This window comes from Pedobacter steynii (genome assembly GCF_900103665.1).
Taxonomy (GTDB): Bacteria; Bacteroidota; Bacteroidia; order Sphingobacteriales; family Sphingobacteriaceae; genus Pedobacter; species Pedobacter steynii.
The window spans coordinates 230,686-461,371 of sequence record NZ_FNGY01000001.1 but is presented as its reverse complement, the minus strand read 5'-3'; the positions used below and the strand labels follow the sequence as shown (position 1 = coordinate 461,371).

Genomic DNA, 230,686 nt, shown 5'->3' with positions numbered 1-230,686 from the left:
ATTCAAGAAACAATTACAATCTATTTTTGCCGACACCCTGACCATCGACTTTATCGACCTGACCGATTTGAGCAGCATTCCTGATTACATCAGGGAAAATACCGTTTTGATCTGGGTAGAGACGCCTTCTAACCCACTTTTAAAAATTACAGACCTTAAAGCCATTGCAGCGATTGCAAAAGAACATAAGCTCGTTCTGGCCTGCGACAGTACCTTTGCTTCTCCATGTCTGCAAAACCCGATTGCTTTAGGTGCAGATATTGTGATGCATTCTTCTACCAAATATATTGGAGGCCATAGTGATGTTTTAGGAGGTGTCCTGATTACTGCAGAAAAGACGCCGCTTTGGGAAAAGATTAGAAATATCCAGCAGATTGGTGGAGCAGTACCTTCTCCTTTTGATTGCTTTTTGCTCTTGAGAAGCATCAAAACACTTCCTTACCGCATGCGCGGGCATTGCGAAAACGGAATGGCCCTGGCCTTATATCTAGAACAGCACCCAAAAATTGAAGGAGTATTTTATCCGGGATTGCCTACCCACCCTCAATATGAAATTGCCCGTCAGCAAATGAGTGGTTTCGGAGGCATGCTGTCTGTATTAGTAGCCGGCGGAGCCGATGAAGCCCGTAAAGTGGTAAATACCGTAAAGCTGTTTGCTCAGGCCACCAGTCTGGGCGGCGTAGAAAGCTTGATCGAGCACCGCGCTTCGGTAGAAGGTCCGGACACCAAGACCCCACAAAATTTAATTCGGGTCTCTGTCGGACTAGAACACATCGATGATCTTATCGCAGATTTCAATCAGGCTTTGGCTTAAAAAACAACCAAACTAACAAAAATAAAATTTCAAAACAACAATTTATAATACTTATTATCAGTTGATTACAAAATAACCAGAATATAATTTTGGTTATTTTGTCACTTAGCTTTACATTTGAACTATTCTTAGCGAAAGCTATTCAAGTCATCACCTCTTAAACTGGGTTTTGATTTATAAAGAAGTGGCGAGAGACAGGCTCTTTGACCCACTGGCAACCCTCCCAAAATGGAGAAGGTGCCAATTCCTGACCGGCTGGCATGGTGCCATCTGGAGAGATAAATTAAGACAATGAGAACAGTTAAAATTACATCAGATTCTTTTAATTATTGTTGCCCGCAGCATACGATTTGTATGTGCTGTTGCATACGATAATCAACAAAATCTTCCTTTTGCATTCTTGATCCATCCGGAAGGCCTCTTTGAGGTACGCTAAACAGCTATATCCCCTTATGCAAGATTACCGCATGAGCAGATTCCTTAAATCCTTATTTACCAAACGCTTAAAAGAATAACATATGTCAGCCAATCATAAATTCGAAACCCTTCAGATACACGCAGGTCAGGAAATTGACCCAACAACAGGTTCAAGAGCCGTTCCTTTATATCAGACTACTTCTTATGGATTCAAAAACTCAGAACATGGCGCCAACCTCTTTGCTTTAAAAGAATTCGGAAATATCTATACCAGGATTATGAATCCTACAACAGACGTTTTTGAGAAACGTGTTGCCGCTTTGGAAGGCGGTGTTGCTGCCCTGGCAGTGAGCTCCGGACAAGCAGCACAATTCATTGCCTTAAATAACATCCTGGAAGCCGGAGATAATTTCGTGTCTTCCTCTCATTTATATGGTGGTTCTTACAACCAGTTCAAAGTAGCCTTTAAGCGTTTAGGCATTGAAGTTAAATTTGCCAATGGCGATGACGCTTCAGACTTTGAAGCCAAGATCGATGCCAACACCAAAGCACTTTATTTAGAAAGCATAGGAAATCCTTCTTTCAGCATTGCTGATTTTGAAAAGATCTCTTCTATCGCAGGTAAACACAACCTTCCACTCATTGTTGACAATACTTTCGGTGCTGCCGGATACCTGTTCCGCCCATTGGAGCATGGCGCCCATGTGGTCGTTCAATCGGCCACTAAATGGATCGGCGGACATGGAACAAGTATCGGTGGGGTAATCGTTGACGGCGGGAATTACAACTGGGGCAACGGGAAGTTCAAACAGTTTACCGAACCTTCAGAAGGATATAACGGATTGGTATTTAACGATGTCTTTGGCATCGGTGGTCCATTCGGAAACATCCAGTTCATCATCCGTGCCCGTGTAGAAGGTTTGAGGGATTTCGGTCCTGCCATCTCCCCTTTCAACTCTTTCCTGCTGATCCAGGGATTGGAAACCCTTTCGCTTCGGGTACAGCGCCATGTAGACAATGCACTCGCATTGGCCAACTGGCTGGAAAATCATGAAGCTGTAAAAAGTGTGAACTATCCTGGTCTGGAAAGCAGTCCATATCATGCCAATGCGAAGAAATACCTGCAGAACGGATTCGGAGCGGTCTTGTCTTTTGAACTTCATGGAGAGAAAAGCCAGGCTACGGCATTGGTAGACAATTTGAAACTGGTAAGCCACCTCGCGAACGTTGGAGATGCCAAAACACTGATCATCCAGCCCGCAGCAACCACCCACCAGCAGCTGAGCGAAAGCGAACAGATTGCCGCCGGGGTAACACCAAACCTATTGCGTGTATCCGTAGGAATTGAACATATCGACGACATAAAAGCAGATTTTGAACAGGCATTTGCTGCAATCAACCAAAACTAAACAATGAGCACTATCTCCACATATCCCCATAACAAGACTTTCAAGCTGGAAAATGGCAAAAAATTGCGCAAAATAGAGCTCGCTTATCAGACCTATGGAAAACTGAACGCCAAGAAAGACAACGTGATCTGGGCCTGTCATGCTTTGACGGCGAACTCAGATGTGCTGGATTGGTGGAAAGGCCTTTTCGGAAATAACGACCTGTTTAATCCGGAAGAACATTTTATCATTTGCGCCAATGTATTGGGTTCCCATTATGGAAGTACCAATCCATTAAGCGAAAATCCTGTAACGGGATTACCTTATTACCTTTCTTTCCCGGAATTTACGATCCGTGACCTCGTTTCTGCACACCGTTTACTGGCAGAACACCTGGGCATTAAAGACATTAAAGTCTTAATTGGCGGTTCTCTTGGCGGACAACAAGCGCTGGAATGGGCCATCACCGATGGTTCAGCGATAGAGAACCTGATCCTGGTCGCCACCAATGCCGTTCATTCCCCATGGGGAATTGCTTTCAATGAAAGTCAGCGTCTGGCCATCAGTACCGACAGAAGTTTCTATGCGCAGAAACCAGATGGCGGTTTAAAGGGTCTGAAAACAGCAAGAAGCATTGCTTTATTGTCTTACCGCAGCTACGATGCCTATACCGATACCCAGCTGGAAAGCGTAAACGACAAGACGGGTTCTTTCCGCGCTTCTTCCTACCAAAATTACCAGGGAGAAAAGTTGTGCAAGCGTTTCAATGCTTACAGCTACTGGTACCTGAGCAAAGCGATGGACAGCCACAATGTGGGCAGAGGCCGTAAAAGTGTCACAGAAGCCCTGTCTGGCGTAAAACCAAACACTTTGGTGATTGGCGTAGAGAACGATGTATTGTTCCCGATCAGCGAACAGGAATTCCTGGCCAAACACATTCCGGATGCCGCCTTTCATTCCATCAAATCGGCTTATGGCCATGATGGTTTCCTGATTGAGACAGACATTCTGACCAATGTGATCGGCAACTTCCTGAAAGAAAGTATCAACAAGAAAATAATTAAATTACATAAAACAGCATAGTACTTAGATGAGCAAGAAACTTAAAATTGGTTTATTTGGATTTGGAGTTGTAGGGCAGGGATTACACGACATCATTCGTGGTCAGGACCTTAACCTGGAGATCATTAAAATCGCCATCAAAAACCCGGATAAGAAACGCAGCTTAGATGCACACCTTTTCACCACCAATCACGACGAGATTTTAAATAACGAAGAGATCAATACCATTGTCGAACTGATCGATGATGCAGATGCGGCCTTCACCATTACCAAACGTGCCCTGATCAGTGGTAAAAACGTGGTTTCTGCCAACAAGAAAATGATCGCTACCCATTTGGCAGAACTGGTAGAATTACAGGAAAAACATGGCGCTTCCTTACTTTATGAAGGTGCGGTATGCGGAAGTATTCCCATCATCAGAAACCTGGAAGAATATTACGACAATGAATTGCTTCACGGCATCAGCGGAATCTTTAACGGTTCTTCCAACTATATCCTTTCCAAAATCTTCAATGAAAACCTGGAATATGGCGTTGCTTTAAAGCAGGCACAGGACCTTGGCTTTGCAGAGACTGATCCTATTCTGGATGTGGGTGGTTATGACCCTAAATTCAAACTGGCGATCGCTACCGCACATGCTTATGGCTTGTTCATTAATCCGGATAAAATCCTGAATATCGGCATTCAAAACCTGAGCGAAAACGACATCAGGTATGCAAGAGAGAAAAACTTCAAGATCAAACTTGTTCCTACTGCACGTAAAATCAGCACCAAACAAGTGGTTACCTATGTGTTGCCGAAATTTGTTAAATCCGATGATTTCCTTTACAATGTAGAGAACGAATACAATGGGGTAACGGTTCAGGCGGCTTTTGCCGACAAGCAGTTCTTTTTCGGAAAAGGTGCAGGTGGCCATCCAACAGGTGCAGCAGTACTTTCAGACATCGCCGCATTGAGATATGATTACCGTTACGAGTACAAAAAATACCACCAGCAAAACGGATTGATCCACACGGATAATGTAAACATCGAAGTTTACCTGCGTTATGTTCATGAATATACTGTAGAAAAATTACAGGTAGAGAATATTGTAGAACGCTTCTCACGTCAGGATTACAAATATGTGATCGGAAGTGTAAGCTTAAAAACCTTATTGGCCAACCGTAGTTTACTGGAGCAAAAAGATGTGTTTATCGCCCATACAGGAAGGTATACCTACACAGAACAACAGATTCAGACGGTTACTGAAGAGGAAGTACTTTTTAATTAATAATAAATTGTTTTGATCGTAAAAAGGCCCCGAATTTCGGGGCCTTTTGCGTATTCAGTAATTCTTCTACGTATTCAGTTATTTTCAGGAGCTCCTTAGATCTCCCGGTTGATGTCCCAGCTTTCCAGGTAATCTGCTACCCTGCGGACAAATGATCCACCCAGGGCACCATCTACCACCCTGTGGTCATAAGAAAGCGAAAGGAACATCATGTGACGGATGGCAATGACATCCCCAAATTCAGTCTCCAATACAGCCGGTTTCTTTTTGATCGCACCTACAGCAAGGATTGCTACCTGAGGCTGGTTGATAATGGGTGTTCCCATTACGTTTCCAAAAGAACCTACATTGGTCAGGGTAAATGTTCCACCCTGAGTTTCGTCTGGTTTAAGCTTTGAATTACGGGCGCGGATGGCCAGGTCATTCACCGATTTCGTTAAACCTACCAGGTTCAGCTGATCTGCATTTTTGATGACCGGAACAATCAGGTTTCCGCTTGGCAAAGCTGCCGCCATACCGATATTAATATCTCTTTTCTTGATGATCTGCGTTCCATTCACAGAAACATTGATCATCGGGAAGTCTTTAATTGCTTTGGTTACCGCTTCGATAAAGATCGGTGTGAAAGTGATTTTCTCATTTTCGCGCTTCTCAAAATTGCGTTTCACTTTTTCACGCCACATCACCATATTGGTTACGTCAGCTTCCACGAAGGAAGTGACATGCGGGGAATTGTGCTTGCTCATCACCATGTGATCGGCAATCAGCTTGCGCATCCTGTCCATCTCAATGATTTCATCACCGCCATTCATGCTCACTACCGGTTGTACCGGCTTGGAAGGTGCTGGCTGACTGCTGACTACAGGAACTGCTGCCTGAACTGCTGCTGTTGCTGTAGGCGCAACACCACCTGTTTTCTGTTGAATATAATTTAAGAGGTCATCTTTTGTTAAACGTCCTTCTGCTCCTGTACCTGTAATGCGGTCCAATTCGCTGAGCTCAATATTTTCCTGAGCAGCGATATTTTTCACCAATGGTGAGTAAAAACGATCTGAACTACTTTGCTTCACCGGCTCTGCTGTTGCATCGTTTGAAGGCAACTGTTCTGTACCGGGAATCTGTTCGGTTACCGTTTCCGCTTCCGGCTGTGCTGCTGCTGTTTCAGCAGGTGCTGCAACGGCATTGGCATCGGTTTCGATAATTGCAATCACTGCACCTACCTGAACCACTTCATCTTCCTTGAATAACTGTTTGATTAACTTACCGGCGATTGGTGATGGAACTTCAGAATCTACCTTATCAGTAGCGATTTCCAAAATTGTATCGTCCAATTCTATCATATCTCCTGGTTGTTTCGCCCATTTGATAATGGTTGCTTCCGCAACGCTCTCCCCCATTTTAGGTAACAATAATTCGTATTGAGCCATTTTTTATTTTATGATTGGTATCAGGTACAAAAGTAAAGTATTTCGGACACTTAATCCTCATGTTGCTGGAGTTCGTTCAAAATCATTGACAAGGCAGCACTGGCAGAGCGTTCGATATTCTGTGCTCTTTTGTTGCCAAAACTGAATACTTTCGACACCACACCTTTGGCATGAGCTACTGCTATCCAGACAGTTCCGACAGGTTTATCAGGCAAACCACCGTCCGGTCCGGCAATGCCGCTCACGGCTACCGCATAATCTGTTTTAAAATGTTTTATTGCACCTAAAGCCATCTCTTTAACCGTTTCTTCACTCACTGCACCATATTTGGCCAAAGTTTCCTGCTGAACGCCAAGAATAGACATTTTAAGTTCGTAAGAATAGGTCACCGCTCCTCCTTCATAAACAGAAGAACATCCCGGATGCTGGGTAATCAGGTGTGCAATATATCCTCCGGTACAGCTTTCGGCCGTAGAAAGTGTCAGTTTTCGCGCTTCCATAAAGTTCAGTATGACTTTTTCTAAAGCAATATCCTCTTCTGCAACCACGTACTTCTTTATTTTGGTTACGATCTGTTGCGCATGGACCTCTACTTCCTGTTTCAGGAGCTCCTCATCCGTTCCGGAAGTGCTTAAACGTAGTCTGACCTGACCGAGCCTTGGCAGGTAGGCCAGCTTGATATGCGCAGGTAAGGCATCTTCGATTTCTTCAATTTCTACCGCAAGAAAAGATTCCCCGATATTTGAAGTCAGGATTGTTTTATGGTAGATGGCGGGAAGTTTAAAAGCAGTTTTGATTCTTGGAATGATTTCATCATCCATTAAATACATCATCTCAAAAGGAACACCCGGCATAGAGACAAAGATCTTTCCATGTTCCTCAAACCACATGCATGGGGCAGTTCCATTTTTGTTTTTGATCACCGTACATCCATCCGGAACATCAGCCTGTTTTCTGTTCAGCTCAATCATTGGCCGGTTAAGGCGTTCAAAGATCCCGGTCACATGCTGCAGGGTTTCTTCATCTCTTCTGAAACCCATATTGAAATATTTTGCCAGTGTTACCTTGGTGATGTCATCCTTTGTAGGGCCTAGTCCTCCGGTAATCAGAATGATATCCGCTCTATTTTCGGCCTGCTGTAACGCTTCTATGATATGGTCAGCATCGTCAGAGACGGAGGTGATCTGTTTCACCTTCATTCCGATCAGGTTCAATTGTTTGGCCATCCATGCAGAATTGGTATCTACAATCTGACCAATCAGGATTTCGTCGCCTATGGTTATAATTTCCGCCAGCATATCAATGGGTTTAGTATCTCGTATAGTAATTCTTTCTCTTGCTCAGTTTCAGATCCTGTAGTACAGAAGCTTTCACCTTGATGTCTACAGAATAACTCTGATAGGCACCGAATGGCACCCAGCTAAAGCTCATGTCCCAGCAATGCAGGTCACGGTAGATCCCGAATGTGGTCATGGTAAAGTTTTTCGCCTGAAAGTCCCAGCCGGAATTAAAAGTTACTTTCCATTTAGGGGTAATGTTGGCATCTCCGTTAAAAGACAAACTATTGGTATACCTGCCTTGCTCGCCCGCATCATTGGTATTGTAATTAAAGGCGTACCTAAAGGCGAAGTTCCATGGAATTTTGAAATCCACAAAAGCATTTGGATCCCTGCTCACCAGGGCCATTGCTTCTGCCTGCTCCGGAGTCATTCCTTTCTGAATGTTTTGATCGCGCTGCTCCTGTTGGTTTATATTTTTTCTTTTCAGGGCTTCAGGGTTCAGACTATAATCAAATGACAAGCCAAAAGAGGTAAGCCGGGGTAATCTCCCCCGCTGCCATACATATTTATCCAGCAAAAATGGTTGTACAGGTGTCTTTATACCGTTAACCAAAGAATCCCTCCCAACAAGATATGGATTAAGCACTGCGTTGTAATTTACCTGGAATTTAGGGGTAAAAGGGGTACTTCCTGAAATATTAAACGGGCTGAGCTTAAATTTCGGTGCAAGAAAATTATAACTGGTACTGATGCTCAGGTTATTAATAATGGGTACTTTCTTTTCGCCTTTTCCAGTCGTATCGTTTGGTACCGCAACCTTCGCTTCTACGGTATTCTGCAAAGTGAAGGACATACTGGCCTGTCTGCCCCGGGGCGGTCCCTGATATAACATCCCCTCCTGGCGGGCGTAGGTAAGCGGTTTTATCGCATTTCCATCCGCGTCCATATCGTAAGATCCATCCGGCCTCTTTAATTCCGGTACCGTCTTACCGTCTGCATATCTCGCTATCAAATAATTTCCCATTTTTGGGTCTGAAAAATCAGGCGCATAGCTAAAACCAATATTCGGTGACATGACGTGTCGGATTGCTTTCAGATTTCCTAATTTCGTAAATTGCGCAGTCGAGTAAATCTTCGTACCGACTGAACCACCAATATTATAGGTTCCATAACGGTTAAACCCAGGAATCGTGTCAATCCTGGTCAGGTCTGTCGCACTACCCGTGGCTTTCATAAAAGTCTTTTTGATCGACTGAAAATGCCAGGTTTCTTTATAGTTTACACTCGTTCCAAAATTGAAATACTTTAATACATTAAAATTCATCTGGATCGGAATATTGTGCTGCATCCCGTTTCTGAATTTACTCAGGGTCTGACGCTTAAACAACAGACTATCGGCTGAAGTCACCGCATTACTGCTCTGCATAGTATATCCGACAGAAATTTTCTCATACCATTTTGGATCTCCAACCCTGTTTGGAGAGGCAAAAGGAAAGATTTGTCTTGACATGTTTAAACTGATATCCGGCAAGGTCAGGTCAACCGTTTTTCTGGATACATCCTGAGTTACCCTTCCGGCCAGTGAAAGGCTAAACAAATCTCCAAAAAGTTGTTTAGAATAATTCACAGAAGAAGTTAAAATATTTTGTGAAAGTGGGATCGGATCATAGGTATTACCGGCTGCCGTGAGGCTATTATAAGTACTGGTCCTGATATTTACCGAGGCACTGAGTGTACTTCCGGGGCTCGCATTTGCATTTTGATTGTGGGACCAGTTGATCGCAAAAGGCTTTTCTCTGCCGAAACGTTTTGTACCTTCAGATCCGGTGACAATGCTGGAATAGCTTAAAGCGATATTTCCATTGTATTTATATCTTTTAGTATAGGTAGAGGTCAGGTTTAAATCGTAAGAACCACCTGTATAAATTGATCCGATCAGTTTGGCATCAAAATAATCACTAAAGCCCATATAATACCCACCGTCTCTTAAAAAGAAACCTCTGGTATAATCTTCACCGGGGCTGGGTAAAATAATACCGGACGACTTCTTATTTGGCTTTGGAAAAAAGGCAAAGGGCAGTCCGATGGGCAAAGGAATATCTTCTATTTTTAAGTAAACCGGCCCGGTAATGATCTGATTCTCCGTGACGATACCTTTGGTAATGTGAATCCCGAAATGGGGATGTGGCAAATTACAGGTACTATAAGTTTGTCCTTTACTGTGAATTTCATCATCAGGTTGTTTCTTGGCGAGTCCGCCGGAGAAAAAGCCACCTTCCTGCTCTGTGAACACACCGTAAATCTTTCCGGCAGCAGTTTCGGTGTTATAACGTAAGGAATCTGCCAGGGAACTTCCCTGTCCGGGCATTTTAAAAATAGGCCGGCCTACATATTTACCTTTGGCATCATTTTTTCCGCTGGCAAAAATCTGATGGGTTTTAGTATTGTAAGTAATGTAATCGGCATCCAGCTCCAATCCCTGATATACCACCCTTGCACGGCCATATAAATAAATGATGCCTTCTTTTTTATCAACTTTCGTTGAATCTTTAGCGGAGTATTCAATCTTATCGCTGGATTTTGAAGTATCCGCAGGATTACTTTTTAGCCCGGGTTTCATTCCGGGTTTAATACCACTCCTTTTAGCGGTATCTACCTGAGGTACGACCTGTTGCGTGGAGGAAAAACCAGAAGATGCAAATGCCGGAATACTAACAATTGTTAATAAAACAAGCCGTTTTAAAAAAATGATGTCGCTTAAAAGTTTCAAATTCGTGTGTGAATGTTATTTTTGCATTAATGTTTAATCCAAAACGTTCAAAATTAATGAAAAATATGCCATTGCTCAGACCAAATGCAATTTTGATCGTATTTATTTCTTTGATATTAGCTACAACCACTAATTATCAAGCATTTACGCAGGAATATAAAATAAAAACCATCGTATTAGACGCTGGTCACGGGGGGAAAGACGGCTCTACCAGGGGCGCTTATTCCACGGAAAAAGATGTTGCCCTGAAAACTGCTTTACGACTTGGTGCAGCGATAGAAGCGAATATGAAAGATGTAAAAGTGATCTACACCAGGTCTACTGATGTTTTTGTTCCGCTTTATGAGCGGATTGCCATTGCCAATAATGCAAAAGCAGATCTTTTTATCTCCATTCACTGCAATGATATGCCAATGATCCGTTCTACGAGCGTGACGGGCTATAGAAAAGGACGTAATGGAAAGAGAATTCCCATTACAGAAAGTTCCTATCGGAAAAGCACCTCTACCCGTGGTGTCGAAACCTTTGTTTCCGGGATGGGAAGAATCAATGAACAGGACGAAGTGATCAAGAGAGAGAATGCAGCTATTTTCCTGGAAGATAACTATAAAGAGAATTATGAAGGTTTTGACCCAAATAATGCGGAAAACTATATTATACTATCTTTGATGAAAAATACGTTCAGAACACAAAGTTTAAAATTAGCAAAACTTGTGCAGGACGAATATGTTAATGTAGGAAGGGTAAACCGTGGCGTACAGGAGAAAAGCCTTGCGGTATTGGCCAGGGCAGGAATGCCGGCTATATTAACAGAGATCGGATTTATCAGTAACCCTGACGAAGAAGATTACATGAACTCTGAAGCCGGACAGCTGGAAATTACCAATTGCCTGTTGAAAGCCATACAAAGCTATCAGCATAAGATAGAAGGATAATAGTTAGATACCGATAAAATAAAAAAAGAGTTAAGCCTGATGAGATTGAAAAGAAGTATATTCTTGTTTACCATTTTATTGTTTATAAGTTCAGAATTTGTTTTTTCACAAGGATATAAGGTTAAAACTATCGTGATCGATGCCGGTCATGGTGGCGGTAAACCCGGAGCCGCAGGCAGTTACTCTGTAGAAAAGAATGTCGCCCTGCAGGTAGCCCTTCGCCTTGGAAAGAAGTTTGAAGAAGAAATGCCCGAAGTCCGGATCCTTTACACGAGGAAAACGGACGTGGATGTCGACTTCTATAAAAGAGCTGAAATTGCCAATGATGCCAAAGCAGATATTTTCATTTCTATCCACTGCAACTCTATGCCCGACAGAAGAGTGGTAGCCGGCTATACCAAAGGAAAAGGCGGCAAAAAGATTCCAAGGTATGCGTATGTAAAGAACTCCTCCACCAGTGGGACAGAGACCTTCGTTGCAGGTACACACCGGCTAAATGAGCAGGATGTAGCCATCAGGGAGAATGCCGATATCAAACTGGAAAAAAACTACAAACAAAACTACGACGGCTACGATCCCAACGATCCCGAGACATTTATTATACTATCTTTGTTTAAAAATACCTTTAGAGACAAGAGCCTGAAACTGGCCAGATTGATTCAGGACAACTATACCAACGATAACAAACGCGTCAACAGAGGAGTAAAAGAACAGGGGATTTTAATTTTACAAAGGGTTGGAATGCCTGCTGTATTAACGGAAATCGGATTTATATCAAACCCGGCAGAGGAGAATTACATGAATTCTGCAAGCGGACAATCGGAAATTGTACATGCCATTTTTGATGCCGTAAAGAAATATAAAAAACAAACAGAAGTAAATTAAGTAAACATACATACGTGAAAATAGCAAACGAAACCAAAGTAGGCATACTAGCAGCCTTTTCCATAGCCATGTTAATCATTGGCTACAACTTTTTAAAAGGCAATGCCATTTTTTCCAGCGAAACCGTATTGTATGCCAGGTATTCGCATGTAGACGGACTGGGTGTATCTAAGCCTGTTCTGATCAATGGTTATCAAATCGGCCGTGTAGATAAACTGACGCTTCAGTCTGACGGAACCATTATCGCCACCTTAAAAATCAAAGGGAAATATGAAATCCCTAAAAATAGTGTTGCAAAACTGGAAAGCATCGACCTTTTAGGTGGTAAAGCAATTGTAATGGCTTTAGGAACCGGAAATGTATATGCAAAAGACGGAGATACGCTAAACGCGAATGTGGCGAAAGGCCTGTTGGAAACCGTTCAGCCGGTACAAAAGAAAGCAGAACTGATCATTGCGAAAATGGATTCTATCTTAACGAGTGTAAACTCGATCCTGAACCCGAACTTCCAGAAGAATGTAGACAAGAGTTTCAACAGCATTGCTTCTACCCTTGCTTCACTGGAGGCGACTTCGAAAAAAGTGGATAACCTGGTAGGTTCTGAAGGAACACGCATCTCTTCTATCCTCGCCAATGTAGAGGCCATCTCCGCAAACCTGAAAAACAACAACGAAAAGATCAACGGTATTTTGAACAACATCGGCAGCATTACCGATCAGGTGGCAGCAGCGAACTTCAAACAGACCATAGACAATGCCAATAAATCAATGGCCGATCTACAGGCGATTGTTGGCAAGATCAACGAAGGTAAAGGTACTTTAGGCCTGTTGATCAACGATACGAAAATGTATGACAACCTGAACAGTGCTTCTCAGAACCTGGACAAGCTGATCATCGACTTAAAAGAAAATCCTAAGCGTTACGTTCACTTCTCTGTGTTCGGTGGCGGTGCTAAAAAAGACAAATAAGGTAGTTTTACCAAGGTAAAAAAAAGGCGGTTCTGAGATTTCAGAACCGCCTTTTTTATGGAGCTATCAGCAGCTATTGATTGGTGAATATCCGTCCGGACCGGCTTAGATCTGGAAGGTACTTCCTTCCTGAGCCAGCTGTGTGTTTTCAAAAGCCGATACAGCTTCCTCCAATAAGGGCTGTAAGGTCTTGTATCTGGAAGAAAAGTGCCCGATAAGCAGTTTCTTCGCACCGGTTGTTATTGCCGTCTCAGCGGCCTGTAAAGCGGTCGTATGATGTGTTTGATTTGCCCGTTCCAGCATTTCATGTAAGAACGTCGCTTCATGGTACAGCGTATTGCAATCTTTGATCTGTTCGAAATAGCTGCCATCACAAAGGGTATCCGAGCAGTAAGCATACTTTCTGGGCTCATCTGAGTCCGTGGTATAGTCCTTGTTCAGAAGTATCGTTCCGTCTGGTAAGGTCAGGTCTACCCCTCTTTTCAATAAAGGGTAATATTCTAAAGGAATGTTTTCTTCTTCAAGCTTTTCTACAATGACCTTACGCAACCGCTTCTTTTCTGTAAAGACGAATCCCGTACAGGGAATTCTGTGGTTCAGCACAATCGTAGATACGGTCAGGTCTGAGTTTTCAAAAATCAGCTGAGCTGTATCTGCAGTGATGGCTACAAATTCCAAAGGATAGCGGAGGATCGTTTCAGAATGTTTAAACTGAAGGTCCAGAATCTCCATTAAAGCTGCAGGAGCAAAAATTTTAATCGGCTTGATCCTTCCATTCAAATGCATGGTGGAAAGTAATCCGATCAATCCAAAATAATGATCTCCGTGAAGGTGACTGATGAATACAAAATCTATTTTACTTGCTTTAAAACCATACTTGATCAATTGCTGCTGGGTTCCTTCCCCGCAATCGATCAGGTAAAATTTTTCATTACAGTTTAAAAGCTGGGCACTTGGATTTCTATTGTAAACGGGTGTAGCAGAGCTGCTACCTAAAATAGTAACCTCAAACTTCATTAACCTTTATCTACGCTCCCCAACAATTCTTTCTCAATTTCTTCCATAAAGATCAGGTCTGTAGCTTCATCCAGTTTAGAGACGATCGTCAACGACTGGTCAAGATTAGACATTTCCAATATTTTAGCGACAACGCCATTTATTCCGATCAGGATAAACAAGCCGTTAGCGCTTTTACATAGCCGGTCTCCTACCAGTAAACTGCTCAGATCCTGAGAATCATTGCATTCTTTTACAGCGGATAAATCCAGAACAATGTTATGGTAACCTTCTGCGTTCAATAAAATGAACTCAGATTTTAACTTAGGGGTATTGTCGTTGGTGAACTTAGATTCTCTAAGTTTAAGAACTACATACTTTTCGTGCTTGTCAACTGAAAATTTCATGATATTGATTTATTTATATGTGTTGCTAAAGTAACTAATTTTATCTGTTTTAGTAAGGATTGGTTGATAATTCCTTCTGAAAAACCTGCAATCGCATTGGTTGTTTGATATAACGGTCGCCATCCCCTGTTTAGGAATGGCGACCGCTGATTTTTAAAAACAGGTTTTAGTTTGCTAAAAGCCCGTTTAAAGAATTGACTACATTTTCTTCAATTCGCTGAACTACGTCCGCACTTTCGTTTTTAACGAAGGTATCACCAGTGATCTGCTCATAAAGCTCTATATAACGTTCTGAGATCGAGCTTACAATTTCCGGGGTCATCACCGGAATGCTTTGTCCGTCTTTACCCTGGAAACCATTTTCGATTAACCATTTACGTACAAACTCTTTTGACAATTGTTTCTGAGGCTCACCTGCGGCCTGTCTCGCTGCATATCCTTCGGCATAAAAATAACGGGAAGAGTCAGGAGTATGGATTTCATCAATCAGGAAGATCTCTGCACCTACTTTACCAAATTCATATTTCGTATCTACCAGGATCAGTCCGCGTTCAGCTGCCATTTGTGTACCGCGCTCATAAAGGGCATAAGTATAGGCTTCCAGCTGCGTATAATCTTCAGGAGATACGATTCCTTTGGCTAAAATATCTTCCCTGGAAATGTCTTCATCATGTCCTACCGCTGCTTTTGTAGTTGGCGTGATGATCGGCTGAGGCAGTTGATCATTTTCTTTCAGTCCTTCCGGTAAAGCTACTCCGCAAACGCTGCGTCTGCCGGCACTGTATTCTCTCCATGCATGTCCTGCAAGATAGCCCCTCACGACCATTTCCACCTTAAAAGGCTCACAGATCCTTCCAACGGTCACCATTTCATCCGGAACAGCGATCACCCAGTTAGGAACGATGTCTTTCGTGGCATCCAGGAATTTCGCGCCGATCTGATTCAGCACTTGTCCTTTGAAAGGAATCGCTTCCGGCAAGACCACATCAAATGCAGAGATCCTGTCGGTTACGACCATGGCCATAAACTGGTTATTGATCGTGTATACGTCACGCACTTTTCCCTTGTAAAAATTGGTTTGCTTTGGAAAGCTAAAATTTGTTTCTTTAATTGCTGTCATGGTATTTGCCAAAGAGCTGTTGTTATTTGTTCTTAAATTATTGGATATCGCCGTAGGCTTTTAAAATTCTTTTTACCAGTTTATGCCGCACTACATCTTCCCCCGTCAGGTAAATAATTTCAATACCGGGAATATCATCTAAGATCCGCAGGGCATTGTGCAGTCCGGACATTTGTTTTTTAGGCAAATCGATCTGGGTAATGTCGCCGGTTACAATAAACTTGGCAGATGGTCCCATCCGGGTGAGGAACATTTTCAGCTGAAGGTCAGTTGAATTCTGGGCCTCATCGAGGATCACAAAACAATTATCCAGGGTTCTTCCACGCATGAATGCCAAAGGGGCAATCTCTATCGTTCTGTTTTCCAGATAAAGTTTCAGTTTTTCTGCCGGGATCATATCATCCAGGGCATCATATAATGGGCGAAGGTAGGGATCTACTTTTTCCTTCAGATCGCCCGGCAAAAAGCCCAGGCTCTCCCCTGCTTCTACTGCAGGTCTGGTTAAAATGATCCTTTTAATTTCTTTATTTTTCAGTGCTCTGACGGCAAGTGCAACCGCAGTATAGGTTTTTCCTGTTCCGGCAGGGCCGATGGCAAAAAGCACATCGTTTTTAACGATGCTGTCTACCATGCGTCTCTGGTTGGCCGTTCTGGCTTTCACCATCAAACCATTGGTACCAAACACGATCACCTCACCACCACCACCTGCAGGAGCAGCAACGGGCTTTTCAGCCGTACCATTTTCCGAAGCAGGTGCTGCTTTCCTTGAAACGAGGATAGATTCTACATCACTGGCCGTTAATGTGCTATACTGCTCCAGCTGATTTAGCAACAGCGTATATTTCTGCTCAAAAACTTTAAGCTCTTTCTCATCACCCAATACTTTCACTTCATTGCCCCTGGCCACAACTTTAAGCTTCGGAAAAGCATTCTTAATGATCTCGTAATGCTCATTGTTTGCTCCCCAAAACTGTACCGGATCTACCGATTCTAATGTTAATTTAAGTTCGTTCAAAATATTGTTTTTTAGATAGAGGTGTATATTTTGATATAAAAATTGAATATTTGTACGCGATTTGCCGCTTACGCAAGATTAAGAATAAATATTCAATTTTTAATGGCCATTATTACATTAACGACAGATTTAGGTTCAAAAGATTTTTACCAGGCTGCCCTCAAAGGCAGTATCCTGAGTATCTTACCGACGGCCAATATTGTTGATGTGACACATGAGGTTCCTTCTTTCAATATTTCTTATGCGGCATTCGTTTTAAAGAACGTGTATCCTTATTTCCCTAAAGGTACTGTGCACCTGATCGGTATCGATTCTGTGTTCAGCGAAAACACGAGATATATTGCGCTGAAATACAGGGATCATTATTTTGTAGGTGCAGACAATGGCATTTTTTCTTTGTTATTTGAAGAGATGCCCGATGAAATCGTGGAACTGAACATCATGCAGGACCTGAAATACCTTCATTTTCCTTTGGTAGATATTTTTGTAAAAGCGGCCATCCATCTTGCCAAAGGTGGCAGGTTAAGGGACATCGGAATGCCGACCGACAGTGTAGAGGAACGCATGTTACTAAACCCTGTGATAGAGCGCGATATCATCCGAGGAAGCGTCATTTACATTGACACTTTCTCCAACGTGATTACCAATATTACCAAAGAATTATTTACGAAAATCCAGCGGAACCGGGACTTCACTTTGTACTTCAGAAAGAGCGAAACGATTACCCAGTTAAGCTGGCATTACAACGAGGTTCCTGAAGGAGAAAAGCTCTGTCTTTTTGGCATCAGTAACCACCTGGAGATTGCCATTAATAAAGGAAAAGCCAGTGGTTTGCTGGGCTTACACCTGAGCGATATTGTCAGGGTTGAATTTCATCCTTAAAAAATAATTTCATGCTCATACGTCTGGTAAAAATGCATTTCGCCCCTGCTTTTGTGGCAGAGTTCAAAGAAACTTTCAAAACTGTACAACCCAGGATTGCTTCATTTAAAGGCTGTAGCGCCGTTCAATTGCTACAGGATAGCCTGAACCCCAACGTGTTCTTTACCATTAGCCACTGGGCAGATGAACAGCATCTGGAAGACTACCGCCAGTCGCTCCTCTTCCGCGAAACCTGGGCTGTCGTAAAACCAAACTTCCAGTCTAAAGCTGAGGCATGGAGTCTATTGACTCCATGATTTTTCTTCTAATTCCTTTAAGCGTTTTCCCTGATGGAGCAAGAGTTCCTGTTGTTCCTTAATCAGTTCCCCTTGTTTGAGTAGCGTTTTATTCTGATCAATTAAGTATAAAGTTAGTTCTTCAATCTTTTGCAACAACTTAGCTTGATTTGCCCCAAGGTCAAGTCCTTTTTCTTTGACTTCTGCTGCCGATGGGATATTTGGCAAATGTTTAAACTGCTTGATATGCTGTTCTACCTGCTCAAGTGGCTGCAGACGATACTTTGTATCAAAAACAAAATCGGGCCAGTTAGTCCTCATCGCGACCTTGATACTCTCTGCAATTATATCCCCCTGTACTGCAAGCTTATACCCAGTCACTCCCGAGGTTCCTATTCCAACATTTCCATTAGGATCTATAGCCATATTCCGTTGAAGATTTCCATTGGATCTTGTCCAAAACCACAATCCTCCACTTCCACCGTCAGCACTCGTTGAATAATAAGAAGAGATCCGGCCAATGGTATGACCGTTAACAATTTGGTAATCGAGATCAGCCCGGGAAGCTACTGCAGGTACGTCGCTGACCTGGATGGTAATATGCCCTCCACCAGCAGTATTATATACCGTGAGTGGCGTCTGAGGACTTAAAGTTCCAATTCCTACCTTTTCCCCATTATTAACAAAAGTATTTTGTTGAGCATAACCACTGAAACAAGCGGCTGCAAGAAGTAATGTGATATAAAATAATTTACCCATGAGTGTATTAATAAAATTCAAACAAATATACATTACCCGGGTAATAAAAAAACAATATCAACAGAAGCCAGTTAACTTACAGGTAAGGATACCATTCTTACTGAGCTCTTCTACAACTTTGGCTATGTTTTTGCTTCAAAATGACCATTACCTTATTCCTAAATAATTTAAGTTACTTCTTAAAATGATCAAAAATTTATTGCTTCTCCTGTTGCTTGGCATCAGTTTCCAGGCAGCTGCTTTTCAAAGTGATACCAGTGCTTATCAGATCCAGCGTTTAAAAATCAACGGATTGCTCGCAGAGCGAAGCGATCGCTTTGGACAATATGACAAGAGTCTGGATGCCAGAACCGGGATTTTCGGCTTTCAAACCAAATCGGACATTAAGAACTCCAATGAGATCCTGCGTCAGATTGTACTCAACGACAATAACATCTTTAAGGAACTTAAAATACTGATGGATTATAAGGATCAGGAGGTGAAGGAGGTCATCAATACGGCCAATACCACCAACAGCAGAATTCAGGCTTACATGCTTTCTATCAAGAAATTACAGGACCAGAATCAGTTCCTTAGAAAGGAAGCGCAGCAAGCGGAAAAAGGTAAGACCTTTTATGTTTATGTGATTATATTTTTGGCATTGGCACTTGCCGGAACGGCTTTTGTGCTCCTTAAGAAAATGAAGAAGATTTAAAATGAAAACATGGCTTTTCAAAATGCTGGTGAAGGTCAATAAGCTTGTCCTTCCCAGCCTGTATAAAAAAGATCCGATGAAACTCAGTAACCTGCAAAAAGCAATACTGGGCTATCGGTATTGGGTATTGACCAATTCGCTTCGTTAATTGAAGTAGCTGGTCAGCAGTCCGACCAGGAATTTAGGCTCTACCCAGGTAGATTTCGGAGGCATGACCCCATCTGCTTCTGCAACCGCGATCACCTGTGCTACCGAAGTTGGAAACAAGGTAAAAGCAACGGCAAACAGGCCGTTATCCACTTTATTTTGCAAGGCAGAGACTTCCGTTCTTCCCCCCTCAAAAGTAATTCTTGCATCCGTTCTCGGGTCTTTTATTCCCAGCACAGGCTCCAGAATAAAATCCTGTAAAATACTGACATCCAGTACCGCTACCGGATCATTCGCATCATAAACAGAAGCCTTAGGACTTAAAACATACCATTGACCATTAAAGTACATGCCTATTTTATGCAGCTCCTGAGGTTTCACCGGTACATCAGATGTGCTGACCTCAAAACAAGCGTTCAGTGCCTCCATAAATTGCTCCGCAGTCCATGTTCCGAGATCCCGGACCAGTCTGTTGAATTCCAGCACTTTTACCTCACTCGTATTCATATAAACCGTTGTGAAGTAATTGTAAAGTTCTGAGCCATCGTGCTTAGCTCCTTTCAAAGCTTGCTTCTGCAGACCCATTTTAGCCATAGAAGCGGCTCTATGATGACCATCTGCAATATACACTGAAGGAATGGCCTGAAATGCAGTCACCATTTTTTCCAGATCCGCAGTTTCGGTGATGGCCCATACGCGATGCTGACTCTGATCCGCAAAAGTAAAATCAAGGGCTGGGGTTAAAGCGCTATATTTTGTAATCAGCCCGTCGATCACCTCATCAGGATGGTAAGTAATCAGAACCGGGTTGGCATCCAGTCCGGTTTGCTGTAAATAATCGGCCAGCAGTTTCTCCCTGCGCTCTACAGTAGATTCATGTTTTTTGATCCTTCCTTCCAGGTAATCATGGATGTGCGTCAATGTCCAGATCCCCGTCTGACATAAGCCATCGTGTTCTACCTGATACACATAAATTGCCGGTTGGGTTTCTCTTACGAGGTAATGGTGCTCCAGAAAGCCCTCGAAATTTTCCGCAATCTTCTTGAAGATCAGCTCCTGACGCGTTCCTCTGAGGTATGGATTGTCCAGTTCCGGATTGATCAGGTGCAGGAAACTGCAATTATTTTCGGACGCAATTAAGCGGGCTTCACCCGTTCCATAGTTTTCCAACGGACGGGTTACCACCTTTGACTGGAGGTGTACTGCAGGTTTTAATCCGCAGAAAGGCTTTATATTTGGCATAGGATGGATTGGGAAATGAGGCACCCTTTTCGTTCGGGTGCCTCATTAAAAGCTATTTATTAAAATGCTCAATAATTAATGTAGCAAGTTCAACACCGATACGCTCCTGCGCTTCGTTTGTTGCCGCACCGATATGCGGTGTTAAAGAAATCTTTGCGTGTTGTAAGATCGCAGTGGAAGGTGTGGGTTCGTTATCGAATACATCTAAGCCTGCAAAAGCAACTTTACCGCTATCTAAAGCAGCGATTAATGCCGCTTCGTCTATGGTTCCACCTCTTGAACAGTTCACCACACTCACACCGGTTTTCATTTTTTCAAATTCTTCGGCACCAAGGATTGGCTTATCTGCAAATGGCGTATGTAAACTGATGAAATCACTGTTAGTGATCACTTCTTCCAGAGAAACTGTTTTCACCGGAATGTCTACTTTAATACCACCCTGAAGATTTAAGGTCAGGTTTCCTTCAAAAGGGAAAAGATCATAAGCCAGGACATTCATTCCCAGGCCTAACGCTACCGTAGCGGTCTCTCTTCCGATTCTGCCGAAACCAATGATGCCGATCGTTTTACCTCTCAGTTCCACACCTTTCGCATACGCCTTTTTTAACGCGTTGAATTTAGTATCTCCTTCAACAGGCATTTTTCTGTTGGCATCCTGTAAAAAGCGAACACCCGTGAACAAATGCGCAAATACCAGTTCCGCTACAGAAAGTGAAGAAGCTGCCGGCGTATTGATTACCGCAAGGCCTTTACCTCTCGCATAGTCTACATCAATATTGTCCATTCCTACTCCACCTCTACCGATTAGTTTCAGGTTTGGGCACTGATCGATCAGTTCCTGACGGACTTTTGTAGCACTACGTACTGTAATCGCATCATAATTCTGTAAAGCATCAACTAATTTATCCTGGGCAACAGTTTCTGTATCCACTACAAAACCTGCCTGCTCTAACATGGCTTTACCGATGGGATCTATTCCATCGTTTGCAAGTATCTTAATCATCAATTTATATTTTATTGGTGTTTTTCAGCAAAAATCTGCATTAATTCAATTAAAGTATGTACGCTCGTAATCGGAAGTGCATTGTACATCGATGCTCTGAATCCGCCCACACTTCTGTGGCCTTTGATTCCTTCGATGCCATTTTCTTCCGCGTACTTTAAGAAAGGTTTTTCCAGTTCCGGATTCTCCATTACGAAACAGATGTTCATTCTTGAACGGTCTTCTACCGCACAGGTACCTTTGAACAATGGATTTCTATCGATCTCCGTATATAAAGCTTTCGCTTTTGCAATGTTTTCTTTTTCAATTTCAGCTACACCACCTTTAGATTTCAACCATCTCAGGTTCAGCATGGCTACATAAATAGAGAATACCGGAGGAGTATTGTACATAGAACCACCTTCGATATGCACTTTATAATCCAGCATAGAAGGGATTTTCCTACCTGTTTTACCTAAGATCTCGTCTTTCACAATCACTACAGTTAAACCGGCAGGGCCGATATTTTTCTGTGCACCAGCATAGATCAGGTCGTACTGAGCTACATCAATTACACGGCTCATGATGTCCGATGACATGTCACAAACTACAGGAACTTTTGTTTCAGGCAGGCTGAACATCTCTGTTCCATAAATGGTGTTGTTCGAGGTGCAATGGAAATAAGCACTGTCTTCAGGGATACTATAATCTTTAGGAATAAAGGTATAGTTCGATGATTTTGAGGAAGCTACAATGTTTGCAGTTCCAAAAGTAGCGACTTCTTTAATCGCTTTGTTTGCCCATACTCCTGTCTCCAGGTAACTGGCTGTTTGGCCTTCAGGCAACAGGTTCATAGGAACCATTGCAAATTGCAAACTCGCACCACCTTGTAAAAAGAGAACGGAATAACCGGCAGGAACATTTAACAATTCTTTAACCAACTTCCCAGCCTCTTCAACTACACCTTCAAATTCAGGTGTGCGGTGAGAGATCTCCAGAATAGACAAGCCGTCTTTAAAATCAAGTACTGCTTGTGATGCTTGCTTGAAAACTTCCTGTGGTAGGATACAGGGTCCAGCGCCGAAATTATGTCTCATTTTTATGTTATTTTTATTAGTTGTAAATGTAATATTTCTGTGGTTTATTATTTCATATTTTTGAACTTAATGATCAATTTCAGGTTGATCCGTCTGCCCGTTAAATAATTAGGTATGGCATACTGAACGTTATTCAAATCTTTCAGCCAGAGGTAAGACACCGTATTGTCGATATTCAAAAGGTTGAACACTTCCGCGTAAAGGGCACATGAGCTAAAATATTTATCCAGAAATCCGGGTTTCCTTAAAGCCGCATCATCCAGAAAATCTTTCGAGAAGCCAATGTCTATTCTTTTATAAGCAGGGATATGAAAATTGTCCGTATAGCGATCCGATGAAGGCGCACCGATGGGCAATTGTGATCCATAAAGCAGGTTAAGGTGTACCTTATACGTCGGACTGTTGAGCAGGCGGTCCTGAAAATAGGCAGAGAAATTAACAATTTGATCGGTGGGACGTTTCAGGAAGCCCTGAGGGTCGTTCCCGATCTGCTGTTTTGCCTGCATCAGCGACAGTCTGAAATGAGAAACCAGGTCTTTCACAAACTCTCCGCCGATGCTGAAATCTGCCCCATAGGTATATCCTTTCGCCATTTCTTCGGCCAGATACCTGATCCGTACATTGTCCATCATATAAGGAATCAGCCTGTCCTGGTATTTAAAATAAGCTTCCGTACTGAATTTCAGTCGCGTCCCCAGCCCGTCAAAAGCATAATCCATTCCTGCAGAGGTATTGTAAGACCTTTGGGCTTTTTGATTCCCGTTCAGCTGCCCCTGAAAATCCCTGATACTTCTATAATCCGGTGCCTGCTGGTAAACACCTGCACTCCACCTGAAGATCTTGTTGTTACCCCGGGGGCGGTAAGCCAGCAGTAAACGCGGACTAAGCAGTAACTGACTACTCAGGCTATTGTAGTTCGCCCTCAGCCCCAGCTGAAGATCCGTATGTGCAGAAAGGCGATAACTGTCCTGCACATAGGCACTGTAATATTGGATATCCAGTTTATTTTTAACCTCAATCGCGGGTCCTCCATAAAAACGGTTTACACCTGCAGAGTCGATCAGGCTATACTCGTTGAGCTCATCACGGTAGTTTTTATATTCGAAGCGTAATCCCCAGGAAAAAGTATGGTTATTAAAGGTCTGGTCTCCTTTGAGTTCAGAGCTAAACCTTTGGGAACGCAGTTCATTGTCTGCAAAAGTAAAATATCCTCCGGTGCCTTTATCAGTCGCAGATCCCCCGGCGCCTGGTTTCACAAGGTCAGGGCTCAGTTCCCTTAAAAAATACGCGCCCTGAATGTTGATGTTTTCTCTTTCCAGGCTATTGAAATAACTGTTAATCCATTTCACAACCAGGTTTGGCTTTGGGGTATACAGGGCAGTGACCGCTCCTCCCAATGTGCGGTAATCGTCCACCTCCTGCCCATCATAACCCACATTCAAGCGGATCGTCCTGCTCAAGGTTCCGAACTCTGTCTGACGGCTTTCCGGAATCAGCTTAAAAGTTCCGCTGTTCAGATTTCCTAAAAAATTCAGACTGAGCTTCGGAGAAAGTTCCTGCTGAAAAATCAGTTGTGCATCCGTAAAACTCGGGCGGTAACTCCCTTTATTGTCCTGAGTACCTAAAACCCCTGTATTGTTTTTATAACGTAATCCTGCAAGCAGGAAACCGTGTTGCCTGAGTAATTTTGTGCTCAAAGAAGCACCATTCAGTCCGCCAGTTAATACCGCCTGACTGCTATCCGGCCTTCCATACTTCACATCCAGAACAGAAGAAAGCTTGTCTCCATACCGTGCTTCAAAGCCTCCGGCAGAAAACTTGGCACTGCTCAGTAAATCGCTGTTGATGAAGCTCAGCCCCTCCTGCTGTCCGTTTCTGATCAGCACGGGCCGATTGATTTCGATATCGTTTACATAGATCAGGTTTTCGTCGAAATTACCACCTCTAACACTATACTGGCCGCTCAGCTCATTGTTTGCTGATACACCGGGCATGGTTTTAAGGATGGCTTCAAAATTCCCCGAGGGAGATGGCATCGCCGGGATTCCGGCAATATTGATGGTCGTACTGTTGCTCAGTTGATTTTGTTTACTGGTAATCCTGACCTGCTCCAGTTCATTGCTGCTTTCACTAAGCCTGACATCCTGAATCAGCCTGCCGGCCTTATCGTGGTGGATGGTGATCAGCACAGGTTTATAGCCCAGCAGGGAATATTTTAAGACAAAGGCGGTGCTTGCCGCGTAAATGGTATAGCTGCCTTTTTCGTCTGTTAAAGACGATTGGTCCTGGCCCAGGATCCTTACGGTTACGTCCGACAAAGGTTGCTGCAGTTCATTCGTCACCATTCCCGTCACCTTTATTAAAGGTTGCGCCTTCAGCCCTGTAAAACCCAGGAGAAGGAGGAAGAGCAACAGGTGGCGTTTCAGCATTTACACTTTCAGGATGCCTGCATTGAGATTTTTTAATTCTGAAATCATTTCTTTTGGAGATGCGGCTGCGAAGATGGCATTTCCGGCGACAAAGGCGCTGGCCCCTGCCTGGATTAAATCACCGAGGTTATGGATGCCTACCCCTCCGTCCACTTCAATGATCAGGTCCGGATTTAGTGTGGCTGCCATCGCTTTCAGCTCTCTCAGTTTATTCAGGGTATTGGGGATAAATTGTTGTCCGCCAAAACCCGGATTTACCGACATAATCAATACCAGGTCCAGATCTGCAAGAATATCTTTTAACAGCGCTACCGGAGTATGCGGATTCAGGGCCACTCCTGCCTTGCAACCTGCCGCATGAATTGCCTGGACTGTTCTGTGGAGGTGTGTACACGCTTCATAATGAACGGTAATTACCGTTGCCCCTGCTGCAGCAAAACGTTCAACGTACTGATCGGGATTTACGATCATCAAATGTACGTCCAGCGGCTTTGTGGCATGTTTCTTTATCGCTTCCATCACTGGAAAACCAAAAGAGATATTGGGTACAAAAACACCATCCATCACATCTACATGGAACCAGTCTGCTTCACTGGAATTGACCATCTCAATATCACGCTGAAGGTTCGCAAAATCAGCGGCAAGTAAGGAAGGAGCAATGAGGTGTTTCATGATCAACAGGTTTTAATGTTAACGAAGTAAATATAAAAAATAAAGCTGTTTTAAAACAAAAAACCCCGCGAATTGCGGGGTTTTAATGTTTGTATTATGCAGGTTTGTTTTCTGCGGTACCTTCCGGTTTTGCTGGACGAGGCAATAAAGCTTTTCTTGAAAGTTTCATTTTTCCTTGTTTGTCAATATCCAAAAGTTTCACCTGAATCCTGTCACCTTCTTTGAACACGCCGTCCATCGTTTCTAAACGAGTCCAGTCGATCTCAGAGATGTGTAATAATCCGTCTTTTCCTGGCATGATCTCTACGAATGCACCAAATGGCATGATAGATTTCACTTTACCATCATAAGTAGCACCTATGTCTGGTTTAGCAGCAATCGCGTTGATGCGACCAACAGCAGCATCAATAGCTGCTTTATTATCAGCAAAGATTTCAACGATACCTTTGTTACCTACTTCTTCGATAGAGATAGATGCGCCGGTTTCGCGTTGCATTTCCTGGATAATTTTACCGCCTGGGCCGATTACAGCACCAATAAATTCTTTGTCAATGCTTAGAGAAACGATACGTGGCGCGTGATCTTTGTAATCTTCACGTGGTGCAGAAATCGTTTTCTTCATTTCGTTTAAGATGTGTAAACGAGCTTCTTTAGCCTGGTTTAAAGCGTTAGTTAACACTTCCCATTTCAAGCCATTGATTTTTAAATCCATCTGACAAGCAACGATACCTTTTTCAGTACCTGTTACTTTAAAGTCCATATCACCTAAATGATCTTCATCACCTAAGATATCTGAAAGGATCGCATATTTACCAGTTTTCTCATCAGTGATTAATCCCATTGCAATTCCGGATACCGGAGCTTTGATTTTAATACCGGCATCCATCAGTGCTAATGTACCTGCACAAACAGTTGCCATTGACGAAGAACCGTTAGATTCCAGGATATCAGAAACGATACGGATGGTATATGGATTTTCTTCCAATCCAGGTAATACTTTCTTCAATGAACGCATGGCTAAGTTACCATGACCGATTTCACGACGACCAGCACCTCTGTTCGGACGAACCTCACCAGTAGAGAAACCAGGGAAGTTATAGTGTAATAAGAATTTGTTGTATCCATTGATGAAAGCACCATCAATCATTTGCTCATCATCTTTAGAACCTAAAGTAACGGTAGTTAATGATTGGGTTTCACCACGTGTAAATACTGCTGATCCGTGAGCAGAAGGCAGGTAACCTACTTCACTCCAGATCGGACGTACGGTGCGCACATCACGGCCATCTAAACGAATTCCTTCGTCTAATACCAGGTTACGGATGGCATCATACTGTACATCATGGAAATATTTTTTAGATAAGAATCCGGTTACATCATCGATATCTTCGCCTAAAGTAGCGATGAAATCCATTAAGATCGCACCGAAAGCATCACCACGCTCACCTTTGCTCGTGTTGCTTTTCGCTATTGCATATACTTTATCATAAGTAGCTGCATAAACTTTTTCTTTTAATTCAGGATTGCTGTCTTCATGAGAATAAGTACGTTTAACGGTCTTACCTACTAATTCAGCCAATTCTTTTTGTGCCTGAACCTGAACAACGATTGCTTTGTGTGCAAATTCAATTGCTTCCACCATGTCTGCTTCAGAGATCTCGTCCGCTTCACCTTCTACCATCACGATATCAGATTCAGTACCTGCAACAAGGAATTCCATAGTTGCACGTTCAAGATCGCTTACATAAGGGTTGATCACGAAGTTACCGTCGATTTTAGCTACACGTACTTCAGAGATTGGTCCGTTGAAAGGGATATCTGAAACCGCGATAGCAGCCGAAGCAGCTAAACCAGCTAAACAGTCAGGCATAATATTTTTGTCAGAAGAGATCAAAGTGATCATCACCTGAGTATCTGAGTGATAATCTTCAGGGAACATCGGGCGTAAAGCGCGGTCAACCAGACGGGAAATTAAAACTTCATAGTCTGATAATCTTGCCTCACGACGTAAGAATCCTCCGGGAATACGGCCTGCGGCAGCATATTTCTCCTGATAATCTACAGATAGTGGTAAAAAGTCAACACCAGCTTTTGCACCTACTGAAGATACTACAGTAGCCAATAACATGGTATCGCCCATTCTAACAACTACAGAACCATCAGCTTGTTTCGCCAATTTCCCTGTTTCAATTTCGATTGTTCTTCCATCGCCCAAGTCGAACGATTTTTTTATTACATTCATTTAAAGAGTGTTGTGGTGTGTTTTCCTCTTTCTACACACCTGATTTATATATATTTATTTTATTTTTCAAAGTAAAAAAGCCATCCTTTAGAATGGCTTTTCTTGATATTTTAACGCTTATTTGCTATCTCTCGAACCTAAAGGTTTGATGATATCTCTTAGCCCTAAAGCTTTGATGATAGCACGGTAACGGGCAATATCTTTTTTAAATAGATAAGCCAAAATACCGCGACGTTTACCTACTAGTTTTTGTAGTGACAACTGAGTAGAGAAATCTTTACGATTTTTCTTTAAATGCTCTGTTAAGTGCGCAATACGGTATGTAAATAACGCTACCTGACCTTCTGCAGAACCCGTGTTGGTTTCTACTTCGCCGTGTGTTTTAAAAATGTCGGCTTTCTTTTCTTTACTTAAATACATTTCTTGAATGATACTAAAGTGTGTATGGATTAATTAATTGGGTGCAAAGATAGTTTAAGTTTTAATGATTCGCAAGTTGTGAGCCCACAATTGTCATCTGCTTTTAATTTACGATGCAGGAGCAAATATAAATAAAATCTAAACCCTATTTTTGCCCTCAGAACGAAGAAAACATGGAAAAGAACGAATACAGCATATTTGAAAGCGAATTAAAAGTACGTCCGGATGACATAGATATGTTTCAACACGTGCACAACAGCAAATACTTCGACTATGTACTTGCCGCAAGATATGACCAGATGGAACAATTCTATAAAATGCCTATGGAATCTTTCCTCGAAAGTGGCTTTGGCTGGGTGGTACGCACTGCTCATGTCGACTTTAAGCGTCCCTTAATCCTTGGAGATGTGATTGCCGTCCGCACCGGAATTCTAACCATTAATGAAAAAGGATGCAGGGTACAATTTGAAATTGAAAATAAGCGTACCGGAAAGATTGCCTCCGATGGCTGGTTCGACTATGTGATGATCGATACCAATACCGGAAAAGGCTGCAAAGTGAATGAAGAAATGATTCTGGCCTACAGCATTTAAATCCTACCGTTAGCAGCAACCTGTCACCTCCGGACCTGCCGGGGGTATCCCTCATTTTTCAGCCGTTTTTTCCGCGTTGCTTACCCGCCTTTAACATGCTTTCAAGCGGGTGTGCACCGAGTATAGAGCGTGTATAGAGCGTGGTCAGAGCCTGTATAGCCGGGAGCAGGTATTTCGCTGTTATTCAGCAGGTATTTAGTTGTCCCGATGCAGCCTTATTCCTCGTGTAGCTTTACCTCAATTTGTCTGATTTCCCAATATTCTTTCCGAATAAACCGGCACCATCCCGCCTTCCCTGAAAGACAAAAAATATTTTCTTTTTTTAAGATTTAACCATAAAAAAACTATATTTGGTACTTAACTAAACCGCAATACGATGATTGTATTCGCAGTCCGTTTAAGGTTCTAAGACCGAGGACTCCCCTCCTTCCACCAATTAAAAGGTTCAGCATTTATGCTGACGACGGTTTATTGTATCCATTTTCCCCTATTTATGTCAAATCAGCAAACAGCTTCAACAGGCAAGCTATCTCAAATTTTAAATCTTTTAAAACAGGCCCTCAAAGGGGAAGACCTTGATTTCACTCAAGGCAGTATCCGAAAGGCTGTACTCCTTCTCGCCATTCCGATGATGTTGGAAATGGCCATGGAATCCGTATTTGCACTGGTAGACCTTTATTTTGTAGGCCACCTTCACAATAGCAGTCATGCGATACAAACAGTAGGATTAACAGAATCCGTATTGACGATCATTTACTCCCTTGCGATAGGAATGAGTATGGCTGCAACAGCAGTCGTAGCCCGCCGGATTGGAGAGAAAAACCCGGAAGCAGCAGCAAAAGCAGGTGTCCAGGCAATTATTGTCGCCGTAGCCGTTAATGTTGTCATCAGCATTTTAGGCGTCATCTATGCTTCAGACATTCTATTGCTCATGGGAGCCTCCGCAGAAACAGCTGTACAGGGTACCCCATTCGCAAGAATTATGATGGGTGGAAGCGTAATCATCGTACTCCTTTTCCTGATCAACGGTATTTTCAGAGGCGCAGGAAATGCAGCCATAGCCATGAAGAGCTTATGGATTGCCAATATTGCCAATATCATCTTATGTCCGGTCCTCATCAATGGCTTCGGCCCAATTCCGGCATTTGGATTAACAGGCGCCGCAATCGCGACCACCATCGGCAGAGGAATAGGTGTTTGTTATCAGGTTTATCACCTGGTAAGTGGAAAAAGCTTATTAAAGCTCCATCTATCCTATTTCAAGCCTCATTTCGAGCAAATAAAAGCGCTGTTAAAAATCGCTACCCCAGGGATCTTTCAATTTATCATTGCTTCCTGCAGCTGGATCTTCCTGGCGCAACTGGTCGCCACTACAGGCGGAGATCATGGTTCAGCAGGTTATCAGACTGCATTAAGACTGATGATGTTCTTTATGCTCCCTGCATGGGGCATGAGTAATGCTGCCGCAACATTGGTTGGTCAGAATCTGGGTGCAAAAAGCCTGGACCGTGCAGAGCAGTCAGTTATGAAGACCGCTAAATATATCGTCATCTATATGATCGCTGTAATGGCATTTACATTTATTGGCGGATATTATTTCATTTCTTTCTTTACCAACGATAAGCTGGTTCAGGAAGTGGCACTTCATGCTTTACAGATCATGAGTCTGGGTTATATCTTTTATGGGATCGGAATGGTGTTGATCAGTACTTTTAACGGTGCTGGTGATACCTGGACGCCAACATGGGTTAACTTGTTCGGGTTCTGGCTGTTTCAAATCCCATTGGCGTTCCTGCTGGCAAAACATTTTGAGATGGGACCTACGGGGGTGTTTATCGCGATTCCTGTTGCGGAGACCGGGATTGCCATTGCAGGATATATTCTGTTCAAAAAAGGCAAGTGGAAGACGATTAAGGTGTAATACATTTTGCATTCGGAATTAAGGTCTTTGCTAAAAAGAAGCATTACCACTCAAAGGCTGGAATCTTTTGCGCTGAAAAAGCGCAAAATTTCCTAGGCCTTTTCCTGGAACGCATCTTTTTTTGAGAAATTAAGTTCCGGGCAGAACTGTATACACACTGTGAGGGGAAGGGAAGAAAAAGAAAATGGACATGGTTTGGTTTGGTTTGGTAAAATATTAACCAGGGACTGATATTGGCATTAATTGTATGATTTTGATCTAACCATTGATTTATATGATTATTGTATAGGGTATAATATATACTTTTGACAAATCAAAAACAACAATGAGTATGAAGAAAACCTTTACCCTTACCCTTACTAAAACTATTTTATCATTTGCCTTTCTTGCGCTGGTTCTTTCAGGGAACGTGAGTTATGGCCAACAGGCCGGTACAGATTCAGAGAGCGGGAAACACCTCGTGAAATGGAATGTTGCTGCCCTGGCACTTAAAAATTATTCTTTTCAATACGAGCAGGCGATTGGAAGAAAAACAGCTGTGGCTCTTGGGCTTAGGTTTATGCCTAAATCATCCATGCCGTTCAGCACATTACTAAAAAATGGAATTGATGATGACCAGGCCTGGGAAAGCATCAAAGACTTTAAAACAGGAAACTTTTCCATCACTCCTGAATTCAGGTATTATTTTGGAGAAAGTGTTTTCCAGGGATTTTATGTTGCGCCTTTTGTGAGGTATGCAAGATACAATGCCGATCTACCATTTAATTATGAATATCAGCAAAACGGTACGACCATTAAAGGTACAATGGATTTTAACGGAGGCGTGGATACCTTTACCGGAGGTGTTCTGATTGGAGCACAATGGAGTTTAAGCAAGTCCATCTCTCTTGATTTATGGATCATCGGACCAAATTATGGAATTGCTTCCGGAAATATCGCTGGTAAGAAAGCATTAAACTCAATGGAGCAGGACGAATTGAGAAAAGCGCTTAATGACGACCTCGGTGACCTTCCTTTGGTAAAAACCAAATATACGGTTGACGGCAATGGCGCCAAAATAGATTTCGATGGCCCCTGGGCAGGTGTAAGATCTGGATTGAGCATTGGATACAGATTTTAACTTTATTACTGTTTAACAACAAAGAGGCTGATCATTTGATGATACAGCCTCTTTGTTGTTTTCTATATAAAACCCGCGCCTGTTATTACCTATTAAATCAACTATAAACTTATTTCTGAAAACCTGCTAAAAAAACAGTTAAACATCCAATCGTACACATTTCAGGTCTTCTTCAATTATTGCAGGATTATTAAAAAACTGAAATCCTCTTTGAAGACATTCGAATATTTGCCCTTCAGCAAAGATTCGGGGATGAAAAGAGCGATTACCGTTTTTACCCCACAGCAATTATCCTATGGTTTCTTTTACCAGCTTCGTATAAAAATCATTCAGTTTCATACCCGCTGCAGCCACCTGCTGAGGAATAAAACTCGTTGCTGTCTGTCCTGGGATCGTATTGATCTCAATGAAGTAAAAATCACCTTCATCTTCCGTCAGGATAAAATCAATACGCACCACGCCACTGCAATTTAATTTGAGGTACACCATTTCTGCGATCTGGGCCACTCTTGATTTCGTTTCGGTTCTGATTGGCGCTGGTGTAGTTTCTGTCGCCACTCCAGGTGTATATTTCGCTTCAAAGTCAAAGAACTCTTTCGCGGTTTCTACTTCAGTTACCGGCAATGCCACTATTTTTCCGTCCAATCTCACTACTCCTACGGTGAATTCCCGGCCGGATATAAACTCTTCAATCAGCAGCTGATCGTCTTCCTTGAAAGCTTTATCAATTGCCTTTTGCAGGTCTGCACCATGTGTTACCTTACTCATCCCAATACTGCTTCCACCATTATTAGGCTTCACAAAGTATGGGAGTTTGAGCTCTTTCTTAATTTGTTCAACGCTATAACCGGTATTTTTAAAGACCTGTACAGATCTGGCTACGTGAAGGTTTTCAATACCTGTCACAATAGATTTTGTATAGCCTTTATTCATGGTAACGGCCGAAGTGAGCGCGTTACAAGTGGTATATGGAAGACCGATCATATCAAAATAGCCCTGCAATTTCCCATCTTCACCCGGGGAGCCATGGATGGCGATAAATACACCGTCAAATGTAATTTTTCTGCCTTTAATGTTCAGGGAGAAGTCGTTACGGTCAACTTCAATTTTAACGGAGTCTGCGGGTTCATAAAACCAACCTTGTTGGGTTAGCATAATTTTATAAACATCAAACTTGTCGGCATCCAGATTTTGGGCGATAGTGGCTGCACTTTTAACCGATACGACCCACTCACCTGTGGTGCCACCGGTTAGTAATGCTAATGTTTTCTTCATTTTTAAGCGTGTTAAAACCTATTAAAAGTAATAAGTTAAATGTATGCACAAATATAAATTAGTTGGTGCAGATGTTATTTTAATTCCAATAAAATATTTTTTTAGTCTAAATTTGGGCGAAATACAATAAGAACGAAAAAACACCTATGAGCAAATTCATATCTTACCTAAAGACGAAATCCTTTAGAAACAACTTTATTGCCGCGATTGTAACTGTAGTGGTAATTGTGCTGACTGCTTTCTTTAGTTTAAGATATTATACCAAACATGGCGAGGGATTAAATGTTCCGGTATTAAAGGGCCTTGCATTTACGCAGGCGGTAAGTAAGCTGGAAGACCTTGGACTTCGTTATGAGGTGGACTCTGTTTTTGTGATGGATTCGCCTCCGGGAATTGTGATTGATCAGGACCCTGAAGCCAACACCTTTGTAAAAGGCAACAGAACGATTTATTTAACTGTAAATGTAGCCCTGGCACCCAATGTTAAATTTCCGGATATAGAGTTTAAACCTTTGAGAGAAGCACAGGCGCTGATTGAGAATTACGGGCTTAAACTTGGAGATACCACTTACAGATCTGATGTGAGTAAAGATGTAGTCCTTCAGGCAATGTTTGGCGGACAGCCCCTGAAAGCTGGTGAGTCTTTACCTAAAGGTTCCAGAATTGATTTTGTACTGGGTGATGGAAAAGGAAATGAAGAAGTTGACATTCCTTCGCTAATCGGGCTGACTAAAGATGAAGCTGTTTTTGCGTTAAAAAATGGCGCAATGCTTACTTTAGGTACAATAACTTATGAAGGAGAGATTATCGACAGTGCAAATGCCGTTATTATCAGACAGGACCCTTTCCTTACAGATTCTGTTTCGAAAGTTAAAATCGGTACACCTGTAAATATCACCTTATCCAACAAGAAATAATTTTACGATCATTTTATGACAAACGAGAAAAGCTTTAAAACAAAAACTAAGGTAATATTAGGGGCATTATTGGTCCTGCTGGTTATTGGAGGTTATTACGGACTACAATTCTACAAGGTTTACTTTGCACCTAATACGACAGGAAAAGAGAAATATCTTTATGTAAGAACAGGACATACGCTGGATGATTTATTTGAGGAAATCCGTCGCAAGGACATCCTGACGGATATCGGAACGTTTAGTCAGGCTGCAGCAAAGATGGATTTAAAAGGTGCTTTGAAACCCGGACGTTATAAGATCGCTAAAGGGATGACCAACCGCGGTTTGATCAATATGCTGAAAGCAGGAAATCAGGAGCCGGTAAAGCTGAAGTTCCAGAACATCAGAAAGAAAGAGAATTTTGCCGGATATCTGGCTAAAAGCCTGGAGTCTGACTCTCTTACTTTTATCAAATTGCTGGATTCTGCGGCATTGATTGAAAAATATGGCTTCAATAAAGACAACAGTTATACTATGTTTATTCCAAACACATACGAGTTGTACTGGAATACCTCCCCTTCCGATTTCTTTGAGAAAATGCAAAAAGAATATGAGAAGTTCTGGAATGACTCGCGTAAAGCGAAAGCAGCTGCATTAAACTTAAGCCCTATCCAGGTTTCTATCCTTGCTTCTATTGTAGATTCGGAAGCTTTGTACGACAAAGAGATGCCGATCATTGCAGGTTTGTACCTGAACCGTTTGAACAAGGGAATCCTGCTTCAGGCGGATCCAACGGTGATCTATGCGAATGATGATTTTACGGTAAAAAGAGTCACCAATTCTCTTTTACAGGTTCAGTCGAGATACAATACCTACAAATATGCAGGATTGCCTCCGGGACCGATCATGATGCCGAGTATCAATGCCATTGATGCAGTATTGAACAAAGACAATAACAATTACATTTATATGTGTGCGAAGGAAGATTTTTCTGGCTTTCATAATTTTGCAGTTACCGTTCAGGAACATGAAATCAATGCAAAGAAATACAGAGAAGCCTTAAACAAACGCAACATTTACAAATAAGGATGTATACACATAGCACTAAAGTTAGGGTACGTTACGGAGAAACGGACCAGATGGGATACGTATATTATGGCAATTACGCGGAGTATTACGAGGTGGCAAGGGTAGAAATGCTTCGAAGCCTGGGGATGGATTATGCCGGTATGGAAAGCAGCGGAGTGATGATGCCTGTTTTAGAGCTAAATTGTAAGTACATCAAACCGGCATTGTATGATCAGGAGATCACCATTAAAACGACGATCCATGACCTTCCGGGAGTGCGTATACATTTTGTATATGAATTGTTCAATGAAGCCGGGGAACTGATCAACATCGGAAAAACAACCCTGGTATTTGTAGATATGGCGAAAAATAAACCTTGCACTCCTCCTGAAAATTTCATGGAAAAGTTAAAAGGATTTTTTAATTAAATTTGATAGATGGAGTGGGTACATAGGCAATTATTAAAAGTCAGGATTTATGCTTTGTTTATCGCCTGGACCAAAGTATGTGTACTTCCTGGTTTCAGCCCGCTACCGCTTTATACTGTTGCTTCTTTTTTTTTCAAAGAGATTGGGAAGGATTCTTTAGTCAATAAGGCTTCTTCCCTTGCTTATAACTTCATGTTGGCACTATTTCCTGCCATCATCTTTCTCTTTACCTTAATTCCATTTATCCCAAGACGTATAGGCTTCCAGAAGCAGCTGATGGACTTCATTGTGCTCATCCTGCCAGCCGATGCTTACAGAGCCTTTGAAACGACTTTAAATGAGATCGTCAACAAGCCTAACCGCGGATTGTTATCCTTTGGTTTCTTCCTGTCCTTATTCTTCGCCACAAATGGCGTACATAGCCTCATGATGGCTTTTAATAAGTCGTCCCTGATCATAGAAACCAGGACCTGGGTAAAACAACGCTTAATAGCGATATTACTAACGGTAGCCATTGCCCTATCAGTGATCATATGTATCGTTGCCATGACGATTGGAGAAGTGGCTTTAAATTATATAGATGGAGAGTTGAACATTAAAGGAAACTTTATTGCCTACGTGATTCAGCTGACCCGATGGTCGCTCCTGGGAATTCTTTATTTTGTGACGATTTCCATTCTATACAAATACGGACCGGCACATGCGAAGAAATGGAAATTCTTTAGCGCAGGCTCCTGTCTGGCAACCATTCTCGCATTTTTAACAATCTGGGGCTTCTCTTTTTACATCAACAATTTCAGTTCCTACAATAAAGTATATGGTTCGATCAGTACTTTAATTGTCCTGATGATCTGGCTTTATCTCAATTCTTTGATCTTATTGGTCGGATTTGAGCTCAATGCGAGCGTAGATTTATCGAAAAGAAGTGTGAAAATCATCAGGCCGAACTTCAATATGTTCAAAAAAACGCCTTCTGACACGGGTAATTCAGAAAGATAAAAAATTTTTCTAACTCATCTTTAAGGGCTTATCAAGTTTTCGTTAAATTATCTGATTCATAATTTGCAGAATCAAGCGGTATTTGTACTTTTGTCGCGGAGAGTTGGCAGAGTGGTCGATTGCGGCAGTCTTGAAAACTGTTGACTTGTCAAAGGGTCCGCGGGTTCGAATCCCCCACTCTCCGCCACTATGGTATCAAAACCAAGAAAAAGCCTGCAAATCGTAAGATAGCAGGCTTTTTTGTTTTTATCAGGCATCAAAATTCTCCTAAATTCATATAAGATTGGTGAGTGATTCGGTGAGTAAATTGGAGAAATAATATGAAACTAATAAAATATGAGCGTCACATTGGAGCTGCTACATTTGAATAGACAGCAAGGTCAGAGAATTTAATAACTTAGCCAGCTTTAATGAGATAAAAGTTACTGTTGTACTAGGTAATCAATGTTAGTAAGCGACGAAACTCTTCAGAGCAGCAAATTATCCCATTCGCCAAAATTGTGATTTTTGCTTAATTTTAGGGCTATGGACTTGTTGATAAAAAAGATTAAAAGTTATGTGCAGCTTTCTTCTAACGACGAAATAATAATTCGCACTCTATTTCATAAGAAAGAACTAAAAAAGGGTGAGTATTTGCTCGAAGAAGGCAACATTTGTCGTCACGTCATTTTTATTGAAACCGGCCTTGTCAGGTATTATATTAACCAGGATGGAGAGGAGAAAACCACCTATTTCAATAAAGAAAATGAGTTTGTATGCGATAACATGAGCTTTCTGACCCAAACTCCTTCGAACCTTAATATTCGGGCAATAGAGGACAGCACAATATGGATGATCAGTCACACCGATATCCAGCAATTCTATAAAGAGGTAACTACAGGCGAACGGTTCGGACGTTTGGCAATAGAACAAGTATTTGTGAGCGCGGCCAACCAGATCATTTCTTTGTACACCGACCTGCCCGAAGTACGGTATAATAAATTTGTTAGTAACTATTCTGATGTGGCACAGCGTATCCCCCAGTATTATATTGCTTCGTATGTCGGTATTAAACCGCAGTCACTAAGTCGTATCCGTAAACGTATCTCGCGAAATCATTAATTAACCTGGGTGAATGAATAGAAGTTTTCTGTTGCTGAATTTTGTGTTGTAAAAACAATAATAATAATAATAATATGAAAACAACACATGAAACACAACAATGGGATATTCGTTCTGTATCCTTTTGGATGGTCCTACCAATTGCACTGGGCATTATCTTTATCGGAGCTGCATTTATCATTAGCCCATCATCTAACGCGGCCGGATATGGTATTCCTATGACTAATCCTGATGATCTTCCATATGGAAGAATAAAAGGTATCCGTGATATATTTTCCGGTATAGTACTTCTGCTACCTTTGTTTTTTAAAATGAGAAAAGCCGCTGCATTGGTTTTCACTGCCTCCATTATTATCCCGGTTACAGATTGTTTGATCATACTCGAAACAAACGGGCCATCGGATTTGCAGCACTTGCTTCTGCACGGGTTAACGGCTTTATACATGATGGGAACCAGCTTTTTGCTGTTCAACGATAAACATTCAACCTCGCTACAGTCATGAATGCATTGCTAATATTACAAATATGTTTAATTCTGCATTTATCAGGGTTGATATTGATGGTTGGACATACCGCAGTGGACTTTATTATTTTTAATAATTTTTCTAAGAAATTTGAGTTTGAAAAAGAGAAATCACTTGCCCTTCTTGAAATAATGTCAAAGTTGTCGGTCCTTCTAATTGCTGGGGGAATCTTGTTAATTGCTTCAGGAACTGGTTTATTTTTAGTCACTCAAGGGGCCTTTGGTGAACAAATATGGTTTCAAGTTAAAATGGGTTTAATAGTTGCCCTTATTCTTAACGGATCCTTTTTCGGCGGAAGGCAGCAATCGAAATTAAAAAATTTAATTAGAGCAGGCGGCCCCGATTTAAAAAGTAAAGTAAGAGCGGTCAACTTAAAAATCAAATTATTTTACACATTACAAGTAACAATATTTCTTACAATTATCATTTTGGCTGTATTCAAATTTAATTAAGAATGGCGATAGAATCCCGCCGGCTCGACGAATTTTGATGTAAAATATTAATATAGCACTGTAAATAAGTATTACCTCACCTTTCATCTTAAAACAGGCAGTGACAAAAACAGTTGTCTCTGCCTGCTTAACCTCCTACATCTTTAAACAAAGAAATAGTTGTTAACCTCAATACAACTCTATATAAGTATCATCAATGGCTCTTTCGGTTTGATATTTGATATTCTTTGCCACCACAGTTTCGTCTTTCAAATCCTGATCAATCTTATATAAATTGTTATCCGAACAGAGGTAATAGTAAAATCCATTATAATATTTGATTTGCCCAATCGTTTCCCGGTCTGCAAAATGCTTCTGCTTTAAAAGCTTGCCATTATCCTGGTCAATAACCAGCAAATAATGTGGGGTATTTGCAACAATGACATCATCCATCACCTCCATAGACTGTAAAATTTTTTAATCCTTGATCTGTGTTTTATTCATACTTTTTATATAGGTTCGTACCTATTCCATCCAGATTATGGCAACTAAAGATCAAATTACTATTTATCAAACTAAAGACGGAAATACTTCTATTGAAGTTAAACTGGAAAATGATAGTATTTGGCTAAACCAACATCAACTTGCTGAACTTTTCAAAACAGACAGAACCTCATTAGCGAAACACATCAGAAATATATATAAAGCTGGAGAATTAGAGGAGATATCAACCTGTGCAAAATTTGCACAAGTTCAAACAGAAGGCTCAAGAACTATAAAAAGAGAGGTAATTCACTACAATTTGGATCTTATCATTTCAGTTGGTTATAGAATAAATTCAAAACTAGGCACCCAATTTCGCATTTGGGCGAATAAAATTCTGAAGGAATATTTAGTGAAAGGCTACTCTTTAAACGAGACACGATTAAGAGAACAGAACGACCAATTAAAATCCTTGAAGAACACTGTAGGATTATTAAGTAATATATTAGAAAACAGGCCACTAAACTCCGACGAAGCCACCGGATTATTGAGAGTAGTAACTGATTATGCATATGCGCTGGATATTCTTGACAAATATGACCATCAGCAGTTAGCCATTGAAGGAACAACAGCTCTAGAACTATTTGTTATAAACTATAACGAAGCAAAACAAGCAATACATGATCTCAAAGATAAGTTCGGAGGCAGTTCATTATTTGGAAATGAAAAAGATGAATCTTTTAAAAGCTCAATTTCCACAATATATCAAACATTTGCTGGTATAGACTTGTACCCGAGTGTTGAAGAAAAAGCGGCTAATCTATTGTACTTTGTTGTTAAAAACCACTCCTTTTCAGATGGAAATAAACGAATAGCTGCCTATCTTTTTGTTTGGTTCTTAGACAAAAACAATATTCTTTATAGAACAGATAGTTCTAAGCGAATCGCCGATAATGCATTAGTGGCATTAACTCTAATGATCGCAGAAAGTAAGTCGGATGAAAAAGAGATGATGGTAAAGGTGGTGGTTAACTTAATTAACATTAAAAATTAAGATATAAAAACATCTAAGGGCCTGCGCTTTTCGTCAGTACTTAAGGCCGTAATCAACCCAAATTCATAGCATGAATAAGAATTCAATATCTAAATTAGTGACATAGCATTTGCAGCTACAAAAGAGAAACAAGATAGGTGAGTGATTCGGTGAGTCACCAATCACAAACCATCCAGACACCATATTAAAGCGAGATTTTAACCCGGGGTACAATTCCACCACTCTCCGCCAAGGTATCAACACCTTTTGAAAAGCCTGGAATCGTAAGATTTCAGGCTTTTTTGTTTTTATCAGGTATTAAATAAAATTTACATAAGACTGGTGCGGAGTAACTGACCTTGATATTAAAAAAAATTCCTGAGATCAACGGTTTTATTACTTACAATTGGTTTGGCATAATACCCTAAAAAAAGAATATAGCCCAATGTGACGTATAAAAATAACATCGCATAACGTAGTCCAAACCAATCGCCTAAAGAGCCAATAATCAGGGGTACTAATGCTCCTCCAAAAATGCCAGAACATAAGATACCTGAAAACGACCCATGATTTTTAGGGATAGAATTTAAAGCCAAAGAAAAAACAATGGAAAATAGGACTGAAATGGTAAAACCAGCAATAGGGAATGCCCATAATGCTACATTCTTACTTCCGAATAAGGCATAGGAAATTGCAATTATAGCAAGCATACACGCAACCTTCAACACACTTTTTGAATCCCAAAGTTTTAAAATACCCAACCCAAGTAAACAGCCCAAAGTCATTAATCCCCAAAACCAGGCCACCGCACTTGCTCCTTCCACACCTGGATCGAGATGATGGTAGGCACTTAAGAACTGAGACATCCAATTGGCTATAGATTGCTCAGTACCTACATAAGCGACAATACCTAGAAAAAACAACCATACCTCTCTTCTTTTTAGCAGATCCAGGTAGGTAGTAGCCGTACCTGCTTTTTCATCATCCCGTAAATTTACAACAGGCATTTTTACCATTGCGATCACCAACAGCATCAATATAAAAATAACACTAAATAGCCAGTACATTATTGTCCAGCTCAACCCGTTCTGAATCAGATGATCAAATGCAGACGAAAGCAAGCTGTGCTGATCAGGTCCGAGCGCTTTTAACAATCCAGTAAAAACAAAGGGGCTGATAAATGAGGCCAGACCAAAAACCAGCTGTGCCATAACCGAATAAAAGGCAAAGTTTTCTTCACCTCCGGCGATACGCATCAAGGGGTTGATAATCACCTGCAACATTGCCATGCCAATACCAATAGTAAATAAGGAGCCCAAAGCCATAACATAAGTTGGTTGCAATGCAAAGGCCAATGAACCTGCCAGATTTAAAGAGAATGCGATTAAAATCGACTTCTTTTCCCCTATTCTTTCAATCAGAATTCCCGCTGGGATAGACATAATACCATAGGCCAAAAAGAACGAAAAGGGTAAAAATGCGGCCATGGTTAAACTAAGTTTGTAGGTTTGTATGATAATTGGCATTAATGGTCCAAGGATATTGGTCACGAAAGAGATCACAAACCAGATCAGCAATATCATCCCAACGAGAAAGTTATTCCGTTTCATTTTAAAATGCTTTGATTTTTTCAAAAACATTTGCCGCACAGCCCAATAAACCAGCTTTATTGCCCAGTTTGGCCGAAACCACAAGCGCATCAGTTGATGAAACCGGAACCACCGGTGATTTTATCCTTTTTGCTATTTCTCTGGTATAAAAAGAACCCGCTTCGCTGATACCACCCCCAATAACGATTTTTTGTGGACTGAATATGTTAATGAAGCTAATAATTCCTGTTGCCATATAATCGAAATGTAAGCCCATAGCCTTAACAGCATATGCTTCTCCCTCGAGATATTTTTCTATGATATATTTACCGTCTACCTCTTCTACTTCAGATAAACCAGGATGAATAAACTGATAATAACTAAGTAATGCAGGAATTGATGCATAGGCTTCTAAACATCCCTTTCCGCCACATGCACAATCCAAACCATTGTGCTGTATTACAATATGACCTAATTCTGTTCCCCTGTTTCTATATCCGGCATAAAGTTTATGATCAATCATAACTGCCCCTCCAATCCCTGTACCCACTGTTAGAAAAACCACATCACTACAATTTTTGGCAGCGCCATAGATCATCTCTCCAAGGCCCATTAAATTGGCATCATTCTCCATTACGATAGTGTAATCTGTTAGGTCCTGCAAAATTTCACTCAACCCCAATTGTTTAAATCCAGGCAAATTATCGGCACCTGCAATAACTTTATTGTCATCAATAATCCCTGGAAACCCTATCCCAACGCCAAGAATAGGACGTTTAATCCGCTTTGCACAGCCTTGTATCGTTTCTGCAATGAGCTCAATAATTGCGCTTTCAGTTTTTGCGTTTTTTAATGATACGATCGTAGAATATAAAATTTTACCGTCCTGGCTTACTACTCCGCATTTTAGCGAAGATCCGCCAACATCAATTCCGATAGCATAAGATTGCGACATGCCTGTGTTTTTTAAGGTTATCATATATGAGTCTGGTTTAATAAACGAATTTAAAAGGATCATGAAGCGAACGCTTTTAAATTTGAGCAAAAAACCATCGATATTGACTAATGAGTATCCGCGGATAGACAATTTCAAAATATTTATAGCAAAAATCAAAAGCCGCTTTCCTTTGGCAAGCTTAACTTCACCATTGCTAAACCATAGATCGCAGCTTTAACCTATAACCAAAACCACCACATGAAATTAAGCGTTGTTTTCCTTCTGACATTAATTGGTCTGGGGATGAATTTGAAAGCACAGGATGCTCCTCTTACCAAAGAAAGCTTTAGCACGGTCAACCTTTCCTATCCCGGCCTGGAGAATGTAAATAAAGCAGTTGGAGATGAACAATACGAGCAAGCCGCAAAATTGTTGCTGGACTATTATCGCAATCGCAGCGGAGTAAAACACCTCAGTTTTAACCTCTCCGACAATAAATCCTTTGCCGGAAAAAAGATAAACGAAGAAACCAGAGGACTTGCCGACAACATTTTAAAACATCAGTTTAAACCACATAAAGGCTACCCTGCTTTCAATTATGGCCAGGACATCAACTGGCAATACCGTCCGGTCAAAGACCAGTTACTCAGTACATTCTTACATCGGACGGCGTTTTGGGAACCTCTAGGCCTGGTTTACCGCTCTACCGGCGACGAACGTTATGCCAAAGAGTGGGTCTTTGAGCTCCGTGACTGGGTAAAAAAGAACAAACGAGGTGCTTATCCGGATGATAAAGATTATGCATGGAAAGCATTTGTGGTTTCCTTCAGGCTAAACCATTGGTCGGGTTATTTTAACCTCTTTCTAAATTCACCGAACTTCACGCCGGCATTTCTTATGGAATTTCTGCAATCCTATAATGAGCAGTCTGATTACGTAATGGCCAATTATACTGATATTGGCAATCACCGCTTATATGAAGCCCTGCATTTGATGTACGCAGGTGCCAATTTTCCGGAATTGCAGCATGCAGCCGCATGGCGAAAAAGTGGAATTGAGGTGTTGAACCATGAAATAAAAAAACAGGTTTTGCCAGATGGTGTTCAATTTGAACTTTCGCCCTCCTACCACATTGGTACAATTAAAATTTTTCTCGATGCCCTCCAAATTGCGCAATTGGCAGGACTGTCCAAAGAGTTCCCTAAAAACTATAGCGATTTGGTGGAGAAGATGATCCTGGCTGTTGGAAAATACTCCTTTCCTGATTATACTTTTCCATTATATGGCAATTCATTCCTGACTAATAAAACCGCAATGCTCAGAGACTATCAGAATTGGGCGAAAGTTTTCCCCGATAACAAGGTTATTGAATACTATGCTACCGATGGAGCAAAAGGACAAGCTCCGGACGGTCTGTCGACTGCATTGCCAAATGCCGGCTTCTATGCTTTTAGAAATGGCTGGACAGAAAAAGCAATCGTAATGCAGGTAAAGGCCGGTCCTCCAGCCTCATTTCACTCACATCCGGACAACGGAACCTTTGACCTTTGGGTGAAGGGCCGAAACTTTACACCAGAGCCCGGAAGCTTTATATATGCAAATCTTGGCGGACAAAAAAATACAAAAAGAGACTGGTACCGCTCCACTAAAGTACACCAGACGCTTACACTAGACGACCAGACTACAGATATTAACAAAGCTTTTGATCAGAAATGGGAAGCCAGTCCGACCTTAGACCGGCTGACATTTAGCAATCCCAGTTACCAAAACTTAACGCACCAACGCAGCATCCTTTTTGTAGATAAAACTTACTTTCTGATTGTAGACAGGGCGATAGGTGATGCTCAGGGACGTCTGGATATACATTATGTACTAAAAGAAGATGCCCAGCCTAAAACTGATCCGGGCAAACTACAGGTTTACACCAGCTATACAGACAACAATAACCTTTTGATCCAACTGCTAAACCCCTCAAAAGCAAGCCTTAAAACAGAAGAAAGCTTTGTCTCTTATGCTTATCAAAAGGAAGCTCCACGTCCGGCATTCGCATTTGAAAAAGAAAAAAACGGTCCGGAAATCAGTTCATTTATGACGATACTCTATCCTTTTCAGGGAAAAATACCGCCTTTGGTTACGATAAAAGAAAATGCCGGAAACGACTTAAACAAAGGATTGCTGGACATTACATTGCTGATCAACGGAAAATCAAAAACATTGAAGAAAAACCTAAATCAATAAAACACAAGAGACATGCACTTAAAAATAACAATGCTATACTGTCTATTAATTTTACAGGCAAAAGTGGGTCTGTCACAGACAATTAACAAGGAAAGCTTCGATATTATTGACCTCAATTATCCGGGACTTGAACAGGTAAAACATCAGGTGAACACCGGTGAATATACCAAGGCCGCATCAGTTTTACTGCAATATTACCGCACAAAAATGGGTACAAAAAAACCAGATTTCAGTAACATGGAAATACCGGTAGACACCACAGGTGCATTGGATTCAAAGACGAAGGAAATTGCAGACAATGCCCTGAATCATCATTTCAAAACCCAGGAGAGTTATGGTTTCTTTGATTTTGGAAAAGACATCAACTGGCAGCTTTGGCCCGTAAAAGACAACGAGGTACGTTGGCAATTACATCGGTTGAAATGGTTTCTCAGCATGGCATTGACCTATCGAAAGACTAAAAAAGAAGACTATGCAAGGGAATGGATATTTCAGTACCAGGACTGGGCAAAGAAGAATCCCCTGGGCCTCTCGAAGGATAACGACCGCTTTGCATGGCGCCCTCTGGAAGTATCAGACCGTGTACAAAACCTGATTCCTACCCTCAGCATATTTATCAATTCAGCCCATTTTACCCCTGAATTTCTGATGCTTTTTCTTAAGAGCTATCATCAGCAGGCAGACTACCTGCCAGGTCATTATGCTACTGAAGGCAATCACCGTCTATTCGAGGCTCAAAGAGTCCTTTTTGCCGGCGCTTCCTTTCCCGAATTACGGGATGCAGCCAACTGGCGCAAAAGTGGGATTGAAGTACTGAATGCAGAGATAAAAAAACAGGTATATCCGGATGGTGTACAGTTTGAACTCTCTCCGGTATATCATGCAGCAAGCATCGATATCTTTGTTAAAGCTTATCGCGCTGCACAAAAAGCAGGACTCGAAGCGGAGTTCGATCCAAGCTATAAGCAAACCATTGAGAAAATGGTAATGGCCTTCATCAACATCACCTTTCCGAACTATAATCAACCGATGTTCGGCGACTCCTGGCTGGCAAAAAAGGAATTCCGGATCAACCAGTTCAAGTCATGGGCAGAAATATTCGGGCAGAATCCGTATATCAGGTATTTTGCTTCAGAAGGCAGAGAAGGTCAAAAACCGAACTGGCTGTCGAACGCCTTAAGTACCGCTGGATTTTACACTTTCCGAAATGGCTGGGACGAGCGTTCAACCATCCTTATACTGAAAGCGAGCCCTCCGGGAGAGTTTCATGCCCAACCTGATAATGGCACATTTGAACTTTGGGTAAATGGGAGGAATTTCAGCCCTGATGCCGGATGTTTCGTTTATAGTGGTGATGTCGAAATTATGAAACAACGCGATTGGTACCGGCAATCACGTGTGCACAGCACACTTACCCTGGACAATCAGAATATGGTAATCACCAAAGCAGAACAGCAAAAATGGGAAACAGGGAAAAATCTGGATGTCCTTAGTTATACCAATCCCAGTTATGCCGGACTAAAACATCAGCGCAGTGTGCTTTTCGTCGATCAGAAATATTTCCTGATTATTGATAAAGCCATCGGGAAAGCAACTGGAAAGCTGGGTGTTCATTTTCAGCTCAAAGAAGACAGCAATCCGGTATTTGACAAAACAGGGAATAAAGTTTATACCACTTATAGCGATGGCAATAACCTGTTGATCCAGTCTTTAAACACGGATCAGGTTGCCCTTCAGGAAGAAGAGGGAAAAGTATCATATAGTTATGGAAACGAGCTTAAACGGCCTGCTTTTGTATTTGAGAAAGCAAAAACAGACGACAATACCCAATCCTACATCAGCATTGTGTACCCTTTCGATGGTAAAAAAATTCCTGAAATCAGTCTGGAAGATAAAGACCTTATAACCGATCAGGGAACAGCCTTAACCCTGACACTTATCATTGATGGTAAGCGCAAAAAAATACGGATAGATTAACCTTAAATTACGATGATTTAAAATGAAAAAAACGATACAATCAATTATTTGCCTGGTAATGTTTTGCAACCTGGCTTTTGCACAAAGCAATCATGATAAATTACAATGGTGGAAGGAAGCCAGGTTTGGTCTTTTTTTGCATTGGGGCCTGTATTCAATCGGTGAATGGAACGGAAAGCCACAAAAAGGGAACGAACACTTTATGTTCGCTGAACGCATTCCATTGAAAACTTATGCTGCAATTGGGGAAAGTTTCAATCCTGTAAAATTCAATGCAGAGGAATGGGTAAAATACGCGAAGGCTGCAGGTATGAAGTATATCGTCATTACAGCCAAGCACCATGATGGCTTTGCCATGTTCAATTCCCCCTCTGATACCTTTAATATTGTGAAAGCTACACCTTTCCATCATGACCCAATGAAGGATTTGGCCCTGGCCTGTAAAAAGTATGGTCTTAAAATGTGTTTTTACTATTCTTTAGGCAGAGATTGGGCAAGTCCGGATGCCACCTGGGCACATGAGGGCAGCAAATCAGGAAATACCTGGGATTTCCCGGATGAAAAGGTCAAAGACTATAACAAATATATTGAAAATAAGGTAAAACCTCAGCTCAGGGAATTGTTAACCCAATATGGCCCGATAGGTGTCATCTGGTTTGATACCCCCGAAGGGACCACACCTGCACAAAGTGAAAGCCTGAGAAAACTCATTCTTTCCCTTCAGCCTAACTGTATCGTCAATAGCCGTGTAGGAAACGGATTTGGAGATTACGCAGTATCAGAACAGAAAATTTTAGCTGGTGCGGAACTGAAACCCTGGGAAAGTTGCATTACCATGAGTGGAAAATGGGGCTTCAGCAAGTTTGACAAGGCCTGGAAATCACCGGAATTACTCGTTAGAAACCTGGTAGAAATCGTTTGTAAAGGTGGGAACCTGCTGTTAAACATTGGTCCAAACAGCCTTGGGGAATTCCCGGATCAAAGTATTCAGAATCTTTCCGCAATTGGCCATTGGATGAAACTGAATGGCGAGGCGATTTATGGTACAAAACCATGGAGCTCATTGAATGAATATGCCCTAAATGCAACCGATAACCACAAAGATGTGATGGGCAAATCGGGTAATGATTTTACTTCGAAAAAAATCTCCCCTGACCTCTATTTTAATCAAAAAGGAAATCACATTTACGTTTTTGCAAGAAGCTGGACAGCAACTGAAATTGTCTCTGAAACCCTGGGGCAAATCAAAAACATCAAAGACATTACCTTACCCGGAAGCAAAGAGAAAGTAAAATGGGAAATGAAAGCTGATCGTTTAATTATCAGCTTACCGGAGCAGGCAATCCCTGAAATTCCAGTATATGTGTTTAAGATTTCAACCAGGTAAGCACAACAAAACAATGCGGCTAGTACCGCATTGTTTACTTTTCGGCACTACAACGTTCCGCTTTCCAGTTTGGTCAGGTACTCGGTAGGCATACAGCCATAATATTGCTTAAATGCTGTTGAAAAATAGGATGGAGAATTAAATCCACACATATAGGTAACCTGTGCGATGGTATAACGTTTACTTTGCATCAACTCTACCGCTTTCTTAAACCTGATGGTCTTAATAAAATCTGTTGCCGACTCTCCCGTTATCGCTTTGAACTTTAAATAGAGGTTAGAACGGCTCATGCCGATCTCACGGCTAAACTTATCCACTGAAAAATCTGAATCAGAAAGGTGTTTTTCTACGATCTCTATTGCTTCCTTCAAAAACTCTTCATCAAGGCTGTTGAAGGCCAGGTTCTGAGGTACGATTTCTCTGTTTCCCCCATAATATTCCTTCAAACGCTTGCGGGAACGCAGGAGATTGCTGATTTTAACGGCCAGCATATCTATTGAAAAAGGCTTGGTGATATAATCATCAGCACCCATTTCCAAACCTTTTATCTGTTGGTCCAACTCGGATTTCGCAGTGAGTAACACCAACGGGATATGAGAAGTATTGATATTTTGTTTCACACGTTTACAGAAATGCAATCCATTCAATTCGGGCATCATTACATCACTCAGGATCACATCAAAGGTTTGAGTTTCCAGCATATGGAGTGCCATCATGCCATCAAAAGCCACCGTTACTTCGTAAATTTCTTTAAAATAATCGGCTAAATAATCCAGGATCTCTTTATTATCATCCACCAGTAACAACTTGCTTTTCTCTCCCTCTGTTATTTCAGTTGCCAGCTCTGTATTTTCATCGCTATAAGCATCAACTTCCGCTCTCAGCACTTCCTCTTCAGTACCACTTGAAAGTTCATACACGGTATTTTCGACTTTAACCCGTTCATCATAGGCAGCATCAGACATTGGAATGGAAACACTGAAGATACTCCCTACGCCCAATGTGCTGTCTGCTTTAATTGAACCATGATGAAGTTCTACCAGACGTTTGGTGAACGCCAGACCAACACCGGACCCCAGGTTCATCTCCTGATTATTGACCTGATAAAACCGGTCAAATACCTTGTTTAAGTCGTCCTCTCCTATCCCCACACCGGTATCACTGATCTTAATCTGAGCATAATCGTTTAACACAGAAAGCTCTATGTTAATCTGATCCCCTTTCCGGGTATATTTAAAAGCATTCGAAAGTAAATTGAACATGATCTTTTCCATGGCATCATGATCAAAATAGAAAGGCAACCTGGCCTGGGTAGAACGATAGGTATACCTGATCTCATTTCTATCCGATAAAGGTTTAAAAGACTCATAAATTTCATGGATAAAGCTTACAATATCGCTCTTCTCCACTTTTAAACGTCTTGTTCCGGTTTCCGTTTTTCTGAATTCAAATAGCTGGTCTACCAGGCTATATAACCTTCGGGCATTGCTCAGCATCATTTCATGGCGCTTGTTTACTGTTTTATCTGTCGAAGGCTTTTTGATCATTTCTTCCAGAGGGGCAAGGATCAGGGTAAGCGGTGTACGGAGTTCATGTGATACATTGGTAAAAAAGTCCATCTTAACCTGATTGATATAGCGAACCTTTTCCTTATCTACTCTTTCCAGCTTCAGCTGATGCAGGGTTCTGATCCGTTCTACAATAATCCTGTAAGCGACATATCCTGCTCCCATCAGGAAAATCAACAACAGCAGATAAAACCAGGTGGTGTTGTACCATGGTGGCATGATCACCAACGTTAAGCTTCGCTCTGCGCTGACCTCTCCGCTGGGGCCAACCGCTTTAATCTTAAAAAGATAGTTTCCGGAGCTGAGGTTGCTATAAACAACTCTCAGATCATCCGTTTTCTGCCATTTGGTATCAATCCCTTCCAGCTTATAAAAATAATGGGTTCGGTTAGCGGAAATATAGTTAAAGGTGTTAAAATGAATACTGAACTGTTTAAATTCAGGTGCAAATTCCAGTCGCTCCGTCTGATCGATATGCCCCTCCAGTATTTCAGTGTCATCGCCGCTGGTTACATTCTGGTTGAAGACCTCAAGCCCGGTGAAGTGAATTTTCAGAGATAATGGTTGTTGCCTGATGCTGGAAGGATAAAAATAAGAAATCCCCTTAATTCCACCGAACAAAAGCATTCCGTCTTTAGCTTTGCAAAAAGCATAATCATTGAACTGATTATTCTGCAGGCCATCGCTTTCATCGAAATTCTGAGCCGACTTGTTCTCCGGATTATAGCGGACAAGCCCGGCATTGGTTGAAATCCAAAGGTTACCCTCATTATCTGGTTGTATTCCGTAAACAGTTCCCTGAATAAAGTCTTTCCTTTCTCTATAGGTAATGAATCTTTGCTGTGCCTCGTTAAAAAGGCTGATTCCTTCCCTGGAGCCGATCCAGATCCTGTGGTTATCATCTTCGGTTATAGAGGTAATGATGTCTTCATTGAGTTGCGTATCCAATGTATTTGCAAATAGGAGATTATCCGGATAAAACAAGGTTACTCCGTTGGTGGTTCCGATCCAGATGCGATGTTTACTGTCCTCAAAAAGATAAGTGATATCATCAGAACTAAGCCTCTTTCCCGCCTTATCAAGATGGATATGAGAAAAGGAACCTGTTGACGCGTTAAACTGATCCAATCCGGATCTTGTACCTACCCAGATCCTTCCCTTATAATCTTTTAAAATACTATAAACAAGATTTCCGGCAATACTGGCCGGATTCCCGTCATTATGCAGGTAACGTTTTACCATTCCCGTTGCCGGATTGAGTACACTTAACCCACCACTATGGGTACCTACCAATATGTTCTGCTGGTTATCAAAGGCAATAGCTTTAACGTTGTTAGCGCCTAAGGTATTGGGGTTATTCTCATTACTGGAGAAATACTTCAGCCGATTGGCTGTTCTATCCCAATAGTTTAATCCTTTATCATTGGTTCCAATCCAGAAATTACCTTTGGCATCTTCCTTAATGGCACTCACTACCTCATCATTAAGAGATAGCTGTCCTGTATTCTGACTTAACAGGTTAAACTTGATATCGTTGCGGTGGTAATAATTCAATCCGCCATAAAATGTTCCCAGCCATATTCCGTTTTGTTTATCCCTGAAAAAGCACCTGACCGAATTCTGGCTAATGGTGTAAGGCTGAGAGATCTGATGGTAATAGTTCTCAAATATCCCGGAATCTGAATTTAAAATGGATAAGCCTTTAAAAGTCCCCAACCAGATATTTCCTTCCGTGTCTTTTCCTACACACCTGATGTTATTGTCTGCAATGCTGTTGAGTCCGGACTGATGCAGATAAATTTTCTTCTGTTCCGTTTCAGGGTTGTACCTGATCAGGCCATCACCTTCGGTAGCTACCCAAAAGACGTCACCATCAATATACACCTCATTAACAGAAGGCTTATCCGTACCTAAATCTATTTTTGTCAGCTGATTTTTAGCGCTACCGGTCTTAAAAAGGCCAACCTCTGTCCCTATTAAAATATATTGGTTCCAGCAGCCGATATAAGTGACCCTTTTGACTCCGTTATTTGCTGTATTAAAATTCACTTCTTTAAACTCTTTAGCGCCCGGACTTAGCTTAAATATGCCTCCAACAATTGAGGTTGCCCAAATGTTATGCTGCTGGTCTTCTGTTATCGAGGAGATATACCATTCACCAATGTTACGGGGTAGTTTGTAATTGATAAAGCTATCCCTGGCATAGTCATAACGGCTTATCCCCTGGTTGCCACCTACCCATAAGCTTCCGCCATGATCCACAAACAAAGTACGGATATAGTAGGACTGCAAGCTTTTCAGGTTTCCTTTTACCGGGCGGTAGACTTTAAAACCTTTACTATCATAGCGGTTAAGTCCATCCTGAGTACCAACCCATATAAAGCCCAAAGTATCCTGCTTAACAGAAAAGACAGTACTCTGCGAAAGCCCTTTTCCAACGGAGATGTTTCTGAAATGGCGGTCACTTACCTGTGCCAAAGCATGGTTACTGAATGACCATACGAATAATATGGTTGCTACAAGTTGTAGCAAACCGGTATCGAAAAGCCAGCCCCCATTTTTTCTGGCCCGGAAAAAGTCCATCTGCAGTAGATCAGGTTTCATGAATAGCGCATACATTTGGTTTAGACTAAGCAAGTATAAAGTTAATGTTTCTAAGGGGTTTTCTTAATTTTATCGTACTTTGCTACATCGGGCAACTCGTCTGTCGCCTCCTGGCTATTTAACTTCCCATTCGAAACCTCCAGTAAAACCGAGCTTCCACTAGTCTTCCTGGTGTACGTTTTACCCTGAAAACGGATCGGTAGCTTTCCATAACTGAACAATGCTTTTGCCTCCTGCCCAATGACCTGCAAAGCCGCAGGCTTTGTTCCGTCTAATTGCGCCAGTATTTCCCAGTTCCCGATCTTAAGGTGGCAATTGTTGTCTTTATCCGCAATAGTTTTCAGGAGTCCGGCTTTTCCATCCTTAATCTGAATAATGGTCAGGAAGCGAAACCTTTGCTGAGGTAAAGAGGTAATTCCGGCATGCCATTGATTTTTAAAATCCTTTATGTTTCCTTTATCATCAGTAACCTTATTCCAGTTCAATGCTGGCTCATAGAATTGATCATGTATAGTCATCCGGATCGGATTGCAGGCAAAAATAGTAGCCGCAGCAATTACATCTTCATTCTTCACCAGAAAATCCTGTCTGCTGGCATTTTCGATCTCCTGACCCTCGATCTTACTGTAAGGCGTGTGGAACTGGCTGGTCCATTTGACCGGCTTTTTTGCTTCAAGTTCATCATATATTACGATATAACCGCCCTCCAGCTGAAGCATGTGCCTGCGGTAGCAGGTCACTCCTGCATCACCATAACCATTGTCTTTACCGGGTTGAAGATTAAGCTGTTTAAAGCGGTTCAACCAAAACTCACTCCTGATGTCACCATAAGCATTACCGGCATCACCTAAGGCATATTGAATGTGCTGGCCTGATAATGCGCGTGGGATCCAGCCATAGCCTTCCTCGCCTATTTTCTGACTTAAACTATCTGCAAGAATGGTACAATAAGCTTTGGAATTTCTGTAATACAGCAGATTGTGCTTATCGCTGAAATTGCTGTAATACCCACTACCTCCAAAAACGACCTTCCCCTTGTAATTGATGGTAAATGCGTTTTGTGACGCATGCCCGTGACCAGAAGATCCAAAGGGGCTACTCATCAGGTAACTGCTCAGGCTATTATCCGCATGCGAAAGGTCTTCGTGCATGGCAGCAACACCTACATCTTTAAAAAGACGTGTTTTAGGCAGGTCGGCGAAAGACTTTTCCGGAGATTTACGGTCTGGTGTGTAATTCAACAAACGGAACAACAGGTAATCGTCTGTTCCTTTGAATAATTCCGGCTGATCTGATTTTATCCGGTTTACATAAGCATTCAGGTAAGGGTTATTTAGCTTGAAACTCAGTGCTTCTGCAAACCAGGCTTCCCCGTTTACAATGTAGGGAATATTCTCCCACATGTCCCCGATCGCTGTAGAAGCGGCACCGTTGGGATGTGTATACAACAGGTAATACGGCAGGTTCTGCATCCAGGGAAGATTGAAATAATTCACTCCAGTAAAATCGCCGAACATCTGCGACAGGTAAATAACAGATTTAAAGTTAACCCTGAAATATCCGTTTCCTTCATGCCAGCCCCCATCGGTGGTCCCCAGAACAGGGAATCTTGCAGACCATACTTCATACATATAGCTTAGCCATTCTTTAGCTTCCGGTACATCGTTGATGACAGCAACGGTAGCAATGGCCAGGTTTCTCAGGGTAATCTGCCAGACATGATTGTCGCTCACATGCAATTCAAAACGATTGGGCAGATGGTCATATACCCTTTTGGCCCTCAGGGTAATTACCTTTACAAACAGGTCTTTTTCTTGTGGAGTTAAGAGCTGATATCCTGCGTCATAAAACCAGCCCAGAGCTTCCAAAACTGCTCCACCGGTAAAGTCATCTCCTGTAGCTAAACCATTCGGATCCATATTCGCAAGGTTCAGCGCCCTGCGTTTGGCATCCAGGATAAAACGGGTATCTTTCGTTAACTGATAGGCAATGCACAGGTTCCGCACAGGTGTTCCGACTGCATCGCCGAATCCATGGTACATCCGTTCAACGATAATTTTCTTTTCAAGGGCAGTCTTCCCGGTGGTATCAATTATCCTTTGTGGCTTTTCTTCGGGTAAGGGTGCTAACATCAGTTTTTCAGCAAAAGCGATAAAAATTTTAGCTTCCGGATTTTGCAGGTTGTTGCGGTAGAAATCCTCCCCCCTGCTATTCATGTTCCAGAGCAGCGGATGTGCACCTTCATTTCGCTTTAACACTGTACTTACCGGAGGTGATACTTTTGCATTGGCGTATCGGGCACTGACCACAAAATCATAAGTTTCCGACCAGCTCCACTTTACAACTCCTTTAAGGGAATAAGCATATTTCCAAAACCATCTGCCAGGTTTAAGTGCTTGATGCAGCGGATATACGGCCCAACGCTGTGCCGCACTGCTGATCACTTCTTTTTTAAAATCCCGGTCTGTGGACAGCATTACTTTATAAAGTACATTTCCAATATTCGGATCTTCCGGCACTGCACTGCCACTTTCCATAGGGAGTACTGCTGTTTTTCCATTTGTTGCCGGCCATAATAATGCCGGGGCATTCGTTGGCACAGTGATTCCATTTGCCGGATACGGCCATTCACGCACACGGGCATGAAGTTTTTCGGCCGTTAATGTAATGATTGCCGGTTGATGCTGAGCCAGGCTCTGAATGGCTGTCAGGCAGAGTAAAAGAGTCCATAATCTTCTCATAATCCGGAAGTAAATTTATCACCATTGCTGATGCACCACTGCTTCAGGCAACTACGGATCGCGGCCAGTTTTTTCCGGTATTTCGGATTAACTGAAAGGTTGTCCATTTCGCCAGGATCTTTATCCAGATCGAACAGCTGTTCTTTGAGCTTACCTTTATTGTAAACGATGTATTTAAAATCTTTGGTAATCACAGCTCTGCCGCTGATCCCCAAAAGATTTTCGTTGTCTGCAAAATCAGTTTCAATCACCAGCGTATCCCTCAGGTTTACAGCCGGGCTGGAAATCCGTTTGGCAAGATCTGCTCCCTTTAAATAGGCTGGCTTCTTCAGCTCTGCAAAACCACAGATGGTCGGAATGATATCAATTCCATTACATACCAACATACTGTCGGTACGTGCTGCCCAATCTCCTATTTTAGAGATAATGAAAGGAACCTTAGCAGCCTCTTCATAGAGCACCTGTTTCTGATTCCAGCTATGGCCCGCATAACCATCTCCATGATCTGCCGTAAAAATGATGATGGTGTTTTTTTCTACGTTATACTTTTTTAAAGACCCGAGCACCATTTCAATGTATTTATCCACTTTCTCTACCAGGCGGTTGTATGCCCAGCGGTATTTTCGCCATTGATCTGCATTCCAGCCTACTGTTGGATAGGTTCTTGCGCTTACTTTCTGCTGCTCCCTCAAAACCTCGGGCTCGTTGGCCGGAATATTCCAGTTCGCTGGCAATTCCGGACATTGTGCTACAGGAGGAGCTTCTTCCAGCACATCCATTTTTAAGTCTTCGCCCCGGGCCCATTCACAGATGTCGTGTGGGTTTAAAAATGAGGCTACCAACAGAAAAGGCTTATCCTTATTTTCTTTTATAAATCTCGCACAATAAGCAGGTGTTGCACCATCATTATAATCTAAAAAATTAGTATTCTGAATGTATTCAAAACCATGTTGGCTAACCTTTCCATTAGGGACGGGAAGGTGCCATTTCCCAACATATCCGGTTTTGTATCCTCCATTTTGAAAGATCTTTCCCATCATGAGCAGACTATCCGGCCATTGTCCATCCCTTTCCTGCGTGTTGCCCACGAAACCAGTCTCAAAAGGCATTTTACCACTAAAAATTGAGGTCCTGGAAGGTGTGCAAAGTGGTTGGGCACAATATGCTTTGGTAAATCTTACTCCATTTGCAGCCAGCTTATCCATAGCTGGCGTATGGAGGTCTTTGTTACCTGCAGCGCTCATCGCATCTGCTGTCTGCTGATCGGTAAGGATGATCAGTATGTTCGGTTTATTAGTGGTTTGGGCATTTACTACTCCAACCAAACAGCAAAGCAGCGCAATGATATGGTATTTCATTTCCTTAATCATTTACAAGTTTCTCTAAAAACCAGGGTTTTGTCTGGTGATGTTCTTATTTACATCTATCTCATTTTGTGGAATAGGATACAATTCATGTTTTCCTTTCACAAAATTCGTATTCGCTTCATATCCGTATAATGCGCGAATAGCTTTTACAGCATCCTGGGTAGCTTTGATTTTATCACCCAACAAGTTCCACCTGATTAAATCTGCACGGCGCATGCCTTCAAAACAAAGCTCCCATGCCCTCTCGTTTTGTATGCTTTTCAGAAAAGCATCCTGCCCCAGTCCTGAAGGTAAATCTACATCCTGATTGTTCTTTTTAGGCAATAAGGTCGCCGTTGCCGTTGCCCCGGTTCCAGGACCGTTAATAACCACGGTAGGTGCTGCAATGTAACCACCACCGGCATTGAGGATCGTGATTGCAGTAATTTTTCCTGAGACAATGGTAGGAACTGCATAAGCATCTGTTCCTGTGCCAGTGATACTGATCGTGGTAGCAGCGGTATATCCTGTTCCGCCGGCTCCAAGTGCAATACTGATTCCACTTCCAGCTGTAGTCGTACCAAAAGCCCTTCTTCTAACTGCATTTATGGCATCATAGGCAGCAGCTGTTGGCCCCCCGTTTAACTCATTTTCTATTTCAGCCTTCATCAATAGTACATCAGCATAACGCATAGCCACATAATTTATATTGGTGTAACTTTTTTCCAATGCCGAATTCTTTTGATACTCTCTGCTCCATTTCCCCGGCGTCCATTGTTCATCCTGTCTGGCGGTTAACAATGGAACTCTGTTTCCATTGACATCGAGGCTGTATCTTGCAACAGAAAAATCACGTCGCAAATCGCCATCCTGGAAACTGGTATAGAACGAGGCCGGAACAAAAGTTCTGTTCAATGTACTTCCATAAAGGCCATTAGCAGTTAATGGCGCATTAAATGTCCCAATGCTGGAATTACTCGTTGTCGTTACAGCAGGAGTATAAAATGAAGCTTCAAACAGACTTTCTTTCGGTTCAAAAACCTGTTGGGATTGATTTTTAAAAACCTGGCTATAGCTTGGATTCAACTGGTAAAGACCGGAAGAAATCACATCATTCACCTGTGTTTGAGCAATCTGATAGTATTTTTTGTAGTCAGCTTCCTGCTTCATGGTACCATCGGATCTTAAACTATATCCCCCCGCGAACAGTGCGATCCGGGCCAACATCGCTTTGGCACCAAACTTATTAATCCGCTCGTCGTTTGCCAAAGTTTGCGGCAAAACCTCGACAGCCTCTTGCATATCTTTAATAACTTGATTATAAATTATATAGCGATCAGTCAAAGGCAATCTCATCTCATCCCCCGCAGCAGTACTCTTCGTTTTAAAAGGTACATCCCCCCAAAGTCGAATCAGTTCTGAATAATAAAAACCACGCAAAAATTTAGCTTCTCCCAGCATTCGGTTTAAGTCTGCTTTTTGTGCAGGGGTCCCTCCTGTGTACAAGTCCATTTTCCCGATGCGTTCAATGACAATGTTGGCCCGGTCAATCCCATTGTATAAGGTAGACCAGGTCCCATAGAAATAAGAGTTTCCTGCTAAATAGTAATAATGGGAAACCTCCCTGAAATCGTTCACCGTATTTCCAGGAGATAAGAATTCCACATCCGTATCCGCATCATAAACCAATGGGATATACCATGCATAGGTATTCGGGCTTTTCATCGTTTCGTAAATGCCCAGTGTAGCCGCATAAGCTTCGTTCACCGATTGAAAAAAATTAGCGGATGCAAATGAGGAATATGGACTCGTCTCTACCGCTTTCTTACAGGAAAAAAATGGAGTGATACTGATTAGCCCAACAAGTACGATTTTTCCGATATTTAAATAAGTATGTTTCATTTTGAGATCTGTTAAAGCGATAAATTTAAACCGGCAACGTAAGATTTTCCGCGCGGATAGGCACTGAAATCAACGCCAGGCGTTAATGGGTTATTGATGACACTCACTTCCGGATCGTAGCCGGAATATTTGGTAAACACATGCAAGTTGTAAGCGGTAAAATAAATACGGGCGTTCTTAACCTTTATTTTATCCAGCCATTTCTTTGGCAGCGTATATCCCAGGCTGATGTTGTTGATCCTCAGGAATGAGCCATCTTCTATTGCATAACTGGTTAAACGGCCTGCTGTTGTTCCGGTAATCGAAGCGATTGTATTTTTACCCCTGTTTAAGGCTTCGAGTTCTACCGGACTCGTCACCAACTGGCCTGCAGCATTCACATTTGTCCAGCGGTTGGCCTGAAATGCCAGGTTGCTGTTATAGTCTCCGGAAGCTGCCAGGTTGTTCTGGATATTCGCGTTATAGATGTCATTGCCATAAGTAAAATCAAGGAATACACTCAAGTCGAGACCTTTATAACTAAAGGTATTGTTAACCCCTCCTGAAAATTTAGGATTGGCATTGCCGATAACCGTACGGTCATAGTCATTGATCAAACCATCTGGTGTACCCTGTGGCCCACTCAGATCTTTGTATTTTGCAAAACCCGGCTGAACCACATTTCCATTATTGACGATACCTGGTTTCAGGCTATAGGCATTCGTGGCCGGATTGTAATTGAAATCGTTTACCTGGTAAAGCCCATCACTGATGTAACCGTACATCATACCTACCGGCTGCCCTACCTGCAAGATGTAATCATTGAATGCACTGTTATAACTGCTGACCAATAGAGAATTCTCCTCATTGCTCAGTTTAATCACTTTTGTTCTGCTGAAGGCAATATTCAGACTGGTGTTCCAGGAGAACTGATCATTTTTTACGTTGACACTGTTTAAGGTAAACTCCACACCTTTACTGGAGGTTTCGCCAATGTTCTGAAGTTGGGTACTAAAGCCTGAACTTGCCGGAATACGGGTATTGTAGAGCAGATCTTTTGAGCGGTTATCGTACACATCTGTGGTCAGTGTTAACCTTTGCCTGAAAAAACCAAGATCTAAACCTATGTTCCTTTGTACCACCGTTTCCCATTTTAAAAAAGGATTGGCAAGGTATGACTGATAAACAGAGCTCACGATCTGGTTATTGAGCGCATAGTTACCTGTCACAAATGAACTTAGGGCTGCATAATTTGCGATACGGTTATTACCTGAACTACCATAACTTACACGTAATTTTAAATCTGAGATCATTTTAATCTTGTGCATAAAAGGTTCCTGAATGATTCTCCAGGCCACAGCAGCAGATGGAAAATAGCCAAACACGTTCTCTGATCCAAACTTTGAAGAACCGTCTCTTCTGAGGGAAGCACTCAAAAGGTACCGTCCTTTATAGCCATAATTTCCCCGGGCAAAGAATGACAACAGTTTATCATCTTCTGCATAGGATGATGGGAAACCGGGAATGGTTCCGGCACCAAGATCATCAAATCCATTATTAACTACAGGGAAACCACTTGCACTAGCTGCAAACCGCTCCAGATAGTTATAAATGTATTCTTGTCCCAGTGAGACATCCATTTTATGGTCTTTTGCAAAGGTATTGGCATAGGTAATTACATTATTATAAGATAAGCGGTTGGTCAGGATATCACTGATGCTCCCATTTGGTCCACCGGCACGTATGGCCTGGATATTCGTTGCATCAATAAATATCTTTTGCTTATCCGTCTGACTGCTATAACTCAGCAAACCGTTGTAAGTAAGCTTTTTGAAAAGATTGTATTTGACCGTTGCGCTCGCGTTCAGACTTTTAACAGATTGCTGCATCTTTCGCGAATTCAAGGCAATCAAGGGGCTTTGAAATGCGGGGCTTCCCTGATTGTCAAAAGCATCGACAACATCGTCCAATAAATCAAAATCATCATTCCTTTTGCTGTTTACCGGCCTGTATTGCAGTAAAGTCTGTAAAAAACTCAGCCTTGCATTTCCTCCTGTCTGTGTACCTCCGGTTCCATAAATTGCCTGATTAGAATAATTGACGATCCCTGTAACCACCGCTTTTTTACCGATATTGTTAACCACCGTAAGTTTCGCAATGTCTTTATTGGCACCGCTATTCAGCAAAAGTCCGTCATTGTTGTTTTTAGAGTAAAACAGGTTATACCTGATCTCATCGGAGCCCCCGTTGATGCTGATCTTATGGTATTGGTTCATCACGGTCTTACCAAGCACCTCATCCTGCCAGTTGATTCCCGGTCTGTTTCCATAATTGATCTGTAAAGAATCATAAGAACCGAAGGTGGATATAAAGCGGGTTAAACGGCCTGCATCACGCGCAGAATTTTCGTAAGTATACTGTGCATATTGGAGTGGATTCAGAACAGGTAAATAACGGCTGGTCACCCTTGCCCCCACATAACCATCGTAACTGATCGTGGTCTTTCCGCTCTTTAACTTTTTAGTGGTAACCAGTACCACACCATTCGCACCACGTGCGCCATATATTGCCGTAGCTGATGCATCCTTTAATACGTCAATGGACTCTATATCCATTGGGTCCAGAAAAGCAAGTCCATCAGTCTGTGGAACACCATCAACCACATATAATGGATCGTTGCTTTGGGTAATGGAGGTTCCGCCTCTGATTTTAATGGAAGGTGCTGCTCCCGGATCACCGCTACCCATCGTTACCTGCATACCTGCGATACGCCCCTGTAGGGCTTGTGCCACATTCTGCACTGGTGTTTTTGCAAGTTCAGTTCCGCTGATCGAAGACACAGAGCCGGTAAGGCCACCTCTGGTTGTCTCCTGGCCATAACCGGTAACCACTACTTCATTCAGGTTATTGGCATCGTCAATTAACCTGACATCAATATTGGTTCTGTTATTTACTTTAATTTCGACAGTTTTAGAGCCTATAAACCTGAATTCAAGGCTGGCATTTCCTGGCACTTTAATCTGATAAGTACCATTTCCTGAAGATACAGCTGCATTTTTACCTCCTTTTTCCCTGATCGTTGCTCCTGGAATGGGTTGGTTAGTCCCGTCTCTTACTACTCCTTTTACAGTAATTACATTTTGTGCGTGCAATCGCGTAAAAAAGCATAGTAAGCATAATATAAGTAGGGTTTGTTTCATTTTAGGTCCTTTCTTGGTTTAGAGAGATGGTTGGTCTGGCGGTAAATTTAGCCGAATTTATAGCCATCTTTTAAATATATGGTATTCGCTATTGTCTTCACTGTGGCAGTTTGCAGGTATTCATCAAAAGACTCTGCTGCTGCAGAGGGAGTAATTTCTTTAAATCCATTTAAGCCTGTCAGCTGCTGTCCAGACTGAATGATTTTATTCTCTGCATTCGCAAGGGTTGCATCATCACGGAAGTAAACCGCGCTGACTGTTCCTACGGTGGAATCATTGTAGTTCGTATCGTCAACAACACCGGCATCTGTCTTTCTGTTGCTCGGCCAGGGTCTTAAATTCTTAAGGTTTGCAATTTGCTGATCATAGACCATTTTGCGCAGTTGAGCGGAGTGGCGGGCCTGAATGGTATGAATCTGGACTACAGACTGCAACACTGTTTTTTCTGCCAACAACACTATTGCCTGACCTTTATAAACCCTTACACTAAAATCTTCGATGGTCATCGCCGTACGAAGGAAAGTCGCATAATTAGTATTCACATTGACATTCACCTTTGTATAATCAAACGCTTCATAAGGCATGGCAGCTCTTGGTGTGCCACCTAAACTCTGAATCTTTTTGATCAACAGGTTGATGTGCGCTTGTTCCTGTTCCTGTATTATATTGAAAACTGGTTTGGCACTATCCGGAATCAGGGCAGGTGTTTTGACTAAAGCATTTTGGTAAAAATTAAAGGACAGGTATTCTACCGTCAGCAGTAGGTTCAGTGCGTCCACCGAGGAATTTGAAGTGCTTTGTCCAAAGGCTTGCCCAAACAGGTTACCGGCATTTAAAGGTAGTGATACCAGGGTTACTTTTTTTGCCCAATGGAAAAAGTCTTTCATCGCACTGCGACGTGGACTTAAGTGCTCATAGCGCTCTGCATCCACTTTTTCAAGTTCTGATAAAATATTAAGGATATTCATACGGGCATTTTATAAGTTAATGACATTGAGTTTTGTGCTGATATACTTAGTCACCTGTGCCAGAACCTGAGCAGGATCTGACAGGACATCCAGACCATCGGCAGCAATTGCCCCCAGGGCAGACAGTTCTTTCAGATCAGCAAAGCTATCAGTAGAAATCTGATTTCGTATCCAGGCTGCATGACGTGCTTCCACCGAAGCAATCTGGCTCAATATCACAAAGCTGTAGTTGCTCTGAGCACGTAGCAAGGCACCATTATAGGCCGCTACGCCAAGATCTTCAAACGCTTTGGCTGCTGTCAGCACTGAAAGCGCAGAACTGGTGTCAATTGCAGACAAATTAAATTCCAGTTTACCGATCCCTGCAATTCCAAGGAAGTTTTTGTAATACTCACGGTGCGCGATCTCATGCAGCTTAATATCATTTAAAAAGGCCATTTGAACAGCGGTAAAGTCAGCTGCAGGGGCTTCCAGTACTTTAATATAAAATGCAGCTGCTAATTGTTCTAAAGCATAAATGTAATTTAACAATCCAGCATCGCTTTTAAAGTCGATCGTATGATCAGTATTGATCGCCGGAGCTGATGGTGAATCGACTTCCTTTCTACAGCTTAGTCCCATCCCGACGACTACTGTAGCCCCTGTAAATTTTAAAAATTGCCTGCGCAGCAACCGCTCTTTTAAGAAAAGAGTGTCCCCGGCTTCGATTTTTTCCAGATCTCTTGCCATAATTTGGTTAATTATTTGGTTAGATTGTATAGGTTGTGATCAAATTTCCCCAGCTACCCTGGCTTATAGCCAACGACAATTTACGGCCCTCCCCTGTTCCCTATAATTGTTGGTTAGTATTTGGTTTGATTTGACAGAAACGAATGTAACTGGATTACCGAACTTAGGCTTTTAAATTTGTTGAAAATGGTATCAAATTTGGTTAAAAAACTGATTTGGACAATTTCAAAATATTTATAGCAAAAATCAAAAGTCTCTTTCTTCCCGCCAGCTTAATTTCACGGTTGCTAAAAATGCGAGTCATTACCTCACACAAAACAACCAAACTTAAATATTATGAAAAAAGCCCTTAGCATACTGCTGGCTAGTGCTCTTGCTTTAAATGCTTACTCCAGCACCAGACAGCAAGACGTACCTCAATGGCTAAAAAAAACCACAGATGTTATTTCCTACCAATTAAAGAAAGCTTCCAATACTTACAAGCCCGGAAAAAATCCCCGCTCAGTTAATCCTGACGGTACAGTTAGGTTGGCGCCTTACAAGGACTGGACTACCGGTTTTTTTCCTGGTTCGCTATGGTATGGTTATGAACTCACAGGAGAAGCAGAACTGGCTGCTGATGCCAAACGTTTTACGCTGGCTTTAGACTCTGTTCGTTACCTGACCAACACCCATGATCTGGGTTTTATGCTCTATTGTTCTTATGGAAATGCATATCGCATCACCGGAGATAAAAACTATCTGCCTGCACTATCCGATGGCGCAAAACATCTCTTTGCAAGGTACAACCCTAAAGTGGGTGTAATCCGTTCCTGGGATTTCGCCTGGTGGCATTACCCGGTAATTATCGACAACATGATGAATCTGGAATACCTGTACTGGGCCGCCAAGGAATTTAAGCAACCGGCCTACACCCAGGCTGCCGATGGTCATGCTAAAACTACGATGAAAAATCATTTCAGAAAGGACCACAGCTCTTATCATGTTGTAGATTATGACGCCACAACCGGAAAAGTATTGAGAAAAGCCACTCATCAGGGTCTTACAGATGAATCTGCCTGGGCCCGCGGACAGGCATGGGGATTATACGGATATGCCATGTGTTATGCCAATTCCAAAGAACAAAAGTTTCTGGATCAGGCGGAACACATTGCAGCTTTTATCATGAACCATCCAAAAATGCCTAAGGATAAAGTTCCTGTTTGGGATTTTGATGTCCATAATGCCCTTGATACTGAAGAACGGGCGCCCAGAGATGCTTCTGCCGCAGCTGTAATCGCATCAGCATTATTGAACTTAAGTACCGAAGTTAAAGATGGCAAAAAGTATTTTGATTATGCTGAAGATATCCTGGAATCATTGTCTTCTGATGCTTACCTGGCTAAACCGGGAGAAAATGGGTATTTTATCTTAAAACATAGTGTAGGTGCTTTCCTCTATAATTCTGAAATTGACACCCCGCTGGACTATGCGGATTACTATTATCTGGAAGCCCTAAAGCGTTATGCTGAGATAAAAAAATTAGATTTAAAGCAATTAACAAAATCATAACATGAAATTTAGAGTTTTTTCAATCCTGTTGTTCCTTGGTTTCGGACTACATGTAAATGCACAGGATGCTTCCATTACTAAAGAAAGCTTTGTTAAGCTCGATCTCAGCTATCCTGGATTAGAGAAAGTGAACCAGCTTTATTCAACGGGAAAATACGAAAATGCAGCTACTGAACTGCTGAGCTATTACAGGAATCGAAAAAAGATAAGACATCCTGAGTTCAATGCAGGTGATGAAAATCGTTTTAAAGGTAAATCTATTGGTAAAGCTAATCAGGAAAAGGCAGATCTGGCCCTGGAACACAAGTTTCAACCTCATAAAGGCTATGGCTTTTTTGATTATGGAAAAGACATCAACTGGCAATTGTGGCCGGTAAAAGACAATGAAGTACGCTGGCAGTTACACCGCGTGTACTGGTGGCAGCCTATGGGCCTCGCCTACCGTAGCAGCAGCGATGAAAAATATGCAAAAGAATGGGTCTATCAGTTTCGCGACTGGGTAAAAAAAAATCCTTTGGGCTTATCGGATGATAACGACAGATATGCCTGGCGACCTTTGGAAGCATCAGAACGGATACAAAGCTTACCCGGTACTTTCAACCTTTTTCTAAATTCTCCAAATTTTACACCTGGCTTTTTACTGGAATTTTTACAAAGTTTTCACCAGCAAGCTGATTATATTCCTTCACGTTACTCGAAGTTGGGCAATCATCTTTTGTTCGAAGCGCAACGTGTACTCTTTGCCGGTTCCTTCTTTCCTGAATTTAAAGATGCCCTTTCCTGGAGGAAAAGTGGAATCACAGTTTTAAACAAGGAAATAAAGAAACAGGTTTATCCCGATGGTATGCAATTTGAACTTTCTCCAGTGTACCACGTAGCGGCCATAGACATCTTCTTAAAAGCCTATAATGCAGCAAAGATGACCAGTGTAGAAAATGAATTCCCTGAAAGCTATAGCAAGACAATTGAAAACATGATCATTGCGACCATCAACAGCTCCTTTCCCGATTACAATACCCCTATGTTTGGCGATTCATGGCTAGTGGAAAAAGCTGGAAGAATCAAGCAGTTTCAAAGCTGGGCTAAAGCTTTCCCTCAAAATAACGTCATTAGATATTTTGCTACAGAAGGCAAAGAAGGAGAATCGCCCGCCTATTTGTCACATGGCTTAACTACGGGAGGTTCTTACACTTTTAGAAACGGATGGAATGATCAGTCGACCGTGATGATCTTAAAGGCTAGTCCGCCGGGAGAATTCCATGCCCAGCCTGATAATGGCACTTTTGAGCTTTGGGTTAAGGGACGCAACTTTACACCAGATGGAGGAGTGTATGTGTACAGTGGTGATGCTGAGATCAATAAACTCAGAGAAGAATACCGTCAAACTAAAGTACACCAGACTTTAACGCTCGACAACAAAAATATGGTGATTACAAAGGCCATGCTAAACAAATGGGAAACCGGAAAGACCCTGGATGTTTTGACCTACACCAATCCCAGTTATCCTGAACTGAATCACCAACGTAGCGTACTTTTCATCAACCAAAAATACTTTCTGATTATTGATAAAGCAATCGGCAGAGCAACCGGAAATCTCGGAGTGCATTTCCAGCTTAAGGAAGATAGCAAACCAGTTTTTAACACTGCAATAAACCAGGTACATACGACCTATTCAGACGGGAACAATCTTTTAATACAGTCGCTAAACACCGATAAGGTAAGATTGAATGAAGAACAGGGTAAGGTTTCGTATGTATACAGAAAGGAAGTACCAAGGCCTGCGTTTGTGTTTGAAAAATCTAAAAGTGATGCTACTATGCAAAGATTTATCACGATTATCTATCCTTATGAAGGTGATACTTCGCCGGAAATCAGCATTTCAGAAAACGCTGGGAATGATCCGGAGAAAGGTAACCTCAATATTAACATTACTATTAATGGAACCAAACAAAAAATAGAAACAAAACTCAATCCTTAAAAACAAGGAAATGAATAAATCGATCCTCTGTTAATGCTATTTCTTGCCCAGCTAGCTTCACAGCTGATAATCTATTTAAATAGACTCAAGATCAATACAAAGGCGGTAAAGCACAAATCAAAATTTGTAAAACCGCTTTGTATTCGTACTTCAGCGGCGGACAGTTGGCAGAGTGGTCGATTGCGGCAGTCTTGAAAACTGTTAACTTGTCAAAAGCACCGCGGGTTCGAATCCCCACTCTCCGCCAAGGTATCAAAACCTACAGAAAGCCTGGAATTGTAAGATTTCAGGCTTTTTTGTTTTAAATCATTCTATAGTAATAATTAAACTCTGCCGAAGCAACCGGATGTCATAATCAATACTCCATAAGTCTTTGACTCCTGTAACTCAGACATTCACATAAGCCATCGAGCTGACAGTAGTTATTTTTTAGTCTTTTTTATTTTCTTGTGTTTATAAAATAATTCAGCACAGCTTTTAGAATAGCCAAAATAGATTTCTTCTCCAAAGTCTTCTAAATTTATCAGACTAAACTTCATTTTAGTTTTTATAGTTGGTATTTTGATTAACTCATCTTTATCCATCTCATAATAATTCCAATTTCCAATATAATCTCCAGTTAAAAGATTGACACTGGACTCACCACTTCCGTCGTTAACAGCATTCCCAAATTCATATCTGCTCATACCAATTAATTGTATTTTCTTTGTTTTAGTGTTGTATCTAAATTGATTTTTATAACCAGCACGCATCCAGTCGTTAAAAAATTCAAAACCGTTTTTTGTTTCAATAACGCCTGACATAAAATTCAAAATCTCAATAGGTTTGCTTGATATTGCATTGTAATTTTTTGTGGATAGTTTACAAACGATTGTATATTTTGTTGAGTCAACATATACAGTATCTATTATACGATCATTATCAAGATCTTTTAATAATTTATTTTGCCCAAAAACAACTAACTGAGTGAATAGAAAAATTAATGTTATCAATGATTTTCTCATACTGTTTATCTCTAATTATTAATTCGTTTCATTCACTGCTATTTCCCCTTTAAATTTGACTTGAAATACCTGAATTTTAAATTCTCTTCATTACCCGTCCGTGTTCCATTATACAATTCAAGCGCTATAGTATGCTCGTCAACCCAGGTCAAATCATTAATTGACCAATCTTTGGTATAATAATTAAGCGCAGGTGTTATTCCTTTTAACCCGATTCCCGTTGAAACATTGAATAAAAAAATTTCTGCTCTGTATTCATAATAGTTTTCATAATCAGGGCCATCATATGATGAACAAACTACTAGCTGATTACACGATGGAGAAAGTAACATCTTTAATATTCCTGCATCATAGGTTGAAGGAATTAACATTTTTCTATTTGTATTCTTTTCTGCCAGGTAAGTTTCAAAAGTTTCTTTACCATTGTGCATTACATAAAGGCCTGAGCCACTGATAAATTTTCCGGAATCCAAAACACAACTTGTTTTATATTTCCCGATGCAGGATTGAAACTCATGCTTCGATATTTCAGTAAGATTTAGTTCAAGGTTATTATACAAAGCGTCATTATGCCATGTCAGCGCATCAACAAATACATTTCTTTCTATTTTATGATTCCTACTGTTTTCCTTCAATGTATCAGAAATAACAATTGCAGCGTCAACTTTTGGGTGATCATTTGTCAAATAGCTTGCGATAAAAAAAATGAGCCCAATTTGTAATTTCGAAATCTTCATGTCTTTAATTTTCATTGACAAACTTATGCCCGTTAAATTTTAAATAGAAAATACTTGGTTCGCTATTGTAGCCTGCACCTATTAATACTGTTAATTTTATATTGGCCATTTTATCTTTTGAATAATCGCCTTGACCTTCTACAGCATATTTTAGGGGAGATGGAACTGAGGGATGTCCCAAGAAACTAGTTAAAACCTGTGTTTTAGTGTCGAATTCAAATTCTCTGTTACATAAATTCAGGAAAGGTCGATTAACAAAAATTGGATTATTTACGATTAAATAATCACCCTTAATCTCAACAACATATGCTATGCCTTGATAACAATTACCATCACCTGCCTCTACTCCAATTAATAAGTATAGAATACGCGATTGGCTTCTGAGTTGATGTATTTTGAAAAAATCGCAATTAATCTTTGAAGATAAATTGTAAGCAAAGATTTTGCCGTATTCATTTTTCCATTGAATAATAGGATGGGTAATCAATCTCCTCGTTCCGCCACAATCATAACCAAAATTGTAAATTTTAATGGCTTTTTTGTCCTTACGCTCTGCAGATAACTTTAAACCGAGACTTTGATAATAAATTGACGAATAATTATTGCCTGCCATTAAATTCACCACCTTATTTGCCGTTACCTTGCAAAGACTGTCGATATTATAATCTGCGTTTTCTGCATAAACAAAACTTCTGGCGAAGCTGATGTTCTTTTTGATCTGTTCGGTCAATTTTTTCTGATAATTATTTTTCTGCCCAACACTAATTATCGATAAAGAAAGTAGAAGTGTCAATAAAAAAATTGTTTTCATATTTATTATCTTAATGTATTGGCATATTTTGCATGGGTTTGCTTGTTCTTCCTGCAAAGCTTACCACAACTATTTTTAATTTCCCAACAGGTTTAATATACTTTAAAAATAAGCTTATTATTTAGCAGTTTATCCGGCAATTATTATTCGCCCAAAAGCAGCGCATATTTGATGATTTTTGACTATCATTCGTAATGAAATGGTTAACTGGAGCATCCTTTATCCTTATAAACCACTCTAATTATCCTCAAAATTTCTGACAAGTGTCTAATGGATTCTCTCTTTACCTGCCAAGGTATCAAAACCATACAAAAGCCTGGGTGCGTGATCCAGTGGGTAAATTCTGAAAAGGAAAAAAACACAGGAACAACACCTCTCAATTACACAAAATCTCGGTTCAGGATTCCTGATTTATAAATCAGGAGTCCTGAATCATATACTTACGACCCTTGAGATTTTGTTAAATATAGCTTTGTGAAAAATTAAATTTCAAAAAGTTCATGAAGAAAGTCATCTATTTTATCGCACTATTATTTTCGCCAGTTTATTTATTGGCACAAACAGAAGAGATCTCAATTAAGAAATGTATTCAAAATTACATTGATGGAACTTCTTACAATAAACCCGATCACATCGAAAAGGCATTCTATCCCGAAGCCAATCTATTTTTAAGTCATAAAGACAAGGACCTATGGATTGTGCCGGCCAGCGAGTACACCAAATGGTTTAAAAAAGGCGACCAGGGGCAGTTTAATGGTCGAATAGGCAGAATTATTTCAATTGAACTAAACAACAATATCGCTTTGGCTAAGGCAGAAATATTAATACCTGACAAAAAATTAGAATTTATGGATATGTTTCTACTCAAAAAGATTCAAGGCGAATGGAAAATAATCAGCAAATCTGCAAGTAGCATCAATACTAATAAATCCGGACGGAATATCCTGTTCATCGTCTCTAATGCTCATTATTATGGTAAATCAATCTTAGCAACAGGCAATAGTTTTTCTGAAATAGTAAACGCCTACCATACCTTTAAAACAGCAGGATACACCGTCGATTTTGTAAGCCCGAAAGGTGGAAGCATTCCGTTGGCTTATATCAACACATCCGACACTTTGCAAAAGCAATATTTATTTGACCCGGATTTTATGTATGCCATGAAAAACACTAAAAAACCTGAAGAAATTGATTCAAAAAACTATAAAGCTGTTCATTACATTGGTGGTGGAGCTGCAATGTATGATGTGCCTGAAAATAAAGAAATTCAAACTATTGCTTTAAAAGTATATGAAGAAAATAAGGGCATTATCTCTTCCGTTTGTCATGGAACCGCAGGAATTGTAAACTTAAAAACAAATGACGGGAACTACTTGGTATCAGGAAAAAAAATTAGTGGCTACCCTGATTCATTCGAAAAGCAAGATGGAGATTATTTTAAGCACTTTCCATTCCTGATTCAAAAGACAATTGAAGAAAGAGGCGGCGTTTTTAAGTTTTCTCCTCGTAACGCCTCACATGTAGAAACCGACGGAAGAATAGTCACCGGACAAAATTTTCAATCGTCTAGCGGCGTAGCTTTAAAGATTATAGAATTAATAAATGGTGCAAAAAATGAATGATGGTTTATAGGTAATAGTCGGGGATTTAGATTTACTTATCCCCGATCATCACCTACTGGCAGAACGTTAGCAGAAAGCTTTTTTTCTCTAAGAACCTGCACTCAAAACAAAACTGGCAGGCGCATACGCTTTAAGGTTGAAAGACAGTTTACCTGCAATAACACGAATAGGTTTACCAATTACCTCGCCACGAAGATTAACAGGAATAGCCCTGGTATAAACTACCCCCTTTGGAAACAGAACCGTAACATTCCCGGAAATCCCGCCCTGTTCCCATAGCCGCAGTAAAGTATTTTTTTTATCGGCCGGGGCTGTTGCAAATACCGGGTTATCTTTGGTATCATGGCGAAAGGCTGTAATCTGTATGCCCTTTCTGGAAACAGAAATGCCAGACTGTTCAAGCGGTAAATTACCTGCTTTACCATCTGCTTCTGCGATCAATAATGGAGTACGCGCTTCGAAAGATGGGGTTACCAATCTGGATTCGTTTGTGCTGTTCTTGGTAAAAGTCCAAATTCTGACCTTAGAACTCCAGGTACCTGTGTACCAGTAACGATAATTGGTATTCCACTGATTATTATAAAGATTAAGATAAACAACTGATTTTTTAGGGACAAAATCTTTAGAAAATTTCCAAATTCCTGGTCTGTCCAGACTAACCAATGGATGATCAAACGGAGAAAAAGCAATCCCGGATCCATCCTGATCGGTAATGGTAAGTCCGGCACCTACAGCATATAAATCTTTATTTGCACCTTCCATAATATCTTTGGAAGGATCCATTACACCTAAAGAATTCCCCACTGTGAATTTAGGTGAATTCACTTTAAATGGAAAACAGAACCAGTCTGCTTCCGGCCAGTTGTCTTTTGCCTTGTTTTTGATGGTAATTTCCATATCAACAAATGCCTGGTCATTTGTTAGAGTTACCCTTAAAGAGGAAGCAGGAAAATGATTTGCCGTATCAGCAGGCATATCAATTATGGCTGTTTGCTGATGTCCGTCATTAGTGATATTCAACCTGCCATTTTTAGATAAAGCTTCACGATATGGAACTTGTTTTTCTGAGATCATCCCCGGTTTATATAAACCAGGATGAAGCCAGTTGCCATTTTTACCTATCGCACGGTTACCTTGATAATCCGTTACATATTTTACCGTTTGTTCATAAGTAAACCGTTCATTCATGTATTGCCCTAAGCCCTCTTTGGCATTAGCATCAACCCATTCCCGGCCGGTTCGTTTATCAATAAGTGATGAAATAACACCCCGGGCAGCATCAAATTTAATTGTAAAGTATTTATTTTCAATCTTATTTGAATTGGAAACGGTTGGATTACTTTCCCTCAGATCTTTTTCAGTAAATGTTTTATAACCGGAAGCCGGAATATGCTGCGCATAAATAAATTTGCCATCATTGCCTGCTTCAACCCATTCCGACCGGGTATATGACAATGGGTTATAGACGACAAAACGTTTACCTTTAAGTTTGACGTTTTGAGCTAAAACCTGAAGGTTTGTTGCCAGCATCGGTTTTACAATACCCTCTGTTGTCCGAATATAGTCTGTCTTATCTTCCCATGATCCTTCAAGATCTTTATAACGATCAGGCGACAGTTTTTTAAATGCTTCTCCGTATTTATCGACAGAACTTGCACCGCCCCAGGTATGTTCAGCATAAAGTAAAACATTTTCATAAGCCCTGGAGATATCTTTCGTTGGATCCGTGACCGCTACATTCCAGTTTTTTAGCTGAGTATTTAACCCCTCTACAGCAGGTATTAGCGGGTTAATATTACGGGAGATCTTCATCCCGCCAGGATCGCCCATATTTCCATGGATCCAGGTATCAGGTGCCTCGGCTTTAACAACAGGTAATTTAAGCTGCATTTTTTGAATTTCGGCGGCAAAATCTTCAAGCCTTCCTACCCTAACCTTTACATCAGGCATCTTTTTAGCAATCTCATCAAATAATTCTTTTACAGCCTTAGCACTTGGGGGCCCGGAATTATCAGAAGTTACAAAAATGGCAGGCCATACCGGATAAGGCCAGTCCGCTGGCGGAATAAGGTTTCGACCAATAGTAGGATCATCTTCACCCCATGTTTCAAAACCCAGGCCAAGAGTAGTTCCGTAATCGTGCGAATAAAGGGTCAAAACGCGACTTCCATCAGGCCCCTGCCACCAAAAAAGAGGAGGATAATTTACATAAGGACTAGGCCAATTGCTTCCGATATGCATAAATTTCACTCCACCTTGTCCCAATCCGGTCGCTAATACGCTTGCCTGAGAAGGCACATCGGTCATTTTAGCAGCCCAGGGCAATGACAATCCATATTTATGGTTAACGAAAGATGACGATTCATAAGACCTTGCTACATCTTCCGGTGACATTATCTGTGATTGAACTGAGAATGGCATTGCATGAGTTACAAAACGCCCTTTTCTAAAAGCATCTTCCAATCGTTGACGCCGCTCCTTTGTTTGTCCCGGCCAGTCTTCTAAAACTTTGGCCATCACCCAGGCCGGAGCAGTCCAGGCAAACTGCTGTTCTTTAGGTAAGTCTTTGGTTTGATCCATGATATTCAATGCTTTATCAATCATCTCAGTACGATAGTATTGCACAATATCTTTTACCCGATGGGTATAACCAATATCAAAATGCGTTTTAAAAACTACGATGACCTCCTTAACATTTGGATTTATTTTTTTAACTGCGGTTATTTTATTTTGTCCAACCGATTTTAGACTAAAAAATAACAAAAAAAATAGCTTTATATATTTCATGTTCTTTTATATTATAGCTGCTTCTGAACTCAACGATCTCATTCTTATTATCTTAAAAATACAACTCTTTATCATTAACCTTGGGGACCATCTTTCCCAGTCCTTCCAACTCTTTATCACCATCAAATAACAATGGAAAATAGTTTACGATTTACGTCTTGTTTTCCAGCAACAGGACAATTATTGATTTAATGGATTCACACATTTCCAGTGCTTTTATTTAAGAAACACTCATGAACGGCTGAAGAATACCCGGGCTTAACACCCGGGTATTCAAAATATTAATTCTTTAATGGTTATAAAATTTATACCCCAAGGTTTCAAATTCCCCGGGATAAAATTTAGTTAAGTACAATAATCTCTTCAGCAACACGATAGCCGTCAGCTCCACTATAACCATACCTTACTTTATAAGTTTTGGTAGCCGGATCATACGTATTGTTGCACTCTGCCGAACTTAACCAGCCAGCTGTATAAGGCGTTGGTAAACCCGAAGTAAACATCGTATACGGAGCACCTGCAGCGCCCGGAGCAGCAGTAATGGTTAAGGTATTATCAGGGTTAGTAACGATTAAGGCTTTGTAGCCACTACTACCCAGGTCAGCTAAATCTATAATTATACCATTTGCTCCGCTTGGAACCCAGGCTTTTGTAGCACCAAGTATTCTTTTACTCGTAGGATGATAAAAATAACCCAATGTAACAGCTGAATAGGTTCCCTTGGTCAGATCTACTGTGCCGGGAGCAACTGACATCATATCGTAGGCCGTCGCCTCCGGCGCATATAAAGAACGATAGGTAATATCAGTTCCGGATTTATAGTTAGGCACTGTGGTTATGGGCTGCGAGGGAACAAGAAGCGTTTTAGCTACTCCGTTTATGTCAGTATACTTTATTTCGATAAACTGTTCACTTGTCAACGCATTACCCCATGTAATTATGGCCTTCGGATAAGCACTTAGCTGAACCGAGGCAATTGGCCTGTTGGTTGTCGGTACGGTGCTCAGGTAGTTATCGCCAAACATCCCTCCGGACACATTGGTTACGACCGATTTGCTACCTTTATTATTATAGGTGTACACCTCAAAATTATTTGTACCCTCGTTCAGATGCTGAGTAACAAAGATATTTACCGTATCCCCATTGCTTCTTACCACAGGTGTTTCTAAAGAATCAGCCCTACTGTTCCAATACGTCTTTATTTTTGTGATTGCAGGGTCCGGTCCCAATACCACTCTTAATAGAACCCGCTTATTTCCTGCCTGAGCAATAACATTACTTGCCTTCCCCGGATAAGTAATTTCCCCGTCTTTTGTAAATTTTTTATAATCGTTTTCTTTTGTACAAGAGATTACACATAATCCTGCCACAATAAGAAAAGGATAAATCAAATATTTTATCTTTTCCATGATTTAATTGATTGAATAATTTTCATTCTGTTAGATGCTGCTATTGCGGATTACCCCACATGGCAATTTCAAAAATCTGAACATATGTACCACTGGACCAATTGCTCAGCGTTTTAAACCTGATGTAACGCACTTTCGGTGCATCTAATGGTATGGTAATAGTTTCACCTGCATTGGCCGCATCATTATCTGCCGTACTCAACTGTCCGTTTGGCAAGCCTGAAGGTTTAATCTGCTCGTAATCGGTCAACTTTACCCAGCCATCAAAACTTCCATTCGGACTGGGATTGTTTGAGCCCCATATCTCCACTTTCCTTGGACTGTGCAGATTATAATAAAACCCTTGTCTCATCCACCAGGACATACGGCTTAATTTAGCGCTGACGCCCATGTCGTAAGTAAACCATTGAGGCATTCTCCCCGCATCGCCGGTATGGTACATTCCACCAGTCAGACTCCCATCAAAAAGACCAGCTATTGATCCACCATAACCTGTAGGCGAATCTGTATTTGTTTGCAACACCAATGCTTTCATCTTTGTCCGGTCTAACCGTTCTTCGTATATAGGCGTAAGCGTTACGTTTAAGGTATCAGAAATATTGCCCCATCTGTCCCGCACATAAACACCAAACTTTGTTTCCTCTGCTTTCAGGTCTCTTGTCATAAACATCCCCTGCTTTAAAGTCGTATAATTGGTATTAAGGGTAGTAAAGTCACCCAGGGCATTGGGGGCTATAACGACCATAGCTATGTCAGCCTCAGTCGCGTTTTGAAAACTCACATCAATACCACCAAAGTTAGCTATTGCTTTCAGGCTATTACGAACTACTTTATAGGGTGGTATTAGCGGGTTAACAGTAACGGATGTCGGCTGAGATATATTTCCGCCTTTATCAACTGCATACAATTTCACTTCATAAGGGTCGGTATCTGCAAAGCCGACCACCGTTATCGTATTGTTGTAATAACTTACCTTGGTCTCTCTTTCCACTCCCTGCTTGGTTTTGTATACTGCCGTTACATACAGTACATCAGGATCTGAAGGCAGACTGTACTTTAAGGTGGCAGCCCCGCTAAGGTTTGTTACGGTTACCCCCGTTACTGCACCGGGTGCTACCCCGTCATTTACTATTGGGGCTATATCTGATTGTTTACAGGCTTGTATAGCTCCTACAACCAGCATCCCGATGCACAATCTATTTATTAATCGTTTCATTATACTTAAGATTAAATTATTAAATAATTTATGTTTAAACTGAGCGGGATAAATTACCAGCCCAGATTTTGCACTAAACGCGGGTTTACCTGCAAATTACTTTCTTGGATTGGCCAGAAATAATCTCTTGGACTAACAAAAGTTTGATTAAATAACAGTACTCTGGTGTTGTAATCCGGAAAAGTTTTTGTGCTGACATTCCAGCCATAGATAGGTGTATTCAATTGACTAGCGGCCTTTTTCCACCTTCTCAAATCCCAGAAACGACTGCCTTCAAATGCCATTTCGATTAAACGTTCCTGCTGTATGATATCTCTCAATCCAGCTTGATTAGTATACTTGGTCGGATTTGTTGAAAAATTAGTCCATGAACTTTCTACGGTTTGTAAACCTGCTCTCGCTCTGATTTTATTAAGATAGGTTAATGGGGTTGACACATCGCCGCTTTCGTTTAAAGCTTCTGCATAAAGCAGGTAAAGATCTCCGAGCCTCATTATCGGCCATGGATAATTTTCTGTGGTTATGCCTCCGTTAGCACCAATTACCAGATTCCAGTTGATTAGTTTTTTTGTATAATAACCACTTATTGAATAGTAAAGGGTTTGTTTCTTTCCGGATACCTGCTCCAGTTTGCTCTGGATATTTAGTGCTGGTTTTTGATTAGATTGCATATACATTTTTGAGCCATCAAATGCGATATCCGCATAAAAACGAGGCTCTCTTTCAAAATGCAACCCTACCGTTTGGTAATCTTTCTGCATAGCCGAATCCTGAGCGGTAACTGTCCTCAAATTAAAACGGTTAGCATAATTCCAGAAGCGGTCTTCGGTAATAGGCACACCATTTTTGCTATAAAATAATTCTGCCATTTTTAGCGTAGGTGCCAATTGTCCTCTTAAACCATTGTCGAACTGCGGAGCCAGAAATAAATTCGGGCAAGCTGTTCTTTGAAGGTAACTTGTAGAGGCAATGCTACCGAATATTAATTCGTTGTTCCATTTTTCACATACTGCATTCCTGATGCTCATCTCTATTTTTGTCGCATCATCAGCGGTTTGAAGACTGCTTGGCGCAAACTTATATAAACCCACTCCTGCAGCTTCTGCTGCATCAATAGCCGCTTTACTGGCAGCAGCTGCCCGTTGCCATTTCTTTATATCATAAGTAGGGTTAAATAATCCTTGTCCATCCTTGTTTTTAAAGCCACTGAAATCTGTATTTCCATTAAATAACGGACTGGCAGCCGTTACCAGCAGCCGGGCTTTAATCGCCAGGGCGGCAGGCTTGGTAATCCGTCCCAATTCGGTACCTAAATTCTGAATCTTATCCGGCAATCCCGTTCCTGCTCCTGCAGCAGCTTCATCCAGTAAATTTGAAATGTAATTGACCACAGAGTCTACCGGCTGCCGAATTACTTTGACCTCCTCAGCACTTGCATCAATTGGCAAATTCTTATCAATGATGGGAATAGGGCCATACATTCTGAACAGGTACCAATGCAAATAAGCTTTCAGAAACTTTACTTCAGCTATCCAGCGTTCTTTTTCATAAGGTTGTAAATCGATTGGCTTATCAATATTTTCTAAGAAAATATTACAGTTACGGATACCCAACCATAGCGATTTGCCACCACCAGATCCATCCCAATAATTCATAGCCGGGCTTACTTTACTTTGAAGACCCTGTGCAATATTAAACGGTTCTAAAGAGGCATAATCACCGGTTTGAACAGGCGTGTAGACCCAAAACTCATCCCCTGTATTCATACCGGGGTTAAAGTCAGGACTTGCATCATTCGGTAAAGCATTGTAACAGGTAAACAGATACTTTTCTGCTTCATTACGATTGGCAAAAGCGTTATCAAGTGTAGGCACATTATCCGGCACAATGTCCAGGTAAGCTTTTTTACAGGATGGCATAGCGAGCGTTAATGCCATAGCTGATAAAATAAGATATGTAGTTTTAAATAGTTTCATCTCGTTTTCTTAACTAAAATTTACAATTGGACATTAAGCCCAAAGTTGAATACCTTTTGAAGCGGATAACCTAATCCGTTACCTCCTTGCTCAGGATCCCACATTTTGAAGCTGCTTTTAACAAATAAATTAGTGCCATTGGCATAAACCCTAAGCGAACCAATACCCAGTCTCTCCACTGATTTCCCCGAAAAATTATAACCCAGTTCTACAGTTTTCAATCTTAAAAAGGAACCGTTTCGCATCCACCAGTTAGAAATCTGTGTATTGTTTGCACTAATAGTAGGGCTTAGACGTGGCCAAAATGCCTGCATATTTCTGTTGTCTTCAGACCAATAGCTATCAGCGATACCTTTTAAAAGCCCGTTTTGAAGATTTCCGTCAACTCCCACAACACTGGTCATCACAAATGGGGTAATTTTGGCGGGCTCAATCCAGAACGATGAGCGGCCAGAGCCCTGGAAAAATCCACTGATGTCGAATTTTTTATAACCAGCGGACAGACCAAAACCATATACAATTTCAGGAGAGGTTGGCAAACCTAAGGGAACAATATCAAGTGTGCTGATCAGACCATCACCGTTTACATCCCTATATTTAATGTCTCCCCCTCTAACCGGGACCAGACCATTACCAAAAGCCTGACGTGGAGAATTCCTTACCTCCTCATCATCAACAAATAATCTTTCGGCTATATAACCATAATTCTGACCAAGCGAGTTGCCAACTTTAGAGAGGTAGGTCAAATCGCCGAAATCCGGCTCTTCATTCACCAGCAATTTACTGGTCGCATACGTAAATGTTCCCCTTCCCTGAATCCATACATCTCCAAAAGTCCTGTTGTAATCCATCGAAAGGTCAACACCTTTTGATTCCGCTTCGCCTACGTTGGCCTGAATACTGGCAGCAAGCCCCATGGTACTTGGAATGAAACTCCTTTGCATTAAAATATTGCTCCGGTGTGACTTGTAAGCATCAATAACAATGTTTAAGCTGTTAAACAAAGTCAAGTCCATCCCCAGGTTTGTGGTTTTTGATTTTTCCCAGGTAATATTTTCATTGGGATACCTCGTGATGGAAACGCCAGGTCTGATATACCTATAATCAGTACCAAAGCCTCCTGCTGTGAAGCTATTTAAATTGACATTAGCCAGGTAGAAGAAACGATCCTTCTCAGCTCCAATCTGATCGTTACCAACCAGGCCATGAGTAACCCTAAGTTTTAGGTTAGAAATGGTAGACTTTAGCGGTTCAAAAAATTTCTCGTTAGATGCGTTCCAGGCAACACCAACTGAAGGAAAAAAACCAAATCGGTTGTTTCTGGCAAAACGCTCAGAGCCATTGTACCCAAAGTTTGCTTCAAAAAGATACCTGCTGTCATAGCCATAGGTAAACCTTCCCGAAAGTCCCTGATTTCTGGCAGGAAGAGCAGATTGAAGGTCAGTTGCATTCGATGTTAGATAGTTACGCAAGATGGTCACCAATAGTCCTCCGACTGCATGTTTTTCATGAAATGTTCTGTTGTAGTTTACCGCAGCCTCCATATAGCTGGTCGTATTCGCTTTACGTTCACCAAACTGATAATTTAAGTATTCCGTAGGTGCGGGGATTTGCTGCTCATTTAACAAACTTAAATTGTAATTCTCTCCTTTTGAATCTGTTGGAGTTGCACCATAAAAGAAGGGGTTAAATTTCCTGTTTAAATCAAAATAAGAATACCTTTGGGTATAAGTCATCAGCCGGGCTGTAAGCCCTGGCGTAACAAAATTAAAGTCTTGTTTGACTTCCAATTGGATATTTAACGTTGAAGTATTGTACTGCTGGAAGCCGGAAACCATATTGGCATACGGATTATTGTAAAAAACATTCTCACTACCAACTAAGGCATTTCCGAATAAAGGGTGTTTCACCATTGGTAACGCTGAGGCAGGATAACTAACAGGAAACAATACCGGATTGGAGGAGATTGCCTGACCAAAAATATTCGACCCACCGCCTATTGGTCCCTGATAATCATCAAAAGACCCCGAAGTTCTTACAATTCCTTCAGTAGTTGGCGTTAATTTAACATTTACATTTGAACGTACCTGATAGCTCTTTAATTTGATATTGTTGTCATATTTATTGAGCGCTTCATTTTTTAATACCCCATTATCGATATTAAAGGTACCCGCAATATAATACTGGGCAACTTTACCCCCTCCATTCATGTTCATATTAAACCGCTGATTCATGGTATAATCCTTAATCAAAATCTTTATCCAATCGTTATTTGGATATAATAGCGGATTCCAGCCTGCGGCTGTACGGTCAATCTTGGTTTGAGAATAAGGTTGCGGGTTAGATTTGAAGCCTGGTATCGTTCTTGTCAATACCGCTTCGTTTGCCAACTTCATGTAGGTAATATTGTCTGCCAGCTGGAAGTTCTGTGTATTAGAAGAAACAGAATTTTCGGCCCTTAGGCTAAACTTTGTTTTTCCGTCACTACCGGATTTGGTGGTCACCAGAATTACCCCATTTGCCCCCCTGGCACCATATAATGATGATGCGGCAGCATCTTTTAACACCGAAAATCCCGAAATATCGTCTGGTTGCAGCCTGGCAAGGTCAGTAGGTGTTGATTCCATACCGTCTATCAGTATTAAAGGATCTATTTTCCCTGCTCCAAAAGAAGTAACCCCCCTGATGAAGAACTGCGCATTGTCCCTTCCGGGTTCTCCGCTTCTTTGGTAAGCAACTACTCCTGATAAACGCCCCGCTAACATCGTGGTTAAGTTACTCGTAGGCCCTTTTAACTCTTTAGGATTAATGGTGGTAATAGAACTTACCATGCTCTCCTTCTTTTGTTTACCGTAGGCCACTACAATACCAACCTCTTCCAGGGAGTTATCATCTTCTTTTAGTTCTACGTTAATGATCTTGCGGCCTGCAATAGCTATTTCTTGTTTTATATAGCCGACAAATGAAAAAACGAGGGTCCCTCCCCCACTTGTTAATTTAATAGCATACTTCCCTTCTCCATCTGTGACGCCACCATTGGTGTTGCCTTTCAGTGTAACACTTACTCCGGGCAATGGTCCGCCATTTACATCTGTTACTTTACCTGTGATCGTGGTGTTTGATTGAGCAACTGATTCAAAGGCCGTAGCCATTAACAGGAGCACATAGCAGAGATATCTCACTCTTAGCCAAGTAAAAATTCTTCGATACATAATAGTTTAAGTTTGGTTTGTTTGTTTGGCCAAACAACAATCAAATAATCCTAACCATTAGAGAATTGAAGCTTGTACATACATAGTTACATATTATTTACAATATGATCAAAAGTTTTTTTATAAAAAATGATCCGCTAGTCTCCATAGGCAACAAGAACAAAAACATCAAACAAACTATTTATTTTCAACACCTTACATCAAGTTAAAATATAATTATTAGGTAATTTGATTTAAATTATACCAAAACAGCATATGTATTTCTTACACCTCAGCCATTATGTCGTGAAATTTCCCATATCACAAATCACCACCACACCCTTTATGTATACACAAACTAAAACGATAAGGCCAGCAATTTCACGTAACATTAAAACGGCAACACATCCGACACTTTGCAAAAGCAATATTTATTTGACCCGGATTTTATGTATGCCATGAAAAACACCAAAAAAACTGAAGAAATTGATTCAAAAAACCATAAAGCTGTTCATTACATTGGTGGTGGAGGGGCTGCAACGTATGATGTACGGGATTTTTAAGTTTTCTGCCCGTAACGTCTCGCATGTAGAAACGGAAGGAAGAATAGTCACCGGACAAAATTTTCAATCGTCAAGCGGTGTGGCTTTAAAAATTATAGAATTAATAAATGATGCAAAAAATGAATAAGATGAATAAGTAGGTACTTGCATTGTGTAAGAATGGAGAATTTCAACGTATACACTAAAAAAAGCGGCTTTTTCGTTGAAAATTAGCAATTTATAGCTATAAGTTAAAGTCAATCCATTATACTATATAACATATTTTTAGGCTATATTCAAACATTGAATCTTTAACCATAAAAAAAATCTAATGCAAGAAAAAACAATTAGCCACTCTCCTTTTCTGTTATGTACTTTACTGATGCTTGGTATACTCGCAGGGTGTAAAAAAGATAATGTTAGTCCACCCGAACCGAAACCACCTGTACTTTCGATGAACGACTTGTACAAAAGCGCCATACTGGATGCAATGGTTGCTGATGATGCAGAAAGAATTGATACATTATGGGCATTAACTCCAGAAAACACCTCGTTGCAATGGAAAACAATTAAAGGTAAGCCATATGTTTTGATGGCTAGTTTTATGCGTTTTCCATCCAGCTATCCGGTTGGTGATTCAATTACCACTTCATGGGGAGAATCCTGGCTATTCATCCCACAACAAATGAAAGCACGCATAGGTTCTTCTTTCTCTGCAACAAGTGATACCACAATGCGCATCTGCCAGTTGCTGGGCCTCCCTCCTGCTAATGAACGAAGCAATACGCACATTGCCGAGGTTTGGATAAACCCGGAGCGTTTGTACAGGCCGGCAGGCAGCCGGGTGATCACCACTAAAACAGCTACTGCGGCACTAAGTAATAATAGCCCTGAAAGTTTCAGCTCATGGTTTAATAATTATATCGTTTTCGCCTATTATCGAACATTATCAGCGACTACAGATTATCACTACCCCTGGACGCGATTGGGTTATACCTATGATTGGGCCCCCAAAGCAAAGGAGGTAGGACTGAGTGAATATGTTTTACAGCCCAGTTCGGGTGCCTGGGTAGAAAAGGTATCAAAAGTGGGTAACTATTTTAAAAAATAGACACAGAGTTAGCCTGGAATTTTAGAATTCCAGGCTTTGTCGTTTTAAAATAGTCCGATAATCAAAAATGACACAGGTTTACTTATCTTTAAAAAATCCTACGATAAGGCTTATGAAAAACGAGACAGACCTGAAACTCGCCGTACTAATTGACGCAGACAATGTCCCTTATGCCAATGTAAAAGAGATGTTCGAAGAAATTGCAAAATACGGTACACCTACCTTCAAAAGAATCTATGCGGATTGGACCAAACCAACAGTTTCCGGATGGAAAAAAGTACTGCTGGAAAACGCCATCACACCCATTCAGCAGTATAGCTATTCCAGTGGCAAAAACGCGAGCGACAGTGCGCTTATCATTGATGCAATGGACATTCTTTATACAGGAAAAGTAGACGGCTTCTGTATTGTCTCTAGTGACAGTGACTTTACCCGATTGGCGACCAGACTTCGGGAAGCAGGGATGAAAGTAATCGGGATTGGCGAAAAGAAAACCCTTACCCCTTTTATTACTGCCTGTGATAAATTCATCTACATTGAGATCCTGAAACCTAAACCACAACCTTCGGAAGATAATAGCCCATCACAAACCGCTACCGGCACTAAATCCTCGGAAATGCAGCCTTTAAACAAAGTCGATCCCGGAATCATCAGGCTCTTCACAGACAGCATTACCGACCTTGCAGATGAAGACGGATGGGCTTACCTTGGAGATCTGGGCAGTCTGATGATGAAGAAAAAACCAGATTTTGACTCCAGGAATTATGGATTTTCTAAATTGCTGCCTTTAATCAAAAGCACCAACCGCTTTGAAGTCGATGAACGAGAAAGTGGTAAAGCTAATGTTAAACACATCTATATTAGAAAAATCACTCAACCGGCACCTGCCGCTCCCATACAAAAGCCCGGAAACAAGAGAAAATCGACAAAACGGTAAAGCAACAAACAGATCCTGCTACAATCTGTTACATGACCTTATCACCAGAAATGAGAGTAGGTAATGTTCTTTACATTTTACCAATAAAATCATTTTGATTATGAAGTTTATACCATTAATATTCTTATTCTGGGTTCAAAGTACCTGCCTGGCACAAAATACTGTTTCTCTTGAGATTCATGCCCCAAAATTCAAGAATGGTTCGAAATTGCAAATTTCTGATAACAATCCTTTTGGCAGAAAATCTTTACGCATGTATGATCTTGAAATTGTAAATGGAAAATCTATTGGTAAAATATTAACTGGAAAGGGAGATCTTTTCCGTTTGAAATTTAATCAACAAAACCGTAACTTTTATTTAGAACCTGGCATAATAAAGATCAATATACCAGATACAAGTCTTGCTCTTGCAACGATAACCGGCAGTAAATCTGATCAGCAGATGGCTCAATGGCTTATCGATTGGAAAAATGAGCCCATTTACAATCGCACGCGTGATGCTCAGAACAAATGGTTTGCACAAGGTACGACAGCCGAGGCAGCTTCATCAAAGCTGAAATATGACTCCCTAAATGTGATCTATGAGGAGCAGAAAGTGAGTTTTAACATCAATAGAATAAAAGCGAATCCTGCTTTCTGTATTAATTCCACACTACTTAGGAATATTATGGATTTAGTTCCTCAAAAACAGGTTTTAGACCTGTACCAGGGGCTTGATTCAGAGGCCAAAAGTAATGTTGATGGTAGATTTATTAAATATCAGATAGATAGTCTTTCTATAAATGGAACTGCTCCCGGCTTTGTACAATCAGATACCTCAGGAAATCAGGTAAGGCTCGACGATTTCAGGGGCAAATACTTGTTGCTTGATTTTTGGGCATCCTGGTGTATCCCCTGTAGAGCCGAAAACCCCAATCTGAAGAAAGCTTATGAGCAGTTTAAACATCGAAACTTCACCATATTAGGTGTTTCACTTGATTCCGAACGAAAGCTTTGGATTGATGCTATAAAAAAAGATCAATTGCCATGGGCTCAAATATCTGACCTTCAGGGTTGGAGTAATTGGATTTCCGCAAAATATATAGTTAGAGCGGTTCCACGCAATTTCCTGATCTCACCAGATGGAAAGATCATAGCGAAAAATATACGTGGTAAGGAGTTAATAGAAACCCTGGAAAAGGCGCTTCAATAACGTACAAAAAATCTTTTGTCCATTTAGTAAAAGCCCTTACCGATAGTAAAGGACTGGAGCATATTGCCATACAAATGGGTGATTAGAATTATTAAAATATTAGTTTAATGCTATATGACCAGAAATATCTATTTGAACTTTTTGACGTCTTATTAAAAAGTAATCAGCTATCAAAAATTTCTTGAATTCCCATCAGAATGCGGAATGATTTGCTGAGTAAATTCGAAATATTATTTGTAAATTTAAGTGTTGAATTTCAGCGGCAGCTATCCATAATTTTCTCCTGATTACCAAGTCCATCTCTCCTGCAGTCGCAAACTTTAGCCGTCCCCATTGAAATGGATTATTAGAAACCTAAAAACTATTGCCATGCCTAAGTACGTAATTGAAAGGGAAATTCCTGGAGCAGGAAAATTAACCGCCGAACAATTGAAGGTAGTTTCACAGACATCTTGCGGGGTGTTAAGCAAAATGGGTCCAGAAATACAATGGGTACACAGCTATGTGACGGATGATAAAATCTATTGCATTTACAATGCCCCAAATGAGGAAATGGTTCTTGAACATGCAAAGCAAGGCGGATTTCCTGCAAATTCAATAAATAAGGTCTCCGCAGTTATAGATCCGATAACGGCCGAGTAATTGAATCCAGAATTTTGCATTGGAATTTTTACCCTTAAAAGACAAGTTTCAGTATAACTACTGAAACCTGTCTCTAAAAACTATGACCGTTTCTCCGCATAAATTACGATAGCGCTGGAGTCAATCACCACATTTCCATCCGCATATTTCTGATTCAGTAAATTGTATACTTCGGCTTTTATTGTAGCTTTCATATCCTCATCGGCATTACTTAGTGCCGCCACAACAGGAGCTGCTACATCCGTCATCAGGTTCCAGTAAACATCAGTTGTCTTGCAATTCATCTTTCCTGCAATTTCTACTTCTGAAATATCAGTTAAGCCTGCCTCCTGAAACAGGTCAGATATCACCCCTGTTTTGGCACAGCGAAATATTCCCGGGGCATCAGGCGGCGCTGCAGGTAGCCCCAGGTTTTTATTAATTGCCCCCATGATTGCAGTCACCCAGAAATTCTTTTCAGGAATGTCCCATACCGCGGTAACAATTCTTCCTCCCGGTTTCAACACCCTCACCATTTCCTGAACTGCCAGCTGCATGTCCGGGAAAAACATGAAACCAAACCGGCAACTTATGGCATCAAAAGAATGGTCTGCAAATGGAAGTTTACTCACGTCACAAACACAGGTTTCTATGTTTGTAATATTTCTCATTCCCGCATTTTCAGAAGCAATTTCCAGCATCTCTTCCGCAAGGTCAGTTAGGATCACTTTTCCACCAGGCAGTCTGGAAGCTATGGTTAGTCCGGGTTCGCCCGTTCCTGATGCAATATCAAGCACGATATCGCTATTTTGGGGATTAAGTAAGCGAACAATTTCATCACCCACAGGGTTTAAAAAGTCCATCATAAGGTTATCCCATTTCTTCCAGCCGGATGAAAATTTATTCCATACCTCTTTTTGCTGGTCACGAATGATTTCGAGTTCTTGTTCCATGATATTAAGATATTAGTTTACTTAAAAATAAAGCCGCAACGTCCGGCACTAAGTAACTGAAACAAGAAAGAGATAAGAAAGGTGATTTTTGTAACGGCTTATAAATGCTTCAGTAAATGATGCGGGAGAAATATTGCCATTATAAAGATACCGATATATTTTGATTATATCTACAATTCGAATTTAATACACACAGGTCCTTAAACCGAAAAAAAACCTGCAAATCCTAAGATAAGCAGGCTTTTCGTTTTATTTAGGTTTCTCTCAGCTCCACTAAATCCGGATACCCCCTCATTACCGAAACGTCATCCGGATGCACCAACACCCGGGGCCTGTGTGCAGAGAATGTATAGGTGATGTTAAAAATACCTTTCACCTGCAATTCGTTATTTCCGGTATATCGAAAATAGACAGGCTTTTGATCTGATGTAATCAGATTATTTTCGGTTTCTGGTTCATGTACATCAGTATCATTAGCAGAAGTAAATTGCAGGCTTTGCCTTTTTTGTCCGCAGCAGTTCATGGTTTTAGTTTTTAAGGTTGACTGGATTATTTCGTAGGTACAACAATTCGAGCAGCCTAATTCTTTTTCATAATGATTTGTTCTAAAAATATTGCAGCTGCCGAGAACGACAGGGTTAGTAATACTTTTTCCATCCAATCATTACCGAAATAAATTCCGACTGGCAGTGCTACCCAAATAGATAAACAGAAGAAACAGTCCATTAATGACCCAAAAAAGCTTTCACCTGCAAGTTTTCTTAGTTTATAAATGATGTCAAAGGGACCATCTTCGGCTTGTATTAAATGGGTAACACGCCAAACGGCGAGAACAGAAATCAGAAACAAATAGGCTGTCATTATGCTTTAGCTTATGGTAAACGTTCAATAGCGACACCCGTACTTACACTATATGGAGCCGCATTTGCACCTGCTCCATAACCATTGGTTGTTCTTTTTGATGCCGATAAACCAATGGAAACGGTCGCATAACTTTCAGTAGGTTCGAGCCATTTTCCTGCCGGAACAGGTAGGGGTACGAAAGTAATCTGGTGTGCATTTGAATCTCCAAATTTGCTGGGATCTGCTGTACCCCGATAACCAGGACAACTATGTGCTTCGTTATTATCTGGGTTATCACCATGTAAAATGGTTGGTGCGGGTATCAGGCTTCCAAATAGTTTGACCTCAAACCCTGCAGAAGTACCACATTTTCCGATAGACAGGTCGTAATGATCCTGAAATTTAGAATTAGGGTGAGTTTCGCAGGCCTTAAATTTAACGTTTAACGGGCTGTTTAGAAACGCCTCCTTAATGCGGTATAAATTACATTCTGCTTTTACAATGTTTACACCATCTGCATCAAACCAGACATCATCTAAGCTAAAGCCCAGGTAATTGTTATCGATAAATAGGGCAATCATATCTGTAGCACCTGCGATATGTTTTCCTGCAGCATCGTAACCATCCATACGGAAATAAACCGTTCCGGGTGCTGTACCCTGATAAATTCCTGTATTTAGCTGAATTAAGCGATTTTTATCATATGGGATCCAGGGAATTCCTGCTTCAATCTGAGCCTCTACGTTTAGGTAATAAGGTACTTTAATTGCCGGACCACCATCAACTTTTAACGGCACAGTATCGTAGGTACCTATCAATTTGGGTAACAGATCCAAACCAATTCCCTGAAATAAATAGCCCATATAACCTTCAGATACATAATTCCAGCTGTTGAAAGGTTCCAACATATTTTTGCTGTATCTAATCGTATAAAAGGCAATTATCGGGTCCGTAGCTTTCCTTTGTGTATTGTACAAACAACCTTTTACGTCTACTGTACCCGCCCATGCCGCACAATCAATATTCAAATGTGCCAAAACATTATGGCTGGTAATGCGGCCATCAGCATACAAATGATTGTGCAAGGTAGCAGAATCTCTATCCATAGCAGCAAAACTTGCCGTACTATTTTGGTTGCCGCCGATAACTACATTGCCTAAAGCACCGATCATATTGCCGTTAAAACAATTGAAAGGTTTGGGTATCACCGATGCCGGGACGCAAATGTCAATTCGCTTAATTTGGCTTACATTGAAGTAACAGGCACTTTCGTACAAAACAGGCGCCCCAACGGTAGATCCGGGGATACTTACCACCAAATCCGGCAATCGCTGTATCGCTACATTTTCGCCGGCAGCAAAGTCTGTAAAGATTTCGTCGAGTACATCACCAGCCGTATGTTTATAATGGAAAATGTAGTTACCATTCATATCGGTAACAGCAAAGCCTAAATTTCTTCGTTCTCCGGTACCGGTATAGGGATTTCCAAGTTTTTCAGCAGTGGTACGATCGTACTCCTCAAAATTTAAACTGATGTTTTTTCCATCGGAAACACTACATCCAAAACGGGCATTATCAAAGATACCAACGATATCGCGATGCGCTGCGGCCAGCACACTATTCACCTTGGAATCCAGCTGGATGGTTTTACTAAATTTCAGCGTTCTTTCCAGGGGGCTGTTTTCAGCGCCCTTTTTATTCGCTGCTTTGGTATCAATGATCTTTGCTTCGTTTTCAATGTTAAATACATCGGCCAAACGATTCGGTGTTTGACGATCATCCATTAAGTTCAGCATAATGGGTCTGAAAGGTCCCGGATCTGGCGGATTTGGGTTGACAATAACCGGTGGGATGCGCTCAGGATAATATTTCTCTATCAGCTCGCGCATTCTTGGGTTTTTTAATGCTTTTTCGAAAGCATCCAGGTGATCAATCACAAAATGACTGCGGTAGCAGGGATTATACAGACAACTGCCGCTGTAAGTGCTGACATGGCCATAGGCTAAAAAATCCTGAGCACCGGCCGCCGTAATGCAGGTCAGTACCAAATCATCGAAATCCTGATCAGCACCCGCATCATTGGATTGAATTTGAAACTGGTAGGTACTCCCCACTTTGGTTGGAAATTTAATCCGGGCCTCAGAATTCTGGAAGCCCGTACCTGGGTTATTCTGGATGTTAAGGGTCCACATGGCACCAGTGACTACCACATCGGCTGCGCCGATTGTACCTGGATGGATACCGTTTCCGCTTGTCGCGCCTTGCACTACAAACTGCTGTTTAAAGGCTGCATTTTTGGCCGTAACTCGTATGGTCCAATTGCCTTGCATAGAAATATACATAGTTTTGATTATTTTAATAGCCTACTCTTTCATCGGATTTTCGGCAGACTCCTCTGTTTTAATTTTAGATAAGCGGGCTCCAACATCGCCTGGAAGGACACATAAACGCTCAGACTAACAGCTTTCCCCCCGTTGGCATGCTGAGCGTTATTGGTGCGCAAAACTTAATTGTCTTCTTCGCCGGCATCACAATCATTAGGGCAGCAGCGATATTCCTGTGATTTTTCGAGTAGTTCTATTTGTTTACGTAAAAGTTCATTTTGCAAATGAATACGTTCTCTTGCAGCAGGCTCGCAGGTGTTACATTCGTCCAGACAGCCTTTTACAATGACGCCGGCAGTTGGTAAAGAGAATTCCATCGAAAACTCAAATTTCTTGCGGTAGGCAGCTGATATTTCGCCTTTATCATCTAAAATACCGGCCGCGATTAAGTCTTTGTTTAACTCTTTTAAAGCTTCTTCGCGCATAGCAGGTGTTATGGTCGGATTTACAAAAGCGAGATTTGAAAATCCAGAGACACTGATTAATTTTTCTATGCTTAGCAATTCAAATTTTACCACTTGCTTTTTATTCATCCGATAAAAAAAGTAGGACACCGCATGACAACCATTAGGGTTTGAAAACTCCCTGGATGAAGATTCAAAATGATCTTCTGACTGGCCTTCGGCGTGTACCTTCGTGGCTACCTCACCAATCGAAACGGAATGTGCTTTGTGTGTGGCATTTACAGCCTGGCTTGCCGAAGCCCGCATATGACTGCTTTGACTGTTTAAATAATCGAGGGCAGAGGAACCGTTGTGGTTTTTATTAGAATTGCTATTAGAATCTACACCCGGACTAAATGGATTGGGATCTATACTGGTACCCGAGCTCCCGCTAAAATCCCAATGGTCTTTATTTTGGCTGCTCTGATGTCCCGATTGGTTGTTTTCCATATCAGAAAAATAGCTTTGTGATGCTTTCATAAAGTATTGTTCCTCTGATATCTGTTCAGAACGGTAGCTTAACTGGGTACTGGCATCGTAAGTAAACTTGCTTCTTCTGTCGGTGGTCACCAAACGTACTTTTTCGCCAGGCAATAAAGTCGTGGTATAAACCGGATCACCCAGCACACTACCTATAGTACATCGGCTTAACCTGAAGCTAATTAATAGCTGGGCCATCAGGGCTGTTTGCCTGTCCTGCCCTTTTATAGCCAGTGGATAATTTAATGTACGTGTAAAAACCAGTACATCGCAATTGCTGTCTTTTAACAATTCCGGACAGCAGGGAACTTTTAGGGATTCATCTTTACTTTCCATTTTTTTTAATTTGTTGTTTACTCAATAGGGATTTTTAATTCCAATCAAAGGAGGATAAGACCACCCTTTAGATTCGCTTTTTTTGATAGATTAAAGTTCTAATGAATGCCAACGATACACAAGGTAGCCGCCACGGTTTCTGCCTGCGTATTAATACGCAGGTGCGATATGGCTTTTACGCAATTATTAACAAAAGGCAGTTTATTGACGCTAAGTCTTTGAAATACAGTTGATAAATATCTAATTTTAGTAAACCAAACTAAACGAATCTTATAACAATGGAAACTAAAAACAGACAACACCCTATTGATGGTACTGAAGGCAATCCAATAGACTCAAAGATTGCAGCTGCCTGGACAGCACATTATCGCATCATGAATCCCAATGAAACGATTTCACATTTTTTTGGCAATCAGATTTTACAGCAGATCCTTGCCCAACCCGATTGTCTGGGCATCCGTATCTATTATGCGAATGAATTAAGGTTAAATTGGATTCAGCGTATTTTTATTGCCGTAAGTAATTTCTTGCGTTGGATTGCCGGCGCCTATGGCGTAAAACACCTCATCCTGGTAGGTAGCGATAAAGATGGCATAGATCAGGTTCCTGAGCAGGTCCCAACGATAGCTCCGGAAGGCTCGGAAAAGGTAATGATGGCCATGTCTTTTAGCACAGAAAAATATACGATGGCAGAACAGGCCTCTCCATGCCCCGGAGGTGCGGGTTGCCCGGAAAATGAATTGACAAGTTAAAGCATCGATTATGTCAACGTCTCTCCTTTTACAAAATTTATCCAGTTTGTCGGCACTTTTGCCCATAGCAGCAGCAATAGTTAACCGCAGGCACTTAAATCACCTGCAGAAAATTGCTGCTGCCTTTTTTATCATTTCGGGTCTGTTCGACTTTAGTTTGCTTTTAGTGATGCACTTTAACGTCACACTAATTACCACCGGCGGGCGTGCCAATAATGCACCGTTAATTCATTTATTTCTATTGGTAAGTGTTTTTTTTTATGCGTTAATCTACTTTAATGCATTTAATAAATTAACTTTAAAAAGGACCTCCATAGTTTTTGCCGGAATAGCCGGAGTGCTAATTTTAATCAATGCATTTTTTATAGAAGGTCTATTAAAATTTCCTTCTATTGGAAATACAATTTTAAGCGTGACCTTAATTTTATTGTCCTTATTATATTTCTGGCAATTGCTTGATCAGGTTGAAATTGTTCGTTTAGAAAAGCAACCTATGTTTTGGATAAGTGCCGGAGTTTTATCCTACTGTAGTATCAATATTTTCTTATTTATGCTCATGAGATCTCTGGGACCGTTATCGTCAAATTTCTGGACCATTCACTCTGTCATCAATATCATCGCTAACGCTTTATTCGCAATTGCCTTACTTTGCAAACCACAGAAAACGATATAACCGAAGTACTTATTATTGGTACGCTTGTAGTAGTTTTACTACTGGTGTTCCTGTTTTTATTTATAATTCTTTACCAGCGAAAAATACTAAAGTACCAGAAAGAAAAGCGTAAAATGCAAACCGAAGCACAGAACAGCTTTCTGCGTGCAGTCTTCGAAACGCAGGAGAGCGAACGCAAACGCTTATCAGTTGATCTGCACGATAGTGTTGGGCAGGTTTTATCGGCCATTAAATTAAATTTGCATCGCATTGACAAATTATCCGGCAATGCCGAAAACGCATCAGCTTTGCTGGCCTGTACCCGCAAATTAACCGACGAATGTATACAGGAGATACGAAACATTATCCACAATGTTTTGCCTCCGGTTTTAATAGATTTTGGATTGGCAGACGCCCTGAAAGACCTGTGTAATTATGTGCAGCAAAATACGGACATGCAGGTAAATTACCGTCAGAATTTAAATGCAGAACGCTTTACGCCTGAAATAGAAATCACGCTTTACCGCATGATGCAGGAATTGTTTGGCAATGCCATAAAACATGCACAGGCTTCCAGAATTGAGGTTACCTTAGACAAAGAAGCAGAACTGCTCTGCTTAAACTTTAAAGACAATGGTATCGGTTTTAATAAAAAAACTATTGTACATGGTTTTGGCTTAAAAAACCTGCAAAGCCGTTCCCAATTAATAAAAGCCGATATTAAAACCTATTCAGAAATGGAAAAAGGCACACAAACCACGATTACTTTAAACATCAATAAACTTGACAATTAACCATATCTTTAACTTATGGACTTAATAAAGTTAGCTATCGCTGATGATCATAAAATATTCCGTGAAGGTTTAAAATTCACTTTAGAAGACTACGCCCAACTCAATTTAATTATAGAAGCAACAAACGGCAAAGACCTGATCGCTCAAATTATCAATCAGAAACCAGATGTCATCCTGATGGATATTAAAATGCCGGAAATGGATGGAATGCAGGCCATAACCTATATTCATCAACACTTTCCAGACATTAAAATATTGGTACTTTCCATGCATAACGAGGATAAATACATTTTAAATGCCATGCGTTTGGGTGCTTCGGGCTATCTTTTAAAAAATGCAGAACCCGAAGAGATACTGGAGGCCATTGTAAACGTACACACTAAAGGTTTTTATTTTAACGACGACCTGTCGGTAACCATGGCTAAAGAGCTGTTGGGTATCAACTTCATGCACCGCCTGCATGAAAAAGATGCCAGGCTAAACGAGCGTGAAATTGAAGTCCTTAAACTCATCTGCGAAGAATACTGCAATACGGAGATTGCAGATAAATTATTTCTAAGTGTGCGTACAGTGGAAGGTTATCGCACCAGGTTGTTCGAAAAAGTAGGCTCTAAAAACATTGCAGGTTTGGTTATTTACGCAGTAAAAAGTGGAATCATTACCATCTAAAATTCACCTATATAAGGTTTTGATTTACTAAACGGTACAAACTCCACACGGTAAGGGGTATTGGCACACCTCATACTCCACAACACCTCCCCCTTTCTATTGGTCAGCAATACCTGATTTTGTTTAGAAACACAAGTTAAAACAGTGCTATCGTTAATCAAATAGGCACTTCCCATTCTGTCTGTAAAAATCCCTTCCGGCAATTGCGTACGCCATTGTAATGATGCTTGTTTAGACACTTCGTTTAAGCTAAAAACCAATACCTGCGACTGCTTTTTACTGGTTCCATTGTCAAACAACATGAGGTGATGCTGACTGTTTCTATGTACCGCATGTCCCTGGTCAAATCCCACATTCCGGGGCAAGCCGAAATCGCCTCCATTTCCGAATTTCCACATCACCTTTTTATTGGCAGCATTCACCTTCCAGATCTGTCCATTATTATAAAATGAAATGATATAATTCCCATCAGCATCAATAAAGAGGCTATTGGCATGCATCCAATCTTTCGCTTCCTTTAAAATATTCTTGTCTTTTAAGGGGTCAAGTGCATCAAAAACACTCCAGCTCCAGATTCTTTTTCCAGACTTATCCAGGACTAAAATCCCATCTCCTTTTACGGTATCCGCTGCTTTTCCACCCACAGTCCTTAAGTCGACAACTCTTTCATTTGCCGATAAGGTAACGTACTGATTCCTGGCGTTGAGTAATATTTCGTGATGAATGGTTTGCCTGAAATCCTTCTCCCCCTTTTTCAGATAAAAAATGGTATCGCCTGCAAGTGATAACTCCAAAATTTCATTCCCGTAACTCGTAGGATAATCCATTGGAGCTAAAATGGAAAGAATGGTTTTATTTTGAGTAAAATGAGCCACCTTAACTCCGGTATTCTTTAATTTATGATACCATCGCAAATCACCCTTATAATCTATCATACCAATAAAACCAGGTGTTTCTCTGTTGTAAACCATCATGCTACCTTCCTTAAATTCGGCAGGCAGGTATTGCAGATTTTTATCACCAACATGATACAGACCTAATAATCCATCGGGAATATCTTTTGTCCTGAAGGAATACACATCAGATTGAAACCTGACCCCATTACTACCCGATACCAAACGATATTGATAATCAGTGTTAAATTTCAGATTGGTCAGCACTATTTTAAAGTCCGTTTTTTGAGTAGAAACAGGGCTTGTAGACAGTTTATCTTTTTGTCCCTTCATCCAGTACTCCACATAGGCATCTTGCTGTTTAGCACAAGCAAAATTGACCACAACCCTCAATGCGTTACCATCTCCTGTTTCAGTTAATGAAATATTTTTGAAAGTGCCAAACCCGGCACCAACACATGCAGTAATACAGGTTCCAACGATGATCAATCCAATAAAAAATAGTCTTGACTGGTTTATTTTTGAAAACATTTGATATGAAATATATAGTGATAAATCTCCGGGTTACAGGGCGAAAGCAACGGATATCAAATTAGGCAACACCTGGTTAAGTAGATTGCACTAATTTAATATCCGTCTAAAAAAATCACCACAAAGGATTTTGTTTAATTTTATTATTCGTTTGCAACTCAGTTGTCGGAATTGGGAAAATATAGTTTCTAGGTTGCAGATACTGGGCACCTTGCTTATTTACTGTCGTAAAATGGGCCTTTAAATTCGCCGGTGTATACCAACGTTTTAAATCATGCCACCTATTCTGCTCAAAGAACAATTCCAGCATCTTTTGATGACTAATTTCATTCATTACACTTGTTAAATCCGGAAGGTCCGCAGCCGTTTTAGCATTCAGCCCTGCTCTTTGCCTGATTTTATTGACATCAATAATAGCAGTTGCCAAATCTCCATTTTGTGCAACAGCTTCAGCATGCATCAGCAACACCTCCGCATAGCGCATAATTACATTATTAGCGGTAGAAGGTGTAGCCGACCAATAATTATCTGCACTCGCTACGCCACTCCAGCCATTGGTAAATTTATTAATTAAGAACTTGCCGGGGCTGATGGTATCTAACAATGATGCAGGAGAGATCTTGGTTACATTGGCACGGGCAGAGGCCCAAAGCTGGTCGAAAGTCTGGGTTCCTCCATACCAGGTAACGTCAGCTTCACCGAAATTTGAGCGTTTCCATGATAAGGTATAATACATCCGCTTGTCAAATTTAGTGTCCGAACCCGCAGGTCTTTTCTCCAGCATAAACTGATTCACCAAATAATTAGTTGGCACATATTTAAACCAGCCTCCTCCGGCACGCGGTCCGATCAGCTGAGGTAAATAATTGTACATTCCTGCATTTGCATTTTCTGCTCCCCAAGGGTTATATGGATCTCCAAAAGGGCCATAAACCCACTGAAAAACGGCTTCTTTATTGAACTCATTTTTACTGGTGAAATTATCGGAGAACTCGGGAACCAAATCGTAATTATAGGGGCTCGAATTTAACAAGGCTAAAGTAGCCGCAGCTTTCTGATAATCTTTAGTATACAGATAAGTCTTGCCCAGATAGGCAATGGCCGCACCACTTGTTGCTCTTCCCATATCTGCTGAAGGTCTTACCTCAGGCAATCCGTTTTTAGCATCCGTAAAGTCCAGAATGACCTGCTCATAAACCTGGTTTACAGGCGTACTTGGAACAAACTGATCTGATGCAGTCTTTGCTGAAGTAATAATCAGCGGTACATCCCCAAAATTTGAGGCCAGGGTAAAGTAGCAAAGTCCACGCAGAAACTTCGTTTCGGCGATATATGCCTTTCTCTTCTCCTCAGGGATCGGAACCTTATCGATATTGGTCAGCACCTGATTGGCGCGATAAATGGATTTATAAAGCGTGGAGAAAATGGAAGCGGCATCAGAATTTGTAGCTTCATTCGTGAATAGCGCAATATTAGTCGTTGCGGCTTCTCCACCTGGAAACGTAAGCACATCATCGCCCAGTGAATTGATATTCTGAATGCCGATAAATGCGCCCCAATACCCATACAAAGGTTGGCGCAAGGGACTATAAACCGAAGCTACAGCCGACATTACATCGGCATCGGTTTTCCAGAATTGGGTTTCAGTGATCTGATTTGGATTAGTTGTTTTAAGAAAATCCTTTTTACAACCATATATCATAAACAACGCAACCGGAAATACCAGTGCCATTGTTTTTATTATATTTCTATACATAATTTCTCTAATTATTGAGTTAAAAAGATACGTTTAAGCCCAGGGAAACAATTCGTTGAAGCGGATAAGCTCCACTGTCATAACCTCTGGAAAGCGGATTCCCACCATTTCCTAAATCCGGGTTGAACCCTTTGTACTTTGAAAATGTAAATAAATTCTGACCTGAAAGATAAGCCCGTATCTTTCCAACATTTAACCGTTTTGCAATATCTTCGGCTAGCGTATACCCCAATTCAACTCGCTTTAGCCTAATATAAGAGCCCTTTTCCAGCCAACGGTCGCTATTTCCACGGGAGTTTAAATTTGGATCTGCAAGTGTAAATCTCGGAAAGTCAGAACTGCTGTTTTCAGGTGTCCAGGCATTTAAAACATCGCTGGATAAATTGGTATATGCAGTCATTTGCTCGATCCAGATCCTGCCGCCGTTATATATTTTATTTCCAAAAACCCCTTGCACCAATAAATTCAGGTCAAAATTCTTCCATGCCAGTGTACCAGTCAGTCCTGTTTCTAAAGTTGGAATAGGACTTCCTGAATATTGCTGATCGTTATTATCAATTTGCCCGTCACCATTGAAATCAATAAACTTTTGGTCTCCAGGCTGGGCATTTGGCTGTAACTTTTGACCACCTGGACCTTTGTAACCATCAATCTCTGCCTGTGTTTTAAAAACACCATCCGTTTTTATTAAAAAGAAACTTCCCAACGGATACCCGACTATTGCCCGTTCTATATCACCAAATTGCTGGTTACCGCTTCCGATAGTAATTGCCGTCATTCTATTTCGGATCGAAGTCAGATTCCATCCTATTTTATAGCTAAAATCACCCGCTACATCGGAGTATGCTAAAGCCAGCTCTATCCCTTTGTTATTGACTGTACCTGCATTAACTGTCGGCGTACCATTAATCCCTGCACTCGGTGGTATTGGAACCGCAAGTAGTACCCCACTTGAGGTTTTATTAAACCAGTCAAACACCAATGAAAGTTTGCCATTGAGGAAGCTGGCGTCAAGGCCTGCATCGATGGTCTTGGTTTGTTCCCATTTTAAATTCTGAGGAGAGGCTGTTCCGCTGGGAATAGATCCCAATACCATCCCCCCATTGGTAAGGAAATTTAAGTTATTGGTAATCCCATTAATTGTCGAATAGTTTGGGATCTGATCGTTACCCAGCAAACCTATACTCCCCCTGATTTTTAAGGAATTCATAAATGCTGAAACCGATGAATTGCCATAAAATTTTTCATTGCTGATATTCCAGCCTGCAGATACCGATGGAAACACGCCATACTGATACCCTGATGGAAATATAGAAGATCCGTCTCTACGAACCGACGCACTGATCAGGTACCTTGAATCGTAGGAATAAGAAACTCTTCCAATAAGGGATTCTCTTGTTGTAGATGATGATCCTCCTCCAACCGACTGCCCCGAGGTTGCGGCTGATAAAGCATAAATCCCATTTGGAATGTTATTGCCTTTCGCATTAAAAGAATTGGTCGTATCCCTTTGAGCGGTAAAACCGGCAAGTAATGAAATATTATGTAAGCCGATCTTTTTATCATAGCTAAGTGTATGCTCTAATAACCAGGAATTTGAAACTCCGGCATTCTGAGCCAACGTTGGCAGATTAAGGATTACATTCCCGTCATTATAGGCATAGCTGTAATTATTGCCAAATCCCCTGTTTTCTGATAATGCAGCATTGATTTTATATTTTAACTGATCAACCAATCTCACTTCAGCAAAGATATCCGCGGTTACTGAGCTGCTGTTGTTTCTGTAATCATTCGCGTTCAAAATGGCTACAGGATTGGAAAGGTTTTTCATCCCGGTGGTGATCCCTCCCCAGCCACCCGGCAGGTTTACAGGATTATAAACCGGAACAGTTGGAGGCATGACCAGGGAACTCAATATATTACTGTGCGTTTGATCTCCCCCCGGAGGAAGTGAACGTCCATTGTTTCTATTGTAAATGAAGGTCTCTCCGATTTTTATCCTGCCTTTTTCATATACTGATTTCGCCCGGAAATTTGCGCTGTTGAAATCGGTTTTTTCGATCGTACCTTTTTGGTTCAGATAGCTACCGGATAAACTATACAAAAAGTGTTCTGATCCACCTGTAACATCTGCATTGGCTTTATAAACCGGGGCAGACCTGAAAATTTCTTCTTGCCAATTCGTATTCGTTCCATTATAAGCAGAAAAATTCCCACCATGAGCATTGAATAAATTCGTCCATTGTTCTCCATTGAGCAAAGACATTCGCTTCGCAATCGACTGGCTGCTATATACCGCATTTAACTGAACTTTTGGCGCTGAGTTCTTTCCACCCAATTTTGTAGTAACCAGAATCACACCACCCGCAGCCCTGGATCCGTAAATACTTGCCGCCGCAGCATCTTTCAGGATTTCAATATTCTGTATGTCGGAAGGATTTATTCCGTCCAGGCTGCCAAAAGGCATTCCGTCAATCACAACCAATGGACCATTGGCGCCAAGCGTTCCGGAGCCACGAATGGTAATGGATGACCCTGCTCCCGGCGCACCGCTGCCCGACTCAATCGATACTCCGGCAACACGCCCCTGAAGCGCATCAGTTACATTATTCGACGCATTTGCGCTGATTTCGTTTACATTTACAGAAGCGATAGAACTGGTAATTTCCCGTTTACTTTTAGTTCCATAACCTACCACTAAGATCTCATTTAAGTCCCGCAGCTGAGGTTTAAGACGGATGGCCATAAGCGTGCCTTCCTGAACCTTTACACGCGTCAATTCATATCCGACATAAGAGACCAGCAGAACAGCATCCTTATCGGGAACTTCGAGTTGAAATTCCCCATTGGTATTGGCCGTTGTAGCCAGCTCTGTACCCTCTACCTTTACAGAAGCTCCCGGCAGCGATGTTCCGGTTTCATCCATAACTTTCCCCTTGATGGAAATCTTTTGTCCTGCGCTCTGCGATGGAGAAAGCGAAGTCCTGTTTTTAATGACAACAGTCTTATCAACAATAGAATAAGCCAGGGGCTGATTAAAAAAACACTGATTAAGCGCCTCTTCAATAGACACCTCCCTAACGTTAATATTGATCAGGCCTGCCTTTCTGATTAAGGCGGTATTCCCAACGAAATAATAACTGGTTTGACTTCTGATCTTCCTGATAATGGTTTCCAGCGAAGCATTTTTTTCAGTCAGGGAGATCTTCTGTGCCTTTGTGGAAGCACTTACCTGAAGTAAACAACTGATTAAGATGAGAATGGTTAGCCTCATTATACGTATTATTAGTCCAGAATTCCAGGCGGACAGCCTGCTCAATCTGAATTGATCGTAAAATTTCATACATTTGGTTTGTTTGGTATTACAACAGGTTCTTTACTCTTTTAACAGAGAAAGATCGTGTCGATAATTGGTTAGTTGATATAGCTTAATTTATCACGGTATATCCAAACATTAGTCAGGGGTGTTCCCGCATCCCTGGCTTGCTTAAACTACCGTCTTTTTGTAATTGTTATGGCATAACGATAATTTTCCTCCCTTCTATTTTAAAATGAACATTTCCAGTTGATGCTAACACTTTTAATAAGGATGATATATTTTTTGATCGTTCTACGACACCTAAAAAAGACAAATCGCCTTGTTTACCTTCAAAATGATACTCCACATCATACCACCTGGATACACGGTGCATAATGCTTTCGAGCTTTTCATCATTAAATACGAAATAGCCATTTTTCCAGGCAATAGCATCTTCTATGCTCACCGGCATCACCTTGATTACCCGGGTATCTTTATTGGTCAGCGCCTGTTCGCCGGGGCTAAGCACTTTTTGACCGGCCTGAGCAGTTACCTTAACTGAGCCTTCCAGCAACGTGGTCTTTGTTGCGGTTTCATCGGCATAACTACTGATGTTAAAATGAGTCCCTAATACTTCAACTTCCTGATTTTCGGTCTGTACGATAAATGGCATCCGTTTATTTTTCGCCACTTCAAAATAAGCTTCGCCATTCAGTTTCACCAGACGTTTCTCTCCTTTAAAGGCAGCAGGAAACCTAAGCGATGAAGCTGCATTTAGCCAGACATGAGTTCCGTCGGGCAATATAACCTGGTACTGTCCGCCGCGAGGGGTACTGATGGTATTGAACATTTCTTTTCCTGCTTGCCCGGCCAGCGCATTTGCCTTATAAACAAGAATGCCATTGCCGGCTTTAACAATTGAACCACCGGTCTGATTTTTAAGCTGACGAATCGATGAATCATTTAGCACGATAGGCTCGCCACCCGGCAGGGTAAGCAGCGCTCTATTTCCGCCAGGCGGAATATCATATTTATGGGAGAGGGTATTTATCTTAGCCGGCAGCGGATCCTTTGATTTAAAGAAAATGATCCCTGCTGTCGACATCAGCAAAAAGACCGCAGCCACGGCGATCCATAGTTTGTAACCAGACCTGTTTGAGTGTTCACTTATTTGAGCATGAATACCAGCCAGTATTTCCTGTTCGATATCCGCCGTCCATTTCTCCTGTTTTCCTTTACCCGCTAAAGAAATTAAGAGGTCATCTTCCAGCAACTGATCAAAACAACCCGTTTTTATCATGGTCTGCAATTCATGCCATTCCTTCTCAGAAATCACATCTTCTTTAAAATACTGCAAAAGGGTATAAAAACGGCTGCTCTTCATTATTGTAATCGTATTTTAACTAAAGACGATTACAAAAAACAAATGGCCCAATCAGCGGAAAAAAATAATTAATCTAATGAAAGTATCACTTAAAAAAATGATAAGTGCTGATGAAAACAGGAAGTGTTAACACCGTATATATATGTGATCTGAGGTAATCGCGTACGCTCTTGCGGCTCAGTTCTAAATGTCGTTTCACCGTTAATCTGGAAATGTTCATTTTAACAGCAGTGTCCGCATAACTCAGCTCCTCTTCATGGATCAATAGCCATACTTCCTTTTGTTGGGGAGGTAGCTGCGCGACCGCATTGTTCAATAATTTATCATATTCTAATTGTTCAATCCTTTCATCTGTTGTACTTACCGGGCTGTTCCCCTTTGAACTGAATTCTGCGAAGAACCTGGTTTCTATCGTTACTTTTTTAAAATGATCAAGCGTTAAATTCCTGGCAAGAATAAAAAGATAGTCCTTCAAACTCCTTACCTCTTTTAATTTTTGACGATTGTTCCAAAGTTTGACATAAACCTGTTGAACAAGCTCAATGGCAACGTGCTCATTTTTCACATAAGTCATGACCGCATTATAAATATTTCTATTGGTCTGATCATACAATTGGTTAAATGCCAGCGCATCCCCGGCAAAGACCCGTTCTAACAATAAATGGTCTTCATCAGCATTATATTGATCCAATCGTCGCGTTCTACTCATGGTTTTGCTAATTATTTATCATAAGATCAAAGAACGCTGGCCTTCCTTTCGAAAGAACCAGCGTCCAGAATAAAATTTGCAGATGCCTGTACCATAAGGAGCAGAACTAACTTCATAAAAAGTACCAGATTATAAGGCCTTCTGATGAGCCGGACCTTCAATGACAAACCAGGTATAGCTTTCTGCATCGATACTGAAAGTCAGGTCAATGGTATAATCTCTGTTTAGTTTATAGTTTTTCATACTGCCCTCTTTTTCTCTAACCCGCGCAATGTCTGTTAATCCGGTATAATACAATGGCACTTTAATCGTTCTGACAATTTTCTCCTTTGTCGGATTATACAACATCATCAAACCTTTTTCTTTTTGAGCAGGGTTAACATGTAAGATCCCATCCCAGTCACGGGCATCTGCCCTACGCAAATGGATCAGGTCTGAGTTCAATATATTTCTATACTTCTTGTACCAGCTGATGACATTTATTACCGTCTGTTTGGTCTCTTCCGTATCATACAATCTTGGCCCACGGTAACAGGCTTGTACCCCTGCGCCATAGTACTGCATCATTAACTGCTCATAATCTTTTAAATGCTCAGATAAAGGCTCTAAAGTCGCAGCACTGCCACCCCCCTGGTATTGTGTAAGCGGTACAAAGCCCCAGCCCATTGAAGGGGTCTTCGCCCAGGTTGCATCATAAATATTCTGGCGGTTCAGGATTTTCTGATTCGCTCTCGGCAAAGAAAAATTCACCTCTCTATAGCCTAAAGCAATTTTATTCGTGCCATCCAGGAAATACCAGTCAGGCGCGTTAATGTAAACTCCTTTTTCGTTGAGCCAGGTATACAATTCTTTTTGAATCTCCATTTGCTTCCATTGCGAATCTTCCAGACCTTTATGGCCCGGATGTGTTGTTGATGCACAGACATCGCCGGGATACGGCCCGTCATTTTCCCAAATATCAAAACCAGTTTTCGTGTAAAAGTCCTTGATGGTATCTCTGTACCAAAGTCCCCATTTACTACCAAAACAAGGAGCATTACCAAAAAAAGCACCTCCAGGCTTACCTGTTTTCGGGTCAACCACATCATCAGCAGCACTGATACTCCGGGAACTAAATAAGGAATATCCGCCGATCTTTATGTTTTTGCTGTGTGCATAATCAGCCAGTTTCTTCCATTTACCAATGTTTGTCTGCGAGGTATCCTCCATATTCAGCGCACTGCCAAAACTAATGATCAGTGCCTCATAGCCTGTTGCCGCACATTGATCTATTGCGGTAATCACCTGCCCCTCATTTCTGGCCACCAGGTGCATAAAGATCGGATTAGCTGAAGTCCATGGTGCGATCGTACGGTACATCTTTCTAATGGCTAAACCACGGCTTTCCCTATCGTCTTTGTTCATCAGCAGCTCATGCGTACGTACAGAGTTGAATATTTCTCCTCTCTTTAGTTCAATTCCCCCGGCCTTTTCCGGATAAATTTCCAGGAGCACCGGAGTTTGATGTCGGTAATGTACCTGTGAGGTATAGGTTGAATCCGCCTTCCAATGTGTGGTCTGATCACTATTGGCGTAGTTCATGGAGTTGTTGTAGGCATAATTGGTTTCGAAGTATATTCCACTTGGTTTTTTCATGATTTCAAAACTTCCTTCTACAGAACTCTCTTCTTCCACCATGCCTAAAACTTCGTTCACCACCCGGTCAATTTTGAACGACTGGCTTCCCTTGTTGACCACACTTAATGATTTCACAATTAAAGGAATTCCGTCATAGAGTTCATACACCACCGTCAGCTCAAGCCCTTCAAGTTCAGCCACTGCAGGTTTGTATAGAAAAGAAACGGTTTTACCACTTGCCGGCTGTGCGCGTAAAGACCAATATCTGCTATCGTTCCATTTTATACGGGGTGTAATGGGCTTAACCTCATAAGAAACATATTTAAAATCAGCGGGCCCGGCCTTAAATTCATCAACCCATTCCGGTTGCAGATAAGCCTTTTCTTTTTGCCCATAAAGTCCTCCAACATTATAGGATTTTCCGTTAATGACCAACCGCGCTTCTTCTCTTACGGAACGCAACAACTGCTGTCCGGTACTTAAATTGGTATAATCTATACAGGCCAGATTAGCTGAAATCCGGAATACCCGTTTCAGCAGGCCATTTTGTAAAACGATCTCCTTACCGTCAGCACTTTTCAGGACCTGAGCTTTCGCAGCAATCGGTTTGATCAGCCAATCCTGTGGGGGAGTTGTCTGGGCATATACCTTCGACAGGCCAGCTAGTATTAAAGGAATTAACAATAGAATTTGTAAATTTTTAAGTTTCATTTGATTTATTCTTATTTGTGTGTTTGTGTTTATCCCGAAAAAAACAGACGAATTACTATTTTAAAAGACATCAGTCGGGGCCATGGCGTTCCTATCCGGCCAGCGATGCATTTCATCATTAGTATGATCACCTAAGTTCAACAATTTGCTGCAGTCCAGGCTAATCGCATTAGATGGCGGCCAAAACCACACTGGATCTGTAACTTAGAATGTGCTAAACCTAGATATTTTAGGAATGGTAAAGTTGTACTAAATTGCTCAATATCGATGCTTTTTTTGCTGAAGACAGAAATCTATCAGGGTATATGCTGTGCTAGAGGCACAGGAAGGGAATTGATAAATTAAAGAAATCCATTCGATAGGTATCGAATGGATTCATTTAATTCTATTGTGCAACAGGCGGATTCTTAATCCCCCAATTTTCATTAGGCAGTTCTCCCATTTCCAATCTAAGTGTACCCCCTTTTAACAATTCGGACGCAGGAAACCAGAAAGAATTTAAAGGTTTACCATTTAACGTGGCAGACTGCACGTATTTATTAGACCTTGATACATTGGGCGCTTCAATGGTAAAGCTCTTTCCTCTGCCATACAATTCATTTAAGTGAATGGTCAGCTTCGGAAAGATCGGGCTTCCGATTTCATAGATAGGATTTGTACTTGCCCCCCCATCTGTTTGAAAGAGGCCAATCGCATTCATGATAAACCAGGCACTCATCTGGCCCTGATCTTCATCACCCAGATAAGCATTTGCCGTACCATAACCATAAAAACGATCGAGAATAGAACGGCTCCATTTTTGGGTTAGCCATGGCTTTTGAGCCCAGTTAAACAAGAAGGCGAAATGCATAGATTGCTGGTTGCCCTGAATGACAGGGTAATCCCAGTACTGATCTCCAGGTGCGTTAAACCGAAGCTTATTGCTTTCCCCAAATCCCCATGACAACCGGTCCGTAAAACGAACTTTCCCTATGCTATTGATCAATCCGGGAATATCCTGGGGAACAAAGTAAGTTAACTGCCAGGCATTACCTTCTACATAGTGTTCATTCGCGCCAGATTTAAACGGATCAAAATCCGGGAGCCAGCTGCCATCAGATTTCTTCATACGTGCATAACCAGATGCCGAATCGAGTACATTTTTCCAGTAACCGGAGCGCGTGCTGAATTCCTTATATTCTTTGTTTTTTCCCAATGACTTCGCAAACTGTCCAACCGTCCAGTCGTCATAAGCATATTCAAGCGTATTGGAAAAACGACCTTTGTCGTAAGGCACATACTTATATTTCAAATAAGGTTCCAAATCTTCGTTGCCTGCAAAACCAGCGGTTCCTGCCTTTTGAGCAGGGGTAGTCTGCATTTTATGTACCGCTTCAAAAGCTTTTTGTGCATCATAATCACGGATTCCCATTTGATAAGCCCCTACAATCAGGGGGATTTCATGCTCGGCTACCATCACCGGAACATAGTTCATTCCGGCGGGCCCTTTAGAAAGCCAACCATCAGCATCATACATCGCCAATTGCGACTTTACCCATTTGGAAGACCATTCTGGTGTGGCCAGATTCCAGAACTGATTTAAGTTCCAGAACGTATTCCAAAAGGCATCACAACCCAGGGCTACCGCTTCCGGATCTTTTAACTGCTGAACCTTCTTTGACGCGTCTACCCATTTTCCATCCACATCACTCCATGTATTGCGGCTTGCCAGCGCCCTGAACATATTGCTATAAAAGCGCATCTTTTCCCTCCGGTCATTACTGCTGATTTCCAACCGGCCAAACCAGTTGTTCCAGGTTTTCTTCTGCGCCTCCACAACTTTCGTAAAACTCCATCCAAAAGGCTTCGTAATTTCTTCCGATAGATTCTTCGCTGCATTTTCAACACTAACCAAAGAAATACCCGTTCTGGCCTGTACAACCTGGTTTTCCCTCGTATCAAATTCTACAAAAGCACCTGCATCTTTTAAATCCTTCTCTCCGGCGATATCCCTTTCCAGGACATTCCCGTTCATCCAGGTTCCATATTTTTTAATCGGACGATCAAACTCAATCACAAAATGAACCGTATAATCCTGGTTTATTCCGCCAGACCAGGCATCTTTTGTAAACTGTTTGCTTGATCCTTCGATACGGTAATCGCTTACTTTTTTAAGACTTACTTCTTTCAGTTTATAACCATATTCCGCAGGGATCATTAAATCAATCATCACCCTCGAATCTTCCCGCTTAGGATAGGTATAACGCTGGAAACCAGCCCGGGTGGTTGAAGTCAGTTCCGCTTTAATCTGATAATCCTTAAGCATCACTTTATAAAGTCCAAGAGGGGTTTCTTCCGTCTCTTTATCAATTCCGGACCTATATCCGCCATTGTTATTATTTTGATCTCCCATCCTGATCTCCAATGGACCGGCAGTGGGCATCATCCCTAAACCTGCCATCGTCCATTCATGAATATGGCTGAATGTGCCTATGCTTTCGAAAATAGGATCATAACCCGCCGACCAGCCGGAATTCTGATTATCAGGACTTAATTTCACCATCCCAAAAGGCATCCATGGTCCGGGAGCAATCATCCATCTGGAATGCGCGGAGCCTAGTTTAGTGTCTACATAGTCGGCAGGAGTTGAGGCCTTCCAGGGCGCACGCTTTACTTTTCCTTTCCGGACAGCATGTCCATTCACAAAGATTTCATATCCGCTATTGGTGGCTTTAGCAACAGCCGGCATGGGAACCTCAAACTCATGTCTGGAGGTATCCATTTTTTCAGAAAAGATCAGTCTGCCATCAAGTTTCACGGTAACCACTGGTTTCCCCCGCAAATGTTCCACATCGAGTAGCAAAGGCTGAAAATACTTCCCTTCTTTCTTTACCGTATAGCTGGCCGCTTTTATCTGACGAATATAAATTTCAGCTGGTTTTACAACCTGAAGACTTTGATCACCTTCCAACCTCACCTGATCAAAGACGAGCCAGGATCCCGACAAGGAGGACAATTGAATTTCGTTTCCGCCAGTCTTTAGGTTCTCCACAGGAATGGTTAACTTATATCCTTTCGCGGCAGCGAAGTTTCCTTTCAAAGCAGCATCAGTATAACTTCTTACCGGCAACTGGATGGTCCTGGCTTTTCCGTTTACCAAAACCTTAACGAGTGGTGGCAAACTGCCCTGATAATCTAACAAATCGATAACCAGGGTACCATTAGGCTTTCCTGACACCGACGCCAATTCAAACAAAATATTTAAAACCTGCGACCGGGTACCGGAGGTATTTCCCGTCCCACCCCATCCATCAACAGGCCCTGGCATTGCATAAGGCCAGTCCTTCGCAGCATCTGAATAACCGATCAGGAAAAAACGATCTTCCCATCCGAAATCCGCTGCTAAAAAATCATGGTAACCTGAGGGTGAGAGTGCCATACCAGCACTATTGTGATCAGCCTTTCCGATTTCCCATATGTTCTTTTGCTGTGCACAAACCAAACTGGTTATCCAACAACAAACAAATACCAGTAGTACGCTTTTCCTTATCATATATACAGGTCTTAATATTATTTGTGTTTACTTTCGGTCTCCGCCCAGTTTTTTAACAAGGCAATTGCATCATACATTACCCCTGCCTCACCTCTGAAATCACCGGATCCCTTAGCTGCACCGGTTTGTACATCATACCACTCAAAAAAGCCCTTGTTGGCAAGCGTCCGGTCTACCATTGGGATAAATTCCTCATAAGCGTCATTGACCATACCGAAATTTACTAAAGCCCCCATCATTCTTCCACCAAACCAGGTCCAGTCGCCGGCGTTCTGGTATAAATAAGCCTTCATATTAGGAAACTCCTCCACAGGGTAAGGCGGGTAAACAGTCATACCAATCGTTGCATGTTTCTCTTTTTTTGCAGCAGCTACGAGTTGCTTATTGATGGCTGCGACCTCTGCACTCGTATTAAAACCAGCCAGGATTGCACAGATAGAACCTCCACCGTATAAAATTTTATCTTCGTCAAAATTCTTTGAAAAAGGACTTCCGTTTAAATATAGATGGGGTTTGTATTTTTGGACATCCTTCATCCACAAATGTTTGCGGACATTCTTTTTCACCTGATCGGCGATACCCTGCCAATTCTCAATGGTTTTGTATCCCTGAGGTTTCATGGCCAGAAAATCATTGATCGCCATCACATACATGGCGTTATCGTAGATATCAATGGCCATTTTAGTTTTATCATTGATCGAGACTCCCCAGCCGGTTTCCGGTTGTACATCACCCCAGTCGACAGTAGTTGCTCCGGTAACCAATCCGTATTTTTCCGACCATCTTTCTTTCCTGATATAGACGAAAGCATCTTCCATTCTTTGCAGCACAGACTTTCCGCCTATAACTTCTGTCAGAATGGTCTTGTCGCCGGTCACATCAATATATTTTTTTACCGCCTGCACAAGCGATGATTCCTGATCGGTTTCCACCGTATTCTTATGCGCGGCCCATCCAGGCAACAGATCAGCATAACGATAATCGTAGCCTACCTGTGCTTTAGAACTTTCCACCACACCATCTACGATATTGCCGTCATTGCCCTGTATTTTAAAAAACATCAACAATTTGGTTTTAACCTCTTCTTTCGGCCTCACTTTTAGAGAGCCTTTAATAAAAGTATTAAAATCTCTGATCCATATTTCATTGTAAGAGGTTCCGGCCGAGAAGCCGTCCAATAATTTCAAAGCCTTCTTTTGGACGCTGTCTAAACGGGCATCTGCGAGGATGCGCTTCGCCAGTATCTTCCGGTCTTGTTTTTGAGCTCCGGCAGAAAAAGAAAGAAAAAACACAGCAATAAAGCCGTAAATAGCAGTTAATTTCATATGTCAATCGTTTTTAATCATTTAATATTATCAGGTAAACCCAGGCATTTCAGTCCGGTTTCTATATGCTGCATAAAGCGGGTGGGAATAAATTATCCTGGCAACTATTTAGGCAGCGCACTAAGCGCCAGTTTTAGCACTCCCCCTTTATTCAGTTCATCAAATTTAAGGGTCAGGTCCTTCAAAGGCCGGCCATTGAACGTTCCACTTTGTATATAGTAGTGATCTGGCTGCTGCGGACCGGCTTCAATTAAAAAGCTGCTTTTTCGCCCTGGTAATTTCACTTTAACAGTTTCAAACAATGGTGCTCCTATCAGAAAAGAAGGTTGCTCCCCTGTTAGCCCTTTTACATCAAAAAGGCCCATAGCGGATAATACATACCACGCTCCCAACTGTCCCTGATCCTCATCCTGGCCATAACCATAGCCATGGATTCCATCAGTACCATAAAACTCATTGCAAATTGCCCTAACCCATTTCTGACTTAGATCTGGCCGGCCTGCATAATGGAATAACCAGGAAACATGCAGATTGGGCTGATTACCATGATTGTATAAACCTTCAATTCCGGCAAAGGCATCAATATGTTTCCCTCCTCCAAATAAATTTTTCTGTGAAATGGTGAAAATGCTGTCCAGTCGCTTACTGAAGGTCTCTTTGCCCAGCAAATCAACCAACTGCTCGGGAGCATGAGGAACGTAAAATGTATATTGCCAGGCATTCCCCTCCTGAAAACCTCTCCAGGACTCCAAAGGATTGAATTTATCCAGAAATACCCCCATGCTATCCTTCGGTCTGATAAATTTTGTAGCCGGATCATACAGCAACTTCCAGCCCTCTGAAAGTTTGCTCAGTTGTTTATAATCTGCTGATTTATGAAGTCCTTTTGCAAATTGTGCCGCTGCAAAAGCAGAAAAAGCATACTCTAAAGTATGAGAAGCCCCAAAAGGCGAGCCCTCTGTATTTAATTCCGGCTTGCCTGTCAAATCTTTCACATAGGGCGAATAGCCCTTTTTCACAAAGACACCCACATCCAGCTTTCCGGCTCCCGGAATGCGGCCTTGTCCTTCCAATTCATTTTTTCGGACGGCCTCATAGGCCAAAGAAACATCATAGTTCCGGATCCCTACATTATAAGCCGCAGCAATGGCCAGTCCAGTAAAATTCGTTCCAACACCAGACACATATTTACTGTTTGCAATGCCGTCACCAAGCCAGCCGGCATCTTTATAAACCAATAACTGGCTTTGGACCCAATCGTTATAATATTCCGGGTATGCGATCGCCCACAACTGCGTCAGGTTCCAGAAAGCGCCCCAAATCGCATCTGTATTATAATGGTGATGTAAAGGCCTGCCATCTTTCAAAAGCGGAATCTGCCCGACAGTCCCGTCATTCTTAGGGTATGCACCATTCACGTCATCGGCCAGTCCTCTTCCTAACAATGCGTGAAAAAGTCCGGTATAAAACTTAATACGGTCTACCTCCAATCCACCTTTTACTTCAATTCTGCCCAATGAGCTGTTCCACTTTTGGATGGCATCAGCTTTAGCCTTTGTAAAAGTTAAAGCGGATGCTTCCTTCATCAAATTGAGTTTTGCATTGTCGACAGAAGTATAAGAAAGGCCTGTTTTAATTCCGATTTTCGCGCCATTCCTGGTCTTAAACCGCAGGTATATTCCTGCACCCTTCCCTTTCATATGCTTAACCCCTTCGTACTTTGCCGCATCTCTAAATGCGCCGTAAGCAACAGGATGCTGATCAAGCGCAGCATAAAAATACATCGTCACATTCGCTGCCTCCTGATATTTCTGAACATAGACCGGCTTAGTGACTACATATCCCCAGATATGACGGTCATCATAAGTTACTTCGGCATCTAACACGGGTCCACTCTCTCCCATCTTATGGCCAATGTCAAAAATAACATTGGCGGAGTCTGTTTCCGGAAAAGTATATTGATGAAAGCCGACCCTTTCAGTAGCAGTAAGTTCAGCTTTAATTTTATAATCTTTTAATAAGACGCGATAATATCCGGCGGTAGCATATTCGTCAGACTTATCAAATGAAGACCGGTATCCTGAGTTTTTCAATCCTTCTTTGCCGGGAATGGTTCTCAGCGGACCTACTGTTGGCGCAAATACGATCCCACCAATCTGAAACTCATGAAAATTTGCAAAACCTTCAATTGAGCGGTGACGGTCATCATAGCCTACCGCTTCCCATCCCGACGCATTTCCATCGCTCCCATTTGTGCTCGGCGCTAATTTGGCCATGCCAAAAGGAACAGCAGCAGGAGTATAGAAAAAGTATCGGCTATGCGCAGACCCGATATTGGGTCTCACAAACTGAATCGGCCCCTTCTCTTTTTGCGCATAAAGCAGTATCCCCTGGATACCAATTAATAATAGGAGAACAGTTCTTTTGATCATGGTTTAAAATTTAGGTTTTGCTCAGGTGAAAGACAAATATAAACGTTCCAATAAACCAAATGTACACACATATAACATTTCCAGGCAAATTATTTTAAAATACCTTATTTAGCAATCAATTAAAGCTAAAAAAGCAATATCTACAGGACCTTATAATTAATTTACAAGTGTATATATAAAATTCACTATACTTGTATGTATACACATAATGAAGAATCCTCTTATGAAGAAATATATCATTTACATGCTATCCTGTGCATGTCTCGCTACCGGATGTGCTACGAAGAAAAAAAGTCAGCATCAGGAACTGGCCGATCAAATCCTTGCAGATACTACGCTGACCATCGTCGACAATCTGGCAAAGGACGTGATCAAAGATGGTTTCAATGCCGGCAGTGGCTATTCTCAGGTATGGGCACGTGATTTCAATACGCTTATTGAGACTTCTTTAAACGTACGTCCGAAAGAAGAGGTTCGCGGAGCGATCCTGCTCTTTTTTGCGCTCCAGCAAAAAAATGATGAGATGGTGGACGGTTATGTATTAAAAAAAGATTTCACATGGAATGATGATACGCCATATTACTCAGATGCAGCCCCAGGTCATGTGGGTTTTAAAAATACTGTTGAAACTGACCAGGAAACATCACTCATTCAACTGGTGGGAAAATATATAAAAAAGACGGGAGACGTTCAGCTGTTAACCGAAAAAGTTGCCGGTATCACCGTGCTTTCCAGAATGGAAAAGATGATTGCCTATCTGTTACGCGAGCGTTACAACCAACAATACGGCTTACTCTGGGGGGCGATGACTGCAGATTGGGGGGATGTCCAGCCAAATGACGACTTTGGCTGCGACTGGAACAAGCTCTCTGATGAAGCAATCGATGTTTACGACAATGCCATGTTAATCATTGCCTTACAATATCTGGTAGAAATTGTACCGGACAAACAGAAAGTAGCCGAATGGACAAAACTTCAAAAAAGCATCCACGATAAGGTAAGAAAATACCTTTGGGATGTAAAAAAACAAAAGTTTATTCCACATATTTATCCAAAAAAATCACCTGTTCCAGATGGGTTTGATGAAAACAGCATCCATTATCATGGCGGCACTGCAATTGCAATAGAAGCAGGATTACTTTCCAAAGAAGAGATTGCAATTGTGAATAAACAAATGGTAGAAAACGTAAAAATTTCCGGCATGCCAAGCATTGGTCTGACCTTATACCCTACCTATCCTGAAGGTTTTTTCAGAGGAGGTATGGCCAAACCATATGTCTATCAAAATGGCGGAGATTGGACCTGGTTTGGTGGAAGAATGATCCAGCAGCTGATCGCACATGGCTTTGTAAAAGAAGCATATGAAGAGGTTCGCCCTATGCTCGACCGGGTAGTCAAAAACAAAGGGTTTTATGAGTGGTATGGAAAAGGGGATGTACCCAGCGGATCAGGTAAATTTAAAGGATCTGCCGGAGTATTAAGCAAAGCAGTATCACAATTCAGGGATTGGGCCGCAACTCAACAAAAAAATCCGGACAAGCAATAATTTCCACGTCGATAATACAACATAGTTTTAACCTGTAAATTGACGCCCAACTGTTTTTTTTGTTTCTTTGCGCTATGTTTAAACAAGTGTTTACCGCATTGCTAATCATCCTTTCGGTTAGTGTACGGGCTCAGGAGCGTCCCGCAGCTTATGCCGTTGATGAAAATTTTAACCTCTGGAACAAAAAAACAAATGATACTACCTGTGTCTTTGCTGACATCGCCTACATACGGGATTACCCTGGTTTAAAGGGAATGATACTGGACTCATTGACTACCGGAACCAGGGTGATCATCAAAAGTGAAGCCTATAACAACACCTTGATCAAGGATTTTCATGCGCCCTGGCATAAAGTAACTTATATGGCCGGGAAACAACAACGATCCGGATTTATTTGGTTAGGGCTGCTCGCCCTTGGAACAAATCATGATAAAGAAGGAAAATTATGGATGTATGGATTCAACAAATACCTCAACCGGTCAAATGATGAGGAACACCTCTCCCTATGTGAAATCAAGGTTCTAGACCCTTCGCTCCAGACTATTGGCCGGACCTCTATTCTGGTTACCAAAGGAGAACAAACTTTCACCGAAGGAAAAATACTGGACAATATGGGCTTAGCAGGTTTACAAGCAATTTACAGGATTGGTTTCTTTGGTGAGGCCTGCGCTGTTCCTACCGATCATCACTATATTGGATGGACGGGACTGAATTTCATCCGCTTACCGGGAAAGAGTAATGTCAGCGACGCCGGCGTTTTGTACCACCAAGAGAAATTGCTGTTCCCCGCCGAACATCGTCTTGACCCCTCTTTAATTATCAAAGACATCATCGATGGAGAGGTCATAGATCCAGACCAGAAAGAGCTAAAATATAAGGAAAGCAAAAAACGTGTAAAATATATCTGGGATGGTAAAATTGCCAGCGAAATCATAGAGATGAAGTAAGGCATTACCTCACATTTTTAGCTTATCTTTGAATAAAAAAAGGCGCTATGAACACACCTCGCATCCTGATCACCTCGGCCCTGTTATCCTGCCTGATCTATTCCTGTTCCACTTCCAGAAATTCATCCGGCGAGGAGAAAAAGAAACGCACAAAAATAACTACGATTAAACCGGGTCTTAAAAATCCGAGTCGCTCTGTAATTAATGCGACCGGTGATGGGCTGTCGCAAGGAATTAGTCAGACCACAGGAGCCGGTTCTAAAGAAAACGCGACCAATATTGCCTTTAGTGCGATTGAAAAAGCGAATGCAATAGCGAAAGCGAAACTGCAAAACCTGGAAAGCATGACAGATAAAGAGCTGATCAGCACCATTGCAGCGATACAACAGGTGGAGATTACCATGAGTAACAATACCCGTCAAATCACAACGAACGACAAAATTAAGGAATATGCGCTCATGATTTTCAACGATCATACGGAGATTAAAAAGGAATTAGACAAACTTTCCACTCAGAAAAACGTAGCGTTAGCCCCTCAGGCTTCTTTAAAAGGTGCTCCTAAAACAGATCTGGCTTTTGTGAAGATGATGATAGAAAGTAATCGGAATATGATAGCACTTAGTACCGCTGTTGGCAACTCCAAAGATGCTGACCTGAGGGCATTTAGTGCAAAACAATTACCGGTTTTGAAAAAACACCTGGAAGCTGCACAAGAACTGACCAAAGAAGTAAAATCAAATTAGGCGGATTCCTATCCTGATTATTGACCGGTATATCTGCTTATTGGGGTATGCGTTCTTCCAATACATTACTCCCTGCCATGTCATAATAAATACAGGTCATTTCATCCAGATCTGCACCCGATTTCACCTTGCTATGCGCATCTTTAATCTGTTCAACAGTAAACATATTTTATCTGATTTATACGCAATAATACCTCTAAAATAGCTGAATCGGTTGCTATCTGCAAATCTATAAAAACTTCAAAAAAGGATCCTTGTTATGCTTACACCAGTACAAATGCACAAACAGAAAAAATTGCGATCAAAACCTACAATAAAAAAGCTCAAACATTCTTTGAAAATACTTGAGCTTTTTTATAAAATTTGTATCACTTAAAATGGTCAACCATTCTCAGGACGTGATTATACCTTTCTTAGTGCCGCCTTTAATACCGACAGCAGGAAAACAATAAAAAATGCAATCAGCACAGGCGCAAAGACTTCAAGCCAGCCTATCCCTCCGGTAATCACTTTTATAATAAACAGCATTGCACTAAACAGGATTCCTAATAAAATCAGCACTTCTTTAAGGCTCCTTCCTTTCGTTGTTATTTTCTTGGTTCTTCTCTTAGCCACAGGCGATATTTCTTAATTTACGGGAGGATAATCTCCACCCTTCTGTTCTTTTTTCTGCCAGCATTGGTATCATTTGATGCAATTGGATTTTCAATTCCTTTTCCTGATGCAAGTACCCTGTTTTCATCAACATTTTTTGAAACCAGGTATTTCTTAAAGGCATCTGCTCTTGCCTGAGACACCGTTTGATTGATTTCCAAAATGCCGTCGCTGCTCGCATATCCGTTAACCTGAATTGATGCCTCAGGATTTTTAGATAAATAAGCCAGAATACGTTTGATCAATAATTGATCTATCTGATTAATGAAGGAAGATCCCTGGGCAAAGGTTGCGGGAATTTTATGGTTTAATCTTGTTTTTACCGGGTTATCGCTACCGGAGCTCCGCTGCTCAGGAACAGCAACGGTGTTTTGAACGGTTGCAGGTGTATTTTCAACAGTAGCGGGGCTTTCTTTATCAACCTGGCTAACAGTTGGAGCTGCAAGGGTGGTATCGGAGGCCGTTACTTCAGCTGATGCGCTGTTCACCGCTGATGCGCTCTTCGCCGCCGTATCTGTTGTTGCTGTGTTTCTTGTTGCCGTGCTTCTGCCGGAGCTATAATACCAGATCCCTCCTCCAATGATCAGCAGTCCGGCCAATCCAATGATCAAATTTCTCGATTTTGAAGGTTCTGCCGGCGGGCTTGCACCTACTACTAGGTCTCCTTTTGAAAGGTCAAACTTCGCGGAAGCTGATTTTTCACCCGATGATTCCGGATCAGCGCCATTATTTTTATTTAAATCAAATGCCATAATTTCTAATGATTAGGTGTACATATCTACCAATGCCTGCAAGCTGCCAGTATGCGCTCTGCCCATGGCTTCAAATTCCCAGGTCTCGCCCACACGGAATAGCCGTCCAAATTCTACGGCATCTTCATTGGTATACTGGTCTTTCATGTCATACCTTAGTACCTCCTCTCCACTTCTTTCATCCACAATACGGATATAGCAATCATTTACCTGTCCGAAGTTCAGGTCCAGTGTTCTGCGGTCTTTGTTATTGTCGTGGGGATATTTACAGATTGTACAGCAAATAATAATTTGTTCAATCTTATGGCTCACTTTTGTTAAATCGATAAACATATCTTCATCATCATCGCCATCACTTCTCGATCCATCCGGATCATCAATGGCCCCGGTAATCGCGCCATCCTCAGTAAGCGGCCTGAACAAACCTTTCTCTATTTTGTCTTCCACTTTGTTTCCCATCCGGATCTGACCATAGAAAGTAAAATAAGAATCAGAAGGGATTTTAAAGTCATTGCCTATTGAAAACGCAGATACATCAAGATCAAATTCCGGTCCGCCGGGTTCATCATTAGGGTCCCATCCCATGCCAATTTTCACAATCGTTAGTCCGGGCGCTGCCTTGGAAAGGGAGAACCTGTCGCCCTTACTTAAATTAAAACTGCTCATAGTTATATTTTTTTATTGGTATAATTCAACTAGTGTATTTAGCCCTCCGGAAAAAGCCTGCCCGAGTGCCTCCACGTTCCATTCCCCTCCATTTCTGGAAATCGCTGCAATGACGATAGAATCTTCGTCTGTAAAATGGTCTTTTAGCTGATACTGGCACAGAATGGAATGGTCTGAAGCATCCCTGATATTGATATAGGAGTTCTGCACATGACCGAAATGATGGCCTCTTTCTTCTCCCTGATCGATGGTGACCGCAAAATATAGAAACTCTATTTTCGGGTCTATTTTAGATAAATCAAGATGAATCACCTCATCATCTCCATCCCCTTCACCTCCCCTGTTATCGCCGGGATAATGAGTAGAACCATCAGGACTCGAAGCGTTATTGTAAAAGATAAAATACTCATCTGCGGCCAGTTTACCATTTTCAGCCAGCATAAATAAGGAGAGGTCCAGATCTACAGGATGTCCGTTCACTGTTGATGGATCCCAGCCTAAGCCAGCTATAATATGATTTAACCCAGGTTGTTCTTTAGCGATCGATATTGATTTGTTTTTTTCTAGTTGTATAGCCATTTTGTGTTTATTTTTTAGGTGGAAGTGGCGGAAGTTTAACCGCATTAACTTTTGTGGGTATTGCAGGTTTTGGTTCCGGTAATTTGGGGATGTTTACCTGCGGTTGTGAAACGGGCTGCTCTCTTTTTGGTGGCAATGGAGGCGGTGTCTTTGGTGTAGGAAGCGCTGGTCTTGCCAATACAGGTGGCGACGCGGTAACTACAGGTGGGGTAACTGCTGGTGCTGCCAACACAGGTGCTGCAACCGGCGGTTTTGATTTAACTGTATAGTTTGAACTGGCAATCTCTGCAAAAACAGCTTTCATCGCATCTCCGGCATCTGCAGCTTTTACCGCCAGCACATACGGGTATTTCCTGAGCAACTTGCCAGAGAAATAAGAAGTACTGATTTCCTCTGTCCCCAATAGAATGATGACTTCCTGTGCAATTAAACCTGCAGATTTCAAAAGATCATCTATCGCGCTATAGATCATTCCATCATTAGAATAATATTGAAGCCTGTCGTTGAGGTTTCGCTCATTCACCTTAAACCAATATTTGTTTCCATCGATTAGTTCGGCATCACCTTTTATAATCGGACTTATATTTTCCAGCACACGGACACAAAAGGGAAGCAAGGCAGCGATCTCTGCATCTTTATCAATTGATAAATAAGAATTTTGAACAATGATGTATTCTACAATCATATCTGCGAGAATCTTTACTCTTGGATCGGCGCCCTGCCCTTCCAGCTTAAAAGAACCGATCGCCTCCGCCAGGACATCTTTATAGAGTTTCAGATATAGCACATCATCCACACTGCTTAACCATAAAACGGATTTCCCTTTGGGCAGAACTGCTTTTTGAGTCAACACGCCAAACAACGCTTTATTGAAATCAATGCGGTCCAGGTTAAAGTAACCGGCTTCTTTAAACAGGTGTTCTATCAATGATTTCTCCTGGTCTTCAATATCCGTATCAAATAAAAAGCGAAGCGGAAAATGCTGCCTGTAAGATTCAATAGAATCTGTTTTATATAAAACGGTATTCAAAAAATGAGACAAGTATTGTTCAACACCATAGTAAAACAGCTGTTTAACCGGCTTTTTATTGCCATAAATACTGAAATGCTTCCCCGGGTCCTTTATAATTTCAAAATAGTTGCCATAAGCATTGGGATCATGTCTGTTGAACCGATCCCTTGCTGCAGTTCCAAAAATAAAATCGTTGCCATTTACATAAAAGTATAAGGGAACCTCGTTTGATTCCGTTATGCTCAATGGCGCATAAGCGTTCCGGTCTGATTGATACCAGAAAGAGATGGAACGCTTAGAGATTTTCGCTAATACACAGAATTTCATTGCTTCTATTGTTTTTGGATGCCCTTAAGCAGGTGTTTTTCAAAGAATTTCATTCCTTCTAAAATGATGATCGGCGCGACATAGTCAAAAGCTTTCTGATCGTCATGTTTCCGCTTTTGCGCCTTGATAAAACCAGGCTCTCCTTTGATATAGTTTTCAATATTCATGTCCTGAAAGCCCGCCATAAAATCTGCAGCATTCATCTTTAAGCCAAACATGCTGGAAGAGACTTTATAGAACAGATCTGCGAAATCCATGAACCTCGGGCAATGTGGCTTTCCTTCCGGAGGTAAACAGATAAAGTGATTTCCGATGTGTTCCAGCATTTCCGGCGTAATAGAATTAGTGGATTCCAGATATTTGAACTCACCTGCAGGGGTAATTACACAGAAGTTATCTTCTCCAAGTATTTCTATCGCCTGCTTATTGGTTGGCACCAAAATGCTGGTAATGTTTGTCGGAATGGCCAAACCTTTTGACACCTCATATTTAACATCTGCATTATCTGTTCCGCGCTGAGAGTTGATGTCGATGATCTTTAAAGGATTGGTATTCATTGGGCTAATGGTTGCCCTTGCGATGCTTTCTCCGCCCATCCCCCGGATAAACATCTGCGTATAATAATCATCTGCGGCCTTTGGATCTACTGCAGCGAACCAATCGAAAATCCTGGATCCCTTTCCTGCAAAAGCAATCTTAATTTTGGGAGGAATGGCTTTAACGGACGCTGGTGCATCTTCCGATTTGACAATTTCATTTCTTAATTTATAAGCCAGCTGCCCCGCATAAAACATGATTAAACCAGTCACATACAGGTTGATGCTCATCATCTCCTTACATTCTGCGGCAATTAAAAGATAAAAGGTTTCAAAATCTGCAGCCTCCAACCGGTCTACCACCTGTTCAAAATAATAAGGGGCTGTATTTTCAGAAAACTTATTGCTCCCATTATTTAATCCCTGAATGGAGATGTTCTTCCTTTCGCACATCCTCAACAACACGTTTTTGAAATTGGGAGAAAATTTAGTCGCCTGTGCTACCCGCTCCGCTGCAAAACGAATAGAGTTTTGTTTGATCATCGCCTTTCCACCATCCATCTGGCACAATGCAGTAATATCAGTGGTACTGCCGCCAATGTCAAAACAAAGCACCAGTTCACTGGGACCGATGGAATAACCACCATTTGGCCTGACCAGGTAATTCGCTACCGCACAGGCTTCTGAAAGTGACTCTTCATTGCTTAATTTTCTAAAATCAAACCGCAGGGCAGCGGTTTCTGTCGCGATATTTACTACTGCCACCGCCTTCTTTGAAGCTTCATTACCCCAACCTGCGGCAACTGTCGGAACCTGAGTTTCCGTTCCCCATCCATTGCTGCCCGAAGCTGTTGCACCCCAACCGGAATCTTGCACCGGAGCTTCAGCCATACCATCGCCCCAGCCTGATGTTGCCGCTGGCGCAGCCCAGGTACTGTTGCCTGAAGTCTCGCCAATATCGGAGAGGTCTGAAGGAGGATATGTTTTCAACTTCACATTGCCCACAATCGGTGAGATCTCTTTCAGTGAATCCCATATCCCTCTATATTCGCTCAACAATTCTTTACCCATTGAGGATGGATATGACCATTTTAAAGTATGGGGCTCATGACCTTCGATGAACAACTGTGCATACACATGCAGAAGTAAAGAGCTCAGATATGCCGTTTTGTAACTCTTATCGATAGGCTGGGAAGACCATTTCATATTGTAAACCAGTTCTGCCCTGCCTATTCTATTGTAACTTAGGATATACCGGTTATCTTCTGCATTTTCAATCGGCAGATTTTTTTCAAAGCAAGGGAATCCGCCCTTTACGGCCTGTGCCATCAATGAATCGCTCAGGATATTGCCCTCGTTTACAATTCTTCTCGAATCATGGATCGTGAGCACTGATTTAATAGAATTGCTGAGGATTTCATCGTTTTGGAAGAAGAAGATCTCATCTTCTACCGCCGGACGTTTATCGTTATTTTTCGTGTCGGTAGACAACAGCGAAACTCTTTTATTGGTTAACTTTAAACTTTCACAGACTTCATTTCTCTGGTCAGAGAAATAGGCAATAGAAGAGTTTGTACTGCCAAAGTCAACCCCTAAAAATGCGGGCGACAATGTTCTTGGAGAATTCAGCATATTGACCGGTAAGGCCTGTGTATTGCCCGAGCCATCGTAACGAATGATCCCAAAACCACAATCAATTCCTGCATGGGCAAACTTCATCCCTTTGAAAGGCTGGTTGCTCTCATAAATCTCATATTTATACTTATTATCTGCTACTGCATTATTGGAAGTGACATGCAATTGCGCCTTGATATTGCCGTATTTTTCTGGAACTATAGCTGCTTTGCCGTTATTGGCCAGATACAGGGGAACTCCCTTTTCATCCAGCACAATCCGGAAGAAATCATCCTCTACATTGCCAATAAATGGTGTCGCCTGGAACTTAGCATCATTATGTGGAATTTCTGAATAAAGAAAATACCGGTTCCATTGTTTGGAAATGAAGTTAGGCCACATTAAAATGTCCTTTCCTGCTATGGAGGTGGAAGTGATCTTATAAATGACCTCTTTAATGATCTCGTTTCCGGTTTCCGTATACAGTCTCAGGTTGACGATTAAACGCTCCCCGTTTTTATCATTCGGGTCATAAATAGCCGTAATCCGTGACTTTACGTTTGAGGCTTCTGAAATGCCGACCAATGCTTCCAGCGTAGCGCCAAAAACATTTAAGGCCAGTGGTGTTAACGGTAAAGTGAAGTAGGCATAATTGTTTGGCTGACCTTTAGTTTCTGCAGCCAGCAACAATATAGGTTTGGATTTCAGATAGTTCCTGTTTTCCATCCCTTCTTTTCCGAAATCAATCTGTGCAATCTCCGTCGTATCTGGCAGCAGCAGGTCTTTAGGATCAAAGCTGATGCTGCCCTCTTTTGATTCATTGTAGATGATCCCTTCAGAGCCAAACAACTCTGTAGAATAATTAAACAAAATGCTAAAAGGATAATTAAACAACGCGCCAACTTCAGGTGCTGCCTGAACATCAAGTTTCGGATATCCTTTCTTTTCCTGATAAACGGTCATCTCCTCAATCCATGATTGAAGACAACCCGACATATTACCGTATTCCGGCCTGATGAACTCTTCCAGGTCCCCATAATTGGACCTGAATTGCTCTATATTTTTGAGAATATGTTTGGCGTAACCATATAGCGTAAACAGTTCCTGGGGATTGAGTTCGGATTTTAAAGGATCTATAAACTTTCCGTTCTGTACATTTACAAAAGGCAGTTTTTCTTTAAGGTTATACGCTACAGAGGTGAATAAAAAGCTGTCTGGAGAAGTTCCACCAACCACATTGCCCTTAAACGAGATGACGTCAATAAAAGGGATTTTATCCGTGTTATTCGCCAGCGACTGGTCACACCAAAGCGGCTGCCGCTCAAAGAGCATATTTCCAAATGCACCTATTGGCTCATAGATATTCGCGGTATTGATGAGCTGCTGCCCATCAGAATAGGCCAGGTGAATCCTATTCACCTCTATATCTTTGTAATTTAATGCGATACAGCTGATGAAGCCTTTCCATTCACTAATCAAAGATTTGTAAAACAGCATTAATCCCGCAGCATCGGCATCTTTGTCCTGAATGTTATCCAGCGCACTTTTAAACAAGTTTGCCCGGGCAAATACAGAGGGAATTCCGGAAACGATAGTTCCAATATTAACCGATGAGTTTCCGTCTTTATCAACGGCTATTTCAGGTATTAAAATGTTCTTGGTAAAAACTTCCAGCTGAGGGATTTTATCCCAGGCAAATTCAACACCATTTGGTTCCGTTTTAGCCTGAACTTTTATCGCCAGTGCTTTTATTCTTTTATCTGACATGTTCCTTTAGTTTATATCGAAGTTTTGTGAAATGGTAAGTGCATTAAAAATGTGAGCGAGGAATTTCTCCTTTGTCGTGTTTACCTTCTGTTCATCCTTAGGGCCGGTATTGATGAGTTGTGCGACAAAAGTGTCGTATCTGTTGCTAAACATTCCTCCTTTCGACCAATGGTGTTTATCATCAAGGAAAATGGTTCCTACATCCAATTTCCTGAGCTCGGTTTGATTGTCCGGAAATGCTTTGCTGTCGAACAGGAAACGACCTGGCGCTACAGAATTCCTCACCTGGTAAAGCCAGCCGGGAATAAACCGGGCATCTTTAAAAGTGTAGGCAAAAAGCTTGAAGTATTCATTGATGTCTTTACACTCTACATCTGAAATGGTACTGTACTGATGTAGTTTCTGATTTTCACATTGTTTGATAAAACCTTTGATACCAGCATCGTCAAAAGCAGCACCGTTCTTGGTTAAAGAGATGTGCGCCAGGGAGAAAAATGCGCCTAATTTGTTGACGAAAATTTCACCTGATTTATGCTCTTTTCCAATAAAATCATCAAAGGAGAAGTTGAATGAATTGTCTTTAAATTCTACCGCTTTATATAAATAATCAGCCTTTGCACTGTTAAAACCATCGGTACGGGTAAAAAAATCGTAGGCCGCACAGGCGCACAGTAATTCGGTGATATGGCAAGGATTCTTTTGTTCACCTCCGCCGGTGATCGTTTGATTTGAGGTATTGTTCCCATCTATCTTTTTACTTTCAATCGGCCAGCCGATATGGTACAGCAATTTATAGCATTTCTGCACAGTGGGATCACTTTGGTAAAATTGTAATGCCGCCTGACTATTCAATGGAAAGAAAGAGGAATCAGCAATAACGCTATTGGCTTTATTTGATTTCTGCTGATCATCGGGCTTATTAAACGTAAAATATTCCGTTAGCAAGGTGGAGCCAAACTTTGCTTTAGAGAAATCTATGCTCGAATTTCCGTTGGAACGAATCTTCACAAAATCCTGAAGCGCTTTGGGAATTACCGGGATGGAGGATGCTCCGGTTCCGCCAAATACAGATCCGAAAATAAACACCCTGGCCGAAGCACCTGCTTTTTCAAGTTTCCCCATGAAGGCATCCAGCTCCCGCTCCTGAGATTGTACAGCAGATCCTTTCAAGATGTTTCTCGCTGCTTCGACAATCCCATGATACATCAGCATAGAGCCCAGATGTGTTTGTGCCCGGTAGCCATGTTCCAAAGCAAACTCCTGTACAGACCTGGTATCCAGGAATAAATCGGAGATCAGTTTATTGGCTTTTTGCTGCTCTGGTGTGCCTGTAGAAATTTTGCTGATGTTTTTATAATTCTCTCTTCCGGGGCCGGAATAATTGGTCCAGAACCGGTGTAGGTTCAGCTTCGCGGAAAAGAACGTATTGGCATTTGGTGTACCACCGGTTGTTGCACCGGATGTTTTGACCTGGTTGTATAGGGTGATGAGCTCTTCCACCCTGCCTTTGTTGCCGTTATTTTGATCCGTATCTAAGGTCAATATTTCTATTTCCTGGTTGTCGAACATCCCAATACCACACAGGTGAGTGAAAGATTCTAAACAACGCATTCCGGTACCGCCTATCGCGATGACAAATAATTTATCCATTGAAATTTAGAATTTAAAACCAGTGACCAATTTTGCCGTTGGCAAATACTTTACTCAGGATGAAGCCCAGAAGGAGATACAGCACAAATCCGATTACTGTTCCTATGCTTAAAGCATTTACATAATTATTTACGACCATCACATTTGCCTCAGGCTTGAATACAAAATAGCCCAGTAAAAAGCCTATTGCCGGATTTAGGATGGCTAAAATCCAGAACCAGGTTTTCCGTGATTGTGGGTCTTTGGGATGACTGCCACCCTCAAATTTTATGGCATTGGCAATGATCGCTGCCAGCAGCAGAAAAATTAAAGCAGTAACGATAGAGATGAAGTAAGCTGATGTAGATTCCATTTTTTTTTGATTAGAGATGACAGTTAATTATTGTTGAGTTTTGATGTAGTAGGAATAGATGACTTTATGAGCTGGCTTGAGCTCTTGTAAGGTGTTTTTGACAGACTCGTACAATGCGGTGTTCGCCGTACCTTTAGCATTAACCCATTGGAGCTTGGAAAGCTTTTCGCCCGCAAGATTAGGCGTAGCGGTATTCAACAGCAGGTCGACCTTCAGTAAACCCTTCGGATTTGGAATGTTTTTCAGGCTGAACCTGGGATCGAAAGACACACCAAACTCTACGTTTTTAGTATCGGATGTTTTGGTGTTGTTAAACAGGGACTTGTTAAAAGTAAAAACCTCATTTACAGGAATAGCAGGTGTTGATTTATAGATCCATTGTTCTTTTATTTTTCCATTGGTATCATAACATGCCGTTGCAATATCATCGGTTTCCTGATCAGCAAACTTCGCCTCCCCATCGGCTCCTTTAGTTAATTTTGGCCGGTGTTTCTTAGCTTCTTCAGTTTTAGCAAAATTTTCAAAATCAGTGCTTACATCGGAGACTTTTACATCAAAATCACCAAATGAATAGCTATCCTCATTGCTTAAATCAATATATAGCTTTCTAAAGAAGTCGTTAAACTGCTGCTGACTGGCGTAGCTGGCATGAAGTTTATCGATGGTATTCCAATCTACACCTAAAGGATAAAATTCGAAATGATTCCCTTTTTTAAGCCCGTTTACATAGCTATCCTTTAAATCCAGGACATTCTTATCGTTATCTTTTTTACCACTTGGGTCGTAAAATATACCGCCCGACTTCTCTCCTGGGTAACCGGTACGCAGTTTATAGGATTTATTGGATAAATCAAACCTTGTGGTAAAGGGTTCCAGTTTAGATTCCAGTTTTGAAATCATGCTGGATTCATTTGGATTGCCACAATTGAAAACGGTGAAATAAAGGTGTTTATCAACAGGACCTTCCTTGTAATCTGCGATAAAGAAATGGATGGTATTTCCTTTTTCCAGCCATTGGGAGAAAGGAATTTTCAGAAAAGCAGTACGGGTAACCTCAATGTTCTTTTGCCATTCTTCAAAATCAGTAATTAATAACGCGTCATTATTGCCGGCTACAATTTTTTCAACCGCCGACTGGATCGGGGCCCAAATGTCGCCGTATTGGGCCGGGTCACTTACCTGCTGACCTAATTCAGTGGTATTCGCAATGTTTAAAAGTGTAATCTGATTTGAACCAAGCTTATAGACATCAAACTTTTGAGCCAAAACAGTATTGAAACAAGTGTTCATCATTTCTTTAATCCCTGGTTCCGCAAATGCTTTATTGATGCCAGATGAGAAATCAATATATAAGGCCGGATTACCACTTTTTGAATTGGCATTGTTCGGAGCGATGGTTTGATCATAGGCCTCTATTCGTTTGCCTAACTCCTGATCATACAGGTTTACCTTAGCAAATGGATCAGTTGCCGACGTGTTTTTATTGTTATTGCAAGCAGACAGGATGATCAACAATCCAAATGTTCCTGTGATCCTGAGGAAACCCAGGTTCTTAACTATATTCATAATCTATAAGTTTTAATTGGCGTTATTTAATGATGGATTCAGGTCGTTAACTTTCACCGCTTCCAGTCGCGCAAGAACTCCGTTCAAGATGCCTGCATGATGGTATAAATCATCGAGCGACTGCAATTCGTACTTCGTTTCTTTTTTATGCTCATCGAGCACCGCCAGGTATTTTTTGGTATTCAGGTATAAGCGGCAAATGGTCTTACGGTTATTGTCGTCCAGCAGAATCGCGAAATAGGAAAGGGCATCTCTGTAGGTAATCCTTTTGGAATCGATCGTTTCTCTAAGCATGGATTTTACGATAAAGAATCCTTCGATCTCCTCTTCTGTGGTTACAATTCCAGATTCAGGTTCGGCATTTATGGTTTCTTCGATTTTAATGGCTTCTGAGGCGTCTTTTTCCTTTTCCTGATTTAGCGCGGATTTCAGGCGCTCATTAATTGCATCGCTGATGAGCTGATTAAAGGAGCGTTTAATAATCGGTGCAAATTGTTCTTTAACCTTCGCAGTAATCACCTTTGGATAAACCTGCTTTGTAAAGAAACTGATAAAGCCATCGGAAGGATCGGCGATCTCTTTATGAAGGAGGCTTTTCAATTCGTTCAGGTATTTTAGCTCGCTCGCGGTATTTGTAATGCTCTCTACATCAAAATAAGACTTGTGAAACTTTTTCAATTCCGCAATTTCCGCATCCTTGATTTCCGTTAATTTGAATTCAAAGAATGGTGTACCATCCATTTTGTTCTTTTCCACGAGGTCGGTATAAAAACGGTATACCAAACCATTGGTTAACAGGCCGAACTTAGCTTTGGTGGTATGAAAATACCTGAACAACTGAGAATTGTGCGGGTCCAAATTCTCCTGATGGTGTTTACATTCGATTAATATGGTGGGCTCCCCATCTTTCATAATCGCGTAATCTACCTTCTCCCCTTTTTTAATCCCCAAATCCGCAATGAATTCCGGGTTCACCTCAAAAGGATTGAAAACATCATATCCCATGATCTGAATAAATGGCATCACCAAAGCATTTTTTGTCGCTTCTTCTGTTTGTATTTGAGGTAACATCTTCTCTACACGAGATGCTAACTGTGCAATCTGATCTTTAAAATCCATTTGAATTTTTATTTAATAATTTGAAACTCTTTATAGAAAATGCCGCCCGAAATATTGCTCAGCTCGGGATTAATCTTCCCAGCCGCATAGTGTTTTTCCCTTACTTTTGGCGATTTCGAGGGTTGTTTTTATCACCTTGTGCTGGCAGTTATTCAGGCCCCTGCAATCTGCAGTATGGTGGTATCTTTTTCCGGTACCGCTATCGCAGATGTATACGGTATTGGCGTCTGTGCATACAACGTTATTCAAGAAAATAAATCCGAGTAGTAAAGTTATCTTCATAGACAATTATTTAAATTCTATCCCTGTACTTTGATCTCATCTGATCAACCTTTCTGCGATCTCCTCTTCTGTAAGGATCTGAGCGTTCGATAAAATCATATTTTTACGCCCGTCAATAGGATTCTCAAAAATGTGAAATCCGCCTCTGCAGTGTTGAAATCTGTATTTTAATGCCAGTAGTCCTTTACAGAGGCCTTCAGTTTTTGTGATTTGGTAGACATATTGAGAGCAACTGGTTCTGAATATGCACTTGCGCCATTTGCCTTTAGGAATGACTGCCCAGTAAAAGCGAATCAATAAAAGAAGCGAGATTTTCATGGTTAGCTTTTACTGAAAACAACCATCTGGTAGGATGATACATAACCAGGTTTTCCTCCAAATCCAAAGCAGCCCGACTCGGCTTGTACGTAAGTCGATACACTTTCCAACCGGACATATTCCCAACCTTTAAGATTGGCCAGTTTTATTACCTTTTCCAATTGATCAGCAACAGTATCACTTGTTTCCTTTTGCTGATTTAGCGTTGCGATAAATGGCACTACTTTGTATTCCATGATGTCTTTATTTTTGAGTGTTTATGATTTACATATCCAGGGCTTCTCTTTTCATTTACATCTCTTTCTCACCTAATGTTTAATGTTTCAACACTTCAAAAGTATATAGCAACAGCAGGCTTTCCTTACGGGAAACCGTAAAGCAAAAGATTATTTTCTCAAATTTATTGGGGGTATTTTAGGGACTGAGGGTCGAATCGACCGCATTGGATATAGAGTTCTTATTGGCGCCTGGAAGTCTCCTAATACGCTCCTATTACGCTCTTAGGTTGGAAGGCTGTTGGAAGGTAATTCGGAAGTTGTTCGAAGTAGTTCAAAGGTTATTTTATCCTTTCAATAACCTCCCAATTACCTTTCAATAACCTTCCAGGTAAAGACTCATTAAGGAGCGTATACGAAGCGTATACGGAGGTGTAAAATGAAACCCATATTAGACTGTATGTAAAGCGCCTATAGGAATAAAGAAAAAAACAGGGGCATTTTTTGTAAACCTATATCCGGAATAAGCAGTAAAATGTCGCTGCTGAGAAGCCAAAAGACAGCTTCGGAACAGCAAAATACCGTATTTTACCTATACGCGTTCTAACCAGGCTCTATACTCGGTCTATACTCGGTGCACACCCGCTTGAAAGCCTGTTAAAGGCGGGTAAGCAACGCGTAAAAACCAAGGTAAAAACGGGCTTTCCTGCAAGCGGTCAGGTCCTTGTTTCCAGAGAGGTAAAATCATGATCCTGAAGCTCCGGAAATCCATCGCCGGGATGAACCCCTGCGATGACCTTCATCTTTTTGATACTAAAATCTGACAGTTACGACACCATTGCAAGGCGAAGCTTCCAAAGTTTTACAATAGTTACCCCATGCAATTTCCGGATAATCCCACTTGTTATTGACATATAGGATCAGTTGGTTGTCGTCCATACGATCGATACGACAAGCAATATCTGCTTGTGGAGACACTACTGAAAGCCGGGACAACTGAGCGCCCGAAATTGTATAGTAATACACATTTTCTTTCATGCCTTTCGCTTTATTTGTCAGTGGTTTTTCTGTTCTGGCACCTTTATCAGACCAGTAATAGTAGTTGTGTGTGTCCTGATTCCAAGCTTGTACAGGTTTTACTCCATAAGCAGCCTGTTTACTTTCATAAAGAGCAGCACGCCCTTTATTTCCGGCAAATGCGCCTTCAGGGTAGTAATTCCAATACCCATCACGTTCCCAGTTTAGATCGTCGATATCGTCTGCCATGTAATATTTAAGTCCAATCTCTCTCAGATATCCATTTGGCTCTCCGGTGGTACGGTAATTTGTGGTCAGCTCCCCTTCCGGATTCACCGTAATCTCAAAAGAGACATTCAAGCCCTGATAGGTTCCTGCAATTGAAATCAAGGCTACACCATTTTTGATACTGCAGCTCAGTGTTGTCTTTTTCCAATCTTTATCATGGATTAAAAATTTATTTGCACTTTTTCTTACTTCAGCACCGGTCAAATGATTCAGGTTCACGTCTATATTCAAAAACGGGCCTTTTTCGATAAAGACTTTTCCTTTTGATCTGGCATTTTCAATTAGCCCCGTTTCTTTAGACACAGGGATTTCAAAATCAGTACCTTTGATGATAAACTGCGCTGTATTTTCAACAAGTGTTAACCCTCCCTGATGCGCAGCAACCGGAATGCTCACCGGACGTTCCCCAAAAAAGTACTCATAGGTGTCTACCACCTGGCCATCACGATCAATAAAGTTTAATAAAACTGATGCCCCTTTTTTCCAGTTTTCAGCAGGCAATTGAAAAGTTCCTTTCTCATGTGGCTCGATGCCTGGCAGGTTGATCATTTTCTTCCTGCCCTCATACACATATTCCAACTTTACTTCATTTAAGAAGGTATGGTCATACCGGTTAAATACCGAAAACTGAATTTGCTGATTTGGGTTAAAGTTTTTAATCACTTTTCCTTCCTCCAAAATACGGATCGGAGACTGTGCTTTTTTAGTAGACCAAAACTCTGGCTTCGGCCTTCTCCAGACATCTACAATCCCCCACTCTCCATAGCCTACCGCATGTCCCTGGTAACCCTCTGGCTTAGCCGTTTTAGCAAACTCATTCCAAAAAGCAGTTCCTTTTTTTAACTGCTCCGGGATGTTAAAAGTCTCGTCCACATATCCCCATATTGCGCCTCCCAATCCACCTTTCGTCGGGAACAAACGTCCCCACATCATATCCATGGAAATTCCCCAAAACTCTCTGATGTTTGGATCATCCCTTAAAGTTTGATAAGTATAACATGCGGGGTGTGCCCATTCATCGAATAATGCAGGTATTCCATGTCCTTCATACCCTTTTGTCGTTTTCCCAAATTGAGTCAGGTTCCCGTTCACATCCTGATAATGCATACTTAAAATCTCATAGATCTTGGCATCGCTGGTTTGCGTCCCCGGATAACTCCAGATGACAGGTCTCGTCCGATCGGCATTTTTCACGTAATCCCAGCTTTTTCTGAAGTTGCTTCCATATTGAGACTCATTGCCAATAGACCAGATCACAACTGCAGGATGAGATTTGAAAGTATTCACCATTTCACGACACTGACTTAAATATTGAGCGGTATGGTTTGGGTCATTTTGTGTAGCCCCAGGCGCATAGTTCTTTTGCCTGTAGGTATCTACAAAACAAACTGAGGTTTCTACTTCCACATAGATCCCGTATCGGTTGCAAAGCGCTACAAAGCGTTCAGAAGGCGGATAATGCGAAGTACGGATAAAATTGATATGCGACTCTTTCAGCAGCTTCACATCAAGACTATCATAATAAGGCGTGCTGACACGGCCTAAAGTTGGATGTAAATCATGACGGTTCGCCCCTCTCAGTTTCACAGGCCTGCCATTAACCAGCATCTGGTCTTCAACGATCTTTACTGTCCTGAACCCGATCTCTTTATTAAAGGAATAAGTTTCCTTACCTCCCTGTTTAATCTTCACCTCCAGGCGGTATAAGTTCGGGTGCTCGGCATCCCATTTCAAGGGATTGGAAATCCTGAAGCTATTTATATTCTGGCCATTGTTAACGGTAAATTGACGCGTAGTCTGAGGAACCTGTTTCTGCTGCTGATCAAATAAAGCATACTGAACCGTTGTTCCCGGGGCCACTTCTGCTGCATAACTCAGCTTGAGTGTTGCATCTTTAAAATCGGGATCCAAGGCTGTTTCTACCCCAAAATCAGCGATGCCATTTGCAGCTGTAGCGAAAAGCGTGACATCCCTTAAAATTCCACCAATGGGGTGGTGGGCATAACCTGAGGCATAAGAAATGTCATCCAGCTTGTCCTGAACTTCTAAAAATACCTCATTCGATTTATCAAATGAAACATAGGCGCTGATGTCTGTTTCCCAGCGGGAAAAGCCACCTTTATGTGTCCTTAACACTTTTCCGTTAATACTTAGCGTAGCCTGGCTATATACCCCCTCAAACCGTAAAATAATCTTCTTTCCCCTAAAATCATTCGGAAGAGAAAATTTCCTTTTATAAAAGAAAGACTGGTCATGGGCAATCCCATAGCCTTGCATCACTGCTTCTCCGGGCACCTGGATTACATCCCATTCGGACTTCTCATCAAACTGAAACTGCCATTTGCCATTTAAAGACATCACAGCCTGCTTAACACCGGCTGTATGTTTCGGCAATTCGTAAGCAAGCTCCTGACCGGAAACGTTTACCGCTGACACCACAAATGCAAAAGAAAACAATAACACTTTCGACAGCTTCATTTTAAAAAAATTGATAATCATATCTCTATCCTATAACTATACAACCAAAGTTATCATTACTGATGCCAGCAAACTAAAACCTGATACACCTAAACCTAAACTTTTTACACATAAAAAGGCAGATCAAAGATCCATAAGCATCATTATTGTTTTACTTCCAGCTCTTTTGAGTAGATTTGTCAGCAGCCTTATAAATTCAGAAAGCACCATGAAAGCGCAATTTTTCGGATTGTCATCGCCATCAGAAAAGACCATTAACATCAAGCAGGTTGATCAGGATTTTTTGGATAATCCTTTACATTTCCATGAGGTATGTGAATTGGTACTGATTTTAGAAAGCTATGGCAAACGGGTTGTTGGAAATCATGTGGCCTCGTTTACGGCCGGCGACCTGGTATTGATGGGACCCAATATCCCACATATCTGGCGCAATGACGACATCTTTCTGGATCCCTTACATGAAGCACGGGCCAGGGCAATAGTATTGTATTTTCCTGCAGATTTCCTGCTCAGTCTAACTGACGATCAACCGACGATTATGGCGATGCAAAAATTCATAAATAAGGCGAAACGCGGGCTTCGTTTTTATGGATCAACCCTGGAAAAAGCCACTGAACTGATCAAGGCCCTCATCGACAAGCAAGGTTTTTCCCGCATCACCGGATTCCTGAACCTTATTGAATTGCTGCATCAAACCGGGGAATACGAAAATCTGGCGTCAGAAGGTTATAAACCTACATTTGGCCAACAAGAGACCAACCGCATCAATAACGTGTACATCTATATTATGCAGAATTTCAGAGAAGAGATCTTGCTTAGCAAAGCTGCTGAAATTGCGAATATGACACCAAATGCCTTTTGCAGATTTTTCAGGCATCACACCCAAAAGCCCTTTTCAAAATTCATCAATGAGATGCGTATTGGTCATGCAAGCAAATTACTCATGAACAGACAACTCTCGATTTCGGAGGTATGCTACCAAAGCGGGTATCAGAACCTGACCAATTTCAACAAGTTTTTTAAAATGATCATGAGCAAAAGTCCAAGTGCCTACCGGAAAGAGATGAATATTTAAGCAGCCCTATTTTACCAACAGGACTGCTTAAACACCTTAGATCTTAAAATGTAATCACCACTTTTCCAATTGTCGTGTTGTTTTCCAATTGCTGATGGGCCTTTTTTAAATTGTCAGCAGAAAAACCTGAAAGCGTTGCTTTCAATGTGCTGTTTAATACGCCATCATCCAAAAGACGGGCAACCTCATTCAGGATATGATGTTGTTCAATCATATCTTCCGTCTGAAAAATAGACCGCGTATACATCAGCTCCCAGGAGAAGCTTACACTTTTACTCTTTAGTTTATCCAGCGCCACCGGAACGGCCGAACCGGTAATGGATGCAATATGTCCCTGAGGTTTAATGAGCTCAACCATGATATCCCAGTATTGATTGGCATCTACAAAATCCAGAATAAAATCTACCTGCGGAAAACCAGCTTCACGCATTTCATTGAGCAGATCCTTATGGTTAACCACATAGTCTGCTCCCTGTTCCCTGCACCACCCTTCCGTTTCCGGCCTGCTTGCGGTGGTAATGACCTTAAGACCGGCTACTTTTTTAGCGATCTGAATGGCAATAGAGCCAACACCTCCGGCACCACCGATAATCAAAATGGTTTTCCCTTTATCCTTTTCATTAATCCGAATGCGGTCGAACAGGATTTCCCAGGCCGTCAGGGCAGTCAATGGCATGGCGGCAGCTTCTTCTATACTGAGTTTTTTAGGCTTTGAACCCACAATACGCTCATCAACGAGTTGGTATTCCGCATTACTTCCAGCTCTGTTCAAATCTCCTGCATAATAAACTTCATCTCCAACCTTAAACAGGCTTACTTCCTCTCCTACCGCTTCTACCGTACCTACTGCATCCCAGCCAATCACCTTTGGTGTGTCTAATACCTGGTCTTTTGCACTGTTCTGACGTATTTTATAATCAACTGGGTTTACCGACACGGCGGCAACTTTTACCAGCAAATCTCTTCCTTTCGGCGCCGGCTTTTCCGTTTCAAATTCTATAAAACTATTTGTATCGCTTATTGGTAATGATGTTCTAAATCCTATTGCTTTCATATCTATCTTTTTTATGGTATGCTGAATTATTTCATTTTAAATTTATAAATATAATAGGGCGCTTTGCCACTATCTGCTTTACCGGTAAAGGCTGCGGTGGTTTCCAGTTGATTGGTTGAAATGTACATCCATCCACCAGGTGCCAGATACGCATTGTCGGACCATAACAGCTTTTCTTTATTTTGTATCAGCTGACTTAACTTCCCATTGGCATCCAGCTTAGTGATGGCCTGTTCCTGCAGGTTCGTAAAGTAGTGATTGCCCATGGCATCGGTAGCGGCGCCATCACTAAAGGGCTTGTCTCCGGCTTTAGTAATTGCATTGCCAATGGTTTGATCATCTTTCCCTGACCTGAAGAGATTTGCAGGTACCTGATACCAGGTGCTTCCATTCATCGCTCCAAAAAACAGCGTCTCTCTATCTGCCGAAAGGGTCATCGGATCGATGGCTACACGTGCAGGTTTACCACCAAAAAGAACCACATTGCCATTGATCACCATGTCTTTATCTTCTGCCTGCAAGGCGGGATGACCGCTGAATCTTTTTGCCTTTTTGGTCTTCAGATTCAATGCAATGATTCCCGGATTGGCAATATCGGCCAGATAGGCCCATCCGTTCTTTTCATCAATAGCAACTTCCTGTGTAAATGTACCTTTTGGCGCAAGGGAGGCCGGTAATTCAATTTTCTCCACCACTTTATTTTTGCTAATATCAAAAGCCCATAGCCTTGTTTTACCAAGCTCAAGACCCATGTCGATTACCCACAGCTTATTGTTTTTATCAAAAATCAATCCAAGCATGGCATCAAATTTTGCATCCGTAGCCTTTTCATTGTTCTTCTGATACGCAGCATTTGGATAAGGTACCGCTTTTCCATTGATGATTTCTACCAACTGTAATTTCTGACTGCCCAGGGGATGAATGGTTGCAAATACCCGTCCTTCGGCAGATACGGCCACATCACCAGGGCGAATGTCTAATGCAGCCACCACTTCCAGTTCCGGTTGCTCTTTTGCAGGTTCAGCAAAATAGCTCGCCGTACCGTTGATCCAGTCCATGCGTGGAGGAGCAAAGAAATCTATGTCCAGTGTCCCATCTTCCAGGCACTCGAATTGATGAAGGATATTTCCGGGGATAATCAACACCTCCCCTGCCTTTACGATATAATCCTTTCCCTGCATCGTTACCTTTACACTTCCTTTAGTGATGTAGGAAGTTTGCTCGTTTGGATGTTGGTGTAAAGGGACCTTCGCACCTTTATCCATTTTGAACAAAGCGAGCATGCCCTGTTCACCATATACATATTTACGTTGTAATTTATCGGCCATCTGTTCCCAGCCCTTATCATCAAATTGCAGGTGCTGTACTTTTTTCAAGTCTTGTGCGCTTGCCGAATTTATGGTCAGACTCATTGCCATAGCAACAATAGTCAGTAATTTTAGTTTTATCATTTTTATAAGTTTTTATTATTCAAAGGGTGTTTTGTTAGTAAGTGCCTTTTGTCTTGTCGGGTGTGGACCAGGGCCTGTTAAAAGTTTTATTATCTTCAGGTAGCATCAGCTGATAACCTGGTTTTTCATCTATACTCACCTTAATCTTCGTAGAGGACAATTCCCCTGCAACGATATGTCCGCCATACGTTTTATCATTGGAGATGAAATGGAAATGAAAAGGCGACAAATCAATTCCGGAAGCATAAGCAGGATGGTAAAAGCCAACGATGGTGCCGGCAACATTTTGCTTTTTGTAAAGCGGCCTGGATTTCATCAGCTCTGCCAAACCTGTAGTATCCTTTGCCTCTAGTTTATTGGCACCGCCAACGTTCAGTTCCTTAAAAACGCTTTCGATCCGTATCAGGTAAGGTTTGTTTTTGGAAGGCAGCCTGCGCATGATTTCCTGCTGAAGCATTTCGATATTTTGAATATTTGTCAACTCAAAAACCTGATCAGCCTTAAAGAAAGCAACTGATGCAAAGGGGACTTTCCGCTGCGCTTCGGCTTTGGCAACTCCGCCATCCGGTGCTACACGATAAAATACACCGTCGAGCGCCACCATTTCCCCATCCAGCTGGTTATAGGTTCCTAAACCAAAATCTCCCTGAGCAGCCAGGGCATCAATAGTAAGTGCTCCGGTATAAACGCCATTTCGCATGGCATCCATGACTGAATAGTGAAAAATCGGCTTGTCTTCAACGGTCTGACCATTAGCGATACCGCAAACGGACAGCATAAAAAAGAGGTTAAAAAAGGGAAATGCGAATTTATTGGTCATAAGTTACAGATGAATGTGAAAGGATATTTATTTATTATACTGTGCCTCAGCGTTGTCAACGGGAGTATTCGGGTCGTTTATCACCATTTTGGCAATGTCATCTTTACGCATAAATACAACTCCGGATTTCTCTTTGGCATATTTAATAAAGTCGTCCATCGCTTTAACTACTGCTGGCGTTCCACCAATACGGTCGTGAAAACTAATGCTCATCATCCGTCTTTTTGTGGCCCCTTCGGCATACAGCTGATCAAACTCCATTTTTAATTGCGAAAGAAACATTTCCGGCGTCCAGTGATTGCCAGCAATGTTCACAATGTCATTGTTGCGAAGGGTATACGGCATCACCACGAAGTTCTTACCATTTACTTTCGTGAGGAAAGGCTCGTCTCTGCTTAAATCATCGATATGATATAAGAAGCCCAGCTCCTGCAGCACTTTTAAGGTATTCGGACTACGGCGCAACCAGTTGGCATTGTAGCCTACCGCTTTCTGGCCGGTAATGGCTGCCACGGCATCTACTCCCTGTTTTACAAATTGTAATTCATCGGCGTAATTTTTGTTCCATTGGTTGTCCCAGGACATGCCGTGCGCCGCCATCTCATGACCTCCGGCAGCAATTGCTTTTGCCACTTCAGGATACCTGACCGCTGCCGCTCCGACCACATGTGAAGTCACCTTGATGTCGTACTTTTTCCAGAGATCGAGCATGCGGTAGATTCCTTCTGTCGCCCCATAGCGATACCAGCTTTCGGCGGCCAGATCAGGCTGACCTTTAGGTAATGGATTGCCTGAGAAAGGGCTTTCCGCTCCTTCCGGCTGACCACCGGTTTCAAATTGCATAGAGACCGAGATCACCAGCTGATCGCCGTTGGGCCAATGGGATTTGATGGTTTTATGAGGTGCAGGGTTTTCATTTTTCTTAGGGGATACAGTCCAGGAGACCATGATCATGACTCCTGTAATCAGGGCTACGAATGTTGCTAGTTTTCTTTTCATTTCTTTGTCAGTTGTTTTAAATGCAATAAATCTGTCTGATAAATGAAATAATGGTCATTTCATTTGATCAGATAATTATTTCGTACAAAGATATTTTGGCGAACAGGAACAGAATGGTAAAAATTCATTGTATTTTTGTAACAATTAATCAACGAATATGAAACGTTTCCAAGGCTATCATTCTTTAAATGTGTTTAGGCTTACACTTGACGAATGGACATTTCCCACACACAACCATAACTTTTATGAATTTATATATGTAGAAAAAGGAGTTGGGAATCATGTGTTAAATGATAAGTCCTGTGCCTATACAGAAGGAGATGTCTTTTTGTTAAGGCCTGAAGATGCGCACTACTTTGAGATTACTGAAAATACCCATTTCATCTTCGTAAAATTTACAGAGCAACTGTTTATAGAGAAACTGGAAGGCGGAAAAACAGCCAAATGGATGGAAGTGATCAAAACTTTATTACAGAATCCATCATCGGTAAATGGAAGTCTGGTTACTGATCCGGAAGATAAAAAACACCTTTCGCAGCTGTTGCAGATCCTGTTGATCGAGTTCAGCAAGACCTGTGCCTATAGCCGGGAAGTCGTATTGGAACTTTTTGGAGCAATCATGATGATGGTAGCTAGAAGTCACTCTACCGCTCAGTATGGGCACCAATGCCCAAGTAATACCGAGCTTGACAAATTAAATCAAATCCTCGGCTACATCAGGCTGCACACCATGGATGCAGAAAAAATGCGCATTGAAAATCTTGCAGAAAAGTTTGCGATGTCGCCCAATTACATCAGCATCTACATCAAAAAACACAGCAATGCTTCTATACAGCAGCATATCCTCCAAACAAAACTCAGGGCAGCCGAGCAATTGTTAAAGAATGGTCGTCATAACATCAATGAAATTGCCTCCAGGTTAGGTTTTACAGATGCCAGTCACTTCAATAAAACGTATAAGAAGTACATGGGCATCAGCCCTAAATTTGCAAGGCAAGTGGTCTGAAACATTTCAGACCCTTTTGCTTATACTTTCTTCAGGCGGAAAACTTTGGTTTCGTGTGAAGCGACCTTACCAGCCCATTGATTGGCTTTCCCCATCACTTTGTGCTGCCATAAATCTCTGATTTCATATTTAGCAGTTAAACCCAAATCACTGAAAGCAATTTTTGCATTTTGAGTTGAGGAAGCCTTATTCAATATCGCAATTGCATAATCGCCATTGGCCAGCGGGCGAACAAAAATGTCCCAGGTCTCGTTTTTAACTTTGCGTTCTGCCTGCTTAGCTAAGGCATCCTGGTTTAAGGCTATAATTTCTTTGTTTAATAAAATGCGTTTAGTCGTTTCTGTCATCGTCCGGATATCGTTACTGGCATATAGCGGAGAATTCAGCATGCACCACATGCTCATTTGGCTTTGGTATTCTGCATCCGTACAACCATTGGCATCAAATGCACCTGAGGGGCCTTTTACACCTTTTAAGCCGACATTCAGCATGTCGCCATCATTCCAGCGCCCAGGACCTGAAAACTCAGCCAGGCCAGCATTCTTATCGATCACGTTGTAAATACCAACTCCACCTTTACCATCGGTATCGTTCCATTTGTCCCGGATGTCAAAAGTGGTCCGCCAGCTCTGCCCACCTATTTCTGCTCCCCAGTTCCATGCTTCCCTTGGGCCCCACTCGCAAATACCAAGCACAATGTCCCGGCCTGATTGCCGCAAGGCCTTCGCCATATTTCCATAACGCAGTTTAGCCGTTGCTACATCCTCCGGCGCATTACAATAATCATATTTCAGGTAATCGATCCCCCAGGAAGCAAAAGTTTTGGCATCCTGATCTTCAAAGTTAAAGCTGGCGGTATATCCTGCACAGGTTAATGACGCGGCATCTGAATAAATACCCATTTTCATTCCTTTGCCATGCAGGTAGTCGGCCAACGATTTGATCCCGGAAGGGAATTTTAAAGGATCGGCGATGATGTTGTTCTTATTGTCTCTTCCACCCTGCCAGCAATCGTCAAGAAATATATATTGATATCCCGCTTCGACCATACCACTGGCAACCATGGCATCAGCCATCTCTTTGATGTCCTTTTCGTTCGGATTAACCGACATAATGTTCCAGCTCATCCATCCCATTGGCGGTGTGGGCGCTAATTTCACTTGTGCGGAGATGGTTCCTGCAATTAAAAGCAGCGCGAATACTAATTTCAGTTTCATTTTTGTGGTGTGTATGTTTTGTAAAAGGTTAAATTTTCAAGAGAATTTTAGAAGTTAACCCAGGGAAAATCAGCATTTACCGTATTCGGGAATTTTGGTAAATCATTGCCTGGAGTCCCCTCAAAAATTGGTTGAACTGAAGGGTTTGAAGGGTAGCCAGTTCCGTTAAATTTCATCAGGTGATTTTTACCGGCACTACTCAGGATCAAATCTTTCCATCCTTTTGTTTTAGTTTTTGCAATGATTACCGGATAATCGGTAACTGTAAACTGGGTCACTTTCTCACCTTCATGATTGAGCAATAAAAAAGTACAACCACCGGAACCACAGAAATAAGGGCCTGTCAGGCCGACAAAAATTTCGGTTTTACCATCCTCGTTAAGGTCATATTCAAAAAGAATAAATTTTCTGCTCGGCTCCGGGATCAGATTTTTAGACAAATCATCCTTAAATATTGTCACCAGTTTGTCTTTTACAAGTTTAACCGTGTTTTCATTATAAGCTTTTACCGTCGTCGGGGCAGTTGCCGGAACGGTATCAGTCCTTTCCGTTTTTTTCTGTTCGGTTGTCGAACTTAACGAATCCTTTGTTTCCGCAGCTGTGTTATTTTTTGGCGTCTGTTGACAGCTAAAAAACAACATGCTCCCAACAGAAAGGGTGATTAAAGATAGATTTTTCATATAGATAAATTTGTAGTTAGTAAAAGAGGAACGAGATGAAGGTGAGTGCTTGCTCCCTGGTGATTGGCATCCATTTTCAGCACTTCATTAAATATATTTCCCGCGTCCTCAAAACGTTTAAGGCCAAGATAGCCCAAACCGATCAGATAATTGCAATGGATGTAATTCTTTAAGTTAAGGTCCTGATCAAATACCAGTAAATCCGGAAGGGAAACCGCAAAATAATCGATCCTGATCTCATCGTTCAGGTGTTGCTTACCAAACTGAATAAAGCGTTCAAAGATCTCCTTTGCCTTCCCATCCTCCCTGAGTTTTAACCAGGCCAATCCCTGATAGAAAATCTGATCCGGTTGGGGATCGTTATAAAATATGGCCTGTACGGGTTCAGTCGGGCCTGTTGTAGCCATCAAAAACTTCTCTTTTGCCTGATCTGTCAGGTTCATCTGCTCATAAATACAACCTTGCAGGTAATGAACATCATTTTCCTGTGCCCCATACAACTTGCCTTCGCCAAGGTTGTGCGGGTACTGTTCTGTAGCCGAAAGCAGTTCCAGCGCAGCTTCATACGCCTCTTCCATCAATGCTTTTTTGGCCAGTGCAGTATGACAAATCAGGTATTGGCTTACCACCTTTCCTTCTCCACCTTCCCAGGGGTGAAACTGCCTGTTTTCAAGCAGCGCTTTTGCTTCTTCGCAACGGTCCAGTCGATTATATAAGCTTACCTTTTCCAGGTATAAATCATCGCGGTAACCCACCAGTTCCGGATGCTGTTCTAAAAATTCCAGACGGCGTTCCGGAAGATATCCAAGCTTCTTGTACAGCTGATCGAGCTCCATGAATACCCGGGCATCCCCAACATCCAGACGGAAAGCTTTCTCCAGTTCGATCAATGCCCGTTCTGAATCCTCTAACTGATTCTGATAGGCCAGAGAAAGGTTACGGTGTGCGGTCGGGAAAAGCGGGTCTGCAGCGACAGCATTTTCCCAGCAGGCTATGGCCTCAGGGAATTGCTGTCTGCCGAACCAAAAATTCCCCAGATAGTAATGCGCTTTGGCATCCTGAGGGTTTATTGAAATGGCTGACGATAATACATTTACATCTTCAATGCGGTGCGGAAAACAGAAATCAGGCGAAGCAGACTGTCCTTTCCTAAAGTAAGCCCTTGCCCCTTCTTCATCTCCTGTTTGCAGGCAACACCAACCCATATAATAATACACCATTGGATATGCTGCTCCTTCCTGCCCCTGCAGATAGACTGCTAACAATGCAATTGCCTCCTGGTATAATCCTGCCTGAGCATAATCTAATGCACATTCTATATAATTCTGCACATCCTGCCGCATCTGATGCACAAAATAGGCCAGCGACAGTTCCGAAGTATCCAGGTTTCCTGCTTCCTGCTGCATCACATATCTTTCATACAGACATCCGAAATTGAAAGGGTCGGTCAGCAGAGATTCTTCAATAAATGACATCGCCTCCTCTACTCTGTTCATTTTATGGAGGATGGCCGTTTTCAGGTGACGTACCGAATGCGCCTGACCATTGCGCAGCAACGATTTATTGATCAGATATAGGGCATCTTCAAAATCTCCTTTTTCTGATGCAATCCTTGCAAGTGCAAAAAAGCCCGCATCCTGCCAGGCGGCGTTCCAGGTCGATTTATAAATTGCGTCATAAGCTTCATCCAGTTTTCCCTGCATCTTTAAAGACCAGCCGAGGTTATAATAAGGCTCCCCGTCGTAGGGATTTGGATTCCTGAGCGTCAGGGTTTTTATTGCCGTACGGAAAAAAGGTTCCGCCAGGGCAAATTGTCCACGTCTCATATACCATAGCCCCATTGCGTTGTTGCAACGAACATCGACAGGCGTTCGCTTTAGGGCCTCCAGATAATAATCCGTCGCGACATAAGTCGCATGACGGTATTGTTCAATATGCAGGCCGTTCAGGTATAATTCTTCTATGGAAACGATATCCGCAGGATCTTTTGCAGCTGTTGCCGCCGGGGGAATTTCTTTCGGGATCGTCTCTTCCTGTTCATAACTCACCAGGAGCTGATGAGCCGCACTTTCTACCCGCACGCTGAGACTTTCCTGCCTTACTGTTGTATTTAGCGAAATGCTTTTTTCAAAGATTGAAGAAGGGGAAAGATCAAAAATGCTGGTATCGACGAGCACTTCATTTACAAATAACTTAATTAAGCAGGAAGGGAATGCCGATGTCGCGTAGACTTTTATGTCGACATTGTTTTGATTGATTTCCACGTTCAGCATCGCTTCCTTAGTCGCATTTTTCACAGCCCCAACTTTTGCATAGGGCATAAAATACTGTTCAAATGTTTTTTCCTCATTTGGTTGTAACCAGGAAAAATCAGGTTGATTGTCAGTAAATACACCCGTCATCAGTTCTATGTATGGGCCATCTTCATCCGTCAGGTTTCTGTCCCAGGATTGTCCGAAATCGCTATTTCCCCAGGTCCATTGTTTCTTTCCCGGTGCAATATGGTGGTTGGCTACATGCAGCATTCCTGCCTGCGTATCGTGCTCATATCCGCCGATAAAATTATATTCAGACCGGATCGCCATATAAGAAGTAGGGACCGGAATATTTTTGTAACGGGAGATATCCGTTCCGGGAGCATAGTCCTTTTTGTAATAGGTACCGGTGGCAATTGGAAAATCAGAAACATCTCTTTTCCCATGGTCAAAAACCGCATATACATCCGGTGGAAAAACAGACTGGTAATGGTCGTTCACCTTTACCGCAGGATTTGCCCACCACAGGAAGGTTTGCGGAAAAGGAGTACGGTTATATATTTTGCCTTTCACCTCCAGATAAGCCTTATCGGGATACAAGGTGAAACCTGCCATTCCTTTCGTCCGCGTCATCAGCTCCAGCTCATTTACCCAGATTGTTTTGCTGCCATCTGCATGTTCCTCTATCGTAAAATCTACTGCATCAAAAGTACTTGGGCGATGGTGTTGTGGCCAGTTAAATTCGATACCTCCGGAAATCCAGGGTCCTGTTAAACCAACCAGAGCTGGCTTGATCACCTGGTTATAATAGATAAAATCACGGTTTCGAACCTTATCAAAAGCCCTTTGAATCCGGCCTCCCAACTCAGGAAGCACCATGATTTTCAGAAATTCATTCTCTATATAGACCGCTGTATATTCTTTGTCGGTTTTTTCGTCGGATATCTTTTCAATTACAGGATTTGGATACACCGCTCCGGTACTGCCCTGGTAAACCCGCTTATCGAGAAAAATTGGGTTCTTCTCGGCTTTACCTGTTTCGTAAGTAGGGATGATGACTTTCTCTATCCATGCTTTTACTTCCATAATATTGCTTCTTGATAGGTATGATTACTTGATGGGTATCTGATTAATTAATGAGGTGTAAACACCGATTCCAGCTCTTCCAGGGTTTTTCCTTTGGTCTCCCTGACCTTTGTTCTGATGAAAAGAAAACCAAGCATACAGATCCCTGAATAGAGGTAAAAGGTGTTGTGCATACCGATCCATTTGGCCAGTACCGGAAAGGTAAAAGTGAGGATAAAGTAGGCTGCCCATAAACACAATACTGCGATGGAGGAAGCCGCTCCCCTTACATGATTTGGAAAGATCTCCGAAATCAGCACCCAGGTTACCGGTCCGAGCGAAATCGCATAGGTTCCTATTGCTGCCAGCAGAAACAGGCCCACCAAGGCAGAATGAACGGCAAGTAACTGCGCGATCACCACATACAATATCGCCAAGGCAGCTGCTCCAAACAACATCAGTGGTCTCCTTCCGATCTTATCTACCAGAAACATGGCAAGGACCGTAAAAAACAAGTTTACACCTCCTATGAAAACCGTTTGTAACAACTGATCATCTTTTGAGGCCCCAATACTGGCGAAAATATTAGATGGGTAATTAAACACCACATTGATGCCGCAGAACTGCTGAAAAACGGCCAGCACAATCCCAATCAATACGGCTGGAAATACCGCTTTTTCAAATACCGCTTTGTAACTGATCTTTTGATTTCCTTTCAGAGAATCTTTAATCAGTTCCATAGAACTAACTGAAAAATCTTCTCCCCCGATTTTCTTTAAGACCTCCCTTCCTTTCTCTTCCTTTCCGGCTTTGAGCAACCATCTTGGACTTTCCGGCAACCAGATTACGCCTATAATAAATAACGCTGATGGAACCGCTCCGAGACCAAACATCCATCTCCAGGCATCAGGACCACTGTTTCTTAAAGAATAATTGATCAGATTGGTGATCAGGATTCCAAGTACGATTGTCAGCTGATTGATGCTCACCATCCTTCCGCGATACTGAGCAGGAGATACTTCTGCAATATACATGGGCGACAATAGTGAAGCCATTCCCACCCCTATTCCAGCCACAAAACGTGCCGTAATGAACAGACCAAGACCAGAGGCAAAAGCCATGGCCAATGAGGAAACGCCAAAAATAAGCGCTGCGAGAAATAATCCTGGCCTGCGACCATATTTATCAGCCACCCGACCAGCTGCTAAACAGCCGATAATCGCGCCGAGGGCCAGCGATCCGGTAGCAAAACCTTCCCAGTATTCGTTCAAACCAAACTGGTCACGCAAAAAGGGCAATGCTCCCGAAATAACGGCAAAGTCAAAGCCAAAAAGATATCCACCCAATGCAGAGATGAAAGAGATGGACAACAGGTATGAAGTTTTAAAATGTGGCATTTTCAGGTTTAGGTTAACTATATCAAATTTGAACTTATATCCGCGGCAGCACAATAGAAATACTTACGAAAGGAATGGACAATATTACTTTATTTGCTTTTTATTTGCTTTCGACAAATACCAGTTCATCGATCATGGCATTGCTACCTGCAAGAGATTCGACACGAACCATCACCTTTCCGTCATTTGTGTCTTCCCTCATCACGAACAGCTTTACCCATTTCCCTTCTTTATCCAGCTTACCGGTCGTAAATTCCCGGCCTTCAATCCAGATTTTAGCATCCCGGCCTTCGTTATTCCAATCTGCAAAATGAATGAACAATTCTCCGATCACCCCCTGAGGAGGATTGATCTCCAATTCCATTTTCTTACCATACCAGGCTGCTTTATTGTCCCAGGTCCAGATGCCTTCTGTTCCACGCAGTTCGTACTTTGTATTGCGCTTCAGTACCGCCGTGCTTTCCGTTGCTTTGGCATAGAGTAAGGCGTCGGTGAAAGCTGCCGGAACAGGAATCTTACTTTCCGCTTGTTTGATAAATGGAAAACTTTTTTTCAGCAATTCGCCATCTACTTCTGTACCCGGGTTAAAGTCAGCCGTGTTGACATAATTTAAGAGGCTATGCCTGAATTGTTTTGCTACGGGGTTTTTAGCCGCCTGAACATCATAACCACAAATCAGCAACTTTCCTTTCCCAACCTTACATTCGAGCAATGATCCCAGTTTTTCGTTAAGATGAAAATCGCTGATCGGCTGTGCCATAGGTTTAATGCTTTCCGGCCATCCGGCCAGCTTAAATGCACGGCCTCCTTTACTGATAGATTCCCATTGCCAGTCTGTCCAGGAATCTGTAGGAAATTCACGGTATACCGGATGTTTATCGTTGATATAAGCGCCCAATGTGGTATTTTCCTGACCAGGGAAAAACACGTTAGACCAAAACAAGGGGCTAAAAAACACAGGCCTGAAGCTTTCTGTATTGCCCAGCTTTGCTGCATAAAGCAATACTGTTTTTCCATTTTGCAATGCCTCCAGCGTTTTTTCATCCAGCACATCAGTTTCTATCGTTTCTATCACCTGAGCGGAGGAAGCCTCAGCAGTTTGGTCAGGGTAGATCCACAAATCCCATTCATTGCGGTATGCTGTCCCGGGTAAGCTCAGGGATAACTTCGCTTTAGTTGCTCTATTCACGCTTTCTAAGCCTACATTTATGGTTCCGATCTGCTTTACTTCCCCTCTTTTAACAGCCACAGCCTCCAGTATTCCTGTTCCGAGTATGGTATTGTTTTCCGTTCTGATTTCCCACTTGATGTTATTGATCAGGTCAGCGCTGCCATAATTGGCCAGTTCCAGGGAAGCATTAAATGTTTCCTTACTTTCCCAAACGAACTTTTTAATCCTCGCCAGCGGAACCACCGCATTGTTATATTGCTTATAATATTCCGGGGAAGTGGTGCCTTTATCATCATAAAACACATCCAGCCAACCCACCAACGCTTCTCCCTGGCCCTGGTAATCCTGCAGACTCAGCATTTGAAATCCTGCACAGGAAGGCGTACGGTAAAAATTCTCGATTAAACTCTTATATAAAACCTTTTGTAATGCACCGCTGGCTTTATGAAAAACCTCATCCTGTTTTTCCAGGCCGTTGGCAACCGCCGAAGCCCTGCAAACTTCCAGGTTACGTGCTTTCAGCACCCCGGTATATTTATCAATTTCCGACCACAATGGGTAGATGGGAAACTGGCCAACTTCATGAGCAAGGATAGGAATATTGCTTTTGGAATAATTCTTCTCCAGATCGTAATCTGAGCGTGGACCCTGAAGTCCGTAAGTACCACCCACATTTGGAATATTATGCGTAGCAGAAAAATCATCCACCGGCATAATTTTTCTTGCCGTGGAAACCGCGTATAGCCTTCTGCTGTCTGTAGCTTTTAGCTTTTTTATCCATTCCTGCATCACATCGAAATCAGAATTCCCCAATTCGTTGCCAATACAAAGCATGGTAAAGGAAGGGTGATTTCCATAGGCATCCAGCATACGCTGCATTTCATCCTGTACAAATTTATCTGCTGAAGGATTTTTCCCCAAGCCTTTTGGCAAGCCCTGGGTCAGCATATCCGGGCGGTCTTTAGGTGGATCTGTCATCCACCAGTCGATCCAGATCGTTTCTGCCTGTATATAGATCCCCAGTTTGTCTGCCGCTTCAAAAGCAGCCTCCGGGGGACACCAGGAATGAAAGCGAACATGGTTGAGGCCGTAGGATTTATAGATTTTAAAAATCCTTTCCCATTCCTTTACATCGCAGGAAGGGTATCCCGTAAGTGGAAAATGAACACAGTCCAGATTTCCGCGCATAAATACCGGGGCATTGTTGATCAATATTTTTGAAGCAGAATGACTGATGCTCCGGAAACCAAAGTCTGCTGTGGTGGTGTTTTTGTTTTGTAGTGCCGCAGTAATCCGGTAACGATTTGGTGAAAACTCGTCCCATAATTTAAGCGGAAAATTTAACTGCAAACGATGTGTTTGACTTTCCGAGGCAGACAATCCCAGTGTTTTGCTGAATACGTTTTTATTGGTCTGCAAATCCAGGATGGTATATACCACCTTCATCGCTGCAGGATTTTCAAGCTTCAGTTTCAGCTCCAGTATTTTTTTCGCCGCGTCAGGAAAAACCTGCAGGTCAGATAGCTTTGTACTTGCCTGCGCCCGCAGCTCGATCTTCCCCGCAACGCCGTTCCAGATGCTTTGGGTATACTCGGTATATACATGTCCCTTATCGCCTATATTATAGATCATCCCGTTGTCAATCCTCAACACTAAAGTGTGTTTACCTGGTTTTAATTTACCGAGTGAATGCAGGTGCGGCACCGCGAGTGCATCCCTGCTGGTTAAAGGTTTTCCATCTACCCATACTTTAGATTCCCACATCACCCTTTCCAGAAATAACTCTACCTCTTTTCCTTTCCAGTTTGCAGGAATATTGATTTCTCTGCTGTACCAGGCTTTTCCAACATACTTATAGGCCCTTGACAAAATACCGTAATCGGCCCCTTCGGTTTTGGTTCCTTTTTTACCTTCGTCGGTAGAGCCTGGAAGCGCGATATTGTCTTTAAGTTGATGCTGATACCAGCGTTCTTTTTCTCCGTTTCCTGCAGGGTCCAGCTGGAATTTCCAGGATCCGGCAAGTGAAAGCTGTTCCTGTGCAAAAGCCAGTTGCCCCAGCAAAACAAAAAGAAAAAAGGCCGGAAAGAATCTCATAAATTGTACTTTTTAAACTGAAATTAAAATAGATCAATTGATCAAATACAAACTTAAATGAACCGGAGTGATTAGGAATGGATATTACATTGGTAATGATGGACTATTTTATGAATCAGCTTATTCTATAATGAGTTGTTTTTCCAGAAAAGACCGGAAGTTTTCCAATGATTGTTCATGGATATCCTCACAGCTATCTAACAGAAAAACATAGAAGATCTTACCTGGAAATCTATTCTGGCTTTGATTGGCACGGGCATACGTCATTTGTCCGTTTGCCTTCATCTGCAAAACTACCGGTTGTTCAAGTAATAAACCAGGATCTTCCGGGCTGTCTCTCTCGATTCCAACTGTGTAGAGGTGACCGCCACCAAGATGTGGATACAGATTTTTGTCTTTGATTTCGTAAGCGATCATTTGATCGTATTTGTTGGAAAAACTGATCTTTTGCCTCGTTGGATATTTGCCAACCAACTTTTCTACATAGCCACTGAGCTGCTCGTCCTCTCCCGCAACTTTCCCCATCAGTAACATGGTATAACCAATGTCTTTCCCGTTTTTATTCTTTACAGTTGGGGGTGTGATCACAAATACGCCCTGCCGGTTTTTATAGTCCGGGATATCAACTCTCCAGGTACTGTCCAGCAACAATTTAACCCCTAATGGCCGTGAAATGAAACTAACCATTTCTCCTTTCAATGCCTCCCAGATTTCTATGCGAGTGTTTGCGGGCCGAATTCATTTTCAAATGCTCCCGGTTTACCGAAAGCAAGCTTCGCCTTTTTCATGGCAAATACTGTTGTCGATGGCATACCAGCTATGGTGGAAATATAAGCATAATCATTCCAAAATCCGCCTGCATGAACACCCAATAGCATTTTTTGAGCCAAAGCAAACTGATCAATTGCCTTTGGAATCACATTAGCAAGTCCAAAATGGTAACCTAAAAACCAATACCCTCTGACATCTTCAGGGCTACTTTTGATGGCCAGCTCATAGTTATTTACCGCCAGTTGAAATGACTCAGACACTTCCATATTATACAGGTAATGTGAGATATCACCCAACAATAACTGCAGTTCTATATTTTGTTCTGGTATCGCAGAAAATGAGGTATAGGCATCTTTGAGCGCTGCGATGAGGCTTGCTTTTGGCTGATCATGAGTCCAGTTCTGCGTCCAGCGGTCGTAATACCTTTTATGATCCTTAATAAAATTGAAATGCCTGACTTGCGCGGCCTCTGTACTTATTTTATCAATATTGATATGGTCAATATTTGCAAGACATGGACCGCAAATGAAAGCGCAGATAAAGAGCGTAATAAAAAATTTAGCCATGAACGTATCATTTAACCGACCACGAAGGCATAGTTTCCGGTACTTTTCTGTTTTGCATAGTAAGTTAACTGCACAATTTCCGTTTGTTGATCAGGAAGTATAGGTGCGGTAAAAAGAGAGTTGTTACTTTCAAGATCGAATTGCAGCGGAACCTGGAGCGTCTCCTCATTTGCCAGCGTAAGTACCGCCCATACCTCAAAATCCTCATATGACCAAAAAGACTTAGGTGTTCCCTGCGTAATTTTGCATCCGCACATCATTTCTACAAAGACAGCTAATAATCCAGATTGTGGATCTGATAAGAGCAGCAGACCAGGTACAGTCAGGATGACCTCATACAAATCCTGCAAAGGACTAAGCACGATACTCTGGGAAATGGTTAATGTTTGCCCGTCCGGCTTAGGGATGATGGCGGTTAAGTTCGCCGTTTCTTCTCCGCTGATCAGGATTGCTGCACTTCCATAAATGGTATTTGCATCCGTCGTTAAATAGTTAACAATTGGCGTGTCACTGCCGTTCATTTGCAGGATAGGCATACAGCTGCTACTTCCTGGTGTAAAGCAAGCGCCAATATTCCCATCGTCCGTATTGCTCGCCAGCTGGTAAGGTAGCTGGACGACTCCTTCCGAATAGCTAAGTATGATGTCGATATTATCCGTCTGGTAGGCATTAGGTCCGAGAAACTTCCCTCCCAATGCCTGCAGGTAAACATTAAGTGTTGCTTGAGTACTCATATTTATGCAGGTTTTTAATTGTTTTAGTTTAAGAGCTTTGGCAGAATCTCAAAAGCAAAAGCAGTGATCTCATCGGCCGAATTTGCAAGTAAAACTATCGCAGTTTTTTTCTTTATATTGAATGCTAAAAAGCTCCGGCTTCCACCTGTTCCTCCATTGTGCCAATAATACACCTCTCCTCTCTCCTGTAATAAGTGCCAACCCAGACCGATAGCAGGCTGTTTTGAAAAAGTAACTTTATGGGAAAGATTAAATGCCGCAGATAAATCAGGATCTCCGCTTTCCATATTATTCTTAGCATACGTCAGTAAATCATTAACAGTAGATTTAAGTGCCCCGCAGCCGGCAAGTGCATCAAAATCCCAGGCCTTAGTCTCCACCGCATTTACCCCATAAACTTTCACAAAACGTTTGCTCAATTCTGGTGTTAACTCCTGAAACGTAGACTTCATTTTTAGTGGGCCAGTGATGATTTCTTTGACTAGTGTTTCATAGGTCTTTCCACTGATTCTTTCCAGAATCAGCGCCAGCAAACCAGGTGCGGTATTTGAATATGCATAAACGGTTCCGGGAACAGCATCTAATTTGCAATTTTTGAGACTGGCAAAAAACAACTGCGGTGTATAGTTCTTGTAAGGATTTAAATCGTCTGTGTTTTTATTAAAAAAATTGCCCGGCAAACGGGGTAATCCGGAAGTATGGTTGCTTAAATTTACGATACTAATTTTTTGAAGCTCCGGATTTATTGCCAGAGAGTCCGGCAGGTATTTAGTGATCGGATCTGTTAAGCTTATTTTCCCTTTGTTCACATAATAGGCTAATACTGCAGAAGTAAAGGTTTTCGTAATAGAACCGATCTCAAAAATAGTATTGGCATCAGGAAGTTGTTCTTTTTCTTTTTGGGTCGTACCATATCCATAGGTATAGGTCTTCCCCTCTTTGATGATACCAATACTTAGGCCTACCGCATCCGGACGCTTCATAAAAGGCATGACCATTGAATCTACCTTTTTGTCCAGTTTAGATTTCAGCGGATTAGAGCTAAGAACAGGCCCAGTTACCAGTACAAAAGGCGAAAAAAGCGGATTAACTAACTTGTTATCCTGATCAATTGAAAAAGAAAACGCTAAACTATTCTTTTCAAATACCAGCATATATTTATACAGGTTATCTTGAGAACTGAAAAAAGATGCTGACCTGATCTGCCCCAGGGGATAAATTTGCTTTTCAAAAAATGCCTGCAGGTCATTTTCAGTTGCTGTAGCTTTAAATTCCTTACTGGTCAGGGAATAGATCAGGTTGACATTCTTTTCATCAATGTATTTCTTTACAAGATGGAACAAAGAATCACATTTCTTTTGTTGGTTATCCTGGGCCACAGTGACCAATGGTACAAGGCTCAGTAATAAAATTAATGCTTTAAAGTAAGTAAGTTTCATCATCTAAATCAGGTCATAAATGCGCCAGGTTTAATTATTGAAAGATCATCGTCTTTCCAGTCAAACACAGGAGTCATTCTTTTAACGAAAATAGCTTTAAGGATTCATATTTACTAAAATAATTATATTTGTTAGCAAATACTCAGATTCAAAAGCATAATTTCAGACCAGTTTAAACCATAATGCAGGAAATCATTAACAATTATCGGGCGGAAAAAGAAGAATCCATTCTGGAAGACTTCAGGTTTATTCATAACGGCAAAACCGGCTATTATGAAATCTTCGATTTGAATTACTGGAAACGAAAAGACCTGATTTTTGAATTGTATCATAATTATGGGTTAGCGGACAAACCTTTGATAAAGTGGCTGTTGACCGAAGAATTAAAAGCTTCTCAAATAAACACACCGGTTTATACGGTAGACCTTTGCGCATTTATGTTATACAAGCATATGGAAATGGAGGATATCTACATGCTTTATGACGCTAAATTTAGTGCAGGAACAGATCTTCAGGTGTATGTAGACATAGAGCTACTTTTTGGATTTGACAGAAACGAAACCAAAGCCTATCTCGAAAACAAACCGAAAGACAAACGGAAGAATAAAAAGGTCCTGAAAGCGATTGAATACTATGAGCAAAACCCGGATGCCACATTCAAGTCGAGAGCCGCATATATTGAACATTTTGAAACGAGAAAGATAAAGGGAATAAAATCCGATCTTGAGGAATTAACGGAAAACCAGTAAAACATTGGAATGATAAGGTGTAAATCAAATTAGTTCGTAGCTTTGGAAAGAAAAAAACAACATGGCAGTATTACATAGAAAAGAAGAGAAAATTGCAGTCGTACTGAGTAAGCTTCCAAAAGATTATACAGACAAACAATTCGTTGACACCTTTATTCAGCTTTATTCTCTGGATTGGGGAAAGATAAAAGCCAATTACATTAAACAATCTCAGGATAAAGAACCAGGAGCAATCATTACGATGCCAAAGCCTGAACTTTACTTAAAAAGCATTTTAGAGACCTACCTTGAAAATTTAAAAGAAAGCAAGGGCGGTAAATAATAAAAATTCCGGTACAATCTATATTGTACCGGAATGAAATTCTTCAATATAAGCTTACTGGTTAAAGCGTATCGCTGATCTTATGATAGTAGATGTAAGATACCGCCAGAATTGCCATCACAATTAACGGGAAGAAACCGTTAAAGCCAAAGCCATCCACGGCAAAATGACTTACACTGGCCGCAATAAAGTCAAACCCAAAGCCCGCATAAGCCCATTCTTTTATACGTTTAGGTGTTTTTGGAATAATCAAGGCTATTGAGCCCAGCACTTTAAACACCACGAGCATTACTCCGAAATAGTCCGGATATCCCAGGTGTCTGATTCCTTCTTTCGCAAGTTCCGTTTGAGAAGTTAATGCAGGCATCACGCCTTCGAACAGAAAAATAAGGGTGGTTGTAATCCAATAAATTATTTTATTCTTTTTCATTTTGATTGGTTTGTTTAAGGTTCATTTACCATTTCAAAATTAAGTCCGAATTCCTGGTTTAGAGTAGTGTAAAAACGACATATTCAGGGGGCAAATCAGACAATAGGATATTGATGCACTTATTTACTTGTTTTAAGGCCATTTAAGAAGGCCAGTTTCACATAAGCCGCATCAACGAACTCATGATGCATTAAATTAATTTGCGTGCCTTTTGTCAACTCTTTATACAAATTCAGAATTTTGCCCTTTCCTCCGGCATCAGCAAGATAATTGAGGAAGAATTCCTGCGCTTGTTCTTTTTTGTTTCCGGAAACATTCCATAATTTCCATTCCTGAAAATGAGTCATATATCCCAGTTGTTCTCCATAGATCATCGCGTTCTCAAATTCTCCATCATCTTGTTCCGTTAGCCATTTCTTTAACCGTTTTGAAGAAATAAGAAGATGTGGCAGCAACTTCACAAAACCAGTACTATTTAAGGAGCTGGACTGAAAAAAGATTTCAAAAGTAATGTCTTTATCAGCTGTCGTCTTTTTTAAACTTTGACACTGCTGACTAGCTTTAAATCCAAAATCACAAAGCCCGTCACTGATTTTATTACATGCTGCTAAAAAAAATTCTCTTGAATTCATAAAGGGTTGCCTTGCTTTCAAAACTAAACATTTTGGGCTGATCAGCAAGCAATCCCAGGTCATAGCATTAGAGAATTGTCATAAAACAGCAGCAGCTATTTGATTATTAAAAACTATAATTACATTTACGTAACTGATTACGTAATTAAATATACAGATGAACATTTATAATACCGTTGGGAAGATGGCGATCGGAAGTCGCCTCCGCAGATTAAGTGAATTGATGATGGATCAGGCAGGTGAAATCTATGCGCTATACGGAATTGAGCTGCAGGCAAAATGGTTTCCTGTAGTTTATGCACTTTCTGGTGGAGCTGAAAAATCAATTACTCAAATTGCACAGGAGATCGGTCACTCCCACCCCTCTGTGAGTACCATTGTTAAAGAAATGGTGAAACAAAAGATAGCGAAAGAAAGCCCGGGTAAAGAAGATGCACGTAAGAACTTCGTGAAACTCACTGCCAAAGGACTCGCGATTAAGGAAAGTGCCAAGATTCAATTTGAGGATGTAAATTCTGCGGTTGAAAATATGCTTGGTGAAAGCCAGTACAACCTTTGGAAAGCCATTGAAGAATGGGAGTTTCTGTTAGGTCAGAAGAGCATGTTGAAGAGAGTGGAAGAAGAAAAGAAATTGAGAGAAAGCAAAGCGGTAGAGATCGTCCCCTATAATGACAGTTATCAGCAGGCATTTAAAAAGCTGAATCAGGATTGGATCACCACCTATTTTAAAATGGAAGAAGCCGATTTTAACTCGCTGGACCATCCTAAAGAGTACATACTGGATAAAGGAGGCTTTATTTTCATTGCACTGTACCAGGGAAGCCCTATAGGTACCTGTTCGTTGATCAAAATGGAGAACAACACTTTTGAACTGGCTAAGATGGCGGTATCAGATGAAGCAAAAGGAAAAGGCATTGGCTTTATGCTGGGGAATGCATTAATTCAGAAAGCAAAAGAGGAAGGAGCTAAAGGATTGTACCTGGAAAGCAATACGATTTTGAAACCGGCAATCAACCTCTATCATAAGCTTGGCTTCAAAAAAATCACAGGAATTCCTTCTCCATATGAAAGATGTAACATCCAAATGGAGCTTATCTTTTAAAATCAAGGTAGAAAAATATTGAAATGAGTGTCACTGTAAAAGAAAAACAGGTTGTTTTTTGCCCTTAAGGACTGAAAAAAGGCCGTTTTACAAAATATTTTAAAATATTTCAATCTTTATTTGGAAAACCAGTTAGGATTTGTACTTTTGCGCCGGAGAGTTGGCAGAGTGGTCGATTGCGGCAGTCTTGAAAACTGTTGACTTGTCAAAGGGTCCGCGGGTTCGAATCCCCCACTCTCCGCCAAATGGTGATCAAAGCCATACAAAAAGCCTGGAATCGTAAGATTTCAGGCTTTTTTTGATTTTAGTTGGGTATTAAAACTCTCATTAATTTTCAAAAGATTGGTGAGTGATTCGGTGAATAAATCTTTAAAAGAAAACGATGCACCAGAAATTAAATATTAAACTGATATTGAACAGGCTACAAGACTAAACATCTTGATTCTCAATCACTGCAAGGCTAAATTTGTTTACTTTTTAATGTTTAACATTATGAAAACCAATTTCAGCTTGCTCTTCTACATGAAGAAGCCAAAGAATTATCAAAAAGGCGTTGCCCCTATCTATTTACGTATCACAGTGAATGGTAACCGATCAGAAGTGACCACTGGACCTAGTTGTGAATCCTTCAGATGGAATGCCCGTGTAGGCAGAGCAAATGGTAATAAAGAAGAAATCAAGACACTGAATACCTTCTTAGATCACCTACAGATTAAAGTTTATGAAGCGCACAGTCTTTTAATGGAAGCAGATGAAATGATTACTGCCGAAACGCTGCGTAATAAATTCCAGGGCAAGACAGAGAAGTGTATGACCTTAATTGAAGTCTTTAAGGATCATAACCTGAAAATGGAATCATTGATTGGAAGTGAATTTAAGAAGGGAACTGCGGAACGTTACCGCACATCATTAAAACACACGATAGATTTCCTAACGTGGAAATATGGTCTCCTAGATATTGAAATCAAAAAAGTAGACTATACTTTCATTTCTGAGTATGACTACTACCTCCGTTCTGTCCGTAAATGCGCAAACAACTCTGCCGTGAAGTATCTCAAGAACTTCGGTAAAATTATCCGTATTTGCCTTTCCAATGGCTGGTTAAGCATTGATCCGTTCTTAAACTACAAACCTAAAGTCAAAAAAGTAGATCGGGTTTATCTCAACGCTGAAGAGATTTTGTTGATGACTAGTAAAAAGATGGCAACTGAAAGGCTCACTCACGTAAGAGACATCTTTTTGTTTTGCTGCTACACTGGCCTTTCGTATATAGATGTTAAAAATCTAAGAGGGATAGACATTGTAAATGGTATAGATGGCGAGAAATGGATTTCCATAAAAAGAGAGAAAACCAACACTCCTGCACGCATCCCTTTATTACCGATGGCCTCTGCCCTATTAAATCAATATCAGGAAAACCGGATCTGCTTAAATACCGGATTGCTGTTTCCTGTTTTAAGCAATCAGAAGATGAATAGCTATCTAAAGGAAATAGCTGACTTCTGCGGTATAGACAAACCAATAACCTTTCACATTGCCCGGCATACATTTGCGACAACTGTTACCTTACTGAATGGAATTCCTATAGAAAGTGTTTCAAAAATGCTCGGTCATACAAATATCCAAACTACTCAACATTATGCAAAAATACTGGATATTAAGGTTGGTGCTGATATGGCGCTATTGAAAAAGAAATATGCAGTAATTTAATCTGCAGGGCACACAATATTTAACGCTCCTTAGCGTCTTTATATATGAGAGCGTTAATTTATAAAGCGGGAATGGTCGGAGATCATTTCCGTTTTTCTTGTTTAGCAGATTTTAACTGTTGTTATCTCCATAATCAATCCTGAAAGTAGAGTAATCTCCTTTATAAGCGAAGGTTTTATGCTCTTCTGAGAACTTATTCCCGAGTTCTAAAGTTAATTTGTCTTCTTTAAGATTGTAGTGCCTTTTATTGAAAAAACCCACCGATCTTATTGTCGGATGCTCTAAAACTGGGTTAAGGTTACCATCTAAAACATTTGTATTAACAAAACGAAAGTCAACTAGGCTAGGCAAGTGACTTAAAAAATCAAGACTTTCAATTGGACCACAGCTATTTAAGCGCAAAACCTTTAGCTTTTTAAGTTCACACAGTTCATGGTCAAATTTGAATTTCTTCGATTGATTTATATGCAAAAACTCAATACTATCACTCAATTGATTTAAACCATTATCGCTCTCAAGTTTCACACAAGAATGAAGTTCAAGTCTTTTCAAGTTATTGAACTTTCCAATTCCAGTAAAATCTGTAATATTAGCCCAGTTTAATTCAAGATAGAGTAATCTATCTGAATCACATAAATTATCAAATGAGCCTAGCTTTCTTTTTAAATACCATAAGATAGCATATTTAGCACTTCCAAAATCCTTATTATCGGTAGAAATAGAGTTTTCTTTAAAATCCTTTGTAAAGAAATCGCCTTGCTCTAATTGCTCAAACCATATAGTATTATATCTCCAGTCCATTTTTTTAGTTTTTAATTTTAATACGTTCGTAAAGTCCAATTACAGTCCAATTAAGTTCACTTTGACTACAGTGATACTCCCGAATCTGTCCATAGGTTTTATATTCTGAAATATTAAACCCATCCTCAATGTCGTTGTAATAGATAACTTCATTTCCAAAAATTGCAACAACCCAGAATCCACCTCCCTCATCTCCGTATTCTTCCTCTTGCCATTTTCGAGGTTCTATTTTTATTAAGTTCCAGAAATTCAATAATTCATCTTCAAGCTCTAACTCTCCACTTAAAATCAAATTTTCTAATTTTTTTAATGAAATTGGTATCCACATATTAAGTGTTATAAGAATATATTAGACCTGGTTGACTAACATTTGCAGTTAGACTAAAGCGTTTTTTTTCCATCATAATTAAGATAGTGAAGGTAACGCAATGCGTTTATGCAGTGATGCCCCCAATGATTTGAAAATCCCCACTTCAATTGCCAAAAAGCATCTTCGATAGCTTCGTCTGTTTCCATTTTATCAATTTGTGATAGTGATTTTTTTAAATCCACATAGATATCCATGAAATCATCAGATAGCATTCCTTGTGATGCTTCTTTGTCTGACAAAGAAGTACCTTCATCCAGCCCTTCCTTCATTTCGAAATACCTTGGGTCATGAACCTCCCAATAATATTCTTGTAATCCAAGCTCAGAAATCAGATTAACATTCTTGTTTTCAAAATCATTGTTAATCCCACTTTCAGCAGAGGAATATTTTAATTCAATTAAGTCTAACTTATGTCCTGCATAATAAAGCTCTAAAAGCTTTACATGTGCTTCCGAATAAAACACATTTTTATCGATATCTGGAGTTTCTAAAAGAAAGACAAATTCCCTGGCCTTCGACAGAAAAATATTTGTGCTTGACCTTTCCATAAACTCCTTTAAATCAGCTGAGAGATTATATACTTTCATTTTTTATGGTTTGCATTCAGCTCCTAGCCCACTATTTATTTAGATTTTCATATTCTTCATTGAAAAACTCACTCAGGCTCACACCGAAGCAATTTAAAATATTGATCAATGTGCCAATAGTTATATTTGCGCTTCCAGCCTCATACTTACCATACTGAGAACGATTCAAGTTATTCTCATAAGAAAACGTATCTGGACTTGTGTAACCTTTGGATTTACGAAGGCCTTTAAGTCTTAAACCTATCTTCTTTAATTCTTGTTCACTTGTTAAAAGATTCTTGTTTGCCATGAAATAAAGTAAAGCAAATACTCCATTTTAACACACTCCATAAAAAGAGTATTTTTATTTGGAGTATACAAGCTATATCCTTATCTTAGAGTATTAAATAATTATATATGCGATAATAAACAGTTATTAAGACATTAAGGGTCTTGCGGTTGCATTTCTGAAGCCGTAACGCAAGACAGCAGAATACCAAGCCTATTTACTAATATGCTATATTTGCATATTCCTAAAATAGGTGCGGGACTGCTGTACACTCGTGTTACGTAAGGCTTCAGAAACTTTTATGCAACCACGAGATGCAGTTCCGCACCTATTTCTGCATCTCCAGGGCTCAATTAATTTTCAAAATTATGAGCAAAAAAAGAAACCTTCGGTACAATCAGCTTACGGATAAGCAGATCTTAAACCCTCACACCTTCATTGCGGACTTTTGCAGACATGAAATTGACATTGAAGCATTCCGCACACAAATCCACGACCTGATTCGCTCTGCATGTAGCACCACACAGCACGGTAAAAGCGAAGAGTATTTTTACAATTACAGATGTTTACTTAAACTTTTAGAAGCCGGACACATCTTCTTTTGTAAGGGTACAAAGTTCTCGCTTCATTGTGCTTCTTCCAATGCCTCACCTTGTGCAAAAGACCTCACCCGTTATTGCAACGTATTAATAAGCACCCATTTTAAAAACCTTTCTCAGGAAGAGATTAAAAACACCCATTGCTTTTTTAAAGATTTTTTCAGTTTTCTAAGCCTGAACGAATGGCGGTTAATGTTAAGTCGGATTGTTGAATATGCTTATCGTCAGATGACCATTGATGAAGTTATTGAGGACGGAAGTGTCATGGTACTTGTGAAAGAGTATCTGGAAAAGCTGATAGAGGTCATTTATCTGATTGACATTACCCAAAATGTACTACTCTATGTAAGCAATGACACAACCGTAGACTAAAACCATGCACACCCTTAAAACTAATGTTATGAACGAACAGATTAGCAAATACAGGATCAATGAATATTTATACAACCTAAACGCGTGGCAATACCGCAAAATAGTACAACTTCTTCCAAAACTATTGGGCGTTTCTTTAAATACATTTCACAATTACCGGAGAATTCTGGTAGATGATGTTCAGGATGTTCCCTATGAAAAAGTAGTCATTATTGAACAATTGTTTGACTTTGCGCCGGGAACACTGGCAAGTCGAAATCCGGAAGCCAGAAGTTTAAAAGAACTCCTCCATTGAGTGTTAAGCTTCTTGCGTTCGTTTAGAGCAGAGACCATTTCGGTAAACACCAAAGCAAAATCCCAATTGGGCAACGAGCGCATGGGATTTTGCAGGCCGAAAATGCGCGTGGGGCAAAACTGCCCTTGTAAAATCCACCACCATTACAGTCTCAAGTATTAAAACAAGACCTCACAACAACCTGATAATTACTAAATAAAATATCTACTAAAAATTATTGATTTTAATATAATTATTCCAACCATTCTTTTTCAAATCTAGCTTTGTTAATAACTAATAGTTGCCAACCCATGCCTACTTAGCATATATTTGATAAAACTCCAGCCAAAATTATATTAAAAAACGCAACTCGAATGACTATTACCATTTTTGATTTAATTAATGATGAAGAATTACGCCTAGTAAACGCTACAGAGGCAAGTGAAAAATCTACATGTATTAATAATATTATTCAACTAAAGCTTCATTCATCCATCCCTAGATTACAGAATGACATTTATGTTGACGTTAAAAAGTATATATATTTCTATATACAGTCCCTGAAAGAAAAACAATATAACTATGATGAATTCAGCGAAAGTCACATTGTTGATCTTATTCAGTTATTCAATGTTGAACAGCAATTTAATTTACTAGAATACGCATTAAGAGAAATCAAGCGGGAACATCTTTTTGAAAAAACGATTGAATTTGAAAATCTACTTAATAAAGTTGAATTTAAAAAGGAATGCCAAAATTTCAAATTCAGAAATTTTTTCAAACTGTTTTTCACAGGGTGTTTATATAATAATTGGAGTATTGCTATTGCATTAATAACATGCTTCATGCTCTGTTTTATTATTTATCTACCTGCCCCCAAAGATTTCCCTGTCCTTTTTAAAACTACTTATTATCAAGTAAGTGACTCTTTTTTTTTAAATCATTGTTCTAACATATTGATGTCCATTTTCGATATTCAACAAGATAAGTTTGTACTGCCCGTTAATATTTGGGGCACATTAGTATTAATACTCACTAAGTGCTTTTTTATAGCTATTGTTGTAAATGTTTTCGTAGATCAACTTAAATCAAGATTTAAAATATAATGTCAATCATAAAAGTAACTGACTCCGTAATAAAGTTGGCAATATCAATACTATTTAGAGCAATCTTAATTATTTATGCGGTATTTCTAATTTCAGTTTATCAAAATCACTTTAGTATCTACTGGTATTTGTTAGCTATTTGCATATACATAGCGATCTACTCTTCGTTATTTAACAAACACAAATTACTTGCATTTCTAAGATTAGTAAATGACTATGCATTTATGGGTATTATCTTATATGGAAAACCATTAGAAAATTTACAAATATCACTCTTCCTTTTACTTCCACTTCTAAACAACATTAATCATTCAGGGAAACGTAAGATTAGACCATTTTCTGTTAGATTATCTGCCGTAATTCTGATAACACATTTTATTATTAATGATTTCAAGTTCAACTGGTTATTTCTAACTTCTATTTTTGCAATTAGTCTCATAAACTCACTGATCTCTTTCCGGTTCTATTTAATTAATTATGTCAACAATCTTTACTCTATCATTGAGGAATTCTACCGAGATAATCTCAATATTGGTAAAACACACCGAATTCTTAAAGAAGTAGTTAAAAGACATGAACAAAATAAGTTCGTCTCTCGATGGATCCCACTAAGAAGTATTATTCTTTTTCAACTTCGGGATGAAAAAGGATTAAAAATCTTGTTAAGCTCAGAATTCATTGCAAATATTATTATTAAGGATAACGCCACATTATGCGAAACATTACTTACCGAAAATAGTCTGTCGAACCAAACTATAGTCTTAGACGGGAGAGAAAGTAAACAAAATCTTTTTCTTATAATGGAATATAAAGCAAATAAGTACGTTTTCTTTGTAGACTTCTATAGAAGACCACCCATAGATATTGCGTTAAATATATATGTAACCAAAGTTTTAGAACCACTGTTCTCAAAGATCGTACAGGTTGCTTATACTGAATACCAGTTAAGCTTGGAAAACAAAAAGTATTTCAAAGAATTAAAAAACAGAATGGAGAGCATTGAAACTGCAGTGAATGCAATCCATTATTTAAACAATAAGCTGTCACCAGTACTTAATTACTTTGAAATGTTAAGACTTCTTCCTGAGACTGAACCAAGTAAAGTTGATCAACTGAAAGAACTTATAGAAACAGAGAAAAAAAACGCTATAGATAGCCTTGCTCCAATTACTGCTAAAATGAATCAAATGGCAGAAAAAACGATGATCCATAATATTATATCTGAGACTAAGATAATTAGTTTAAGAAAGCTATTTTCGATAGTTCGCAATATATGTGAAGAGGACAATGCTATTCAGTTTAATTATAGTGTCGAGTGGAATGAAAACACCTTTGACAAAAAGGTTTTAATTAACTTAAACTTGATATCTTATGTTATTGAGGAGTTAATTATTAACCTAAAAAAGTATTCAACCGGTTCATGTGTAGTAACCTTCCATAATAAGACTGGAACGAGCATCAGTTTTAAAAACCAAGTGAAAAACATTGACAAACAACGAGCCGTAATTAACAAAGTTACCCAAGATTTCAATCAGGAAAATGTGAACGAAATGATGAAACGATCAAGTACTGGATTAAGGATGGTGAAACAATATCTCATTCAACAGGATATTAAACATAAAATGACTCTTTTAAATGAGAACTTAATATTAACTTTAACATTAAAGATCGAAGATGGAAATAGCAATATTTGAAAATGAGTTTAGAGCCATTAAGACCTCATTTGATGGTTTTAACCTATTATATTTCGACAACAAATTGGAATATAAAGTATTCCCTTCTTCTCAGGATTTTGGCGATCTAAAAAACCTATCAGACTATGCATACGTCATTATTGATATTGACCTATCAATAAAAAGCACACTAGACGGCTTCCAACTGCTAGAAGAAATGAAAAGGTTGGAGTTGGATTCGATGAAAATTATGATTTTAACAGGACACATAGCCATAAAAGATAGATTAAAAGCGCTTAACCTTCCAGATTACCCTATTATCCCTAAACCTATAAGCCTTACCAAGATTAAGGATGCATTTGATTTTTATGGACTTTCTTTATAGAAAAATGATTTACCAACAGAAGGTATCAACTGGCCAAATTAAGCCAAAATTGGAACAAAAGACGTTGAATGGGAGCAATATCAAAGTGAAGATACCGAGGGAATTCAATTGTTCAACCTAACCACTATGGTTATGTCATTAAAACACCAAAGATGAATAATGCTTTTATCTTAGAAATTATTTACTTTTACTATATAGCATTTGCAGCTAAAAAAGAAACAAGACTGGTGAGTGATTCGGTGAGTCGCCAATCACAAACCTCTTCGACACCATATTAAAGCGGGATTTTAACCCGGGGTTCGAATCCCCCACTCTCCGCAAAAGTAATTTAAAGCCCAACAATGTTGGGCTTTACTGTTTATAATGCTTTTGCATGCACTTTTCGGTGTTCTAACTCTCTCCTCCCTCGCTTCCAACTATACTAATTGACTTTTTACAAATTCTACTTTAATTTTATTAGATATTGCTCCAAGCCATAATAAGAACCTCACTTATGCTTATATATTTCAGAAAACATGCTTTGAAAGGAAGTGTCACCTTATTTCGAATTTGAATTAAAACCTTCAGCCCAATCGCTAATTAACTATTTGACAATCGGTGGCTTTCCAGAATATATTAAAGAAAGAACCGACGATATTCTAAACCATCTTTTTGAAGACATACTGATTCGTGATATTGCAGTGCGTTACAGTATCAAAGACATCAGAACACTCCAGCGCCTTGCCCAGTATCTAATCTCAAATGTCGGAAAACCCGTATCGGGTAATAAGCTTAAAAACATTTTTGAAGTAGGTGCTACCAGTACCGTATTGGAATATTTGTCACATATGGAATATTCCTATTTATTACATTTTGTGCCTAAGTTTAGCTACTCTCTAAAAAAACAAATTGCCAACCCGAGGAAAGTATATGCAATTGATACTGGCCTTGTGAATGTCAATTCAGGGTCTTTTACCGAAGACAATGGGCGTAAATTCGAAAACCTCATTTTTTTGCATCTTCGCCGAACTTATAAAGAGATTTATTATTTTTCAGAAAAAGGAGAATGTGATTTTATTGCATTTAAAAATGGGGCTTTTCATCAAGCTATCCAGGTATGTTATGAATTAAATCCAGATAATCTAGACAGAGAACTCAATGGAATGATTGAAGCATTGGAGTTATTTAATATTGAAGAAGGAACTTTAGTTACCATTTCACAAAAAGATCAATTCGAAAAAAATGGAAAGGTCATTCATGTTATTCCTGCTCATGAATATTTACTGAAGTAGCAATAACGAGATATCATTATCTTAAGTAAAGATCCTTCAAAATCGAGAAAACACCCTCCAAGTGTTGCACCGGACTCCCTTGATCCCCGCTAAATGGTGATCAAAGCCATACAAAAAGCCTGGAATCGTAAGATTTCAGGCTTTTTCGTTTTTATCAGGTATCAAAATTCTCATTTATTCACATAAGATTGGTGAGTAAATCTTGAACTTGTAAAAACTCACTGAACAATCGATATTAAATTGATATTAAACAATGTTTAAAAGACAAACCATTTTGATTTCTAATCACTGCGACGTTAAATTTGTTAATCAATAATCTTTAACATAGTCGTTTCATTTAGACTTGCTACTCATATCTATGGATTCACTAAACACCAGCAGATAATTTGTAATTTAGGCCCGCACAACAGCAACATGTCCATAGCCATATTTGATATCGAGAAAGGTTATACCCTATTTTCCAGGAGCAACTACCTGACCAAAAGACATGCGCATTATGCCATCGAAATTGTGTGTAGCATCAACGGCCTATTCGAGCTAAGTACCCAGCAAGGCAATTATACCAACCTTCAAAACGTCATTATCCCACCCAACCTGACGCACAGTTTCAACAGCCTGAACTCAAGCTGTAACCTGCTGTTCCTGGACCCCCTTTCCCACATCGGCCACTACTTCATGCAACAATACCAGCTCGCTGGATCAAAAAACGTTCTGACCAATGTACCCGAAGTACGGCAGCTCCACCAAGAGGGAAACTTTGATATGCCACAAATCTCGCACCTCGGGAAAAGCACCAGCTCCCAGGACATAGACCCCAGGATTACAGGCTGTATTCAGGCGATAGACAAAGCCTTTGCCGACCAGAAAATCAGTCTGAACGAGCTGGCAGCACTTTCGTTTTTATCCAAAGACAGGCTCGCCCATTTGTTCAAAGCACAGCTGGGCATCTCCGTTCATCAATACATCCTCTGGAAAAAAATCCTGCTGGCCGTTTCAAATTCAAGGGAAGGACATTCCTTAACAACTTGCGCACATTCCGCAGGTTTTACAGACTCTTCCCATTTCCACAGAGCCTTTTATAAAATGTTCGGGACAGGACCATCCTTCGTACTGAAAAGTTAGCCGTTTTGTACAAGTTTTAAACCTGTTCTTTGTGGAATTTTGTGTCCAACTCTAAAGCAAAGAATATGAGCACAAAAAAAGAATATACACCAGCCCTGGCATTCGACTATCTTACTCGGTTTTACGACCTTGCTGTTAAAATCACCATGCCCGAAAACAAGTTCAGAACCAGGCTGATCGATTGGCTCGCCCCCAAAAGCGGAGAAACCATACTCGAATTTGGCTACGGAACCGCACAGAATCTCATCAAAATCCATCGGCAAAACCCCAACGTTAAACTCAGCGGATTGGACATCGATCCTAAAGTAAAAGCAATAGCCATAAAAAACATGACCAAACAGGGATTCATCCTGCCCCTTGACCTTTACGACGGCAAAACCTTTCCGTATCCCGATCAGTCATTTGACAAAGTACTCAGCTCCCTGGTGTTCCATCACCTGGACAGAGGCACCAAGGCGCTGTGCCTGAAAGAGATTTACCGGGTACTCCGGCCCTCAGGCCAGCTCGTTATCGGAGACTGGGGAAAACCAAAATCTAAACTCATGCGCCTCCTTTTTTACCTAGTACAGCTCATCGACGGCTTTAAAACCACCAGCGACAACGTGAATGGGCTCATGCCATGGCTGATCGGTCAGGCTGGATTCAAACAGGTCACTGAAGCAGATTACATCAATACCAAACTCGGCAGCTACTGTTATTACCAGGCCGAAAAATAAACCCGCAAGCATCCCAAATTATATTCACAGACCTGCGTTAGGATACTTGAGGGTTTCAAGAAGGAGTTATATTTGTAACCATGGTTTTCGAAAATGACTTGAAGGAGTTTCTCAACCTTACTGAACTTGATACTGAAAATCAGATTTAAAACATAGATTTTAATAAAAAACACTTAAATTTAAGTATAGCATTTGCAGCTAAAAAAGAAATTAAGATCGGTGAGTGATTCGGTGAGTCATTAATCACAAACCTCTCTGACACCATATTAAAGCGGGATTTTTACCCGGGGTACAGTTCCCCCACTCTCCGCTGAGATATCAAAATCTACAAAAAGCCTGGAATCGTAAGATTTCAGGCTTTTTTGTTTTAGTCAGGTATCAAAACTCTCATTAATCCGGATCAATACCAAAAGTTAATCTTTGGGGCTACACAATATTTAATGTTTCTTAACGTCTTTATATATGAGAGCGTTAATTTATAAAGCGGGAATGGTCGGAGATCATTTCCGCTTTTCTTGTTTACGTGTTTTTTGTAATTGGGTACTTCAATTATTCCATTAGTTCCATTTAATACGCTGTTCCCTGTACGCTCAGCAACCGGCCGCGCATATACATCCTTCCAGTAAAACTTCTGTATCGGAAACCTTGCTGAAGACCTGTCATCAACTTCCAGCGTGTCGGGAAACACCGCCTTATTCGGCAGTGATTCTTCATGACCGTCCGGATTGATACGGTAAATGGCGAAACCCAGACATCCCTCAGGCTTCCTGTCAAAGCTCCAGGCAATGGTTATCACATCATTGTTGGAGAAAGCAATTGCTTTTTGCATAAATTTAGATTTAAGAGGCTAATAGATCATAATCAATTATTAAAGCTATTTATAATTATCGGGCTGAATGTTAAGAAAAAAACATTCTTTTCACCCGAACAAAACCATTCAATACCCCCATTCCCGAAAGGCCTCAGCCTAAAACTGCAAGACGAAAAGTAAAGCGGGCATCGCTTAGGGCGAACATCCTGCTTAAATTAATGCTCTCATTATCTAACACATAGCATTCCTTTCAGGGTTATCCAATTCAGTTTGTTCAGTTTATACCGGAAGTACAGGCATACTCAAAATTTTGGGAAGGTTTAAAAGCATAGCGGGCGAAAACTGGAATAGAAGCACCAACGTAAAACCAACACAAACAATCCCTTTTCTGTGATTTCTACTGCCTCAACCAAATCAAACCTCTGCCCATTGTAATCCCAGTCTTACGTAAAAAATATTCCGCATAAAAGTTGGCAAATAACCAACTAATACTTATATTTGTTTAACCGAAAGCTCCGGGAGCGGAGCAGTATGTTAATGCAAAAAGAGGCAAACCCACCAACAAAAAACTTTTCACATTAAATTATAACAAAATGGCACAGATCGAAACATTAATCTACAACATTTCAGCACATGAAAGTTATTTTCTTAAAGAGGTTGGATGCGTTTGCAAAAAAACATGCAGATTCAGCTAAAAGCCTAAGCGTCTGGAAAACGGTTACTACAAAAGCCGTTTGGACAAAAAGTACAGATGTCTTACAGGACTTCCCGAAAGCCGGGATCATTAAAAATGACCGGGCAAGATTCAAGATCGTCGGGAACAAATACCGCCTAATCGTCGAGGTGGATTATGACGACGGAATTGTAGAGATCAGGTTCATTGGAACCCATTCTGAATATGATGACATTGATGCAGAAACCATATAGCACCTGTTTCGCTGAAATGTAGTAATTATAGAAAATGTATATGAAAAACCTAAACTGGTTTTTAATTGAAACTGAGCAAGAGTACGAGCGTGCTGCTGCGAGGTATGAGGAAATAAAGGCTGCACCAAAAGGAACACAGGAACACAAGGAAAAATTGCTTTTGGTACACCTGATTTCCGAATATGAAAATAAAGGATCTGAACTCCCTGAAGTTGACCCTGTGGAAATGATCAGGATCCGTATGGAAGATTTTGGCTATAAGTCAGCAGACCTAGCAGAAGCCTATGGTGACAAAGGAACAGTAAGTAAAGTACTGAATTACAAACAGTCACTTTCCCTAACCATGATCCGTAAATTCAGTAAACTCCTGCACATACCAGCCGAAGCACTGGTAAAAGAATATGAACTGAAAGCAGGGATTTAAACCATACCATTACTCTCTCCTTAATTTGTTATATTGCTTTATGTAAATTATTACCATAGCATTTGCAGCTACAAAAAAACAAGACTGGTGAGTGATTCGGTGAGTAAATTTTGAACAGGTAAGAACTCACCAAAAAACATATATCAAAATGACATTAAACATGTTATAGTATCGAATACATTGATTTCAATTAACTGCAAGGCTAAATTTGTTTAACTTCGTAATTTTTTCATGGCAGATGATGTTTATTAAAAAATTCAGTTTGTGTAACTATACCAAACAGATGCAGCTCTAAAAGACTTAAACCATATTTGACCGGATCGCCAACAATTGCCTGGCAGCCTCAACTGCCGCTTTATCATAAGTTTTCCTATTTATGATCTTTTCATTTAACTGCTGATTACTATGGTGTTTAAAAGTCGATTTGAATTGTGAAATTTTGTTTTCATAATTTTCCTTGACAACAACACGTCTTTTGGAAAATTCAAGTCCGGATTTCATATAGGGGAAACATCTAAAATAGGTATGGTTTACGAGGATAGGCGGATTAAAAACATCCAACATTAAAGAAGTGGCATAAACTTCTAAACCATCATTGAACTTTATAAGTAGGTAACCGTAAGGCGTCCCTGACCCGCCCCTCCTATTTAAATGATCAATTCTATTTTTATGATAAATAGCCAAATGCCGCTCTACAGAAATGATATCAAAAAAACGATAAGCTTGCTCTTTTCCATAATTTACTCACGATCAATGTATTTTGACGCTCATCAATTATTATTTTCAGTCCGAAATTTTTAATGTAGTAACTAATATGAAGAAAAACTGCTGGTGCATCGACTACTAGCACAAGAATGACTCCTAAGATTCCTATCATCAAGCCGTCTGGGTAGATGTCCACTTTTCCAATAACTACAATAAGACAAAAAATCAGCAGCACTAAAAAAAGATTGAAGAGAATGTATCTCGACGACTTAATGTGATTGATAACTCCTGTCTTGTAAACACTTTTCATATTCAGTTTTAAAGGTTCACTATTTAGTTAGTACACTTTATTCTTTCTTTCAATACGATACTCTGTACCAATTTTCGTCAAGCTTTTTGTTAACGTGTAATCCTTCATCCAAGGTCATTTTTTCTTCCAATTCTTTTATTTTTCCCTTGTCGTTTGTATAAACAAAAGCAGAGTAATGGCCTAAAAACCCCCTGTCAATATAGAATTCAACTGTTAATTTATTGTCCTCATTCTTATATATTGCGATTTCATTTCCACCGTTTGAAATGGGTGGGATATCCCAATTGTCCAAAGTACAGATGAAATTGTTATGGGTTACATTGGGTTTTAGTTTACCAAACTTAATAAGCTCAATAATTTCTTCCCTCGAATTTCTTCTGAACTGCCAATCTAACTTCTCAATGATATCTTCACCGAAAAAAAGGGTAAAACTACCAATGGAAATTGTCAGGATAACTCCTAACTTTTGAAATCTTATCATTTCTGAAATTTTATTTTTCAATAGGACAGTCAGTAACCAAACTGTCAGGCCAAGTCCAATGATCAGATAAGGAATTACAATAAAGAAAGCAAATAGTCCGAACGTATAATAATAAATTAATGGCGCTTGAATTATTGCCATTATCAGAATGAAAATTGTCAGTAGGTTATATAATTTGGTCTTTATCATAAAATGGAGGTTAACGCTCAAATATATGCAATCGCGTTATATCTGGCGAATAACAGGCGCCCCACGCTAATGTTCAGCCGCGGAACACCGGAATCCTTATAAATTGTTTTCTGTTTATTCGGTACCTTTGTCGAGAATTAATGATTAGCCATTTCTCCAATACATGAACCATAAATTTTCGGACAGCAAGCAAATTAAAGTGGTCCCTACTTTTTCTGAACTTCTAAATACCCCTTTTCCAGGCGCTGCAAATGCAGTTTGTTGGTACAGAGATTTAGCTGGAGATTTTAAGGAAATTGTGTCTAAACTTCAATTAGAGCAAAATGTCACTGAGGTCTATCCTGAAACTCTTTTAGCGCTCGGGCTATCCGAAAAGGGAAACATCGCGAGGGAAATTATTTTAAGTGATTTGCAGCTGTTGACTGATTTTGGAGCCTCTCCTTCGCTCAATCTGATCAAAAATTACCAGCGGGATGAAGAACTGGATTTCATTTCAACGGACGTATATTCTTATCATGTGGACCGCTCTCCTATCTCAGCAGATACTTTTTTATGTACTTATTATGGTACTGCAAGCGATATCCTACCCAACGATCAGGTGGAACAGAAGATTTTAATTCCAGAAATCCGGGAAAAGCTTAAGGAATTGCATGAGGGATCTGAAGCGGAGTTTGAAACCTTTTTAAGCGAACATTATTTTGACCTGCATTATCAACCTAAACTAGGCGCTAAGGCAATAAATTTAGGATTGGGCCATCTTTGGAGATTAGCGGTAGATCATCCTGGGCAAAAAGTTTTACCCTGTGTTCATAGGGCACCGGTAGAAAATGATGGTGAATATCGGCTGCTCTTGATCTGTTAAATATATTTTCTTTTACCTTTTAATCGCACATTTCTCTTCGCTCAATTGAGTTTTTTGTTTTAAACCTGTCGTATTCCCCCCTTCTATTTGCCGCATACATACCGCAGACGTAATCATATTATTCCCGATATTTACCATGTAACTAATCTATCTTAAATAAACTTTTAAAGAACTATAAAAGGAGGATAAATTGATATGAGAAAAATAACTGTTTTATCATTCATTACATTAGACGGAGTAATGCAGGCACCGGGCGGCCCCGAGGAAGATCCGTCTGAGGGTTTCAAATATGGAGGTTGGACCGCGCCTTATAGCGATGAAGCTTCTGGTCAGGTAATGCAAAAACAGATGGAACCTGCCGACCTTCTTTTGGGCAGAAAAACATTTGATATTTTTGCCGCTTATTGGCCTAAACATGCAGAACATTGGCCAGGAGTCAATGAAGTCACAAAATACGTCTTGTCCAATACCCTGGAAAAGTCAGACTGGGAAAACTCGGTGGTCCTTACAAGCGTGGAAGAAATTGAAAAACTCAAAAGTTCAGAAGGTCCGGATATAAAAATTTGGGGCAGCAGCAAGCTTGTTCAACTCTTACTGAAACATGACCTGGTAGACGAATTTTGGCTCAATATTCATCCGGTACTTCTTGGTAAAGGGAAAAAGCTATTTGACGATGCTGCGATACCCGCCGCGTTTACGCTGATAGAAAGTACAGTTACCCCCAGTGGCGTTATTATGGCCAATTACAGACGGGCCGGAAAAGTCAAAACCGGCACTGTTACAGATTAAAGAGCGTAAATTACCAAAACGAGGAGGAGTATAAAAACGATACAAAGCCCTGGAATCATAAGATTCCAGGGCTTTCTGTTTTAACAGAAAGCCCTCCTAAATTCCCATAAAATTTCTAAACTGTTTTGCGCTCAAAACTGATTACTCAAATAAAAACTACAAAATCCATAGATTTTATTTGAATATCAAAAAAGAATCCTATCTTCGTACCATCAAACTAACTCTTAACAACTTAGAAACCAATGAAAACAGACTTACATTTTATAAAAATGAAAAGAAAAACAGCTAAAGAAGGAACGCTCTTTCTGGTAGACTGTACCTGTTGTTGTTGATTTTCTTTCAGTAATCACTGAGCAAAACTAAAACACCTGTAAATCCCATCGCGCATTTTAAAACCCAAAGGATAATAAAACATCCTCAAGGCATTGCTATGGCCATTTATTCTATAAAACAACAAAAAAACAAAACATAACGCGAGATGTCTGGTCGCGCATAACCACAAACCATTTAATATTAATATGATGAAGAAACATTTACTTATTATCCTTTCATTTATACTTACGGCAAATTATGTTTTTGCCCAAAGTCCGATAACGGGTATAATAAAAAATAGTAACGGTGCCCCGGTACCAAATGCAACAGTATCGATCAGAGGCACTAAGATTGCGGTAATGGCAGATATCGACGGCAAGTTCAGCATTGATTCAAAACAAGATCTTCCATTTTACCTTCGGGTCAGTTCAATTGGTTACAAGTCTCAGGATTTTCAAATTTTAAAGCTTCAGGATACCCCATTCGAGCTGGTCCTGATTGAAAGTGAACTGCTCGATGAAATCGTTGTAACGTCAAGAAGACGTTCAGAAGTACTTCAGGATGTGCCCATCGCAATTACTGTAATCGGGGGACAAGCTGCAGAAAATGCAGGCGCCTTTAACGTTAATCGTTTAAAAGAACTGGTTCCTTCTGTACAGTTGTATGCTTCAAATGCCAGAAACACCACACTTAATATCAGGGGCTTGGGCTCAACATTTGGCCTAACCAATGATGGTATTGATCCGGGAGTGGGCTTTTATGTAGATGGCGTTTACCAGGCTCGTCCAGCTGCGACCTCAACAGATTTCCTTGACATTGAACGAATAGAAATATTGCGTGGCCCACAAGGAACCTTGTTTGGCAAGAATACGACTGCAGGTGCATTTAACATCACTACAGCAAAACCAACTCAAACGCCAAGTGCCAAAGTCGAACTGAATTTTGGAAACTATAATTTTCTACAGGCAAAGACCTCGGTTTCAGGAGCTGTTGCTAAAAATCTTGCAGCAAGGTTATCCATTTCCGGAACTCAACGGGATGGTACAATTTTCAATACTAAAGAGGAACGCAGATATAGTGGTCAAAACAACCTTGGTTTTAAAGGTCAGTTGTATTATACACCCTCAGAAAAACTACAGGTATTGTTAAGTGGTGATGCAAGCATTCAGCATCCCGCAGGTTACCCACTGGTGATTGCAGGTGTGACCACAACAGAAAGAAGCGCTTACCGCCAGTATGCAAAAATCGTATCTGATTTGGGTTATCAGCAACCGGTAATCGACCCGGCTTCCAGAACCATCAATACCAATACGCCCTGGAAACATGACCAGTCAATTGGTGGTATATCCGTAAATGTGGATTATAAGATCGGCAATGGAACACTTACTTCAACTACTGCCTGGAGATTCTGGAATTGGAATCCTACAAACGACAGGGATTTCTCAGAGTTGTCTGCATTAACCAAATCTCAGGGAAACTCCCGCCATGATCAATATTCTCAGGAACTTAGATACGCTGGTAATATCGCTGAAAAAGTAAGCGCAGTAGTTGGTGTATTTGCCCTTAGCCAGAATTTGAAAGGACTGGACCAAACGGAAGAAGTAGGTAAAGATCAGTGGAGATTTGTACAGACAAGTAATAGCGGTGCTCAGGCAGCATATTCCACACCGGGATTATTGGACGGTTATGGCATCAGAACCAATTCCACCATCAAATCACTAAGTACTGCGGTATTTGCTCAGGTAGACTGGGAGTTTCTGGATCACCTGCATATTTTACCTGGTTTAAGGTATACTTATGATAAAAAAGATGTGGATTATAACAGGGTGACTTATGGAGGTCTTCAAACTTCAGATGCGGCTTTAATTACACTTAAAAATGCGGTTTATAACAATCAGAAGTTCAATACGAGTGTAGACAACAATAACTTGTCTGGTAATATCACGTTGTCCTACCGGCCTACGACTAAGCTAAACGCTTATGGTACTTTCTCTACCGCCTATAAACCAGTTGGTGTTAACGTAGGAGGCTTGCCAACAACTTCTACCGGAGAGCCGGACTTATCGGTGGCTATCGTAAAACCAGAATATGTCCAACATTATGAACTAGGTGTTAAAACCAAACCATTTAAAGGTGCACTGATCAACGTTAGCGCATTCAATACAGACATTAAAGATTACCAAACCAATGTGCAGTCACCACAACTGGGCGTAAACAGGGGCTATCTTGCCAATGCAGAAAAAGTGAATGTAAAAGGGCTGGAAGTGGATGGAAGTTATCAATTGGGAAGGTTCTTAAGTTTAAATGCCGCTGTGGCTTATCTTGACGGCAAATATAAAAAATTCACAAATGCACCACTCCCATTGGAAGAAACCGGACATACAGAACTTGTGAATGGTGTGGCGACACAGGTAGCATTTAAAGACGCTTCCGGAGGCAGATTGCCAGGTATCTCCAAATGGAATGTTTCTGGTGGTGCTGAGTTTAGCAATCCGGGCACTCTGGCCAGCACAGCAGGTCGATATTTTATCGCTGCAGATGCCAGTTACCGTTCTCAGTACTCTTCCAACCCAACACCTTCACGGGTGTTAAATGTGGAAGCTTATTCTTTGCTAAATGGCAGATTAGGATTTAAGTCAGATAAATTTTCCGTATTGGGCTGGGTTAGAAATATCACCAACAAAAACTATTACGAACAGTTGCAGGCCGCAGCGGGTAACTCTGGTTTATATGCCGGTGTGCTTGGTGATCCAAGAACATATGGCATTACACTGCGCTATGCTTTATAGCTTTGTACTAAATATGTAGTAAAAAACCGCCTCATGTCAATTTGAGGCGGTTTTTCTAATATACACTTATGCTGAATTCAGGGATTCCTATTTAAAAATCACATTTGGCAAAATACCCGTCCAGGCTTCCGGCAACTTGCTAACGTTAAAAATTCTTGCGAGTACCAATGAAGTATTCTTATTGCTGTTGAAGTCTGTAACCAATCCTCTTTTTCTAATCTTAGGTCCGGTAATTGCCCAGGGAACCTGCATCTCGTTCATGGAAACACCCCCATGACCTTTGTTAATGCCGCCATGGTCGGTGATCAACAGAAAATGCGTGTCTTTGTAAAGCCCTTCTGCTTTTAACTTGTCCAACAAAGCGCCAATCGCAACATCTGCGGCTTCAATCGCCTTAATATATGGTTCAGACATCCAGCCAAATTCATGGCCAGCATGATCCGTATGGACACTATAGAGAAAGATCAATGCCGGATCTTTCCTGTTTTTCAGCATGAAATCAAAGGCCTTGCCGTAATTCACCTGATATCCATCCTTTTCCTCAAAAGCAACCTCATCCAGGTATTTTTGATTAATGGGATTGATCAGTTCCTTCCAGTTGTAATAATAGGCCGTTTTCACATTACGTACATTGTCTTTCAGCACTTTAAAAATAGAGGGATAATAACCTTGCTCATCCACAGCTATTGCTGGCAAAGGGTGCTTTTCCAATGTCCAGTTGTTTGCCGTAACCCCATGTTCTTCAGGACCGGAGCTGGTAAAGTGGCTGGTCCAATTGGGTAAGGTAATCGAAGGCATCACAGGCCTGGTGCTTAACGAAAGTACTCCTTCGGCCACGAGCTTATCAATATTGGGGTGTTTTGCCACCTTATAACCTTCTGTGCTAAATCCGTCAAGACCAAGGACCAATACCCTGGCGGGACTTTTTTGTGCCACCGCTGAAATCGAGGCTACCGATAAAAAAACCAACTTAAATAAAAACTTCTTCATGTCTAAAAATATAATAATAATCTAATATAGTCCAAGTTCTGCCAGTGCAGCATTTTGTGTTCCATCCCAGGACGACTTACAAATCACCTTAAAATACCGGAATGTTTTGGGCGAATCAAAGTTAAAGTATTGCGTCCCGCTTGAATTTGCCGCCACCTTATTGCCCAAACTGTTAAAGGTAACTCCATCTGAGCTGGTTAACAATTCAAAATCCTTAATTGCCCTGCTTCCTCCCTCTCTGTGGGTAAGAGAAAGTCCGTTCGTCGTTTTTGACGCGCTCAGATCAATAGTCAGGTAATGTGGATAACTGGCGCTATTCGAAGACCACCTGGAGTGCCAGAAAGAAAGCAGGGAACCATCGATCACCGCTTTAGCCCTCCCCTCGGCTGCAGTTTCTTCCGAACTAAAATCGCTAACCACCCAGCCGTCTTTGGCAATTTCCGGACGCGTGCTAAAATCAATTACCGGAATATTGTTCACAAACTTATAAGCATAAGATTTCAGGGTTAAAGTACCATTATTGTGCACCAGGAAGATCCTCAGTTCGTACTCCTCATTACTTCGGTAAGTAAAATCTGTTACCGGCATCTCGATATAAAAATCGTTATTCTGACCGGGCTTTACTGCATAAGCCAAAGCATTATAGTCCTTATTCGTTCCAAGCCCTTCATTATTTACATTAGGATCATTTAGAATACCAATGTTATTAACGGGGGTGTTGGAACTGAACTTTCCGCTTAAGACAATCGCCCCCTTAACCGCATTATAAGTACCCTGAAGATCAGTTATCGATGCAGTTACACTTCCATAATAGGTGTTTTTATTTTTATTCATCACCTGATTATCGTTTAATAACGCACAATCAAAAGGGGTTAAAAAAGTAGGACTGCTTCCTAAAGTATAGTTGCCAATGTGCATCATTCCTGATCCTTTATTTGGATCGGCCAACTCCGCAGTGGTTTGCATGTTATGGGGTAAATTTAAAGCATGCCCAAGCTCATGTAACAATCCGCCGTAATACAACCTGAACCACTTTCCCTTATCCGTTTTATCCGCCATGTATTTTAAATCCTGATCTTCATAGTCAAGCACAAAACAAGTTCTGTTTTTACCATAGGTTGCGCCATGATAAGGAGGTCCGGTAGGTTCTCCATTTGCCTTAAAAGAATACCTGGGCACAATATTGATAAAGTGATCGCTTGTACGTAAGGCAGGATTTGCACTGAAATAGGCTTCTATTTCTTTCCATATTGGTGCAGCACCACCCTCTGCAGTATATTCTGCGGAAGTTTTTGTACCATAGACGGTTGTGATTCTCACGCTCTTTTTAGCCGCATCGGTATACATCCCAAAAGTTTTATCGTAGCCATAAATGGCCATCTTTTCCTTATACCATTGCTGGCCCCAGAGCATCAGTTCACTTAACCTCGTTTCATAGCCTTTAATAACCTCTAAATCTTTAGGGACAAAGTAAACGACCTGCAGATTGAATTCCCGGTCCGTCAGGTTTGTCCCCGGAGTCGTACCATTCACCCTTTCAATTGGGCCGGTTGTTACTGGCGGTACCACCACCGGAGGATTGGCCACCGCTTCACTTTTCTTACAGGCAAAGGATACTCCGCCAAGCAATAAGAAGAGGATGAATTTTCTCATGGTAAATGAATTAATAACGGTATACATTGATTTCAGCTAAATGGGTGGATTTGGTGACACTGGTCGCACCGGCGGTCATCGTGATTTTCAAATATCTCCGATAACCTGGTGTCACGGGAAAAGATTGAAAAGCTTTATTGGCCGGATCCATGATTAATCCGGTGCCCAGACTTATCCAGGTGCTGCCGTCATTACTGGCTTCAATGTTAAACCGGCTAAAACCTGTACTGGCATTTTGCCTTGCAGCCAATTCCACTCTGGTTACATAAATATCCTGCTTCATATCTATAGTGAGCCAATGTGGAAAGGGCAATTCCCCTCCCTGCCATTTAGAATGCCAGTAAGTGTCTATATTACCGTCTAAAGCAGCGGTGGCTTTACCGTTAACACTGCCCTCTCCTACCAGTTCTTCAGAATCAGCACTAACCGTCCAGCCTGTTTTACTGGCTGGAGTTTCACTGAGCTTAGGCGCAACCAAAAAAATGGTCTTATTTGTTCCGATTTTATATCCATCGGCACTTACAATACTGATGGGCAACAGGTAATCGAAGGCAGGATCGAACAGCCTGGAGAAATAACTCACTTTTATCAAATCTGAAGTTGTTTTTCCGGAAGAAATGGTACTGTTAAGCGTACTGATCTGGTAGGCCTCTGCCGGAAATTTACGATAAGCAGTCAACCCCATTTTCCCCCGCTGAACATTTAAGCTGTCAAAGGCTTTATCGTCTACCGCATATTTTACGCTGATGTTGTTTTTCGGTAAACCCAATGCGCCAAATGATGCGCCAAACTCAAATGTCCGCGCTTCATCCTGATAAGGAAAAATACTGAGTTTTTGTTCGTTACCTGTAAATCTGGCGATATAAACGCTGGCACCGTCCTTAGCATCAGTCAACTCCTCATACGGAGCTTCATTTTTTTTGCATCCGGTAAACAGGGATAGTCCCAGCAAAGCAAGGCTAGCCAATTTTAATAGTTTTTTCATTTTTGAATTACATTAATATCCGGGAAATTGAACCAATTGTTTATTTCTATCCATTTCTTCCTGCGGGTAAGGATAAAAATAATATTTGCGTTGCCATACCGCCCGGCTAAAAGCTATTTTTCGCTGGTGAAAAGCAGGGTCCGACAAGATTGAACCAGCTTCTATGTTCATTCCGGTATAAGATCCTCCCTGAACAAATCCTTCTTCCTGCGGAACTTTCCACCTTCTGACATCAAAATATCTTGCTCCATTTTCCATACAAAGCTCTATTCTGCGCTCCCTTCTGATTTGGGTTCTCAATTGCACCTGTGTACCTCCGGTTAAGGCAGGAATGCCACCACGTGTACGTACCGCATTTAAGTATTTCAGCACATCAGGATTTCCCGGGTCACTTTCGTTTAATGCTTCCGCATAGATCAGGTATAGTTCTGCCAGACGGATCAGCATAGCAGGTCTTGCTAAATAAACATAAGGGCTAAAGCTAAAAGTCGGATGAATGTTCTTTCTGGAAGTATAACCTGTTTTAGGCCAGTTACGTGTTTCACCTGCTTTACCAGAGTTTCCGGTCAGAAAAAATTCAACACGTGCATTATTTGCGCCTGCTTTAGCAACAGCCGGGGTTACCGAACCATTAAAAGTGACATCAACATAAAAACGGGGCTCGCGGTTGGTATACATCGTATTGGTACCGGAAACGTAATAAGGATTTGCCGTATTGGTATAAGTATTCTCATTATATCCGGATCCGCCAATTTCGCTTCCATCCTTCATTCTGAAATCATCTACCAGTTCCTGCACCAATGCAATACCATTCCAGGGGGTCCCTTGTATAGACCGCGGGGCAGCACTGTACTCATAAGGACCAGAACTATTGGTTACCCTCAACCAGATTCCTTCATCTTTCCAACCGTCCCAATACAGGTTCCGGCAGGATAAAAAAGCAGCCCTGAAAGGATCCGCATCATTCACCCTGAACAATTTTTTTCCATTGGCTTCCGCGAGATCTATTGCTGCTTTAGCCGCTGCTGCTGCTTTCGCCCATCTGCCCGCATCATAAGTTTGGTTGATTAATTGTTTTCCATCCATATTTTTAAAATCGCCCAACTCTACATTTCCGTTATAAAGCGGACTGGCATGGAACAATAATATTTGCGCCTGTACGGCAGAAACTACGATTTGATTGATACGTCCTGTTCTGGCAGGATCAACGTCACTGGTACCTACCGTAAAATTATTGGCAGGTAAGTTCTGCTTTGCCTCTTCCATTTCCTTCATCACAAAAGCCACGCATTCATCCCAGGAACTTCTTGGAATCTGGTAGTCATCATTAGGAGATCCGGACTTTAAAGGGGCAATTTCTATAGGCCCGAATTGTTTCATCAATACCCAGTGGTAATAAGCCCTTAAAAATTGTGCTTCTCCTTTGTAACGCTTAATAATTTCTTCACCGTTGTTGAGTGCTAAAATCTCCTGGTTTTTATCAATATTTTCCAGAAAAATATTGGCCAGCCTGATTTTCTCATAATAGCCACCGGTAGTAATGTTTATGGAAGTTGCAGCAAGTGCACCACTGTTCATCGCCGGGTTTTCCCAGTTGCTGATATCCGCTTCATCGGTGGTAATGTGAAACTGAAGTCCGCCGGAAGTTAACCATGGATCCTGAACAGAACTATATAATCCTGCCAGCCAACGCTCTGTTTGTCCTCTGTTGGTAAATACACCGTCTACAGTAATCAGATTATCTGGTACAGTCTCGAAAAATCCTTTTTTACATCCTGTGGGCAACAGCGCAACGATGACCAATGCCAGGAAGAATAATTTATTTAAATTCATGATTTCAATTATTGAAAATTAACACGTAAACCAAGATTATAGGTCGTAATATTTGGATAAGAAGCACCACGCCCATCACCCAATTCCGGATCCCAGAATTTCCATCGCGAAAAGGTCAGGAGATTCGTTCCATTGGTATAGATCCTGACTTTTTTAATGCCCGCTTTTTCAAATACTTTTGAGTTAAAAGTATAACCGAGCTCCGCACTTTTCAACCTTAGATAATCTGCGCGCTGGATCCACCAGGTGCTGGTTAAATAATTTGTGGTCAGATCCTGAGTAGTAGATAAACGAGGATAAAATGGACGGGGATCGGGATTACCAGGAGTCCATCTGTTCAGTACCTGCTTGTACATATTACTGTTTGTGGGCCCGTTGGTAAATGGTGTTGTGGCATTACCACTGGCATAGTTAAAGTCAACCTGGCCTGTTCCCTGAAAGAATAAAGCAATATCAAAACCTTTATATCCCCCACCAAGATTTAACCCATAAACGATACGCGGAACAGAACCGTAACCAATAGCGGTCTGGTCATCCCCATTGATCACTCCATTACCATCTAAGTCCTTGTAACGGATGTCGCCCACCATGGTGTTACCTGCCTGATTAGGAGCGTTGGCGATTTCATTTTCCGATCGGAAAAGTCCGGTTGCAATGTATCCGAATCGCTGTCCGACTGGTTTTCCAACCCGGTCTATATAACTGTATTTCCATGGGGCATTACCATCCACAATGTTTTTATTTTTATTGTAGCTGAACACTCCTCTGAAGCTGAAGAAGCCCCGGTCAGAAAAGTTCCTGGTATAGTTCAATGTCGCATCAATTCCTTTGTTATCTACTTCCCCAATATTACTATAGGGCAGGTTTGCATAAGTAAAACCAGAATTAAAGGCAATGCTGGTGTTGGCTACCAGGATATTTCTCCTTTTTTCCTTAAATAATTCTACGATTAACTCGAGGTCATTATTTAGAAAATTCAGTTCCAATCCCAGGTTCTGCCGGTAAGAGTTTTCCCACTGTACATCTCCCCCGATACGGCTTTCGGCATAACCGGTAACAGAGGAAGGCGTATCACCAAAACCATAGGTTCCTCCAGCCCCAATAGTGGTTAAGTATAAAAATCTTAAGTCAGGATCCAATAACCCTGCATTACCCGATACACCATAGGTATACCTGAGTTTAAAGAAACTTACAATGTCATTTATGGGTTTGAAAAATGGCTCATTTGAAACAATCCATCCTGCCCCAATTGAAGGGAATAAGCCAAAGCGCTTGCTGGGGATAAAGTTATCAGAGCCCGAGTAAGAAAAATTCCCTTCTATAAAATAGCGTTCATTATAGCCATATGTTGCCCTTCCAACGAGGTTTCGCTGGCGATAAGGAATTGCACCTTTATAGGAATCGACACGGGATTGTGCATCGCTAAAATCAGATTGATTGAATAAAACCAATCCACCAAATTCACTTTTACCGAACTTCCGGTTATAGTTCAATGCAGTTTCCATATACAATCTCCGATCCCCGAAACGGGTGATTGCAAAACTCAGGTCGTTTGTACCTGTTGAAGTAATTCCTGTAATCAGATTGCCATTCGCATCTCTGCCAGTGGCATTATAAGTTTGTAAAGTCCGGCCACGTCTGTTACCTGTGCTGGAATTTACATCGTAGGCAAACATGGCTGAAACATTTAAACCCGGTGTTAAAGCCGCCAAATCCTGCGTTACTTTAATATTAGACCGCACTACATTGTTAAAAGCACTGTATACCCCGGATTGTGTCAGCGCCATATAGGGACTGATTCCGGATCCGGTTAATTGCGGATACTGACCGTTACTATATACGGTTGGGATGGTATGGGGAGGTGTAGAAGTGGTTAATGCAAAAATCTGATTTACGCCATAGTTAGGCTCATTATAATTGGTAATGTAACCATTGATACCAAAATCAAGTTTAGTGGTTTTGGTCACATTCAGATTTAAGTTACTGGTGAAGTTAAAGCGATCTAATTTTAAGGCAGAATTATAGGCATTGACATCTTCTGTTTTAAAAAGTCCTGTTTCACCGAAATAACCTGCAGAGAGGTAATATGTGGCGTTTTCAGAGCCCCCGCTTACATTTAAAGTGGCGCGTTTGTTCTGCCCATAATCCTTAAACAGCTCCTGATACCAATTCACATTGGGATACAGGTCGGGATCAACTCCGCTTGCCGTTTTATCAATTGCTTCCTGAGTATACTGAGGAGCCCTGCCCCGCATGGTTAAACCTTCGTTAAAGATGGTCATAAAGGTAGGCCCGTCTATAAAATCAGGCAATGCAGTAAATTTATTTACAGCCTGATTGAATTCTGCATTAACCGAAGGTTTACCTGCTTTCCCTTTTTTGGTATTGATTAAGATTACCCCGTTTGCACCACGTGTACCATATACTGCAGTGGCGGAAGCATCTTTTAGTACGGTAAAGCTCTCTACATCTTCCGGATCTAAATTGTTGATCGACCGGTCCGGAACGCCGTCTACCACCAGCAATGGTGTACGCGGACTGGAGCCAAAAGTGGCAATCCCCCGGATAAAGATGTCAGAACCGTCTGCTCCAGGAGCTCCACCCCTTTGGTAAGCAACCACACCTGCCAGCCGGCCTGCGATTGCACTTGTTAAATCTCTTACAGGTAGCTTAAGTTCTTCTGGTTTGATGGTAGATTGTGAACCTACCACACTTGCTTTCTTTTGCCGGCCATAACCAACAACTGCCACTTCATTCAAATTACCGGCTTCCGGTATAAGGGTAATATTGAGTGTTGTCTGATTTCCAATATCAGCCACATGTTTCTTATAGCCAACATAGCTGAATTCCAACTGACCATTGGCATCTACATCAATGCTATAAAATCCTTTGTTGTCGGTTAGCGCCACTTTTGCACTTCCTGCTACTTTAACTGATACGCCTGGTATGGGCATCCCCAATTCATCTTTTACAAAGCCGGATACTTTAAGAAATATGGCTTGCTCCCGATGCTCCGAACGGGACGACAGGTTACTCAGGATTTCCATCTTTTTCAGATGGAGATCATCACCGCTGGCGTAACTATAGCTCCAGCCTGTAATCATCATCCCACCTAACAATAGGTACTTAATTCTCATATAATTTTGTTTAGTTTGTTTGGTTATAGATGTGGTTCATCCTTTACATCAACCGTTGGTATTAAATACTTTCCGGTTTGACATTAGGTAAATCTAGGCCCAATTAAGCGCAGGAATGTAGGCTGGAAGCGTACAAAGCTTGCGCAAAAGAATGGAGCACTAAAACACTCACAAACAACAAATTACATAGCACATGAAAATTACAATGGACGCAAAAATCTGAGATTTGTTCCTATAAAAACAAATAACCCGAGCGGGAAGAATAAGAAATTGCTTAAAAAAGTGCCTGAGTATTCAAATCCCGCAACTCAGGGGACACGGCTTTTCCAATACCGTTGAAGAGAATTTTTACCCCCATCACTTTTCCAATTGATTTCTGGTATTTTGTGCGGAGTACTTTCTTACCATTCAGGATCACAGTAACGACTTTATTTTTGACACTGAGTACGATCTCCCCACCATTTGAAGCATTAAAAGCTAAGTTTCCTAAAAACTCTTCAGAACCTATAGCCTTCAATTCAGAAAAAGTATATCTGGACAACGCGACGCAGTTTTCTCTAAACAACGTGAGCAGGTGTCTATCTTTTTCTCCCAAAATAATGATCGTAGTTTCAATACATTGTACACCTGGCCTGTTTTGTTCTGCAAAAACCTTCGTAGAGAAAGAAAAATTATCACCGCTAATGTCAGATGGGTGAATATTACTAAAGCCGATCAGAAAAGGTTTTTTGGTATCCAGACCTGCAGAATCTAACTGCGCTGCCGAAACTGCTATATTTTTTGGATCAAGTGCCTTTAAATTAGCGATCGGATATGCTCTTGAGGTATCATTTCCTGAATTGGCTACCCATCCCTTCGTCTGTAAACAAATCGACACTGTATCTATCGCTTTATCTTTACGATATAAGGTTACATAAACCACCCCAGGGTTTTTGAAGAACCTGGTTATCTTATCATTTCCGGTAATGGTGGCCGGAAGCGCTTCTTCCATGCAATCCAGCTTGAATTCCTCCTCCTTATCGAAAGCACGGTCAGACTTTAATGCAAAAACCGCGGTATGTGGCACATTTCCAAAAGGATTCTCACAAACCAGTTTCACGCTGTTCAATCCTTGTTCTTTATTTAGATAAAGAAAAAAGCCAAGTAGGAAGACTATCACGATCAGTGCAAAACCGATCATTACCGGAGACAGGAGCACACGTTTTTTAAGGATCGGCTTTTCTGCTTCGGGTTGATTTTTTTCTTCCGTTAACGGCTCCTCTGCTTTTGTACTGATCTGCGAACTGGTGTAAACCAATTCAAACTCCTGCCAATCCCGGTAACCGATAAATTGGGCGAGTGCATTTCGGGTCGCCAGCTGAGGGTAATAACGCTGAGATGTTTTTAGGCGGCCAAAAATACGCTTTAGTGTATTTTCACTCAAATAAACTTTAGTTTGCTGACCCAGCAGGCTACTTAAGGTATTATAGTCTGAAGCTCTCCATTCAGCAATAGGCTTATTGCCCATTTTTTCAATGATTTTTTTGCAACAACCATCTAATGTATCAAAGTATAACGGGTTATTTGGCTGTACAGACTGATCGTTCATCTAACTATATATAACTAATAATAAACAGGTTAACTATACAAAACAATGTCTTCACTTTGGAATTCCATTTTCATTTTAAATCGCGTACTTCCTGTTAAATTTACGAAACAACTTTCCTAACGCTGCAAACATAATATAATAAGCAACAACTAAAACCAATGACGAGAAAATTTAAAGCTCTTTTTTTGCTAACCCTAACCCTTTCGATGAACAGTCTTGCTCAAAAAACAATTTTAATTGCCACTGCAAAAAATGTTCTGGTATTAGAAACAGACCAGGATAAAAGCTTATTGTCAACCTATTTTGGCAAAAAGCTCGAAAGTCCTTCTGAATACACAAGTATTAAACCTCTGGATAAATACAAACCAGGCTCGGACGACCTGTTGAATAAACGCGAAGCCTACATTGCTTCCGGATCACTAAATCTCTTAGAACCTGGTTTAAGTGTAACGCATAGCGATGGCAATAAATCAACGGTACTTACTTTTACTGCGGTTGAAGAAAAGCAGTTGGACAATAACAGAAAACTCACTATTGTTCATTTAACGGACACAAAGTATAAATTCAATGTCGATTTACACTACCTGGCCTATTTTAAGGAGGATGTAATTGAACAATGGGCAGAAATCAAACATCAGGAAAAAGGTGTGGTTGTATTGAACAAATACGCTTCGGCCAACCTTACCTTAAGCGGCCGGAAGTTCTTTTTAAAGAACCATTATAGTGGCGCGGTAAGAGAAATGCGATCAGAAGAACAACAATTATTGCATGGCATTAAAACCATTGATTCAAAATTGGGTACCAGAACCAATCTATTACATTCTTCGTCTTTTATGGTTTCTATCGATCAGCCTGCAACAGAGGAACGGGGTGAGGTCATCGCCGGTTCTTTAGCCTGGGCAGGAAATTTCAGACTTGATTTTGAAACTTTCGACGAATACTATCTGAGAATCACCGCAGGAATCAATAACTTTTCATCAAACTACACTTTGAAAGCGGGAGAAAACTTTGTCACCCCTCGTTTTGTATATACTTATTCCTCATCGGGCAAAGGCCTGGCCAGCAGAAACCTACAGGACTGGGCCCGGAATTATCAATTGCTTGATGGTAAAGGAGAGCGGTCAACGATTTTAAACAATTGGGAAACTACCTATTTCGATTTTAACGACGAAAAGCTAAATCAGCTGACCAAGGACACTAAAAAACTAGGTGTGGATGTTTTCTTATTAGATGATGGCTGGTTTGGCAATAAATATCCCCGTAATGGTGCTGCAGCCGGTCTTGGAGATTGGCAATATAACAGACAAAAACTGAAAAACGGCATCAGCTCTTTAGGTAAAGAGGCCACTGCAAATCAGGTTAAATTTGGCATTTGGCTGGAGCCGGAAATGGTAAATCCAAAAAGCGAATTGTACGAGAATCATCCGGATTGGATCATCAGACAACCGGACAGAAAAGAATTCTACATGCGAAACCAATTGGTATTGGATCTGACCAACCCAAAAGTTCAGGACTTTATATTTAAAACGGTTGATGATATCTTTAAAGAAGTGCCGGAACTTGCCTTTATCAAATGGGATTGCAATTCATTAATCTACAATGCACACTCCGCGACTTTAAAAAATCAGGATCATTTTTATATCGAATACACCAGAGGATTAACCAATGTATTGGAAAGAATCCGAAAAAAATATCCAAAAATACCAATGATGCTGTGTGCAGGCGGAGGTTCCAGAGTTGACTATGCTTCCCTAAAATATTTCACCGAATTCTGGCCCAGCGACAATACCAATGCTTACGACCGTATTTTTATCCAGTGGGAATATTCCTATTACTTCCCTTCTATCGCAGTAGACAACCACATTACCGATATGGGAAAACAGCCAATTAAGTTTAAAACTGATGTCGCCATGATGGGTAAACTAGGGTATGATGTCCGGGTGAATGAGCTGACGGAGAATGATTTACTTTTTAGCCAAAATGCGGTTCGAACGTACAACACTTTTAAAGACATCGTTTGGCATGGGCAACAGTACCGTTTGCAAGACCCTTATGAAAACAAAATCGCCTCAATTGCCTATGTAAATGACACGAAAGATCAGGCCATTGTTTTCAATTATCACGTGGCTACGCTTTTTACAAATGGCGTCATATTACCGGTTAAACTAAAAGGACTGGATGCTGCGAAGAAATACCAGGTAGAAGAAATTAACTTATATCCAGGCACAAAATCGCCGATTGACAGTAGTAAGGTATATTCCGGAGACTTTTTAATGAAAGTCGGCTTTAACCCGGAAGCGAGTGCAAATAGAACGAGTGTTGTGCTGAGGGTCAAATCGATCAGCCATTAAGCAAAAAGACATACACGATGTGCCAATGCAGGAAGCCAAATTGAAGACAGAAAATCTCACAGAAATTAGTTAGCTTTCTACCTAATTAAGAATTGAAATGCATCGTATTGCTATCTTATTTTTGTTTGTTTTATTTTTCAAACCTGCTTTGGCACAAAATAACATTGAAGTGAAGGATTATCTCAATCAGGCGCTGGATATCATGAAGGCCCAATCGATCAACAAGCATAAACTCGACTGGGAAAAGATCTATAATTTTGCCCATGAGCAGGCAAAAGACCTGGACTCGATAAAGCAAACCTATGCTGTAATTGATTCCACGTTAAAAATGTTAGCAGATCAGCATTCTCATTTTTATCCTCCTGAAATGGTGGAAGGCATTTTTAAAGGCTACCTGGCAAATGGCGAACAACTGCCCCTGGTGAAAACTGCCATTATAGAAAAGTCCTACGCTTACGTTACTGTTCCCCATTTCTATTTCGCCAATGAAGAGGAATGGGAACAATTTATCACAGATGCCTACCACAAGATCAGGGAGATGGACAAAGTCGTACTAAAGGGTTGGGTCCTGGATTTACGTGACAATGATGGAGGAATGTTACAGCCAATGATTGGTATGGTGGCTCCTTTTATACACGACGAAGACGCTTTTGGGATCAAAAAACCGGAAGGCACTGTCAGCTATTATCGTTACAGAAACAATGCTGCTTACTATGGAGACTCTTTAGTTTACCAGTACAAAACGCCTTTAATCCAGTTAAAAAACTTTGATAAGCCTCTTGTGGTTCTCATCAACAAGCGTACAGGTAGTTCCGGAGAGTTTATCGCAATGGCCTTTAAGGATAGAAAAAAAACACAACTTATAGGTCAGAAAACAACCGGACTAACCTCCTCCAATTCGGAATTTAAACTGAGTGATGGTGCTTACCTGGTCTTAACCAATGGCACACTGACAGACCGTAATGGACAGCCCTACGATGAGGTAGGAAAGGGAATAAGTCCGGATCATGTGGTAGAAAAAGAAATCGTGGATCAGGAAGAATGCATTCATCAAGCGATCAAAGTCTTAAAACAAATGGCTCAATAGTACGTCAACACCACTTTTCCTGACCGGCGTTTATCGGTAAACGCTTTATCAATAAAACTGCCCAGCTCTCTTTCAGAAAAGACGGCATCAATCGCGATATTGATTTTACCTTCTTTATAGTCTGCTATCGCCTCCACAAGATCTTTTGTAGTGCCCAGACAATTTCCAATCAAACGGATGTTCTTCATGATAAGGTGTGCCAGCAAATAACCCAATGGTGGCTTGCTCACAATTGAACTTTCCGCCAGATCTTTGAATTCTGGCTTCTGTTTATATAGTCCGCAGGTCAGATACCTGGCATCAGCATTTAGATAATCAATTAATTTTTCAAAAAAGACATCGCTAAACGGATCAAATACGACATCAAACCCGGAGGAGTACTTACTTTTATGCAGGTCAAGCTGAGCGGTCAGATCATTTGTATTTTGATATAAGATGACCTCCTGCTCTTTACCTAGCCTCTCCTGTGTAACCGGATTACTGGTGAGTACGGTAACGCGATGTCCTTTCGCCTTTAGCGCTTCAATCAGAAATAAAGAAGTATTTGAACTGCCTGATGTCACCAGAATCCGCTCCCCTTTCCTGATCTTCGCTTTTCGGATCATGGAATAGGAAGTCTGCAGGCCAATAGACATACAGGCCGCAACCTCATCGGTAATTGAATCATCGATTTTCAACAATTTTTCTGCAGCAAAAAAATCATAAGCCGCAGAAGCCCTGTTCGACGGAATCCCCCGCATAGAAATTCCTCTTTTAGGCTTCATCTCATAATCGCAATTCGGAATAACGCGATCTCCCACTTTCAGGTTTTTAACTTTTCTACCAACGGCAACCACTTCTCCGACAAAGTCAGAACCGAAACAATTATACCCTCCGGGATTATTGCTCAGGCCGTTGTTCAGGGTAAAGAGAATAGAAAGATCTCTGAAATTAATCGAGATTGCCCGTTTTTTCACTAAAACCTGGTAGGCAGCATCAGCATCCGAAGGAAATTCCGGGCGTTCAGTTGCCAGAAGACCAAAATGAAAAGGGATGCCGTGAATAGCAGCAGAATGCTGGAAAGCGTTTTTTTCTTCCGTCCCCAGAGCAGACAATAATACAAGCGATCTCATCATTTACATTAAGAATATTTTTTTCCAGGCAAGCTGTTCAACAGATAGCAAATGGCTATGAGCCACCAATCTTGCGCCAACCAGACCTTCAAAATTAAGAGAAGAACCACCGAGATCGAGGTCATAATTATTCATCATAGACTGAAATAATGAATATTGATTTTTATATAAGGTCTTATACTTCTGGTTTCCGCTGATGGCTGCCAGCTTCCCGATCAGCATGATTTTACCCGCAAAACCATGTCTCAATCCGGGATTCTCAGTGCCCATTTCATGTGTAAAACGATTGGCCATGATCTCCTCTGTTAGCAGATCGGCAGTATTTCTGATTTGTGCATCATCGAACAAATTCGATAACGTATAGATGAATAGCAAAACACCAAGATCACCATAGCTCCAGGACTGATTGGAACTGAATTCAGGTTTTCCGCTTTGTTTATCCACCTTGATCGGAAAAATTGCGTCCCCTCTGGTTGTCCTTTGCTGCAACTGGTATCCCAGAATATGATGCAACATCTCCCTTACCGGCCCTTGTTGCGCTACCCTTGGATCGGCAGCAGCTTTAGCCAATACCAATCCGGTCCCGCTGAGTCCGTGTGCAATACCGAGATTAATATGCGAAAAAAACCGGTTTGGTTCAGGTAGCAACAAACCAGGCGTGCCATTCTTTCCCCCATGATAGATCATCGCCTCAATTAGCTTGTTGATGTAGGCCGTATTCTGCTCATTTGGCTTTTCATCAAGAAAATAAGATAAGGGCCCGGATGCTCCAAACAGAAAGTCAGTATGCCCTTTTTCGATTTGTAACATCGCGCCTTTAAACATGATCTCCTCAATACCAGTCAACTCTTCTTTCACCGATTCATTCAAAAATCCCTGCTCGCAAAAGTAAGCGATAACCGCAGCAAAACCGGTTAGACCGGTCCCCATCGCTATTCCATCGAGTGAAGATGCACCTGCAGATAAACGCTGAAAGGTCTTTTCAATCTGTTGAAACGCCCTTTCCGGATACTGCTCATCATCCCTTGTTTCCGCGAGAACAGCATGGTATAAGCTGTATCCCATACCACCACCCAGCAAAGAATCATCCTCAACATCTGACTCAGCAATCCGATCGGAAAGAAGTGCATCGTCAAATGATTTTATCATCTCATATTCCATGATTTCAGTTTAATAAAGATAAAAAAACTCCTCAGGAATGGCTACCTGAGGAGAAACATTTGTGGTCTGAGACCCCAAATCTTAAAATATTTTATCCGCAAGAATAATGTACACTTCCGTCTTCAAATGCTTCTTCTTTCGGTTTAGAAGGTTCGATTGTTACTTTTGTGCAGCAGGTAAAAGTAATTCCACCCTGGATGTTTTCTAAATTAGCGTCGTCTAATTTTGAGATTGCTTTTTTATTCAAAGACAGTTTGCTGTCGTTTAATGATTTCTTTTTCATCTGGTTAAGTTTTATAGGTTATAAATTATTTACATGAATAGTGTACACTTACATCACCAATCGCTTCTTCCAGAGATGGTTTTTTGATGATTACCTCTGTGCAGCAGGTGAAAGTAACACCACCTTGAATATTTTCGAGGTTTGCATCATCCAGTTTAGAGATGGCTTTTTTGTTCAGGCTAAGTTTGCTGTCGGTTAATGATTTCTTTTTCATAATGTTTATTTTTTGATTTTGGTTAGGTTTTTAATTTTGTTAGGAACCGCAAGAGTAATGTACACTGCCAACCTCTGCGAGTTGTTCTTTCTCTTTTGGCTCAATGGTTACTTTTGTGCAGCAGGTGAAAGTGATACCACCTTGAATATTTTCCAGGTTTGCATCATCCAGTTTAGAGATGGCTTTTTTGTTCAGGCTAAGTTTGCTGTCGGTTAATGATTTCTTTTTCATCTTGTTTAATTTTAGTTTTGGTTAGGTTTTTGGGCTGGGTTATGCTTTTCCGCAAGAGTAGTGTACACTCAGGTCGCCTGCTTCTGCCTCTTCCAGGCCTTGTTTGATAATGATTTCTGTACAACAGGTGAAGCTGATTCCACCTTGAATGTTTTCCAGATTTACATCATCCAGTTTAGAGATTGCTTTTTTGTTTAAGCTAAGTTTGTTGTCGGTTAATGATTTCTTTTTCATGATTAAATAGTTTATGAGTTGTTTGTTAATTATTTGATTATCGATTTAACATTGGTAAAATTAGATCCTTTATCACCCCTGTGGAATAGTGATAAATGATCATTTTTTAGCAGGAAAATAGTTGATGCTGAACCATATATATATAATAGGTTATTATTTATATTGCCTTAGCAAAAAACCTAACCATTCGTTCATCCTATTAACTAAATTCCATGTCACATTTTAAGAACAACTATACTTTTAACAGGAACTTTGTCGCCAGGCTACCGGTACTTCCCTATAAAACCTCTTATACTCAGGAGGAAGTAAAATCATTGTTTGAAGAACTGGAGATATTCAGGGAAGCGGTATTTCTCGCCTCCCCTGTCCTTTACCGCGAAGCAGAAAAATGGGTAAAAGGAGAAGTTCCCAATAAACAGGAATCAGATAAAATCGTAACCTCCCTTACCAAATACCTGATCCGCATGAGTACCAGGTGTACGCCTTTTGGCTTATTTGCCAGCTGCTCACATGCGGAATGGGGAACGGCAAACGATATTGAGATATCTGAAAACCTCCTCCGCCATACCCGGTTGGATATGCTTTATCTGTGTGAACTGTCACGTACACTGGAAAAACTACCCGAAATCAAGCCTTATTTAAAATACTATCCCAATACTTCTATTTACCCTTTGGGTGACGAATTGAGGTATGTCGAATATCAGGTCGTTAACGGAAAACGAATGCATCAGATCAGCTCCGTTCAGAAAACCAATGAAGCAGCTGCGATGCTTGAACAAAGTAAAAAAGGGGCTACAGCTGCAGAACTCTCTGCCATTATAGAAGAAATGGGATATAGTCCTGTGGAGGCTATGGAATTTATCCATAATTGTATTGATGCCCAGTTGCTGATCAGTGAGATTGAACCTGAAGTAACCGGCGATGATGTGTTTTCGCAGATCATTAACGTCATGCAGAGAATCAGCAATGAAGGTGCTGAACTGAGCAAAGAGCTGAACCTGCTGCTCCCGCTTAAAGCAGCCATTCAGGAACTGGATCAAAAAGGGAAAAATGATCCTGCTGCTTATCAGCAGGTCGTTGAAATGGCCAGGTCCTTAAATGTCTCCATCAATGAAAAATACCTGTTCCAGACCGATACCTTCAGGCCGGATGGTAAAACCATTTTAAGTGAACATCTGCAGGAGGATATTTTGGAAGCAATGGATATTTTATGCGCACTGAACCCAATCCGCTCCAATGAAAACCTGCAATCATTTGCCAAAAACTTTTATACCCGGTATGAAGAAAGGGAAGTTCCGATTTTGGAGGCCCTGGATACAGAATCCGGTGTCGGCTATCAGGTCAAACAGAAAAACGGCTTCTCACCCCTTCTTGATGGACTGGTATTGAATAAAAGATATGCGGATTATTTTGGTATTGACGTTCATAAACAGGAATTATTCTTGCTTTCCAAACTGGAAGAAGCGATGACCCTTGGCCATAAAACGATCCGGCTTTCTACCGAAGAACTTAAAGCCTCCGGAAACCTGGCCAGTTATGACGATCTTCCTCTGACCATGTCAGGAATCCTTTCCTACCTTGGAGAGGAAATGATCCACATTGAATCCTTTGCGGGAAGCAGTGCCATTAATGTACTGGGCCGCTTCGGACATGCAGATCAAAATATCAAATCTACGATCCAAAATCTGGTAGATCAGGAGTTAGCCCTGGAAACCCAGGCCATTCTTGCAGAAATCGTTCACCTTCCGGAAAGCCGTGTCGGTAATATTCTATTACATCCAAAATATAGAAAATACGAAATACCGTATCTGGCAAAGGCCTCTGTGGATGCGGATCATATCATCGGATTGGACGACATTATGATCTCCGTAAACAGAAACAAAATTGTACTTCGCTCTAAAAAGCTAAATAAAGAAATCCTGCCAAGATTGAGCAACGCCCACAACTATGCACATAACGCACAACCAGTCTATCAGTTTCTATGCGATATGCAACACCAACATGGCAGAAGAGGACTCAATTTCCAGTGGTTTGACCTGGCAAAAAAACATAAATTTCTTCCACGGGTTACGGTAGGAAATGTGGTCATCTCATTCGCTACCTGGACTTTGGATAAAAAAGAAATCAATGCTTTTCTGGCCGCAGCGAAGGATATGAATGCCATCAAAAGTCAACTGCAGAAATTGGATTTACCGGAACTCATTACTGTAGCAGATGGCGACAATACTTTACTGGTAGATTTTAAGGAATCAAATTCCGCCAACCTGTTTATTGACATGATCAAAAACAGAGATACGGTCATCTTAAAGGAACATATTTTTTCAGATCATAATTATCCTTTCCTGGATAAGCAGGGCAATAAATACCTGAACCAACTGATTCTTCCGATAAGCAGGAAGCAGGCAACCACCACCGGTAATACGCTGTTGAAAACAGCAAAACCTGAAGGAACGGTTCAACGGACATTTACGGTTGGTTCCGAATGGCTGTATTTCAAACTGTATTGTGGTACACAGATCAGCGAAAGAATTATTGCAGAAAAGCTGCAACCCATGGTACAGGAACTCAAGGAAAAGGAACTGATCAATGGATGGTTCTTTTTAAGATTTGCAGATCCTGACCAGCACCTCAGAATCCGCTTCAGGTTAAAGAAACCGGAGTGTACAGGAGAAGTGATCCTCATCGTTAAAAAACACCTGGATTATTTCATTCAGGAAAAACTGGTTTGGAAAACCATCATTGATACCTACGAAAGAGAGATCGAACGTTACGGAGAAAAAAACATCTCCCTGATGGAAGACATTTTCTATTACGACAGTGAAAGCGTGGTACAGGTCCTTGAAAATATAGAAGGCCTGGAGGGGGAAACGATCAGGTGGCTCTGGGGAATGCGTTCTATCGATGCCCTTCTGGACGACTTCGGCCTCAACGCTGATGAAAAACTAATCTTTTTAGAGCCAATAAAAATGGGCTTTGCGCAGGAATTTAATGCAGACAAAAACACCAATCTTCAGATCAATAAAAAATACAGGGATTTCCGTACGGAGATTTATAAGAGTATGGATAGGGAAAAGGATGTTGAAAATGAATATGCGCCATTATTTGAATTCATTGAAGAAAGATCCAACAACATCAGATCTCTGATCATTCCACAACTGGATCACCTGATGAAAGACCAGGAATCAAAAACCCCCCTTATGAATATCTTATCCAGTATGACGCATATGCACATGATCCGGTTGTTCCCCTTCCAGCAAAGGGTCCATGAAATGATCATTTATGAATTTCTTTATACCTATTATAAAACTCAAAAGGCGATGAAAAATGGAAAATCAGGGCTGAATAAGGAGTTTAGCCGCAAGGATAAAGTTGCAGAACAATCCTGACCCAAATCAGATTCCCCCAAAGGGGAATCATTTTTCAACTTAACAGATTGCAAAACAATACACAAAAGCCCGGTCAGATCAACTGCCGGGCTTTTCGCTTGATTAAGGTAGAGATAGGGATTAAAATATAGCGTTTAGAGAGAGGGACATTTTCTTTTCGATGAGCCTGCCTTGCAACTGTTGCGTCGGGTCGGAAAAACTCAATTGATCCACATCAGAAATCTCATAGTATAATATAGCCTGCCCCTGGTCACCGGCAGGATAAACGATCTCCTGCAGGATTCCATCAATGGTCATGGTCTTCTGTCCGGCTTTAATTTCTATCCGGATCTTTTGTCCTTCTTTATACTGACTCGCCTGCACATTATCCAGTTTAAACTCTCCAAGGATGGTCTTTTTATGCGTAGACTCCACGACAGCAATGACTTGCCCGGGCCTGACAATGGCATTGGGCTGGTAGTTGTGATAGGTCTTTAATCTGCCAGATCCCGGCGACCTCAATATGGAGGTCAGTTGTGGGTTTTCCAGGTCATACAACCGGGCAATGGTATCCCCCGATTTCAACAGGCTGCCTTGTTTGTGCAGGATCTCCTTAATCCCGGAGACTTTGTCGACGCTGACTTTAAGTGCGCCAGGATAAACCTGCATTTTGGTGTAAACAACCGGCTTTCGTACCAGTTGACTGACCACCAGAATAATGATACCTCCTCCAATAAACATCGATAGAATAACGTATAAATTCCACCTTTTTAACCAACGGGGTAAACTACTCAGGATATAATCCACTTCTTCAGAAAACTCGTTTTCTGTCGCATTTTGACTGATTTGATTTGCGGGCATAATTAGGCAGATTTATAGTGTAAATTTTCCAATGGCGCCGGTTCCATGCTCAATTGACTTTTCACCAGCTCATAATAATATCCTCTTTTTTCAATCAGCTCCAGGTGCGTACCGATTTCCTGAACCCGGCCGTCGTCCAGAACAACGATCTGGTCTGCAGCTTTAACGGTACTTAAACGGTGTGCAATCACGACAACGGTTTTCTGCTGAAAGAAGTTATCCAGGTTTTGTACAATTTCCTTTTCGTTCTTACTGTCCAGTGCACTGGTTGCCTCATCAAAGAAAAGTACCTGAGGCTCTTTATAAATGGCCCTTGCAATTAAGAGCCGTTGCTTTTGGCCGCTGCTCAACCCAATGCCCTCTTGTCCGATTTTAGTTTGGAGCCCTAAGGCCAGGGTATTTACCAGGCTCTCTACATTCGCAACCTTTAGCGCATGTTGAAGCCGGTCGTAATCCACAAATTCCACACCTACCGCGATGTTCTTTTCTATGGTATCAGAGAAAATGAAACCTTCCTGAAGCACAGATCCGCATACGTCTCTCCAGAATTCATCGGAAACAGTACTCAACCGCTTATTGTTGACCAGTATTTCACCAGCTGTAGGCTTGTAAAAGTTCAGCAGAATTTTCATCAGTGTGGTCTTTCCGCTTCCACTGGCGCCTACAATAGCAGTGACCTTATTCCTTGGAATGGTAAAGGAAACATTCTTAAGGATGATGTTCTCCTGCGGACCGGAATAGGAGAAAGTCAGGTTATTCAATTCAATTTCAACCCCATCCTCCACATCAAAGACTTCTGAGTTTGATTTATTACATTCTTCTTCTTTACCATGAATCTCAGCAATACGCTCCAGACTAAGTTTTGCATCCTGGAAAGATTGGACGAAGGAAACCAATTGCGTAATCGGCGAGTTCAACTGCCCAATGATATAACTGATAGACAACAACATACCTATTGTCAATTCTCCTTTAATCACCAACTGTGCAGCAATAACCGTAATGATGATGTTCTTGAGCTCATTGATAAATAAGGAGCCGATATTTTGAACCTGATCCAGCGCAAGACTCTGAATATTGGTCCGGAAAAGCTTGGTCTGAAATCTTTCCCATTGCCATCTCTTTTCCTTCTCTGCATTATTCAGCTTGATCTCCTGCATGCCATTGATCAGCTCTATTGTTTTACTCTGATTGGCACTCAACTGGTTAAAACGTTTGTAGTCCAGATCGCCTCTTCGTTTGATAAAGAAATAGATCCAGATAAAATTCAATACACTCCCGAATAAAAAGATCAGAAAGATGGAGGTATTGTACCGCGCCAGAACAATCCCAAAAAGGAATAAGTTGAAACAGGAAATCAGGGTACTGATGGAATTTGAGGTAATGGTTTGCTCGATTCTTTTATGGTCATTGATCCGCTGTAATAAGTCGCCGGTCATCTTGACATCAAAAAACGACAAAGGTAATTTCATCAGCTTGATGAAAAAGTTAGACAACATTGAGATATTTAACCGTGCACTGATGTGGACCAGGATCCAGCCCCTGACGATCTCAATACTGATCTTTCCCAGAAACAAAAACAATTGAGCCGCCAGAATCAGATAGATCAGGTCTACGTTCTTCTCTTTGATCCCTTTATCTACAATAGATTGCGTTAAATAAGGAAAAGCAAGCTGCAAAGCACCTCCAAGCAATAAGCCAAACAACAGATGCAGGCCATAACTTTTATATTTTTTCATAAAAGGAAGCAGGAAGCCGATACCGTTATACAAACCGTTTTCTTCCTCTTCCTGTGCATAAAATGCCGGAGTTGGTTCCAGCATCAGGATCACGCCTACTTCTGCTCCACCAGACCAGCCTTTCATAAATTCCTCAATGCTATAGACCAACAATCCCTTTGCCGGATCAGAGGTATACACTTTAGTCTTCGTGATCTTATACAAAACGGTAAAATGGTTCTGATTCCAATGGACCACACAAGGCAGGTCTATTTCATTTTGAAGCATCTCAATATCCACTTTCGCACCAAAACTATTAAAGCCTAACTTTTCAGCAGCCCTTAACAATCCAAGCATACTGCTGCCCACCCGGGTCGTCTTGCTCAGGTTTCTCAACGTTTGAAGGTTGAAAAATTTGCCGTAATATTTACTGATAATCCTCAAACATGTAGGACCACAATCCATATGGTCCAACTGGGTAAAATGAGGGAATTTTTTAAAGCTCGAGTTTATCATAATCTGTAGGCGCTGAAATAGGTTTAGAAATCAATTTACTTAGCAGGTGCAGGGTATCCATCCGGCCGAGGTTATTGGTCTGAAGGTCTTTAAAGATGAACTCTTCTATCCCGGTTTGTTCCATCATTTGCGACAAGCGGTCGTTAAAATATGCTGGATTTCCGACGATAAAATTGCTGTTGGGATCATATTCCGTCTGGTACAGCTCATAGAACTTCTTCCTTGCTTTACGGTCGTCTTTGTCGCAGATTCCGGCAAAAGCGATATTGAGCGGAGCCGGTGCCTGGTGGATTGCGGCAAATTGCGCCCGGTGTTCCCATACTTTCTCCGCCTCATGTTCTGGCCGCTCAACGGTATGAAAAATAGATCTGGAAAAGCCAACACCTAGTTCCGCTGCCAGTTCCAGTTGCTGATAAGACGCGCCGAGCAGCCACATTTCAGGGAGATCGCCCAGATACGGGGCTATCGCAGCGGGCCCTTCATCTGTTAAAAAGGCATGGGTTTTCCTGACGTGACCGTGAAAATTATGGTAAATATCCGGCGCCGGACTTTCTGTATTCAGCATGTTTTTGCAAGCTTCGGGACTTGGTTTTCCATTAGCAAAACCCAGATCTATCCTTCCGGGAAACATCGTCCCGAGCAGTTTAAAGCTGGAAGCGACACGATAGGGTGCATGTATTGCCGACAAGATTCCGGCAATACCGATTTTGATCGTTTCCGTATAACAGGCCAGGGTAGGCAACAGCATTTCCGGATTATTCCAACCCATACTTAAAGGATGGTGTTCGGTAATCCAAAAACGACTAAAACCATTCACATCTGCACATTGTGCATATTCTAAAACAGCCTCAAGCACCTCAGCACCAGAACGCTGCTCTATATTTCCAAATTCAAGAATACCTATTTTCATGCGCTTTTTTTTAAGATGTTATCCCTTAAGCTTATTTAATTTTTGATACGGCTTTGCTCTTCCGCAGAAGATTTCCTCTTTGTAGCCGCTCCTTTTACTGTATTTTTTCCAAACTTATAATTGAAGCTCAGGTTAACGCGCGTCCCCTCCCAGCGGTATCTGGAATCCAGATTCAGCGTTCCAAGATTTGCCACCACATTAGACTGGTTGCTGTTAAAAAGATCAAAAACACTCAATTTAAGCGAGGACCTTTTGTCATTCAAGGTTTTAGCCACACCGATATTGAAATACAGGTTCGGCTTAACGCGGTAAATACCATAGGCATTGTTATAAAAATAGATCATATCCATTTCTGCGGTATAATTTCCCGGAATACTGAAAGTAGAGGTACTGTTCAGCTGCAAGGCTGAACCTCTGGACCTGATCTGCCCGAGGGTATAGTCAGTGTAATAAAGGTTAGCTGCATTATTAATTTCCCAGAACTTGGCTACCGTTACCGGTATATTAGCGCTGATAAAGTATCCATAAAATTTATCGAAGTTCTGATACATCTCTTTAACCAGTTTGGTATCCGCCTCCTGTATCGCTACTTTTTCAAACTCATCATTCGTTTGCTGGTAACCTACAGAAATATTATACTGCTGGAAAAAGGTGTAGTTGAATTCAAAAGAATTGGTAAAACTGGGCCTTAAATACGGATTCCCCTGATTTGCAGTGTATTGATCTACATAATAAATGAAAGGATTTAAATCTTTATACCCCGGCCTTCCAATCCTGCGACTGTAGGACGCGCCAACCTGATGGTTCTTGCTAAAGCTATAAGTACCGTAAAGGCTTGGGAACAATTTAAAGTAGTTCAGCCTAAAGGCAGAATCCAGTGTTTTTGAATTTCCGTCGGATATCGTCTTCTCTCCCCTAAGGCCAAATTGTAGTGACAATTTATCATTCAGCTTAGCGTTGAAATTGAGGTATCCGGCATAAATATTTTCATCATATCGGAATACATTACTCCTTTTCACATCATCTACCCTGTTTCCATCAATCAGCTGGTCAAATTTGGTCAGGTTGTTGGTGCTCACCCGACTATATTTAAGGCCGGCCTCCAGACCAAGCTTTTTAAACAAAGCCTTTTCATAATCCAGTTTTACAGAAGCAATATTAATCCCGATACGGTTGTTATTAAAGGTTTTATCGTCCGGTGCCGCCGAGTTGATATCCTGGGAGATGTAATTGATATTTCCATTGTTATTGTACCTGGAAAGGTCTGCATCGACTGAAATGCTCTCCTCTTCTTTAAGCTGGGATTTATAGTTAAAACTATAGGTCTGACTATTCCATTTGCTCAGGCTCGAACTGAACAGGTTCAGCTGATTGCTATTCTGATTTTGGTTCAGAAAGGTAAGACTGGTATTGGACAGGTCATTTTCTGCCTGATTGGCGATGAAGCCCAGACCAAACGTATTTTTCTTATCGAGGAAAAAATCAAAAGACAATTTTCCCAGACCTGAGTTCAGGGTTTTCAAACTGGAACTGCTCTGGGTAAAAGTGGTGGTTTCGAGTACCCGGTTTAGTTCTCCTGAGGTAGGACTTTTGTCGTGGTTGAAACCCAGTGTTCCGGAAACTGCAAATTTGGATTCTCTGACATTAAGTACGGTATTTCCATTGTATTTTCCATTCTTACCATAGCCACCGCCGGCAGTTACCGCACCATTGACCCCCATCTTTTTATCCTTTTTAGATACAATGTTGATGATCCCTCCCACGCCTTCGGCATCGTATTTTGCAGAAGGATTGCTGATAATTTCCATTTTCTCGATCTGATCGCCCTGCATGCTTTTAAGGTATTGGGCAACCTGATCGCCGGATAAATAAGTCCGTTTATTGTCGACCATCACCAACACATTCTTTCCCCTTAGCTTAATCGCATCGGATTGATCTACGTTCACGCCAGGAGCCCTCCTCAGCAGGTCGAGCGCAGAACTGCTGGCAGCCATCGGGCTTTGAGAAACATTGAACACCAACCGGTCTATTTTCTGTTCTATAAGTGGTTTTTTACTTTTTATCGTGACTTCAGCAAGTGTCCTGGTATCAGCAACGAGCACGAGCTCCGGAAGCTGCAGCTCTTTGACCTCTGCACCAATATCAAATGCTTTGATCCCAGCTGCGTATCCCATAGAAGAAGCGGATATTTTATAGATTCCGGCTTTCAGCTTTGCACGAAAATGATAAATACCCTGTTCATCAGAAATGGCAAAATTGATGGCCTTTCCGGTGGAGTCGATCAACGACAATGTGGAATAAATGACAGGCTGCTTTTGCATGTCCTTCACGCTGCCCTGAATATGAATTTCCGGGCGTTCCTGTGCCTGCGTTAACCGGGTAAATGTGATGCAGGCGATGAATAATAGGAATAATGTTTTCATAGTTTGATTATTTTAAAATGAAAATGGATGACCACCGGTCAATTTCTGTTTGATAACCGTTCAGTACCAGTGCAACGCCAACGAATCCTTCGATAACGGACAACACTTCAGAGGAAGGCAGCAATTCCGGCGGCTCCCGGAGGTAATTGCTTTCCATCATTTCCCAGGTCCAGCCGATCCACAATTCATAAGCTTTCAGGTATATGGGATTCCCGGAAATGTTGTACAGGCTTTTATAAAGCTGAGCAATGCCCGAGGTCCCATGACAGAAAAAAGGATTGTCAACCACCTCGCGATGAATAGCCGTTTCGGAAAATGAAAACAAGCCGATTTCTTCTGCTTTATGATGGTAGGACTGATCTCCCGATAGTCTGCCCAACTCATAGAGGAATAGACAAACGGCAAGGTCTCCATAGCACCAGGCTACCGGAATGTTATTGAAAATGGCAAGTCCTTCATTATTGATGATCGAAGGAAAGAGCGAACGGATCCGTTCGTCATCTCCTGTTTTATAGGAAAGTTTGCAAATCAAATAATCTGCCATCAGTTTTGCCTTTGGAATGAGCCAGGAAAAATCAGGATCCCGGTCGATCAGGTTCAGCAAAATTAGTCCGAGCGACAGATTGCCATGGGCAAGCCCCAGGTTTATGAATTCTTCCTCGCCTTCTTTTTTATGATAAAAAGCATTTTTGATCCTTAAACCTTGCTCATCAATAATTTCCCTTTTAAAGATTTCCTTTAGCATTCGTTGAAGCAGATCTTTAATAAAAGGGCTTAAATTGCGTTGAGAAAAATAGTGCAGATGGCCAATAGTTCCATAAAGGAAATCGGTATTGTCTTTCGTTAATTCCAGGAATGCCTTTTCTGCAATCAACAGGTCAAGATCGTAAAACTCCTGATCTACACCCAAATCAATAAAACCTTCTTTAACCAGATAATTAACAAGCAAAGGCAATCCCACATATCCGTTAGCCAGGGAAAAATCAGTAAAAACCGTTTCAGCAGCGTTCATTTCTTCGAACAACTCCGCCAATAATGCTTCCGCATGGTCGGTAAAGATTTCTCCTTTTATCCTGCCCGCTTCAAAAAAATAAAGAATGGAGCCCAGCTTTCCCGAATACAGGGAGTTACCAGCCTGATCATTATGGGCCAGGATCTGTTCATCAAACCATTCCAAAGTCGCGTTATCTATCATGATCCTGAAGATTTATGGAGTAAAAATGCGTAACAGGTTAAAAGGTCAATTTTTGCTTTAATATCAAATTTCCCCTCCAAACTGATGGCATTGTAAAGGTTAACTTCTAATTTAGATTGCCAGGCTTTAGAGGCCTCAAGAAACTTAACATCGCCGGTAAAATCATATAAAGCGTTATAGCCATAAAGCAGACCAAGTGCGCCATGCTGAAAATCATAGCTATCGATATCATCTTTCAAAAGAGAAGGTAAAATCAAGGTATGCAAGCCAACGAGCAAACCGGTACGGTACAAGGTTTTGTTATTTTTAAAAATGGAATAAGCGAGAATAATATTAGATTTCTGAAGGTCTCCCTCTTTCCAGTTCAGAAGATCGGTAAGTGTGGCATTTTCGGGATGCTTCCCAAAGAAAAGATATTTATATTCTTCAATATTCACATCTTCCCAGAAGGAAAACAGGGCATCGAAGCAAAGGTCAATGACCTGAATCAGGTTTTCTTCCCTTTGCTGGTCATAATGTTCATTGTTAAAATACAAACCGAACAGGGTATCAGCAATATGGGACAACTGGTTTTGAGGAGCACTATGAACCTGATATGCTTTCCCTTCGAGATAAGCCCTGATTCCATTGACAAAATTCAACTTCATCTCTTCCACCTGCTCAGTTCCGCAGGATTTCAGGTAAAACATCAGTCCTGTTGCACCATTGTTAAAATCGTAACGATGGGCTGCAATCAACCGGGTGCTTCTGCTGAAGATGAAATCATTCACTTCGGGGATAATATATTCGGATTGAAAAACTCTTTTTTCTATGAGCGGGTCAAGCACAAAGAGAATATTTAAGGCATGAACAAACTGCTCACTAAAGGATAATTTTTCATAAAACCGGCCGGAATTTAACAGCCTTCTATCCTCCATCTCGAAAGGCGTCTCCTGGATCAGGGCCAGCAGAAAGCGGATCAGACAACGTTCTTCTGAACTGTCAGACCGGCTCCATTGTTTATCAATTTCGAGCCTTAAAATGTCGGATAAATATGCGGTCTTAATCATGCGATGTTAGTGAGTGTGGTCCTGTACCAAACCGCTATGGACAACAGTTGATTTTTGCCCTTTAAACTCAGCTTCCCGATAATACTGGCCTTGTGGTTATTGACTGTTGCGGGGCTGATAAACAAGGCCTCAGCAATTCTTCTTGTAGATAGTGTATTGGAAATGGCCAGAAAAATTTCCATCTCTCTTTTTGTCAACTCTTTGATCTTGCTAAAGCTGCAACCTAATGCAGGAAGATCATAGGAGCTGATCTGGCTCTGCAGCAATAACCGCTTCACGTGACCCGACTTATACTTCCTGGAGTTATAAACCTCCATGATGCAGTAATACAAATCGCTCATGCTTTCATGATTGGACAACAGCCCCTTCACCACGCCATCCTGACTTTCCTCAAAGTACCGGAGGACTTCTATTTTATTGCTCAGCAGAATTACCTTCACATCCGTTTTAAGTTTTTTTAATGCATCTATCGTTTGAAAAACAGTGCTATCCAACAAGTTGGCGCTGATGATCAGGATAGAAGAATCACACCTACCAAGAAAATCAAGGGTTTCTTTCTCAGAACACGCTACTCCTATGTTTTCAAAGTTGCGGTGCTGCAGGTAGTCAAAAAGTGCTTCACAAAGAATATTATTGTCGGATGCAATACAGATAGCATCTACAATTTTGGCTGTCGAAAAAGGGATGATCCTGGTCATAATCTTTTAGTTTAGGGTTTTGGTACACTAATCGTATAGGTAATGGTAAGGGTGTTGGTTGTATCTGAAGGATTCTGGGGATCACCACCACCATTGATAGCTTTCATTTCCTGAATGTTTAAATACTCAATGGTTCTTTTTTTGAACTTAATCTCTTTAGTTTCTTGTTTTGGTTTCATGATCTGATAGTTTGGTTGAACAAATGTGTATAGAAAGGAGAAGGATCAGAAAAGTATTACACCAACTCAGTCAGGAAAATGCCCAACGTAGCAAATTCATGTACGAACGAATTTTCAAGATGTTGCCGGAACAGGACTAAGGACAATCGGATTTAGGCCATTTCTCCTGCCTGAACACCCATACAACACGATTCGCTAAGATTCCGGCAAGTATGAAATCCAGGATTAAAATTGGATAAACGACCACGAAATCCGGATAAAATGAGGGCGAATGAATACCATTTATGATCAAAACTTTGTACCTTCCTTTATGACTCCTTTCCATTTCCTTCGATCAAGAATCTTTTATAAGCATTTGGCTTTTTGGATAATTTATTGGCTATATGAAATCTCGCTGGTTTTCATCTTAGAACCCAAGCGTCTTTTCTGGACAGAGACCATTCTCATGGCTTTTCTTAACATCTCCGTTTTCTATTTCTGCACCTATTGGGCACTGCCACAACATAAACCTAAAATCCCCATCGTCTCGTTCCTGGTTAAAATAATGATCCTCATGGTTTGCTATATTTTGATCAAAACCTTAATGTCCTACCTGCTCATCCACCTGGGGCTGTCGGGCAATAAAACACTCACCACTAACCTGACCTTTTATATTGTAGGATCAATCTGGCGGTTAAGCTATTTCATCTTCCTTGGAACCGCTTTTTGGTTCGCGAGAATGTCCATCCTGTCGGAAAAACGGTTAAGGATAAAAGAGAATGAGGAACAATCGCTAAAAAACAGCATCCTGAATATGAAGTTGTCTTTTCTGAAAGCCCAGATTAACCCACACTTTCTATTCAATACGCTCAGTTTTCTTTACTCTAAATCTCTTGACCTCTCCAATGAGTTGGCCAAAGGAATAATTACCTTATCTGAAATCATGAGATACTCCCTTAAAGATGTCGATTACGACGGAAAGTCACTGTTAAGTGAGGAAACCAAACACATTAAAAACCTGATTCTCATGAACAATTTCAGGTTTCAAAATCAGTTCAATTTTAATTTCAGGGAATCCGGAGTCAAAGCAGATCATAAGATTGTACCACTGATCCTGATTACACTGATAGAAAATGCGATGAAATTCGGTGAGATTACAGACCCCGAAAATCCAGTGGACATTAGTCTGGAAGTAGAAAACAACCAATTGTCTTTTTCGCTTACGAACAAAAAAAAACCGGTAGACTCCCTGATCAACGATGGCCATGGGATCGGCATTAAATACATCCTCTATAAACTGGAAAACTACTACCCGGATAAATTTAGCCTGGACATCAAAAATGAAGAAAAAAGGTACACCTTATCGCTGAAAATCGCACTGTAATTAACCAGTAATTTGTCGTTTAACATATTTTTTTTTCAATAGATAAACAATAAATCCATTTGTGCTCATTTAAATTCAATTATATATATATTTAGATATCAATAATTAATACATTATGCTCAGATGTCTCATAGTTGATGATGAACCACATGCTATTGAAGTAATTAAGAATTACAGTAAAAAAACTCCTTATCTAGAAATTGTAGCTTCCTTTAACAGCGCGCTCGAGGCATTGCCATATATAGAAAAAGAAGATATTGATCTGATCTTTCTGGATATCAATATGCCCACCTTTACGGGGCTTGACTTTGTCAAATCTTTTGGAAACAAGACCAATATTATTTTAACAACGGCGTATTCCAACTATGCGGTAACGGCTTTTGACAATGATGTGATCGATTATCTGCTCAAACCCTTCCCTTTTGAAAGGTTCCTTGTCGCAACCCAAAAGGCACTGAACAGACTGTACAAACCGATTGCGGAAAAAGCTCCTCCGGTAGAAATTAAAGAAACAGAACACCAGATCTTTGTTAAAACTGATAAAGGCAAAATCATTAAAATCGATTATAATGACATTATCTATATTGAGGGACTGAAAAATTACATTTCCTTTTATCTGACCAATAAAAGAAGGGTGATTTCCTTATTAAACATGAAAACGCTGGAAGACAGGTTGCCAGCGCAAAATTTCGTCAGGATACATAAATCCTATCTCATTTCTATCAATAAGATCATTTCCATGGATGGCGGACGGCTTTATCTTGAAGGTGCCGAAGAACCGATCCCCATCGGCAATACATTCAAGGCATTATTTATAGAAAGACTGAAAGGGAAATTCCTGAGCTAATTGAATGCGGCTTGATCTCTACAGCTATAAAAAACGCCTGAAATCAGATGATTTCAGGCGTTTTTGTGTGAAGGAGTCCTCTTATTTATGAGTCATTCTGAAAGGAACAGACCCGATCAGCATAATCGTCCTGGTAGCCTTAGACGAAACGGCAAAAGCATTGCCATTGGCCAAAAACTCCTGAGGTGTACCATGATGATGTGCTTCAATAAGGTGCCCCGGAGCAACAACCCTTGCCTGTTCAATAAAAGCATTACTGGACCCCCATTCCCCAACAAAAGGAATGATATTCGCCCCATCAGGAACTTCAGTTGGCCCCTTATAATAGGTCCAGCTCAATGAGGTCTTGAATCCAGGAGGGTAATTGACCAGGAAGGTTTGCCCGTAGTTGGGTTTTGCCACCTGAGTTCTGGGAAAGATGATCGTATTGTCATGATTAGGTCCGGGTACAGAAAACTCAATATAACCATCGGTAGGAATATCTACACATTGCAACCCTACCATCAGTTGTCCCCCCTCGGGAGGCCCGATTACGGAGGCCACTCCCTGCATAGTTGCTTGTGAAGCATCTACCTCAACGGTATTTTTCCAACCTACATTGGGATGGGAAATGATGAAATTTGCCATATCTGAAACACTACCAATACTACCAAGGTCTGGTGGAGTGGATTGATTCGGGCCGTTTTCAGCCCAGGCAACGAGACAATAATGTATGCCCTGTCTTGGTGGTGTCCATCCAAAAGGGGTAATTGTCCCCGCAATTCCGTCATTATCAGTGCTTGCCGGTGCATTCAATGTTTGCCAGTTTTGCTGTTCACCGGCAACAACAATGCCCGCCGTCTTCCAGTTCTGAGGCCAGAGTACAATGGAAGTATCCACATAATACAGATAAAGCGTAGTTTTCAACGGGCCAGATTGTGGGTTTAATCCACGCAGATATACCCAGTTATTCGTTAGGGGCGTCTGTGTATTCGCCTGCGGCAAGCCCTGTTTATACTGGTTCACATCCGAAACCACCCTGGGATCGGATAACGGTGTTGGCCCGGTACAAATAATGTCCGGAGAATTGGTCCAGTTTGGCGCTTTTGAACCATTAATTGGCTCGCCAACATAGTCTCTGATAAAAAATCCATCGTAACTCATGCGCTAATTTGTTTAAATTGGTAAATGAAAATATTTAATGATTAATTGATTTGATTGATCATCGCCATATTGCCGCTAAAAAAACCAGTAATGAACAACCTGGAATCGTCCCCCTGCATGGCAATACCCATTGGATACTGTATATTCTGCTCCCAGGAAAGGGTCTGTATCACACGCAAGGTCATTGTACTCAATACCCTCAGCCCTGCGATATTTGCATCTGTAATAAAAATCCGCTTGCCATCGGCAGAAATAACTGCCTGCTGAAAATTGACCAGTGTGGCATACGTTGCCGGGAACAGGTATTCTTCTGATTTCAGGTCTTTGATGTTTACAATGACTATGGAGGACTTCATGTTCTGCTGTAGAATCACGTAAAGTGTATTGTTATCTGGCGATACCACCATTGTACGGGCGAGGATATCCAGGTTGATCTGGTTTGAATTTAAGTTGTAAAGCCCATTACTACCGAGCTGAAGAACGCGTATTTTCTTGTCGGCCCCACTTCCCACGAAGACATAATTACCATCAGGCGTATACTGCATCATGATGTGATTCGAGGCGGAAGAAGTAAACAAAGTCAGGTCTGTCTTCAGGCTAAAAACACCCTTAGACTCATCGCAGGTATAGGCAAGAAAACTGTATTTCCCGCTGGCATCTTTGCTGATCACGTACAGGTTTAAACCATTTGCAGACATCCCTAGTTCTACTGGAAAACGTGCCAACCCGCCTGCCCCTGCAGGTATTGGAATCGTCGATTTTACAGCAAACTCTCCTGTTTCAAGGATGGTTACTTCCTGCTCATCCTGCTGAATGACATACATATTCGCCGAATTCCCGGATGGAGAAAAGACACACTTAATGATGTCTTTCGTTTCCAGTCGCGTGGAAATCGCGCCAGAGTCAGTTTCATAGATATAAATCCCTTTGGTATAGTTTGGTTTATTGCTGATGAACAAAACATTATGCCAACTAACCGCGAACTTTCCATCAGCAGAAACGGCCACATCTGTTGGCTGTTTTCCAACGTTTACGGGGGTATTCCGCAGTTGATAATTGACAAGGTTAAAGCTTGTCACACTGTGATCAGCATTTGAAACATATGCTGCAGTGCCATCGTAGGCCATAGTCACGGAGACTGGCTTCGTGCCCGCAGGAATCGCGCTTTCCATAATTTTACAATTTCCAGCTCCTGAATAACAGCTAATCAGCGTGGCTGCATTTGTACCGTTACAGACGATAAAAGCGTAGGCCCTGTCGGGAGTCACAGTAATCCTGACAGGCGCCCCGCTGATTTCAATGCGTTGTCCCGTTGAGGCATCATCATCCCCGGCATTCAGTGCCATCAGTACATTACTGGCTCCACAAACCACCAACAGGGTTTTTCCATGAGGATCTCCCACAGCAATGTCTACCGGATGAGCAGGTAAGCCCACAATACTTCTATTGTATTTAAATTCCTGGTCAATGGCGCTATAGCTTATAACTGCAACACTATCGTCGCCGGTCATGGCTACATATACATTCAACCCGCAGGGGTCTATTCCTATTCCCGAAGGATTTTGCGTAACCTCGATGTCCTGCTTAACGCCAAACACATCTCCACCTTTGTTTTCAATGACAATCAACTTCCCAAAGCCAATCAGACTGGTCGTCACGAAAATGTATTTGTCATCATTTGAAATGGCTATCCGTACCGGTGTTCCTTCAATAGCGATCGTTTGAAGTACCGAGAAATTATAAATCCCAGTGCTGCCATTCCAGATCGTTTTAACAATGGTAACAGAACCTCCGCTATTTAACACAAACAGATACTGTCCGCCATAGGAAAAAACCTGATCTACCGGACCTGCCCCTGTCGGAATCGGGGCCGCATACTCGCTAAAATCAAGTGGATTTCTCAGGCTTAGGATATTTGCAGCCTTGTTGAGTACCGCAATAAAAGCTGCGGAAGGAGAAGCTACAGCTGCCAGTGGGCTAAACCCACAATCATTGGCTTGTGCTTCAATATTAAAAGAACGAATCAATACGTTACGGGCAAGCGTATGTGGGTTCGCACTATCCTGGGGAATCAACGACCACATTCCAGGCGAACTGACACTAACCACCTTAGTACCTTTAGCAGGTACGATTTCAGTATTTTTAGAGCTGTCATCCGCCAGCAACACCGTATCATTCGTTGCTACATCCCAGAAAAACCGGGATTCATGAGGATAATCATGGAAATAAACATCAGATGGCGTTACACCAAAAGCGTTGATCACCGGCAACACATCCGCACTAGCCCTGGAAATAGCCTGATTGGCACTGCTCCCGGAACCTGTGGCCACAAGGGTGATGACTTCCGATTTTTCCAGCTTAGCGGTATAGGTATTCAATTGCGTCACATCCTCATAAAAAGGCATCAGCATCAGTGAGGTGTAATCTGAGGCAATCCAGGAGAGCTCAACGGATGCCGTTCCATCAACGATTACTGAAGGATTAGGTGAGACTTCCAGCGAAGCAATCGATACATGCGGGATTTTATCTAAGACGATGCTGTAAGCTCCATCGTTATAACCAGGGACATTATGGTATTGAACATGCATTAAGGTTGGACCAGGTTCAAACCGGGTAATGATGTCATTAACATCAAAAGAAACCACTGCGTCAACACCTATTATGGCTTTCTGACTGGGTGGTTGCAGTATCCAACCTGGATTTTGCACATTATTATCGGGTGTGACGGTCCATGCGGCCCCGCTTCCCTCCTGTTGAACCTTAATGAAATCAAGTGCAGACTGAGGACTGGTTAAGGCGCCACAACCCGGCGCCGAAGGCGCATATACAAAACTAAGGGTAAAGCTGGTATTTGCATTAGCAATTACAGGAACCGGATTTGCACCAGGCTTAAATGCAAAAGTAATGCTGTTTTTGACCTGGGGGTATCCGTCTATCGTGTTCACAATAAAGGATGGAGAGACCAGCACACAATCTATCGCTTCGTGCAGGTCTTTTTTGTTTTCCGGCGCATTAAGTAAGGAAACTTTAAAGTAGGTTACGCCAGGAATGTTCAGATAATTTATAGGGCTGACATGGTAATACCGGACCCAAAGATTAACATTGGAACCGGATGGCGGATTTGGCAGAATCAGTTTGCTGATGCTGATTTCCACCGACGGTGATGACGCATTAATGTTCAGCCCCGCAAGAGGTGCCATCCCAATGATGCTATTTGCAAAATGCTGAAATTGCCAGCCTGTAGCCTCGCAGACAATTTGGTTAAAGTCTTTAACCGGAATCTGCAGTGGGCTTAAATCAAGATAGATCAGAGAGGCCTTGGTATTGGAAACATCATCCGGATCAACCAGGCTGCCCGGAGTAAAAACAGTATTGCTAACATTGGTATCTATCGTAAAGGTAAGCTTGTTTACCAATGGGTCTTGGGTAATGTAAATCGTATTGTCCTGATCCTGGCTGTTTATGGCAAAGGACAATCCCGGAGGCGTTTGTGACGTATTCATCTGCTTTAGTTTTAAAGTTGCTTTTTTAAAAAGCGCTTAATGCGCAATTTTTCATTGTGCTCAGAAGGAGATAAACACGTCGGTAACGAATTTTCGGTTATCCATGAGAGCGGTTAATTTGAAAATCTTTGTATATTCTTGTTCAGTTACCAACCATCGGTCAGCTATTGATCATTTCACAGCACAGAATATGCTATTTTATGAGGGGATAAAGCTTATATGTTTTCCCAGCCCTCAGACCACGAAAAACAGGTTTACCTTTCAGAAACCATTTGTCTGGCCGGGATGAAGCAAGACATTGATCAAATGTAAATAATGATTTAAGAAGTTTCATGCGTAATTTTACCTGTTTCCAGGAACCAGTAGAATAGCCTGCATGGAAACGAGCTGGTCTTATTCTCTTTTACACTTTCTGGAAGAATTCTTCAACCTCTTTTGATTCCTCCTTTGACTCGGGTAGTTCTACGGAAATTTCTATGTGGTTTTCTTTTCTGCTACTGGCAGGTATAGGAACTCCGCCACCCAGGCCAATTCCTGCTACAGCAAGCGTAACCAATAGCACAAGGCACAACAGCCTCCATGCCTTTTTGAAGTATTTCATGTTTAATGGATAAAATGAAGACAATAGACTTTTTAATGCCGGATCATGGCATCAGGGACAATATTTATCCCATTAAAGAAAAACTGTCTTCATCCTGGCTCTGGGGAATCGTTTTAGGCCGGTAGAAAGAAGTTGCAGCGCTGATCAGAAAAGCCTTTTGCTTCAGCGCAATAAATTTGATCAGCATCATTTTATGATGAAAGAACAAGGCATTTACCTGATTTTTATCGGACCAGGGAAAATGTAGTTTTTTTACTACAGCAGTATTATCATAATAATTAATTCCAGCGACAGCAAGTGGCCTAAAGCGGGCCAGAACCTCGGTTTGCGTTTTTTGAGCCGGAATCACAGAAAACCCCACATTCCCGCTGAGCATAAAAAAGCTCAACAGTAAAGTTACAGTCAGCAAAAAGCCCGACAATAATTTCTTTTGATGGGTTAAGGGTTCGTTTTTCATTCCTATTTCAAAGTTAACACTTTTATGATCAGCTTCCTACAAATATCCACTCCATTTCCGACGCCATTCAGCTGATCTAACGCTGATCAACAGGAGTAAATATTCTGTTGATACGGCCTGATTTTTGAGACTCTATAAAAAATTAAGTATTTATAGATATGCCAGATACTACCGCTTTATTACAAGCATTCAGAGAAAACAACTTCCAGGAAGCGAAACTGCTGCTAGAAAATGATAAAAACCTTACTTCTGACCTCAATGAATATTACCATACTCAGATTCTGGACAAAATCATCAGCCATAAAGCCTTTGATCTGATCCCCGTTCTCATCTCCCAAAAGCTAATCGGAACAGATGTTTACGAGTACGATTCTTTCAGGAAATCCATTTTTGCAAGCATCATCACCAACCTTAAAGAAGACGAAGAATCCATTCAGTTTCTGGACGACCTTCTTGGGCAAATGGAAAACCTCAAAGATGAAGTGGCAGATCAGACTTTACTGAGTTATGCTTTTGAAGAAGGAGCAGAACTATGGCTGATCAAACGGTTCGTCAATGCTGGTCTTGACCTGAATTATAAGAACAATTACGAGTCGACTTTCCTTCATGCAGTGATAAAAAACGGAAGAATCAAACCGGAAAAATCATTGGCTTATGTTCAGTTTCTTATTGAAGAAGGCCTGGATGTAAATGCAAAAGATATTGTCGACAAAACTCCGCTGATAGAAGCAATAGAATTTAATAAACCGGCATATCTAGACTTACTCCTGCAAAATGGTGCTGATCCCAATCACCAGGACAAATCAGGCGAGTCTGCATTCTTTTGGACTATAGTTCATAAGGCAGATCTGAAATGGTACCTCAAACTCCGGGAATATCATAGCCCTGACTTTGACCAGCTCAATAAAGAAGGCGTAACGATGTTCTTTGAATTCATGAGAAGAATCTACAGATCTGACCGGGATACCGTCGCTTTTCTAATTAAACTGTTAGAAGATGGAGCGGATCTTTTAGCGCGTTCCACCTGGTATGGCCAGGGAAAAACCCCACTGGAAGTCGCAGCTGAAAAACAATTTGAAATCCTGGAAGCCATCCTGAATATGGACCTGGTGGACATCAATGCACAGGATGAAGATGGAAACACGCTTTTACATTATGTATGTGCATTTAATGTCAACTATGATAAAGAAGCGGCAAAAGACACTTACAAGAAAGTGAAGCTCCTTATTGAAAAGGGCGCTGATACCAATATCACCAACCGTCAAGATGAAACTGCGATGGCCCTGGCCTCAAATGACAACCTAAAATCCAAAACGGTAGAAATACTCCTTGCCAACCAAAAATCCTAAAGAATGTCGATGTCATTTATAATTGCCTGCGAGGCTGGAAAAAGAAAGATTGCAGAAATACTGCTTAAAAACAATGAAGTCGATGTCGCTTATACCGATGAGAAAGGAAGAACAGCTTTACACTATGCAGCCTATCAGGGTTACCTGGACATTGTAAAATCATTGATTGAAGCCGGAACTAATCTCGATTATGAGGATCATAATGGAGAAACCCCACTCTTCTTTGCCTGTTTACAAAAACAAAAACAGACCGCTATTTATTTAATAGATCAGGGCGCAAAAGTCAACATCAACGACCTACAGGGCAATAGCCTCCTTCACCTGACGGCAAAAACTGCTCAGATTGAAGTACTCAATCAATTGATACAAAAAGGACTGGAAGTTGAACTCCAAAATAACCAGGCAGAAACACCTTTATTGCTGGCTTCGGGCCTTAGAAATAAGGAAATCGTGCAAAGATTGCTGGAACTGGGTGCCGATCCGAATACAACAGATAAAGTTGGAAACACGCCACTGATCTATGCCGTAAACTCAAAAAATAACACAATTGTGGAGTTGTTGCTGGACCACTCGGCAGAAATAAACCATGCCAGTCATGGAGGAGAAACACCATTGCTATTGGCCTGCTATCAGGGCAACAACATGCTCATCAAGCTCCTCGTACAGCGCGGTGCCGATCTGAAGGTTTCTACCAAAAACGGGCTTTCTCCGATTTGGTATGCCTGCAGCAACAACCAGAAAGAAATTGTCAGCTTATTTTTGCAGAGTGGACTGGATGTCAACTTTAGTAAGCCATTATCCGGTGCCGACGAATCCATGAATACTTACCTTGACTGGATAGAAAGTGCTACGAATATTTCCTTAGACAGCAGCTTTACTTTAGACAACAGCTATAGTTATGGTGGCGAAACCTTGCTCCATGTGGCCGTAAAGAAAGGTCACCTCAGTCTGGTTAAGCTTTTGATAGAAAATGGCGCTTCCATTAACCTCGCTGATGAGAGCGGAAATACAGCATTACATTATGCTGCTGCCAATGGTAAAAAAGACATTGTCAAACTCCTGCTGGAAAATCATGCAGATCCGTCTGTAGTAAATGTTAAAGAGCAGAAAGCGATAGATTATTCCAATATCAAAGGTTATAATGAAATTACGGAAGCACTTTTAAAGTATAGTCCTAAAGACATTGCTGCGGCTCCTGTGCCAACAGTACAAACAGTCGCCACAAATGGAGCTGCTCCGGAAAACCCAATGGCCTTAAAGAAACAGGCCCTTCTGGACCTTAAAGAATTACTGGATGCAGGTATTCTTAGTCAGGAAGAGTTTGACACAGAAAAACAGAAGATCCTTAAAGGATAAAAAAAAAGAGGTGTCAAATCAAATCTGACACCTCTTTTTCATAAAATAATCTTTTTTAAACGCCTTCCATTCCATACTGCTTCAGTACATCTGCAGGCACACCTTCCCATTTGTTAGGAACGTTACCTACATAGCCGATGTCCTTCACTCCGATTTCGCTGGTAAAGAATCCGGAAGCGGTAAGGTTTCTCATCAGGTTAAAAAAAGCGACTCCCTGCTCCATTCCTGGTTTTGCTTTTTTAGGATAGGCAATCTGGTCGATCATTTCTATCTTCTGCGCATATGAAGTGTCTTTGAAAGACTTTTCATAGCGGTTCAGGCATTGCAGATCCAGCCACCTCAGCCCGCCCCTCATTGGAGTCCGATGTTCCGGCATGTCCTTTACAATAAACTCGATAAATTCCGGCACTTTCGCATCGGTTGCACTTCCGGACTTATCGTCCTTAGGAATGATGATATCTGCCAGAAGGGCAATGCTGGCCATTTCATGTGCAGTAAAGAACTTTTCTGATTTTAATTTCTTATCTCTTTCAATCTCCCATTCTTCTCTTCCTGCCTCCGAAGCAGCTCCTTCCGGAGTTTCCGCTACTTTTTTATCTTCGCCAGGTTTGCAGGCTTCTAATAATACGGCAGTACTGATGGTGGTAAGTCCAAGGACTTTCAGCGATTCACGTCTGTTCATAATTTCTTTGTTTTAAACAGCTTAAATATTTTGTTTTTTCTTTTGCTCCAGGATGTATTCGGCAGTCCTCATTGAAAGGGCAAGAATGGTCCATGTGGCATTTTTATCTCCTTGTTGTACGAAAGGTGCAGCATCCACGACGAACAGGTTTTTACATTCATGTGCCTGACACCATTTATTCAGTGCTGATTTCTTAGGATCATCTCCCATTCTGATCGTTCCTACCTCATGGATAATTTTACCCGGTGCTTCCAAACCATAATTGGTATCTGCCCCCGGAATATCCGAAGTAATGATCGCGCCCATGGCATGCATCATCGATTGGAAAGTCTCCTGCATGTGTTTCGCTTGTTTGATTTCCTCATCGGCCCATTTATAGTTAAACCTCAATACCGGAATTCCGTATTTATCCACCACTTTAGGATCTATCTCGCAATAATTGGTTTCTCTGGCGATGGCAGTTCCCCTACCAGCCATTCCTACCGATGTACCATAGAAACGTCTGTAATCGTCTTTTAATGAAGCACCATAACCACCCGCTTCTTTCATTTTCCCATCTCTTCCCGGCACCATTCCGTTCAATTTGGCAGTACCTCCACCAAATCCATAGGCCGGCATGCCCATTCCACCCCAGTACTCAATATGGTAACCACGGGGGAAATCCAGTTTTTTATTGTCCAGCCACCATGGAGAATAGATATGGACACTGCCCACACCATCTTCATTATAGCGCTTACGATCCATTAATTGCGGCAGAAAGCCCCCTAAACTCGCTCCTGTTGAATCGTGTAGATATTTACCTACGATACCACTGCCATTGGCCAATCCACCGGGATGGGCAACAGATTTGGAATTCAACAGAATCCTTGCGGATTCACAGGCACTGGCACCAAGGATCACGGTTTTAGCGTTTACCTGGTATTCCATTCCGTCTTTTTTATTGATATAAGATACGCCTGTAGCCAATCCGTTTTTATCGGTCAGCACCTCTCTCACCATGGCATTGGTAATTACGGTTAAGTTTCCTGTTTTCACCGCCGGGATGACCAGGCAGGAAGAAGAAGAGAAATCTCCGTAAACTTTACAGCTGCGTCCGCATTGTCCGCAGTAAAAACAAGGAGCACGGTCTTTATTTCCCGGTAATGCCTCTGTTAAAACAGATCCACGACCTGGAATAACCTTTACCCCGGTTTTCAATCCGGCCTTCTTAATGAACAATTCATTGAGTCTTGGTTTTGGAGGAGGAAGAAAGATTCCATCAGGTTCATTTTCGATTCCTTCGACAGTACCATAAACTCCAATAAGGCGGTCTACCTTGTCATAAAAAGGTTTTAGCTCATCATACGTAATAGGCCAGTCGTCGGTTAGTCCATCCTTACATTTGAAATCCAAAGGACCCATTCTTAAAGAAATTCTTCCCCAGTGATTGGTTCTTCCACCAAGCATTCTCGATCTGAACCAGGCAAATTCAGTTCCTGATTTCTGAGTATAAGGCTCCCCATCTAATTCCCAACCTCCATAAGAGGCATCAAAATCTCCAAAAGGTCTTGTGGTTGATGCGCCGCGTCTGGGAGATTCCCATGGCCATTTTAACTGTTGTGCGTCGATACGTGGGTCGAAATAAGCACCAGCTTCCAGCATCAGCACTTTTTGCCCGGCATTGGCCAATACATATCCGGCCATACCTCCGCCCGCTCCTGACCCTACGATAACGACATCATAGACGGCAGACGATTTCTTGATTTGAAATTCACTCATATATTTGGTTGAATGGTTGATGATCTAATATTAATAAAAATATTACTAAATATGCAAATAGCTAAATCAAGAATGATTCTTAATAAGCTGGATTGCATTTTTGTAAACAAAAAAATACAGACCTCCATGCTCATTCAGATTATGGCTTTCTCGTTTTAGGCAGCGGTTTTTCGGTTTTAGATCCAGTTCTTCCCGCTCCTGAGCCGGGTTTTCGAGTCTTAGCAATTGTACTTCGTCCTGATTTTTGTTCCTGCAGATCCTTTGCAGCATCTATAGAATGTGATTTATGAATATCCTCATCTGCTTCAGAAATATCTGATATCTTTTGGTAATATTTATGAAGAACATCCAGCTCGGATTCAGTCAGGTCTTCAATGTCCACCATCCGGTTACTGGCATGTCTGCTTGCCGCAATCAGTTCATTTAGTTTGAGCTGAATCGCTTTGGAATCCTTATTCTGACTTTTCTGGATCAGAAAGACCATCAAAAAGGTGATGATCGTAGTCCCGGTATTGATCACCAGCTGCCAGGTATCAGAATAATTAAAGATTGGACCGGAGAGCACCCAGGCCATCACCACAAAAAAAGCGACCCCAAAGGCGACAGGGCTTCCGGTCCAATTGGTAATCTTCGTAGAAATCTTTTCAAAAAAATTCTCAGCGTTCTTTTTCATCGGTATATAATTGTTTTTTAAGGTTATGATGTGTAGTTATTTACCTGTTTCCATATGTGCCGCATCTACAGGTTTAGATTCCGGAGATCCTTTTTGCCGCAGGTATATGGTAAAGAAAACAATGGACGCCACAGAAAGAAACTCACTTTGCCAGTTTTGAAAAGTCTCAAACCAGAACTCAGGCATCGTCAGAAATTCAATAATACTGTCCTCCGACTGATGGTGTAACACCTGCGCAACGTTATGGTCCTGCCAGCTTCCATACAGATGAAGCCCCCAGCTGATCAGAAATAACAGACAAAAGCAAATCGCTAAAGAGTTGCTGTATAGTTTCAGCATCCACCCTCCTTTTCGAACAGGCCAGGGTGCATTCTTACGCTGCTGTGGCTCCCGGTCAACCTCTTCCTCCTCATCCAGCGATTTCGACTCCGCAGATCCGATTTGCCGCAAACCAACAGTTAAAATGACATATAAAGCCATCTGAAGGAACTCACTCTCAAAGTTTTCAAAAGTGGCAGAGATGAAATGACCGCTTTTCAGGTAAGTTGTCAGGGCTAAACTACTGCCATGGTTTTCAGCCAGTTCCCTATTGTGCGCTTTCCAACCGGTTAGCGCCTGTGCAAAGAGCGTAACCAGAAACAACGACAAAAACACGATGGTTAGACCGTTGCGATAGAAAAAAGAATATTTTTTTTGTCCATTCTTCATTTGCATTCTGTTTCCCTAATAACACCTTCCCTATTTAAAAGTTTGAATCCAAGAATCGAACACCCTGTTCCTCAGGCCATTAAATTACTCAGAAACTTCCCAATGCTGTCGATAGAAAAAATAACAGCAGAAGACACAATTTTAAAACATTTAAGTTTCTGATTTGTACTATAGCACAGTTAAACAACAAACCTAAGACCATGAAAACGAAACACTTAATCACATCTTTATCATTGGTTGCACTTACTGTTAGTGCTTGCAGGAACACAGACAAGGTCAATTCAGGGGTCACAGATTCCAGCATTGAGCAAACCATGACGGATACCACGGCAATCAACAGGGGCGCTGATGCTGGTGACTTTATGAAAACCGCAGCTATTATCGGGATCATGGAGATCGAACTGGGAAAAATTGCTCAGCAAAACGCCAGCAGTAGCAGGATCAAAAAGTTCGGAGAAAAGATGGCAAAGGATCATACCAGAATTGCTGCAGATCTAAAAGTACTTGCCGATAGTAAAAAAGTCAGTCTTCCAACCTCGCTTCCTACTGCCGACAGCAAGCATATGGAAGAAATGAAAAAAATGACTGGAGCTGCTTTCGACAAGCATTACATGAAAATGATGGTCAAAGATCACGTAAAAGCATTGGACCTGTTTAAATCCGCAGCTGTATCCGGAGATGTGAAAATAAGAAACTTCGCATCAAAAACCTTACGTGCGCTGGAACGTCATTTTAAAGAGGCAGGCGATATCAATGCCGGTGTTAGTTATTAGCTGAACTGAGATCTTCCAAAGGAATCAGCTGATGATTTTTCATATAGCTATATAAGACCATATCGAGCCCATATACGTCTTTCCTTAGCTGTAAGTTACCTTTCACATCAGCCCAGGCGGTGAGATAATTGAGGTAAACTGGTATTTTTACCGGTAAAGAAATGTTCTTTGCTCTTGGATAAGCGTTTTCCATCGCCCTTTTAATCTGATCATAGGTTTTTCCTTTTCCAAATAACGCGAATGCAAGTTCTAATGGTTTTTCTACGCGAACACAGCCATGACTGATTGCCCGGTTTGTCTTTTTAAAAGCAGATTTGACAGGAGTATCATGCAGGTAAACGCTGCTGTTATTATTAAACAGGAATTTAATCTTTCCCAATGAATTCTGCTCGCCAGGTCTTTGTTTAAAAGAATAGTGGTCAACCTGTTCCCAATCTATCACTTCCGCGGAAACAAGTTTGCCATCCTTATATACATCAATATCATTGTCGCTCAGGTAATCCGGATCTGATGCGACGTATTTAGCAATTTCAGCTCTGGCGATGCTCGCAGGGATATTCCATATGGGGTTTACCTGAACACTATGAATGATGCTGCTCAACTGAGGTGTTTCTCTCGCGATGGGCTGATCTCTGACTAAACCAGTATCCGGATCATTGCTGAGGAGATTTTTATAGTCTTTATTTCGCCCCTCTCCCACGCAAACTTTCATTTGTATTATCACTTTACCCTGATCGATCACTTCAAGGCTGAAATCGGGAATGTTAACCGACACATATTTTATGGCAGCGGGTTTGTTCTTCCACCTTAAACGCTCCAGATTTATTTTGATCACAAGATCAGCTTCTGCTTTGCTCATTACTTTTGTACCCGCGCCCATTTGCAGTGCTTTTTGTAACGCAAGGTATTGCGGTGATTTAGGTTGAATACTGTCCAGGTAACTTTTGAGGTCCCTGATGGCAAATATTTTAATGGCCATGCTGCTGTCGGGAGATCTTGTAGCGACAAAATAATTGGCATAGAGGCTGTCCGGCTTTACCATACCGTATTGCATTGCCCGGCTATATTTTATTAAGGAAGCTGCCAGAAGCACTTCCATTCTGACTTTATCCCGGTAAGCATCCCTCGTATTTTCAGGTTTCACATCCTCCATTTTCTGCCATAAATTTCGAATTTCGGCAGCATAGAATATTTCGGGATTCAGGCCATGACGTACCGCGCTGTCCAGGTAGGTCATCAGTACCTCCAATTGCTTTTCCGAAAAGTAACGGTCCTGAAGAATAAGTTGGTAATCATGATCCTTATAATAACGTCCCAGCCAACCTGACGTTTCCACATCCTCCTTCTTCAGCTCCAAAGCCCTTTGGAATGCGCTGCTGATCAGACTTTCTTTAAGCCTGACGATTTTTAAACTCGTAGTTTGCCGCTCTCCGGGAACTGAGCCCATAGTATGCCCAGGCACCTCTGGAGGAACAATTGATCTTTTTACGGTGCAGGCAGAGAAAAACAGGAATGCAGACCACAGTAAAATGCTAACCAATTTCGAAATCCAACAACAACCAACGGCCTTTAACATAATGAAATAACGATGCTGATATTCCTACAACACCCGATCATTTCTATTGTTTCGCAGGATCTCGATAAAATAAAATCAAGTACCTAAAAAAAGCTGCTACAAACTACAAATACTTAAAACAGAGGAAGTTTTGATTTGTTTATATCGTATATGCGAATTTATAAAACCGATAGGTATTGTCTTAAAAACCAGCAATCATGAAAACCATATTAGTGGCGACGGATTTTTCAGAAACTGCGAGTCACGCAGCCTATTACGCAGTTTCAGTGGCGATGCAAATTGGATTTCCAAGAATCATCCTGTACCATTCTTACGACATTCCCTATGCCAGCTCCGACATTCCGCTTCCTGAACCGGACAACATCCGACAATTACACGAGAAAAGTGTCGAATTTCTGGAATACCTGAAAAATGATCTGATGACAGTTGCCGGTAAGCAAATGACCGTAGACATCCATACCAATGAAAGCCCCCTGATACTCGCAATCGAGACCTTTATAGAAGAAGAAGATATTCAATTGGTGGTCATGGGAACTACCGGTAAGAGCAAAATCGAAAAGATATTACTCGGCAGCAACTGCTTATCTCTGGCTAAAGAATGCACCGTCCCCCTATTATTGGTTCCCTATGAGGCACCGGTAGAACGCATCAAGCGCATTGTCCTGGCCACAGATTTAAAAGAAGTCGCGGAAATCAGTCCCGTGATGGCGATCAAAAACCTCATCCATGCTTTACAGGCCAAGTTATTCATCCTCAACGTAGATCACAATGAAAGCGAGCATTACAGCCCGGATATTATTGCACAGCAAAGTGCTTTACACAAATTATGGGATGCCGAAAATCCGGAGTATCATTTTACTGATCACAAAGATTGTGCTGCAGGGATTATGGCATTTGCCGAAGAAAGAGACATCCAGCTCGTTATTGCGATCCCAAGAAAACACAGCTTCTTTGAAAGCTTATTTCATCGAAGCCTGACTGAAAGGCTTGCTTATCACACCCATATTCCTCTGCTCTTTATTAAAAAAACGCAATTTCTGGATTAAACCTACACCCTCTCCTGATTAAACATTTAGCGGACTCCCGAATAACGTTCCGGATAATCCGGATGAGTGTAAATGATTTGCCAGAGGTTATTTTTACGTGCCCTGAAGGAAGCCGCACTGATAGATAGGTAATATTCCCACATTCTATAAAATTGGTCATCATAATGATGTCTGATCTGCTCCCAGGAAGCCCTGAATCTTTTTAGCCACTCCATCAGGGTGAGGTCGTAGTCCATTCCGAAATTATGCCAGTCCTGCAGGGCAAAATAAGGTTCTGCAGCTCTACTGATTTGTGTCGGGGAAGGCATCATTCCATTTGGAAAAATATAACGGTCAATCCAGGGATCGGTATGGATGCCACTCTCATTATTGCCAATACAATGAAGCAAAAACAGGCCCTCCTTTCTCAGGCACTGCTTTACAACCTTCATAAAAGTATCGTAGTTTTTATAGCCGACATGTTCGAACATCCCGATGGACACAATGCGGTCGTAACTTCCTTTCAACAGTCGGTAATCCTCCAGTAAAACACGAACAGGAAGACCTTCACAACGTTCTTTAGCCAGCATGGCCTGCTCAGAAGAAATTGTGACACCGGTTACCCTCACCTGATATCTTTCGGCAGCAAACTGCGCAAATCCTCCCCATCCACAGCCAATATCCAGGATTTCCATTCCTGGAGATAGTTTTAACTTCCTGCAGATCAGGTCGAGCTTATCTTCCTGAGCTTGCTCCAGCGTACTTGCGTTGCTCCAATAAGCGCAGGAATAAATCATGTATTTATCCAGCATGTATTCGAACAGTTCATTACCGATATTGTAATGTTTTTTTGCCACTTCTACCGCTCTGGTAATAGATTGCAAGTTGAAGATTTTCGCTTTGAGGCTTTGCCATTGCAAATAATGTTTGATGCGTTTCTCCAGATTCACAGTCAATAACCGATACAAAAAAGTGTCCAGCGCTTTACAATCCCACCATCCGTTCATATAAGATTCTCCTAGTCCTAAGGAGCCATAACGCAACACATGACGGTAAAAGCGGTCATCGTAAACATGGATATCGAAATCATCTGTTCCGTTCAGATGTATTCCTGCAGGCAAGATTAAGGTTTCTATGGTCGATTGGTATCTGTTCATATCCGATAGGAATTCTCCTTTGTTCTAAACAATTAAGTTAACCATCCGGTTTACTTTTTTTATGAACAATAAGAAACCAAATGTATTTTGAATTGTTTTGAAAATAAGTTATATTATATCATGAAAAAATTAATGTCTGCCGGCACAATAGGAATGTTTTTTCTATTGGTCATTTTGCTCAGTTCCTGTAGCCCAAGAACGAGTATTGTTTCTTCCTGGACCAAGCCAGACGTACCATCTGTACAATATCAGAAGGTTCTGGTGATTGGATTAATGGGATCAAAGGACAGGCCTTTACAGGAAGAAGTCGAGAATTCAATGATGAAAGCCCTGAATGCACATGGAATAAACGCGGGTTCTGCTTATGCAGAATATGGCCCCAAAGCATTTCAGGGATTAAGCGAACAGGAAGCCCTAAAAAAAATAAGAGATAAAGGATACGACGGCACTTTTACTATTGCCTTGCTGGACAGGAGAAAGGAAAAAAGATACACCCCTCCTTCTGTTGGTTTTGCGCCATACCCATATTTTGGATTCTGGGGGTACTACAGACACGTTTATGGCAGAATTTACGAACCTGGGTATTATACCGTCAGCACCAACTTTATACTGGAAGCCAATTTTTATAAGTTAGGTGCCGATCAACTCATTTATTCTGCACAGACCAAAACATCTGCTCCGGATAGCCCGCAGATTTTGGCAACAGATTTCACTAATGCCCTGATTCAGGATATGCTTAGTAAAGGACTTCTAAAAAAATAGCAGGCCTCAGGCCTCTAGTTTGCGCATAAAGATCATTCGACGCCTGAAAATCAGGATTGATTACCATATTGGCCGGCTCTACCCCCCTAAGGTTCGGGTAGAGCTGGTTCTTTTCCCCCATGAAGAGCATTCTATAGCAAGGCAGAGCCCTGCCAACCTGATTCCTTTTCCTATCCGGTTCATATGCGCTTGGTTAAAATTAAGCTGCACTAGGCCTTGAAAACATCGTTAAAAGGTCTGGTAGACCAATCATGGACCTATCAACCCCCTATTGATGATCAAATGACGGTCAATTGAAATAAACAGGATATGCAAAGGATTTCAATCACATCTTACCATCATTTTCAGGAAAAATTCTTATTTTAAATCTTCGGCCTTTGCCGCCGGATAAATAAAGCGTCTTCCGATTTCAGATAAATCGGTCTTTGTCTTTATTTCATCATTCAGGCATTCCTCCAGCAACGTCGTTATCTTTTGATGCTTTGTTTCTGTTGCCAGAGTAACGAGATTACCATAGGTGGCGATCTTATAGTGCTGGATGATCTGAACGAGGTTTAAAACGGCAACATCCCTCAAGGCAGTACCTGTTTCCGTACGCCTCATCATTTCTGATGCTTTATCACTTAAACAACCAATAAAAGCACAGGTTCCGGTTCCTGCCGGATGGGATAATCGGTTTAAAATGGCATCCAGGTGGCCCAGATGTTTTTCTGTAATTGCGGAATGTGAAGTAAGAATAGTTTTAAGTTCTTCATTCACTGCCGCTATACCAAGCGCAGCAGCGCACTTTGTAAATTTTCGTTCTGCATCATATATCTCTTCTAAGCCATCAATGAAGAAATCCTGCAGTCCCATTGTTTTAGGTTCATCTATCATAGTCAGGAATATCTATTCAATTCAAGAAAAATTCAGCATAAATTTCGTAAAATAAATCATAAAAACCAACAAAAAACACTGATTTAAAACAAGTTACATAAAATTAAATCAAGAAAAAAGAGCTTTAAAAAACCATTTTTTCTCTCATTTGTTTTTTAGTGGTATGAATTAGATTCAAGAACTATGGCAAAATATTCAAAAAAAGCCGGAGAAAAAGTTGAAAAAGCCATGCACGAAATGAAAGAAGGCAAACTTAAATCCGGCAGCGGCAAAAAGGTAACCTCTAAAGAACAGGCGGTAGCCATTGGACTTTCCGAAGCCAAAAAAGAAGGCGCAAAAGTTCCGAAAAAAAAATCCTGACACTTACTGTTCATGATGAAGCGATCATGATCGCTTCATCAATATAACTCTACTTTACAAAAACAATAACCAGCTATGAAGAAAAATAGAAACAAGGCCAGCGATCTGGATCATGCACTGGCGGCGGTCGGTTCTGTCAAATTGAAATCGCCGAAAACAGAAGAACCTATAGCAGAGAAAGATGAAGTTAAAATGGCCGAAGAAGCACTAAGAAAACGAACAAAAAAACAGAAGTAGTGATCTGCTAAACATGCGGATTGGAATGTAGAAAAAACAGCGTTTTAACCCCAAATGAACACCTCCCTTATTTTGTTAAAGTTTTAATTCATTTTCTCAAACAAAACAAACACAACATTGTTATATAGACGGCTGACAACTAAAGGTTTACATAAATCAAACAACAATGAAAGAATGGATTTCAACGAATGAGAGATTGCCCGAAGACCAAGAGTACAAGTTGATTACGGTAGTGAATCCAGAGCTGGAATACGGATATCAGATCGCCAGATTCAATACCCATCTCCAGGAATGGGAATTGCAGGAAGAGGAAAATTTAAGTCCTTGTCTGAAGGTGAGCGGATGGATGGATTTACCCGAAATGTATTTAGTTTAACCTTTCCGCAAGAAACGGGTTCTTCGGAAAGGCCCCTCGATCTATTTTTGTCATACCTTATATATCATACTAAAGGCGATGAACAAAATTATAGAGAGACTGAAAGACATCAACCGGGATAAAGCTACAAATGAGCTGCATGACCAGGGATATACCACCTTGAAAAACATGCTGACCACCGAAGAATGTGACCAACTCATTCAGGCATACCAGGCAGACCATACTTATAGAAAGACCATCACAATGGAACGTTATCGTTTTGGCCTTGGCGAATATAAATACTTCCAGTACCCGCTACCCGAACTGATCACAGAAATCAGAGAGAACATCTATACACTTCTCGCTCCAATTGCCAATCAGTGGATGCAGGTACTTCATATTGACAAGGCCTTCCCCTCAAGCCATCAGGAATTTAAAAACACCTGTCATGAAAATGGGCAAACGAAACCTACTGTTCTGATTCTTAAATATGGCCATGGAGGTTTCAATACCCTTCATCAGGATTTATATGGTGAAATTTATTTCCCGATGCAGCTGGTCCTCTTTTTAAATGAACCGGAGGAAGATTATACCGGTGGCGAGTTTGTGCTGACCGAACAAATTCCAAGAGCACAGTCCAAGGCGAATGTATTACGTCCAAAAAGAGGCGATATATTGATTTTCAGCACCAATTTCCGACCTGTAAAAGGAAGCAAAGGTTATTACAGAGTGAACATGAAACACGGAGTAAGTCCCTTACACAGCGGAGAAAGACATACCCTGGGCATCATTTTTCATGATGCACTGACCTAAGCCTTTTGCATTTTTTCTTATATTCAAGGCTGATTTACCTGATGCCTATGTTTACTGAAACCCTTTTTCTTGTGCTCGTCCTTCTTTTTGCAGTGTTTATGCTCACCATGCTGGCACAGAAACTTAAAATATCTTATCCTATATTTCTGGTAATCGCCGGATTGGGCATCAGCTTTATTCCGGGGATCCCAAAGGTCGAGATTGAACCGGAAATGATTTTCCTGATTTTCCTTCCCCCTCTACTCTATGAATCCGCCTGGTATACCTCCTGGAATGACTTTTGGAAATGGAAAAGGCCTATTGGAATGCTGGCTTTTGGTCTGGTATTCTTTACTTCAATCATCGTAGCTTATATCTCCAGCTCGATGATTCCCGGTTTTACCCTGGCAATGGGCTTTTTACTAGGAGGAATTATCTCTCCACCCGATGCGGTAGCTGCAAATTCTGTATTAAAAAACATTAAAATTCCAAAACGGCTGACTGCTGTTCTTGAAGGAGAAAGCCTCATCAATGATGCCTCCAGTTTAATTGTCTTCCGCTTTGCGCTCGCAGCGATACTTTCCGGGCAATTCTCTATGCAGCAGGCCGTCGGACAGTTTTTTCTTGCCGCTGGAATGGGCATCGTTATCGGACTTGCAATTGCCCATATCGTTTATGTGGTGCATCGTTTTCTACCTACTACCCCCAGTATTGATGCCGCATTAACCCTCATGACTCCATATTTTATGTATATCGGAGCAGAACATTTCCATTTTTCAGGAGTCATGGCGGTAGTCAGCGGCGGATTGTTTCTGTCCTACAGGTCTCATGAAATTTTTGCCCATAGCAATTCCAGGATACAGGCTGTTGGCGTCTGGGCGACGCTCGCATTTGTTTTAAATGGTCTCGTCTTTATTCTGATTGGCTTAGAACTACCTGTGATTATGGAAAGCCTGGGTGATTATTCCATCGGACAAGCCATCAATTATGGATTGATCATCAGCGTGATCATTATTGTGATCCGCTTATTATACGTGATACTCATTGCCTATGTTCCGGCATGGCTGGGCAACAGAAAAAGAGCTGACCCGGTAAATCCGCTCTGGAAAGGGCCGGTTATTGTGGGTTGGGCGGGTATGAGGGGCGTGGTATCACTGGCTTCTGCACTTTCCATTCCCTTGTTAATGAACAATGGCGAAGCTTTCCCCCATCGAAGCCTCATCCTGTTTATCACCTTTGTGGTGATCCTGGTAACACTGGTATTTCAGGGGCTGACCTTACCTTTAGTCATCAGGTGGACCAAGATTAAAGAAATTGATGATTTCCCGCCGGAAGGAGAACAGGAAGCCGGAATTCGCCTGCGGCTGATACAGGTCTCGCTTAAAAGACTGGAAGAGAAGTTTGCGAAGGAAGTCAGGGAGAATGAACTGGTGGGTTTCCTGAAGGAACAAATGGAAAGCGATCAGTCTATTGAGAACCAGCGACTGGAATCTTTGGAATGCGATACCATAAGAAAGGAAGAACTGGAGTTCTACAATTCTATATTAATGGACTTATACGCGGTACAACGCAAAGAGCTGCACCTTTTACGTAAAGAAAACCGTTACAGCGACGAAGAAATCAGGAAACAGGAAAGCCAACTGGATCTTGATGAAGCCAAAATCAATTAACTTTTTCCTTTCCTCAACATATGTACATGTTTTGCAGTTAAAGGAAGCGGTACTTTGTTTCATAAAACAAAAAGAATATGAAACGATTACTGTTTATTTTAACTGCAATTTTCTTTGCAAACGCAGTTTTTGCCGCCAGGGTTGATACGCTGAAGGTGTATAGTGAGGCGATGAAGAAAGACATCACTTGTCTTTTTATCAGTCCGGAGGGGTATAAACAGCCAAAAGAAAAGAAGCACTATCCTACAGTGTACCTCCTCCATGGTTATACCGGGGATGCAAGAAGAACTTTAAGGCTGGATATCCCTGATCTGAAAGCTCAGGCAGATGCTCTCCAAATGATCATTGTCCTTGCTGATGGCGGATACGACAGCTGGTATTTCGACAGTCAGCTAAATGAAAAAATCAGATACGAAAGCTTTATTACCAAAGAGCTTGTTCAATTTACAGATAAGACCTACCCTACCATTGCTGATAGAACTAAAAGGGCAATTTATGGCTGGAGCATGGGTGGGCATGGTGCTTTATATCTCGCCATACGTCATAAAGAATTATATGGTGCTGCAGGCAGTATTTGTGGCGCAGTGGATTTCAGAGCGGCGACAAAGGGGTATGGCATAGAAAAGAATCTGGGCGACTATTCCGGTCATGAAAAAAGCTGGGAAGCACACACCGTAACTTATAATGTGAATACCCTGAAAAATCAGGAATTAAAACTGATCATAGATTGCGGACTGCAAGATCCTCTTTTGGAAGTCAACAGAGCCTTGCA

At 41.3% G+C, this 230,686-nt stretch carries 190 protein-coding genes, 2 tRNA genes and 1 riboswitch (2 of these 193 running past the window's edge); of the genes, 77 read left to right on the top strand and 115 right to left on the bottom strand.

Going from position 1 to position 230,686, the window contains the following annotated elements:
- From BLQ87_RS01810 to BLQ87_RS01795, 4 genes are all read left to right on the top strand, one after another.
- Nucleotides 1-814, top strand: the 3' portion of a protein-coding gene (locus BLQ87_RS01810) for a trans-sulfuration enzyme family protein (protein ID WP_074604403.1). The gene continues 302 nt to the left of window position 1, outside the view; the window shows 814 of its 1,116 coding nt (coding positions 303-1,116); its start codon lies off the left edge, out of view; its stop codon occupies nt 812-814.
- A 171-nt stretch (nt 815-985) separates the two neighbouring features.
- Nucleotides 986-1,099, top strand: a riboswitch (SAM riboswitch).
- A 233-nt stretch (nt 1,100-1,332) separates the two neighbouring features.
- Nucleotides 1,333-2,640: an O-acetylhomoserine aminocarboxypropyltransferase/cysteine synthase family protein gene (locus BLQ87_RS01805; RefSeq protein ID WP_074604402.1), complete on the top strand. Its 1,308-nt coding sequence runs from the start codon at nt 1,333-1,335 to the stop codon at nt 2,638-2,640.
- Nucleotides 2,641-2,643: 3 nt separating this feature from the next.
- Entirely contained in the window at nt 2,644-3,702 is a 1,059-nt protein-coding gene (locus BLQ87_RS01800) for a homoserine O-acetyltransferase family protein (RefSeq protein ID WP_074604399.1), read from the top strand.
- A 7-nt stretch (nt 3,703-3,709) separates the two neighbouring features.
- Nucleotides 3,710-4,951, top strand: coding sequence for a homoserine dehydrogenase (locus BLQ87_RS01795; RefSeq protein WP_074604396.1), 1,242 nt, complete (start codon nt 3,710-3,712; stop codon nt 4,949-4,951).
- A 95-nt stretch (nt 4,952-5,046) separates the two neighbouring features.
- Here BLQ87_RS01795 and BLQ87_RS01790 read toward each other — a convergent pair whose 3' ends face one another.
- Genes BLQ87_RS01790 through BLQ87_RS01780 form a run of 3 tightly spaced genes read right to left on the bottom strand, consistent with a single transcriptional unit; the run spans nt 5,047 to nt 10,428 of the window.
- Nucleotides 5,047-6,378 (bottom strand): dihydrolipoamide acetyltransferase family protein, encoded by a 1,332-nt coding sequence (locus BLQ87_RS01790; RefSeq protein ID WP_074604394.1) that lies wholly within the window; start codon nt 6,376-6,378, stop codon nt 5,047-5,049.
- 50 nt (nt 6,379-6,428) lie between these two features.
- The gene (locus tag BLQ87_RS01785; RefSeq protein WP_074604392.1) at nt 6,429-7,676 is read right to left on the bottom strand and encodes a competence/damage-inducible protein A; all 1,248 of its coding nucleotides are present in this window, start codon (nt 7,674-7,676) and stop codon (nt 6,429-6,431) included.
- Nucleotides 7,677-7,686: 10 nt separating this feature from the next.
- Nucleotides 7,687-10,428, bottom strand: a complete 2,742-nt coding sequence (locus BLQ87_RS01780; protein WP_074604391.1) for a putative LPS assembly protein LptD — start codon at nt 10,426-10,428, stop codon at nt 7,687-7,689.
- Between the two features lie 56 nt (nt 10,429-10,484).
- On the opposite strand from BLQ87_RS01780, the gene BLQ87_RS01775 reads away from it, so the two are divergent.
- The 3 genes from BLQ87_RS01775 to BLQ87_RS01765 are packed head-to-tail and all read left to right on the top strand — an operon-like array spanning nt 10,485 to nt 13,216.
- Entirely contained in the window at nt 10,485-11,363 is an 879-nt protein-coding gene (locus BLQ87_RS01775) for an N-acetylmuramoyl-L-alanine amidase family protein (RefSeq protein WP_394331810.1), read from the top strand.
- Between the two features lie 39 nt (nt 11,364-11,402).
- Nucleotides 11,403-12,248, top strand: coding sequence for an N-acetylmuramoyl-L-alanine amidase family protein (locus BLQ87_RS01770; protein ID WP_074604388.1), 846 nt, complete (start codon nt 11,403-11,405; stop codon nt 12,246-12,248).
- 14 nt (nt 12,249-12,262) lie between these two features.
- A complete protein-coding gene (locus BLQ87_RS01765; protein ID WP_074604386.1) occupies nt 12,263-13,216 on the top strand; it encodes an MlaD family protein in 954 nt (317 codons plus the stop codon).
- 105 nt (nt 13,217-13,321) lie between these two features.
- Here BLQ87_RS01765 and BLQ87_RS01760 read toward each other — a convergent pair whose 3' ends face one another.
- From BLQ87_RS01760 to BLQ87_RS01745, 4 genes are all read right to left on the bottom strand, one after another.
- Nucleotides 13,322-14,233: a ribonuclease Z gene (locus tag BLQ87_RS01760; RefSeq protein ID WP_074604384.1), complete on the bottom strand. Its 912-nt coding sequence runs from the start codon at nt 14,231-14,233 to the stop codon at nt 13,322-13,324.
- Nucleotides 14,233-14,619, bottom strand: a complete 387-nt coding sequence (locus tag BLQ87_RS01755; protein ID WP_074604381.1) for an STAS domain-containing protein — start codon at nt 14,617-14,619, stop codon at nt 14,233-14,235. The genes BLQ87_RS01760 and BLQ87_RS01755 overlap by 1 nt, the downstream gene beginning before the upstream one ends.
- Before the next feature lie 166 nt (nt 14,620-14,785).
- Nucleotides 14,786-15,739 carry a phosphoribosylaminoimidazolesuccinocarboxamide synthase gene (locus BLQ87_RS01750; protein WP_074604379.1) on the bottom strand — a complete coding sequence of 318 codons (954 nt, stop codon included), beginning with the start codon at nt 15,737-15,739 and terminating at the stop codon, nt 14,786-14,788.
- Nucleotides 15,740-15,776: 37 nt separating this feature from the next.
- The gene (locus tag BLQ87_RS01745) at nt 15,777-16,754 is read right to left on the bottom strand and encodes a PhoH family protein (RefSeq protein WP_074604377.1); all 978 of its coding nucleotides are present in this window, start codon (nt 16,752-16,754) and stop codon (nt 15,777-15,779) included.
- Nucleotides 16,755-16,856: 102 nt separating this feature from the next.
- Between BLQ87_RS01745 and BLQ87_RS01740 the strand changes: the two genes are divergently transcribed.
- Complete coding sequence (locus BLQ87_RS01740) at nt 16,857-17,636, top strand: SAM hydrolase/SAM-dependent halogenase family protein (RefSeq protein WP_074604375.1); 780 nt, start codon at nt 16,857-16,859, stop codon at nt 17,634-17,636.
- A gap of 11 nt (nt 17,637-17,647) precedes the next feature.
- A complete protein-coding gene (locus BLQ87_RS01735; RefSeq protein ID WP_074604372.1) occupies nt 17,648-17,932 on the top strand; it encodes a putative quinol monooxygenase in 285 nt (94 codons plus the stop codon).
- On the opposite strand, the gene BLQ87_RS01730 is transcribed toward BLQ87_RS01735, so the two are convergent.
- The gene (locus BLQ87_RS01730; RefSeq protein WP_074604370.1) at nt 17,918-18,670 is read right to left on the bottom strand and encodes a tail fiber protein; all 753 of its coding nucleotides are present in this window, start codon (nt 18,668-18,670) and stop codon (nt 17,918-17,920) included. The genes BLQ87_RS01735 and BLQ87_RS01730 overlap by 15 nt on opposite strands.
- A gap of 184 nt (nt 18,671-18,854) precedes the next feature.
- Here BLQ87_RS01730 and BLQ87_RS01725 point away from each other — a divergent pair, with 184 nt between their 5' ends.
- Nucleotides 18,855-19,364 carry a hypothetical protein gene (locus BLQ87_RS01725; protein ID WP_074604368.1) on the top strand — a complete coding sequence of 170 codons (510 nt, stop codon included), beginning with the start codon at nt 18,855-18,857 and terminating at the stop codon, nt 19,362-19,364.
- 1 nt (nt 19,365) lies between these two features.
- Nucleotides 19,366-19,512, top strand: a complete 147-nt coding sequence (locus tag BLQ87_RS33680) for a hypothetical protein (RefSeq protein WP_172664792.1) — start codon at nt 19,366-19,368, stop codon at nt 19,510-19,512.
- Here BLQ87_RS33680 and BLQ87_RS01720 read toward each other — a convergent pair.
- The 7 genes from BLQ87_RS01720 to rpsO all read right to left on the bottom strand — a co-directional run bounded on the left by BLQ87_RS01720 (nt 19,509) and on the right by rpsO (nt 28,595).
- Nucleotides 19,509-20,753, bottom strand: coding sequence for a DUF1015 domain-containing protein (locus BLQ87_RS01720; RefSeq protein WP_074604367.1), 1,245 nt, complete (start codon nt 20,751-20,753; stop codon nt 19,509-19,511). The two genes, BLQ87_RS33680 and BLQ87_RS01720, sit on opposite strands and share 4 nt — an antisense overlap.
- 52 nt (nt 20,754-20,805) lie before the next feature.
- Nucleotides 20,806-21,756 carry a D-2-hydroxyacid dehydrogenase gene (locus tag BLQ87_RS01715; protein ID WP_172664791.1) on the bottom strand — a complete coding sequence of 317 codons (951 nt, stop codon included), beginning with the start codon at nt 21,754-21,756 and terminating at the stop codon, nt 20,806-20,808.
- Nucleotides 21,757-21,767: 11 nt separating this feature from the next.
- The gene (gene serC / locus BLQ87_RS01710) at nt 21,768-22,832 is read right to left on the bottom strand and encodes a 3-phosphoserine/phosphohydroxythreonine transaminase (protein WP_074604365.1); all 1,065 of its coding nucleotides are present in this window, start codon (nt 22,830-22,832) and stop codon (nt 21,768-21,770) included.
- A 47-nt stretch (nt 22,833-22,879) separates the two neighbouring features.
- Nucleotides 22,880-25,261, bottom strand: coding sequence for a TonB-dependent receptor (locus BLQ87_RS01705; RefSeq protein WP_074604363.1), 2,382 nt, complete (start codon nt 25,259-25,261; stop codon nt 22,880-22,882).
- On the bottom strand, nt 25,262-25,933 hold the full coding sequence (gene rpe, locus BLQ87_RS01700; RefSeq protein WP_074604361.1) for a ribulose-phosphate 3-epimerase: 672 nt from the start codon (nt 25,931-25,933) through the stop codon (nt 25,262-25,264). It abuts the gene before it with no gap.
- A 94-nt stretch (nt 25,934-26,027) separates the two neighbouring features.
- Nucleotides 26,028-28,175: a polyribonucleotide nucleotidyltransferase gene (gene pnp, locus BLQ87_RS01695; RefSeq protein ID WP_074604359.1), complete on the bottom strand. Its 2,148-nt coding sequence runs from the start codon at nt 28,173-28,175 to the stop codon at nt 26,028-26,030.
- Nucleotides 28,176-28,292: 117 nt separating this feature from the next.
- Entirely contained in the window at nt 28,293-28,595 is a 303-nt protein-coding gene (rpsO, locus tag BLQ87_RS01690; protein WP_074604357.1) for a 30S ribosomal protein S15, read from the bottom strand.
- Nucleotides 28,596-28,768: 173 nt separating this feature from the next.
- Here rpsO and BLQ87_RS01685 point away from each other — a divergent pair, with 173 nt between their 5' ends.
- The 3 genes from BLQ87_RS01685 to BLQ87_RS01675 all read left to right on the top strand — a co-directional run bounded on the left by BLQ87_RS01685 (nt 28,769) and on the right by BLQ87_RS01675 (nt 32,229).
- The gene (locus tag BLQ87_RS01685; protein ID WP_074604355.1) at nt 28,769-29,188 is read left to right on the top strand and encodes an acyl-CoA thioesterase; all 420 of its coding nucleotides are present in this window, start codon (nt 28,769-28,771) and stop codon (nt 29,186-29,188) included.
- A gap of 493 nt (nt 29,189-29,681) precedes the next feature.
- Complete coding sequence (locus tag BLQ87_RS01680; protein WP_074604353.1) at nt 29,682-31,109, top strand: MATE family efflux transporter; 1,428 nt, start codon at nt 29,682-29,684, stop codon at nt 31,107-31,109.
- Nucleotides 31,110-31,440: 331 nt separating this feature from the next.
- Entirely contained in the window at nt 31,441-32,229 is a 789-nt protein-coding gene (locus BLQ87_RS01675) for a DUF3575 domain-containing protein (protein ID WP_074604351.1), read from the top strand.
- 288 nt (nt 32,230-32,517) lie between these two features.
- Here BLQ87_RS01675 and BLQ87_RS01670 read toward each other — a convergent pair whose 3' ends face one another.
- Nucleotides 32,518-33,504, bottom strand: a complete 987-nt coding sequence (locus tag BLQ87_RS01670) for a D-alanine--D-alanine ligase (RefSeq protein WP_074604349.1) — start codon at nt 33,502-33,504, stop codon at nt 32,518-32,520.
- Between the two features lie 146 nt (nt 33,505-33,650).
- On the opposite strand from BLQ87_RS01670, the gene BLQ87_RS01665 reads away from it, so the two are divergent.
- From BLQ87_RS01665 to BLQ87_RS01630, 8 genes are all read left to right on the top strand, one after another.
- Complete coding sequence (locus tag BLQ87_RS01665) at nt 33,651-34,421, top strand: PASTA domain-containing protein (protein ID WP_074604347.1); 771 nt, start codon at nt 33,651-33,653, stop codon at nt 34,419-34,421.
- A 15-nt stretch (nt 34,422-34,436) separates the two neighbouring features.
- Nucleotides 34,437-35,486, top strand: a complete 1,050-nt coding sequence (gene mltG / locus BLQ87_RS01660) for an endolytic transglycosylase MltG (RefSeq protein WP_074604345.1) — start codon at nt 34,437-34,439, stop codon at nt 35,484-35,486.
- A gap of 2 nt (nt 35,487-35,488) precedes the next feature.
- A complete protein-coding gene (locus BLQ87_RS01655) occupies nt 35,489-35,896 on the top strand; it encodes an acyl-CoA thioesterase (RefSeq protein ID WP_074604343.1) in 408 nt (135 codons plus the stop codon).
- 9 nt (nt 35,897-35,905) lie between these two features.
- Nucleotides 35,906-36,895: a YihY/virulence factor BrkB family protein gene (locus BLQ87_RS01650; RefSeq protein ID WP_074604341.1), complete on the top strand. Its 990-nt coding sequence runs from the start codon at nt 35,906-35,908 to the stop codon at nt 36,893-36,895.
- A gap of 97 nt (nt 36,896-36,992) precedes the next feature.
- A tRNA-Ser gene (locus BLQ87_RS01645) sits at nt 36,993-37,082 on the top strand.
- 338 nt (nt 37,083-37,420) lie between these two features.
- A complete protein-coding gene (locus BLQ87_RS01640) occupies nt 37,421-37,996 on the top strand; it encodes a Crp/Fnr family transcriptional regulator (RefSeq protein WP_074604340.1) in 576 nt (191 codons plus the stop codon).
- Between the two features lie 74 nt (nt 37,997-38,070).
- Complete coding sequence (locus BLQ87_RS01635) at nt 38,071-38,499, top strand: DUF4267 domain-containing protein (protein WP_074604338.1); 429 nt, start codon at nt 38,071-38,073, stop codon at nt 38,497-38,499.
- Nucleotides 38,496-38,972 carry a DUF2214 family protein gene (locus tag BLQ87_RS01630; protein WP_074604337.1) on the top strand — a complete coding sequence of 159 codons (477 nt, stop codon included), beginning with the start codon at nt 38,496-38,498 and terminating at the stop codon, nt 38,970-38,972. Before BLQ87_RS01635 ends, BLQ87_RS01630 begins: the two co-directional genes overlap by 4 nt.
- A gap of 168 nt (nt 38,973-39,140) precedes the next feature.
- Here the strand turns inward: BLQ87_RS01630 and BLQ87_RS01625 are convergent, their stop codons facing one another.
- Complete coding sequence (locus BLQ87_RS01625) at nt 39,141-39,413, bottom strand: hypothetical protein (RefSeq protein ID WP_074604336.1); 273 nt, start codon at nt 39,411-39,413, stop codon at nt 39,141-39,143.
- A gap of 79 nt (nt 39,414-39,492) precedes the next feature.
- Here BLQ87_RS01625 and rhuM point away from each other — a divergent pair, with 79 nt between their 5' ends.
- Nucleotides 39,493-40,488 carry a virulence RhuM family protein/type II toxin-antitoxin system death-on-curing family toxin gene (gene rhuM / locus BLQ87_RS01620; RefSeq protein WP_074604334.1) on the top strand — a complete coding sequence of 332 codons (996 nt, stop codon included), beginning with the start codon at nt 39,493-39,495 and terminating at the stop codon, nt 40,486-40,488.
- Nucleotides 40,489-40,832: 344 nt separating this feature from the next.
- Here rhuM and BLQ87_RS01615 read toward each other — a convergent pair whose 3' ends face one another.
- Together BLQ87_RS01615 and BLQ87_RS01610 are read right to left on the bottom strand one after the other, a co-directional pair.
- Entirely contained in the window at nt 40,833-42,077 is a 1,245-nt protein-coding gene (locus BLQ87_RS01615; RefSeq protein WP_074604897.1) for an MFS transporter, read from the bottom strand.
- A 1-nt stretch (nt 42,078) separates the two neighbouring features.
- Entirely contained in the window at nt 42,079-43,074 is a 996-nt protein-coding gene (locus tag BLQ87_RS01610) for an ROK family protein (protein WP_245723772.1), read from the bottom strand.
- Nucleotides 43,075-43,251: 177 nt separating this feature from the next.
- Here BLQ87_RS01610 and hepC (BLQ87_RS01605) point away from each other — a divergent pair, with 177 nt between their 5' ends.
- The 3 genes from hepC (BLQ87_RS01605) to BLQ87_RS01595 are packed head-to-tail and all read left to right on the top strand — an operon-like array spanning nt 43,252 to nt 48,595.
- Nucleotides 43,252-45,231 carry a heparin-sulfate lyase HepC gene (hepC, locus tag BLQ87_RS01605; RefSeq protein WP_074604332.1) on the top strand — a complete coding sequence of 660 codons (1,980 nt, stop codon included), beginning with the start codon at nt 43,252-43,254 and terminating at the stop codon, nt 45,229-45,231.
- A 30-nt stretch (nt 45,232-45,261) separates the two neighbouring features.
- Nucleotides 45,262-47,208, top strand: coding sequence for a heparin-sulfate lyase HepC (gene hepC / locus BLQ87_RS01600; protein WP_245723771.1), 1,947 nt, complete (start codon nt 45,262-45,264; stop codon nt 47,206-47,208).
- A gap of 22 nt (nt 47,209-47,230) precedes the next feature.
- Entirely contained in the window at nt 47,231-48,595 is a 1,365-nt protein-coding gene (locus BLQ87_RS01595) for an alpha-L-fucosidase (RefSeq protein ID WP_074604328.1), read from the top strand.
- A gap of 47 nt (nt 48,596-48,642) precedes the next feature.
- On the opposite strand, the gene BLQ87_RS01590 is transcribed toward BLQ87_RS01595, so the two are convergent.
- The 7 genes from BLQ87_RS01590 to BLQ87_RS01560 are packed head-to-tail and all read right to left on the bottom strand — an operon-like array spanning nt 48,643 to nt 63,632.
- Complete coding sequence (locus tag BLQ87_RS01590; RefSeq protein WP_245723770.1) at nt 48,643-52,767, bottom strand: hybrid sensor histidine kinase/response regulator transcription factor; 4,125 nt, start codon at nt 52,765-52,767, stop codon at nt 48,643-48,645.
- Nucleotides 52,768-52,817: 50 nt separating this feature from the next.
- Complete coding sequence (locus BLQ87_RS01585) at nt 52,818-55,508, bottom strand: DUF4962 domain-containing protein (RefSeq protein ID WP_074604326.1); 2,691 nt, start codon at nt 55,506-55,508, stop codon at nt 52,818-52,820.
- Nucleotides 55,505-56,866, bottom strand: coding sequence for a sulfatase family protein (locus BLQ87_RS01580; RefSeq protein ID WP_143010304.1), 1,362 nt, complete (start codon nt 56,864-56,866; stop codon nt 55,505-55,507). Before BLQ87_RS01580 ends, BLQ87_RS01585 begins: the two co-directional genes overlap by 4 nt.
- Before the next feature lie 24 nt (nt 56,867-56,890).
- Nucleotides 56,891-58,756 (bottom strand): RagB/SusD family nutrient uptake outer membrane protein, encoded by a 1,866-nt coding sequence (locus BLQ87_RS01575; protein ID WP_074604321.1) that lies wholly within the window; start codon nt 58,754-58,756, stop codon nt 56,891-56,893.
- An 11-nt stretch (nt 58,757-58,767) separates the two neighbouring features.
- The gene (locus tag BLQ87_RS01570; protein ID WP_074604319.1) at nt 58,768-61,935 is read right to left on the bottom strand and encodes a SusC/RagA family TonB-linked outer membrane protein; all 3,168 of its coding nucleotides are present in this window, start codon (nt 61,933-61,935) and stop codon (nt 58,768-58,770) included.
- A 47-nt stretch (nt 61,936-61,982) separates the two neighbouring features.
- Nucleotides 61,983-62,903, bottom strand: coding sequence for a ferritin-like domain-containing protein (locus tag BLQ87_RS01565; protein ID WP_074604317.1), 921 nt, complete (start codon nt 62,901-62,903; stop codon nt 61,983-61,985).
- A 9-nt stretch (nt 62,904-62,912) separates the two neighbouring features.
- Entirely contained in the window at nt 62,913-63,632 is a 720-nt protein-coding gene (locus tag BLQ87_RS01560; RefSeq protein ID WP_074604315.1) for a ferritin-like domain-containing protein, read from the bottom strand.
- 336 nt (nt 63,633-63,968) lie between these two features.
- Between BLQ87_RS01560 and BLQ87_RS01555 the strand changes: the two genes are divergently transcribed.
- Entirely contained in the window at nt 63,969-65,183 is a 1,215-nt protein-coding gene (locus BLQ87_RS01555) for a glycoside hydrolase family 88 protein (protein ID WP_074604313.1), read from the top strand.
- Between the two features lies 1 nt (nt 65,184).
- Nucleotides 65,185-67,161: a heparin-sulfate lyase HepC gene (hepC, locus tag BLQ87_RS01550; RefSeq protein WP_074604310.1), complete on the top strand. Its 1,977-nt coding sequence runs from the start codon at nt 65,185-65,187 to the stop codon at nt 67,159-67,161.
- A gap of 422 nt (nt 67,162-67,583) precedes the next feature.
- Here the strand turns inward: hepC (BLQ87_RS01550) and BLQ87_RS01540 are convergent, their stop codons facing one another.
- Genes BLQ87_RS01540 through BLQ87_RS01530 form a run of 3 tightly spaced genes read right to left on the bottom strand, consistent with a single transcriptional unit; the run spans nt 67,584 to nt 69,713 of the window.
- Nucleotides 67,584-68,165: a hypothetical protein gene (locus tag BLQ87_RS01540; RefSeq protein ID WP_074604308.1), complete on the bottom strand. Its 582-nt coding sequence runs from the start codon at nt 68,163-68,165 to the stop codon at nt 67,584-67,586.
- 38 nt (nt 68,166-68,203) lie between these two features.
- Nucleotides 68,204-68,917 carry a hypothetical protein gene (locus BLQ87_RS01535; RefSeq protein ID WP_074604306.1) on the bottom strand — a complete coding sequence of 238 codons (714 nt, stop codon included), beginning with the start codon at nt 68,915-68,917 and terminating at the stop codon, nt 68,204-68,206.
- Nucleotides 68,907-69,713, bottom strand: coding sequence for a hypothetical protein (locus BLQ87_RS01530; protein ID WP_074604303.1), 807 nt, complete (start codon nt 69,711-69,713; stop codon nt 68,907-68,909). The genes BLQ87_RS01535 and BLQ87_RS01530 overlap by 11 nt, the downstream gene beginning before the upstream one ends.
- 500 nt (nt 69,714-70,213) lie before the next feature.
- Here BLQ87_RS01530 and BLQ87_RS01525 point away from each other — a divergent pair, with 500 nt between their 5' ends.
- A complete protein-coding gene (locus BLQ87_RS01525) occupies nt 70,214-71,335 on the top strand; it encodes a nuclear transport factor 2 family protein (RefSeq protein ID WP_074604301.1) in 1,122 nt (373 codons plus the stop codon).
- Nucleotides 71,336-71,422: 87 nt separating this feature from the next.
- On the opposite strand, the gene BLQ87_RS01520 is transcribed toward BLQ87_RS01525, so the two are convergent.
- The 5 genes from BLQ87_RS01520 to BLQ87_RS01500 all read right to left on the bottom strand — a co-directional run bounded on the left by BLQ87_RS01520 (nt 71,423) and on the right by BLQ87_RS01500 (nt 81,905).
- Nucleotides 71,423-74,122, bottom strand: a complete 2,700-nt coding sequence (locus BLQ87_RS01520; protein WP_074604299.1) for a glycoside hydrolase family 38 N-terminal domain-containing protein — start codon at nt 74,120-74,122, stop codon at nt 71,423-71,425.
- Between the two features lie 341 nt (nt 74,123-74,463).
- Entirely contained in the window at nt 74,464-75,531 is a 1,068-nt protein-coding gene (locus BLQ87_RS01515; protein ID WP_074604297.1) for a DUF4998 domain-containing protein, read from the bottom strand.
- Nucleotides 75,532-75,571: 40 nt separating this feature from the next.
- Nucleotides 75,572-76,747, bottom strand: a complete 1,176-nt coding sequence (locus BLQ87_RS01510) for a DUF5000 domain-containing lipoprotein (RefSeq protein WP_074604295.1) — start codon at nt 76,745-76,747, stop codon at nt 75,572-75,574.
- A 53-nt stretch (nt 76,748-76,800) separates the two neighbouring features.
- Nucleotides 76,801-78,684, bottom strand: a complete 1,884-nt coding sequence (locus BLQ87_RS01505; protein WP_245723769.1) for a RagB/SusD family nutrient uptake outer membrane protein — start codon at nt 78,682-78,684, stop codon at nt 76,801-76,803.
- 59 nt (nt 78,685-78,743) lie between these two features.
- Nucleotides 78,744-81,905 carry a SusC/RagA family TonB-linked outer membrane protein gene (locus BLQ87_RS01500; protein WP_245723768.1) on the bottom strand — a complete coding sequence of 1,054 codons (3,162 nt, stop codon included), beginning with the start codon at nt 81,903-81,905 and terminating at the stop codon, nt 78,744-78,746.
- Between the two features lie 495 nt (nt 81,906-82,400).
- On the opposite strand from BLQ87_RS01500, the gene BLQ87_RS33415 reads away from it, so the two are divergent.
- The 5 genes from BLQ87_RS33415 to BLQ87_RS01480 all read left to right on the top strand — a co-directional run bounded on the left by BLQ87_RS33415 (nt 82,401) and on the right by BLQ87_RS01480 (nt 86,338).
- Nucleotides 82,401-82,604, top strand: coding sequence for a hypothetical protein (locus tag BLQ87_RS33415; RefSeq protein ID WP_143010303.1), 204 nt, complete (start codon nt 82,401-82,403; stop codon nt 82,602-82,604).
- Nucleotides 82,605-82,787: 183 nt separating this feature from the next.
- On the top strand, nt 82,788-83,567 hold the full coding sequence (locus BLQ87_RS01495; RefSeq protein ID WP_074604289.1) for a hypothetical protein: 780 nt from the start codon (nt 82,788-82,790) through the stop codon (nt 83,565-83,567).
- Nucleotides 83,568-83,679: 112 nt separating this feature from the next.
- On the top strand, nt 83,680-84,504 hold the full coding sequence (locus BLQ87_RS01490) for an NYN domain-containing protein (RefSeq protein WP_074604895.1): 825 nt from the start codon (nt 83,680-83,682) through the stop codon (nt 84,502-84,504).
- Nucleotides 84,505-84,604: 100 nt separating this feature from the next.
- The gene (locus BLQ87_RS01485; RefSeq protein WP_074604287.1) at nt 84,605-85,696 is read left to right on the top strand and encodes a peroxiredoxin family protein; all 1,092 of its coding nucleotides are present in this window, start codon (nt 84,605-84,607) and stop codon (nt 85,694-85,696) included.
- A 369-nt stretch (nt 85,697-86,065) separates the two neighbouring features.
- Nucleotides 86,066-86,338, top strand: a complete 273-nt coding sequence (locus BLQ87_RS01480) for a DUF4242 domain-containing protein (RefSeq protein ID WP_074604284.1) — start codon at nt 86,066-86,068, stop codon at nt 86,336-86,338.
- A gap of 80 nt (nt 86,339-86,418) precedes the next feature.
- On the opposite strand, the gene BLQ87_RS01475 is transcribed toward BLQ87_RS01480, so the two are convergent.
- From BLQ87_RS01475 to BLQ87_RS01455, 5 genes are all read right to left on the bottom strand, one after another.
- The gene (locus tag BLQ87_RS01475) at nt 86,419-87,270 is read right to left on the bottom strand and encodes a class I SAM-dependent methyltransferase (RefSeq protein ID WP_074604281.1); all 852 of its coding nucleotides are present in this window, start codon (nt 87,268-87,270) and stop codon (nt 86,419-86,421) included.
- 253 nt (nt 87,271-87,523) lie between these two features.
- A complete protein-coding gene (locus BLQ87_RS01470) occupies nt 87,524-87,793 on the bottom strand; it encodes a hypothetical protein (protein ID WP_074604279.1) in 270 nt (89 codons plus the stop codon).
- A 56-nt stretch (nt 87,794-87,849) separates the two neighbouring features.
- Nucleotides 87,850-88,131 carry a DUF1360 domain-containing protein gene (locus BLQ87_RS01465; protein ID WP_074604276.1) on the bottom strand — a complete coding sequence of 94 codons (282 nt, stop codon included), beginning with the start codon at nt 88,129-88,131 and terminating at the stop codon, nt 87,850-87,852.
- 11 nt (nt 88,132-88,142) lie between these two features.
- Nucleotides 88,143-90,455: a hypothetical protein gene (locus BLQ87_RS01460; RefSeq protein WP_143010302.1), complete on the bottom strand. Its 2,313-nt coding sequence runs from the start codon at nt 90,453-90,455 to the stop codon at nt 88,143-88,145.
- A gap of 164 nt (nt 90,456-90,619) precedes the next feature.
- Entirely contained in the window at nt 90,620-91,756 is a 1,137-nt protein-coding gene (locus tag BLQ87_RS01455; RefSeq protein WP_074604271.1) for a hypothetical protein, read from the bottom strand.
- A gap of 278 nt (nt 91,757-92,034) precedes the next feature.
- Here BLQ87_RS01455 and BLQ87_RS01450 point away from each other — a divergent pair, with 278 nt between their 5' ends.
- The 4 genes from BLQ87_RS01450 (at nt 92,035) to BLQ87_RS01435 (ending at nt 94,623) form a co-directional block, all read left to right on the top strand.
- A complete protein-coding gene (locus BLQ87_RS01450) occupies nt 92,035-92,508 on the top strand; it encodes a hypothetical protein (RefSeq protein ID WP_074604269.1) in 474 nt (157 codons plus the stop codon).
- Between the two features lie 10 nt (nt 92,509-92,518).
- On the top strand, nt 92,519-93,181 hold the full coding sequence (locus tag BLQ87_RS01445) for a hypothetical protein (protein WP_074604266.1): 663 nt from the start codon (nt 92,519-92,521) through the stop codon (nt 93,179-93,181).
- Nucleotides 93,182-93,294: 113 nt separating this feature from the next.
- Nucleotides 93,295-93,954 (top strand): sensor histidine kinase, encoded by a 660-nt coding sequence (locus BLQ87_RS01440; RefSeq protein ID WP_143010301.1) that lies wholly within the window; start codon nt 93,295-93,297, stop codon nt 93,952-93,954.
- Between the two features lie 15 nt (nt 93,955-93,969).
- The gene (locus BLQ87_RS01435) at nt 93,970-94,623 is read left to right on the top strand and encodes a response regulator transcription factor (protein ID WP_074604261.1); all 654 of its coding nucleotides are present in this window, start codon (nt 93,970-93,972) and stop codon (nt 94,621-94,623) included.
- On the opposite strand, the gene BLQ87_RS01430 is transcribed toward BLQ87_RS01435, so the two are convergent.
- From BLQ87_RS01430 to BLQ87_RS01390, 9 genes are all read right to left on the bottom strand, one after another.
- Nucleotides 94,620-96,047, bottom strand: a complete 1,428-nt coding sequence (locus tag BLQ87_RS01430) for an aryl-sulfate sulfotransferase (RefSeq protein WP_074604259.1) — start codon at nt 96,045-96,047, stop codon at nt 94,620-94,622. The two genes, BLQ87_RS01435 and BLQ87_RS01430, sit on opposite strands and share 4 nt — an antisense overlap.
- A 115-nt stretch (nt 96,048-96,162) precedes the next feature.
- On the bottom strand, nt 96,163-97,803 hold the full coding sequence (locus tag BLQ87_RS01425; RefSeq protein ID WP_074604256.1) for a RagB/SusD family nutrient uptake outer membrane protein: 1,641 nt from the start codon (nt 97,801-97,803) through the stop codon (nt 96,163-96,165).
- Between the two features lie 19 nt (nt 97,804-97,822).
- A complete protein-coding gene (locus tag BLQ87_RS01420) occupies nt 97,823-101,077 on the bottom strand; it encodes a TonB-dependent receptor (protein WP_172664790.1) in 3,255 nt (1,084 codons plus the stop codon).
- A gap of 238 nt (nt 101,078-101,315) precedes the next feature.
- The gene (locus BLQ87_RS01415; protein ID WP_074604254.1) at nt 101,316-102,485 is read right to left on the bottom strand and encodes a FecR family protein; all 1,170 of its coding nucleotides are present in this window, start codon (nt 102,483-102,485) and stop codon (nt 101,316-101,318) included.
- An 85-nt stretch (nt 102,486-102,570) separates the two neighbouring features.
- Entirely contained in the window at nt 102,571-103,194 is a 624-nt protein-coding gene (locus BLQ87_RS01410) for an RNA polymerase sigma factor (RefSeq protein WP_083361634.1), read from the bottom strand.
- Nucleotides 103,195-103,323: 129 nt separating this feature from the next.
- Entirely contained in the window at nt 103,324-105,522 is a 2,199-nt protein-coding gene (locus BLQ87_RS01405) for an alpha-galactosidase (protein WP_074604250.1), read from the bottom strand.
- 385 nt (nt 105,523-105,907) lie between these two features.
- Entirely contained in the window at nt 105,908-109,054 is a 3,147-nt protein-coding gene (locus BLQ87_RS01400; RefSeq protein WP_172664789.1) for a GH92 family glycosyl hydrolase, read from the bottom strand.
- Between the two features lie 17 nt (nt 109,055-109,071).
- Nucleotides 109,072-110,379: a hypothetical protein gene (locus tag BLQ87_RS01395; RefSeq protein ID WP_074604249.1), complete on the bottom strand. Its 1,308-nt coding sequence runs from the start codon at nt 110,377-110,379 to the stop codon at nt 109,072-109,074.
- A gap of 104 nt (nt 110,380-110,483) precedes the next feature.
- Entirely contained in the window at nt 110,484-112,811 is a 2,328-nt protein-coding gene (locus BLQ87_RS01390) for a GH92 family glycosyl hydrolase (protein ID WP_074604246.1), read from the bottom strand.
- Between the two features lie 223 nt (nt 112,812-113,034).
- Between BLQ87_RS01390 and BLQ87_RS01385 the strand changes: the two genes are divergently transcribed.
- From BLQ87_RS01385 to BLQ87_RS01375, 3 genes are all read left to right on the top strand, one after another.
- A complete protein-coding gene (locus BLQ87_RS01385) occupies nt 113,035-114,357 on the top strand; it encodes a glucosidase family protein (protein WP_143010300.1) in 1,323 nt (440 codons plus the stop codon).
- Between the two features lie 74 nt (nt 114,358-114,431).
- Nucleotides 114,432-115,304 carry a hypothetical protein gene (locus BLQ87_RS01380; protein ID WP_074604242.1) on the top strand — a complete coding sequence of 291 codons (873 nt, stop codon included), beginning with the start codon at nt 114,432-114,434 and terminating at the stop codon, nt 115,302-115,304.
- Nucleotides 115,305-115,351: 47 nt separating this feature from the next.
- Nucleotides 115,352-116,047, top strand: a complete 696-nt coding sequence (locus tag BLQ87_RS01375) for a DUF4142 domain-containing protein (protein ID WP_074604239.1) — start codon at nt 115,352-115,354, stop codon at nt 116,045-116,047.
- Between the two features lie 37 nt (nt 116,048-116,084).
- Here the strand turns inward: BLQ87_RS01375 and BLQ87_RS34150 are convergent, their stop codons facing one another.
- The 15 genes from BLQ87_RS34150 to BLQ87_RS01305 all read right to left on the bottom strand — a co-directional run bounded on the left by BLQ87_RS34150 (nt 116,085) and on the right by BLQ87_RS01305 (nt 133,239).
- Nucleotides 116,085-116,213, bottom strand: coding sequence for a hypothetical protein (locus tag BLQ87_RS34150; protein WP_262502355.1), 129 nt, complete (start codon nt 116,211-116,213; stop codon nt 116,085-116,087).
- A gap of 236 nt (nt 116,214-116,449) precedes the next feature.
- Nucleotides 116,450-116,662, bottom strand: a complete 213-nt coding sequence (locus tag BLQ87_RS01370) for a hypothetical protein (protein WP_074604237.1) — start codon at nt 116,660-116,662, stop codon at nt 116,450-116,452.
- A gap of 17 nt (nt 116,663-116,679) precedes the next feature.
- Complete coding sequence (locus BLQ87_RS01365; RefSeq protein ID WP_074604235.1) at nt 116,680-117,453, bottom strand: OmpA family protein; 774 nt, start codon at nt 117,451-117,453, stop codon at nt 116,680-116,682.
- 12 nt (nt 117,454-117,465) lie between these two features.
- Complete coding sequence (locus BLQ87_RS01360; RefSeq protein WP_074604233.1) at nt 117,466-118,119, bottom strand: TerD family protein; 654 nt, start codon at nt 118,117-118,119, stop codon at nt 117,466-117,468.
- A gap of 12 nt (nt 118,120-118,131) precedes the next feature.
- Nucleotides 118,132-118,698 (bottom strand): TerD family protein, encoded by a 567-nt coding sequence (locus BLQ87_RS01355; RefSeq protein ID WP_074604231.1) that lies wholly within the window; start codon nt 118,696-118,698, stop codon nt 118,132-118,134.
- Nucleotides 118,699-118,705: 7 nt separating this feature from the next.
- The gene (locus BLQ87_RS01350) at nt 118,706-120,037 is read right to left on the bottom strand and encodes a hypothetical protein (protein WP_074604230.1); all 1,332 of its coding nucleotides are present in this window, start codon (nt 120,035-120,037) and stop codon (nt 118,706-118,708) included.
- Between the two features lie 5 nt (nt 120,038-120,042).
- On the bottom strand, nt 120,043-123,954 hold the full coding sequence (locus BLQ87_RS01345) for a hypothetical protein (RefSeq protein WP_074604229.1): 3,912 nt from the start codon (nt 123,952-123,954) through the stop codon (nt 120,043-120,045).
- 6 nt (nt 123,955-123,960) lie between these two features.
- A complete protein-coding gene (locus BLQ87_RS01340) occupies nt 123,961-125,604 on the bottom strand; it encodes a hypothetical protein (RefSeq protein ID WP_074604228.1) in 1,644 nt (547 codons plus the stop codon).
- Nucleotides 125,605-125,617: 13 nt separating this feature from the next.
- Nucleotides 125,618-125,956 carry a hypothetical protein gene (locus BLQ87_RS01335; RefSeq protein WP_074604227.1) on the bottom strand — a complete coding sequence of 113 codons (339 nt, stop codon included), beginning with the start codon at nt 125,954-125,956 and terminating at the stop codon, nt 125,618-125,620.
- A gap of 27 nt (nt 125,957-125,983) precedes the next feature.
- Nucleotides 125,984-127,522 carry a hypothetical protein gene (locus BLQ87_RS01330; protein WP_074604225.1) on the bottom strand — a complete coding sequence of 513 codons (1,539 nt, stop codon included), beginning with the start codon at nt 127,520-127,522 and terminating at the stop codon, nt 125,984-125,986.
- 12 nt (nt 127,523-127,534) lie between these two features.
- The gene (locus BLQ87_RS01325) at nt 127,535-128,641 is read right to left on the bottom strand and encodes a type I restriction endonuclease (RefSeq protein ID WP_074604223.1); all 1,107 of its coding nucleotides are present in this window, start codon (nt 128,639-128,641) and stop codon (nt 127,535-127,537) included.
- A 69-nt stretch (nt 128,642-128,710) separates the two neighbouring features.
- The gene (locus BLQ87_RS01320) at nt 128,711-128,923 is read right to left on the bottom strand and encodes a hypothetical protein (protein ID WP_074604221.1); all 213 of its coding nucleotides are present in this window, start codon (nt 128,921-128,923) and stop codon (nt 128,711-128,713) included.
- 36 nt (nt 128,924-128,959) lie between these two features.
- Nucleotides 128,960-129,241 (bottom strand): membrane protein insertion efficiency factor YidD, encoded by a 282-nt coding sequence (gene yidD / locus BLQ87_RS34225; protein ID WP_074604219.1) that lies wholly within the window; start codon nt 129,239-129,241, stop codon nt 128,960-128,962.
- 2 nt (nt 129,242-129,243) lie between these two features.
- Nucleotides 129,244-129,477 (bottom strand): hypothetical protein, encoded by a 234-nt coding sequence (locus tag BLQ87_RS01310; protein WP_074604217.1) that lies wholly within the window; start codon nt 129,475-129,477, stop codon nt 129,244-129,246.
- A gap of 792 nt (nt 129,478-130,269) precedes the next feature.
- Entirely contained in the window at nt 130,270-133,239 is a 2,970-nt protein-coding gene (locus tag BLQ87_RS01305) for a glycoside hydrolase family 2 protein (RefSeq protein WP_074604892.1), read from the bottom strand.
- Nucleotides 133,240-133,447: 208 nt separating this feature from the next.
- Between BLQ87_RS01305 and BLQ87_RS01300 the strand changes: the two genes are divergently transcribed.
- On the top strand, nt 133,448-134,314 hold the full coding sequence (locus tag BLQ87_RS01300; protein WP_074604891.1) for an AraC family transcriptional regulator: 867 nt from the start codon (nt 133,448-133,450) through the stop codon (nt 134,312-134,314).
- Nucleotides 134,315-134,357: 43 nt separating this feature from the next.
- Here the strand turns inward: BLQ87_RS01300 and BLQ87_RS01295 are convergent, their stop codons facing one another.
- From BLQ87_RS01295 to BLQ87_RS01280, 4 genes are read right to left on the bottom strand one after another with little or no spacing between them, the layout of a single operon-like run.
- A complete protein-coding gene (locus BLQ87_RS01295) occupies nt 134,358-135,368 on the bottom strand; it encodes a zinc-binding alcohol dehydrogenase family protein (protein ID WP_074604215.1) in 1,011 nt (336 codons plus the stop codon).
- 26 nt (nt 135,369-135,394) lie between these two features.
- On the bottom strand, nt 135,395-136,819 hold the full coding sequence (locus BLQ87_RS01290; protein ID WP_074604213.1) for an L-dopachrome tautomerase-related protein: 1,425 nt from the start codon (nt 136,817-136,819) through the stop codon (nt 135,395-135,397).
- A gap of 34 nt (nt 136,820-136,853) precedes the next feature.
- On the bottom strand, nt 136,854-137,639 hold the full coding sequence (budA, locus tag BLQ87_RS01285; RefSeq protein WP_074604211.1) for an acetolactate decarboxylase: 786 nt from the start codon (nt 137,637-137,639) through the stop codon (nt 136,854-136,856).
- Nucleotides 137,640-137,666: 27 nt separating this feature from the next.
- Entirely contained in the window at nt 137,667-138,638 is a 972-nt protein-coding gene (locus tag BLQ87_RS01280; protein WP_074604209.1) for a polysaccharide deacetylase family protein, read from the bottom strand.
- Nucleotides 138,639-138,795: 157 nt separating this feature from the next.
- On the opposite strand from BLQ87_RS01280, the gene BLQ87_RS01275 reads away from it, so the two are divergent.
- Nucleotides 138,796-139,644, top strand: coding sequence for a helix-turn-helix domain-containing protein (locus BLQ87_RS01275; protein ID WP_074604207.1), 849 nt, complete (start codon nt 138,796-138,798; stop codon nt 139,642-139,644).
- Between the two features lie 20 nt (nt 139,645-139,664).
- Here the strand turns inward: BLQ87_RS01275 and BLQ87_RS01270 are convergent, their stop codons facing one another.
- The 9 genes from BLQ87_RS01270 to BLQ87_RS01230 all read right to left on the bottom strand — a co-directional run bounded on the left by BLQ87_RS01270 (nt 139,665) and on the right by BLQ87_RS01230 (nt 153,036).
- The gene (locus BLQ87_RS01270; protein WP_074604205.1) at nt 139,665-140,861 is read right to left on the bottom strand and encodes a glycoside hydrolase family 27 protein; all 1,197 of its coding nucleotides are present in this window, start codon (nt 140,859-140,861) and stop codon (nt 139,665-139,667) included.
- A 47-nt stretch (nt 140,862-140,908) separates the two neighbouring features.
- Entirely contained in the window at nt 140,909-141,541 is a 633-nt protein-coding gene (locus tag BLQ87_RS01265) for a hypothetical protein (RefSeq protein ID WP_074604203.1), read from the bottom strand.
- Complete coding sequence (locus BLQ87_RS01260; protein ID WP_074604201.1) at nt 141,538-144,882, bottom strand: DUF5107 domain-containing protein; 3,345 nt, start codon at nt 144,880-144,882, stop codon at nt 141,538-141,540. The genes BLQ87_RS01265 and BLQ87_RS01260 overlap by 4 nt, the downstream gene beginning before the upstream one ends.
- Nucleotides 144,883-144,929: 47 nt before the next feature.
- Nucleotides 144,930-146,258, bottom strand: coding sequence for a sugar porter family MFS transporter (locus BLQ87_RS01255; RefSeq protein WP_074604199.1), 1,329 nt, complete (start codon nt 146,256-146,258; stop codon nt 144,930-144,932).
- A 100-nt stretch (nt 146,259-146,358) separates the two neighbouring features.
- Nucleotides 146,359-149,523, bottom strand: a complete 3,165-nt coding sequence (locus tag BLQ87_RS01250) for a glycoside hydrolase family 2 (protein WP_074604197.1) — start codon at nt 149,521-149,523, stop codon at nt 146,359-146,361.
- Nucleotides 149,524-149,643: 120 nt separating this feature from the next.
- Complete coding sequence (locus BLQ87_RS01245; RefSeq protein WP_074604195.1) at nt 149,644-150,210, bottom strand: MATH domain-containing protein; 567 nt, start codon at nt 150,208-150,210, stop codon at nt 149,644-149,646.
- 26 nt (nt 150,211-150,236) lie between these two features.
- Entirely contained in the window at nt 150,237-150,860 is a 624-nt protein-coding gene (locus BLQ87_RS01240; protein WP_074604193.1) for a hypothetical protein, read from the bottom strand.
- Nucleotides 150,861-150,871: 11 nt separating this feature from the next.
- Nucleotides 150,872-151,594, bottom strand: a complete 723-nt coding sequence (locus BLQ87_RS01235) for a hypothetical protein (RefSeq protein WP_074604191.1) — start codon at nt 151,592-151,594, stop codon at nt 150,872-150,874.
- A gap of 23 nt (nt 151,595-151,617) precedes the next feature.
- Nucleotides 151,618-153,036, bottom strand: coding sequence for a serine hydrolase (locus BLQ87_RS01230; protein ID WP_074604188.1), 1,419 nt, complete (start codon nt 153,034-153,036; stop codon nt 151,618-151,620).
- A 179-nt stretch (nt 153,037-153,215) separates the two neighbouring features.
- On the opposite strand from BLQ87_RS01230, the gene BLQ87_RS01225 reads away from it, so the two are divergent.
- Both BLQ87_RS01225 and BLQ87_RS01220 read left to right on the top strand, forming a co-directional pair.
- A complete protein-coding gene (locus tag BLQ87_RS01225; protein ID WP_074604186.1) occupies nt 153,216-153,782 on the top strand; it encodes a hypothetical protein in 567 nt (188 codons plus the stop codon).
- Between the two features lie 61 nt (nt 153,783-153,843).
- A complete protein-coding gene (locus BLQ87_RS01220) occupies nt 153,844-154,104 on the top strand; it encodes a hypothetical protein (RefSeq protein WP_074604183.1) in 261 nt (86 codons plus the stop codon).
- Nucleotides 154,105-154,165: 61 nt separating this feature from the next.
- Here BLQ87_RS01220 and BLQ87_RS01215 read toward each other — a convergent pair whose 3' ends face one another.
- Nucleotides 154,166-154,534 (bottom strand): DoxX family protein, encoded by a 369-nt coding sequence (locus BLQ87_RS01215; protein WP_074604181.1) that lies wholly within the window; start codon nt 154,532-154,534, stop codon nt 154,166-154,168.
- 119 nt (nt 154,535-154,653) lie between these two features.
- On the bottom strand, nt 154,654-155,166 hold the full coding sequence (locus tag BLQ87_RS01210) for a hypothetical protein (protein WP_143010298.1): 513 nt from the start codon (nt 155,164-155,166) through the stop codon (nt 154,654-154,656).
- 157 nt (nt 155,167-155,323) lie between these two features.
- Between BLQ87_RS01210 and BLQ87_RS01205 the strand changes: the two genes are divergently transcribed.
- From BLQ87_RS01205 to BLQ87_RS01195, 3 genes are all read left to right on the top strand, one after another.
- Nucleotides 155,324-156,268 (top strand): bifunctional helix-turn-helix transcriptional regulator/GNAT family N-acetyltransferase, encoded by a 945-nt coding sequence (locus tag BLQ87_RS01205; RefSeq protein ID WP_074604177.1) that lies wholly within the window; start codon nt 155,324-155,326, stop codon nt 156,266-156,268.
- A gap of 154 nt (nt 156,269-156,422) precedes the next feature.
- Nucleotides 156,423-156,512: transfer RNA gene (locus tag BLQ87_RS01200), tRNA-Ser, on the top strand.
- A 248-nt stretch (nt 156,513-156,760) separates the two neighbouring features.
- Nucleotides 156,761-157,978 (top strand): site-specific integrase, encoded by a 1,218-nt coding sequence (locus tag BLQ87_RS01195; protein WP_074604890.1) that lies wholly within the window; start codon nt 156,761-156,763, stop codon nt 157,976-157,978.
- Between the two features lie 111 nt (nt 157,979-158,089).
- Here BLQ87_RS01195 and BLQ87_RS01190 read toward each other — a convergent pair whose 3' ends face one another.
- The 4 genes from BLQ87_RS01190 to BLQ87_RS01175 are packed head-to-tail and all read right to left on the bottom strand — an operon-like array spanning nt 158,090 to nt 160,025.
- Nucleotides 158,090-158,779: a hypothetical protein gene (locus tag BLQ87_RS01190; protein ID WP_074604175.1), complete on the bottom strand. Its 690-nt coding sequence runs from the start codon at nt 158,777-158,779 to the stop codon at nt 158,090-158,092.
- 4 nt (nt 158,780-158,783) lie between these two features.
- Complete coding sequence (locus BLQ87_RS01185; protein ID WP_074604173.1) at nt 158,784-159,107, bottom strand: hypothetical protein; 324 nt, start codon at nt 159,105-159,107, stop codon at nt 158,784-158,786.
- Nucleotides 159,108-159,160: 53 nt separating this feature from the next.
- Nucleotides 159,161-159,736, bottom strand: coding sequence for a DUF5063 domain-containing protein (locus tag BLQ87_RS01180; protein ID WP_074604170.1), 576 nt, complete (start codon nt 159,734-159,736; stop codon nt 159,161-159,163).
- Nucleotides 159,737-159,767: 31 nt separating this feature from the next.
- Nucleotides 159,768-160,025, bottom strand: coding sequence for a helix-turn-helix domain-containing protein (locus tag BLQ87_RS01175; protein ID WP_074604168.1), 258 nt, complete (start codon nt 160,023-160,025; stop codon nt 159,768-159,770).
- Between the two features lie 347 nt (nt 160,026-160,372).
- Here BLQ87_RS01175 and BLQ87_RS01170 point away from each other — a divergent pair, with 347 nt between their 5' ends.
- The 8 genes from BLQ87_RS01170 to BLQ87_RS01135 all read left to right on the top strand — a co-directional run bounded on the left by BLQ87_RS01170 (nt 160,373) and on the right by BLQ87_RS01135 (nt 167,522).
- The gene (locus tag BLQ87_RS01170) at nt 160,373-160,975 is read left to right on the top strand and encodes a hypothetical protein (RefSeq protein ID WP_143010297.1); all 603 of its coding nucleotides are present in this window, start codon (nt 160,373-160,375) and stop codon (nt 160,973-160,975) included.
- 28 nt (nt 160,976-161,003) lie between these two features.
- The gene (locus tag BLQ87_RS01165; RefSeq protein ID WP_074604163.1) at nt 161,004-161,270 is read left to right on the top strand and encodes a hypothetical protein; all 267 of its coding nucleotides are present in this window, start codon (nt 161,004-161,006) and stop codon (nt 161,268-161,270) included.
- Nucleotides 161,271-161,623: 353 nt separating this feature from the next.
- On the top strand, nt 161,624-162,355 hold the full coding sequence (locus tag BLQ87_RS01160) for a hypothetical protein (RefSeq protein ID WP_074604162.1): 732 nt from the start codon (nt 161,624-161,626) through the stop codon (nt 162,353-162,355).
- 800 nt (nt 162,356-163,155) lie between these two features.
- Nucleotides 163,156-164,049 (top strand): hypothetical protein, encoded by an 894-nt coding sequence (locus BLQ87_RS33410; RefSeq protein WP_143010296.1) that lies wholly within the window; start codon nt 163,156-163,158, stop codon nt 164,047-164,049.
- On the top strand, nt 164,030-164,413 hold the full coding sequence (locus BLQ87_RS01150; RefSeq protein WP_074604160.1) for a response regulator: 384 nt from the start codon (nt 164,030-164,032) through the stop codon (nt 164,411-164,413). Before BLQ87_RS33410 ends, BLQ87_RS01150 begins: the two co-directional genes overlap by 20 nt.
- A gap of 530 nt (nt 164,414-164,943) precedes the next feature.
- Complete coding sequence (locus tag BLQ87_RS01145) at nt 164,944-165,684, top strand: ATP-binding protein (protein WP_083361632.1); 741 nt, start codon at nt 164,944-164,946, stop codon at nt 165,682-165,684.
- Nucleotides 165,685-166,098: 414 nt separating this feature from the next.
- Nucleotides 166,099-166,806: a helix-turn-helix domain-containing protein gene (locus BLQ87_RS01140; RefSeq protein ID WP_074604155.1), complete on the top strand. Its 708-nt coding sequence runs from the start codon at nt 166,099-166,101 to the stop codon at nt 166,804-166,806.
- Nucleotides 166,807-166,871: 65 nt separating this feature from the next.
- On the top strand, nt 166,872-167,522 hold the full coding sequence (locus tag BLQ87_RS01135; protein ID WP_074604152.1) for a class I SAM-dependent methyltransferase: 651 nt from the start codon (nt 166,872-166,874) through the stop codon (nt 167,520-167,522).
- Nucleotides 167,523-167,922: 400 nt separating this feature from the next.
- On the opposite strand, the gene BLQ87_RS01130 is transcribed toward BLQ87_RS01135, so the two are convergent.
- Entirely contained in the window at nt 167,923-168,351 is a 429-nt protein-coding gene (locus BLQ87_RS01130) for a hypothetical protein (RefSeq protein ID WP_074604149.1), read from the bottom strand.
- 615 nt (nt 168,352-168,966) lie between these two features.
- Between BLQ87_RS01130 and BLQ87_RS01125 the strand changes: the two genes are divergently transcribed.
- On the top strand, nt 168,967-169,260 hold the full coding sequence (locus BLQ87_RS01125) for a type II toxin-antitoxin system HigB family toxin (protein WP_074604147.1): 294 nt from the start codon (nt 168,967-168,969) through the stop codon (nt 169,258-169,260).
- A gap of 40 nt (nt 169,261-169,300) precedes the next feature.
- On the top strand, nt 169,301-169,684 hold the full coding sequence (locus BLQ87_RS01120) for a helix-turn-helix domain-containing protein (RefSeq protein ID WP_074604888.1): 384 nt from the start codon (nt 169,301-169,303) through the stop codon (nt 169,682-169,684).
- Between the two features lie 1,064 nt (nt 169,685-170,748).
- On the opposite strand, the gene BLQ87_RS01105 is transcribed toward BLQ87_RS01120, so the two are convergent.
- Nucleotides 170,749-171,369, bottom strand: a complete 621-nt coding sequence (locus tag BLQ87_RS01105) for a hypothetical protein (protein WP_074604140.1) — start codon at nt 171,367-171,369, stop codon at nt 170,749-170,751.
- A gap of 163 nt (nt 171,370-171,532) precedes the next feature.
- Here BLQ87_RS01105 and BLQ87_RS01100 point away from each other — a divergent pair, with 163 nt between their 5' ends.
- The 3 genes from BLQ87_RS01100 to BLQ87_RS01090 all read left to right on the top strand — a co-directional run bounded on the left by BLQ87_RS01100 (nt 171,533) and on the right by BLQ87_RS01090 (nt 176,121).
- Nucleotides 171,533-172,231 carry a DUF1826 domain-containing protein gene (locus BLQ87_RS01100; protein ID WP_074604137.1) on the top strand — a complete coding sequence of 233 codons (699 nt, stop codon included), beginning with the start codon at nt 171,533-171,535 and terminating at the stop codon, nt 172,229-172,231.
- 195 nt (nt 172,232-172,426) lie between these two features.
- Nucleotides 172,427-173,020 (top strand): dihydrofolate reductase family protein, encoded by a 594-nt coding sequence (locus BLQ87_RS01095; protein WP_074604136.1) that lies wholly within the window; start codon nt 172,427-172,429, stop codon nt 173,018-173,020.
- Between the two features lie 518 nt (nt 173,021-173,538).
- Entirely contained in the window at nt 173,539-176,121 is a 2,583-nt protein-coding gene (locus tag BLQ87_RS01090) for a TonB-dependent receptor (protein WP_245723766.1), read from the top strand.
- Nucleotides 176,122-176,208: 87 nt separating this feature from the next.
- Here the strand turns inward: BLQ87_RS01090 and BLQ87_RS01085 are convergent, their stop codons facing one another.
- The 6 genes from BLQ87_RS01085 to BLQ87_RS01060 all read right to left on the bottom strand — a co-directional run bounded on the left by BLQ87_RS01085 (nt 176,209) and on the right by BLQ87_RS01060 (nt 186,226).
- A complete protein-coding gene (locus tag BLQ87_RS01085) occupies nt 176,209-177,111 on the bottom strand; it encodes an alkaline phosphatase family protein (protein ID WP_074604132.1) in 903 nt (300 codons plus the stop codon).
- A gap of 21 nt (nt 177,112-177,132) precedes the next feature.
- Nucleotides 177,133-178,764: a discoidin domain-containing protein gene (locus tag BLQ87_RS01080; protein ID WP_172664788.1), complete on the bottom strand. Its 1,632-nt coding sequence runs from the start codon at nt 178,762-178,764 to the stop codon at nt 177,133-177,135.
- Between the two features lie 10 nt (nt 178,765-178,774).
- Nucleotides 178,775-179,749 carry a discoidin domain-containing protein gene (locus BLQ87_RS01075; protein ID WP_074604128.1) on the bottom strand — a complete coding sequence of 325 codons (975 nt, stop codon included), beginning with the start codon at nt 179,747-179,749 and terminating at the stop codon, nt 178,775-178,777.
- Nucleotides 179,750-179,761: 12 nt separating this feature from the next.
- Nucleotides 179,762-181,582 carry a RagB/SusD family nutrient uptake outer membrane protein gene (locus tag BLQ87_RS01070; protein WP_074604126.1) on the bottom strand — a complete coding sequence of 607 codons (1,821 nt, stop codon included), beginning with the start codon at nt 181,580-181,582 and terminating at the stop codon, nt 179,762-179,764.
- An 8-nt stretch (nt 181,583-181,590) separates the two neighbouring features.
- Complete coding sequence (locus BLQ87_RS01065; RefSeq protein WP_083361631.1) at nt 181,591-184,719, bottom strand: SusC/RagA family TonB-linked outer membrane protein; 3,129 nt, start codon at nt 184,717-184,719, stop codon at nt 181,591-181,593.
- 274 nt (nt 184,720-184,993) lie between these two features.
- On the bottom strand, nt 184,994-186,226 hold the full coding sequence (locus BLQ87_RS01060) for a hypothetical protein (RefSeq protein WP_143010295.1): 1,233 nt from the start codon (nt 186,224-186,226) through the stop codon (nt 184,994-184,996).
- A gap of 239 nt (nt 186,227-186,465) precedes the next feature.
- Here BLQ87_RS01060 and BLQ87_RS01055 point away from each other — a divergent pair, with 239 nt between their 5' ends.
- Both BLQ87_RS01055 and BLQ87_RS01050 read left to right on the top strand, forming a co-directional pair.
- The gene (locus BLQ87_RS01055) at nt 186,466-188,658 is read left to right on the top strand and encodes an alpha-galactosidase (RefSeq protein WP_074604119.1); all 2,193 of its coding nucleotides are present in this window, start codon (nt 186,466-186,468) and stop codon (nt 188,656-188,658) included.
- Between the two features lie 148 nt (nt 188,659-188,806).
- Nucleotides 188,807-189,745, top strand: a complete 939-nt coding sequence (locus tag BLQ87_RS01050) for a S41 family peptidase (protein ID WP_172664787.1) — start codon at nt 188,807-188,809, stop codon at nt 189,743-189,745.
- Here BLQ87_RS01050 and BLQ87_RS01045 read toward each other — a convergent pair.
- The 6 genes from BLQ87_RS01045 to BLQ87_RS01020 all read right to left on the bottom strand — a co-directional run bounded on the left by BLQ87_RS01045 (nt 189,739) and on the right by BLQ87_RS01020 (nt 192,980).
- A complete protein-coding gene (locus tag BLQ87_RS01045; protein WP_074604115.1) occupies nt 189,739-190,860 on the bottom strand; it encodes a quinone oxidoreductase family protein in 1,122 nt (373 codons plus the stop codon). The two genes, BLQ87_RS01050 and BLQ87_RS01045, sit on opposite strands and share 7 nt — an antisense overlap.
- Nucleotides 190,861-192,018 carry a lanthionine synthetase LanC family protein gene (locus BLQ87_RS01040; RefSeq protein ID WP_074604113.1) on the bottom strand — a complete coding sequence of 386 codons (1,158 nt, stop codon included), beginning with the start codon at nt 192,016-192,018 and terminating at the stop codon, nt 190,861-190,863.
- 91 nt (nt 192,019-192,109) lie between these two features.
- On the bottom strand, nt 192,110-192,301 hold the full coding sequence (locus BLQ87_RS01035; RefSeq protein ID WP_074604111.1) for a class I lanthipeptide: 192 nt from the start codon (nt 192,299-192,301) through the stop codon (nt 192,110-192,112).
- A 25-nt stretch (nt 192,302-192,326) separates the two neighbouring features.
- Nucleotides 192,327-192,515 carry a class I lanthipeptide gene (locus BLQ87_RS01030; RefSeq protein ID WP_074604109.1) on the bottom strand — a complete coding sequence of 63 codons (189 nt, stop codon included), beginning with the start codon at nt 192,513-192,515 and terminating at the stop codon, nt 192,327-192,329.
- A gap of 39 nt (nt 192,516-192,554) precedes the next feature.
- The gene (locus BLQ87_RS01025) at nt 192,555-192,746 is read right to left on the bottom strand and encodes a class I lanthipeptide (RefSeq protein ID WP_074604107.1); all 192 of its coding nucleotides are present in this window, start codon (nt 192,744-192,746) and stop codon (nt 192,555-192,557) included.
- Between the two features lie 39 nt (nt 192,747-192,785).
- Complete coding sequence (locus tag BLQ87_RS01020; protein WP_074604105.1) at nt 192,786-192,980, bottom strand: class I lanthipeptide; 195 nt, start codon at nt 192,978-192,980, stop codon at nt 192,786-192,788.
- 212 nt (nt 192,981-193,192) lie between these two features.
- On the opposite strand from BLQ87_RS01020, the gene BLQ87_RS01015 reads away from it, so the two are divergent.
- Entirely contained in the window at nt 193,193-196,366 is a 3,174-nt protein-coding gene (locus tag BLQ87_RS01015; RefSeq protein ID WP_074604104.1) for a lantibiotic dehydratase, read from the top strand.
- Nucleotides 196,367-196,486: 120 nt separating this feature from the next.
- On the opposite strand, the gene BLQ87_RS01010 is transcribed toward BLQ87_RS01015, so the two are convergent.
- Genes BLQ87_RS01010 through BLQ87_RS33675 form a run of 8 tightly spaced genes read right to left on the bottom strand, consistent with a single transcriptional unit; the run spans nt 196,487 to nt 205,891 of the window.
- The gene (locus BLQ87_RS01010) at nt 196,487-197,206 is read right to left on the bottom strand and encodes an HlyD family efflux transporter periplasmic adaptor subunit (RefSeq protein WP_074604103.1); all 720 of its coding nucleotides are present in this window, start codon (nt 197,204-197,206) and stop codon (nt 196,487-196,489) included.
- A 2-nt stretch (nt 197,207-197,208) separates the two neighbouring features.
- Nucleotides 197,209-199,437, bottom strand: a complete 2,229-nt coding sequence (locus BLQ87_RS01005) for a peptidase domain-containing ABC transporter (RefSeq protein ID WP_074604102.1) — start codon at nt 199,435-199,437, stop codon at nt 197,209-197,211.
- Nucleotides 199,418-200,347 (bottom strand): LLM class flavin-dependent oxidoreductase, encoded by a 930-nt coding sequence (locus BLQ87_RS01000; protein ID WP_074604100.1) that lies wholly within the window; start codon nt 200,345-200,347, stop codon nt 199,418-199,420. The genes BLQ87_RS01005 and BLQ87_RS01000 overlap by 20 nt, the downstream gene beginning before the upstream one ends.
- 35 nt (nt 200,348-200,382) lie before the next feature.
- Nucleotides 200,383-202,770, bottom strand: a complete 2,388-nt coding sequence (locus BLQ87_RS00995) for an outer membrane beta-barrel family protein (protein WP_074604098.1) — start codon at nt 202,768-202,770, stop codon at nt 200,383-200,385.
- Between the two features lie 7 nt (nt 202,771-202,777).
- On the bottom strand, nt 202,778-203,965 hold the full coding sequence (locus BLQ87_RS00990; RefSeq protein ID WP_074604095.1) for a lanthionine synthetase LanC family protein: 1,188 nt from the start codon (nt 203,963-203,965) through the stop codon (nt 202,778-202,780).
- Entirely contained in the window at nt 203,962-205,014 is a 1,053-nt protein-coding gene (locus tag BLQ87_RS00985; protein ID WP_074604093.1) for a hypothetical protein, read from the bottom strand. Before BLQ87_RS00985 ends, BLQ87_RS00990 begins: the two co-directional genes overlap by 4 nt.
- Entirely contained in the window at nt 205,011-205,712 is a 702-nt protein-coding gene (locus BLQ87_RS00980; protein ID WP_074604091.1) for a response regulator transcription factor, read from the bottom strand. The genes BLQ87_RS00985 and BLQ87_RS00980 overlap by 4 nt, the downstream gene beginning before the upstream one ends.
- A gap of 11 nt (nt 205,713-205,723) precedes the next feature.
- Nucleotides 205,724-205,891 carry a hypothetical protein gene (locus BLQ87_RS33675; RefSeq protein WP_158622531.1) on the bottom strand — a complete coding sequence of 56 codons (168 nt, stop codon included), beginning with the start codon at nt 205,889-205,891 and terminating at the stop codon, nt 205,724-205,726.
- A 271-nt stretch (nt 205,892-206,162) separates the two neighbouring features.
- Here BLQ87_RS33675 and BLQ87_RS00970 point away from each other — a divergent pair, with 271 nt between their 5' ends.
- Together BLQ87_RS00970 and BLQ87_RS00965 are read left to right on the top strand one after the other, a co-directional pair.
- Nucleotides 206,163-207,254 (top strand): sensor histidine kinase, encoded by a 1,092-nt coding sequence (locus tag BLQ87_RS00970; RefSeq protein WP_083361630.1) that lies wholly within the window; start codon nt 206,163-206,165, stop codon nt 207,252-207,254.
- A gap of 115 nt (nt 207,255-207,369) precedes the next feature.
- A complete protein-coding gene (locus BLQ87_RS00965) occupies nt 207,370-208,101 on the top strand; it encodes a LytR/AlgR family response regulator transcription factor (RefSeq protein WP_074604085.1) in 732 nt (243 codons plus the stop codon).
- A gap of 81 nt (nt 208,102-208,182) precedes the next feature.
- Here the strand turns inward: BLQ87_RS00965 and BLQ87_RS00960 are convergent, their stop codons facing one another.
- The 4 genes from BLQ87_RS00960 to BLQ87_RS00945 all read right to left on the bottom strand — a co-directional run bounded on the left by BLQ87_RS00960 (nt 208,183) and on the right by BLQ87_RS00945 (nt 213,805).
- On the bottom strand, nt 208,183-209,244 hold the full coding sequence (locus tag BLQ87_RS00960; RefSeq protein WP_074604083.1) for a hypothetical protein: 1,062 nt from the start codon (nt 209,242-209,244) through the stop codon (nt 208,183-208,185).
- A 41-nt stretch (nt 209,245-209,285) separates the two neighbouring features.
- The gene (locus BLQ87_RS00955) at nt 209,286-212,747 is read right to left on the bottom strand and encodes a YncE family protein (protein WP_074604081.1); all 3,462 of its coding nucleotides are present in this window, start codon (nt 212,745-212,747) and stop codon (nt 209,286-209,288) included.
- A 403-nt stretch (nt 212,748-213,150) separates the two neighbouring features.
- On the bottom strand, nt 213,151-213,348 hold the full coding sequence (locus BLQ87_RS00950; RefSeq protein ID WP_074604078.1) for a hypothetical protein: 198 nt from the start codon (nt 213,346-213,348) through the stop codon (nt 213,151-213,153).
- 64 nt (nt 213,349-213,412) lie between these two features.
- Nucleotides 213,413-213,805, bottom strand: coding sequence for a hypothetical protein (locus BLQ87_RS00945; RefSeq protein WP_074604077.1), 393 nt, complete (start codon nt 213,803-213,805; stop codon nt 213,413-213,415).
- 158 nt (nt 213,806-213,963) lie between these two features.
- Here BLQ87_RS00945 and BLQ87_RS00940 point away from each other — a divergent pair, with 158 nt between their 5' ends.
- Nucleotides 213,964-215,154, top strand: coding sequence for an ankyrin repeat domain-containing protein (locus BLQ87_RS00940; protein WP_074604075.1), 1,191 nt, complete (start codon nt 213,964-213,966; stop codon nt 215,152-215,154).
- A 9-nt stretch (nt 215,155-215,163) separates the two neighbouring features.
- Nucleotides 215,164-216,510: an ankyrin repeat domain-containing protein gene (locus BLQ87_RS00935; protein WP_245723765.1), complete on the top strand. Its 1,347-nt coding sequence runs from the start codon at nt 215,164-215,166 to the stop codon at nt 216,508-216,510.
- A gap of 55 nt (nt 216,511-216,565) precedes the next feature.
- Here BLQ87_RS00935 and BLQ87_RS00930 read toward each other — a convergent pair whose 3' ends face one another.
- The 4 genes from BLQ87_RS00930 to BLQ87_RS00915 form a co-directional block, all read right to left on the bottom strand.
- Nucleotides 216,566-217,192 (bottom strand): gluconate 2-dehydrogenase subunit 3 family protein, encoded by a 627-nt coding sequence (locus tag BLQ87_RS00930; protein ID WP_074604072.1) that lies wholly within the window; start codon nt 217,190-217,192, stop codon nt 216,566-216,568.
- Between the two features lie 21 nt (nt 217,193-217,213).
- Nucleotides 217,214-218,950, bottom strand: coding sequence for a GMC family oxidoreductase (locus BLQ87_RS00925; protein ID WP_074604071.1), 1,737 nt, complete (start codon nt 218,948-218,950; stop codon nt 217,214-217,216).
- 139 nt (nt 218,951-219,089) lie between these two features.
- Nucleotides 219,090-219,623 (bottom strand): low affinity iron permease family protein, encoded by a 534-nt coding sequence (locus BLQ87_RS00920; protein ID WP_074604069.1) that lies wholly within the window; start codon nt 219,621-219,623, stop codon nt 219,090-219,092.
- Between the two features lie 36 nt (nt 219,624-219,659).
- A complete protein-coding gene (locus BLQ87_RS00915) occupies nt 219,660-220,331 on the bottom strand; it encodes a DUF6766 family protein (protein WP_074604887.1) in 672 nt (223 codons plus the stop codon).
- A 200-nt stretch (nt 220,332-220,531) separates the two neighbouring features.
- Between BLQ87_RS00915 and BLQ87_RS00910 the strand changes: the two genes are divergently transcribed.
- The gene (locus BLQ87_RS00910) at nt 220,532-221,104 is read left to right on the top strand and encodes a DUF4142 domain-containing protein (RefSeq protein ID WP_074604067.1); all 573 of its coding nucleotides are present in this window, start codon (nt 220,532-220,534) and stop codon (nt 221,102-221,104) included.
- On the opposite strand, the gene BLQ87_RS00905 is transcribed toward BLQ87_RS00910, so the two are convergent.
- Complete coding sequence (locus tag BLQ87_RS00905; RefSeq protein WP_176832986.1) at nt 221,094-222,644, bottom strand: L,D-transpeptidase scaffold domain-containing protein; 1,551 nt, start codon at nt 222,642-222,644, stop codon at nt 221,094-221,096. The genes BLQ87_RS00910 and BLQ87_RS00905 overlap by 11 nt on opposite strands.
- A 233-nt stretch (nt 222,645-222,877) precedes the next feature.
- Between BLQ87_RS00905 and BLQ87_RS00900 the strand changes: the two genes are divergently transcribed.
- Nucleotides 222,878-223,726, top strand: a complete 849-nt coding sequence (locus BLQ87_RS00900; protein ID WP_074604063.1) for a universal stress protein — start codon at nt 222,878-222,880, stop codon at nt 223,724-223,726.
- A 26-nt stretch (nt 223,727-223,752) separates the two neighbouring features.
- Here the strand turns inward: BLQ87_RS00900 and cfa are convergent, their stop codons facing one another.
- Complete coding sequence (gene cfa / locus BLQ87_RS00895) at nt 223,753-224,862, bottom strand: cyclopropane fatty acyl phospholipid synthase (RefSeq protein ID WP_074604061.1); 1,110 nt, start codon at nt 224,860-224,862, stop codon at nt 223,753-223,755.
- Between the two features lie 120 nt (nt 224,863-224,982).
- Between cfa and BLQ87_RS00890 the strand changes: the two genes are divergently transcribed.
- A complete protein-coding gene (locus BLQ87_RS00890; protein ID WP_074604059.1) occupies nt 224,983-225,624 on the top strand; it encodes a hypothetical protein in 642 nt (213 codons plus the stop codon).
- 357 nt (nt 225,625-225,981) lie between these two features.
- Here the strand turns inward: BLQ87_RS00890 and BLQ87_RS00885 are convergent, their stop codons facing one another.
- Nucleotides 225,982-226,500, bottom strand: coding sequence for a DUF892 family protein (locus BLQ87_RS00885; protein WP_074604057.1), 519 nt, complete (start codon nt 226,498-226,500; stop codon nt 225,982-225,984).
- Between the two features lie 183 nt (nt 226,501-226,683).
- Here BLQ87_RS00885 and BLQ87_RS33670 point away from each other — a divergent pair, with 183 nt between their 5' ends.
- The 6 genes from BLQ87_RS33670 to BLQ87_RS00865 all read left to right on the top strand — a co-directional run.
- Nucleotides 226,684-226,860: a DUF6496 domain-containing protein gene (locus BLQ87_RS33670; RefSeq protein ID WP_172664785.1), complete on the top strand. Its 177-nt coding sequence runs from the start codon at nt 226,684-226,686 to the stop codon at nt 226,858-226,860.
- Between the two features lie 75 nt (nt 226,861-226,935).
- Nucleotides 226,936-227,097, top strand: coding sequence for a hypothetical protein (locus tag BLQ87_RS33665; protein WP_172664784.1), 162 nt, complete (start codon nt 226,936-226,938; stop codon nt 227,095-227,097).
- A 166-nt stretch (nt 227,098-227,263) separates the two neighbouring features.
- A complete protein-coding gene (locus BLQ87_RS00880) occupies nt 227,264-227,473 on the top strand; it encodes a DUF551 domain-containing protein (RefSeq protein ID WP_074604055.1) in 210 nt (69 codons plus the stop codon).
- Between the two features lie 78 nt (nt 227,474-227,551).
- Nucleotides 227,552-228,265 (top strand): 2OG-Fe(II) oxygenase, encoded by a 714-nt coding sequence (locus BLQ87_RS00875; RefSeq protein WP_172664783.1) that lies wholly within the window; start codon nt 227,552-227,554, stop codon nt 228,263-228,265.
- 47 nt (nt 228,266-228,312) lie between these two features.
- Nucleotides 228,313-229,914 (top strand): Na+/H+ antiporter, encoded by a 1,602-nt coding sequence (locus BLQ87_RS00870; protein WP_074604885.1) that lies wholly within the window; start codon nt 228,313-228,315, stop codon nt 229,912-229,914.
- Between the two features lie 77 nt (nt 229,915-229,991).
- Nucleotides 229,992-230,686, top strand: partial view of an alpha/beta hydrolase gene (locus BLQ87_RS00865; protein WP_074604053.1) — the 5' portion only. Its footprint extends 130 nt past the window's final position; the window shows 695 of its 825 coding nt (coding positions 1-695); it begins with the start codon at nt 229,992-229,994; the stop codon falls past the right edge of the window.

What these genes read in the sequence shown, in the direction of transcription:
- BLQ87_RS01805 (WP_074604402.1), top strand. Translation starts at nt 1,333, where the DNA reads ATGTCAGCCAATCATAAATTCGAAACCCTTCAGATACACGCAGGTCAG.
- BLQ87_RS01800 (WP_074604399.1), top strand. Translation starts at nt 2,644, where the DNA reads ATGAGCACTATCTCCACATATCCCCATAACAAGACTTTCAAGCTGGAA.
- BLQ87_RS01795 (WP_074604396.1), top strand. Translation starts at nt 3,710, where the DNA reads ATGAGCAAGAAACTTAAAATTGGTTTATTTGGATTTGGAGTTGTAGGG.
- BLQ87_RS01790 (WP_074604394.1), bottom strand. Translation starts at nt 6,378, where the DNA reads ATGGCTCAATACGAATTATTGTTACCTAAAATGGGGGAGAGCGTTGCG.
- BLQ87_RS01785 (WP_074604392.1), bottom strand. Translation starts at nt 7,676, where the DNA reads ATGCTGGCGGAAATTATAACCATAGGCGACGAAATCCTGATTGGTCAG.
- BLQ87_RS01775 (WP_394331810.1), top strand. Translation starts at nt 10,485, where the DNA reads ATGAAAAATATGCCATTGCTCAGACCAAATGCAATTTTGATCGTATTT.
- BLQ87_RS01770 (WP_074604388.1), top strand. Translation starts at nt 11,403, where the DNA reads ATGAGATTGAAAAGAAGTATATTCTTGTTTACCATTTTATTGTTTATA.
- BLQ87_RS01760 (WP_074604384.1), bottom strand. Translation starts at nt 14,233, where the DNA reads ATGAAGTTTGAGGTTACTATTTTAGGTAGCAGCTCTGCTACACCCGTT.
- BLQ87_RS01755 (WP_074604381.1), bottom strand. Translation starts at nt 14,619, where the DNA reads ATGAAATTTTCAGTTGACAAGCACGAAAAGTATGTAGTTCTTAAACTT.
- BLQ87_RS01750 (WP_074604379.1), bottom strand. Translation starts at nt 15,739, where the DNA reads ATGACAGCAATTAAAGAAACAAATTTTAGCTTTCCAAAGCAAACCAAT.
- BLQ87_RS01740 (WP_074604375.1), top strand. Translation starts at nt 16,857, where the DNA reads ATGGCCATTATTACATTAACGACAGATTTAGGTTCAAAAGATTTTTAC.
- BLQ87_RS01735 (WP_074604372.1), top strand. Translation starts at nt 17,648, where the DNA reads ATGCTCATACGTCTGGTAAAAATGCATTTCGCCCCTGCTTTTGTGGCA.
- BLQ87_RS01730 (WP_074604370.1), bottom strand. Translation starts at nt 18,670, where the DNA reads ATGGGTAAATTATTTTATATCACATTACTTCTTGCAGCCGCTTGTTTC.
- BLQ87_RS01725 (WP_074604368.1), top strand. Translation starts at nt 18,855, where the DNA reads ATGATCAAAAATTTATTGCTTCTCCTGTTGCTTGGCATCAGTTTCCAG.
- BLQ87_RS33680 (WP_172664792.1), top strand. Translation starts at nt 19,366, where the DNA reads ATGAAAACATGGCTTTTCAAAATGCTGGTGAAGGTCAATAAGCTTGTC.
- BLQ87_RS01720 (WP_074604367.1), bottom strand. Translation starts at nt 20,753, where the DNA reads ATGCCAAATATAAAGCCTTTCTGCGGATTAAAACCTGCAGTACACCTC.
- BLQ87_RS01715 (WP_172664791.1), bottom strand. Translation starts at nt 21,756, where the DNA reads ATGATTAAGATACTTGCAAACGATGGAATAGATCCCATCGGTAAAGCC.
- serC (WP_074604365.1), bottom strand. Translation starts at nt 22,832, where the DNA reads ATGAGACATAATTTCGGCGCTGGACCCTGTATCCTACCACAGGAAGTT.
- BLQ87_RS01705 (WP_074604363.1), bottom strand. Translation starts at nt 25,261, where the DNA reads ATGCTGAAACGCCACCTGTTGCTCTTCCTCCTTCTCCTGGGTTTTACA.
- rpe (WP_074604361.1), bottom strand. Translation starts at nt 25,933, where the DNA reads ATGAAACACCTCATTGCTCCTTCCTTACTTGCCGCTGATTTTGCGAAC.
- pnp (WP_074604359.1), bottom strand. Translation starts at nt 28,175, where the DNA reads ATGAATGTAATAAAAAAATCGTTCGACTTGGGCGATGGAAGAACAATC.
- rpsO (WP_074604357.1), bottom strand. Translation starts at nt 28,595, where the DNA reads ATGTATTTAAGTAAAGAAAAGAAAGCCGACATTTTTAAAACACACGGC.
- BLQ87_RS01685 (WP_074604355.1), top strand. Translation starts at nt 28,769, where the DNA reads ATGGAAAAGAACGAATACAGCATATTTGAAAGCGAATTAAAAGTACGT.
- BLQ87_RS01680 (WP_074604353.1), top strand. Translation starts at nt 29,682, where the DNA reads ATGTCAAATCAGCAAACAGCTTCAACAGGCAAGCTATCTCAAATTTTA.
- BLQ87_RS01675 (WP_074604351.1), top strand. Translation starts at nt 31,441, where the DNA reads ATGAAGAAAACCTTTACCCTTACCCTTACTAAAACTATTTTATCATTT.
- BLQ87_RS01670 (WP_074604349.1), bottom strand. Translation starts at nt 33,504, where the DNA reads ATGAAGAAAACATTAGCATTACTAACCGGTGGCACCACAGGTGAGTGG.
- BLQ87_RS01665 (WP_074604347.1), top strand. Translation starts at nt 33,651, where the DNA reads ATGAGCAAATTCATATCTTACCTAAAGACGAAATCCTTTAGAAACAAC.
- mltG (WP_074604345.1), top strand. Translation starts at nt 34,437, where the DNA reads ATGACAAACGAGAAAAGCTTTAAAACAAAAACTAAGGTAATATTAGGG.
- BLQ87_RS01655 (WP_074604343.1), top strand. Translation starts at nt 35,489, where the DNA reads ATGTATACACATAGCACTAAAGTTAGGGTACGTTACGGAGAAACGGAC.
- BLQ87_RS01650 (WP_074604341.1), top strand. Translation starts at nt 35,906, where the DNA reads ATGGAGTGGGTACATAGGCAATTATTAAAAGTCAGGATTTATGCTTTG.
- BLQ87_RS01640 (WP_074604340.1), top strand. Translation starts at nt 37,421, where the DNA reads ATGGACTTGTTGATAAAAAAGATTAAAAGTTATGTGCAGCTTTCTTCT.
- BLQ87_RS01635 (WP_074604338.1), top strand. Translation starts at nt 38,071, where the DNA reads ATGAAAACAACACATGAAACACAACAATGGGATATTCGTTCTGTATCC.
- BLQ87_RS01630 (WP_074604337.1), top strand. Translation starts at nt 38,496, where the DNA reads ATGAATGCATTGCTAATATTACAAATATGTTTAATTCTGCATTTATCA.
- BLQ87_RS01625 (WP_074604336.1), bottom strand. Translation starts at nt 39,413, where the DNA reads ATGGAGGTGATGGATGATGTCATTGTTGCAAATACCCCACATTATTTG.
- rhuM (WP_074604334.1), top strand. Translation starts at nt 39,493, where the DNA reads ATGGCAACTAAAGATCAAATTACTATTTATCAAACTAAAGACGGAAAT.
- BLQ87_RS01615 (WP_074604897.1), bottom strand. Translation starts at nt 42,077, where the DNA reads ATGAAACGGAATAACTTTCTCGTTGGGATGATATTGCTGATCTGGTTT.
- BLQ87_RS01610 (WP_245723772.1), bottom strand. Translation starts at nt 43,074, where the DNA reads ATGATCCTTTTAAATTCGTTTATTAAACCAGACTCATATATGATAACC.
- hepC (WP_074604332.1), top strand. Translation starts at nt 43,252, where the DNA reads ATGAAATTAAGCGTTGTTTTCCTTCTGACATTAATTGGTCTGGGGATG.
- hepC (WP_245723771.1), top strand. Translation starts at nt 45,262, where the DNA reads ATGCTATACTGTCTATTAATTTTACAGGCAAAAGTGGGTCTGTCACAG.
- BLQ87_RS01595 (WP_074604328.1), top strand. Translation starts at nt 47,231, where the DNA reads ATGAAAAAAACGATACAATCAATTATTTGCCTGGTAATGTTTTGCAAC.
- BLQ87_RS01590 (WP_245723770.1), bottom strand. Translation starts at nt 52,767, where the DNA reads ATGAAACCTGATCTACTGCAGATGGACTTTTTCCGGGCCAGAAAAAAT.
- BLQ87_RS01585 (WP_074604326.1), bottom strand. Translation starts at nt 55,508, where the DNA reads ATGAGAAGATTATGGACTCTTTTACTCTGCCTGACAGCCATTCAGAGC.
- BLQ87_RS01580 (WP_143010304.1), bottom strand. Translation starts at nt 56,866, where the DNA reads ATGAAATACCATATCATTGCGCTGCTTTGCTGTTTGGTTGGAGTAGTA.
- BLQ87_RS01575 (WP_074604321.1), bottom strand. Translation starts at nt 58,756, where the DNA reads ATGAAACATACTTATTTAAATATCGGAAAAATCGTACTTGTTGGGCTA.
- BLQ87_RS01570 (WP_074604319.1), bottom strand. Translation starts at nt 61,935, where the DNA reads ATGAAACAAACCCTACTTATATTATGCTTACTATGCTTTTTTACGCGA.
- BLQ87_RS01565 (WP_074604317.1), bottom strand. Translation starts at nt 62,903, where the DNA reads ATGAATATCCTTAATATTTTATCAGAACTTGAAAAAGTGGATGCAGAG.
- BLQ87_RS01560 (WP_074604315.1), bottom strand. Translation starts at nt 63,632, where the DNA reads ATGGCAAGAGATCTGGAAAAAATCGAAGCCGGGGACACTCTTTTCTTA.
- BLQ87_RS01555 (WP_074604313.1), top strand. Translation starts at nt 63,969, where the DNA reads ATGAAAAAAGCCCTTAGCATACTGCTGGCTAGTGCTCTTGCTTTAAAT.
- hepC (WP_074604310.1), top strand. Translation starts at nt 65,185, where the DNA reads ATGAAATTTAGAGTTTTTTCAATCCTGTTGTTCCTTGGTTTCGGACTA.
- BLQ87_RS01540 (WP_074604308.1), bottom strand. Translation starts at nt 68,165, where the DNA reads ATGAGAAAATCATTGATAACATTAATTTTTCTATTCACTCAGTTAGTT.
- BLQ87_RS01535 (WP_074604306.1), bottom strand. Translation starts at nt 68,917, where the DNA reads ATGAAAATTAAAGACATGAAGATTTCGAAATTACAAATTGGGCTCATT.
- BLQ87_RS01530 (WP_074604303.1), bottom strand. Translation starts at nt 69,713, where the DNA reads ATGAAAACAATTTTTTTATTGACACTTCTACTTTCTTTATCGATAATT.
- BLQ87_RS01525 (WP_074604301.1), top strand. Translation starts at nt 70,214, where the DNA reads ATGAAGAAAGTCATCTATTTTATCGCACTATTATTTTCGCCAGTTTAT.
- BLQ87_RS01520 (WP_074604299.1), bottom strand. Translation starts at nt 74,122, where the DNA reads ATGAAATATATAAAGCTATTTTTTTTGTTATTTTTTAGTCTAAAATCG.
- BLQ87_RS01515 (WP_074604297.1), bottom strand. Translation starts at nt 75,531, where the DNA reads ATGGAAAAGATAAAATATTTGATTTATCCTTTTCTTATTGTGGCAGGA.
- BLQ87_RS01510 (WP_074604295.1), bottom strand. Translation starts at nt 76,747, where the DNA reads ATGAAACGATTAATAAATAGATTGTGCATCGGGATGCTGGTTGTAGGA.
- BLQ87_RS01505 (WP_245723769.1), bottom strand. Translation starts at nt 78,684, where the DNA reads ATGGCATTAACGCTCGCTATGCCATCCTGTAAAAAAGCTTACCTGGAC.
- BLQ87_RS01495 (WP_074604289.1), top strand. Translation starts at nt 82,788, where the DNA reads ATGCAAGAAAAAACAATTAGCCACTCTCCTTTTCTGTTATGTACTTTA.
- BLQ87_RS01490 (WP_074604895.1), top strand. Translation starts at nt 83,680, where the DNA reads ATGAAAAACGAGACAGACCTGAAACTCGCCGTACTAATTGACGCAGAC.
- BLQ87_RS01485 (WP_074604287.1), top strand. Translation starts at nt 84,605, where the DNA reads ATGAAGTTTATACCATTAATATTCTTATTCTGGGTTCAAAGTACCTGC.
- BLQ87_RS01480 (WP_074604284.1), top strand. Translation starts at nt 86,066, where the DNA reads ATGCCTAAGTACGTAATTGAAAGGGAAATTCCTGGAGCAGGAAAATTA.
- BLQ87_RS01475 (WP_074604281.1), bottom strand. Translation starts at nt 87,270, where the DNA reads ATGGAACAAGAACTCGAAATCATTCGTGACCAGCAAAAAGAGGTATGG.
- BLQ87_RS01470 (WP_074604279.1), bottom strand. Translation starts at nt 87,793, where the DNA reads ATGAACTGCTGCGGACAAAAAAGGCAAAGCCTGCAATTTACTTCTGCT.
- BLQ87_RS01465 (WP_074604276.1), bottom strand. Translation starts at nt 88,131, where the DNA reads ATGACAGCCTATTTGTTTCTGATTTCTGTTCTCGCCGTTTGGCGTGTT.
- BLQ87_RS01460 (WP_143010302.1), bottom strand. Translation starts at nt 90,455, where the DNA reads ATGTATATTTCTATGCAAGGCAATTGGACCATACGAGTTACGGCCAAA.
- BLQ87_RS01455 (WP_074604271.1), bottom strand. Translation starts at nt 91,756, where the DNA reads ATGGAAAGTAAAGATGAATCCCTAAAAGTTCCCTGCTGTCCGGAATTG.
- BLQ87_RS01450 (WP_074604269.1), top strand. Translation starts at nt 92,035, where the DNA reads ATGGAAACTAAAAACAGACAACACCCTATTGATGGTACTGAAGGCAAT.
- BLQ87_RS01445 (WP_074604266.1), top strand. Translation starts at nt 92,519, where the DNA reads ATGTCAACGTCTCTCCTTTTACAAAATTTATCCAGTTTGTCGGCACTT.
- BLQ87_RS01440 (WP_143010301.1), top strand. Translation starts at nt 93,295, where the DNA reads ATGCAAACCGAAGCACAGAACAGCTTTCTGCGTGCAGTCTTCGAAACG.
- BLQ87_RS01435 (WP_074604261.1), top strand. Translation starts at nt 93,970, where the DNA reads ATGGACTTAATAAAGTTAGCTATCGCTGATGATCATAAAATATTCCGT.
- BLQ87_RS01430 (WP_074604259.1), bottom strand. Translation starts at nt 96,047, where the DNA reads ATGTTTTCAAAAATAAACCAGTCAAGACTATTTTTTATTGGATTGATC.
- BLQ87_RS01425 (WP_074604256.1), bottom strand. Translation starts at nt 97,803, where the DNA reads ATGTATAGAAATATAATAAAAACAATGGCACTGGTATTTCCGGTTGCG.
- BLQ87_RS01420 (WP_172664790.1), bottom strand. Translation starts at nt 101,077, where the DNA reads ATGAGGCTAACCATTCTCATCTTAATCAGTTGTTTACTTCAGGTAAGT.
- BLQ87_RS01415 (WP_074604254.1), bottom strand. Translation starts at nt 102,485, where the DNA reads ATGAAGAGCAGCCGTTTTTATACCCTTTTGCAGTATTTTAAAGAAGAT.
- BLQ87_RS01410 (WP_083361634.1), bottom strand. Translation starts at nt 103,194, where the DNA reads ATGAGTAGAACGCGACGATTGGATCAATATAATGCTGATGAAGACCAT.
- BLQ87_RS01405 (WP_074604250.1), bottom strand. Translation starts at nt 105,522, where the DNA reads ATGAAACTTAAAAATTTACAAATTCTATTGTTAATTCCTTTAATACTA.
- BLQ87_RS01400 (WP_172664789.1), bottom strand. Translation starts at nt 109,054, where the DNA reads ATGATAAGGAAAAGCGTACTACTGGTATTTGTTTGTTGTTGGATAACC.
- BLQ87_RS01395 (WP_074604249.1), bottom strand. Translation starts at nt 110,379, where the DNA reads ATGAAATTAACTGCTATTTACGGCTTTATTGCTGTGTTTTTTCTTTCT.
- BLQ87_RS01390 (WP_074604246.1), bottom strand. Translation starts at nt 112,811, where the DNA reads ATGATCAAAAGAACTGTTCTCCTATTATTAATTGGTATCCAGGGGATA.
- BLQ87_RS01385 (WP_143010300.1), top strand. Translation starts at nt 113,035, where the DNA reads ATGAAGAAATATATCATTTACATGCTATCCTGTGCATGTCTCGCTACC.
- BLQ87_RS01380 (WP_074604242.1), top strand. Translation starts at nt 114,432, where the DNA reads ATGTTTAAACAAGTGTTTACCGCATTGCTAATCATCCTTTCGGTTAGT.
- BLQ87_RS01375 (WP_074604239.1), top strand. Translation starts at nt 115,352, where the DNA reads ATGAACACACCTCGCATCCTGATCACCTCGGCCCTGTTATCCTGCCTG.
- BLQ87_RS34150 (WP_262502355.1), bottom strand. Translation starts at nt 116,213, where the DNA reads ATGTTTACTGTTGAACAGATTAAAGATGCGCATAGCAAGGTGAAATCG.
- BLQ87_RS01365 (WP_074604235.1), bottom strand. Translation starts at nt 117,453, where the DNA reads ATGGCATTTGATTTAAATAAAAATAATGGCGCTGATCCGGAATCATCG.
- BLQ87_RS01360 (WP_074604233.1), bottom strand. Translation starts at nt 118,119, where the DNA reads ATGAGCAGTTTTAATTTAAGTAAGGGCGACAGGTTCTCCCTTTCCAAG.
- BLQ87_RS01355 (WP_074604231.1), bottom strand. Translation starts at nt 118,698, where the DNA reads ATGGCTATACAACTAGAAAAAAACAAATCAATATCGATCGCTAAAGAA.
- BLQ87_RS01350 (WP_074604230.1), bottom strand. Translation starts at nt 120,037, where the DNA reads ATGAAATTCTGTGTATTAGCGAAAATCTCTAAGCGTTCCATCTCTTTC.
- BLQ87_RS01345 (WP_074604229.1), bottom strand. Translation starts at nt 123,954, where the DNA reads ATGTCAGATAAAAGAATAAAAGCACTGGCGATAAAAGTTCAGGCTAAA.
- BLQ87_RS01340 (WP_074604228.1), bottom strand. Translation starts at nt 125,604, where the DNA reads ATGGATAAATTATTTGTCATCGCGATAGGCGGTACCGGAATGCGTTGT.
- BLQ87_RS01335 (WP_074604227.1), bottom strand. Translation starts at nt 125,956, where the DNA reads ATGGAATCTACATCAGCTTACTTCATCTCTATCGTTACTGCTTTAATT.
- BLQ87_RS01330 (WP_074604225.1), bottom strand. Translation starts at nt 127,522, where the DNA reads ATGAATATAGTTAAGAACCTGGGTTTCCTCAGGATCACAGGAACATTT.
- BLQ87_RS01325 (WP_074604223.1), bottom strand. Translation starts at nt 128,641, where the DNA reads ATGGATTTTAAAGATCAGATTGCACAGTTAGCATCTCGTGTAGAGAAG.
- BLQ87_RS01320 (WP_074604221.1), bottom strand. Translation starts at nt 128,923, where the DNA reads ATGAAGATAACTTTACTACTCGGATTTATTTTCTTGAATAACGTTGTA.
- yidD (WP_074604219.1), bottom strand. Translation starts at nt 129,241, where the DNA reads ATGAAAATCTCGCTTCTTTTATTGATTCGCTTTTACTGGGCAGTCATT.
- BLQ87_RS01310 (WP_074604217.1), bottom strand. Translation starts at nt 129,477, where the DNA reads ATGGAATACAAAGTAGTGCCATTTATCGCAACGCTAAATCAGCAAAAG.
- BLQ87_RS01305 (WP_074604892.1), bottom strand. Translation starts at nt 133,239, where the DNA reads ATGAAGCTGTCGAAAGTGTTATTGTTTTCTTTTGCATTTGTGGTGTCA.
- BLQ87_RS01300 (WP_074604891.1), top strand. Translation starts at nt 133,448, where the DNA reads ATGAAAGCGCAATTTTTCGGATTGTCATCGCCATCAGAAAAGACCATT.
- BLQ87_RS01295 (WP_074604215.1), bottom strand. Translation starts at nt 135,368, where the DNA reads ATGAAAGCAATAGGATTTAGAACATCATTACCAATAAGCGATACAAAT.
- BLQ87_RS01290 (WP_074604213.1), bottom strand. Translation starts at nt 136,819, where the DNA reads ATGATAAAACTAAAATTACTGACTATTGTTGCTATGGCAATGAGTCTG.
- budA (WP_074604211.1), bottom strand. Translation starts at nt 137,639, where the DNA reads ATGACCAATAAATTCGCATTTCCCTTTTTTAACCTCTTTTTTATGCTG.
- BLQ87_RS01280 (WP_074604209.1), bottom strand. Translation starts at nt 138,638, where the DNA reads ATGAAAAGAAAACTAGCAACATTCGTAGCCCTGATTACAGGAGTCATG.
- BLQ87_RS01275 (WP_074604207.1), top strand. Translation starts at nt 138,796, where the DNA reads ATGAAACGTTTCCAAGGCTATCATTCTTTAAATGTGTTTAGGCTTACA.
- BLQ87_RS01270 (WP_074604205.1), bottom strand. Translation starts at nt 140,861, where the DNA reads ATGAAACTGAAATTAGTATTCGCGCTGCTTTTAATTGCAGGAACCATC.
- BLQ87_RS01265 (WP_074604203.1), bottom strand. Translation starts at nt 141,541, where the DNA reads ATGAAAAATCTATCTTTAATCACCCTTTCTGTTGGGAGCATGTTGTTT.
- BLQ87_RS01260 (WP_074604201.1), bottom strand. Translation starts at nt 144,882, where the DNA reads ATGGAAGTAAAAGCATGGATAGAGAAAGTCATCATCCCTACTTACGAA.
- BLQ87_RS01255 (WP_074604199.1), bottom strand. Translation starts at nt 146,258, where the DNA reads ATGCCACATTTTAAAACTTCATACCTGTTGTCCATCTCTTTCATCTCT.
- BLQ87_RS01250 (WP_074604197.1), bottom strand. Translation starts at nt 149,523, where the DNA reads ATGAGATTCTTTCCGGCCTTTTTTCTTTTTGTTTTGCTGGGGCAACTG.
- BLQ87_RS01245 (WP_074604195.1), bottom strand. Translation starts at nt 150,210, where the DNA reads ATGGTTAGTTTCATTTCACGGCCATTAGGGGTTAAATTGTTGCTGGAC.
- BLQ87_RS01240 (WP_074604193.1), bottom strand. Translation starts at nt 150,860, where the DNA reads ATGGCTAAATTTTTTATTACGCTCTTTATCTGCGCTTTCATTTGCGGT.
- BLQ87_RS01235 (WP_074604191.1), bottom strand. Translation starts at nt 151,594, where the DNA reads ATGAGTACTCAAGCAACACTTAATGTTTACCTGCAGGCATTGGGAGGG.
- BLQ87_RS01230 (WP_074604188.1), bottom strand. Translation starts at nt 153,036, where the DNA reads ATGATGAAACTTACTTACTTTAAAGCATTAATTTTATTACTGAGCCTT.
- BLQ87_RS01225 (WP_074604186.1), top strand. Translation starts at nt 153,216, where the DNA reads ATGCAGGAAATCATTAACAATTATCGGGCGGAAAAAGAAGAATCCATT.
- BLQ87_RS01220 (WP_074604183.1), top strand. Translation starts at nt 153,844, where the DNA reads ATGGCAGTATTACATAGAAAAGAAGAGAAAATTGCAGTCGTACTGAGT.
- BLQ87_RS01215 (WP_074604181.1), bottom strand. Translation starts at nt 154,534, where the DNA reads ATGAAAAAGAATAAAATAATTTATTGGATTACAACCACCCTTATTTTT.
- BLQ87_RS01210 (WP_143010298.1), bottom strand. Translation starts at nt 155,166, where the DNA reads ATGAATTCAAGAGAATTTTTTTTAGCAGCATGTAATAAAATCAGTGAC.
- BLQ87_RS01205 (WP_074604177.1), top strand. Translation starts at nt 155,324, where the DNA reads ATGAACATTTATAATACCGTTGGGAAGATGGCGATCGGAAGTCGCCTC.
- BLQ87_RS01195 (WP_074604890.1), top strand. Translation starts at nt 156,761, where the DNA reads ATGAAAACCAATTTCAGCTTGCTCTTCTACATGAAGAAGCCAAAGAAT.
- BLQ87_RS01190 (WP_074604175.1), bottom strand. Translation starts at nt 158,779, where the DNA reads ATGGACTGGAGATATAATACTATATGGTTTGAGCAATTAGAGCAAGGC.
- BLQ87_RS01185 (WP_074604173.1), bottom strand. Translation starts at nt 159,107, where the DNA reads ATGTGGATACCAATTTCATTAAAAAAATTAGAAAATTTGATTTTAAGT.
- BLQ87_RS01180 (WP_074604170.1), bottom strand. Translation starts at nt 159,736, where the DNA reads ATGAAAGTATATAATCTCTCAGCTGATTTAAAGGAGTTTATGGAAAGG.
- BLQ87_RS01175 (WP_074604168.1), bottom strand. Translation starts at nt 160,025, where the DNA reads ATGGCAAACAAGAATCTTTTAACAAGTGAACAAGAATTAAAGAAGATA.
- BLQ87_RS01170 (WP_143010297.1), top strand. Translation starts at nt 160,373, where the DNA reads ATGAGCAAAAAAAGAAACCTTCGGTACAATCAGCTTACGGATAAGCAG.
- BLQ87_RS01165 (WP_074604163.1), top strand. Translation starts at nt 161,004, where the DNA reads ATGAACGAACAGATTAGCAAATACAGGATCAATGAATATTTATACAAC.
- BLQ87_RS01160 (WP_074604162.1), top strand. Translation starts at nt 161,624, where the DNA reads ATGACTATTACCATTTTTGATTTAATTAATGATGAAGAATTACGCCTA.
- BLQ87_RS33410 (WP_143010296.1), top strand. Translation starts at nt 163,156, where the DNA reads ATGGAATATAAAGCAAATAAGTACGTTTTCTTTGTAGACTTCTATAGA.
- BLQ87_RS01150 (WP_074604160.1), top strand. Translation starts at nt 164,030, where the DNA reads ATGGAAATAGCAATATTTGAAAATGAGTTTAGAGCCATTAAGACCTCA.
- BLQ87_RS01140 (WP_074604155.1), top strand. Translation starts at nt 166,099, where the DNA reads ATGTCCATAGCCATATTTGATATCGAGAAAGGTTATACCCTATTTTCC.
- BLQ87_RS01135 (WP_074604152.1), top strand. Translation starts at nt 166,872, where the DNA reads ATGAGCACAAAAAAAGAATATACACCAGCCCTGGCATTCGACTATCTT.
- BLQ87_RS01130 (WP_074604149.1), bottom strand. Translation starts at nt 168,351, where the DNA reads ATGCAAAAAGCAATTGCTTTCTCCAACAATGATGTGATAACCATTGCC.
- BLQ87_RS01125 (WP_074604147.1), top strand. Translation starts at nt 168,967, where the DNA reads ATGAAAGTTATTTTCTTAAAGAGGTTGGATGCGTTTGCAAAAAAACAT.
- BLQ87_RS01120 (WP_074604888.1), top strand. Translation starts at nt 169,301, where the DNA reads ATGAAAAACCTAAACTGGTTTTTAATTGAAACTGAGCAAGAGTACGAG.
- BLQ87_RS01105 (WP_074604140.1), bottom strand. Translation starts at nt 171,369, where the DNA reads ATGATAAAGACCAAATTATATAACCTACTGACAATTTTCATTCTGATA.
- BLQ87_RS01100 (WP_074604137.1), top strand. Translation starts at nt 171,533, where the DNA reads ATGAACCATAAATTTTCGGACAGCAAGCAAATTAAAGTGGTCCCTACT.
- BLQ87_RS01095 (WP_074604136.1), top strand. Translation starts at nt 172,427, where the DNA reads ATGAGAAAAATAACTGTTTTATCATTCATTACATTAGACGGAGTAATG.
- BLQ87_RS01090 (WP_245723766.1), top strand. Translation starts at nt 173,539, where the DNA reads ATGATGAAGAAACATTTACTTATTATCCTTTCATTTATACTTACGGCA.
- BLQ87_RS01085 (WP_074604132.1), bottom strand. Translation starts at nt 177,111, where the DNA reads ATGAAGAAGTTTTTATTTAAGTTGGTTTTTTTATCGGTAGCCTCGATT.
- BLQ87_RS01080 (WP_172664788.1), bottom strand. Translation starts at nt 178,764, where the DNA reads ATGAGAAAATTCATCCTCTTCTTATTGCTTGGCGGAGTATCCTTTGCC.
- BLQ87_RS01075 (WP_074604128.1), bottom strand. Translation starts at nt 179,749, where the DNA reads ATGAAAAAACTATTAAAATTGGCTAGCCTTGCTTTGCTGGGACTATCC.
- BLQ87_RS01070 (WP_074604126.1), bottom strand. Translation starts at nt 181,582, where the DNA reads ATGAATTTAAATAAATTATTCTTCCTGGCATTGGTCATCGTTGCGCTG.
- BLQ87_RS01065 (WP_083361631.1), bottom strand. Translation starts at nt 184,719, where the DNA reads ATGAGAATTAAGTACCTATTGTTAGGTGGGATGATGATTACAGGCTGG.
- BLQ87_RS01060 (WP_143010295.1), bottom strand. Translation starts at nt 186,226, where the DNA reads ATGGGCAATAAGCCTATTGCTGAATGGAGAGCTTCAGACTATAATACC.
- BLQ87_RS01055 (WP_074604119.1), top strand. Translation starts at nt 186,466, where the DNA reads ATGACGAGAAAATTTAAAGCTCTTTTTTTGCTAACCCTAACCCTTTCG.
- BLQ87_RS01045 (WP_074604115.1), bottom strand. Translation starts at nt 190,860, where the DNA reads ATGATGAGATCGCTTGTATTATTGTCTGCTCTGGGGACGGAAGAAAAA.
- BLQ87_RS01040 (WP_074604113.1), bottom strand. Translation starts at nt 192,018, where the DNA reads ATGGAATATGAGATGATAAAATCATTTGACGATGCACTTCTTTCCGAT.
- BLQ87_RS01035 (WP_074604111.1), bottom strand. Translation starts at nt 192,301, where the DNA reads ATGAAAAAGAAATCATTAAACGACAGCAAACTGTCTTTGAATAAAAAA.
- BLQ87_RS01030 (WP_074604109.1), bottom strand. Translation starts at nt 192,515, where the DNA reads ATGAAAAAGAAATCATTAACCGACAGCAAACTTAGCCTGAACAAAAAA.
- BLQ87_RS01025 (WP_074604107.1), bottom strand. Translation starts at nt 192,746, where the DNA reads ATGAAAAAGAAATCATTAACCGACAGCAAACTTAGCCTGAACAAAAAA.
- BLQ87_RS01020 (WP_074604105.1), bottom strand. Translation starts at nt 192,980, where the DNA reads ATGAAAAAGAAATCATTAACCGACAACAAACTTAGCTTAAACAAAAAA.
- BLQ87_RS01015 (WP_074604104.1), top strand. Translation starts at nt 193,193, where the DNA reads ATGTCACATTTTAAGAACAACTATACTTTTAACAGGAACTTTGTCGCC.
- BLQ87_RS01010 (WP_074604103.1), bottom strand. Translation starts at nt 197,206, where the DNA reads ATGCCCGCAAATCAAATCAGTCAAAATGCGACAGAAAACGAGTTTTCT.
- BLQ87_RS01005 (WP_074604102.1), bottom strand. Translation starts at nt 199,437, where the DNA reads ATGATAAACTCGAGCTTTAAAAAATTCCCTCATTTTACCCAGTTGGAC.
- BLQ87_RS01000 (WP_074604100.1), bottom strand. Translation starts at nt 200,347, where the DNA reads ATGAAAATAGGTATTCTTGAATTTGGAAATATAGAGCAGCGTTCTGGT.
- BLQ87_RS00995 (WP_074604098.1), bottom strand. Translation starts at nt 202,770, where the DNA reads ATGAAAACATTATTCCTATTATTCATCGCCTGCATCACATTTACCCGG.
- BLQ87_RS00990 (WP_074604095.1), bottom strand. Translation starts at nt 203,965, where the DNA reads ATGATAGATAACGCGACTTTGGAATGGTTTGATGAACAGATCCTGGCC.
- BLQ87_RS00985 (WP_074604093.1), bottom strand. Translation starts at nt 205,014, where the DNA reads ATGATTAAGACCGCATATTTATCCGACATTTTAAGGCTCGAAATTGAT.
- BLQ87_RS00980 (WP_074604091.1), bottom strand. Translation starts at nt 205,712, where the DNA reads ATGACCAGGATCATCCCTTTTTCGACAGCCAAAATTGTAGATGCTATC.
- BLQ87_RS33675 (WP_158622531.1), bottom strand. Translation starts at nt 205,891, where the DNA reads ATGAAACCAAAACAAGAAACTAAAGAGATTAAGTTCAAAAAAAGAACC.
- BLQ87_RS00970 (WP_083361630.1), top strand. Translation starts at nt 206,163, where the DNA reads ATGAATACCATTTATGATCAAAACTTTGTACCTTCCTTTATGACTCCT.
- BLQ87_RS00965 (WP_074604085.1), top strand. Translation starts at nt 207,370, where the DNA reads ATGCTCAGATGTCTCATAGTTGATGATGAACCACATGCTATTGAAGTA.
- BLQ87_RS00960 (WP_074604083.1), bottom strand. Translation starts at nt 209,244, where the DNA reads ATGAGTTACGATGGATTTTTTATCAGAGACTATGTTGGCGAGCCAATT.
- BLQ87_RS00955 (WP_074604081.1), bottom strand. Translation starts at nt 212,747, where the DNA reads ATGAATACGTCACAAACGCCTCCGGGATTGTCCTTTGCCATAAACAGC.
- BLQ87_RS00950 (WP_074604078.1), bottom strand. Translation starts at nt 213,348, where the DNA reads ATGAAATACTTCAAAAAGGCATGGAGGCTGTTGTGCCTTGTGCTATTG.
- BLQ87_RS00945 (WP_074604077.1), bottom strand. Translation starts at nt 213,805, where the DNA reads ATGAAAAACGAACCCTTAACCCATCAAAAGAAATTATTGTCGGGCTTT.
- BLQ87_RS00940 (WP_074604075.1), top strand. Translation starts at nt 213,964, where the DNA reads ATGCCAGATACTACCGCTTTATTACAAGCATTCAGAGAAAACAACTTC.
- BLQ87_RS00935 (WP_245723765.1), top strand. Translation starts at nt 215,164, where the DNA reads ATGTCATTTATAATTGCCTGCGAGGCTGGAAAAAGAAAGATTGCAGAA.
- BLQ87_RS00930 (WP_074604072.1), bottom strand. Translation starts at nt 217,192, where the DNA reads ATGAACAGACGTGAATCGCTGAAAGTCCTTGGACTTACCACCATCAGT.
- BLQ87_RS00925 (WP_074604071.1), bottom strand. Translation starts at nt 218,950, where the DNA reads ATGAGTGAATTTCAAATCAAGAAATCGTCTGCCGTCTATGATGTCGTT.
- BLQ87_RS00920 (WP_074604069.1), bottom strand. Translation starts at nt 219,623, where the DNA reads ATGAAAAAGAACGCTGAGAATTTTTTTGAAAAGATTTCTACGAAGATT.
- BLQ87_RS00915 (WP_074604887.1), bottom strand. Translation starts at nt 220,331, where the DNA reads ATGAAGAATGGACAAAAAAAATATTCTTTTTTCTATCGCAACGGTCTA.
- BLQ87_RS00910 (WP_074604067.1), top strand. Translation starts at nt 220,532, where the DNA reads ATGAAAACGAAACACTTAATCACATCTTTATCATTGGTTGCACTTACT.
- BLQ87_RS00900 (WP_074604063.1), top strand. Translation starts at nt 222,878, where the DNA reads ATGAAAACCATATTAGTGGCGACGGATTTTTCAGAAACTGCGAGTCAC.
- cfa (WP_074604061.1), bottom strand. Translation starts at nt 224,862, where the DNA reads ATGAACAGATACCAATCGACCATAGAAACCTTAATCTTGCCTGCAGGA.
- BLQ87_RS00890 (WP_074604059.1), top strand. Translation starts at nt 224,983, where the DNA reads ATGAAAAAATTAATGTCTGCCGGCACAATAGGAATGTTTTTTCTATTG.
- BLQ87_RS00885 (WP_074604057.1), bottom strand. Translation starts at nt 226,500, where the DNA reads ATGATAGATGAACCTAAAACAATGGGACTGCAGGATTTCTTCATTGAT.
- BLQ87_RS33670 (WP_172664785.1), top strand. Translation starts at nt 226,684, where the DNA reads ATGGCAAAATATTCAAAAAAAGCCGGAGAAAAAGTTGAAAAAGCCATG.
- BLQ87_RS33665 (WP_172664784.1), top strand. Translation starts at nt 226,936, where the DNA reads ATGAAGAAAAATAGAAACAAGGCCAGCGATCTGGATCATGCACTGGCG.
- BLQ87_RS00880 (WP_074604055.1), top strand. Translation starts at nt 227,264, where the DNA reads ATGAAAGAATGGATTTCAACGAATGAGAGATTGCCCGAAGACCAAGAG.
- BLQ87_RS00875 (WP_172664783.1), top strand. Translation starts at nt 227,552, where the DNA reads ATGAACAAAATTATAGAGAGACTGAAAGACATCAACCGGGATAAAGCT.
- BLQ87_RS00870 (WP_074604885.1), top strand. Translation starts at nt 228,313, where the DNA reads ATGTTTACTGAAACCCTTTTTCTTGTGCTCGTCCTTCTTTTTGCAGTG.